A 230,686-nucleotide genomic window follows, 5' to 3' on the forward strand; every position below is an offset into this window, starting at 1 on the left:
AGTTTTTGCTCTTATTGTTGTCGCAAACTTATGTGGTGTATATATTGCCATGTGGGTATTTAAACATTTTAATATTTATATTCCATTGAAAAATCAAGATGTCGCAATTGATTTACAGGAACCCCTACAAGTAAGCGTAAAGGTTAAAGATGCTTTAAATGTCGATGTAAATGGGCGCGTTGATGCAAAAATTCCAATTGATGAGCAACTCAATGTTCCTTTAACTCAAACACTCACCCCCCGAGTTTATTTCGATAACTTAGTTCCAATTAGTACTACAATTCCTGTAAAAGAAACCATTAAAGTAAATCAAAGTTTACCGATTGATACCAAGGTTCAAGTCAAGATTTTGGGTCAGGATGTCACTTTACCGTTAAAGGGTTCAATTCCTTTAAATTTAGATGTTCCAATTGATATTCAAGTACCATTACAACAGAAAGTACATTTAAAATTCGATGCACCTGTTCGCACTGTTTTGAAAGAAAACTTAAATATTCCTTTGAAAGCTCAGCTAAATGCCAATATTCCAATTCAAGGAAAATTAAATGTTCCTATTACATCGGAACTTAATGCTTCGGTAGATGTGAAAAATACATTGCCAGTAAAAATCGCGAAGGGAGAGCTGAAAATTCCCTTATCATCAATGCGTTTAAATCGGATTGAAGACCAGCACGTAGGAGTACCTAATACACAGCAACCTATTAAAGGTGAATGATGCTGATGATGAAATCTATTAAGAGTTTATTGATTAGCTTTGTCATACTCACGACTTTGGTTGCAATCTTGTTTTGGTTTTATCTTAATATCCAAGCATCGCTGATTGTTTCTGCTCAGCAAACTGATATTCGTTTGCCAGCATCACTTGCCACTAAAATTCAAGTCGGTGAACATTTACGTGTCCGATCCGAAGGGATGTTAAAAACTGCTGTTGCTATTGATCGAAATTTACAACTGCCTTTAAAAGGTAAATATTTGGCTGACTTAAGTTTTGAAGTAGAAACACCGATTACCGTGAACATCAATTATGAAACGTTGTTAAAAGTTGATGAAGTGATGCCTGTTCAGACCACGACGGATTTAATTTATCAGAGCAAATTATTGCCAAAATTTCCCCTAAATCTAGATGTGCCTGTGAAATTGGATATTCCCTTTCAACTTAAACGTAGTTATACCATTCCTGTAAAAATAGTATTTAATGGACCTGTTTACTTTGCATTTGATGAATCAGTAAATTTGCCGATTAAACATGAATTTAAAACGAATTTTTATATGAATGATGCGATTAATATGAGCAATATTTCATCTTTTAATGCGCTTATGTTTAATTCAGTTCAACAGACCAAAGCAAATTTAGATATGCAAATGGATTTGCCATTAAAGAATGTGCATCCTTAATTTTTGAGATATTTGAATTATATCTTGAGTGATTGGTTAAATTCTAAATTTCATATTACTAGGTGTAATATTTACTAAATACTGAATTTCTTCAACATTTGCACAGAATTCATTTGTTGTTTAATAAAATTCATGCAGAGCTGAGTAAATCTATTCGAGAAATTTATTAAAATGTGGCAAAATAGTCCGCTTTTAAGAATTTAGAGGATTGGCACATGCGCTTTGTTGATGAAGCAGTCATAACCGTAGAGGCTGGCGACGGTGGCAATGGCGTAGCCAGTTTTCGCCGTGAAAAATTTATCCCTTTTGGTGGTCCAGATGGTGGAGACGGGGGGCGTGGAGGAAGTGTTTATATCCAAGCCGATGATGACACAGGTACGCTCGTAGATTATCGTTATACGCGTCGATTCCGCGCTGAACGTGGTAAAAATGGTCGTGGTGCAAACTGTTCAGGTCGCGGTGGTGAAGATGTTGTTTTAAAAGTACCTGTGGGTACAACCATTGTTGATATTGAATCTGGTGACATTATTGGTGACTTGGTTGCCGATGGTCAACGTGTCAAAGTAGCTAATGGCGGTGATGGTGGTTTAGGTAACACGCACTTTAAGTCTTCAACGAATCGTTCTCCACGTAAATGCACTCATGGTATCAAAGGTGAATACCGCGAAGTACGTTTAGAGTTGAAAGTACTTGCAGATGTTGGCTTGTTGGGTATGCCAAATGCAGGTAAATCAACGTTTATTCGTGCAGTTAGTGCGGCAAAACCAAAAGTTGCGGATTATCCATTTACCACTATGATTCCTAACCTTGGGGTGGTTGATGCAGACCGTCATCGTTCATTCGTCATGGCCGATATTCCAGGTCTGATTGAAGGTGCAGCAGAAGGTGCAGGTCTTGGGATCCGCTTTCTTAAGCATTTGGCACGTACTCGTATCCTGTTGCATATTGTTGATGTTCAACCGATTGATGGTTCAGATCCAGCGCATAACGCCAAAGCAATTTTGGGTGAGTTAGTGAAATTCTCGCCAACTTTGGCAAAGCTCCCTGTGGTTCTTGTCTTGAACAAACTTGACCAACTTCCTGAAGAATCAAGAGAAGAGTGGTGTCAGCATATTCTTGATGAATTGCAATGGGAAGGTCCTGTTTTTAAAACTTCTGGTTTGATGTCAGAAGGGACGAAAGAAGTTGTTTATTACTTGATGGATCAGATCGAGCAACAGCGTGAGCGTGAAGTTGAAGATCCTGAGTATGCAGCAGAAATGAAAGCATTCCGTGAGCAGCTTGAGGCTGAGACACGTGAACAAACCATCGCAGCAAAAGAAGCTTATCGTGCTATGCGTAAGGCTCAGCGTGAAGCTGGCTTAGAAGACGATGAAGATGATTTTGATGACGATGAGGATGAAGGCGGCGTAGAAAGCATTTACGTTCGTGATTAGTGAACCGAGGAAAAAATGATAGAAGTGGTCGATGGGCAACGTCAGCTCAATGCGTGTAAACGAATCGTTGTTAAAATCGGATCATCTTTACTCACTGCAAATGGGCAAGGGTTAGATTTAAATGCAATTTCGCATTGGGCGAAACAAATTGCGGATCTACACAATGCTGGGCACGAAATTATTTTAGTGTCTTCAGGTGCGGTTGCGGAAGGGATGGTACGCATGAAACTTGCGAGTCGACCCACTGATTTACCCAGTTTGCAAGCTTGTGCTGCTATTGGTCAAATGGGTTTAATCCATACGTGGTCAAGCGTATTGGATCAACATGGGATTCAAACAGCACAAGTCTTACTCACGCATGACGATCTTGCGGATCGTCGTCGTTACCTCAACTCTTGTGATGCTTTGCAAAACTTGATCGATTGGCGTGTGATTCCTGTCATTAATGAAAATGATACAGTATCTACCGATGAGATTCGTTTTGGTGATAATGATACTTTAGCTGCAATGGTGGCAGGGCAGGTTCAGGCTGAGCTGTTGATTATTTTGACAGATCAGCAAGGCATGTTCGATTCTGATCCACGTAGTAATCCAAATGCCAAGTTATTTTCTTCAGTTCGTGCATTAGACGATACTTTATTTGAAATGGCGGGTGGTGGTGGTGTTTTAGGTCGCGGTGGTATGGTGACTAAAGTTCGTGCAGCACGTCTTGCAGCGAAGTCTGGTTGCCCAACTCTGATCGCAAGTGGTGAAAGTGACCATGTGTTGGCTCGTTTAATGGCGGGTGAGATGCTTGGAACATTATTTACAACTGATAATGACCGTGTGACCGCTCATCAACAATGGCTTGCAGCTCATTTGCAAACCGCAGGTCGTTTAGTGATAGATGATGGTGCTGTTGAAGCAATTAAACTCAAGCATCGTAGTTTATTACCTGTTGGTGTGAAAGCCATTGAAGGTCATTTTGATCGCGGTGATGTGGTTGAATGTGTTGATAAGAATGGTGCTCGTATTGCTGTTGGTCGTGTGAATTTTAGTTCTCGTTCAGCAGAAATGGTGAAGGGTTTACCTTCTGAGAAAGTCTACCAAGTTTTAGGTGAGGCACGTTCTTTAGAAATGATTCATCGAGACCACATGGCAATTTACTAAATACAAATATAAAAAAAGCTCGCTTAGGCGAGCTTTTTTACGTTCGTTCTATATTGGGACTAACTCTTAGGGCATCAAATTTTAATTCTGGAAGTGATTTATTTTCTCCCATCATGTACGGGTGGTCAGCCAATGACAACATATCCAGATCTTCTTCGCTATTTCCATAAGCATAGATATATTGATAGTCCTCTAAATTGTATTGTTGCAAAATCCGTAATTTTTTCTGTTCACGGCTACAATCTTGAGAGCGATAACGACCTGTTAAAGTACCATTCTTAATTTCTGTTTGTGTACAAATCAACTCAATATTAAGCAATTCACAGATTGGTGCTAAATATAAATCGACTGATGCAGAAACAAGAACAATATGATCACCACGTTGTTGATGGAGATAAAGCTGCTTCAGTAAAGCTGGATCTAATTGTTTTATTAATTTTTGCGCATATTCATCAACCAAATTTTCTACAAATGTGGCGGAGATACCTTCAAACATCGTTTGAAATAATCGAGGTCTCATCGCATGTGCAGGATATAAGCGTAAATAATAGGCTTGAATCCAAGGTAATATGGTTAAGCCTTTTTTTACAATGTGACGCTTTGATAGGGTAAAGAAAATAAATCCCGTAAAACTATCTTTAGGATAGAGCGTGCCATCAAAGTCAAATAAAGCAAGATTTATAGTTTTATGCGTTTGGCTCTTTGCATGCATGTCTCATATCGTCCATTTACACGGCTTGCAAACCAGTTTGTATTGTAATCACGACTCAGTTTTGGTCCTGAAATAACGACTTGTGGCATGGTTGCATAAATTGGTTCTTTTTTGGTTTTATTTTGATATAGCTTTTGTACAGCTAAATAAGTTTGAGTATCTTCAAATTTTTTCTCTTTCTCTTTTTTCAAATCATCACGAATTTGGCGTGGTGTCACTAAAATATTATTTTGAGCAAAAACAGCAATAAGCTCTTTTTCACTTTGGCTTTGAGTTGATTTCACATCGCCATCTTTGCTGTAAAGTAATAGATCACCATCGAGACTGATTTCAGTCTTGGTGAGTGCATTTAACATGCTTTGAAACGCTGCATTTCGACTTGAGTAAACACCAGAATTGTAGTCTGCAAAGCGATAGATTGCTTTGTCATAATCAGCAGGATATTCCATTAATCGATGAATACCATAGTATAAACCCCCATATTGGGTATACAGATCATTACGCAATTCGGCAATACTACCACTTTGGCGTTTATGTTCTTTGGCGTAATTAATATGGACTTGCATTGAACCCAATGTTGTAATTGGATTCATTTTTTCCCCTATATCTTGTCCAACGAGTTTCGCTGCACCCGTTAATGCACTGACATGATAATGTTTTGACATGTAGTCGAAAATCTCACGGTAGAGCAAATCCAGCTCACGCTCCGTTTTAACTTTACGCATTTGACTCATGTAATTATTTTCTGGAGAAGGTTGATTTTTGAGTACGTCCTCAAAATAGCCTGCAACTGTTCCACCTATGGTTTCACCCAACTTTGCTTCAAATTTTTCTTTGAGTCGAGTATTAATTTCTTGTACTGCCTTTTCTCCAAGTCCTGGGACGGCTGGATCAGCAACAAAGTTAGATTCCTGATCTACAACAGCAACAATACTACACACATTTTCCTTGGATCTAGGAATACTGAGTTGTTGCATGATATCAAAAATATCTTGCGCCCATGACTGGCGATCATTTACACGGGGGGGAAGCACTTTCTTAATTTGTTCTGCTTCCATTTCTGGTTCTTTACCATTAGACCACCATGCTTTATCTCCACAAGCTGTTAAGCTGAGACATGCAGTGAGGATGCCCATAATTTTTAATAAAGGACGAGTAGGGAATGATTTATTCATAATCAGAACAACACCACATAAAAAGATGAGTCAAATGGGCGAATGAAGTATACTATGTTGCTCAGAATTTGTAAGAATATATATGTATATTGGTTCATATCAACTGTCAAATAATTTGATTGTTGCACCTATGGCAGGCGTAACAGATAGACCCTTTCGGACACTATGTAAATATTTTGGCGCAGGTCATGCCGTAAGTGAAATGATGGCGGCTGATAAAACCTTACGTATGAGTAAGAAAAGTTTATATCGGGCAAATTTTGATGGCGAACTTGCGCCAATTTCAGCACAAATCGCGGGTTCTGACCCAGAGCAACTCGCGGAAGCTGCTCGTTATCAAGTCGCTAACGGCGCACAAATCGTTGATATCAATATGGGTTGTCCAGCCAAAAAGGTTTGTAACAAGTTGGCTGGTTCAGCATTATTACAAGATGAAGATTTAGTAGCCCGAATTCTGGATGCGGTGGTTGCGGCAGTGGATGTGCCAGTGACTTTAAAAACCCGACTAGGATTTTTAAATGGTCATGAAAATATTTTGCGTGTGGCAAAACGTGCTGAAGAATCTGGAATTGCAGCTTTAGCCTTACACGGTCGCACGCGTGAAGATATGTATTTGAACACAGCACGTTATGAGCTGATTAAGCAGGTAAAAGAACTGATTAATATTCCATTGATTGCCAATGGTGATATTGATAGTCCTGAGAAAGCTAAATATGTACTAGACTATACTGGCGCAGACGCGATTATGATCGGACGTGCTGCACAAGGTCGACCATGGATATTTCGAGAAATTGCCCATTACTTAAAAACAGGTAAACACTTGGCAGCGCCTGATATTGCTGAAGTTAAAGCTGTGCTATTAGGGCATTTATCAGAATTATATCAATTCTATGGCGAATATTCTGGTTGTCGTATTGCGCGCAAGCATATTGCTTGGTACACCAAAGGTTTACGTTCGAGTAATGAATTCCGCCAAAATATGTATAAAGTGGAAAATACTGCTGATCAGGCAAAAGTTGTAGAGGCATATTTTAATCAATTGCTTGATCTAGGGCAGCGCATGAGTGATGTGGAAGTTGAACACGTAAATTTACTAGACATTAAATAGTGATGTGATTTTTATTGATTGAAAAGCCTATAATGATGAGTTTCATTACAGGCTTCCGATTATTCTAAATGTGCAGTGATTTTTTGCAGAATTTGGAAGATCACATCAAATTCACTTTGTAGAGGAGTGCTTTTACGAGTGACTAAAGCCAATGTGCGACTCGGGGCATCTTCAATTGATTTTACTGCAATCTCTTCATTGAAATGAATCATACTGTTTTTCAAGGCAATTTCAGGTAGCAGTGTAAAGCCAAGATCTGACGACACCATTTCCACTAAAGTTGGAAGTGAGCTTGCCTTCAAACGATGATCATTTTTGCGCTCACCCACAGGGCAGGCACTTAAGGTGTGATCTCGTAAACAATGACCTTCTTCGAGTAGCATCAGACGAGATAAATCTAAGTCATCCAACGAGTTTGCATTTGCTGTATTGCAGTCATCTTTATTATAAACAACGAATAAATTTTCTTTTGCAATTTCTGCAACTTTTAATCCACGAGTATCAAATGGAAGTGCCAGAACAATCATATCTAAATTGCCATGTTCTAGCTTTTCTACGATTTTCTCACTTTGAGCTTCGTGTAAATGAAGCTGAATCTTAGGCAGTTGTCGATGCACTTCATCAAGTAGTTGAGTCAAAATAAATGGTGCAATCGTAGGAATAATACCGAGATGTAAATCACCTGTTAATGGTTCACTCATTTCTCTACTTAGGCGCATTAAATCTTGTGCATCAGCAAGTAATACTCGTGCACGTGCAACGACTTGTTCTCCTAAAGGGGTTAAACGAACGTTTTGACGATCACGCTCAACTAGGACGCCACCTAAGAGGCGCTCTAGTTCCATGATACCACCCGACAAAGTAGACTGAGTGACAAATGAACGGCGCGCAGCTTCAGTAAAATGTAAAGTTTCTGACAACGTAACTAAATACGATAGCTGTCTTAATGAGGGTAATGCAGCCATAGAGTCCTAGTGTGATGATCTAAAGTGATGAGCAAACAAACCGCTAAGTTGTGGAATGAAGTGAGCAGGAATATCATGCCCCATTCCTTGAATTAATTCAAATTTAGCACCAGAAATCGCCTTTGCAACAGCTTTCCCGTGACTTGGTGGTAATAAACGATCTTTTGAACCATGTACAACCAAAGTCGGTTGAGTAATATTTTTGTTCAATGGTAACAAAGAACCTGTACATAATATTGCTAAAAACTGTTGAAGTACACCCGCTGGGTAAAAACTACGGCGATATAGTTTACGAATGGTTTGAATTGCTTCAACTTGATTCACATAACCTGGTGATCCAATAATATGAAATACTTTCAAACTATGATTCACGATCGCATCTTCGTCATGTGCTTCAGGTTTACCTAATAAACTGAAAAGTTGTTTTGGAAACGGTGGTGGTAGGAAGGGTTGATTGTTACTGGTAAATAATAATCCTACTTTCTCAACTTTTTCTGGATATTTCGCTGCCACGATTTGAGAGATCATGCCACCCATTGAAGCGCCTATGAGATATGTTTTTTCAAGTCCCAATTGGTCGATTAACATCGAAACATCATCAGCCATATCATATAAAGTGTAAGGTGCACCTTCGTTACCAAGCCCGACGATGAAGCGACTCATGAGTTTCATGGTATTGAGGCGTTTTCTTTTTTCACGAATTTTTGAAGATAAACCAATATCACGATTATCAAAACGGATAACGCGGAAGCCTTGATCAATCAATGATTTACAAAAGAAGTCAGGCCAAAACAGCATTTGAGCACCTAAACCCATAATCAATAGAATTGTTGGGTGTTCTGGATTGCCGCCCATTTCAACATGCAGTTCAATACCATTACCTAAAGTGACTTTGGTTTCTTGCATAAATGGAGCATAAGGTGACACATTAAATTGTAAAGCACTGTTCATGGCATTCATTCCGAATTGAATTCTTTTTATAGAATTAGAGTCTGCTAGAAATTCCTTTCTCAACAGACTCTAATTTAAACCTTAAACTTGTGCTGGAATCAAGTCTGGAACAAGTTTGGTTAAAGTTAAACGTTGTTTGCTTGCGGTCGCACCTAAAAGCACAAAACCTCTTAATGTGCCTTCACCATCTGCTGCTCTAGCAAGCATACCATCTTCAAACTCTTCAGTTTCCCAATTCACGTCCACACCAATTGGTACTGGTAATACAGTTAATGGTGCGGCAGGTGTTTTTACCGCAACTGGCATTGCAGGGTAGTGTACAGCAGTACTTTGCCCGCTCAGTGTTTTTGCTAATGCACGTGCTTGTTGCATGATTGGCATAACATATGGCAGTAATGTTCCATTCACTTCTGCACAGTCCCCAACAGCGTAAATATCTGCTTGATTAGTTTCAAGTAAGGTATTGGTAATAATACCGCGACTTGTTTGAATATCTGCAGCTTTTGCTAAAGATATATTTGGCTGTAAACCAATCGCTGAAAGAACGATATCTGCGATTAAAGTCTGACCTGTTGCTAAAGTCACTTCGTAATCTTCACCATCATTGATTTTCGTTACTTTTTCAACAGTGGTCGACAATGCGAATTTAATACCCGCTTGTTCTAAGTTTGTTTTAAATGCTTCAGCAACGTGATTTGGTAGCAAGCGACCAAGTGGTTGTGGTGCAAGATCAATTACTGTGACATCGTAGTTGCTATGTAATAAATCATTGGCAAATTCACAGCCAATTAACCCAGCGCCGAGAATCACAACGCGTTTATCTTTACGTTTTGCTAAATTTTCACGGAATGTACGGTAGTCGATCAAGGAGTTCACGACATGAATATCATCACTACCATCACCAGCAATTGCTAAACGAATTGGGTTTGCACCCACTGCAAGGACCAGTTTTGAGTAAGGTTGAGTGAAAATTTCACCATTTTTTTCTAAAGTGATTTCATGTTGTTCAGCATTAATTTCTTTCACCAAGGTTTCAGCTTCAATACGCATATTCAGTTGCGTTGCCATTTTAGCTGCATCACCTAGGGCAATTTGTTCAGGTGCTTTATTACCTGCAAATGCATTAGATAATGTTGGTTTTGCATAATTTACCGCATCATCTGCGCAGATCATAACGAGTTCTTGTTCTGGGCTTAGTTTGCGAAACTCACGTGCAACAGTATAGCCTGCCATGCCCGATCCGATGATGACGATAGGATGCATTATATTCTCCAATATTTCTTTCAATAAAAACAAACGATAGGAAAAAAAAGACCATGATCATGATCACGGTCTTTTTGATCTATTTAGATTTCAATCATTTCAAAATCAGCTTTTGAAACGCCGCAATCTGGGCAAGTCCAATCATCAGGGATATCTTCCCATTTAGTACCTGCTGCAATGCCGTCTTGTGGCCAACCATCTGCTTCGTCGTAAATCCACCCACAAACGATACATTGATATTTTTTCATGTGACTCTCCAAACTGATAGGTATGCTCAAATTGCCTTTCAGTAAAACTATTCCATAATGTCGCTACGATCGCTGTAATACAACAAACTTGTGTTGATCAGGAGTTAGATTTTTACGCAGAACGCCATTTAAGTAAAGTAAATGCAAGAGTTTAATCATTTATGTAAAAAGTGGAATGGCAATTTGTTCTGAAAGTCTTGTTATTTGAGCAATTACTCTAATTTTTTATAGATCTGTATATCTCTATAGCATTTTAAAAACAGTAAAAGTATAAATATAAGATGGGTGAAAAGTAACCATTTAATATTAAAAGATCAAAATAACACCAAAATTATGGAGAAAACAAAAATGCAGACTTTATCTTACGATATTGAAATTAAGGCTTCGAAGCAAAAAGTATGGGAAATATTATGGCAAAAAGAAAGTTACCAAGCTTGGACACAGTTCTTTTCTTGTAGTTCAAAGATGCAATCCGATTGGAAAGTAGGCGGTAAAACCTATTTCTATGATGCCAAAGGCGATGGCATGATTTCAATTATTGAGCGTTTGGATGAGCCGAATGTCATTATATTTAAGCATATTGGAATGATTCAAAATGGACATGAGGATACAGAAAGTGATGAAGTTAAAACATGGGCAGGTGCATTAGAAAAGTATATGTTGTTCGATTTAGATCACTGTACCCAAGTACATGTTGAGGTGGATATTCAACCCGAATACATTGAAATGATGAATCAAGGTTTTGAACGAGGATTGGCGATAGTTAAACAATTAGCTGAGCAATAGAAATCATTTTAAGTACATATTTATTGCAAGATAAAAGTATTATTTTCGCTTTGAAATTGATAAATCTTTGCTTTTTTCACGATTGTGTGACTGAAATGGTGCGAAAATGGGCTTTGATCTGCTATTCTATGCCACTTCAATTTTACTTAAATCGAGGCAGAGATGACGCAACAAAACGCTCAATCGACTTCTGAACAAACACTTTCCGAAAACGATTTAATCGCACAGCGTCATGCCAAGTTAAAGCAAATCCAAGAGACTGCCAAACAATGCGGTAAGAGTCCTTGGCCGAATACCTTTAAACGTGAGCACTATACAGGTGACTTACAAGAACAATTTAAAGATCAAGATAAAGCACAAATTGAAGGTGCTGAAAAAGTTTATGTAAAAGTCGCGGGTCGTGTCATGTTGAACCGTGGATCATTTATTGTGATCCAAGATATGACAGGTCGTATCCAACTTTATGTAGATCGTAAAGGTTTGCCAGCAGACGTTTTAGAAACGATTAAAAGCCTAGATCTTGGCGATATTATTGCCGCTGAAGGTTATATCGGACGTTCAGGCAAAGGTGACCTATATGTACACCTCGAAGGATTTGAACTATTAACCAAATCACTTCGTCCGCTTCCAGATAAATTCCATGGTTTAACGGACACAGAAGCGAAATATCGCAAACGTTATTTAGATTTGATCGTCAATGAAGAAACACGTAAGACTTTTGAAATTCGTGCCAAAGTGGTTGCAGGTATTCGTGCGTTCTTAACCAATGAACGTTTCATGGAAGTTGAAACACCAATGATGCATGTGATCCCGGGTGGTGCATCTGCAAAACCTTTCGTAACACATCATAATGCATTGGATATGGAACTCTATTTGCGTATTGCGCCAGAGTTGTACTTAAAACGCCTTGTGGTAGGTGGTTTTGAGCGTGTGTTTGAAATCAACCGTAACTTCCGTAACGAAGGGGTATCAACACGTCATAACCCTGAGTTTACAATGATTGAGTTCTATCAAGCCTACGCTGATTATAAAGACTTGATGGCATTAACTGAGAATATGCTTGAAAAACTCGCAATTGATATTTTAGGTTCTACCGATGTGCCTTATGGTGATGAAGTGTATAGCTTCAAAGGTCCATTCAAGAAAATATCAATGTTTGACGCTATCCTTGAGCACAATCCAGACTTTACGCCTGAAAATGTAAATGATCGTGAGTTCTTGGCTAAATTTACTCAAGATGTGTTGAAAGAAAAAGTGAAGCCTGGTTTTGGTTTAGGTAAATTACAAACAATCGTGTTTGAAGAAACTGTAGAAACAAAATTACGCCAACCAACATTCATTACAGAGTATCCAGCTGAAACCTCACCACTAGCTCGTCGTAATGATGATAATCCACATATTACAGATCGTTTTGAGTTCTTTATTGGTGGTCGTGAGTTGGCAAATGGTTTCTCTGAGTTAAATGATCCAATTGATCAGGCTGAGCGTTTCCAAGCACAGGTTGAAGAAAAAGATGCTGGTGATGATGAAGCTATGCATTATGATGCAGACTTCATTGAAGCATTAGAATATGGTTTGCCACCTACAGCAGGTCAAGGGATTGGTATTGATCGTTTGGTTATGCTATTTGCTAATGCGCCAAGTATTCGTGATGTATTGTTATTCCCGCATATGCGCCGTAAAGATTAATTTTAAGTTGAATAAAAATAGCCACATCTAATTTGTGGCTATTTTTTTAACTGTAATTTATTGGTTATTTTGTTTGCAGTTCTTTTGCGAGTTTTTGAGCGGCTTGCATAATTTTAGGTGTTAACTCACCCATTTGTTGCTGACCAATTTTCAGACTTTTTTGCATTACAATAGGTAATTTATTAATTGTCGATTGACCAACAGGTGTTTTATAAAATTCAAGCATGCCGTTGATTTCTTCTTGGGTAAATTCTTCAACATATAGTTGAATCATTTCAGGCTCTAATTTAGCCCAAGTAAAATCCTGTTTTACAATGTTTGCAATATCTTGATTAAAATTCTCAATGGCTTTCTTTTGTTTAGCATTGAGTTCTTGTCCTTGAGTGGCTTGTTCAATACTTGAAGCCATAATTTGGTGGACATATTGGCTTGATTGATCGATTAACTGTTCAGATTTAGTGACTTTTAATAGCTCTTTTACCGACTCTTTTGATGCCTGTTGAGCAAAAGTAGGCATGGAAATCAATGTGCCGATTATAAGGCTTAGAATAAACTTTCTCATTATCTAGTTTCAAGGTTACTATAGAAAGTCTAGATGGTACTCAGCCATCTCTTTTATTGTCAATTTCTTATTACATGTTAATAAATGTAATTGTTTGGTTTGATGATTGAAAAAAAAGCATAAAAAAACGATGATGTGCTAATGAATAAATTTGAGAACAGTTAGGGTATGTTTGTAAAAAAATCGCTTTATATCGCATTATTTTCGGCTATTTCAGCTACTACTTTTGCACAAGGGCTTGTATTGAATGATGCAAACTTACGCACTGACTTAAATTGGTTAAATCAGCAAGGTGTTATACATATCAGTACTTCAACTTGGCCGTTGAGTGGTGATGAAATTCAACGAGCTTTGTCGCAAGCAAAAGTGGCAAATAATACACAGCAAAAAGTCATCAATTCCGTAAAGAATGCACTTCAAGCCGATAATGAAACCGTAAAAGTTGGTTTGCATGCGGCTACTGATTTAAAAACTATTCCTCAAACATTTGGTGAGAATCAAAAATCACAATATCAAGCAGCCCTTGAATTTAATGCGGGGGGGGAAAGCTGGGATGCCAAACTGCGTGTTAATGGTGAGAAAGATCCTTTAATTGATAATGGTCATGATGCCAATGTTGAAGGTTCATATATTGCAGGAAAGCTTTGGAATCAATGGTTAATTGCTGGTCAAATCCCTACTTATTGGGGGCCTGGACATGATGGAAGTTTGATCCGTGGTGATGCTAGTCGTCCTGTTTATGGGGTGACTGTTCAAAGAGCAAATCAAAATGCATTTGAATCAAAATGGTTATCATGGATTGGACCTTGGCAATATCAGGCTTTTGCAGGCCAGTTAGATGATTACAAAGCTGTACCTGATGCTAAATTAATTGGTTTACGTTTAACAGCTCGTCCATTTCCAGCATTAGAAATTGGTGCTTCACGTGCCATTCAATGGGGAGGTGATGGTCGACCTGAAAGTTTAAGCTCACTTTGGGATGCCATTACAGGAACAAAAGACAATGGCGGTACTGGTAAAGAAGATCCATCTAATCAGATTGCAGGATTTGATGGTCGGTTATTTTTACAACCTTTATTGAACGTTCCAGTCAGTTTGTATGGTCAGTTTATTGGTGAAGATGAAGCCGGTGGATTACCTGCAAAATATATGTATCTCGGTGGTGCAGATTTTTCTTCAATTTATAAAGATATGCCATATCAATTATATGCAGAATGGGCTGACACGCGTACCAATGGCGAGGTAAGACGTATTTCTTATGCCCATACTATTTATAAAGACGGCTATTACCAGCACGGTTTCCCATTAGGACATGCGATTGGTGGTGATGGGCAAACATATTCTGTTGGTGGCGATATTCGTTTTGATGTGATGAATCGTCTAAGTGGACGTGTACTTTATGCCAAAGTGAATGAATCTAACTTGTTAATTAATGAGGCTTTCCCAAAACAAGACACCTTAAAAGGTTTAGATTTAACATGGACACATTATTTAAAGCCAACGATTCCATTGAAAATTAATGGTTGGGTGAGTGACTCTGATCTCAATGGTAATGATGGTGGTATTTCTGTTGGCGTTGAGATCCCATTAGAAAAAAATATGTTCCGTTTCTAATCTTAACTGAACAAAAAAGAAGCCGAATTCGGCTTCTTTTTTGTTTGATTTAATTTCATGTTATTTTTAACAGTCCTTCTTCTCTTTTCGAGCTATGCATATCACAATTTTGCATATTGATATGAAAAAACAAGCTAAAGAAGCTGTTCTAAATTATTATAATGGATAAACTTTACTAGATTGCTCATTTGTCCACTAGTAAGAATATCGATATCACGAAAAATTGGAGTTGTTATGATACTCGTTCCTCCACACGGTCTTCCAAGTGGTGGTTTAATACCACTTATAGATTTTATGGGTAACATTGATAAGGGGGGATATGTACATGACTGAAAATAGATTAACTCACCTCAAGCAACTTGAGGCAGAAAGTATTCATATTATTCGTGAAGTTGCAGCTGAATTTGAAAATCCAGTGATGCTTTATTCAATTGGTAAAGATTCAGCAGTCATGCTACATCTTGCCTTGAAAGCATTTTATCCTGCTAAGCTTCCTTTTCCACTCCTGCATGTAGATACGGGTTGGAAGTTTAAGGACATGATCTCATTCCGTGACAACATGGCAAAAACCCATGGCTTTGATTTGATCGTACATCAGAACAAAGAAGGTCGTGATGCAGGCATTAACCCGTTTGATCATGGTAGTTCAAAATATACCGACATCATGAAAACTCAGGGTTTAAAACAAGCATTAGATAAATATCAGTTTGATGCTGCGTTTGGTGGTGCACGTCGTGATGAAGAAAAATCACGTGCGAAAGAGCGTGTTTATTCATTCCGTGATACGAAGCATCGTTGGGATCCAAAAAACCAACGTCCAGAACTTTGGAATCTTTACAATGGTAAAGTGAACAAAGGTGAGAGTATTCGTGTTTTCCCTTTATCTAACTGGACTGAGTTAGATATTTGGCAATATATTTACTTAGAAAATATTCAACTTGTTCCTCTTTATTTCTCGGCTGTACGCCCAGTTGTAGAGCGTAGCGGTACGTTAATCATGGTCGATGATGAGCGTATGCGTTTAAAAGAAGGTGAAGTTCCTCAAATGAAATCGGTACGTTTCCGTACACTTGGTTGTTACCCATTAACAGGTGCAGTTGAGTCTGAGGCAGATACATTGCCTGAAATTATCCAAGAAATGCTTCTGGCTACCAGCTCAGAGCGTCAGGGTCGTATGATTGACCATGATGAAGCTGGCTCAATGGAAAAGAAAAAGCAGGAAGGTTATTTCTAATTTCCTTAAGCAAGCCCCTCTTTTAAAAGAGGGATTTAGGGAAATTACAAAATTCGATTTCAAATTTTGTGGAGTTTTGAGCAATGTCTCATCAATCAGATCTTATTAGCCAAGATATTTTGGCATATTTAAAACAGCACGAAAATAAAGACCTTTTGCGCTTCTTGACTTGTGGTAATGTCGATGATGGTAAGTCAACGCTAATTGGTCGTTTACTTTATGATTCAAAGTTGATCTATGAAGATCAATTGCAAGCAGTAACACGTGACAGTAAAAAAGTGGGAACAACAGGTGATGCACCTGACCTTGCTCTACTTGTCGATGGTTTGCAAGCTGAACGTGAACAGGGGATTACGATTGATGTAGCCTATCGTTATTTCTCAACTGAAAAGCGTAAGTTCATCATTGCAGATACACCAGGACATGAACAATACACACGTAACATGGCAACGGGTGCATCAACAGCTGATCTTGCGATTATTTTGATTGATGCGCGTTATGGTGTGCAAACGCAAACTCGCCGTCATACTTTTATTGCAAGTTTACTTGGTATTAAAAATATCGTTGTAGCGATCAATAAAATGGACTTGGTTGAGTTCTCTGAATCTCGTTTCAACGAAATTCAAGTTGAATATGATGCATTCTTAAGCCAGCTTGGTGAACGCCGTCCAGAGAATATTTTATTTGTACCGATCTCGGCTCTAAATGGCGATAACGTTGTTAATCCATCTGCAAGTACGCCTTGGTACAAGGGTCAAACCTTGATGAGCATTCTTGAGTCAGTGGAAATCAAGCGTGATTCGAACAAAAAAGAATTCCGTTTCCCCGTTCAGTATGTGAATCGTCCAAATCTTAATTTCCGTGGTTTTGCAGGTACGATTGCGCTTGGTGAAATTAACGTTGGTGATGAAATCGTTGCTTTACCTTCAGGTAAAAAATCAACGGTTAAAGAAATTGTCACTTTTGATGGAAATCTTGAACAAGCAATTGCAGGTCAAGCGGTTACTTTAACGTTAAATGATGAAATTGATATTTCACGTGGTAATGTTTTAGTTCGTGCAGGTGAACAACCGCTTATTTCGCGTAGTGTTCGTGCATCTGTCGTATGGATGAATGAACATCCATTGGTGAAAGGTAAACTGTATAACCTTAAAATTGGTACGCAAACTGTTCCTGCAAAAGTCAGTGCGATTAATTATCGTGTCAATGTAAATACACTTGAACATACTCAAGTTGAAGAGCTTGAGTTGAATGCAATTGCAGATCTTGTAATTGAGTTTGATGCTCCAGTGGTATTTGACCAATATCAAGACAGCCGTTATACAGGTTCATTGATCTTTATTGACCGCTTAAGCAACGTTACCGTTGGTGCGGGGATGATTGAAGCAGCAGTAGAATGGACTGCGCATAGCAATCCTGTAACTGCTGAAGATCGTGCGGCACGTTTAGGTCAGAAGCCTGCTGTGATTGGTGTTTCTGCACAGTTAATCGAGAATGCACAAGCTTTAGAAAGCTTATTGATTCAACAAGGTGTAGTTGCGATTGCAAAAGTTGGTTTAACGACTGAGCAAACTGTTTTATTGCGTGAAACAGGTGTAGTGGTTATTACAACAACTGTTGATGGTACAGATACCGATATTAATGCTGAAACAGTTGAAGAAGCAGCTGAAAAAATCGTGGAGTTAGTTCGTCTTTAATAGCTTAGACTGACTTCTAAAAGCCTGCTTATGCAGGCTTTTTTATTTTATAAATTCGAGATTTATATGTTTGAAGGTTCTTGATTCTTCGATTTAATTTAAAATAGTGATAAATATATCGGGCTGATATTTTTTTATTCTGTTTTGAAATGTCTTTTATGAGACAATAGTTCTTTGAATTATTGTCTAAGGACTCCCATGACTGAGCAAACTCCTGAATATTTAAGCGATATCGAAATTTTAGACATTTTACAGTCTATGAAAAAAGATAAGCTTGATGCAGAAGCGAACGAAATCATCCGTAATGGGGGTAAGGCCGGGCGTCAAGAAGCGCACAAGCAAGCTTTGGTTGCACTGAATACAAGTTTTGAAGATAAATTTGTAGAAGCAGTAACACTTGCATTAGGTTTAAATTCTGGACAAGCTAAAAAAATTCGTTATAAGAAAGATCGTATTCGTATTTTGAAAGTGCGAGGTATTGATTATCTCGCGATTGATGGGGCTGAAACAGCTCAAGTTCTGTCTCAGGTTGCTCAAGCAATTGTGCGTGAAGATTCAATAGTGACTCATGATCTGCATAACATCTTTCCATTTTGGAAAGAAGGATGGCCAATGGTTCAGTTCGATAATGCTTATAAAATCCTATCAGAAGACATAGCAATTCATTATCAAGCTACATTAGATCAATTAATTTCACTATATGGTGGAAATTAAATTATCTACGAAATCAAATAAATTATTATAAATAACAAGGATGTTAAATTTATGAGTTTGAATGTAGAGATGCCACATGAGGCATTAGAAGCTTTAAGATCAGGTCAGTTGATTGATGCAATCAAAATTACTCGTGAGAAAACTGGTCTTGGGTTGAAAGAATCCAAAGACTTGGTCGAACGATATTTAAAAGAGCATCCACAAGAGCAAGCACTAATTCAGGAGCAGTTAGCCCAACGCAGTCGTGGCGGAATCCAAATTTTTATTTTGATTTTCATCATATTGGTGATTTTAGTTTGGTTTTTGACCAGATAAATTAAGCCCTTAAAAGGGCTTAATTTTTATGAGTTATTCAGTTGTTGTTGAAGGCGGTTCATTTTCTAAGCTGGGAATAATTTGAGTGACCAGTAATTGATCGATTTTGTAATGGTCAATATCAACTACTTCAAACTTAAAACCCGCATATTCTACTGCATCAGCTGGACGTGGAATTTTGCGTAAACGATACATGATGAAACCAGCAATCGTTTCATAATTTTCATTTTCAGGAAATTCCTCAATTTCCAATACATGTTTCACATCTTCAATTGGGGTGCTACCATCAATCAGCCATGAGTGGTTATCACGCTTAATAATTTGTTGATCTTCTTCCATTGGTGTTACCCAATCACCCATCACAGTAATCATGATGTCGCTGAGAGTAATTACGCCAACCACCAAGGCATATTCATTAATAACGACCGCAAATTTTTCTTTGGTTGAACGGAAGCGATCTAGTAATTCTGAAAGTGTTAATGTGTCTGGAATAATAAGAACAGTACGGATTGTTGATTCATTAAGCTGAAGGAGAGATTGATTGTTTAAGATACGAACCAAAATGTCTTTGGTATCAACATAACCAATGACTTGGTCAATTTGTTCGTTACAGACTAAAAACTTGGAATAGGGATATTCGGCTAATTTCTGGCGAATACTATTCTCATTTTCTTTTAAAGTGAAATAAACCACATTTTCACGCGTGGTCATACTTGATGGTACTGTGCGTTCTTCGAGTTCAAAAACATTCTCAATGAAGTGGTGTTCTTGTTTTTGTAGTACACCAGCTTGAGCTCCTGCATCCATGACAGCAGAAATATCATCAAACGTAATATTGTCATCACGAATGGTATTTACTTTAAATAATCGGAACAACAAGTTTGCAATTGCATTGATTCCCCAAGCTAAAGGCTTACAAATTTTGATAAAAACTTGAATGGGCTCAATAACGCTAATGGAAATTTTTTCTGGAGCGATCATTGCCAAACGTTTTGGCATTAGATCCGCGAACAAAATAAAAAGAGAAGTTACTAAAGTGAAAGATAAAGCAAAACCAATCGTTTCTAGCCAAGGCCCCGCATAAAACTGTTTAAGCATTTCTACAAAAAATGGGCGAAAAGCTGCTTCACCTAAAATACCGCCTAAGATAGCAACAGCATTTAAACCGATTTGTGAGGCTGCGAAAAAGTCCGCAGACTGTTCCTGTAAATCTAAAACTTTTTGTGCTCGAATTTCACCAGATTCAGCCAAAATTTTTAATTTAACTTTTCGAGCACCAGCAAGTGCAATTTCAGTGAGCGAGAGAAAACCTGCCGCAGTTATGAGCAGAATAATGATAATAATATTTTGGAAGAGACTCACACATCACCTGTGGTTCATCGTTTATTATGAATATGTTGTAACATAAAAAAAGAAGAGAGGTAATTGGGTATTACCTCAGTATAACAATTTTGCTTATGAAACAAGCATATTCGTAGAGGAAATCTTATTGTTACAAAGCAATATTTTAGTATTGTGAAAATTGTGAATTATTTAAAAGAAACTCACGATTTTCTTCTTCAATCATTTGGCGTGCAACAAAGAGGATAAGTTGTCTTAACCAACGATGTGCTGGATGATGGTGTAGCAATGGACACCAAGCCATTTTAAGCTCAAACTCTGGAATGTAAAATGGAGGGTCTTTAATAAGAAGACGAGGATTTTGTGCTTGCAAACGTGCCATACGTGTTGGCAATGTTGCAATCAGATCAACATTTTGCGCTAAAAGTGCAGGCATTTGATAGTGGCGAGTAAAAACTGAAATCTTACGACGTTGACCAATTCGTTCCAAAGCTTGGTCAATCCAACCAAGTCCTGCTTGTTTATCTGGATTTACACCAAAGCCAACGCCCATACCTGTTTTAGAAACCCAAATATGTTGAGCATCTAAATAGCTTTTAAGGTTGAGATGGGTTACGGCAGGATGTTTATCATTTAAAATACAGCTAAAACTATCGCGCCATACCAAAACTTGATGGAAGCTTTGTGGGATTTCATTAAAGCGATTAATCGCTAGATCAACTTTGCCTTGCTCCATATCTCGATAAGAGACATCACTTGGAGTTAAGAAGTCCAGTACAACATTTGGCGCTTCAGAACGAAGTGCTTTTACAAGACGAGGTACCAGCGTCGCTTCAGCATAATCGGAAGTCATTATGCGAAAAACGCGGGTACTGGTATAAGGTCTAAATTCGGTGCGTGGTTCGAGAATCATTGACAAATCTGATAATGCATCACGAATACGTGGTTGTAATTCGAGTGCACGCTCAGTTGGTGTCATTCCTTCAGAAGAACGAATGAGCAGAGGGTCGTTAAATAAATTACGTAAGCGACGTAAAATATTACTCATTGCAGGTTGAGTGACACCCAGTTGTTCTGCAGCACGTGTGACATTTTTTTCACGAAGAAGTACATCAAGATAAATTAATAAATTGAGATCAACCCGCTCCAGATTCATAAAAAAAATACCGAAAATAAAATTTTTGAATTGTGATGAATTATGACATAACTAAAGCCGTTTGTGTAACTTAAAACGAGATAAAAGGTATAGCAAATAGTTGAATGGTTTGGTCTTATTAAATTTGAATAAGCTTGTAACAGATTCATTATCATTGGGAAATGATATTCAATATATAAAACACTATAGCCATTTCTGCATTTATTCGCTTTATTCATTCATATGTTTTGGTGTTGGATAGTTGTTTTAAATATATAGAAATAATACGAGTTAGATTGTTTAATGAATAATTTATGATGGATTTTATTTTTTTAAATACTTATATATCAAATATTTGTTTTGATTTTTTAAATATTCTATATCGTTTTATCTGTATATTTCATAAATAAATACTGAAAATTAACCAAGAATATTGGATTAATCTGTTTGCACAGACTAAGCTGTGCAACATGTTGATGAAGTGCTTAAAATCTAGACTATAAAAGCATGGTTTTTTGCGATCATTCGATGCCAATCCCTCTAAAGGAATATATCATGTCTACATATTTAACAGCGATTGATGCAATCCGCGAATTAAAAGCAAAATTCGGCGACACTTGGCGCGATATTAGCCCAGAAGATGCTGCTCGTATGCAAATGCAAAACCGTTTCAAAACTGGTTTAGATATTGCTAAATATACAGCTGCGATTATGCGTCGTGATATGGCTGCTTATGATGCTGACTCTAGCAAATATACTCAATCATTAGGTTGCTGGCACGGTTTCATCGCTCAACAAAAAATGATTGCGAACAAAAAATACTTCGGTACTACTGAACGTCGCTATATCTACCTTTCTGGTTGGATGGTTGCTGCACTTCGTTCAGAATTTGGTCCACTTCCTGACCAATCTATGCACGAAAAAACTTCTGTTCCTGCATTAATCGAAGAAATCTATACTTTCTTACGTCAAGCTGACGCGAAAGAATTAAACGATTTATTCCGCGCTCTTAAAAAAGCTCAAGAAGCTGGTGACACTGCTAAAGCTGCTGAAATCACTGCTCAAATCGATGGTTTCCAAACTCACGTTGTGCCAATTATTGCTGACATCGACGCTGGTTTCGGTAACGAAGAAGCGACTTACTTACTTGCTAAGAAAATGATCGAAGCTGGTGCTTGTGCGCTTCAAATCGAAAACCAAGTATCTGATGCGAAACAATGTGGTCACCAAGCTGGTAAAGTAACTGTTCCGCACGAAGACTTCATCGCTAAAATCCATGCATTACGTTATGCATTCTTAGAAATGGGTCTTGATGACGGTATCATCGTTGCACGTACTGACTCTGAAGGCGCTGACTTGACTCAAAAAATCCCAGTGGTTAAAGAGCCAGGCGACATCGCTTCTCAATACATCAGCTACTTAGAAACAACTGAAATTGACATTGCTGATGCTCAAGAAGATGAAATCTTGATCAAACGTAATGGTAAATTACACCGTCCTAAGCGTTTAGCTTCTGGTTTATATCAGTTCCGTGCTGACACTCAAATTGACCGTGTTGTACTTGACTGTGTATCTAGCCTTCAAAATGGTGCTGACCTTCTTTGGATCGAAACTGCAACTCCAAACGTTGAAGAAATCGCTCACATGGTTAACCGTGTACGTGAAACAGTTCCAAATGCTAAGCTAGTTTATAACAACAGCCCATCATTCAACTGGACTTTAAACTTCCGTCAACAAGCTTACGACCGTTGGGTTGCTGAAGGTAAAGACGTTTCTGCATACGACCGTGCTAAGTTAATGAGCGCTGAGTACGACAACACTGAATTAGCTGCTGATGCTGATGAGAAAGTACGTACATTCCAAGCTGATGCTTCTCGTGAAGCTGGTGTGTTCCATCACTTGATCACACTTCCAACTTACCACACTGCTGCTCTTTCTACTCATGAGCTTGCACAAGGTTACTTCGGTTCTGAAGGTATGTTGGCTTATGTTGCTGGCGTACAACGTAAAGAAATCCGCGGTGGTATCGCTTGTGTTAAACACCAAGCAATGGCTGGTTCTGACATCGGTGATGATCACAAAGAAATCTTCTCTGGTGATAACGCTCTTAAAGCGCACGATGATGCTAAAAACACAATGAACCAATTCGCTGCTCACTAAGCCTCGATTGATTCAAAAAAAACCCTGCTTAAGCAGGGTTTTTTATTTTAATCATAAAAATGCTCGCAACAGCGAGCATTTAAAATTTAAAAAGATTATTCAGCTTCTTTTTTGAGTTGATATTTATCAGCCAAATCACCCGTAATTTCTTTACCATCCATATCTAATGCTTTTAAATAACCCTCAGCAACAAAATATTTACGGCTATCACCAGCTTTATCTAATTCAATAATAGATGAATTTTTGCTATCGAATTGGAAACTACCCTTGCTTTCAAATGGTTTGCCATCACCCTTACCAAGATACGTTTCTTTAATCTCATAAGTTTTATCTGAATTAAGTTCTAGTTCGGTTTTAATACCTTCACAATCTGCACAAGGCAGTATGCCTTTATATGTGCCATTCCAATCTAATGCATTTTCAGCAGTATGTGCAGTATCAGCTACAGTTGCTTCTGATACAGCTTCACTTGTAGCTGGAGTTGGTGTTTGCTCTTCAACTTTTTTATTTTCAGTTTTACTACAAGCGACTAATACAAGAGAAGCTAGAGAAATTGCAATAATTGACTTTTTCATTTGGTATTAAACTCTTTTTTGAAAACATTGCTATTTAAACTATGGGATTTTAAGGAGAAAGGGTAGTGACAGTATGTAAGAGTTATTTAACCTTTGGTAAATCTATAAATGGCAGAATTTAAATTTATTATTTAACCTACTTATTGCAAAGTATTAAAATTTTAGAAAACAGTAAATTTTAAATATAAAAAAGCCTTTATCGTTAGATAAAGGCTTTTTAAATTTTGGAGCGGGAAACGAGACTCGAACTCGCGACCCCAACCTTGGCAAGGTTATGCTCTACCAACTGAGCTATTCCCGCAATAGGTCGCATTATAGAGAGTTTCATTCAACTGTCAACTCTCTATGTTGCTGAGTGTTGAATTAATCAGCACGTCGCCAAATTGTGCCTTGGCGAGTATCTTCTAAAACGACACCTTGATCGAATAAACACTGACGAATGCTATCAGCTTTTGCAAAATCTTTAGCCTTTTTCGCATCAACACGTTGTTGAATAAAATCTTCAATTTCTGTATCAGAGAGATTAAGCGATTCTTGACCAATATCAGACTTTAAAAAATCTTCAACATCATGTTGCACTAGACCAAGAATGTTCGTCAGATAACGTAGCGTTGAATAAAGAACAGTTGCTTGTTCAGCCTGTTCTTCTTTAACCGCACGATTTAATTCTTTATTGATTTCAAATAGTACTGCGATTGCTTCCGCAGTATTAAAGTCATCACGCATTGCACTGTTGAAGCGTTCAACAAGCTCTTGCGCTAAAGTTTCAACTGTTTTTTGACCATAAACTTGCTGATAAGCTTTAAATGAATGATAAAAACGACTTAGTGTGGTCTTTGCTTCTTTTAATGCAACATCAGAGAAATTGACAGGGCTACGATAATGAGATGAGACAATAAAGTAACGAATCACTTCGGGATGGAATTTTTCCATGACATCACGAATGGTAAAGAAGTTGCCTAAAGATTTAGACATTTTCTCGCCATCAACATTGATGAAACCAACATGCATCCAATAATTGACATACTGTTCACCTGTTGATGCTTCACTTTGTGCGATTTCATTTTCATGATGAGGGAACATGAGATCTGAACCACCACCATGAATATCGAAATGATTGCCTAAGCAGCAAGTCGACATTGCAGAGCATTCGATATGCCAACCTGGGCGACCATTGCCCCAAGGTGATGCCCAAGCTGGTTCATTCTCTTTGGCATGTTTCCAAAGAACAAAGTCAAAGGGGTGTTTCTTGTCTACTTCGACATCAACACGCTCTGAAGCACCAGCCTGCATATCATCCAATTTACGACCAGATAAGCGACCATATTTATCAAATTTAGTCACTTCAAAATAGACGTCGCCATTGGCAGCGGGGTATGCAGCGCCTTTATCAACCAGTGTATTGATCATGTTTTGCATCTGATCAATATATTCAGTTGCTTTAGGCGCTTCATCAGGTTCAGCACAGCCTAAGTTAGCTGCATCTTGATTCATTGCATCAATAAAACGTGCTGTGAGTTGTTGGATGCTTTCACTATTTTCATTTGCACGCGCAATGATCTTGTCATCAATGTCGGTAATGTTACGAATATAGCGAACTTTCCAGCCTTGGCTGCGTAAGAAGCGGATGATGTAATCAAATGCAACCATAACTCGAGCGTGTCCGATATGACAATAATCATAAACAGTCATACCACAGACATACATATCGATTTGACCTTCTTTACGTGGGACAAATTCAACTTTCTTACGTTGCTCAGAATTATATAGAACAAAAGGTTGCATAAGGGTTTTCAAACACTCTACAAAAATCGTTATTCATCATAACGTATGCATCATATTTCATAAAGTTATCAGGCGAAAAAAATGGAAGAGTGCTAATCATGATTGGTTCAGTTTAAATCTAATCGATTGTTTCCAAACGGTGTCAGTTTAAAAAATCTATAAAATGAGTACGATTCATATTTATCTATATTGTTTACAGGGAATAATTTAATAATTTAGTTTACAGATTAGTGATAAATTCTATTGAATTTATAGCTACTGTGATTTGCTTAGCGTAAGTTCAATCTCTATTCATTTTCGATGAAAACTACTACATTTAGAAACGTGCATATTTTTAAGTTATGCTAGAATCATTCCCATTCTTTTGATTAAAATCATCTGTCTTCAGATGGATAGCGTATTATTTTGGGTCAAACATATATGTCACAAGTCATAAATTTTCAAAAAAGCGCATTAGAGACCCTGCGAATTGAGCAACAAGCTTTAGAAGTTCTTGCAACACAAATTAATGAAAGTTTTAATCTTGCCTGTGAAATTTTGTTGCAGTGTAAAGGGCGTGTTGTTGTGACGGGTATGGGCAAATCAGGTCATATCGGTCGGAAAATGGCAGCGACATTTGCATCAACTGGAACCCCATCGTTTTTTATGCACCCAGGTGAAGCGGGGCATGGTGACTTAGGTATGTTGGTGCGTGGTGATGTTCTGATTGCCATTTCAAATTCAGGCAAAAGTGATGAAATCATGATGCTCATGCCTTTAATCAAACATCTAGGCGTACCATTAATTACTATCAGTCGTGATGATAAAGGACCAATGCCACAGAATGCTGATGTTGCATTGACATTAGGTGAGGCGGATGAGGCTTGTCCTCTAGGTTTAGCACCAACGTCTAGTACGACTGCAACACTTGTTTTAGGTGATGCATTAGCCGTCGCATTATTGGAAGCACGTGGTTTTACCGCAGATGACTTTGCGCGCTCACACCCTGCGGGTGCATTAGGCAAACGTTTGCTCTTGCATGTAAAGCATTTGATGCATACGGGTGATGAACTCCCTAAAGTTCGACCTGATACGCCAATGAACAAAGTGCTCTATGAAATTTCTGACAAGCGCTTAGGTTTAACTACCATTGTCGATGAAAATGACACATTGTTGGGTATTTTTACGGACGGAGATTTGCGTCGAATGATTGATCATCAACAAGGTTTTGATGTAAATCTACCTGTTGCTGAAGTCATGACCAAAAACCCACTCACTATTTCTCAAGAAGCCCGTGCGGTGGAAGCATTGGAAAAAATGCATGAGAAAAAAATTAACCAATTTGTAGTTGTTGATCATACCAATAAAGTGATTGGTGTGATTAGTATGCATGACCTTATCCAGGCAGGAGTAAATTAAGCCATGGCATCTTATGCTTTACAAGAACAAGCACGTCATTTACAAGCATTAGTGCTTGATGTGGATGGAATCTTAAGCGATGGCTTTGTAACCTTAACAAACTCTGGTGATGAGCTTAAATCATTTGATATTCGTGATGGTTTAGGTATGAAATTGGTTCAACAAGCAGGAATGAAAGTGATTATTATCACTGGACGTAAGAGCAATATTGTTGAAAAAAGAATGACAGATTTAGGCGTTGATCTTATTTTTCAAGGGCGAGAAGATAAAGGTGTGGCATTACGTGAAGCATGTGCTCAGTTAAATATTTTACCTGAAGATTGTTTATATATGGGAGATGACTGGCCTGATTTATCTGCATTTGCGATTGCTGGCATGAGTATTACTGTTCCCAATGGGCATGAAGAAGTTCGTCGTCGTGCAAATTTAGTCACTCAAGCGATGGGTGGACGTGGCGCAGTTCGAGAAGTATGCGATATGCTCTTATTTTCAAAAGGCGTTTACCAAGAGCTACTTGCAAAATATTTAGCTGTACCACATTAATAGTAGCGTGAATTACCCAAAGGTCAGGTAACTCTGTTTATGGATACCAAGGTTTTATATGTTGTCGCTGTTTTGATTGCTGCTTTAAGTGGTGGCTATTATTATTACAGCGGCAAAGCAAAAAAGTTGGATGTTGATTCAGCGAAAAATATGACTTATTCAGCGCAGGGTGTTCACTTAACACAGACTGATGAGCAGGGTAATTTATACATTCGGGCTGAGGTGAAACAGTTGCAGCAAAATATGCAACAAAAAACCTCCCAACTTGATCAATTAAATGCTGTGATGTTCAAGCAGGGTAAGGCTGATGCAACGTTTTATGCAAAACAAGCACAAGGCTATGACGATAATACGAAGATCATATTACAAGGCAATGTCGTTGCAGTTAAATTGTCTGATCAGGGGAAAATGGAGTTTCATACTAATGAACTCACAGGATATCCAAAAACCAGAGAATTAGAGACACAACACCCAGTCACTGTACAAACGCCAAGTTCTGAGTTTGTTAGTCAAGGTCTAAAGGCAAATTTGAATAATGGTCAATATGAATTCTATAAAATTCGAGGAAAGTATGCGCCAAGCTCTTAATTCTAAATTTCGTTTCACTTTCCTAAAACAAGTCACTTGTATTGCCGCTGTAGTATTTTCTTCGGCTTCAAGTTTTGCTTTGCCATCAGACCGTAGCCAACAGTTATCATTGGTTGCTGATCGTGCAACCTATAATGATAAAACGGGTGTAACAACCTATACGGGTAACGTAGTGATCGAGCAAGGCACAATGAAGCTTCAGGCTGATTCTATTATTGCGACATTGAATAGCAAAAAAGAAATACAAACGATTACAGCTAAAGGTCAGTTGGCAAAATTTCAGCAGCAAATAGATGCTAAAAAAGGTTTAGCACGTGGTGAAGCGCAGACCATTGTTTATAATGCCGATACAGGAATTATTACTTTGACTGGTAAGGCGTATCTGTATCAAGATGGTTCTAGTATTCGTGGTAATAGTTTGAAATATAGTATGAACAAAGGTGATGTAGAGGCGCAAGGTTCTTCATCAAATCGAGTTCAAATTATTATTCCGCCATCAAGTTCTAAGAGTTCTCCAGGGGCGCGTGATTAATGGATCAATCAGTGCAGCAATCACAAACTTTATGTATTAAACACCTAGCTAAAAACTATAGTAAACGTTGGGTGGTAAAAGACGTTTCATTTACGATGCAAAGCGGTCAAATTGTCGGTTTACTTGGACCAAATGGTGCAGGTAAAACTACAAGCTTCTATATGGTTGTCGGACTTGTTCGTATGGATAAGGGTGAAATCCATTTAGATAATTTAGATTTATCTGATCTAGCGATGCATGAGCGGGCACGTAAAGGTATTGGATATTTACCGCAAGAGGCATCAATTTTTAGAAAGCTCACAATTTCCGAAAATATCATGGCAATTTTGGAAACGCGTAAAGATCTAAATAAACAGCAAAGACAGCAACGTTTAACTGAATTATTGAATGATTTTAAAATTAATCATATTAAAGACTCGTTAGGAATGAGTGTATCTGGTGGTGAACGTCGTCGTGCTGAAATTGCTCGTGCCTTGGCCGCTGATCCAAAATTTATGCTATTAGATGAACCATTTGCAGGCGTCGATCCAATTTCTGTAGGTGATATTAAAGATATTATCCAGACATTAAAGAGTCGAGGAATTGGTGTTTTAATTACTGATCATAATGTACGAGAAACCTTAGCAATTTGTGAAAAAGCTTATATTGTCAGTGAAGGTTCTGTGATAGCAGAAGGAACTCCGCAAGAAATTTTAGATAATGAGCAAGTACGTAAAGTGTATCTAGGCGATGACTTCGTTGTTTGAATCAAATTCAATCAAGAGAAGAGAGAACCATTTATTGGTTCTTTTTTTATCTAAAATTATTATGAATAATAAATAGATACGTGATTAATGCATTTAAAAATAAAAGGTTTTAATTTTTAGATGATTGATTTTTAATTAATTTTTACTTTTATTTTATGCTGTTGTTTGCGCATTATTACGAAACTATTTTACAAAAAACAAACACTTAAGTGTGTCCGAATTAGCTGAAAGAGCATAGTTTTCTGTTGGAAAAAGTGAGTAGAATGATTGTGCTTTTAAACGATAATAATATGAAAAGAATATGAGCATAAAGAAAGATATAAACGTCAATAGTAGAACATGGAAAATATATGGAGATATTAAGTGGCTATTTTCTATAGCACTTTTATCGGTACCGATTACGCATGCTGAGACACCCAGTGAACAGTACCATACTTTAAAAAATAATTTGTCGCAGCTGTTTGCACCAAAAAGTAGTGAGGAGTTTAAAATTGCGAATATGCAGAGACTAAGCAATTTTTCGTTTAATCCTTCTAGTGTTGAATTACCTGTAGTTGGTGCTAGTCATGCAATTGATACAGTTCCAAGTGCTTTATGGCAAAGCCAGCTGAAGGTTTTAAAAGATGCGGTAAAAGTAGTGGTGCAGAGAAATCCAGAAATTTCCCAAACACTCGCGACCTTAGCAGCACAAAATGCAAATATTGATGTTGCAAAAGCAGGCTATTACCCACAGATTACAGGGGGCGTTAACACTGGTGATTTAACAAAAAAATCAGCTCGTGGACAACAGATCCTTGCATTAAATGCGACACAAATGCTTTTTGACTTTGGAAAAGTGAAATCAGGTGTCAACACGGAACAGGCAAAACTTTCATTAGAACAAGCAAAAGTGCTTATTAAAATTGATGATATTTCATTAGATGTGGCTCAAACGATAATTAATATACAACGTTATCAGAAGCTTATTCAGATTGCGAATCAACAAATTTCTGGAATTCGACGGATTCAAGAAATGGCAAATTTAAGAGCAAATGCAGGAATTAGCAGCCAAGCGGACCCAGTACAAGCACAGTCTTATTTACAGTCTGCTCAGTCTGCTTTAATTGCACAGCAATCTTTACTTGCCCAATACCAACAGCATTTAAATACTTTACTTGGGTTTGATGTGAATAACGTGCAATGGGCGATTCCAGATGATTTGGTTCAACAGTCAGACTTATATTCAGCTCCACAATTTAACATCATTCCTCAAATGATTGCTGCACAAGCAGGAATTGACGTTGCTCGTTCGCAGAAACAGCAAACACAATTAAGTCGATATCCTACATTATCTGTGAAAGGTGAATTGAGCCAGGCTTTGCATGGTCGAAACCCAAATAATGATAAAGAGGGAGGTTTCGATAGTGCCATTATGTTGGAAGCGACCAGCCAGTTTTATCAAGGTGGCGCAACATCCTCACAAATTAAAGCGGCTAGCTTTGCTGAAGAGGCTGCTAAAGCTCAAGTCAATGCAGTCTATCTACAAGTACTTGACCAGATTCGGACGAGTCGGGAACAAATTGAAAATAAACAAAGACAAATGCAAGTTCTCATGAGTCGTCAAGCGACAACCGTGAGAACAAAAGAACTTTATCAAGAGCAATATAAATTAGGTACACGATCACTTGTTGATTTATTAAATGCTGAACAGGCAATTCACGGCGCAAATTCTGAGTTAGAAAGTGCACGTTACGATATTTATAGCAGTATTGCGCAATATATAGCGACCACAGGACGTTCGCGTCAAGCCTACGACTTAAATAATATACAAATTCAGGGGTTTGAAGTTCAGCCATGATGACAAAAATAAATTATCAACCGTGGTTGCAAGCGGTATTAATGATTGCAAAGCATTATCGTATAGAGCCGTCTGAAGAACGTGTACGTTTGCAACTTGATTGGAATCAAAATCAAAATTTAGATGAAATTCTATTATTAATGTGTCGACAAGTTGGTCTTCATTTACGCAAAGTTAAGTTTAGTGATGATGTGGTCAATCCATGGCGTTTGCCCGTGATTGTTGAACTGAATGATGGTCAAGTTGGTGTTATTGATAAGGCTGATACGGAAGGTAACGTCAGTGTTCAATTAAGTGGTGATCAAGGGCTATCACAAAAATTTGCTGTTGGAGCACTTAAACATATTGTCAAAGGTGTTTATATCCTTCGACCAGAAAAATCAGTACCAGATGCACGTATCGATGAATACATTAAGCCTTATGAAGCAAGTTGGTTTTGGTCAATTGTATTACAAGATTGGAAGCGTTATATCGATATAATGTTTGCCTCTCTTATGGCTAATATTCTGGCATTAGCCACCATCATTTTCTCTATGCAAGTATATGATCGAGTGGTTCCATCGCAATCCATTCCAACACTTTGGGTGCTTGCAGGTGGAGTATTTATTGCAGCAATTTTTGAATTTGTTCTCCGTGTTTCGCGTGTTTATTTGTCAGATATTATTGGAAAACGTGCTGACTTACGTGTTTCGGATCGTGTATTTGGGCATGCCTTAAGAATTAAAAATAGTGAGCGTTCCAAGTCAACAGGAACATTTATTTCTCAGATTCGAGAGCTTGAAGGTGTTCGTGATCTCGTGACATCTACTACTATGGGGGCAATTGCTGATTTACCATTCTTCTTTTTATTCTTGGTTATCTTTGCAATTATTGGCGGTAATTTATTTTGGGTGATGCTCATTGTTGTCCCATTGATGATCTTACCTGGCATTTTAGTACAAACTAAATTAGCTCAACTTGCTCAAGAAGGGATGCGTGAATCTTCTATCCGCAATGCAATTTTGGTTGAAGCAGTTCAAGGCATTGAAGATATTAAATTATTACGCGCAGAATCTAGATTTCAAAATCAGTGGAATCATATGAATGAGGTTTCCGCTGATATCAGTATGCAGCAACGTAAAATTGTTGGTGTTCTAACTGCATGGACTCAAAAAATTCAAGGTTTGACTTATGCCGCAGTAATTTTAGTGGGATGTTTTGCGGTGATGGATGGTGAAATGACTACAGGTGCACTTGTTGCTTGTTCAATTTTATCATCACGCATGTTGGCACCTATTTCTCAAATTACGGGTATTTTAGGACGTTTACAACAAGCCAAAGTTGCGAAAAAAAGCCTAGATGAACTCATGCAAAAACCTGTTGATCAAGCTGATCAAGCTCATTTAGTACATAAAGAAGTCTTAAACGGTGAGTATGAACTTAAAAATGTAATGTTCCAATATACTGAAGAAGACCCAAGACCTAGCTTAGCAATTCGCCAATTAAAAATTAAAGCGGGTGAAAAAATTGCGATTTTAGGTCGTAATGGAGCAGGTAAGTCGACATTACTGCAAATTCTCTCGGCGATGCAGTTTCCTACCAATGGCTCGGTTCATTTAGATGGCTTAGATATTAGTTTAATTGATCCAGCTGATGTGCGTCGAGATATGGGATTATTGAACCAAAATGCGCATTTATTCTATGGAACAATTCGTGAGAATTTAACGCTTGGTGCGCCCTTAGCACGTGATGAAGATATTTTAAAAGCCTTAAAAGTTACAGGCGCTTTAAGCTTTGTACAAGAGAAAAAAGAGGGTTTAGATCATTTAGTTTTAGAGGGAGGTGTTGGGTTTTCTGGAGGACAACGACAAGCATTATTATTAGCAAGGTTACTTATTCGTCAACCTAATATTTTACTTTTAGATGAACCTACAGCTGCAATTGATGATGTTGCTGAGAAACAATTGATTGATCATTTAAAAGGTTGGCTTTCTCACCGAACTTTGGTGGTGGCGACTCATCGCCGTGCTGTTTTAGAATTGGTTGATCGTATTATTGTCATGAATGATGGCAAAGTGGTGATGGATGGACCTCGTGAACAAGTATTAAACCAATCTACTTTACAACAAAAACAAGTTAAGCAAGGGGATAATTCATGAGTGAACTAGAACAAGCGAATAGCCGTCCCATGAATGTTACCTATAAAGAACCAAGTTTACCGCGTTCTAGCTTTGTGATATGGATTGTAGGAATTGGTTTACTTGTACTTCTAATTTGGGCGTGGTTGTTTAATTTAGAAGAAGTTTCAACAGGAACAGGTAAAGTCATTCCATCTTCTAAAGAGCAGATCGTTCAATCACTTGAAGGTGGTATCTTAACGAGATTGGATGTTCAAGAAGGGGATATTGTGCAAAAGGGGGAAGTTTTAGCTCAACTTGATCCAACACGTTTTGCTTCGAATGTTGGTGAATCCAAATCACTTCTTGTTTCATCTCAAGCGACAGCAGCGCGGTTGCGTGCAGAAGTGAATGGAACACCTTTGGTTTTTCCTGAAGAAGTTTTAAAAGAACCAAAATTGGTTAGGGAGGAAACCGCACTTTATTACTCTCGACGTGAAAATTTGGAACAGTCGCTAGCTGGTTTTCAACAAGCACTTAAGCTTGTACAACAAGAGTTGATCATGACAGAACCTTTAGTTGCTAAAGGCGCAGCAAGCGAAGTGGAAGTACTAAGATTAAAACGTGAAGCGAATGATTTACAAAATAAAATGAACGATACCCGTAATCAGTATTACGTCAAGGCAAGAGAAGAGTTGTCTAAAGCGAATACGGATACTCAAACACAACAACAAGTGGTTATGGGACGTAGTGATAGTTTACAACGTTCGGTTTTTAAAGCCCCAGTTCGAGGAATTGTAAAAGAAATTGATGTTACGACTTTGGGTGGAGTTATTCCTCAAAATGGTAAATTAATGACGATTGTCCCATTGGAAGATAAGCTATTAATTGAGGCACGTATTTCTCCAAGAGATATTGCATTTATTCGTCCCGGACAAGAAGCATTGGTAAAAATCACAGCTTATGATTATTCAATTTATGGTGGTTTAAAAGGTAAAGTGACAGTGATTTCACCGGATACGATTCGTGATGAAGTGAAGCAGGATCAATTTTATTATCGTGTCTACATTCGCACAGATTCTGATAAACTCAAAAATAAAGCAGGAAAAACCTTTGGTATTACACCAGGTATGGTTGCTACTGTTGATATTCGTACTGGTGAAAAAACAGTGATGGATTATTTATTAAAACCATTCAATAAAGCAAAAGAAGCCTTACGTGAACGTTGATTCTGATTAAACCTAAACCTCGTTTAAAGCGAGGTTTTTTATTGTCGTGTGAAAAGTTATACTCTCTTTTTGGTTTGTATTTATGTTTTATGCCTTTCACTATCGCGAATACGGTTACTTTTGAAGAAGACATTAAAAAAAGTCGTTTCCAAGCGATTGCAGCAATTGTCGAGAATGAGCAGCAAGTTAAAAATTTTCTAGAACACACTAAAGATATTTCAACGACACATCAATGCTGGGCATGGAAAATTGGGCATCATGTTCGGTTTAATGATGATGGCGAACCTTCCGGCACCGCAGGCCGCCCCATTCTTGCCACCATTGAAGGGAATGATTTAACCAATATCATCGTATTGGTCAATCGTTGGTATGGTGGTGTTAAGCTCGGTACAGGTGGTTTGGTCAGAGCGTATGGTGGATGTGCAGGTCAGTGTTTATTGCTCGCTGAAAAAATCGAATTGATTGAGAAAAAACAGATTCGTTTTGCTTGTCTATTTAATGAATGGGCAATTATCCAATATGAATTGATTCAACAACAGATTGAATATCAAGAGAGTTATATTGAAACGGGTGTTCTTATTGAAGCACGATTACAAGTACATCAAATTGAATCTTTAAGAAACAAGCTTCAAGATGTGACACGTGGGCGTGAATCACTGAAAGTGATTGAGGAACAAGAGCATGACAACTGATCCTTTATTAAAATATCGAGAACAGCACAAGCATCGTTTGAATTATATGCCTTGGTTGTACTGGTCACTTAAGCCTAAACATCGAGAGTGGGCTGATGTATGGCAGGCCGAATATCAAGCGTATTTGATGGAAATGGAAACGATAGAAATCGGTAAAAATTGTTTCATTTCACCTTTAGCCCATATTTTTGCTGAGCGTGGTCGCAAGATCAGCATAGGAGATAATACCTTCATTGCAGCTGATTGTACTTTACATGGACCTTTAGAGATTGGTAACGAAGTCGCGATTAATCATCATTGTATTTTAGACGGTGGTCGAGCAGGAATTAAGTTACATGATCAGGTTCGAATAGCAGCTTATAGTCATTTATATGCGTTTGATCATGGAATGGATTTAGACCGACCAATGTACCAACAAGCTGTTACCTCCAAAGGAATTGAGATTGGGCGAGATGTATGGCTAGGGGCTCATGTTGGAATAAAAGATGGCGTGAAAATCGGGCATCATGCGGTTGTGGGGATGAATAGTATGGTCACTAAAAATGTAGAAGATTTTGCAATTGTGGCAGGTAATCCAACTAGATTGATTCGTTATCGTACTGAATAAAATCAATTAAAAGCTCATGAGATTCTATACATAAATTTAACCCACCATACTTTGATCTGTGATAAGTTAAAAATAAGTAGAAGACCTAAGGTATATACCTAAAGAGAGGCGAAAATGAACCGTGTGATTGCATGTATCGATTCTTCACCCTGTATTGATGCTGTTGCTGAAGCTGCAGTTTGGGTTGCTAAGCAAACTCAAAGAGAATTAGTACTGTTGCAAATTCTGGACTATTATCCCGCAAGCTATCATTTAGGTGAAATTAGTGGCGTAATTGGTTTTGAAAGTAATGCGATGTTACTCAAAGAGTTAGCTGAACTTGAGCAAAAGCAAAGCGAGCTTGCACTCGATTATAGTAATAATTTACTCAAGCATATTTCAGAACTTATAGAGAAACAATACGGTTTAATCAGTACCAAGATTCAAGAAAAGGGAGACTTTCTTGAACAGAGTTTTAATATTCTGAAAGAAAATGATGTGGTAATTATTGGCCGTGTGGGTGAACGAGCAGCAGAAAAGAATAAGCCGATTGGTAGCAATGTTGAAAACTTCATACGCGGCGCGAATTGTACAGTGATTACAGTGGGAGAGCATTTTGAACCACCGAAACGTTTTATTTTCGCTTATGAGTATTCACCTACCTGTCAAAAAATGCTGCAACGTATAGCACAAAGTGATTTATTGAAAAAGTTACAATGTCATTTGCTTTATGTCGGTGATCACCCAGAAATGCTGGCAGAGCCAGAAAAATATTTAAAAGATGCGGGTTTAGATGTTATACCAATTTATCGATACGGGGATGTTGCCCAAAATATTCTTGAATATCAACGAGAACATGATATTCAACTCATTGTTTTAGGTGCTTTTAGCCACAGTAAAATTCATCAATTTTTCTTAGGAAGTATTACTACAACGATCTTCCGAAATGCCAATGTTCCCTTACTCGTTGCTAAGTGATTCATTTTATTCCATATAGTTATCCGCAATTACTGTGGATAACTATATGGAAAAGCATTCTAGATAAATATAATGTATTGATATTGAATAAATAATTTTTTTAGATTGTTTTTTGATCTCTATTTTACGATTGCAATTGCAAAACCATCATGCCCTTTAGATCCTACTGTTTGTAAAGCAGTGCAAGAGAGTAGTTGAGGATGATCTTTTAATGCTGAGAATGCTTCACGAATGCCTTCAATACTAGGCTTCTTATTATTCTCATCTAAGATTGCACCTGCACGAATGACGTTATCAAGTACAATAATTGTACCTGAGTGAGAAAGCTTTAAGCTTAATTCAAAGTATTCACGATAACTTTGTTTATCGGCATCAATAAAAATTAGATCAAAGGGTTCATTGCCTTCAGCAATGAGTTGCTTCATAATATCTGCACCACGACCTTTCTTGAGCTCGATATTGGTTGGCATATTGGCAAAATCAATATTTTCCTGAGCAATAATGACGTGAGTATCTCGACCTTCTACCGTGAGTAGATAGCCATCTTCAGGTAATGCTTTTGCAAGCCAAATAGTACTGTAGGCACCAAAAGTTCCTAGTTCCAGTACCCGTTTGCATTGGTTCATCTGAATCAACATTTGCAAAAACATGCCTTGATTAGGCGCAACAGCCAAATGATTAGAAAACCCTTGAGTATCGGTGTTGTCTAATGCATGTTGAAGTCTTGGGTCTGTGGGAATTAAATGTGAATTGATATAGTCATCAATGTCGGTCCACATCTGTTGCATAATCAAGTTTACCTATGAATCTGTTAGCTGCATTTTAAACATTTATGCTTAGAGTGCAATTTGATTACTGAATTAATCACTACCATTGAAATAAAAAAGAGACCGTTTAGATCTCTTCTTGATTTAAATTATTGTTTATTAGAAGTTACACATTGAACTATTGCGGGTGAGGTCTGGCCCCCAAGTTCGATAACCTTGCGTATCTATATGAATTTGACCAGAACTGTACAAGCCGATTCCAAGATTTAAACTCTGCCCATGCTGCATCCAAAATTGGCATAGTTTAAATTTGGTCTGTTCAATATAGGCATAGTCTTGTGGTTGCGGAACTTCAGGCCCGATACGGAAGTCGATTGCTGAATTGAACAAATGCTTAGAAGAACCCGCACCACCTGCACATTGATTTAAAGGTAGATCACGATAAACAGAAGTTACTTCGAAATCAGTTAAAATCTTAGCAGCGATTAAATATTTAAAGACGCGTAAGGTGGAAAGTGAATTATTCCATAGCTCACGATTTGGCACCATATATTCTGAGCGACCACATTTTTGCCAATCTCTAGCGGTACGTAATAATTCAAAACTTGGAATAATATGTGCAACATTATTACGATTTAAGAACTGCTCGTATTCGCGGACGCGCGCGTAATTTTCACCTTGATTGAGCCATTGGCGATAAGAGTTTGGTTCAACTTTATTTGGAATTGGGCGAGTAAAAGTAACTTGTTCTTGAGGGATGTAAATTCTTTTACCTTGATTTTGATTCACTTTAGTGGCTGAACTGACACAACCGACCATCATCACAGGGATGATACAAAATGATAAGAGACCCTGTAATTTATTTCGCATCATAAAAAAGCAGTTCACAATCTATAAGTGATAGATGTATTATTTTAATGCAAAATAACGCACAAATAATGGTGCAATTGCAAAGAAATGTGTGATTCGAGTATAAAAAAAGACCAGTTAATACTGGTCTTTTCTATGATTATTTTTCTAAATATTGCAATTTATTTGGCTTGCCATTCCATTCTTCACGATCTGCAGGTTGTTCACCAATTTGAGTGATGTTATTACCTGCCCATTTTTCAGAGAGTTCAGCATTCAGCTCAATAAACGCTTCTTGACCTTCAGGTAGCTCATCTTCAGAGAAAATCGCATTTGCTGGACATTCAGGTTCACACAATGCACAGTCAATACATTCATCTGGATTGATGACAAGGAAGTTTGGACCTTCATAGAAGCAATCTACAGGGCAAACTTCAACACAGTCTTGATATTTACATTTAATACAGTTTTCTGTGACAACAAAGGTCATGGCGGCAGCTACCTAAAAAATATGGTTTTCATTTTGCATAGCGTATTTTAGGCAAAAAATACCGATAGAAACAATTCCTTTTATTGATATTTATTATTCGTATCAATGAAATGGACTTATTTATATGACTTTTATTGATAATAAGTCTCAATAACCTAATGAATTGTCGAATTTCTCCTTACATTATATGATGCAAAATGAGCGCACAAATATAATTGCGATCTTACAACTAGAGAAATCAGCTCTGACCTAGGGCCAAAGCTGATGATTTAATCTTAATTTTCGAGTGCTTGGCTAGATTTGAATAAGGCTTTGAGTTGATAAAGTTGCTCCAGTGCCTGACGTGGTGTTAGATCATCCACATCAATTTTATCTAACAATTCAAGAGCAGGGGATTGAGCTTCCACTTCAACAATTTTCTCAACAACTTGAGTTTCAATTTCATGCTCAAGCGAACTGAATAAATCATTTTGAACTGTATTTTGCAAATGATGATGTTGTTGCTTTTCAAGAATCTTTAAGCGCTTTTGCGCCTCTTTAATGACGCTAGCTGGAATTCCCGCCAGTTTTGCAACTTGTAAACCGTGGCTTTGACTCGCAGGGCCATGTTGTACCTTGTGCAATAAAATTAAATTGCCATTCAGTTCTTGTGCTGTCACATGATAATTATCAATACCAACTTCACCACCGAGTTCGGTTAACTCAAAGTAGTGTGTTGCAAATAAACATAGACATTTCACACGCTTCGTCAAATCAAGTACACATGCCCAAGCTAAAGAGAGGCCATCATAAGTACTCGTACCACGACCAACTTCATCCATCAAAACCAAAGATTGGCTTGTAGCATGATGTAAAATCTGTGAAGTTTCGGTCATTTCCACCATAAAAGTAGATTTACCAGTCGACAAATCATCCGCAGAACCGATACGGGTAAAGATTCGATCAATTGAACCCAGTTTTGCCGATTTTGCGGGAACGAAACTACCACAGTAAGCAAGTAAACTGATCAATGCAGTCTGACGCATAAATGTCGATTTACCACCCATATTTGGACCCGTAATAATGGCCATACGGTGTTGTGGGTCTAGAGTCGTATCATTCGGTGTAAATGGTGCTTTATTTAAAGCTTCAACAACTGGATGACGACCAGCTTGAATTTTGATGCTGGTTTCAGCCGTAAATTCAGGTCTTGTCCAATTATTTAATCTGGCTTGATGTGCAAAATTTGCCAGTACATCAATATGTGCAATTGCTGCGCTCATCATTTGTAATTGAGCAATATTCTGGCGAAGCTCATCTAATAAGGATTCAAACAAAAGCTTTTCACGGGCAAGCGCGCGTGATTCACTTGAAAGGACTTTATCTTCAAAGCTTTTTAGTTCAGGCGTGATATAACGTTCAGCGTTTTTGAGGGTTTGACGACGTATATAATCGGCTGGTGCTTGCTCTGCTTGGCTACGAGTCAACTCAATATAGTAACCACTGACACGGTTATAACCAATTTTAAGTGTATTGATTCCAGTACGTTGGCGTTCTTTAATTTCTAAATCAATTAAAAATTGACCTGCATGATCGCGAATTTTACGTAATTCATCCAGTTCATCATCATAGCCTTCAGCAATCACATTACCATCGCGTAATAGTACTGGAGGATTTTCAACAATTGCCGCCATTAAATGTTGATGCAGACTTTTGAAATCACCTAATTGATTATCCAACTGATTTAATAATTTAGATTGTTGGTTTTTTAGCACAGGTGCTAAAGCATGCCGTAAAAATGGAATTTGTGCGCATGCTTGACGCAGTTGAACTAAATCGCGTGGACGTGCACTGCCCAAAGCAACACGACTCAGTACTCGTTCAATATCTCCAATCTCTTTCAGTACTAAACGCGCAGGAGACTCATGAAACCCTTTTAATAATTGCTCTGAGGCATCTAAGCGAGCATCTAATATGGCAGTATCACGAATCGGTTGCATAAGCGTTCGACTCAATAAACGACCACCCATTGCGGTTTGGCAGTCATTAATCAGTTGGAATAAAGATGTGCCATGTTCAAATAACGGATCAATAATTTCTAAATTACGACGTGTAATTGGATCAAGTGCAATAAAGTCAGTACTTTGCTCAATTTGAATCGAACGAATATGTGGTAAAGCTGTTTTTTGTGTTTCTTTGGCATAATGAATTAACGCTGCGGCTGCGGCTTTTGCTAAAGGGAGTGGATCTAGACCAAATCCCGATAAAGTTGAAACTGAGAACTGGTCACACAAGGTTTTTTGTGCATTATTTAAATTAAAATCAACATTTGGACGTTTAGTAATTGGGCAGTCTAAATTTTTTTTAATTTGTTCAATAATATTTTGATCAATCAGATCTTCATCAATGAGAATCTCGCTAGGCATTAAACGAGCTAGCTCAATCGCCAATTGTTCTGGCTTATAGTCTTGTTGTTGAACTTTAAAAATACCCGCGCTCAAATCAAGTAATGCAAACCCAATTTGATTTTGTTGAATACATAAAGCAACCAGATTTGAAGACTGATAACTGCTAAGTAATGCATCATCAGTCAAAGTTCCTGGTGTTAGAATACGGACTACTTTACGCTCAACAGGGCCTTTTCCTGTGACTTCCCCAACTTGCTCACAAATTGCAACTGTGCGACCAGATTTAACTAGGCGGGCAAGGTAGCCTTCGGCTGAATGATAAGGTACACCAGCCATTGGAATCGGTTGCCCACTTGCTTTACCACGATGAGTCAGCGTAATGCCGAGTAGTTTGGCTGCTAAATGTGCATCTTCAAAGAATAGCTCATAAAAGTCACCCATACGATAGAACAGCAATGCATGTTGATAGTCGATTTTGACTTTGAGATATTGCTGCATCATAGGTGTGTGAAAAGATAAGTCAGCCATGATTTCAGCGCTGTTCATGCGTATTAAGTCCTTAAATTTTTGAATAAATTAAACTATAGAAAGTCTAATTGTCTAACCAATAGGGAGTCAACTGGATCTCATCTAAGAAAAAGTATACCTTTTATATCCCGAAAATTGAGCCAATAGTGTGTGAGATCTTATTTTAAATCTAGGGGAGCAATTTTAATAAAGAAAAATGAGATCAGAACATAGTGATCACTCTAATCAGTGAGACATTAAACAATGGAAAGATAATTTGTGATGTTGGCAAAAGCGACATTGATGAATATTGCACCCTGAGAATTTTTTGTGGAAGATCGATCAGTTTGGGTCGTATGGGAGGTTAATATCTAGATCGAATGTCAAATACCCTAAAGATAAAAAAGAGTTTTGTAAACTCTCTTTTTTAATTCATAAAAATTATTAAGTTACCTTTAGGTCATGCCATTATTAATAATTATTGAACTAACTTATAAAAGTGGTTGGACTACTTTGCAAAATTTTAATAAACCGCTTTAATAAGAGTGAAGAAAGTAACTTGATAAACTTATTTAGTCTTTGGGGTAGTTAATTGATTGGTTCTAGAGATTGAAGTCATTAAGTTTTTTAATAGTATAGAAATAATTTCAATGCATGAGCATGGAAAAGCTAGGGCATCAATAAAATAGATGATTAAAACACCTTTTGTTGCAATGTGGGGAATTTTACTCACTGGAATAATGCTGACATTATTTGCAGTGGGTATTGCACTTTTTCAGCCATGGTTTGGTTTAACCTTGGCCTTAGAAAATGATCATATAGTGATTGATACTATCAGTATCTCACATGTAAAGGTTCGGAAGGGAGAGGTTGTCCAATCGATTAGCAGTGCAGATGGACGAAATAAAATAGAACTGATTAAGTCAGATATCATAGAAGATCCAGATCAACTGGAAACTTATCAGCTAACTCGACAGTTTTTTTCCCGTCAGAATCATTTTGCTAATATGGTGAGCCAACCACAGATCAGTTTAAATTTTGCTAATGGAAATAATGTTGTTCTGAATGTAGAACCTACTCGACCATTGAACAGTTTGCCATTTGTATTCTGGATACAAATTCTAGTTGGTCTTTGCAGTTTTTTAATTGGGGGTTGGGTTTGGGGTATTAGTCATAAACGATATACGACTTTTATCCTGTTTGTTGCTGGTTGTTGCATCATGGCAGCGTCATTCTCAGCGGCCATTTATAGTACTCGGGTACTTGCATTACCAGCACCCTTATTTGAGTTATTGTCCAATCTTAACCATACAGGTGCCGCGTTGTTTGGCATTGTATTGGTATTACTATTTTCTAATTATCCTAGCTCTCGTTTACTGCCACTCACACTACAACTATCGTTTGTAGCTCTTATGTTGTGTTGGTGGCTATGCGACATATTTAAAGTGTTTTTTGTAGGTCCTACGATAGGTGCTTTTGTACCGCTCTTGATTGCATTAAGTCTTATTATATTACTGAGTTGGTTGCAATATCGTAAGGCAAAGTATGATCCAGTTGCTCAGGCTGCCTTGCGCTGGTTTGGTTTATCTCTAATGTTGGGTGCAGGTATTCCTGTTTTGATAGTGAGTATGCCAAACTTGTTAGATATTAATGCTGCAATGCCCCAAGGATATGCTTTTCTATTTTTTTTGCTAATGTATGTAGGTGTAGTACAAGGGGTAGCACGCTACAAGTTGTTTGAGCTAGAAAGTTGGATATTCCGAATCCTATTTTCCATGCTGGGATTTTTTTTACTGGTATTACTCGATGCCATTTTAGTTATAGTGTTAAGTCCACTTGTCTCACTTAGTTTAGCTATCCTTATTTGTGGTTTAGTCTGGCTACCACTACGGGGCTGGTTACAAGAAAATTTTTTACAACGTAAAAATTTATCCGACAGTCAATTATTTGAAAGAATATTACAAGTTAGTTTTGCAGTGAGTAAGGAGGATCGTCAATTACAGTGGCAAGCCTTACTAAATGATTTATTTCAGCCATTGAATATAGAAACCAGCAATCAAATAAACCACAGCCATATTGGTGATAATGGTTTGGTACTTTATATTCCTCAGATTGTAGGGCTAGAGGCGATGCGTCTCAGCTACCCGCAGCAAGGTCGCCGTTTATTTAGTGAATATGACCAGCAACTGATTCAGAATCTGTTGCCATTTTTAACTCAGGCCATAGAAAGTCGTGTTGCTTATGATCGTGGGGTACTTGAAGAAAGACATCGTATCGCCCGAGATTTACATGATGATCTCGGTGCAAAACTATTATCAGGTCTATATCAAAAAGATTTAGATCAAATTAAAGTCACCATTCGTCAGACAATTGCTGAAATGCGTACTATCGTTAGTGGATTATTAGGTACTGGTGTTGAGTTAAATATAGTTTTGCAGGAGTTTGAACATGAGGTTGCTACTCGTCTACAAAGTTGTGGGATAGATTTTATTTGGCAACATAATCTTGGAAATACACCCATTACCTTGAGTTATACACAGTATAAGAATTATATTTCTATGCTGCGGGAAATCGTCAGTAATATAATAAAATATGCCAATGCCCAACAGATAAGCATTTCTATAAGCATATCTGATTCGCAACTAGTTTCAGTTATCTATGATGATGGAAATGGTTTTGAGGGAGAGCAAAATGAGTTGACAAAAGGTAATGGTCTTAGGAATTTAAGGGAACGGGCAATTGAACTCTCCGCGACGTTATATTTCCAAAGTTTGTCAGAAATAAAAGGTTCACGCATTGAGTTGACCTTTCCACTATAACCCAATAAATGTAAACATAAATGGATAATAAAGTGATTCAAACGGCATTGATTTTGGAGGATATAGTGGACGTCAATGCATGGATCAAACAGATGTTACTTGAAACTTTTGAAGGAATTCGCATTCAGCAAGCCTATAGTCTAGACGAAGCAAAACATTTATTAATGTCTCAACATTATGATTTGGCTTTAATTGATCTTTCATTACCTGATGGTAAGGGAATAGAGGTGATCGATTGGTTAGTACAATATTCTGCTGAAACTATAAGTGTTGTCGTGACGATTTTTGAAGATGATCAATATTTGTTTGAGGCAATTAGTCACGGTGCGAAAGGTTATTTGCTAAAAGATTTAGAACCAATCGTATTTAAAAAACATTTAGAAAATTTAATTGCTGGGCTTTATGCTTTTTCTCCGACTATGACGCAAAAACTATTGAGCTATGTCAAAACACAAGAACAACTTAATCAGAAAAAACAACAGCTCATAGAATCGTTAGCTTTAACAAATCGAGAAAAGCAAGTTCTCATTCATATTGCTAAAGGGCAACAGGTGTCTGAAATCGCTTATGAATTAGGGCTTTCCAGTCATACAGTCAGTGGTTATGTGAAAGAAATTTATAGAAAATTACACATATCCTCTCGTGCTGAAGCAGCATTATTAGCAAAGCAATATGGCTTAATTTAATTACTTGTTCTGTTTTTATGGTTTAGACTTTTTTGAGCAGAGTTGTATTGGAATGGTGCTGTATTGTGATGGATGTATAAATATCATTCATAAAATTGAAAAATACGTCATACCTTAATGCTGATTAGCCGATAACATGTTTGTAAGTAGTTTCTAAGCAATTTTTTCATTTCACCCCCTTAAACAGGGGATACGCCAAAAAATAAAATAGCGATATTGTGATCTCCAATAATACGAAATAATTTAAGGAGAATCAGATGTTAAAACATAATTTATTAAGTGCCTGTATTATTGCGAGTTTGTTCTTGACTGCTTGTCATCATAGCGATAAAGAAGATAATACACCTCCGCAAGTAGGTCAGAAAAGTATCACTGTTACACCATCATTAGGACAAATTACTCAAGGTCGTGTAATTTTAAAAGACGCACTTACAGGTCAGGCAATAGTAGATATACAAAATATTGGTGCAGATGGTACGGCCACCTTTAAAGTGGATAGCAATAAACTTAAAAACCCGATAATTGCGGAAGTTCTACCAAGTGTTGAAGGAAAATTGATTTATGCAGATGAAGCAATTACAGATCAATTAGTAACAATTTCTGCGCCTGCAAATACAGCAATTTTGAGAGCAGCGACCACTATTACCTCAGACCAAACGAATCTTGGAGTCACAGCTCTTACCGAAGCTGCTTTAGTTTATGCCCAATCATTGAGTGCTCAGGTGACGCAAGCTAATTTAGAAGCTGCAAACAAAAAAATTGCCGAACAATTAAAGTTGGGCAATAAATTTAGTATTACTGATGCGCCTGCAATTGTGGGGTTAAATGATTTTGCATCTTTGATTAATTATCAACAAATCAGTGAACCACAACGTGCTTATGCAGCATATTTGGCAACTTTAGCAAAAGAAGCTAAGCGCTTGAATGCAAAAAGTACACAGCCAGCCTATGATATTTTACAAGCACTTAGTAAAGATTTTTCTGATGGTACATTTGATGCGAAACAAGATTCAGTAGCTCTGACTACTTATAATAGTGCTTGGGTTCAAGCTTGGTCGAATTGGGTCAGTATATTTTATAACTCAATTTTTAATTTACAGAATGACACTGATTTATCGGCTTGGTTAAATGCATTTAACATTGAAACACCAAAAATTCCTGTACCATCGCCAGTGACGACAGCTAAACCGATTCGCACAGTAGATGGAGTGGCAGAATATGCTTGCTCAGATGAGATAAATTTAAGATCAGCCAATGGCCAATCTTTAAATATAGATTTTATCAATCAAAGCAGTGATACCATCAATATTGACTGGATCAATTACACAGGTCAGTTGGTGAACTATAAAAAGAGTTTGGCAAACTCACAAACGCATAATCAACAGACTTATATAACACACCCTTGGAAATTGACTGATAGTAAAGGTGTATGTAAAGGTATTTTTGTTGCGACTAATCTATCCCCAAAAACATTAACTATTAAAGGGAATGAAGTTGTTATTGGTAAAGATATTACTACACCTGTGATTGAAACTTGCGCTAGCAAAAAATTACCTGTAGGCAAGCTCAGTGATTTAGTCAATTATAGTGGTGATTATAGTGACAAAGGTGCTGTAGTCTTTAGTCTTGATGCGAACACTGGAAAATTAATTGCAAAAGGTACATCAGCTACAATTGCTGAGGTTTGTGGTGCAAATAATCAAAGTAATGGTACTAATTACTATGTAATTACCGATAAAGGATATGTGACATTATTTAAAGATAATACAGGTAAATATTCTGCAGAAAGTGCTGACTTCACGGGTTTCTATGGAGAAAAATCTGCATCATCCTCACAACTATGTGAATCTAATGGTGCTGATAACAAACTTGGTTTTAAAAATGCGCCAAGTGATTTTTGTGGTTTTACAAAATCTACAGTAACAGCGATCACTTCACCTGATGCATTTACATTCTTTAATGCTGATAAAAAAGAAAATATTAAAATTATTATGAACAATGGAAGTTTGGTTAGTGTAGCTGTTGAGAATAATAATTATGCCTGGGCATGTGGTGTCGGGACATTGCCTGCTTGTAGCGGTATTACTGCAAAAACTACAAATAGTAGTACAACATTTACCTTTAATAATGCGCTATTAAAAATTGTGAATGGTGCGAAACAGGACTTAACTATTAAAAATGGTGCTTTGATTTATCAAGCAAATAATACCAACCCAACTCCAACAGGTTCATGCACTGGTAATACCAATCCATATGGTTGTGTGACAATTACAGGTACAAACGCACCTGCAAGTTATTATGAACATATTGGCAACCCAATGCTTTTTAATGGCGCACCTCAAGTTCAGTTTAATCCATTAGTACCGAACAGTGGAGCCGTTACCTACTTTGGTGGTGAATTGAAAGCCAATGCTGTAGTTTCAGGCGTTAGTGTCGGATTCCAAAAAATAATGGGAGAAACACAGAATGCGGTATATACATATCTGCAATATGATCAATCATTTAATCTTGTCAAGGACTTGGCATTTAACTGTAAGGATGAAAATGGTACTTGTGCTGGTTTGACAGTGAATACGAATACACGAACGATTACTTTTGATAATGTCGTTATGAAACAAACGAAGCCCGTAAATGGTGGATTAAACTTAACTTTTAATGGCACGATGAAATTTTAATCTTAAAAAGATTTATGTTTCGTTAAAGGACATCTAAAGGATGTCCTTTTCTATTATTTTTAGTAAGTATTAATAATAAAATCATATATCAATAAGGAATATTAATTATTTATTTGGTTTAAGCGAATAGTCGGGCTTATAGTTTGAAATTTTAAATTTAACTTTCAATTGTGGCATAACTTGTTTAATTATATAGAAAGTAGAAAGTGAAGTTAAAAGCATTAGTAAAACTTCAAATGATTCACTGAGTATAAAAAGAAATAGATAGAATGAAAATATGCAGAGTAAGCAATATAATTTTTTTTGGAAATATAGTGTTGTAAAAATTCCATATAACATAGCGGAAAATATTAAATTAAAGCTTTTATTCATTCCTAATTTATCTAAAATAATAATTACGATAGAGATGCATATAATTGAAGCAATAAAAACAAAAATATTTTTAATTAACATCATGTTATTTCCTCCAAATTTATTTAAAAAATCTTCTCCTTTAGTGTCATTTAAAGGAGAAGATAAAAAGCACAATTGTTTTATTAGCCTTATATATTTTTCTTATTTTCTAAGAATTAAATTATAGGCTATACATTTTAAATACTCCTCCAGAAAGTATTTTTAAATGTTTGTGCATGAGGAATTATATATAGTGAAAAAATCATGGAAATAATCTTTAGCTTACATCAGTATGAGAAATTTCTTACATTAGGTTGTTTTTTGATCTAATTGTTAATTAGTTAATTTTACTAAATACAATTTAATCAATGGTTTAATTTTAATTGATTAAAAATTAAAAAAAATAGTTAAATAAATTTTACATAAGTAATTATAAAATAACATTTTTTTACAGTATAAATTTAACTGGAATTCACAGTCGAATATCTGTATTGTGTGACAAGTACAGCTTCTAAGTTGTTAGTTCATAAGGCTTATTGAAAAAATACTAAAGAGTTGGCCTTGATCAATTAATATTAATTTTGGATGTATTCACGATGGAATTCGTCAGACTGCTGTACGCAAGTAAAGTTGCTAATACATATCCTGAGCTAAAGCAAGATTTAATTGAAATCTTAAATTCAGCAGTAGATTTTAACTATCGTAATGAAATTACTGGTGTTCTTTACTATGGGCATGGATATTTCGTTCAATGTCTTGAGGGTAGGAGAAGTAAAGTAGATGATCTTTTGTATAATCGAATTTTGAAAGATCCAAGACACAAAAATTGTGAAATTCTATTTTATGAAAAATGTGATGTAGGTCTTTTTAAAAATTGGAACATGAAATTTGCCCCAATTAATAAAAGGCTGGGAGATTTCTTTATAGAAAATCATAGAGATGACTTCAATCCATTTTTACTATCAACTGAAACAATTCCAACTTTTATTGATCTTTTAGCAGCGGAATATGCAATAGAGCCATATTCATTTGAAATTAATGAATAATCCAAATTATTACATAGCATTGTTATAGAGTAAAACAATGAATATACGATTATGCTATGCCAGTTCACGTCATGAACTAATAGATGATTTGATTGAGGACTTGAGTGACATCCTCACAGTTGCAAGAGACTTTAATTCTAAAAATGAGATTTTCGGGGTTTTATATTATGCAAATAATGCTTTTTTCCAATGTTTAGAGGGGGAAAAAGTAATTGTTTATGAGCTCTTTGATCGTATTAAAGCCGATTGTAGACACAATTCAATACTAGAATTCAATGTTGTAGAAATTGATAAGTTCAGTTTCAAAAATTGGTCTATGAAGTATGTGCAAAAAAGCTCAAATGTCGATATTTTCTTTAATCAAATAGGATTTGATCAGTTCGTTCCAGCAGCTATAAATGAAGAGAATTTAAATAAATTTATAGACGTACTGTTAACTGAAAATCAGACAGAAGTAAAAAGAAAAATTGGTTTAAACAAACGTGGAACTCGTCCATACTTGTAAGTCTAAAAAAGACGAGCTCTATTCGCTCGTCTTTTATACATCTTAAAGTGAAATACTCTTACTTGTTCCTAAATCCTCGGTTTCACCTGTTACTGCTGCCTTAGTAAGCTTATAGAGAGCGAATAGTGTGCCTGAACCTTTCCAATATTGAGCACCATTGCATACAACTCTAATCAGTTGAATGTCTGGATCTGATTTACCGTGTTGGAAGAAAGCCTCATAGGCAGGGGACCAGATTTCATCAAGTATGACTTTATCAATCACATTTTCTGCAATACCATTAATAGAGACATAATCATTATTTGAGGTATTACTATAACCCAAATTTACTTGAGGATTGCTTGATATACTTTTTACTAATTCAGATTTTTTTGAACCTAAGAACCATACGATTCCATTGAATGTATTATTCTGAGTTGTCATAGGAGCAGAATGTAAATGACCTTCTTTAGTGATAAAAGTGACCATTGCAAATCTGAAGTCTTTCAATAAATTTTTCAACTCATCATAATTGCTATCAATATTATCCATTTTAAATGCTCAATTCGTAATTTGAATTAATACTATCTAACAGAAAATAATTGATAAGTTTTTATTTTTTATATTTAATTATAGCTATATATGTAAATTAAATTAATTAAGAGTATCTAATGTTGTAATTAGGATTAATTTCTATTACTTTAAAGTAAGTGTCTTTATTCTTTATTATTTTATTTAAATAAGCGTTATCTAACTCTGACCAAATTTCAAAATTAAAAAAATCAGCTGAATCAGCATAGATCCATAACCAATTTGAAACATAAATTTTTCTTATTGAGTCATATACAGAATCTTTGACTTTTTTAAGGTTATGTAATTTTGAATTTTCATCACGAAGCACAACCGATTGAATCATATAAATAAAATACCATTATCAATATATAAGCTATCTATTCTATATAATCTAATAGAGTAATCAATTTTATAAGTGTAATATTATTAATGTATACACCATCTGAATTACTGAATAGCTACAGATTTTGTAGACATCTTTTAGTTAGATAAAATGACTAATTAGCTAGCTGCTTATGAGCAGTAAGCGATACCTTGAAGAATTCAAAATTGATGCAATAAAGCAAGTAACTGAGAAGGCCATAGTGGAGCCAAAGTTGCTGCATGATTAGTACCCTCATAGTCTGTATGACTTGATTAAACGTTATGATCCGCTGCAACCCAATATAGTAAGTCTAGTGATGTACTTATGGAGCTAGCGAAACTTAAAAAAGAACTACAGCGAGTTACTGAAGAAAGAGACATATTAAAAAGGGCAACAGAATACTTCCTAAGCCAGCCCAAATGAAGTAAGCCTTTATTCCGGACAACCAACATATATAACCTGTTCGTCGGAGGCTTTAACTTAAATACAATTAGAGGCTTACGGTCACCAACTGTATTTTAATGATTGTTTTTTATAGCCTTAACAGGTCGCTTAAAATTTTGAAATTCTATGAGCTTGAAATTTGATAATTTCAGCACAATTTTGAAACAAAATGTAATATTGACTATAAAACCATGTAGAAATTCTAAAATGTCATATAATTTTAAGTATATTATTGTATTCTTATTGAAATTAATGAGAATGATTCTCCCTAGAGGCCAGTATGAAACTTAATGAAAAAGTAGGGCTATTAGCTTTCTATACGATTGTAGTCGTTGCTATCGTTACTCTTAGTTTTGGGATGCTAACTTTAGATAAGATTCTTATTGGAATCGCTTTATCGCTTTTTATTTGTGCATTGCTTGTAAAATCAGAGTTTAAAATTGAAGCTGCATTTTGGAAAAATTACTAAATATTAAGTTTAATGGAACTAAAATATATAACTCAACGAACAATTATTTACCATTTATACCAAAGTTCTAGATATAAAAATTAAGTGGAAATGTTAAATTTGCCTAGTCAATTCCTGTATCAGGCAAAAGCCTTCTACATTCTGATTAGCTTGTTTGGGGCAACTCAATTTGTGGAAAAGGATGGGTTTGAATTGATTGTAAATACAAACTCATAGCATTAAAATTTTCTCAAAGTAAAGTTAGAAGGATACTCCATTTACTAATTTTTCACTTAATCTCAAAGATCTAACACCTTGTATATGAAAAAAATATCACTGATTTTTCTAACGGTAACACTGATTTATGGCTGTCAAAAACAGCCAGAAACTATAAATGGAAATGGTTTTGAGGATAAAAAGTTTGAAGAGGCTGACGCGAAGCTTTCTAGCTATTTAGATACTTTAGATAATCCAAAAGCAGATAAAAAAGATCAAAAGAAGATACTTTGCATTGAGTATCCAAACGTCTATAAGCATGAGTATTTACCAGCATTATTAAAGCTTACAGATGCAGAACCTAAAGAAAAGTTATTGAATGATTTGAAGCTAACAACAGATTACTATAGTGAGAAACTAGGGATAGTGTGTGAATAACTCAATGATTGAGTTAAAAAAAGATTTTACTCGACTTGAATATTCGAATCCAGTCGATGCAATTTTGGATTTTTTTAAGAAAATCAAAATCTTAAATGTGTTAACTTTAAGGATATCAACAATGATAAATAAGCTTCGAATAACAACAACTTCTGCGATTATATTGCCTTATTATTTTTTAGTGTATTCAGAAAGGTGGGATACAAGTTTATTAAAACTTTCTATCAAACTAGACAATTCATTTAAAAACAGTTCAAGAAAGTATTTAGGGTATTTTTCAAAAATATGTGTAAAAAGTAATAATAAAACTACTATCATTATTCAAATATTCAATTTTTTTTAATCTCATGCAATGGACACTTGATCAATTAAGACAATTTATAGTTACTGCTGAATGCGGTTCATTTAGTGCAGCAGCTCGAAAACTATCTAAGGCTCAATCAGCTGTTAGTACAGCAATTGGACTATTGGAAGTTGATCTTGGTGTAGAACTTTTTGATCGGTCACACAGAAATGCCCAACTGACTAATGAAGGTCATGTACTTTTATTAGAAGCAAAAGAACTTTTTAGACAGGTCGAAGCATTTGATTATAGAGCTAGAGCTTTTAACCTTGGGAGTGACTCAAAGTTATCAATAGGCTTTGATGAGGCTTTACCGTATTCAGCAATAAGTATGTTAATCAGAGAAATTTCCGTTAAATTTCCAGATTTGCAATTGACTATCTTAAATGGAACTACAAAAGAAGTTGCTGAGTATGTAAATTTAGAAAGAGCTGATATAGCATTTCATATTATTCGTAATACTTTATCGCCTTGTTATGAACAAGTTGAGATTGGAAAAATCCCTCAAGGAGTATTTGTAGTTCAAGATCATCCTTTAACTCAACTAGAAAGAGTAGAACAAAAAAACTTAGTCCATTATAGGCAATTAATTATTGATGTTCAGGATGAATTAGATATTCCATATAGCCCAAAAATATGGAAATTGGATAGTTTTTATATCATTGCTGAGTTGGTTGTCGATAGTTTAGGCTGGGCAATTTTGCCTGTAAATATCGGAAATTACCATACTTACTCTAAACCATTAGTACAGTTAAATTGCCCAACAATAGCTTTACCAGATCACTTAGTCAGAATGATTTGGTGTCAAGGAAGGAGTATTACACCGACCGTGAAATGGGTGGAAAATCGTTTTACAGAATTGCTTGAACTTAGCCAGTAAACAAAATAACAATTATCAAGAAACAATGGCATATCTTAAAATAGACATGCCATCAATCTTTAATGTTCAAAAACAAACTTATCATATTCAGTATCAAGCAAAATCATTTTGGATTTTACTTTAAATCCGAGATCTGAATACATCTTTCCTAGATGAGGCTTTGATACATTTGCCAATAAACTAATTTTTTTGTATCCAAGAGAAACTGATTCTTGAACTACACACTTAATAAGCTGCTTTGCAATACCTTTACCTCTGTATCTCTCATCTACTGCTAATGAATCAATATAAATTTCATCATCTTCTGATTCTCTGATACCAGAGTCCTCGCGCTCACTTCCAAAAAAATAGTTAACCTCGTCTTCACCTTTAAAGAAAAGAATACATCCCACAAGTTGATTATTTATTTTCGCTACGATTGTATTTTTGAAACTAAAATTCACATCAGTTCTTGAAAAGTTCTTTTCATATTCTTTAAGGGCATCAGCATATGTGGCTTTACCAGAAATATCTATTATTGCCTCTGGATCAGCTAAACCAATTAATTGAACCGCTTCAACAGCATCAGTGGGTTCTGCTTTTAAAAAAATTAAATCATTACTCATAAAAATCTTTAATACGTCACAAAAAAATTGAATTTAAGCTTGAGAAGAATGAGAGTTTATCCATTCAAGTGCCATATCTTTTGTAATTTTTATTAGATCATTATGATGATCTACAATATTATCAGTAGCTTCACCTAAAGTATCGTATAGGATCGTTACTTTACTATCTGGAGCACCACAAAAACCTGCAATGCCCACATTTAAATTATGGATCATACTTTTATCAAGACCCCTTTTTTCAAATGACTCCTGAGGTTCTCCCGCTAAAGCAATCCATCGAATTGTTTTACAAGGTAAGTGCCGACTTTCACCATAAGTGATTCCATAATTCCAAACGCGATCAATATAACCTTTTAAAATAGCAGGCATCGAATACCACCATATAGGGAATACAATAAACAAAGCCTCACTACGTTGCAGATTTTCAGCATACTTGGTCACTTCATCAGAATATATCTTGTCAATATTATTCCAATCAGGTTCATCAATTTCATGTAGAACTGGGTTGAAATTTAATCGGTATAAATCAAGTTCATTTACTGCATATTCATGTTCAAGTAAGACTTCCTGCACGGTCGAAGAAATTTTAGACGTAAGAGAATCATTCCGAGGATGTGCCCAAATTAAGGAAACTTTTTTCATTACATTTACCGTTCAATAAAAAATATGATTTTTTTTTAAAGTATTTCATAAAACTAGATTTAAAAAAAATGATGAAAACTTTAAAAAAAACATTTTCCAATAAAAATTATGATGTATAAAAATGGAACCCATCAAAAAAATAGATGGATGATAAAATGAAGTTAAGAAAATTTTATGTTACATAGCGACTATAACTAAACGCTGCGTCTTAAAATCGAATACAAATTCAGAATTTTTGTATTCAATTCTTTGAGAATTTGCTTTTAGAACATTTGATAATGAGTTTTTAATGCTCAATTTTAAAGAGCTAAAGGAGGATTTTATGCCTAATTTTTTCATAAAAATTATTGGTGCTACATTTCTGACAACATGTCTGAGTGCATGTGCAGGCGATGGTAGTAATTCGGATTCCACAACTGTTACAGAAACTAAAAAAATTAAAGCTATTGTTGTTGGGGCTGGAATAGCTGGTCTTAAAGCCGCACATGACCTTAAAGCTCAAGGTATGGATGTCACGGTATTAGAGGCACAAGAAAAAGTTGGGGGGAGACTAAAAGTGAATCGCTCACTTGGATTACCATTTGATGAAGGTGCAAGTTGGATACATGGTTCTAACTCTAATCATCCGATTACGAAATTAGCAGGTGTGTCTGGACTGAAGTTGTTTGAAACTTTAGATGATAACGTTGCTATTTATGATACAAATGGTGAAGAGTACACTGAACAAGTGGCGAATAGTGCAAATACATTATTTGAAAATACTTTAGATGAAGTCCGTGATGAAGGTTCAACTGATAGATCATTTAAATCAGTTTTTGATGAAATTTCACCACAATTTTATAACAATAGAATTAGAGATTACATGCTTTCAGCATACTTAGAATTTAATATTGGTGGCGATATTACTAAATTATCTTCAAGTGAATTTGATACTGATGAAGCATTTGATGGTAAAGAACAACTTGTCACCAACGGATATGACAATCTAGCACTATATTTTGCAAAAGATTTAAACGTAATCACCAAAGCAATTGTCAATCGTATCGATTATTCATCGAGTTTAGTTAAGGTTTCAACGACTGATGGTAAGGTCTATGAAGCTGATAAAGTAGTAGTGGCTGTTCCGTTAGGTGTCTTGAAGAAAAACAAGATTAAATTTATTCCTGATCTTCCAACATATAAGCAAGATGTGATTAACCGCATGCACATGGGAAATGTTAATAAATTCTTGGTGAAGTGGGATAAAACCTTTTGGGATAATCAACTTCAATATATAGGTTATACGGCGGATGCTAAAGGTCGTTTTAACTATTTTTTAAATGTTAATAAATTTGCTCCAAATTCAAATGCACTTATGACTTTTGCTTTTGGTGATGAAGCTGATGTAACTGAAAAGCAAACTGATGATCAAATAATCAATGAAATTGTAACTAATTTACGTAACATTTATGGTGATGCCGTACCTCAACAAAAACCAAAATTGTTAAGAACAAAGTGGCGAGAAAATCAGTTTACATTTGGAGCATACTCATTTGTAGGTGTTGGAAGCACAACGAATGACTTTGCTACTATTGCAGCACCTGTTCAAAATAAAATTTACTTTGCTGGCGAGCATACTTCAACGGAATATAGAGGTACTGTGCATGGCGCATATCTTTCTGGTGAACGAGCGGCAAAACAGATATCAGGACTTGTAAAATAATTACTCAGTACGTTGAATTATTAGCCTTCTTATTTTTTTAAGCTAAGTAGAGTTGTTTATCAAAATAACTATTGATTGTATAACGAAAGCAGTCAATAGTTATTTATCCTAAATCATTACTCTCAAAACTTAAATAAATTATTTAATTTTAAAGATATTTTCAAACAGAATTATAGTTTGAGAGTAAATCTAAATTAGTCTTTTAATTCTCCAAAAACTAAATTTTTATACAACCCAATCTAATTATTAATTTTGTTTTGCGAAGGATCAATAGTCCTTGCTAAGTTCAATAGGTAGAACGTTTTGCATCCAAGGTTCGATTATCACGATGAAAAGTAAAATTGGAATCAGTAGACAGCTTATAATCGCTTTAAGTTTTGTTAATCTCAGTGTTACAGCTTGTTCATTTTTTTTTGGATATCTCATTTATAGCTTTGCAGTTATTACTGGTTCTTTATCACTTGAATCACTGAGTGAGGAGTGGACTGATTTTCATTTTATAGATTGGATATGGTTATTTGCCGTTATATTCTGTGGTACAGTAATATCATTGATAATTGGTATCTTTTTAGCTAAAAGATTTATTAATCCGATAAGCTTTATTGCTGAAGCAGCGAAAAAAATTAGTCAAGGGGATCTTACAGCTAGAGTTCAAGATACCTACGTGCATTCACTAGAAATATCCGAACTTATGGATAATTTTAATGATATGGCACAGAAATTAGAAGTTGCAGTAGAGAATACACAAATATGGAATGCAGCTATTGCTCATGAATTGCGAACACCTATTACGATTTTGCAAGGCAGATTACAAGGTATAGTAGATGGGATATTTGCGCCAAATGAGAAATTAATAAAAAGTTTGTTAAATCAAGTAGAAGGGTTGTCTTATTTAGTAGAAGATTTGAGAGCCTTAAGTTTATTTGAAAATAAAAAACTTAATCTAAATAAAAACTTAATAGACTTTAGCTTAAGTATTGAAAAAGTTATATTAATTTTCTCAGAAAAACTTGAACGAGCAAAATTTACTATTCAGCTAGATCTAGCTAATGATTTTATTTATTGTGATAAACAAAGAATGGAGCAAGTTTTAATTGCCTTAATTGATAATGCTATTAACTACTCTGATCCAGGTATTTTGAATATATCATGTAAAATAATTGAACAAAAATGGATACTAGAACTTAAAGATGAAGGACCTGGTATACCGTTACAATATCAAAATGATTTGTTTAATCCTTTTTTTCGCGTGGAAGAATCACACAACAATGAACTAGGTGGAACTGGGCTTGGATTATCAGTGGTAATGGCAATCATTGATGCACATGGCGGTCAAATTAATTACAGTAACATTAATGGTAATAGTATTTTTACAATTACTTTGCCAAATTCACCATAATTTTCATAAAGTTATGAATTTTTGACCCCTACTGCGATTCTATCAGGGTAGCATTTCCCTTCAGCAGTTCATACCCCTATTAAAAGCTAAACTTATTTTAAACAAGATTTACTACCTCATCTACACTGGCATGAATATATCAATCCTGCATATCAATTGAAACAGTTGAACCAACTTGATTAAGGATATCAGCATGTGTGTTGAACATACCTTTGAACTGAAAGTTTTTTCGAGGGTTTTGAGCGTTAATGATGACCATATCAAGCCCTTTTGGATATGTGTTTCCAATACCTGTTCAGGATTTAGCTTTAAAGTTTTCGTATCCAGTTCGGGAAATGTATAGTTGATCCTCAATATGCTGCAATCTACAAAAATGAAGCTGAGTAAACTTGGTTGGATATTTATATAGCCCTAAAATTAAAATGATTTTTTAATAATTCGAGATTTGTAATTGGTTATAAAGTCTATAGAAATTTTACTTAGTTATTTTTTCCTTTCACAACTATTCCTTGAATGTTTCATTCAATGCTTGCTGCACGGCATCCACCCGTGATTTACATGCTTTGTAAGTGGTCATTAACTCTTCCACAATCCTCATCAGGTTGTCGATGTCTGGTTCTTCCTGTGATTCTAGTAGGAAAGAATTATTTCGAAATTAACTTTTATTTTCTAGCTCCTCACATTAGAGCAATGGTTAGAGGGTGCTGTACAAAGTACAATGGTGCATCGTTTACCAACTTTATCTGACGTTGCAGAAGCAGTGACTTTTTTAGCATCTGATCATGCCCGTGCAATGACGGCAACGATAGTAAATATGACAGCAGGTGCAACAATTAACTAAAATGATAAAGGCTTGAATATAAAGTTGGATAAACAACATTTTTCTTCTAAAAGCCCTGTTCTTTAACACAGAGAGGCTGTTTTAAGCTAACTACTAATATAGTCAACCAAAGTTCTACATGTGATGAAAATATTAATAATTGCTTACATTGTACGGGTTATGTTAAATTGCGGTCGTCTCAATATTGAAAAAGCCTATTTTGAGAGTTGCTTTAGCCCTTGCCCTGACTGCAATGTTTCTGCAAACCGTTGTATTTATACAACCACTTTTACCAGCACAATATCGTATTGCGCTGGTCTGCGTCACTATTTCCGATGCTTTTTCAAACACAATCAGCGCCGCTCAGCAACAGAGTGACCAGCACTCATTTAAACATGATCATCAGCACCACATGATGCATGACGATCAAAAAGCTCATACCACTCAAAGCTCTCACCAACATGATGTTGGTCATGAATGTCCATACTGTACGGTATTTGCCAATTTAACTACAGGTCTGGACTTTAGCGCTGATGAGGTATTTGACCGCCTTTATGTTCGGATGTTGGCATTTCAGCGTAATTTCCAGCATATTTATTTTGCTTTACAGCGATTATACCTACTACCGCAAGGGCGAGCACCGCCTTTCTTCGCATAAATACTGATTAGAAAATACAGAGCTTTTTTGCTTTGTTCTTAATTTATATTTTTGCGAGATTAATTATGGCTCAGCCTAAATTTGATTTACAACCGCTTGTGGTTGCGATGAGTATTGCCTGTTATTCAACAACAGTTTTTGCAGAACAACGTCAAGAAAATATCATTCAATTAGCTCCGATAGTGATCACTGCACAAGTGGCAAATGATGCCAATGGATTGATCGTTCATGCTGATCCAAAACAACCGATTCAGCCTGTTCCTGCGACTGATGGTGCCGCTTATTTAAAAAGTATTCCAGGATTCAGTAGTATTGGTAGTGGTGGAACCAATGGTGATATTAGTTTTAGGGGCATGTTTGGTTCACGGATTAAAGTACTAAATGATGGTTCTGAAGAGTTGGGTGCTTGCCCAGCTCGAATGGATAATCCGACTTCTTATATTTCACCTGAGAGTTTTGACCGCATTACAGTCATTAAAGGTCCACAAACTGTACGTTATCCAACCCCAGGTTCAGCGGCAACGGTATTATTTGAACGTGATCCAATCAAATTTGAACAGGATCAACATTATAAAGGTCAGGCAAGTGTAGTCGCTGGTTCATATGGACGTGTAGACCATAATGTCGATGCTGCGGTCGGTAATGACACCGTCTATGCTCGTATCAATGCTAATCGTTCGGTATCCGATGATTATCAGGATGGTGATGGTAAAAACGTTCATTCAAGTTGGGAGCGTTGGGGCGCTGACCTTGCCCTAGGCTGGACACCAACTGAAAATACGTGGATTGAATTGCAAGGCGGTAAGGGAGACGGAGAGTCTGCTTATGCAGGTCGCTCAATGGATGGCTCACAATTTAAGCGTGAAAGTCTTGGACTACATGCTGAACTACGCAATATCAATGATGTGATTAAAAAAGTTGAAGCACAGGTCGATTATAGCTTTAATGATCACATTATGGATAATTTTAGCCTGAGAGCCGTGCCAACAACAGGACCTATGGCGATGCCGATGGCAATGGATGTTACTCGTAGGACTTTAAATGCCAGAGCTGCCATCACCACTGATTGGAATAACATCAGTGTGGTTTCAGGTGTTGATTCCCAGTACAACAAACAGGCTGGCAATATGTATATGCGTGGTGATGTACCACCGCCAATGGATGAAACTTTGAGTTTCCAAAGTTATGGTGCATTTACTGAAGCCACTATTGCTGTGAATGACAATAATAAAGTGGTGACAGGTCTACGTGCTGACCATGTTGAAATTAAAAACTTAGCAAGCAACAAAACCCGTAAAGATACCGTACCAAGTGGCTTCATTCGGTTGGAAAACCTGATGCCTGAGCATAATCTCAAAAGCTATATTGGCTTGGGATATGTTGAACGTACCCCTGATTTCTGGGAGATATATAGTACCGCATTACCATCAACAGGCACTGATATGGGAGACATGTCGGGTGGCATGGGTGGTATGACAGGTATGGATGATATGGGTGGGATGGTTATGCCAACTGTTGCCCGAACATCGGATCATTTGGACTATCTTAAGAATGAAAAAACTCTACAACTGGATTTAGGCTATCAACTGGAACATGGAAAATACAATAGTTGGGCTTCTGCCTATGCAGGTGTAATCAAAGATTTTATGCTGGTGAGCTACGCTGATCCTGAGAATGAGATGATTAGCTCAACCATTCGTAATGTCGATGCCACCATTGCAGGTGCAGAGCTGGGCGTGGGCTATAAGTTTACAGACAACATTCAAACCGATGCTAGTGCGATGTACGCATGGGGTAAAAACACTACTGACAATCGACCATTGCCTCAAATTGCACCTTTAGAGGGACGTTTTAATTTACGTTATGTTGCGGATAATTATTCTCTGGGTCTGTTGTGGCGCGTAGTAGCGAAACAAGATCGAATCAGTAAAAATGAAGGAAATATTGTTGGCTATGATATGGGAGAGAGTAAGGCATTTAATACGTTGTCTTTAAATGGTGCGTATAAGTTGACCCAAAATGTTGAATGGTCAATCGGTGTTGATAATCTTCTGGATGAAACCTATGCCGAACATTTAAATAAGGGTGGGGCAGCGACAGGCTTTTATCCATCCAATATCCAATACAATAATATTGGACGTAACTACTGGACTCGAATTAGTATGAAATTCTAAGCGCAATACATCTCAAAAAAGACCATGCTTTTGCATGGTCTTTTTTTAGCTTAAGTTAGATTTTTTAAAACAAATTCAGGTGACTTTATAAATAACCGAATAAGTGCCTGAGATGGTTTAGATGGATGTCTTATGCCGCGTTCCCAACTCTCTATGGTTCTTGCGGAGATACCCAATTTAGTTGCAAGTTCTGCTTGAGAAATTTTCATTTGCCGACGTGCTCTAATCATCTCATAAGCAAGTTCATGATCCTCAGCAGGAATAAGAAATTGTGAATCAAATTGTTGTTTCATGATCTTTCCTTAATATGCTAATTGCAGCAACAGTCTGAATAATAAGGCAATCAGCATTAATCCAAAGAAACCTACAAGCCAGAGCAAGATAAACCACTGTGATTGAGATAATTTCATCTTGTTTCTCCTAGTGATAACCTTCATCGCCAACACGGACTTTATCTCTAAATACCCAGTACGCCATGATGGTGTAAATGATAATAATCGGGATCAAAATCAGTGCTCCGATCAGCGCAAACAACTGACTATTGGCTGGCGCAGCAGCATCCCAGATCGTCACTGATGGCGGAATAACATAAGGGAATATACTGATCAGAAAGCCTGTATATGCCAAGAAAATCAACGCCAAGGTGTATAAGAATGGCATTGAGTCCTGACGTTTTTGGCAGGAACGAATGGTTAAAAAGGTGAAAAGAACTACCAAAATTGGAACTGGGCTAAAATACAAAATTTGAGGTTTTGTAAACCAGCGTTCAGCAATTATTGGATGTGCCAGTGGCGTATATATACTGACAGCAGCAAATATCAGTAACAACGCCAAGATCAGTTTTGGCATTAAACGATACATACTGTTTTGTAGTTGATCATCAGTTTTCATAATCAACCAGCCACAGCCAAGTGCAGCATAAACAACTACCACACCTACACCTGTAAAAAGTGCAAATGGCGTGAGCCAATCCAGACCACCGCCAGCATAACGACCATCGACAATATGTATGCCCTGAATATATGAACCAAGAATCACACCCTGTAAAAAACTGGATAATATTGAGCCACCAATAAATGCTGCATCCCATAAATGTTTGGTACGGTTTGCCTTAAAACGAAACTCAAAGGCAACTCCACGGAAAATCAGCGCAATAACCATCAATATAATCGGTAGATAAAGGGCTGATAAAACTGCGGAATAAACCATTGGAAATGCTGCAAATAATCCAGCACCACCCAGTACCATCCATGTTTCATTACCATCCCAGACAGGCGCGACAGTATTCATCATCACATCACGTTCCTGCTGATTCTTGATGAATGGAAACAAAATACCGATGCCGAGATCAAAGCCGTCCAGCACTACATAAATGAAAACACCAATCGCAATAATGACAATCCAGATTAAAGACAAATCAATCATGAAGAAGCTCCTTGATCTTGATCATCAATACGTTCATCTGCGGCACTGAGTGGGCGCATAGGTGTTTTAAAATGACCGACACCGCCAACTTCTTGTTGCTGGCTATAAATAAATTCAGGACCTTTGTGCATCAGTTTCAGCATGTAATAGATGCCGATACCAAAGACGATGCAATACACCACCACAAAGATAATCAGGGTTAGGCCAACCTGCTCGGCTGAAACAGGGGAAAGTGCATCTTTGGTACGCATCACGCCATAGACCACCCACGGTTGACGGCCAACCTCTGTAGTAAACCAGCCAGCCAATAGTGCAATAAAGCCTGATGGTCCCATGAATAAAGCAAAACGGTGAAACCATTTACTTTCAAACAGTTTGCCTGTTTTTCTCAACCAAACACCGGTAAGGGCTAACAACAGCATCAATATGCCTAAACTTACCATGATCCTAAAGCTCCAAAAAACCACAGTCGAATTCGGACGATCTTCAGGTGCAAAGTCTTTTAAACCTTTCACTGTCCCATTCATTGAATGGGTGAGAATGAGACTACCTAGGTTTGGGATTGCAATCGCATATTTGGTACGTTCTTCCTGCATGTCAGGAATACCAAATAAATACAATGGCATACCCTCGTCATAGTTGCTTTCCCAATGTCCCTCCATTGCTGCCAATTTTGCTGGTTGATGTTCGAGTGTATTTAAACCATGTGCATCACCCACGAAGACCTGTAAGGGAGCTAAAATCAGAATCAGCCAGAGCGCCATCGAAAAAGACTTTTTCACCAATTCATCCCGACGACCTTTCAGCAAATGCCATGCCGCAGTCGCTGCAACTAATAAGGCCGCTACCATAAAGGCAGCAATTGCCATGTGAGCAAGGCGATAAGGAAAGGAGGGGTTAAATACAATTGCAAACCAGTCCTGTGGCACAACAATGCCATTTTCTATAGTGAAGCCTTGCGGTGTTTGCATCCAACTGTTTGAGGATAAAATCCAGAACATTGAAATACAGGTTCCCACTGCGACCATGAGTGTGGCAAAGAAATGCGCCTTTTTACTCACTCGTCCCCAACCAAATAACATGATGCCAAGAAAGCCCGCTTCCAAGAAAAATGCGCTTAGAACTTCATAAGTGAGCAATGGACCGGTGACACCACCTGCAAAGCGTGAGAATTCGCTCCAGTTGGTGCCAAATTGATAACTCATGACCACACCTGAAACGACACCCATCCCAAATGCAACAGCAAAGATTTTGACCCAATATTTAAACAGATCCTGATAGATCGGATTGTTGGTACGTAACCAACGCCATTCCAATACTGCTAAAAAGCTTGCAAGCCCAATCGAGATTGCAGGAAAAATGATGTGAAACGATACGGTAAAGGCAAACTGTATTCTCGCCAGTTCAAGTGCAGTTAAACCCAGTGTCATGACCGCACCTCATCTTTTTGCAGATGAGCTAAAGCTATAGTTGTAGTAGTTTCTACCCGTGTAAGAGCATGAAAATAGAACATGATGATAATCTCTTGAAAATATTAATTTTTCAAAACAATTGTTTTGAGCTTCAAGTGAAAGATTATCAAGGTGGTGGGGCACGCCCTTGAGGGATAAGAAAGAGTTGCTGGAGTTGAAAGAAAACATGGAAATAGTTTTCAATAAACGCTAGAAACCGTACCTGAATACGGATCAGAATCTGTTTTAGATCAAGGTCAGGTAAGGGTACAACATGGCTATATACTACACAGTACTGACATTGATGTCCTGCATCATGTTGATGGTGGCTAGCTACTGTAATGTCAGATGAGGGTGCTGCATGTCCCATGTCGTGCATGTGATGAGACATGTTGTGTTGGTGTTCTGATGTACTTTGATGGTTGTGACTAGGAGTTACAGCAGAATGGGTGAGTTGTAATGCTTGGGCAATAGTTTCACATACTGGAGAGATTTGATATTTCTCTGGCAGCAAGGGCTGTAAAAAGACAGCGATTTGTAACAAGATTGCGTAGAAACCTAGCAATCGCCCTAAAACCATCAGCATCTATGAAGATAGCTCTAATACTCAATTAATTATGGATTCTATTATATAAATGGTTTTAAACAAAGACATGTAATCGCAAAATAAAATGCAGAATGACCAGCTCACATCCAAAGAGTGATTTACTCAAGTTGTTGAATATAATAAGTATTAAGATAGCATTAGAGGATATTAATATCCTCTAATGCTATTTTGATTAATTTTGCATCACCAACATAATCTAAAATCTATATTTATGTAAACGAAAGAGTGCTTTATTCCATACAGGGTAGGAGTGAAAAATAGGCAAATAGAATTATAGAAATAAAATATTAAAAATATTAATAAAATCAGTATATAAACTAACAGGTCAGCCTACGTTAGATTTCAAGGAAATCTTAAGCAATGATAGTATGTACATATGAAAATTTAGATGCCGACATTGCGAACTTCAGTTGTTTTAGCATTCTCTGCGATGCTGTTGCAAATTGCTGTTTTTTTACAGCCATTAATACCTGAGCAATATAAAATTGCTAGGGTATGTCAAACTGTTGCTGAAATACAGCAACAATCAAGTATGCACCACACTCATCAGACTGTCACAGTTATCAAGTCGATGATTAAATCAGATGTGGAGCATCAACATGATGTCCACAATGAATGTTTATTTTGTGTGGTATACGGCCATTTAGTCTCAGATCTAAATTCAGACATTGCTGAAATATTTGATCGAATACAAGTTCGCTTGATTGCTTTTCAAAAAACGTTTAAGCATATTTCCTTTTATCTTCAACGTCTCTTTTTAAATCCGCAAGGTAGAGCACCACCCTTATTGGCGTAATTTTTCAAACTTTAAATCAGAGCATTTCACTGGCTCGAACGAAAATTTATGCTTAAAAGGAACAAAATGAAAATTTTCCATTTTCATCCACTACTCATTGCTATTTTAGCGGTACAACTTTCTGCAAACTCAACTTCTGCCGCAGAAACGTTAGTCAATAAAGATGTTACACAATTACCAACTATTACGATTACTGCGGAAAAACAAGATGAGCGTCATTCATCATCACAAGCAATGACGCAATTTAATCATGACCTGTTAGATGTTCCATTTACTAAATCACATGTATCGTCAACAGATATTCAAAATCATAATGTTCAACGTATCAGCGATGCACTGTCGCTTGTAAATGGTTTGGTATATCAAGACAGTTATGGTGGTGGATTTTGGGACAATTATTCGTTCCGTGGCTTTAGTACCGATCCCAATATGGGAACAATCTATATGCGGAATGGATTAAGTTCGGTTAGTGGAATTCATACTCCACGAGATATGGTGAATATTCAGGCGATTGATTTCTTAAAAGGGCCGATGGCTGCGATCTATGGGCAGGGTGCGATCGGAGGGATTATGAATATCACCACTAAGCAACCTGAATGGCAGCCTAAAAGCGTAGTTAGTTTGAGTGGAAGTACTTTAGAAGAATATCGAATCGCAATGGATACCACCAATGCGATCAATGACGATTTTGCCTATCGTTTAGGTGCATCTTATGAAAATAATCAAAGTTTCCGTGATCATGTTGATAATCAGCATTATTACATCGCGCCGCAATTGGCGTGGAAAATTTCGGAGCAAACCCAGTTGAATCTGGATACTGAGTTTTCAGCGTCTAAAGGCGTCTTTGATCGGGGTGTTCCGATGGTCAATGGAAAATTCCTAGTCAATAAGAAAACCTTTCTAGGCGAGCCTAATGATGGCGATATTGAAATCAAAGACCAAATGTATCAACTGCGCTTGAATCATACATTCAATGATGATTGGAATAATACAACTGCAATTACCTATAATCATGGTGAGCGTGCAGGCACCTCGACTGAAATTGGTTCAATTGCCGCAGATGGCAGAACCGCAAATCGCTTTCGTCGTGTTCGACAATTTGAAACAGATACCACCAATTTCCAGTCGATCTTACGAGGAAAGTTTAAAACAGGTTCTCTGAAACATGAATTCGTGACCAATGTTGAGGCAGGACACTACACCATTGATCAAACGCAAAGAAGAAATGCAGAAGGAACGAATAGTCCGATAGATATTTATAATCCTATTTATAGTCAAAACCTTCTTCCATTAACTCGAATAAGTAAAGATATGAAAGAAACACAAACTATGATGGGTGTAAATCTTCAGGATCAGATTTTTTTAAATGAGCGATGGAATATTTTGCTCGGTGGTCGTTTTAATCACTTAGAACAGCAGATTGAAAATCATCAAACGGCTAAATCCGCTCAACAGACATTTACACCATTTACGCCACGAGCAGGAATCAATTTCAGAGCAACTGAACAGCTTTCCTTTTATAGTAATTGGGGTAAAGGATTTGAGCTAAATACAGGTTTAAATAAGAATAATGAACTATTCCAGCCTGAAAAAACCACGACTTGGGAATTCGGAGCTAAGTATCAGTTTCTTCCGAAAAGCTGGTTAGGATTAACTTATTTTGACTTAGATAAGCGCCATTTACTTACTGAAGGCATTGTAGATGAAAATGTTGATAACGGTCATGTACAAAGCCGAGGAATTGAATTGGAGTTACAGCATCAAATCAGTGATCAACTTCGAGTCAATGCAAATTATAGCTATACGGATGCTACAGTTTTAGAAAGTGAAGTTGATAAAATAGGTTCACGTCTGAAAAATATTCCTAAACATACCGCGAATATCAGTGCGGATTATCAATTGAACATGTTTGGGCGAGATGCAGGTCTTGTTGGAAATATTAATTATTATGGTCAGCGAAGTGCAAACTATATTGATAATGGAACGACTCTACCTGAGTTTACCGTTGTCAATGTCGGTGGCTATATTCAAATTCGACCAGACCTACGCGCGCAGTTAAATTTAGATAATCTATTTGATAAAGATTATTACGTAGCAAGTTATACCAACTATTGGGTACAACCCGGTGAGCCTTTAAAAGTGACTTTACGTTTTGATTGGTCTTTTTGAGCTTGATGATAGGAATGAAACAGAGCAATAGCATGTCGATGATGAAGAAAAGAGCATTAAGCACTTTCATTTTGGCGAGTGTCATCATGGGGTGTAGTCAGAATGATCCTAATCCTGAACAGGAAAAAGTAGGTGCTGAAGTTAAACCAAGCATTGATCCCTTATTGCAAAAATGGATAGGGCATTATCAAGGAATATTGCCTTGTGCAGGATGCATAACTTTTTGTGAAAACTGTGATGGAATGACTGTCGATCTAAAGATTCATGCCGATCAAACTTTTCGTTTAGAGCGAACAAGTAATAGTGACCACAACAAACATGAGTTGTATGTTGGAAATTTTAGTTTCATAGATCATGGAAAAATTAAAATTCAATTACAACATGTGAAAGAGCGTAATCAATTGATCTTAGGAGATGATTATGTAGAAATATTAGAAAGCAAAACTGGTGTTCCATATCAGGCTTTTGAAGATTTTCAACTCGATAAACTTGCCTAAGATAATGACTAGGCACTATTTTTAGTGCCTAGCATCATGCATTATGACAATCTAGATTTATGCTGTTGAATCATGATGAAGGCAATCGCGAGAATTAAGCTTATTGCTAAGGTTGGCAAACAAATCAGAAGAATAAACAAAGATATCACAAGCGAAATTTTCTGTTTTAAGTTGCCATTTTTCCAAAGCTGTAAGCTCTGTTTGACTAGGCTGATTGTGGTTTGTTTTAGATTAAATGTGCGACTCCAAAGCCAAAATGCAATCACAATGAGTGCGCATAAAGCGATTGCATATATCATCAATAAAAGTTGGTTGAACCAACCAAACAACACACCAATATGCGCATCCACACCCCATCGGGTGAGTTTTGCCGCCATTGGGAAATCATCAAATTTTAAATGATCAACCACTTTATTGCTTTGCAGATCAATCGAAATACTGTCTGCTTCTGTCGGCCAACGACGACGTATTTCTGAAACTGTCCATGCAGTATCTATGGTTGTCGGAAGTTTGATTTGCAGTTGAGAACTGTGAATCCCATGTTGTCTTGCAATTTGTAGTGCTTGATCAAAATCCTCAGCCTTTATGAGTGGCTGATGGTTCATTTGTTGCTTATCAGTATGATGATGTGCATGTATATCAACTGAATGCTTATTATTAGAAATGGAGGTAATGAGCACCGGTGTTTGCCAACTCAATGCTTGGCGAAGTATGCGGATATTTTCTCCAGTCCATTTAGACCACGTCAAACCTGTAATCGCAACAATCAGTAGCAGCGGAAATAAAATAATTCCAATTGAGCTATGCCATTTTAAAAGTGTATTTCTTGGCGTTGCGATCTGTTTTAAATGTTTTCGGCGTTTATACCAATGATATAGACCTGAGAGACTTAGAATTGCTAACCAGCTTGCAGCCAGTTCACTATATAGTCTGCCATAGTCGCCAAGCAGTAAATTACTATGCAGTTGATCGATTAAGGTTCTAAAAGGAAGAACACCGCTCGTTCCATAAACAGGAAGTTTCCCCTTAAGTTCTAAAGTGTATGGATTAATGAAGATAGCCTGATTACTTGTATTTTCAACAGGGTCAGTATAAATGACACGTGTCGTTTGAGTGGAAGTAGGCGCTGGACGCACTTCAGTAATCTTGGCAGATTCAGGAATGAGAGCTTGAGCGGCTTTTATTTGCAAACTTAGCTGTTGAGGTGGAATATTTTCACTTTGAACAAAGAGTTGCTCTTTATAAATATATTGTTCGATTTGAGGACTGCTTACATATAAAAATCCAGTAAATGCCGCAATAAAAATAAATGGGGCGATCAATATTCCGGCATAAATATGTATTAAGCGAAATAGATCTCGCCAAAAATGAGGAGGTTGGGGCATAGGCATCAAAGCGGTATTACAGGATATTCTCTGCTGATTATAACGGTTTATCTCAATTTATCGGTCAATTTCTAAAGCTTCACCTCGACAATTTAAAAATAACTGATTTTGATGCCACGCCAGTTGCCCTGAAACAATGGTGGTATCAACTTCATAACGGAACGTTTTATCTTGAAATGGAGTCCAACCACATTGCATATAATTTTTTTGATCTTTAACTGCAATTCTATGGGTATTTTCTTCGAGTAGAACGAGATCAGCCCAATAACCCTCACGAATATAACCACGGTCTTTAATCTTAAATAAGTCCGCAACTTGATGAGATGTTTTACGCACCATCGTTTCGATACTGAGCCTTCCATCTGCAACCAGTTCCATTAATGCGGGCACAGCATGTTGTACCAATGGTAGACCAGAAGGAGCATTCATATAGGATTGTTGTTTTTCATCCCAAGTATGTGGTGCATGGTCGGTTCCAATAATATCCAAACGATTACTGTTTGAAATCGCATGGATCAAAACCTCTTTATCTTGTTGGGTTTTGATTGCCGGATTACATTTTATTAAATGCCCCAAAGCAGCATAGTCAGCATCATCAAAACTGAGATGATGAATACAGACTTCGGCTGAAATATGTTTCCGATTTAAAGGCAGATCTTTAAATAAACATAATTCTTTGGCTGTGGTCAGATGTAAAACATGTAGTTGAGTGCCGTATTTCTCAGCTAAGGAAACAGCAAGTCGAGAACTTTCAAAGCAAGCTTGTTTGTCTCGAATTTTAGGGTGCATTGCTGCTGGAATATTTTCGCCATATTTTTCCAAATATAGTTTTTCCTGATCTTTAATCCGAGGCGTATATTCACAATGCGTCAATAAGATGGTTGGTACATTGGCAAATAAACGCTCCAGAATTTTAGGATCATCGACCAGCATATTGCCTGTTGATGCACCCATAAAGACTTTGACACCACTGACTAATTTTGGATCAAGTTGTTCAATAATGTCTAAATTGTCAGAACTCACGCCAAAATGAAACGCATAATTTGCCATGCTATTTTGCGCTGCGATCTGCTTTTTTTGTACCAGTGTCTCTAAGTTCAATGTCGCAGGATAGGTATTGGGCATATCCATATAACTGGTAATCCCACCAATGGTTGCAGCCATAGATTCAGAGGCGATACTGCCTTTTTGTGGTGAGCCAGGATCTCTAAAATGCACTTGATCATCAATCATGCCAGGGATTAACCAAGCCCCATTTGCATCAATGGTTTTCGCATTGAAAATACCAGTGATATTGCTAGCAATTTTCTCGATTCGTCCATCTTGAATCAGTACATCGGCAATAAACTGTTTATCTTCATTGACTAGATTGGCATTGCGAATAATGATCTTGGGAAATTGTCTAAAATTCATTGTGTAATGCCTTATATCCTTTGACTAACTCGATATTGGTACTGACCACACTTTCAGAAAATTCACTGATCGCAACATCAACAGGCGGATATTGGCTTAAATCTGTTTTAGGATTGATGTAGCTCATGGCAGGAACATAAAAGTGACTCGGTAAATCACGACCGTCGACCACTGCATTGTGTCGAATCGCACTATGATCACCGACTTTGCAGTTAAACAAGACACTGTTAAAACCGACAAAGACATGGCGACCAATTTCGCAAGGACCATGAATAATTGAACGATGTGCAATGGATGAGTTTTCACCAATCTTGACAGAAGCACCCGCTTTAGAATGAATTACCACACCATCTTGGATATTGGAATTTGCACCGATAATGATCGGTTCCATTTCGCCATGTTCATCGGTTTCATCAGCACGAATTACAGCATAAGGACCAATAAATACATTGGCATGTACAATGACTTTGCCACAGATAATAGCCGTTTGATCGACATATGCAGATTGATCGATAACAGGCAAATGACCCGATGGATTTTTACGTAGCATAGAATTACCGCTTAAAATAAGTTAAATCAAAGGTTGAGTTAAAATCGTCACTTGATCTGTATTGAGACCAAGATAAAAACAAGTCGGGCGTAGGGTGTGGCAAGCTGGGCCAGTTTGATTGACGAAAAACAATAGGCAGTCGCCATCACAATCGAGTCTGGCATCCGTCAAATATTGACGATGTCCTGAACTCTCACCTTTACGCCATAAGCATTTTCGTGAGCGCGACCAATAGCACACTTGTTTGGTCTGCAAGGTTTCGATTAAGGCGTCTCGATTAACCCAAGCCATCATCAATACTTCTTTGCTTGTTTGATCTTGAGTGATCGCTGGAACTAGACCATCTTGGTTCCATTTGATCTGTTCAAATACAGCTTCAAAATTAAATTTCTGTCCCAAAGATCCATGTTCCATTTGTTCAAAAATAGAATGCTTTACCATTGCCACGAACCTTGAGCCACCGCATCATGCGCATGCAGGCTTTCTGCATGAATGACTTTGAAATTAAAGCCATTAATACTTTTATGATTTAAAAATGTGCCATACAGTCGTCTTAAGGCATCTTCACAAAACATCAGGTTTTGACCGTTAGCAATTGCGAAAGCCTGTTCATCGATACGCTTAACGGCTGTTTGAACTGGTGTCATGAGGGCTTGTTCAGCCTGATTGATAAATAAAATCAGTGGGATATGTTGGATATTTTGATCAAGTCTGAAATTAAGAATCGCAAAGCTTCTTTGACTATGCGGTGTCGCAGCAATCGCATCTGTACTGCTTAGCCAATCTAAAATTTCCTGCTGGTCGAGACGAATCTCTTGATTGTTCAATGCCGATTCAAAACGCTGTTGAATGATATTTCTTGAAAGTGCAGCCGAGCATGGGCAAGTTGATGAATAGGGAATCTCAACGTTTAATTCTGCTAAAAACTGCCCATCTAAAAGTTGGCAAGACAAAACAAAAGGGTAGCTTTTCCAACCTGAAAGCTTGCTGATCAATGCAGGTCGTTCGATATACAGTTCGCTATGAATTTCAATTTTTGCATGTTTGGATAGATTATGATGACTTACTAAAAAGTCTTCTAATAAAGACCTTAAATCCATCAAGTTTAAATTTCCAATCGAGCTCAGTTCTAACAGTCGTGTATACAAGCGTGACATATGAATCCCTTTGGCTAAGGGATCGTCCAAACTAACATAAGCATTCACTTGACTTTGACATAGCGTATTTTCGATACGAACGGGTAATGCAATTTTTTCCATACCCACCCAATCAAGGCAATGGCTATACGCTTTGGGTAAAGTGGAGTCAGCTGAAATATCAGGAAGAGCAAGATTCATTTGTTGATGGCTTACGTTGTAATATTTAATGTAATGTTATAACATAACAATAAGCATCGACAAGCTCGCTGCGAAGTTAATTTGAATTAGTAGACCTTAGTGAATCAAAAATGAAAAAAATCTACATGCTCGGATTGATATGTGGTTTATCTGCTTGCCAGTCTCCAAACCAAGCGATTTCGTTGAATCAGCCATCCAAGCGTGAAATAAACACTACGATTCCAAAAATTATTCTTAAACCCAAACCTATTCCTGCTTCTTATCAGATGTGGACAATCCAAGCTGATCATCAGCAACAAATACAAGCTTATAAAAACTTTTTAAAAGCACAGGGAATTGATGCATTTATTCCAGATTTTGAGTTTTTTCAAACTGCCAGAGATTGGCAAAAGTGTAATTATGTCGAATACGCAGTTCCCCCCAGAGAGCTATGGAACAACATCGTTCCCACATTAAATATTCTGCATAAGTTGTTACAACAAGGGCGAGTTGATCAGATTACGGTGACATCTGTTTATCGCAGCTTTGCGCTAAATCAGTGTGCAGGTGGTGCGGGTGCTTCAAAACATGTCTATAACGCCGCACTCGATTTTCGTATAGGCAGTGAAAGACCTGACCCCATTGAACAAATTCATATCGAAAATACAAAAAAGAAGCTTTGTGAATTTTGGATAGAGCAAGGTGAATCATTAAATATGGGTTTAGGTGTGTATGCATCAGGACAAATCCATATTGATGCAGCAGGCTATCGAACCTGGGGTGTTGACCATCGTTACAGTTCATCTCCATGTATAAATAATTTTTCTAATAAAAACAATGAGTAGTTAAAAATGAAGCTCACTATCGCCCAACAAAATATTCTAGATATTTTAAAAACAGAAAATAAAGCCATGAGTGCTTATGAGTTATTGGAAAAGGCAAAACCTTATGGCTTTCAAGCACCTATTCAGATCTATCGTATTCTTAAAAAACTGTCAGAACAGTGCCTGATCATAAAACTAAATACTTTGAATATGTATGTGTTAAATCAAGCCGAACTCTCAGCGAGTTATCGGCTTTTTACTGTGTGTACAGAATGTCAAAGAGTGCAAAGCATCGCTATTCCACAACTTAAAACCTGTGTAGAAAGCACCATCCAAGCTAAACAATTCAATCCGAGTTACCCATATTTAGAAGTATTGGGTCAATGTTTTTCATGTCTTTCTAAACATCAAACTCAACATCTTTAATTAGTGAGAACGCCAATGAATCATCCTTTAGCCACTCCAAGCAAACTTCCTGTAACTGTTCTATCTGGATTTTTAGGGGCAGGAAAAACCACGTTGCTCAATCATATTTTGAACAATCGTGAAGGGCGCAAAATCGCCGTAATCGTCAATGATATGTCTGAGGTGAATATTGATGCGGCTTTAGTTCGTGAGGGCGGTGCTGAATTATCACGTACAGATGAAAAACTGGTTGAAATGAGCAATGGTTGTATTTGCTGCACCTTGCGAGAGGATTTATTGGTTGAGGTACGCCGTTTGGCGGAAGATAATCGCTTTGATCAATTAGTGATTGAATCAACAGGGATTTCTGAACCGTTACCCGTTGCAGAAACATTTACCTTCGAAGATGAAAATGGTATTTCACTAAGTGAATTTGCACGTTTGGATACTATGGTGACTGTGGTCGATGCTTATAATTTTTTAAAGGATTATAGTTCGTTAGATAGCCTAACTTCACGTGGTGAATCGTTGGGTGAAGATGATGAACGCAATGTAGTTGATCTTTTAATCGACCAAATTGAATTCTGCGATGTGATTGTGTTGAATAAAGTTGATTTAATTAATCGTGAAGAAAAAGAAAAATTATTTGGCATCCTACATTCACTTAACCCAAGAGCGAAAATTGAAATTTCTGAATTCGGGCAAGTGAAGCTAGATAAAATTCTAAATACTAACTTATTCGATTTTAATGAAGCAGCTCAAGCACCTGGTTGGTTAAAAGAATTAAGAGGTGAGCATACACCTGAAACCGAAGAATATGGGATCGGTAGTTTTGTTTATCGAGCAAGAAAGCCTTTCCATCCACAACGTTTTTTTGATTTTGTAAATTCTGAATGGCAAGGGGTGATTCGTTCAAAAGGTTTCTTTTGGTTGGCTTGTAATCCAGAGTTTGCAGGGTCTTGGTCGCAAGCAGGTGCGATGGCTCGTCATGGTGTAGCAGGCTATTGGTGGGCAGCAGTACCAGATGAGCATTGGCCAGAAGATCAAAGCAGTCGTGATGCGATCGAAAAAAGTTGGGATGATTTAACAGGTGATGCGCGTCAGGAAATTGTTTTGATCGGTATGGATATGGATCAAGCTGCTTTGACTGCTCAGTTTGATGCGTGCTTATTAACAGATCATGAAATGGCACTTGGCGCAAAAGAATGGGAGCTGTTTGATAATCCATTTACGGGTTGGACAGAGATGATCATTCGAAATTAAAAAAGAGTTTCTCTTTAAAGAAATAATATAGATCATTTCTTTAAAGAGAAATATATGATTTATAGTTCATTAAATTTCGACTCTAAAAAAGTAGGCTTTTTCATTAAGATTACTATCCATTAGAATTGCATCAAACGACATGTTTTCTAATAATGACTTGAGATTATGATCCATTTTCAATGACTCTGAAGAAAGATTAATAAGAATAATTCGATTAACTGGATCGATTATAAATTCAATATTTTCAGGTTTTTTGTTGGTTAAAGCTAAGCGATTTTCATGAAGTAGTTCTGTAATTTGTTCATTAAGTTGATTAATTTTGATTTCTTCTTCACCTGATGAGGTGGTTTTAGAGACATGAATTTGAGAAGAATAACGTTCAAAATCCTGTGGTGTGTCAATAATTTCAACTTTGTAAAAACTGAATGAGTCAGTTTCTAATTTTAAAGAAGATAATTGGTTCTTTTCTAAGAAGTCAGCTTCCATCGGTTTGATATTTGACTGATAAAGATTTGATACATCTTTTGCTTCTTTTATAGCTTTTATTGCTCTATTTTGTGCATCCACGAGCGAGTCATAAGAATGTTCCATTTTTGATGCATTTACATGCTCATCGATACTAAAGAACTCTGGTACTTGATTTTCTGTTGGTGTATTTGCTGGTGCTGTACTATCAAATATTGTTTCACTGATTGGTTGAGGTTGATCGATTGTTGCTGTTGTTTGGGAATCTTTTGAAGACGAAAAAATTGTATCTTTATGATTTACACTTGATGCCGAAATTAACGTAATCTTTATATTTGAAGTTATATGATCGTTTTTTTCGACTGTAAAATTTAAAAGCACAATTACAATAAAAACATGCATGATAATGCTAAAGAGAAATGCGCTCTGTGAAACATTGAGTTTATTTTGAGACAACATATTTTTCTCCTCAGCATTTATCGCTCAGGTCAGAATAAATAGCGGAAGGTCATTCTGAGGTTTCTTCCCTCAGTAGGATGGATATGTCTATCATAAATTCCTTCACGTTCTGAAGAGTTAGGTGAGCATGCAGGCTCACTGAGATCTTGACGAGGGCATGATGCATAGTAGTATTCGATATCATTTGTTTTTTGATCGAATACATTAAAGAGTTCAACTTGTGCTAGAAAGTTTTTATTAAATTGATAGCTGCCTTGTAAGTTAACTAAAGTTGATGAATCGGAACGAACTGAGTTATCCTCAATCAAGGGGCGAGAACCAAAGTAACGTAAACGTCCTCCAAAATTAATTTGGTCATTCAGTTTATAAGTAAATCCAGCAGCTATGGTCTTTTCTATTGCCCCAGGAATATGATTCCCTTCAGAAATTTCATTTTTAAATCTTGCTTTTGACCAAGCCAGATCTAGATCGATAATCCAAGTATCTGTTGGTTGATAGAATTGTGAAATTTCGATACCTTGTCTTTTACTTGGTCTACTTGCTTCTGTCGTACCAGCATCGCCGATGAATACCAGTTCTGAATCTGAATCAAGTTGCCATAGAGCTATTGTTGAGGTGAGCTCAGGTATAAGTTTTGCTCTTAATCCCAGTTCTGAATTTATTGTTCTTACCAATGGAGAAACGGGGAGAGTTGGTTTTAAATAGTTACTATCACGAGAATCAATGTTTAGGTGCGTTGTAGTTCCTCTAGCATCATTGCTATGAAAGCCATATGCATAATTAATGTAATATTCAATATTCTCCCACGGACCTAAAATTATGCTCATTTTAGGGCTGAAAATATGATCAGTTTTATGACCACTATTTTCTTCTTTATCAGAATTTACATCAAAAGAATAAAAATCACCACGAACGCCTAAAATGGTTTTTAACCATGGTTGCCACGTGGTTTGATTTTGTCCCCATATTCCAATAGACCATTGATTAACATCATCATTTCTTATAGTGTTGAAACGCTGTCGATCTTGTGTCTGGTAAAGGCCTAAGTTGTCAATATAATCATACCTAAGAGATGATCCAAATGAGTTTAAAAGCTCTTTGCTTGCCCATTCACTTAATGAACCTTTTTGAAATTTAAATCCAAGTGTCGTTCGTTCTTCAGCTTGCTCAAACTGGTCTCCATGGACTGGATCATTTAAAAAATAACTAAAGTCAGAAAATAGATTCAGTTTGTTATATACGGCATAAGTGGAGATTGTGGAGTATTTCGTTTTCTCATAATTTTTAGCATTATACCAAATAGCAGTCCGAGCAGACTTACCACCATCACTCTTGTTTAAGCTATCAAAGCGATTAAGTTCACCGCTTTCAATCAGCCGCTCTGGAATTTGATCAGTAGCATCCCATCGTGCTTGATAATGTTGAAAGCTGATGGATTGATTTTTATTATGATCACCAGTGAAATATTTTAAGAATAGATTTTGTTTTGAAAGATTTTCAGGATTAACCCAAGGTCCGTCACTGTTGATGTTTTCAACTGCACCGATTAATTCCCCGTCACTAAGAACTAAGTTTCCAACAGCTAAAAATCTAAGTAAGTTGTGATTACCTAACGTTATTTGTGCGTAAGGATTATCGAGAGAATGGATACTCGAAATTTTTGCTGTACCTGCTGAAGCAAAATCACCATCATCAATCGATACTGCTCCTTTGTGATATTGAATTGATTCAATCAGTTCGGGGATTAGAAAATTTAAGTCTGTGTAACCTTGACCGTGGGCATGACTCACCATGTTAATGGGTTGTTCATCAAATGATGTTGCAAAGTCAGTTCCATGATCTAAGTTAAAACCTCTCAGAAAGTATTGATTTGCCTTACCACTACCACTGTGTTGAGTCACAATGACACCAGGGATCGTTTCTAAAACTTCTGCTGGACGTGATAAAGGTCGAGTTTCAATTTGTTCTTTCGATATTGTTCCTTGGGATGAAGTAAATGCGACCCCAAAAGTACTATCTAAATTTGATGATGCTGTTATTTTAATTGTAGGAAGTGTTGTTGTAAGTTCACCTCCAGCATGAGTAAGCTGACCTAAATAGAAATGACTACTTCCTATCAACAAGCAATATAAAATTCTTTTTTTCATTTTTATTCCATTAATTTTATAAATTTTCGTGATTTTCACAAACATGAAATCATTATTAATTTCATGTTTTCAGTTGTTTATCAACTTTAGATTTATAGTTGCTTTAACATTTGTTTTAATTTTTGAATGTAGGTCGGATTTTGATAGCCAGTCTCATTACTCCAATTTAATAATTTTTCTGTGCTTTCACGATTTTTACTATCAAGTGCAAGGGCAGCATAGACCTCAAAATCATCATTTTCTCTTTGCATATTCCAGTTTTTGGCAGCTATGCGTAAACCTTCATCATATTTTTTTGAAATCCATAGGAATTGAGCTTGCTCTCTAAGATGTATGTGATCCTTATGATCGAGTAGATTTTGTACTCTTTGGGTTAGTTCATTTAAGTCTTTTTCTGCAAGGGGATCGTTTAGTTTCTGTTTACTTAAAATAATTCTATACAACGCACCATCATGATAACGATATGGGGTCAGAATTTTGATTGCGTTTGAATATTCTTGTTGAGAAATATACCAATTGGATTTAGCAAGAGCATTGGGTAAATTATCGACGTTAAGTAATGGAATAGATTGGCTCGCAAGAGTTGGATCATTAAATCTTGTCGCTATTTCCAGCATAATATTACCTAACCATTGCTGATCGTTTTTATTTAGCCTTGTTGCCATTTGAAGAAGTTCATTTATTCTAGGTTTTATTTCCGAAATATTTTTGGTCATTGCATCCACTTGCAGGACACAACCAGCTTGATAAAGTTTCACACTCTGTTGATCTAATTGATCACATAACTTAAGTGACTGATTAAATTGACCTTGTAATCTATATATATTTGCGAGTTGTAAAATTGCATCATAATTTTTAGGGTCTTTTTTTAATACGTCATTAAGTATTGATTCTGCTCTACTGAAATTATGATTTGCTTGAGCGAGCCGAGTTTCTAACAATTTATTTTCTGTGTCTGATGAATTGAAGCTTGATTTCATTAAGTCTTCAGCTTGTTCTAAAAATTCACCGTCGCCTTTTGAATAAGCTTTTTCAAGTAACACATTAACGATTTGATTTCTAAGTTCATCATTATGATTGTTTTTTAACATTACTGAATAATCTGGATGTTCTGAACTCGATGAAGATTCTTCATGGTAATGTTTGGGATGAGCGAAAGCAGTACTTAAATACAATGAAGCTATTATTGATAATGTTAGCTGACGAATTAACATTTAAAACTCCTATAAAGACTCTTAACAGAAGTTTGTTAAGAGTCTTAATCTTAAAATTTCACTGCAACGGGTTCTGATTTGTTATCTATAGTAGATTCTGAAATTTCAGTAATACTTTTAGGTTCAGCCTGTTCGTAGTTACTTTGAGGTTGATTGGTTAATGACAACGTTTCTTTAAGAACGGGGTCATTTTGAGATTGATTGTTATTATTTGGTTTTGAATTATTGTCATTACCACCACAGCCACTTAATCCAATACCAACCATGAACAGCAAAATGAGTTTTCTCATGGTGACTACTCCTAATTATTTGCTAGCTGTATTAAATGGAGAGCCTGCTACTGGAGTATTTAAGTATGGGAAAGCAGTACCAAATTGTTGTGGTGATTGTAGAGCTCCATCAGTAAAGCCTATTCCTCCTGCTTTAGCATCGCTCGCTTTACAACCAACAGCGGTATTCACACCATCTATTGTGCAGAGTAAGCCCATAGCAACTCTAAGCTCAATATCGACGACATCATCACCAGGTCTACGACCGTTCGGGAATCCTGCAGTATCTCCACCGATTACACCAAGACGATTTTGTTTATCTTTTGCTGCTGGAGTAATAGCAGTATTTAGACGTAACATCTCAGATGCTTTTACATTTTTAGGTTGGTTTAAGCCAGGAATACCTAAAAGAAATGCGTTAACTAAGTCAGTTCTTGGAAAGTTTGTTGGCGCAACTACGGCACCACCAGTAGCCTCCTTAAAAAGAACTTCTATTAATGTAGGAAGGGTTGGGTTAGTCACATAGTCAGCAAATTGCCCATCATTCACAGGCTTACTTGCATTAAATTTATCTTTATCTTTAAGACCAATGACGACTTCATTAACTAAAGGCATACCTAAACGTGAAACTTGAGTCCAAGCACCACCAACTTTACTTGCACTGGTAAGATTACTTTCAGGATTAGGGTTTAATAAGGTGGCTTGAGGTAAGCTTGCTGTTGTCCATCCTCCAATCACTGTATCATTTGAAGCAACTAAACAAGACTGTGGAACTTCTAAAGCAATTGTAGTGACGTTTTTATTTGCAATAGTATTCAAGCCTTGATCTTCAGCATTTACGCCTGAAGGTGCGAGTTGAGTAGCAGGAATCTTAATATTCACTAAATCGAATACTTCACCTAGGTTAACAGCAAAAGGATCTTGACGTTGACCTACAAAAACTTTACCAGAACCGCAATTTCCAAAGTTAATGTTTTGGACAAAGGTATCTGCGTAGGCTTGATAGTTTGGAATTGATTTTGCGCCAACATTATCGAATGGCTTTTTAAAAGAGCCTAAGGTACTTCGATCACCTTTACGTCGGTCACCTTTAATCATGGTAACAGTATATGTTTCAGCGGTATTTTGAGCTGAACTACTATCATTTGTTATTTTACCAATGTTAGATAATGGTACAGAAACATTCTTGCCACCTACAGGAACTTGTAAGTCTTTTAACTCTTGATTGAATTTAAATTGGAAAGTAATGTCTTCTTGCCCATCTCCGTTGTTGTCAATGTGTATTTCATATAAGGCTTTAGGATCTAGAGCGAAATAATTAGGCCCTCCATAAGCATCTTGTAAAGGTTGATAGTTTGCTAGTATGGTTACGAAATTACTTCGGCTCGGCTCATAACTTTTAAACATATAAAAATCTGTAGCGTCAACCTTAGGTGTTTTACTGATTGATGGTGCTTCGCGGTGGCTTGAAGCGAATGATGTCACACTAAAACTACTTAGCATAATTGCTAAAAGTAGGCGAGAGTCCATTTTGTATCTCCTTGACCATGCTGATCTTGGGTATATTTTTGATTAAATTTTTATTCGTCTTACAATTTTCTTATATGAATTTAGATCAGTATAAGACTCTTAATATTTATACCTATGCGATAGTGAAGTTTTCGTGAGCAAATTAATTTATAAAATTTTGTTTAGAGTATGTAAGATTGCAGGGCGTTGGATAATGCTAGCTTTGAGGTGCGAATTTAGTAAGGGGAGATATTGTTGAAGAGTTTAACGACGATAAATCTAAATCATAAAACATCAAAAATTATGATTTTATTTAACTTAATGGAGATCTAAAAAGTATTACAGTAGTAAGAGCACTCTTTGAATTAAATACAGTTGAAGGCAATAAGCTTCCAACTGTATTAATATTGCTATTTTTTTTCTTGAAGCTGTTGTTTGATACCTTTTCTACGCCAAGTGTTCATTTGTGTCGCTGCAACAGATGGAAATGAGTTTGCAAGTTTAGCCAAAATACCACGCATCTGTGGAAGTATAATTTCCAACGGTTTTTTGACCAAAGCGACATTTACAATTGCATCTACTACTTCATCAACGGTTAAGGCACGAGGACCTGAAAAGGTTAAGGCAGCTTGTACTTTATCTTTTTGCTGATCTAACATGGGAGTCTGTACTGCATCTGGACAAATTGCAGTGACAGATATCCCTAATTCAGCTAACTCCATTCCTGCTGCTATTGAGTAACTACGCACTGCAAATTTACTTGCGCTATATAGAGATAATCCTGGCACAGGCGATAAAGCTGCTAGAGATGCAATATTTATGATATGTCCGCTACCTTGGGCTTTCATCGTTTGTAGAACAGATTGAGTACCCAATATTGTACCTTTAAGATTAATATCAAAGTGTAAATCGACTTCTTGTGGCAAGCTATCAATAACCCAATTTTCTTTTAAGACACCCGCCACATTGCATAAAACATCAAGTTTGTTCCATTTCATTAGAACTTGATTGATAGTTTTTTGCCAATTATCAAAATCGCGCACATCTAACTTCTGTATTAATATCTGCTTTGAACTATAACTTTTATACAGATTGTGTAAGCTTTCAAAATTAATATCGCAGACGCATACTTGATGGCCATTTTCTAAAAGACGATGGCTTAAAGCCAGTCCAATCCCTGAAGCTGCACCTGTAATAAGAAATACCTTACTCATTTGATCATCCTTTTTTATTATCTTTTCGGAAGAGTTAAGTGACCAAACTCTAAATCACCCATGCGCACAGTTGGGGTTGTACCAGGGAATAACCAAAAACCATCTGACTCAGATGAGAGTGCCATATTGTAAAAACGTTCGTCCTTAGGCCAACGACCTGCAACCTCTTTTTCTTGAATCATTGATAGATATTGATCATTACCACATTCGAGAGTATTACCGTTGATAATAACTTCAGCTCCAGTCGTTTTTGCAAAATTTGCTAGACCTGATATACGTGAGTAAAGAGGAGAGTAGGAATCCATACTTACACCATTTTCAGAAGTTACTAATAAACCTTGATCAGTATGTGCAACGATTGAGTGATTTCCTTCTGTATGACCTTTAGTCCGCATAATTGCGACAGAGCCATCCCCTAAAAAAACACTGTCATCTAAAAGTAAAACTCTATCTAAGGAAATTCCTTGAATATTCTCAGGGCAGTACCATTGATTTTGCCAAGGTAATAGCGCAAGTGTGCTTTCCCATTCTTCTCTCATCACTAATAATTTAGCATTTGGAAATAATGCTTTATGACCATTTCCGCCTAGCCAGCGTGAGACATTCTGTGTATGTAAATGATCATAGCTAATATAATCAATATCTTCGGGTTTTAATCCGACCTGTTGCAACACACCTAAAACAGTATTTGTTTCCTTAATTACCACACGCTCCATAGGTTTTGACAGAGGCCCAGCGCTTTGATCAAGTTGTGCAAAAAATGGAGTGTCGCGTTGATTTTCCCAGTCAGATGGACTTACTAAAAGCGTTTTAATACCTTCGTCACTTGAGAATTGAATGACAAAAAGTTTATTACATAGATGTACAAATGGAGTAGGTAAATTGAATGCATTCAAATAAGCATACTTTGAAGGATAAGGAACTCGAATTAGTTCAAATGTTTTATAAAATAACACCTTCGGATTAGATAGCATTGTTTTTCTGAAGTCTTTTGCCGCTTCACGAATATTATCAATACGTTCTAAAGGGCGTATCGCATCACGAGTACCATTGAAATGTGAAAATGGAGCAATAATGCTCATGCTAATATCCTTATTCGGTCGTTTGTAATTCGGTTCAAAGATCAGTTTTAAAACTTGTCTTTGTTTGTTAATGGAAATATAATTTAGGAAAGATTTCTTGTCAAATTTAAAAATATCATCTGAATCAAAGGTTAAGCGTGTTTATGGTAAAAAAAATGCCGATGAAAGAGTTTTAGAAAGACGAGAACGGTTGTTAGATGCAGCTTTAGAACTGTTTTCTAAGCAGGGTTATGCCAATACAACAATCGAAGCATTATGTGCTGAGTCCAAAGTAACAACGCGCCACTTTTATCAATTGTTTGATGGTCGAGAAGCTTTATTACTGGCCTTATATAATCAAATGATTGAGGAGTTAGAGTTGGGTTTGCTCACAGCGATGATGACCGAATATCAAACTTTGAATCAACGCATGGAGGGGTTAATTCAGGCTTTAGTACATCACTATTTAAAAGATACGCGTCGTGCACAAATTGGCGTTATCGAAGTTGTTGGTGCTAGTGAGCTAATTGAAAGACGACGTCGAGAGGTCATCTATAAAATTGCTTCTCATGTAGAGACCTTTATGGATGCACTCGTTATACAAAAGCAGTTGCCCAAACGGAATTATCATTGGTTAGCAATAGCTATTGTCGGTGGTATTAATGAGTTGATGGCAGACTGGTTAGTGAATAGAGCTTTAAGTTTAGAGCAATTAATGGAAGAAATGATTTTTGCTTTTAATACGCTTTTTCAGGGTATTGGAACTGATATGTCATTGTAGATAATTAAAATGGAGTTTTATGAATATACCTAAAAAAGTGTTCATTACTGGTGCTGGTGGATTTATTGGGCATTCTATTGCCAATAGATTCCGTGAGTTAGGGAGTGAGGTCATCGGTGTTGATTTAAATAGTAAGCCTGAATTAAATATTCATTCTGGCAATGTAGCTGACTCAGGTGAATGGCAAAAACTTGCTAAAGGCTGTGAGTTAGTGATTCATACAGCAGCTGTTGTGTCAAATACAGCAAGCCCAGAGTTATATCGCAAAGTCAGTGTTGGAAGTGTGCGCAAAGTTGTTGAAGCCGCTGTATTAGGAGATAGTACACGCCTAATTCATCTTTCATCTATTGCAGCTTATGGCTTAGATTTTAATAGCCAAAGATCTGAAACGGATGATATCTGTTTACTTACAGGGCATTCATATTGTGATGCCAAAGCTGCGAGTGAACATGCAGCACTTGCTGCACATAGTAGCGGCGAAATAGGGTGTAGTATTATTCGTCCAGGAGATGTATACGGACCAGGTTCTAGACCTTGGGTCACTATCCCGCTTTCACTTATTAAAAAAAATCAATTTATTTTACCTGCAAAAGGTCAGGGAATTTTTAGTCCTGTTTACATCGATAATTTATTGGATGGAATTTTAGGAGTAGCGACACAGCCTCAAACATCAGGACAGATTTATAATATCACTGACGGGGTAGATGTGAGCTGTTTGGATTTCTTTAGTCATCATTGGCGATGGGCAGGGAAAAAAGGAAGGCCAATTTTATTGGAAACGGGTTTAGCTAAAAGATTAACAAAAAGCAGTGAATGGCTATTATCAAATATACTGAAACAAAACACAGAAATTAGTAGCAGCTCTCTTGCAATGTTAACAAGAAACAGCGGCTATTCAATTGATAAAATTCGAACTCAGGTCGGTTATGAACCCAAAATTAATCTTGTTGAGGGAATGCTTTTAACTGAAAAATGGTTACGAGATACTAAATTTTTATAAATAAATTATTATTTATAATAATGATTTAAGATGAGTTTTTAAATATAGTTTCAATAAGGGTTTTTAAATTAACTGAAGTATATGATCATAACACTTTAAGCAAAGTGACACCTCAACCACGTTTTCCCAACGTGGTTTTTTATGCTCGAAATTTATTTATAAATTTATGGTTACTCATTGCTCTCTAATTGTTCATTTCATACAGCTGAATTCTACCTTAAAGGTTTGGCAAAGTTATTCATATCTGATCATCAGAATGGATGCTATAAAGTATTAATGAATCTTTTATAATGCTTTGCTGCTATCTTAGGACATTCAAGCATTGGCATATGGCCAGTATTAGGTAATTTCACTGAATGGGCATGTGGAATAATCTCAACAAAATGCTCTAACATATCTACATCAAGTAATTTGTCTTCTTCACCCCAAATTACAAGTGTTGACATCTTAAAAGCATCTTTACTTTTCTCTGCGCAATTAAACTCAGTTATTTCCTGCATTACTTGTAAAGATAATTTAAACAAGCGCTCTCGTCGATCAGCTAACTGCTTAGCAAGCATTAATCTTACAGAATAGGGCATCCATTGCTGCTTTGATGCAGCTAATGATAATAAGTCATTAAATTCTGAAACTGAATTTACAATAAATGGATTTTTAGCTCCATGAAATGCTGCTTCCAATACACTGTGAGTTCTTGGTTTTAAACCCGCAGAATTTACAAGTCCTAAGCTAGCTATTCGATGAGACCATTTGTGAGCCATGAAAATGCTTATAAAACCTCCCATTGAATTTCCAAGTACGTGAACTTGATTTATACCTAAATGATCCAATAACTCGATCATTCGTCGAGCTTGTCTCTCCACACTGTAATCAGCATTTGATAAATAGCCAGTCTGACCATGTGCAGGTAAATCAGGAATGATCACATGATAGTCCTTAGCAAGATAACGCGCGAATCGCACCCAATGTGATTTATCCGCACTTAATCCATGAATTAACAATATTGATCCCTTTGATTTCTTATTTTTTTTATTACTTAACCAATGTACTTGGAAGCCGTCAATTTGATGATGGTGAAGTTTAAATCCATAAAATCTACTTTCATTGTATAAGGTTTGACGATACAAAAGCTTACCAGTAAATATCTGTAAAGGTTCGAATCTACCTGTTGAACGCCAAGGAGTTGACACTCCCCATTGTTGATATAATTTTTTAACATCAATAGTGGGCTGATTCAAAACAGTTCCTAATTCATTTTTACTCATCGTTTTGTTGCCCCCAATTTATTTTGGCTAAATTAATTACTTCTCGTGTGTGTAGTTGAATAACCAAATTATGATTTGAACATGTAACATATAGGAAATATGGTTTTTAATTAATTCAACAAGATACTTGCTACAAAAAATCCTATCTCAAATTATTAAAGTGATTAAATAAAGGCAATGACAATTTGAATCACTAGAGTTGCTAATATGACCATTATTAAATTCATGTTTGGTCATGAGTAAAATCAAAATATCACGGCAAGTTATCAAACGCTGCTTTACTAGCTAGATTCAACATTATGTTGTTGCACTAACTTTCAGGAAGCAATTTTCTCAGCTAACCAGATGGTTGGATAAAGTAAAACGTTAGGAAATTATCAGCAAGAAAATCACTATGACATCACTGATTTTTGGATTGATGGAAGACAGTTAGGAAGTCAATTTTTGAAAATAAATAAAGATATATTTAATGTTTTTTGATAACTAAATCTCAGAAAATTAAGGAAAAATGAGCTCAAAGCAAATACCATCTGGAGTGTTGTAAGCCAAATATTCACCTTGATGAAGGGTCATAATTGAGGCAACGATGGATAAACCAAGACCTCCAGTTTGGCTGCTTTGATGGCGGCTAGAAATACATTGATAAAAGCGTTCAAACAGAGAATCAAGATGCTCGTTTGCAATGCTCGTATCACTGGTGATCACATATAAACTAGTCGTGGAGCTTGGTTCATTTTTTTTGTTGTTTCGACTGCCAATATAGATCTGACGTTGCAAACCACCATGTGTCAGTGCATTCGAAATTAAATTATAAAGTGCTCGTTGTAGTAATTCTGGATCAGCCAATATTTGGGTTTGTTCTAACTGCAAAAGAAACTGGCAAGCTTGTTCTTCGGCTTGATGCTCAAAAATGTCACAAATCGTCTCAACCAAGTTGGGTAAATCGACCCATTGTTTATTTAACATCACCATCTGACGATCCGCACGTGCAAGAAAGAGCATACTATCAATCATACGTTTTAGGCGTTGGTAATCTTCTAAATTTGAATACAGCAGTTCTTTGTATTGCTCATCTGTACGCTCACCCATGAGCATGATTTCCGTTTGTCCAATCAGGTTATTGAGTGGAGTACGAAATTCATGTGCAATGTCTTCTGAGAATCGGTTGAGTTGCTGGTATCCGATTTCAATTCGGTTCAGCATGGTATTGATGTCTACTGTCAGTTGTTCAATTTCTGAGGGAGCTTGATCAAGCTGAATTCTTTGCTGCAATTGATGGACATTGATTGCCTGAGTTTGTTGTTGCAGTTTTCTTAAAGTACTGAGTCCAAAATGGCTAGCCAGAGCAGATAATATAAAAATCAGTACAACCCCGATGCTCACTGAAACCAATAAACCGTTACGGAATGGCTCAAGAATATTGAGACGTTCAGACCATTGCTTGCCCGCAATGAGCACATAAGGCTTTTGATGAATGTTGATCGTTTTCCATGACAAGCGTGTTGGGTGTTCGGTCTGAGTCAAATCTGTAAATTGGATGCTGCTTGAGGTTGCCAATTTGGGAAGGGGAATATTTAAGGGATTAATATCAATTAGACGTTGATTATGATCCATTAAAATAAACAAGTTATCTTGGTTGCCTAACATATTTTGATAGAGCTTAGGACGAGCAACAATTTGATTTATATTTTCACTATCTTGTAGAAGTATTTCGAGTCGTTCAATTCGGTCCGTCAGAGCACGATCTTGTTGGATAATTAAAATTTGATTAATCCCAACATAACTAATCATTGCCACTACGCATAAAACGAGAGCGCTGCAAAAAGTCACCAGTAGAGTGAGTCTCAATTCTAATGAGCGAAAGATATGATTCATCATGCTTGAACCGATAGCTTATAACCTAAGCCCCGAATCGTATGAATTAACTTTAAATCATGTCCATCATCAATTTTGCTGCGTAAGCGACGTACAGCAACATCGATAAAGTTAGTATCTGTATCAAAGTTAATATTCCAAACTTCTGATGCAATTTGGCGGCGCGTAATAATTTCATTTTGATACAGAAGCATAAATCGAAGTAGGTTAAATTCCTTCTTACTAAGGTCGATTAATGTATCTTCTCGCCAAACTTTGTGTTGTGTTAAATCCATCTTTAATGAAGCAATCGAGAGCTCATTTTCTTGATTATATTGTTGGCGCCTTAAAAGACTTTTGATGCGAGCAAGTAATTCGATATAGGAAAATGGTTTTGCTAAATAATCATCTGCACCTAGTTCTAAGCCTTTGACACGATCTAAAATCTGATCCTTTGCAGTTAGAAATATCACGGGAACCTTAGAAAATTGGCGAAGTATTTTCAATACATCCCAGCCATCGAGATCAGGCAACATGACATCTAAAATCACCAAAGAATAGGATTTCATTTTTAATCTTTCCAAACCTTCTAGTCCTGAATGGACGCACTCCGCTGTATAGCCTGACTCAATCAAGCCTTTTACTAAATAAGACGCGATCTTCGTTTCATCTTCGATAATCAGAATACACATTTTTGTTCAGACTCTTTGTGAACATGACAATTTTGTAATGTGATTGTCATGCTGTGGCGGAATGGATTTGTTTAAGATTTTCAAAGCATATCAGGCAGGAATCAATATGAGTAAGCTTAAAATTCTTGGTTTAACGTTACTGTTCAGTAGCACTGTTGCACACTCTATGGAGTTGAAGCAAGTTTATTCATTGGATCTTCAAACAGCCAAAGTATTAGTCAATGAAGCTGAGCGCGTATGCAAAAACATTCAGCAAAATATTGCAGTCGCAGTTGTTGATCAAGGTGGTAATACGCTTTATGCACACCGCCATGAGTCGGTGGGTCCACACAATTTAGATGCTGCAGAGCAAAAAGCATTTACAGCATTATCAACGAAAACAGCGACCTTGGCTTTGAGTCAAACAGCAAATAGCAATCCTGATGCAAAAAATTTGACCACCGTTTCTAAGCTGCTGTTATTGGGCGGTGGATTACCTATTCGATACCAAAATCAAGTGGTCGGAGCGATTGGCGTTGCTGGAGCAGGCGGTGCTAAAAACGATGATTACTGTGCTACATCAGCCATTCAAATATTGAAAAATCTGTGAGGAGTTTATGATGTTAAAGAAAATCTTACCTTATTCGCTCATCTTATTCAGTTCAGCGGCATTTGCTGAACCGAACCCATTAAGTGTCCATGTTCTTAATTTGGAAAATGGTTTACCTTCAGTAAATGTTGAAGTTGTTCTTGAAAAAAGCTCTGGTGATCAGTGGATTAAATTGAATCAGAAATTTACAGGTGAAAATGGGCGGATTACTGCGCTATATCCTGAGAACAAAGCGTTGGAAAAAGGGATTTACAAAGTGACCTTTAAAACTGAGGCTTGGTTCAATCAACAAAAGCAACAGACCTTTTTTCCAGAAGTTCCTGTGATTTTTAAAGTGGATGGAACTGTTAAACATTATCACATTCCTTTGTTACTCAGTCCCTATGGTTATTCAACTTATCGCGGTAACTAGAAAATCAAATTGTTAAATAGATATTTTTTCTTATCACGTACAGTAAATTCACTAGCGTTGAATTAAACATTTAATGCTAGTTGTACGTTATCCATTCTTGATTTACATAGCTTGATTGCTGATGTCATGCTGGAAATTTTCTAGTATTTTGGAAATGGCAATCTTGAATTTGACTAGACCTAAGCTATGAGTCACCGCAATACGTCGAATTTCGGCATCTTGATCATTAAATAATTTTAATGTTGTAAATAAGTTATTAAACACTCACAGTATCTTTTACAGAAGAACGCTTTGGAAGTGAACTGAATTTTAAATAAATCAGCAGCAGTTATCATTGCTACTTCAACAAATAGAACCCCAATAGCTGTCAAAATCTGTTGTTAATGAAATATCAGAAAGTATTTCACCAGAATATGGTGTAGGAAAAAAATTTTGTGGCTGAGTATGACCTTGTATTGATTCATGCAAAGCAATCGATTCTTGGAGGAATTGAACAGGCTGTCTCATTTCAAGTTTCTGCCCTCTATAGAAATAATCCAGAACTCATTATTAGCCGAGAATTACTATTTACGTTCCGAAGAACTTGAATTTCCAAACTTAATTAGATCTTAAGAACTTAAATTTATCCTGATAAAAATATTTTTGAGGATAGATCAGTGAGTCAACAAGTGAGCGTATTACGAAATAAAAAAATATTTCTCAGTATTTGCACATTGGTCTTGATGATTTTAGGACTTGGGTGGGCGAGCAGTTCGGAATTAAATAAAAGTAAAGCGGAAAAAGCCAAGACACAGAATGTAGTCGACAATCAAACAGAAACAATAGATGTGTCTGGTAATCAGATTCTAATTTCGCCTACACAGATTCAACAAGCAGATATTCAATTACAAACTTTAGGGCAAGCGACAAGAGAAGTACAACTCGCACTGAGTTTGCAGGGGCAAGCGCAGTGGTCACCTCAAAGTAAAGTGGTCTTAACAAGTCCTGTAGCGGGGATAATTCAACAGGTATTGGTACAACCTTTAGCCGAAGTTAGTCTCCATAGTCCTGTACTGGCCATTCATAGCCCTGATTTAATTCAGATTCAAAATGATATTTTACAAATTCGTGCACAACTGCAATTGGCCAGTCAAAATTTGGCACGTGAACGTAGTTTATACGCTGAAGGGATTATTGCTGAAAAACGTGTACAGGAAGCCAAGAATGTAGCGCAACGACTGAATATTGATCTGAGTGCCAAGCAACGTATGTTGCAGTTTATGGGAGGAAGTAGTAGTCAGGGACTGAACCCCGTGGTGTATGTTAAAAGTCCCGCCAGAAGCAGTGTAGAAAGTTTACAGGTATCTGTAGGTCAATATGTAGAAACTGGCGCAGTACTGGGTCAGTTGGTGAATAGTGATCTACCTTTGCAATTAATGTTGCAAGTCCCTTTAGCAGATAGCAAATATATCCAGATTGGCGATCTGGTCAAAGTTGAGGGATGTGAAATTACCGGATTGGTACAACAAATTGCACCAGCACTTTCAGACAATACGCAATCTCAAAATGTCCTAGTCCAAATGCAGGCTAAGGATAAATGTTTAAAAGTACAACAATTTGTTAAAGCGAATATTCAAAGCCATAACCCGACAACAAAAACTGCATGGGTAATACCGAGTGCTGCCTTAACTTTAAAAGATAACAAGCACTTCATTTTTGTCAAAAATCAAAATGGTTTCGTGGCAACGCCTGTGGAATTGGTGAGAGCGAACCAGCAGCAAAGTCACGTGATTGGAAATGCATTAAAACCTAGAATTCAAGTTGCTGTGAAGGGTGTCGAACGTCTAAAAGCCGTTTGGTCAGGTTTCGGTGCAGAGCAGGCAACACCTGCCAGCAGTAGCACTGCGGTGAATTGAGGTTAGGCGCATGTTAAAACGTATTATTGCATTTTCACTGAGTCAACGAATCCTAATGTTGTTATTGGGTATGGCGATTAGTGTTGCGGGTTATTTGGCATTTACCAAATTGCCGATTGATGCCTTTCCCGATGTATCAAGCACACAGGTTCAAATTGTGATGAAATCTCCTGGTATGACGCCAGAAGAGGTGGAAAGCCGTATTGTGGTGCCGATAGAACAGGAAATGTTGGGAATCCCTCATCAAACTGTACTACGTTCACAATCTAAATATGCCATTGCAATCATTACCCTAGATTTTGCAGAAGGGACAGATCCTTATTGGGCTCGACAACAGGTCAATGAACGTTTGACTGGAGTCATGCCAGCTTTGCCTGACAATGCCTCTGGGGGGATTGCGCCGATGACGACGCCATTAGGTGAATCTTTTATGTTCACTTTACATGGCCCTATGAGTGATATGGAAAAACGAACCTTGCTCGATCGGGTCGTCCGTCCACAGCTCAGAAAAATTGAAGGGGTAGCGGATGTCAATGTCCTAGGTGGTTTGGCACGTACCTTTGAAGTGACACCCAACCTAGATGCTTTAGCATCGAGAGGTCTATCTCTTGATCAGTTAAAACAAGCAATTGAATTAAATAATGCAAGTGACGGTGCAGGGCGTTTGAATGAAAATGGAGAATCATTACTGATTCGTAGTGATAGTCGTGTCACCAATTTGCAAGAACTGGGCGAGATTATTGTTTCCAATCATCAAGGGACGCTGGTGCAAGTGAAAGATGTGGCTGATGTCCATACAGGTGCACTTACCCGTTACGGAGCGGTAACTGAAAATGGTCAGGGTGAGGCTGTTGAAGGAATTGTCCTTACCTTAAAAGGCGCCAATGCTCGTCAGGTTGTGCAAAGTGTGCGTGAACATTTGCATGACATTGAGAAAAATTTACCCTCGGGCGTTTCGATCAAGCCTTTTTATGACCGTGGTGAACTGGTGAATCGCGCTATTCATACCGTAAGTAAAACCTTAGTCGAGGCGATTGTACTTGTCCTGATTTTATTGCTGTTGTTTTTAGGCAATTTAAGGGCTGCTTTGGTTGTTGCCGCGATTTTACCTTTATCTGCGTTGAGTACTTTCTTAATGATGCGTCAGTTTGGATTAAGTGCCAACCTGATGTCATTGGGTGGTTTAACTATTGCCATTGGTTTGCTGGTCGATGCGGCGGTTGTTGTGGTGGAAAATATCGAAATGCAATTGGCCGATGCACACGAGTCCAAACATCGTTCGTTTTTGCCGCAGTTGAACGTTATTTATCGCGCGGTTTGTGAGGTGGCGGTACCTGTGACTGCAGGAATGATCATTATTATGCTGGTCTTCATTCCATTGATGACGTTGCAAGGCCTAGAAGGGAAGCTTTTCTCTCCTGTGGCGCTCACCATTGTCTTTGCATTGTCGAGCTCACTTATTTTTTCATTAACGATTATTCCAGTGCTGTGTTCTTATTTCTTGAAATCTCAAGCACATCACACGCCGTATATTGTTGCCAAGCTGGAACAGGCATATCGCAAGGTGTTAAATGCAAGCTTGGCCCATCCGAAACGTGTTTATGCTTTGGCTGGAGGCGCTTTGGTGGCTGCTGCACTCATCTTTCCACTCATTGGTAAGTCTTTTATGCCAACCATGGATGAAGGTGACACCATATTGCAGCTGGAAAAAATGCCATCGATCAGCCTACAAAATTCAATTGCACTTGATCTAGACATTCAAAGAAGAATTTTAAAACAAGTTCCTGAAGTGACCCGCATTGTGGCAAGAACCGGATCGGATGAACTTGGTTTGGACCCCATGGGCTTAAATGAAACTGATAGCTTTATCATATTGAAACCGCAAGATCAGTGGCAGGGACAAAGTAAGGAGCAGATTTTAGCCAAGATTCGCCATGTATTGGCCGACGTTCCTGGGGTCAATCTTACCTTTAGTCAGCCGATCGAAATGCGGACTTCAGAAATGTTATCCGGTGTACGTGGAGATTTGGCTGTCAAAATTTTTGGTACCGATTTAGACCAGTTGAATCAGCTATCTAAGCAAATCTCTACTGTGCTACAAGGGATCAAAGGCAGCGAAGATGTTATGACTTTGGAAAATTCTGGAGTGCAATATCAGGAATTACGTATTCGTCGTGATATGGCTGTTCGCAATCAGCTAGATAGCCAAAGCATACAGGCACAACTCAAAATGCTCATCGAAGGGCAGCAGATTAGTTCGATTATTGAACAGGGGCGACCAGTTCCATTAATGATGAAAGGTGATCCGCGTCTGGGACAATCCAGTTTTGACCTCGCGAACATGAATTTACCTGTTGCAAACTCAGCTGCTGTACCGTTGTCCTCTTTAGCAGAAATGGTCAAGACTGAAGGCGTCGTCAAAATTGACCGGGAAAATGCCTCAAGAATGTCCGTTGTCCGTGCCAATGTGCGTGACCGGGATCTGGTTGGTTTTGTTGAGGAAGCAAAACAGCAAGTTGCCCAGAAAGTTAAATTACCAGCCGGCTATTCATTGAAATGGGGTGGACAGTTTGAAAATCAACAACGTGCAGCAGCACGTCTGATGCTGGTCGTCCCAGCAGCGTTGACCATGATTTTCTTCCTGCTCTTTACAACTTTAGGGTCTGTTCGTCAGGCAGTACTGGTTTTTGTGAATATTCCCTTTGCATTAATTGGTGGAGTTATAGCCTTGGCCATCACTGGTGAATATTTATCGGTGCCTGCTTCAGTCGGATTTATTGCCTTAATGGGGATTGCCGTACTGAATGGTTTGGTAATGATTGGTTATTTTAACCAACTTATTTCACGCGGTGTTGCAATTGAAGAAGTGGTTCGAGAGGGGGCGATGAGACGTTTACGTCCAGTAATGATGACTGCAAGTATCGCTGCTTTGGGCTTAATTCCGTTGCTCTTTACCACTGGGCCAGGTGCTGAAATTCAACGTCCATTGGCGATCGTGGTAATTGGCGGGTTAATTTCCTGCACTTTACTGACGCTGATTTTACTTCCTAATTTGTTCAAACAATTTGGTTTAGTGCGAGATACTCATGTCTGAAATGTGCCAACTCTCTATCAACGTCTCTAGTGATATTGCGGAAGAATTAATGAGCCACTTATGGCTCATTCCAGACATTGTGACAGGATGTACCTGTATCTCGGCACAAGGTTTCGGTAGCCGCCAACATTATCGCAACATTCAAGAAAAAATTCAGGGTGCGACTGAGCGTAATTTGATTCTGTTGATTTTACCTCTTGAAAATGTACCTCTAGTTTTAGCCCATATTCAAATTAAATTTAATTCAAGTGACTGTTTTTATTGGGTAATACCAACAATGATATCAGGCTATGCCAGTCAAGGAGGCGTTAACGAATGAAACGAGAGATTAAGACTCAACCTCATTTTTTGGGTAAAGCCATACGTTTACTATGCCTAGGCTGTTGTATGATAATGACTTCTATCGTATCTGCAAAATCCGAATTAGATCAAATCTTGCCACCGCTTGATGCGATTAAGCAAAGCTTGTCACGGCATCCAACTGTTCGGTCGGCAATCGCAGATCAGGACTATGCCAATTTTGCAGGACAGGGCTTAAAACTAGGTCAACCCTGGACTGTGCGTGCAGGTATGCAACTTCGTAACAGCAATCCTCAAGATGATCAAACCAAGTCCAATAGTTATGAGCCAAACTTTGGTGTTGAAAAGCAGATTCGTTTACCGAGCAAATACCAGCTGGATCAGGATTTGGCGCAACGAGGGATGAGTATTGCAGAATTAAAATTTGAAGATGCAAAACATGAAGTTGCTAAAACTTTGCTGAATCAGTGGTTTGTATATATGCGCAGTGCTTTGCAATTGATGCGCTTAGAGGAACAGCAAGCAAGATTACAGAACTATATGCAAATGACCCAGCATCGTATTCGTGCTGGAGATGCTCCACGATTGGAACTGATGCTGCTCAGCAATGAATCGCGGCAAATCGAAGAACAATATATGCAGGCTAAAACCGCTTACTACCAAGCACAGCAGTTATTGTCACGTGATTATCATGGAAAAATTCCAGAACATTGGAGCAGTGATGTCATCAAAATTCACCCACTCGAATATACACAGACTGAATGGATACAGCGTATTTTGTCTGATAACCATGAGTTGGAACTTGCCAAAATGCAAGCAGCTCAGCAAGATGCATTAGTCAAAAGAGAGCAACTCAATCGGCTACCTAATCCTACGGTTGGAGTTGGGTATAGTCGTGAGCAGTCTGGTGTTGAAAACTTAATGAGTGTAACCGTTTCAATTCCACTTGCCAGTAGGCAAGTTCGCATAGCTTCTGGTATGGCCATTGCAGAGGCTCAAAAAGCTAATTTTGAGATTGGACGAATAGAAAACCGTTTGCGTCAGGAAACGCAATACTGGTTCACGCAAATGACTTCGGCAAGTGAGCGGAGTGAGCAGGCCCAACAGAATTTGGCACGGTTACAGCAACAACATGGATTAATGCAAAAAGCATATAAGCTCGGCGAATTGAGTTTAAATGAACTGTTACTTCATTCACAGCAGCTGGTTGATGCACGTGGTCGAATTGATCAAGCTAAAATTGATTATGCCGAAAGCTTGAGTTTTCTATTGCTGAATTCACATCAATTGTGGCCTTTACATGAGAATCATGAGGTGGATTAAAACAATCGAGTACTGATATATCAATATCTTTTGTGGTCGTTATTCAGATGGTATTCATTCTTTGCCGAATGAGCGTGGCTACTGATATCACTAAAATAGAATATAGATTTGCAAGTAGCAGAATGAGAGGTTAATTCAGGCATGAGAATATTATTAGTTGAAGATGATGCTTTATTGGCTAAGGCGACAGCAAGAGGGTTAGATCAGAAAAATTATTTAGTTGATATCGCTACTACAGCGGAGCAAGCCTACCATTTTTTGGCGAGTTATGATTATCAATTTATTTTGCTGGATTTAGGTTTGCCAGATAGAAACGGATTAGAAATTTTAAAGTCAGTGCGGCGTAAAAAGAATAAGCTAGGAGTAATTATTTTGACTGCTCAAGATAAAATTCAGGAGCGGATAGCAGGTTTGGATGCCGGTGCAGATGATTTTGTTATTAAGCCTTATGATTTATACGAAGTTATTGCAAGGATTCAAGCTGTATTACGTCGTATATCAGGTGAAGCTAGTAATATTGTTCAGATAGGCAATATTGCTATTAATCAAGCAGCTAAACAGGTATTTATTAATCAGACTGAAGTTGAACTAACCCAAAAAGAGTTTCACTTACTTGAACTGCTTATTCTTAATCGCGGTCGAATTATTTCACGAGAGAGTATAGAAAACTCATTCTATGCTTATGATGCAGAAGTGAGCAGTAATGTGATACAGGTATATATTCATAATCTACGTCGCAAACTTGGAAAAAATATCGTTCGTACAGTGCAAGGCTTTGGATATATCATGGATGAAAATTACTGATGCCTAATTTAATTCGAAGTTATTCACTGACTCGGCGTTTATCCTTAATTTTACTGGCGATTACAACTAGTGTCTGGGTGGGTAGTTTAGGATGTATCTACTGGGGAATGCAGCGGGCGGCAAACAGTATTTTTGATAAATCATTAGCTGAAACCGCTCATGCTTTACTTTCAACCACATCAAGTACACTAGAGGGGCGAGTCCCTGATCATACTGTCATCGAGAAAGCTCAAGGGGAACATTATAATCAAATTATATTCCAGATTTGGCATAAAAATGGAAATTTGATCTATCGTTCAGTTGGTGTGGACACTCGTCCATTTGTTCAGCAAGTCAATTTTGGCTGGATTAAAATTCACAATAAGACCTATCGTAGTTATTCGGTTTGGGACAATACCAATACTATACAAGTACAAATTGCTCAAGTCTGGACGATTCGTCAGGATATCCAGAGAGATATGCTGCTATTTTTGATTGTAGTTTCAGCATTTTTTTTCCCATTATTATCTTGGTTGATTTTAAGAACTATTCGGAGTCATTTGGCCACTGTATTTAATATCAGTCAAAATTTAGAAAAGCAGTCAATTGAACATTTAAAACCTATTAACCCTATTGTGCCCAAAGAAATTGAACCTTTAGTAAATTCATTAAATACATTATTGACTGAAATTGCGGAAAGCATGCAACGTGAAAAACGTTTTACATCAAATGCAGCACATGAGTTACGTACTCCTTTGGCTGCAATTCGTATGCATGCACAAGTTTTGCTGAGTGCACGTTCTACCGAAGAAGCAAGAGAATCAGCGCAGGACATCATGATTGGAATTGATAAGGCTTCTCGGATGATCACACAGTTACTGACTTTGGCTCGGATTGAACATAATAATCAACAAATAGACAGCAAAATTGATCTGGTCAATATTATTCAAAATACACTTGCTTTAATGGATTTTCAGCTTGTTCAGGCGCAAATTGATTTGGAATTAAAATTAGATTCTGCTCCTGTAATAGCGCAAATGGATCAATTGGAAATTATGTTTCGTAATCTATTAGAAAATGCCATCCTATATCGTACTCAAGAGCGTAAACCTATCATTAAAATTAGCTCTGGCTGTTTTGAAGATTATAGTTTTTTGCAGATTGAGGATAATGGTATCGGTTTAGATGAAGACCAGATACCTCTGATATTTCAAAGGTTTTATCGAGTGAATCAGAATAGTTTAGTTATTGGCAGTGGCTTAGGCTTATCAATTGTTAAGCAAATAGTCGATTCTTATGGCGGAAAAATTGAGCTACGCCGTGCAGACAAGACTGGTGGAACAGTGATTAGAATCGAATTAAACAGTCCTAAAATATTTGGAGTGTAAAAGTTTTACAATCATCTAAATGAAATCTATTTTGAACATTTAAACGTAGATTGAGAGGCTATGGCTTTTATCCATTAAATATTCAATATAGTTTTGGTGGTTTCTGGTTTTAAGTAATTTATTTAATTTGTATTTTTAATTATTAACAACTTTCCAAAGTTATGTGTAATCCTGAATGAGTGCTGTTACAAGATGTATAAATAGCTAGATTCTCTTAAAAGTCTGTTTCAGTATAAATCCATATATTGGAATTTATAGGACAAGTTTCATGACAGTAAAGCATGGTATCTTTTTTAAATGTTTTTTAATTTTGGGGCTTATGGCAAGTTCTGTTATAACTAGTGTTACTTTTGCAAGTTCTGAACAGGCATGGAGCAAACATGATCAGAATGTCAAAATGGCTTGTGTTAAAGCCAGTCAGTTTAAAAATGCCAAACCAGTAAGCAATATGATTTTATTTGATGACCGTGTGGGATATTCAGCACTCTTGATTCAGGGACAATATCCGCAAGCCCATATGAAAAACAAAACGGGTCAAGAGCTTTGTTTGTGGAACAAAACTACGAAGAAGGCTTATTTATCTGAAGCAGTTATGAAAGTACGCTAATGGTGGAATATGGATAGTGCTTTAGGGATAAAACATAAAAAATATTGGTAAAATTTTCTGTGGTAAAAATATATACAAAAGATAATATAATTTATATTTATTTATCATGTACTTGGTTGTGTGATTTAACTATCACTTTTTCCGCTAGTTATCAAAAAGCTCTCGTAAATACGGGAGTTTTTTATCCTTATTTTACACCTCATCAAATTGTTAAATATTAAAGGTAGCCTCTTAATTTTTTTCATCAAAAATAATCTGTGATAATAAGATTATGAAAAGGGCTTATAAATAAAGCCCTGTTAAAATTTATTCTTAGATTTTAATTTTTTTTAGTCCACGATTTATACCATTTTCTAATGCAATTTTGATAATTGAACCAATAAATGGTACACGACCTTTGAAGGTAATACTGTAATCTAAGCGAGAACGATTATTTCCTAAATCACTGAATTTCATTATCCCACGGTGAGCTTTGATTGGTGCAATACCACTAGTGATAGCATATTCAATTAGTTTGTTTTCTTGATAAACAAGGTTTGTTTCAACAAAAGAAGGTGCTAAAGGAATCGACATTTTACGTGCTGACCCAACACCATTACGGCTGTCTTTTCCATTACTTATGCGCGTAATTTTTGCTGGCGCAAAAATTTTGTTCAAATTTTCATGTTCGCTGAAGGTTGCAAAAACTTTTTCTACGGGTGCATCGAATTCTTTTATGATGTTGATATGTTGAGTTTTTAGCATCGAATTATCCTTTAAGTTAATTTGACATGAGCTATTGTCATAATTGGATATTAGCACCCTTTAAAATCTTAGGGAATTACACTTCATCGGAGTCTTTCGATATAGTATTTGCTATTGAAATAATTCGATTTCTCATAAGTATGAATTTATATCCCAATTGATAACTGAAACCCCAGACAATTTCAGCCTATAAGACTTAAAATTCAAAAAATATTTTATTAATAATTGAAATATTTAGAAAAATTTATAGATTATAAAAAATAAGACTTAATAAAGACAACTAAAAGCTTAGGAAATATAAAATGGTAGCAATAATTAAAGCATTAATTGATGAAAAATATCTGGGGAATTAAAAGAAGAGGCTTCACTCATCTATATATACTGCTTGCTCTAGGGAAGCATAAAGCTCAATACTATACTGAAATAATCATAAAACGTTTATTGGGAAAAATATAGGTGGATGATCAAAGATTTCCGATCACAGCGATCCAATCTTTTATTTTTCAGATCAAAGCTTATACACCTGATAATCAAAAAACATTAATGATAGTGCTCTTATTTCTTATATATTTGCTCATTGAAAAAATTATTAAACACACTCCGTAAAGACCAACTTTATAGTTTAGCCGTTGTTTGTCACCTTGAATTTCTTCATTTTCTTATAAGGTTAAACAAGGACGTACAACAATGAAAAAAGCAATATTTCTCTTAGGTTCAATCGGTATCTTGGCAAATATGCCAATCTTAGCTGCTGATCTAAGTATTGGTGACCCGAAAATGCAAGCGGGTGAACTGAAACTGACAGGCGCAATCCGTACCCGCTATATTCACAAAGATTATATCGTTGAGGCCAATGAAGGTTCCAAAAATGATGACTGGCAACTGGCCGATATCAAGGCGGTCTTGAGTTATGAAAACCCAGACTGGATTGCATCAATGGATGTGCGTTGCTACCAATATGACCGCTTATGTGATGCACTGTTTTTAAAAGATGCTTGGGCAGGTTATAAATTTTCAGATCAGCAACGCCTGACAGTCGGTTTTCAATCGGTTGATTTTGGTTTTGGGCGACTCTGGGGCAATAGCTATTATGAAACTTTACTCAATACCGTTGGATTGGAAGACATTCAAAACCTTGGGGTGAAATACCAGTTTAAGGACAATCTGTATAACTTCATTCTCGGTTTTTACCCGACCGATGGTGGAAATTATAAAGGTACTTCCAAGGATTCCAGCCGCTATAGCGGTAACTTTGTGCGCGCAGATGATCTGACCCAAGGTACCGATATTGATGAAAAGAATATGTGGGTGACGCGTTTATCCCGAAAGTTTGAGCTAGATCAATCCCAGAACTTCTCTACGGAAATTGGTGGCTCTTACTGGTATTCGGAATTGGAAAATAACCGAACCAATAAAGATGGACATCGTAGTACATGGAGCATTTTTAACACCACCAATTATCAGGCATGGCAATGGTTGTTCTTGGTAGGAGAGCAGGACATTAAAAATGCAGATGATCTTTTACCGAAAAGTTCGACCATTGGTGCATTTGATTATCCCTATCAGGTGGCCAACAAAGGCAAATATATGGCCAATGAAATTAACTACACCTTTGCTAAGCCTTTCCATCAGTTAGAAAATATTAAACCCTATGTGTCGTATAGTCGTTTTTATAAAGATGAATCAGGCTATCAAGATTCGGATCGCTTAATCGCAGGTCTATATTTTAACTATAAAAAAGTCGGCATACAGGGGGAATATATCTGGAGTCGCAATGACCCAATGACGGGCAGTGGTGCAGATGGATTGGCGCAAGGTGAGAGCAATCAATGGAATAAATTGTTCTATTTATCCTTGGGTTATTATTTCTAAACTCAGCGTTGAAAATGAGCCAGTCTGTTTGCGATAGACTGGCTTTTTGTTTAGGCGGTTCTTAAGATCAAAGCACCAATTAAAATGATGCATGAGGAGATAATCCGTACCGCATTAATACGTTCTTTTAGAATAAAGATCGAAATCAGCGTAGCAAATAAAATCGAGGTTTCTCTTAGTGCGGCAACAATCGCAACAGGTACAAGTGTCATTGCCCACAGTGCCAAACCATAAGAGAAAAAAGAAGCGATTCCACCAATTAAACCTAAATGCCAATTATGTCGAAAATACTCACCCATCTGACGATACTGCATTTTCAGGGCAAAGATAAAAAAGATCAGTCCTGAGAGTACGAAACTCCAGAGGATATAGGCAATGGCTGATCCTGCAAGGCGAACGCCATGACCATCTAGCAAGGTATAGCCCGCAATCAGCACGGCATTGACTAAGGCCAGACCAATACCTTTGCGTCCCGTTTTGGGCGCAGCCAGAATCATTGATAAAATGCCAACGGAAATGGTGATGATGCCTAGCCATGCATTAAATTGCAGTTGTTCATGCAATAACAAAGTACCTAAAACAGCCACAATCAGTGGTGCTGTGCCACGCATTAAGGGATAAGTCAGGCCCATATCGGCAACGCGATAGATTTTAGCCACCATGCCAAAATACAGAATCTGTATTGCCGTTGAGGCCAAAATATAAGGCCAGCTCTCGCGATGCGGCATGGGGAAAAAGGGCAACAGGAGTGCTGCTAAAACTGCTGCGGATGCAGTGACCAGTACCGTGGTTAAAAATTTATTTGTCCCCGCTTTTACAATGGCATTCCATGTGGCATGACATGTTGCTGCAAGTAAAATAAGGCCAAATATTGCCGTGCTCATAAGCTGCCTGTTAATTCATGATCTTGCTAATGTGCATGATGTGGCTGAAAAAATAAAGCAGGCAGCTTAGCGCGATTATAGAAATACTTTCTCGGTATTTGGATTGATCGGTTCAATCGGTTGGATCAACTGACCACGGCTTAGATTCTGAATATGCTGTAAACGGTTAATCAGTTCATTTTGAATGAACAGGATACAGGTCTGTAATTTAGATGAGCTTTTTAAACGTGAAGGATAAACCGCCCAAACATCAGCATCTTGCCAGTACTCAGGCAAGATATGTTGTAATTGACCGCTAATCAATTCATCCGCCACATCCCAAATCGAACGTAAGATAATGCCATGTCCTTCAATTGCCAACTGGTGAATAATCTCGCCATTATTGGAAATGAAGCGTGGCGTGACATGTACAGACCGATCTTCCGAAGGATGACGTAATTTCCATAATACTGAGGATTGGTCACGCTCACTGATGGTAAGGCAATCGTGGTTGCGTAAATCTTCCAGACTTTCAGGCATGCCTTGTTGCAACAAATAGCTGGGTGCAGCGCAGAAAATGCGGAAGTTCGACACCAGTTTTTTGGCAATCATATTCGGGGCAATCTCATTGCCAATCCGAATATCCAGATCAATGCTGTGTTGAATCAGGTCTTTGGTGTTGTCGATGGTATCAAATTGAATTTCCAGTTTAGGGTACATGGTCATCAATTTAGACAATATAGGCGCGACATGTTTACGGCCAAAACCGAAGCTGCTGACAATGTCGAGATGACCCGTGGGCGTGCTTAATGGGTTATTCACCAGTTCACTGATTTCATCAAATTCATCCAGAATATTGGAGACCCGATCCAGAATCAGTTTGCCATCTTCGGTCAAACTGACATGACGGGTACTGCGATGGAACAGTTTGCAGTTCAGGTTGGTTTCTAAAATATTGATGCGTTTACTGATAAATGCAGGTGAAGCGCCCAGCTCCTCAGCTGAATCGACAAAACTCTTGCGTTTGGCGACTGTGCAAAAAACCTTTAAATCCGATAGGTTAGGTAGATTATTCACGATCCGTGTCCATTGGGGTGATAGTTTTCTTATTGATCATTGCTGTCGAAAACAGCATGTTTACAGCTAAGGATATTAACCAAAGGTGTAAGGGAGCGTTATGGCAAAAAAGTATAAAGTTGCCACGATTGCGGGTGATGGGATTGGTTTAGAAGTTCTACCAGAAGGGATTAAGGTTGTAAAGGCAGCAGCAGACAAATATGGCATTCAACTTCAAATCGATAGCTTCGATTGGGCCAGCTGTGATTATTACCTTGAACACGGCAAAATGATGCCGGATAACTGGTTTGAAGTCTTGCAGCAATATGATGCAATTTTCTTTGGTGCAGTGGGTTGGCCTGATAAGGTGCCTGATCACATTTCACTATGGGGATCATTGCTGCAGTTCCGTCGTCGTTTTGATCAGTATGTGAATTTACGTCCGGTTCGGTTAATGCCTGGGGTGAAATGTCCACTGGCTGGCAAACAACCCGGCGATATCGATTTTTATGTGGTGCGTGAAAACAGCGAAGGTGAATATTCTGCCATTGGTGGTAAAGCCTTTGAAGGTACCGATCGTGAGTTTGTCTTGCAGGAAGCAGTGTTTACCCGTCATGGTGTCGATCGTATCTTAAAATATGCCTTTGAGTTTGCCGATCAGCGTGAGGCTAAAAAAATCACGGCTGCAACCAAATCCAATGGCATTGCCGTCAGCATGCCGTACTGGGATGAACGTGTCGATGAAATGGCAAAACACTATCCGCAAATCAAGGCAGATAAACAGCATGTTGATATTTTAGCGGCACGTTTTGTTCTACAGCCTGAGCGTTTTGATGTGGTGGTGGCATCGAATTTATTTGGTGACATTTTGTCGGATTTAGGCCCTGCATGTACCGGTACCATTGGTTTGGCGGCTTCGGCCAACCTCAACCCTGAACGTAAATTCCCGTCATTGTTTGAACCTGTGCATGGTTCAGCACCCGATATTTACGGTCAGCAGATTGCCAACCCGATTGCGGCGATCTGGTCGGGTGCGATGATGTTGGATTTCTTGGCAGATGGAGATGAGCAGGTCATTCAGGCAGGACAGGAAATCATGCAGGCGATTGAGTATGTGTTGGTACATGGCCCGAAAACGCCTGATGTTGGTGGAACGGCAAAAACCTATGAAGTGGGCGATGCGATTGCATCCTGTGTGACTCAGCAAAAAATGGATTTATTCGCGATGGAGTAAGTACCCCTGAGGGAATAGTCACTATCCGAGATGGATTGAATAGATATGGATAATCAAATTACAAAGCCTTATACAGATAAGACGCTTGCGATCACCAGTCTTGCCGTTGTATTTACTTCGGTGGCTGGTCTGGCAATCTACTCATCTGAATCAATACAACTAGCAGCAAAATGGATGCAATGGACCACGTCGGTGTTTACCACGCCAGTCCTGTTATTTGCTTTTTTATCAATTATTTTTACTTTCGGTTTGGCCTTTAGTAAATACGGCAAAATCAAGCTCGGTGAAGGTAAGCCCCAATATAGCACCATGTCATGGATTTTCATGTTCATATTGTCGGGGATTGGGTCATCTACCTTGTACTGGGGCTTTCTAGACTGGGCCTATTATTATCAAACACCGGGTTTGAATTTAGCCCCTGAGTCGGCTGAAGCACTGAAATACAGCGTGGCCTATTCCTTCTTTCACTCTGGTTTGAGTGCATGGTCGATCTATGCTTTGGCATCGATTTCACTGTGCTATAGCTACCATGTCAGAAAGAATAAAGGCTTGAGTCTCGCATCTATGATTGAAGCAGTGACAGGCTTTAAAGCAACGGGTCCAGTTGGTCGCGTGGTCGATTTGATGTTCTTGCTGTGTATGTTTGGTGCCTTGACCATTTCACTAGTACTGACTGCGGTGACTTTTACCAATATTCTGTCGCAACTCACGGGTATTCCCAATACCTTCATGACCAAAGTCATCATTATCTTAGCGGTGTCAGTGTTATTCGCCCTCAGCTCTTATGTCGGTATGGATAAAGGCATGCAGCGTTTAAGTCATATGGTGTGCTTGGGTGTGGTGCTGTTTGCGATCTATGTGCTGTGCTTTGGACCAACCCAATTCATTATGAATAATTCATTGATGAGTTTTGGTCTGATGGCGACTAACTTTGTCGATATGAGTCTGTTTACCGACCCGATGGGCGATGGAAAATTTACCCGTGAATGGACGGTGTTCTATTGGTTATGGTGGATTTCTTATGCACCCGGTGTGGCGTTGTTTGTGACCCGTGTATCTAAAGGACGCACCATTAAAGAAGTGATTCTTGCCATGGTCATCGGCGGTAGCGTTGGTTTATGGTTCATCTTTGGGGTATTTGAAAATTACAGCGTTCATAGCTTTATTCACGGCATGGTCAATGTTCCGCAAATCTTGAGCCAACAGGGCGGTGAAGTGGCGATTGGTCAACTGCTCGGTTTATTGCCAGCAGGCAAGCTGATGATGTGGTTGTTCCTTGGCATTATGGTGATTTTCCTTGCAGCACATATGGATGCGGTGGGCTATGCGGTTTCTGCTACCTGCACCCGTGGTCTAAGTGAAGGGCAAGACCCATCTCCGAATGCGCGTTTGTTTTGGTGTCTGATGTTAACCCTGGTACCGATTGCGATGATTTTCTCAAAGGCACCCTTAGACACCATGAAAACGGCCACCATTGTGACTGCCTTACCGTTTATTGTGATTATTTTGATACAGACCTATGGCTTGGTGAAATGGTTGATTGAGGATTATTCCAAAGTGCCATCGCATTTGATTGAACAGCGCAGCTTTAGTGATCTGGACGCACTTGAGCATACTGACTCGAATCAACAGATGCAGATTGATATTGCGGCAACACCACTTGCACATAAAAGCAGTCAAAAGGAATTGTCATGACACAGCAACCGAACACGCACTATGAGTTAAGTGAAGAAATGCAAAGTCTGGTGTACTGGAGCAGCATTTATTCAGCAGCGGATAACGATATTGATTCAATACGTGCAGCCTATGATGCGATGTGCTTGCACTACACCTTACCACGCGATGGAACGGTGAATATTGAAGATAAAACTGTTGCGCATGCCACTCATCCCGTCAATGTTCGGTTGTATTCACCCTTGGGCCAAGCACCTGCGCAAGGTTGGCCTTGCGTGTTGTTTATCCATGGGGGTGGCTGGATGTTAGGTAATTTAGATTCGCATGAATTTATCACCCGTTATTTATGTCGTGATTTGAATGTTGCGGTATTGAGTGTGGATTATCGTTTGGTGCCCGAACATCATTTCCCAGCCGCTTATGAAGACTGTGAAATGGTCTATCACTGGCTCCGCGCGCATGGCGCAGACTGGAACATTGATCCAACGCAGATTGCCTTAGCAGGCGACAGTGCGGGTGGCAATTTAGCCGCGGCACTGGCGGTTCAGCTACAGCATACAGGCAATCAGGCATGTGGTTTGGCTTTGATCTATCCATGTTTGGTCAGTAGTTTTGATACCGCGTCTTGTCAGCAGCACGCACGGGCGCCGTTATTGACACTCGAGGAAATGCATTATTACCTGAAGGAATATGCACCGAATGCAAATGACTGGAAAGATACACGTTTAGCACCATTGAGCGCACAGGATTTTTCTGACATGCCACGTAGCTTTGTTGCGGTGGCTGAATACGATCCACTGAGTGACGACGGGCGTATTTTTGTGGACAAGTTAAAACAAGCCAATATTGCCGCCGAGTTTTATCTTGGCAAAGGATTACTACATGGCAGTTTACGTTTAGTACGGGATTGTCCTGTGGTGCAGGATTTATATCAGCACATGCTGAATTCGTTAAAGCAAATGTTCAAGTGATTTGAACATCAGCCAATTTTGATAAAACGGTCGTTAGGACAAAACAGTTTAATGGAGTAAAACCATGAATGCAGTTGAAAAATTACCAGAAGATTTCTGTTCAAACCCAGATGTGGCATGGACATTTCCAAAAGTGTTCTATACCTCATCTCAGGTATTTGAGCGTGAAAAAGAAGAAATTTTTGCGAAAAGCTGGATTTGCGTGGCACATGGCAGTGAAGTTGCCCAGAACAATGACTATATTACCCGTAAGGTGATAGGTGAAAACATCATCGTGATTCGCGGCAAAGACAGCGTGTTACGTGCATTTTATAATGTTTGCCCACATCGTGGTCATGAGCTTTTAAGCGGCAGCGGTAAAGCCAAAAACGTGATTACCTGTCCCTACCATGCATGGACATTCAAGCTGGATGGGAGTTTGGCTTTGGCGCGTAACTGCGATCATGTTGAGTCTTTCGACAAGCAAAACTCCAGCATGGTGCCATTAAAAGTTGAAGAATATGGTGGTTTTGTCTTTATCAATATGGATGAAAATGCCACTTGTGTTGAAGATCAACTGCCTGAGTTTGCACAAAAACTGAATGAAGCTTGTGCCGTAATCAAAGACTTGAAACTGGCTGCACGTTTCGTAACGGAAACACCTGCCAACTGGAAAGTGATCGTGGATAACTATTTAGAATGTTATCACTGTGGCCCAGCGCATCCTGGTTTTGCTGATTCTGTTCAGGTGGATAAATATTGGCATACCACGCATCAAAATTGGACGCTGCAATATGGTTATGCACGTTCTTCAGAGAAGTCATTCAAGCTTGATTCATCTGTAAAAGATCCGACCTTTAGTGGTTTCTGGACTTGGCCTTGCACCATGTTTAACGTACCACCGGGTGCAAATTTCATGACCGTGATCTATGAGTTCCCGATGGATGCGGAAACCACTTTGCAGCACTATGACATTTTCTTCATCAATGAAGAATTGACTCAAGATCAGAAAGACCTGATTGAATGGTATCGCAATGTCTTCCGTCCTGAAGACCTCGAACTGGTTGAAAGCGTGCAACGTGGTTTAAAATCACGGGGTTATCGTGGTCAAGGTCGTATCATGACCGACAAGCAACGTTCAGGAATAAGTGAACACGGTATTGCTTATTTCCAAAATCTTGTTGCGCAATACCACAAATAATTTTATCTCAGGCATCAGATAATTTAAGGTGCGGTGATCAGGCCGTACCTTGCTTTCAATCGATAGGAACATGACATGTCAAGTTTGCAAGCAAGTCCGTTATTTCAACAACGCGGATTGATCAATGGTCAATGGGTGAGTGCACAATCCGATGCCACCATTGCTGTGACCAACCCTGCGACAGGTGAAGAAATTGGCGTCATTCCAAATATGGGCGCAGCAGAAGCTACTGAAGCGGTTGAAGTGGCGTATCAAGCTTTAGCTGCATGGAAAGGTTTGACTGCACAAAAACGTGCAGACCTGTTATTGGCTTGGTATCAACTGGTTTTGGCGCATGCTGATGATTTAGCACGAATGATGACCATTGAACAGGGCAAGCCCGTAGCCGAGGCTTTGGGTGAAGTGAAATATGCGGCCTCATTTATCCAATGGTTTGCAGAAGAAGGCAAGCGTGTTTATGGCGACGTGATTCCAACCACCAATAGCCAGCAGCGTTTTATTATCACCAAAGAACCTGTCGGCGTGGTTGCCGCGATTACGCCGTGGAATTTCCCGATTGCCATGATTACCCGTAAAGCGGCACCTGCTTTGGCAGCAGGCTGTACCATCGTAATCAAGCCTGCCAATGAAACCCCGTATTGTGCACTTGCGCTTGCCAAACTGGCAGAAATGGCGGGCATCCCAGCGGGTGTCATTAATGTGGTCACTGGCAAATCACAAGAGATTGGTTCGGTCTTTAGCAGTCATGAAAAAGTCAAAAAATTGACTTTTACTGGTTCTACACCTGTCGGTCGTTTATTGATGCAGCAATGTTCAGGCACCATTAAAAAGTTGGCGCTGGAATTGGGTGGTAATGCACCACTGATCGTGTTTGATGATGCGGATCTGGATAAAGCGGTACAAGGTGCAATTTTTGCCAAGTTCCGTAATGCAGGGCAGACCTGTGTTTGTGCCAATCGGATCTATGTACATGACAAGGTTTATCAGGCCTTTACCGAGAAATTTGTGCAGGAAGTACAGAAATTCAAAATCGGCAATGGTTTGGAACCGAATGTGCAGATCGGACCATTAATCAATGACAAAGCGGTGTTAAAAGCAAAACAGTTGATTGATGATGCCTGTGGCAAAGGTGCCCAAGTGGCGTGCGGTGGTCAACAACATGCACTTGGACAAACTTTCTTTGAACCGACCGTATTAACTGATGTATCGCGTGATATGGAGATTGTTCAGGAAGAAATTTTTGGCCCAGTCGCACCGTTGATTCGCTTTACGGATGAAGCCGATGTGGTGGCCCAAGCCAACGATACGATTTTTGGTTTGGCTGCTTATGTGTATAGCGAAAACATTTCACGGATCTGGCGTGTCGCTGAACAGCTGGAATATGGCATGGTCGGGATGAATTCCACCGCTATTTCCAACGAAGTCGTGCCATTTGGTGGTGTCAAACAGTCAGGAGTGGGGCGTGAAGGTTCTAAATACGGTTTAGAAGAATTTATGACCATTAAGTATATGTGTTTAGGATTATAGCAATACAGCCTGTTGGGATACGCTGAATGATCGCTCCAACAGGCCATTTGCGTTTAAAAATAGAAAATGCTGAGATGAGCAGCAGGCGGTAAAGAGGATTTAGACATGGCTAGTCATTATGAAATGTTTGCATCAGTGGTCACACGTGTAGAGCAACTGACTCCACTGATCAAACGGTTTACATTTAAACGTCAGGACGGACAAAATTTCCCTCAATTCGATGGCGGCAGTCATATCATTGTGAAAATGAATGACCAGCTGTCCAATGCCTATTCACTGATGAGCTGTGCTCAAGATTTATCGACCTACCAAGTCTGTGTCCGTAAAGATATTGACGGTAAAGGTGGTTCAGTCTTTATGCATGATCAGTGCAATGAAGGCTGTGAAATTCTGATTTCTGAACCAAAGAATTTGTTTCCATTGGCGGCAGATGGCGAGAAACATATTCTAATTGCCGGCGGAATTGGCATCACCCCATTTGTACCACAAATGGATGAGTTGGCTGTACGCGGTGCCGAGTATGAGTTGCATTATGCCTATCGTTCGCCAGAACATGCAGCACTGTTGGAAGAACTCAAGCAGAAACATGGCGAACATATATTTAGCTATGTTGACTCAGATGGAAAATGTCTGGATCTGGACCAGTTGATTGGCACTCAACCCAAAGGCACGCATGTGTATGTGTGTGGCCCTAAGCCAATGATTGATGCGGTGATCGATCGTTGTAATTACCATCGTTACCGTGATGAATATATTCACTGGGAACAGTTTGCATCTACGGTACCTGAAGAGGGTGAAGCATTTACGGTTGTATTGGCGAAATCCAATCAAGAAGTGGAAGTACAAGGCAATCAAACCATTTTGCAAGCGATTGAATTGCTTAATATTGATGTGGAATGTTTATGTCGTGAAGGTGTGTGTGGCACGTGTGAAACCATGATTCTAGAAGGTGAGGCAGAGCATTTTGACCAATATCTCAGTGATGATGAAAAAGCATCACAGCAGTCGATGATGATCTGTGTGTCACGGGCTAAAGGTAAAAAGTTAGTATTGGACTTATAATTAATCTATCTCATCGAGCTGAAATCTAAATTAGAAGAGAAATTAATATTTTAAATTGGCTTTTAAAGTATTAATTTCCTTAATGAATCATTTGAATTTTTTTGATAATGCAAACTGGAAATTTTTTTAGAATTTATTTTTTAAATCATGAACTGATAAAAGGGTTAAAAATGTAAAATTTTCTGAAATATTTTTAAATAATATTGTAACTGTATGGTTAGTTTAATATTAAAGAAATTTCTAACCAGTGCTTAATTTCAACCACTTAGTCGTCTAAAAAATAAAAACATAATAGTTATAAGTTTTGTTACAAGCTATTAGTCGACAATCGATAGAAAATTTCCCATAGTCCTATCAACAATATTTTGGGAAGAAGTATTATGGATAAGATTACGGTAATTATTAAAGATCAAGAAGAAAATGAATCGATTGTTGTGGCACAGCTCAATGATTTAGAAGACCAAGATATTCCTTTTTTTAAACGAGTTGAGCATATTGAAGTAGAAGGGAATATCATTTTTCCAAATATCGATTTACTTTTTGAAAGTGATATAGATGGAAAAATTTATAAGTTAGTTGCACCTGTGAATGACAAAAGATTTATCTGACCTCAATTTTGTATTTTCAATACGATAAAAAAGACCCACTTATGAGATTCAAATAAGTGGGCTTTTATTTGAGAGCAACAAAAGTGATTTAAATCTTGAATGAAATCTAAAATAAAAATAATGAGCTTGTCGGTTTAAGGTGATCGTACAAGCCCTTAGTCATAGCAAATGATTCTTGAAAACAGTGTTATGTGATCTCAATGAATTGGGCTAAGCCCTTTAACAATGTCATTAAACTCAGAGCCATTGAGCCAAAAAGATTTTTTTAGAAAAAGGGTAGTCATAATACTTTCCGCTGCTTCACTATTTTGGTTCTCACAAAATAGTCCATAGCTCTCACCTAATACAGTGTTGTTCTCGATGAGACGAATAAAGAAAGCATGTTGTTCGTCAGCATAACCTAGAATAGCATCACGTCGATTGTTCATTTTTCATGTCTCCACATCAAAAAACTTTTGAGTAAAATCTACTGCTAACAGATCAAATATATTCTTGAATTAGATCAATGATTTAAGTTTTTAAAAATAAATTTATTTTTAAACTATTGATTTTAAATACTAATATCAGCTTATTTCACATCCGTGTATTAGTTAAATAAGCCAAAATTTGATCTATTAAATTCATTGTTATGCAAAATTAATTGTACGTCAACTTGAATTTGTAACTTTTTCAAGTTAAATTATTTGTAAGTATTTTAAACTTGGGTAAGGAGGAATTATGTCCAAAAAAAATGAATTTGAGCATGGTGGTGCCCGAAGTAATGCAGGACGTAAAGCACAATTCAGTGAGCCAACCAAAGTCATCCGTGTTCCCGAATCTCAAGTTGATTTCATCAAAAATTGGTTACTGAATAATGTCAAAACCGATACTCGTACAGATTTGACTGCTCAAATGAAAATCCAAAATGTACAAGCAAAGAATGACCGAATTTATCATATTCCATTAGCAACTGAACGAGTTGCTGCGGGTTTTCCATCACCTGCCCAAGATTATGTTGAGCAATCACTCGATTTAAATGAATTTTTAATTCGTAACGAAAACTCGACTTTCATTGTCAAAGCCAACTCACTGTCGATGTTGGACGCAGGGATTGATATTGATGATCCATTAGTGGTGGACCGTAGTCTTTCAGCAAAGTCTGGGGATATAGTGATTGCTTTGATTGACAATGATTTTACTGTCAAACGTTTGATGATTGATCATCATTTCAGCCCTCCAAAGGTATGGTTAAAAGCTGAAAATCCAGATTACCAAAATATCTATATCACAGACGGACAAGAGTTACAGATTTGGGGTGTGGTGACGTATAACTTGAAGCCAATGAGGTAAGCCAATGAGCCTACCACAACGTATTTTTGCTTTAATTGATGTGAATAACTGTTATGTCAGTTGCGAGCGCGTGTTCAATCCAAAGTTAGAAAAGCGTCCTGTGGTGGTTCTATCTAATAACGATGGCTGTGTGGTTTCTCGCTCTTATGAAGCAAAAAAGCTCGGCATTCGTATGGCTGTGCCATTCTTTCAAATCGAAGATATTATTCGTCAGCATCAAGTGCAGGTCTTTTCCAGTAATTATGCTTTGTATGCGGAAATGTCGCGTCGTTTTATGAACATATTAGGCAACTTTGTAGATCCCTCTGAACAGGAAGTTTATTCGATTGATGAATGCTTTTTGGAGTTGACTGCCTATCAGCATAGTCACGATTTAACTGAATATGCACATCAAATTCTAGATACGGTGAAAAACTGGTTGGGTTTGCCATGTTGCATAGGCATTGGTTATTCCAAGACTCAAGCCAAACTGGCCAATAATCTAGCCAAGACACACGCCTGTTTTGATAGTGTCTGTAATATCGTTGCTGAAGACCCATGCGTTATTGAAGACTTGTTACAGCAGATGCCTGTAGGTGAAGTGTGGGGTGTTGGACGAAAGATTCGTCAGCGCTTAGAAAAAATGAATATCTACTCGGTGTTGGATTTGGTTCAAGCTGATCCTAAAATGTTAGGTAAGTATTTTTCTGTGGTCATGGAAAATACGGTTAAAGAATTACAAGGCATAGCTTGCTTAGAAATTGAAGATGTTGTGACAGATCGACGACAGGTGTTAAGTAGCCGTTCCTTTGGTCAGCCGATTGAGGATAAAACTAGCCTGAGTGGCGCTTTAACTGAATTTAGCTTACGTGCTATTGAGCGTTTGCGAAAGCAAAACTTACTGTGCAAAGCTGTTGGCGTTAGCATTCGTACCAATCGTTTTGACAAAGATCAATATTATCGCCCCTATACAGTGATGTATCTATCTGACTATAGCGATGATCGTTTAGAAATTATCAAAGCCGTGTTACAGGGGCTGGATCGAATTTATCAAGCTGGTCATCGTTATAAAAAAGCAGAAGTGATTTTATTGGATATTATCCCACAACATAGCCATGCAGTAGATTTATTCCATGACACCAATAAACTGATTGCTCGAAGAAATCTTTCGATCGCTTTTGATGATATTAATAAAAGATTTGGTCGGGATTGTATGACACTAGGGCGATTGATTACGCCGCATGGGCGAGCGTGGCGTATGAATCAAAACCATAAATCACCGAGTTATTTGACTAAGTGGGATGAGCTTCTGAGGGTTCTGTAAAGTATTAATGCTATAGCTTATATTTTTCAATATTAACCTTGAAACTCATTATTTTTCCTTGAGAAAGTTTGAATGTAACAAAGTAAGATCCTAATTATTTATTGAAGTATTTTAATAAAAATGTAGAAAATAGATGAATGAAAAATTATCTGTTCTTGTTAAATAATTGCCTAAATTAAAGATAAGCATATCTTTTAAATAATGAATTGAATTTGTATTGGTTTGATTGAACAAAAGGAAGCCATTTTGACGAGATCGGTTTATGTTAGACTACTCAACTTACGGTATCGCAAATTACCGTGAATAACCAGAATGAGTATGTGAGATGATTGGGCAGCAGAGAAACAGGCTAGCAGCTTTGGGAATAGATGTTTGGATTCCTAGGGAAGTTGTATGTCAAAAAAACACTGCTCCAAGTCTATGGCGAGATCAATTAATTGATGACGTTTCTGAGTCTACAGAACTTACATTTGAAGTTGCACCGATTTTAGAAGATATTCCAGCAACATCTGCACATACGCCACCGATCACCGAAATTGAAGTATCGCAGCAAACTAAAGTTGTTACAGAACCTATTGTTAAAGCAGCGCTTGATGTAAAAGAACAGATTGTTATTACTGCTCAGGTTCAGTCATTTGAATTGCAAATGTATGTGTTGGAAAACTGTGCCATTTTATTAGAAAGCAGTCAGCTCAGCGATGCTCAACGCCAACTTTGGCAAAATATTCAAAAGGCCAGATTAGGACAGTATGCTGAATTAAAATGGCCATTTCCTTTGGCTGCTTTTCAGGAAAGTCGGGGACTCTCCTCGTATATTCAAGGTTTTCTGGATGCAACCACAACACAAAAAAAGATATTGTGCTTAGGTCAAGTGGATTTTATTCAGCATTCTAATATCTTACATTTAGCGAGTTTAGAAGAAATGTTAGCCCAACCTTTATTAAAAAGACGGTTGTGGCAGCTCATGCAATAAAGATCGGAAATCGAATCATGAAGAAAGTTGTTGTATTCAGCCAAATAGATCAAGACGTTTTAGCGCAGTTACAGCAAGATTATCAGGTCGTGGTACTTAATCCTAAACTTGGTGATATCAACGACCAGATTCGAACAGAAGTTGTTGATGCTGATGCCATGATTGGCGCAGGACGAATGTTAAACGAAAGTAATTTGGCACCAGCCCAAAAACTTAAAATCATTTCGACAGTGTCTGTTGGTTATGATAATTATGATGTTAGCTATCTTAATCAAAAGAAAATTTGGCTCGCTAATACACCACATGTTTTGACAGAAACAACGGCTGATCTTGCTTTTACTTTGTTGCTGAGTGCCGCACGCAAAGTTCCATACCTTGATGCATGGACCAAACAAGGCCAGTGGAAACGAACGGTATCTACTGAACAATTTGGTATGGATGTTTTTGGTAAAACCCTAGGCATTATTGGCTTAGGGAATATTGGTGCTGCCATTGCCCGTCGTGGATTTTATGGTTTTAATATGAATATTTTGTACCATAACCGCCGTGAAAAGATTGAGGTGGCTCAAGCATTCAATGCTCAATATCGCGACTTAGATCAGTTATTGCAGCAGTCTGATTTTATTGTAGTTGCTGTCGATTTAAATCATGAATCCCAAGCACTGATTGGCGCAGAACAGTTTGACTTAATGCAAAAACATGCTGTCTTCGTCAATATTGCGCGTGGCTCTGTAGTAGATGAAGACGCTTTAATCGAAGCATTAAAACAAAATAAGATCTTTGCTGCTGGATTAGATGTCTATGCCAAAGAACCTCTGCAAAATTCAGCATTATTTGAGCTCCCAAATGCAGTAACCTTGCCGCATATTGGCTCAGCAACGACTGAAACGCGTCAGAAAATGGTGAAACTTGCCTATCAAAATTTAGTGGATGCACTACAAGATAGAACACCTCGTTATCTCGTTAATCCAAAGTTTGAATAATTGCTTACAATGCTGATCAGTCAATTGCTGCATTATTGTGCGGGTCTATCTTTTTAAGTTGATTAATATTGGTACACTTGCGCCTTTTGAAATTTTGTCTTCGGGGTGTCTGTGTTTGAGAAATTGGCTGAAAAAAGTTTAAATCTAATGGGTTGGGAACTGGATAATCATTGGGATTTGAATGTTGATCAATGCGTGATGATTGCAGCTCCGCATACCAGTAATTGGGATGCTTTATATGCACGGTTGGCATTAAAAGCTTTAGGTGTAAATGTTCGTCTTACGATTAAAGATAGTTATATGAAGTTTCCATTTGGTCCATTTGTACGTGCAATGGGTGGTATTGGGATTGATCGTAGCGTGAAACAAGAAGGACAAGCGCGACCGAGTATGGTTCAACTCATGAGTGACTTGTTCAAAACACATCCTAAATTAGTGATGTTAGTTACACCAGAAGGGACGCGTGCTAAACAAGAACAGTGGAAAACTGGTTTTTATCATGTTGCAACCACCGCAGGCGTACCGATTGCATTGGCGTATATGGATTATGCTAAAAAAAAAACAGGTGTAGGAAAAATTGTTTATCCTACGGGAGATTATGAAAAAGATATGGTTGAGATTATGTCTTTTTATGCAGAGATTAATGCAAAGTTTCCAGAGAAATTTAGTGTCGATCAACGTTATGTAAACACGAAATAATAGTGTTGATTTCAAAAATATAAACTAAGGTAGGATTTTCCTGCCTTTTATAACACTTCGTTGCAAATATCTTCATTTTCTAATGTTATATTAAATTTCTTTATTAGAATCATAGAGAAACGACTTGAGATCGCTGCTGCTTGCATGTGGTTTATTGGCCACAACTCAATTGAGTCATACTCAGATCTTTTTGCCTACACAGACAATTGGACAAACAGAAGTACCTGAAATTGGCAGTGGTATAGGTTTGCTTGATCAACAGAAAGAAAAACTGATTGGTGAAAAAGTTTATCGTGAAGTTCATCGACAAATGCCAACGGTACAAGATGCGTGGTTAGAAGATCAATTTCTACAGGTTTTTTCAGGTATTCTTAGTCAGACTCAGCTTGGTCAACCGATTGGTTTAGTGGTTATAAAAGATCCACAAATTAACGCATTTGCAGTGCCTGGTGGTTTGTTTGCATTAAATACAGGCTTAATTACATCTGCAAAAAATTTGGATGAAATAGCAGGAGTCATGGCACACGAGATCGCCCACGTTGCACAGCGACATTACAGTCGTTCACAAGAAGCATTTAAAGGACAGGGGCTACTTGCTCTTGCAGGTATTCTTGTCGGTGCGGCAATCGCATCTAAATCGGATGGTGATGTTGGGTCAGCGGTGATGTTAGGCACACAAGCCGCGTTGATGGACAAGCAACTCAGTTATAGTCGTAATCAAGAGCGTGAAGCAGACCGTATCGGTATGCAGTTTATGTATTCTGCTGGATACAACCCACAAAGTATGGCAGATTATTTTGAAACCATGCATCGTGAAACAAGTCGTGTGAGTTTCTTACCTGATTTTTGGCTCACTCATCCACTAACGACAGAGCGTATGAGTGAAGCCCGACTACGAGCAAACCAACTCCCAAAAGTAAAATCAAAAATATATGATCTTGATTTTGAGATTTTAAAGTTATATACGCTTGTAATTTCAAACCAAGCAACAGAAACTCAATTACAAGCTTTTGCAAATCAAAAAAATACAGCTGCACAATTAGCGCTAAGTAAATTTTATTTAGAACGTGGTGATTATACTCAGGCACAAGCAAATCTAGATTTGGTAAAAGCAAAGCTTAAATATCATGTATTGGTTCCACTGATTCAAACAGATATTTACTTAGGGCAAAATAAATTTGATCAGGCTTATAGTAGTATAAATTTTATTCAAAAAACGATGCCTGAAAATAGGGCTCTATCTTACAAACTTGCAGAAGTTTTAATTCGGCAAGGGCAGGCTGCTCAAGCTCAAACATTGGTTCAACGGTTTATTCATAAAAACCAGAGAGATATTGAAGGTTGGCAACTGTTGCAACAAGCAACAAACTTAGATAAAAGTTCGCCACTACAAGCAATTAATGTGCTTTGTTACCGTGCTGAAGCTGAGTATTGGTCAGGATATGAAGAAAATGCGATTAAATCGATGTTACACGCTCAGCGTTTAGCCAAAGGAAATTTAGCCATGTCAGCAAAAATTGACTCTCGCTTAAAACAAATGCAAGATGATCGACGTATGAAAATTTAATCTTTATCAAGAATTAAGAGAAATAAAAATGATCAAAGGGCAATGTTTGTGTGGTGCTGTGCAGTATCAATATCAGGGAATAATTGAAAATAGCATTTTATGTTATTGTACTGATTGCCAACAAGCGCAAGGTTCGATAGCTGGTTGGAATAGCCCGTTGGATCAAAACCAATTTGAAATTTTATCGGGTCAAGAGCAACTCAAGGAATATTTTCATACGGCTAAAAAAGCACGCGTATTTTGTCAAAATTGTGCCAGCCCACTTTATTCATATCGTACAGATTTACCTAATATTATTCGTCTGCGCTTGGGCACAGTCACGGAAGGAAATATTCCTGTACCAAAAGAAGAATTTTTTACTGAGCACAAACCAAACTTTATTGAATTAAGATAAGATTATTTGCGTAAAAAATCGCTGAGAAGTTAGAACATTTATGAAGAAAATTTTAGTTTTTATTTTTGCGATAAGCAGTGTGGGGATTAGCTCAGCAGCATCAGTTGAGCAATATGTAAATTCGGTTGAGAAAATTCGTAGTGTCTATGCACAGGATATTCGTAGTTTTTTACGTAGCCTTAATCCACAGATTTCACAGTTCACACCTGAGCAGCAAGCTCAGTATTGTGGTATTAATCAGCGTTTTATTCAGGATATGTCAGATGCGATTGAAAAAAATCGCTCATCCTTGCCGCCACAATACGCAAATATGACTAAACAGGATGTAATCAAACAAGTCACTGAGTCAAATGAGATGCAAATGCTAGTGAAATATAATGTTCAGTGTGATTTTAAGTAAAAATAATCTCTTGGGTTCATTATTTAATGAATCCAATTTTTAAATAGAATAATTTGTATAAGATAGAGGAAATTAAGCAGATTAGCTTAATTTTGCTTTAATTTTAGCAGATACTTGTGCAGGATCGGCACGCCCGGCTATGATCGGACGTAGAGAATTCATCACCTTACCCATATCTTTCATGCTAGTAGCTTCTTGAGCAGCAATCGTTTGCTCAATGATGGAATCAAGTTCTTCCTCAGTCATAGCGGCTGGTAGAAATTGAGAAATAACCTCAACTTCGGCTTGTTCCTTACTAGCTAAATCATCTCGACCAGCGCCAGAAAAGGCCTTGATCGATTCTTTACGTTGTTTAATTTGCTTTTCAATGACCGCAAGAACCTGAGCATCGTCAAGCTCTATGCGCTCATCGACTTCGATTTGCTTAATTGCTGCTTGTACACCACGAATAACCGTTACTGTTGCCATATCTTTGGCACGCATTGAGTTTTTTAATACGTCAGTAATTTGGTTTTTTAAAGTATTCATAGTCTCTTCAGCAGTCAATCACAAATTAATTAGTAAAGGCGAGTAGTACGTACAGATTCGCGAGTCAATTTCTTTTGATAACGCTTAACTGCCGCAGCTTTTTTACGCTTACGCTCTTGAGTTGGTTTCTCATAGAATTCACGCTTACGAACGTCAGCTAAAACACCCGCTTTTTCGCATGAACGCTTGAAACGACGGATAGCTACGTCTACTGGTTCGCCTTCTTTCAACTTAACTTGTGGCATGTAAAATCCTCTAAGATTATGGATAAGATCTAATGCACGATTGCACTAGATCGCAAGTGAAGGTCAGTATTTTACTCATTTACAACTCAGATCACAAGTCTATAATAGCTCTGATATTATTTTTGATCGTTGTAAAGGCAGTTTAATGATTGTTTTGGGCTTAGAAACTTCGTGTGATGAAACTGGGTTAGCACTCTATGATAGCGAGCTCGGCTTACGTGGACAGGTTTTGTATAGCCAAATTAAACTGCATGCAGAATATGGCGGTGTCGTTCCTGAATTGGCTTCACGTGATCATGTTCGTAAGATGATTCCTTTGATTAATCAATTGCTTGAGCAGAGTGGTGTTAAAAAGCAAGAGATTGATGCTGTTGCCTATACCCGTGGTCCAGGATTGATGGGTGCACTGATGACTGGAGCGCTATTTGGCCGCAGTTTGGCGTTTGCATTTAATAAACCTGCGATTGGTGTGCATCATATGGAAGGCCATATGCTTGCGCCATTACTTTCGGAAACTCCACCAGAATTTCCATTTGTCGCTTTATTAGTTTCAGGTGGTCACACTCAACTCATGGCAGCCTATGGGATCGGTCAATACGAATTGCTCGGCGAGTCAATTGACGATGCAGCAGGTGAAGCCTTTGATAAAGTCGCAAAAATGATGAAATTGCCTTATCCAGGTGGGCCGAATATTGCGAAATTGGCGTTACAGGGTGATGCCAAGGCATTTGAATTCCCACGACCAATATTACATCAAGGTTTGGATTTTTCTTTTAGCGGTCTTAAAACAGCGGTTTCTGTACAATTAAAAAAGCTAGGTGAAGAGAATCGTGATGCCGATGTGGCAGCTTCTTTTCAAGAAGCTGTTGTCGATACACTCGCTAAAAAATCAGTGAAAGCTTTAAAGCAAACAGGTTTAAAACGTTTGGTGATTGCAGGCGGTGTGAGTGCCAATCTAAGATTACGTGAGCAATTGGAAACATCACTTAAAAAAATCAAAGCTCAAGTCTATTATGCAGAGCCTGCATTGTGTACTGATAATGGCGCCATGATTGCCTTTGCTGGATACCAACGTTTAAAAGCTGGGCAGCATGATGGTTTAGCGGTGACGACGACACCAAGATGGCCAATGACTGAGTTACAACCGACCTAAAATGGAACTTATCATTTTTGTAGGTGGGCAAGCTTCAGGTAAATCAACATTCTTTAAGCGATATTTCTCTGATACTCATATTCGTCTCAATCTTGATATGTTGAAAACCAGACATCGTGAAAAAATATTGTTTGATGCCTGTTTAGAAGCAAAACAGAAAGTTGTTATTGATAATACCAATCCAAGTAAACTCGATCGAAAGATATATGTTCAAGATGCAAAAAATGCTCACTTTAAAGTGATCGCATACTATTTTGATAGCGGTTTGGATGATGCTCTTTTGCGGAATGAACAACGAGTAGGTAAGGCGAAAATTCCTAGAGTTGGTGTTATTTCAACTTTTAAAAAGTTAGAAATACCTGAACTTGATGAGGGTTTTGATGAAATTTACAGCGTTTCAATTGATCAAGAAAATGACTTTAATGTGAGATTGCTGTATCAAAGAGAACAATAATGAGATTTGAAGATTTAGATACAAGATTAAGAAAATATGAGACGGCTTACGATTTCTGTATTCCGCCCGAAAATTATATTGTCGTAAGGTTGGATGGTCGTGGTTTTACACGGTTAACCAAAGATATCTGGCAATTTGAAGCGCCATTTGATGTACATTTTAGAGATTTAATGGTAGAAACCACAACCCATTTATTACAGTGTGGTTTTAATATCGTTTATGGTTATACCCAGAGCGATGAAATTTCTCTTTTATTCCATTACCGCGATGAAAGTTTTAACCGTAAGGAACGCAAAATTCTTTCTATTTTAGCAGGTGAAGCCAGTGCAAAATTCTCAGTAATGCATGGTCAAATTGCTACTTTCGATGCTCGAGTTTGTGTTTTACCCAATTCGCAATTAGTAGATGACTATTTCCGTTGGAGACAAGAGGATGCTCATCGAAATGCATTAAATGCACACTGCTATTGGATGTTAAGAAAATCGGGTCATGCAGTAGCTGAAGCAACGGAACAAGTCAAAGGGTTAAATCGTCAAGAAAAGCATGATTTACTCTTTTCACAGCAGATTAATTTTAATGAACTTCCTGCATGGCAAAAACGTGGTACAGGTGTTTATTGGAAAGACGTTGAGAAAACGGGTCTGAATCCGAAAACTGGTGAAATTACACAAACGACAAGAAGGCAATTAGTTGCTGATTTTGATTTGCCTTTAAATGAGTTTTATAGTGAATTTATAGGTCAAAATTTTTTTTGAAAATATTTTTATGAACTACCGTTCATAATGGAGTTGTAAGTTGAAAATTTCTTATATTTTTACATGTGGCCGATTAGAGTCTTTATTTAAGATTCTCTGTCTCACTCAACAAGGTGAGAAAAAGGTCGAGTCAAAAGAAAAGGTCGTTGAACAATATAGAAAAGACATCGCTTTAGGACGTCCTTTTGAAGAAACTGAACTTTATCAAATAGTTGAACAAAGTGAAGAAAAGATTGTCATTAACCGCTTGAGTAATATTCTGCGTGAAAAACCTACTCAGCAGAAGGGGAGTTTTGACGCGGACGAATATAAGACTGGCGCATGGTCTGAGTTTAGTGATTATAAGCTGGCGGTTCGATTCTCAAATGCGAAAACCGAGTTAAGTGAAAAGCACTTTGCGAAAACGGGTGAATACATGACCAGTCGTGGTATTGCAAAATTGACAGGTTTCAATCCAAGTAATATTAAGAATATGCTGCATCATAAAAGAAGTGTAGTGAGAAAAATGCTCACAACCTTAGAGAAGTTAGCAAAAGAGTATTAATATTTAAGCTGTATTTTTGATGCAGAGAAAATTTATTTTCTGCATCAATTCTGAATATCTCTAATCTTAAATAAAAAAATTAATTTGGTTTATGTGCTTTAGACAACACGGCCAAACATACAAAAATCAATGCCATACCAACCCAACCAATCGGTGCCAGTTGCTCGCCTACCAATAAGACCGCAAATAAAGCGGCAACCAGTGGTTCAAATAAGGTTAGTGTGGTCGCGGTACTGGCTGAAATAGTCTTTAAAGCGTAACCAAATAGCAGATAGCCAAGGAACATTGGAATCAGCATCATATAACCCACTACATACAGATTCATAGGTTCATCAAAAAGATTTGAACCAGTAAAAAACAGTGTTGGTAATAAGATTAAAGCACCGAAGCCAAAAATTAATCCCATTGAAGCCTTTGAATCGACACCCCGATCAATCATTTTTTTAGCAGCCCAAGAATATAAAGAATAGGTCAGTGCCGCGATCAGTCCGAGAATAATGCCAATAGTTTTTTGGTCTGTAGTCATTATTTGTGTCGCACCTTGAGCGTGAGACTCTCCTAGAGATAACAGCAATACTCCTACAACACCAAAAACAAAACTAATAAACCATTTTCCTGAGAGTGCTTTTTTATCAAAGAATTTTTCTAGCAATGCAGTGAATAAAGGCGCTGAACCAATTGAAACGACAGTCCCAATCGTGATTCCCGCCATACGCATTGATGAATAAAAGGCGAGAGGATAGATCGCTACAGAGATCATGCCTATCAAAAGTAAAGGATAATAAGAGCCAATTTGAGGTAAATGACTGCGGATATTTCTATGGGCTAATAAAGCTTGTAATAAGCCACTGCCACCCATTGCGATTGCGCCAATCGCTAAAGGACTTAGATTTGGCGCGTAAGAGGCAGCAGTACCTGTCGTTCCCCATAAAATAGAGGCAATTAAAACGGCGATAAAGCCAGAATGAGTACTGAAATTAAAAGATGAACTACTCAATTTGAAATCTCGCGTTCTAATAAATTTTGAACCATTTGTTTTGCCGCAAATACTTTCTCACTGGAACTTTCTAAACCTGCACGGGCAATCGAGCCTTCTAATATGAAAGAAATAAGTAGCGCAAATTGTTGGACTTTTTGCGGCTCTTTGAATAATTGTGATAAATGCCCAGCCACAATATTTTCGATTTCATCTTTATGATTTTTAACGGCTAAACGTTCTGGACTATGTGCAGGAAATTCGGCTGCTGCATTCAGTAAACCACAACCACGAAAACCTTTTTCATAGGCAAATTCAGCGTGGTCTTGATAGGCATCAAAAATAGCTAAAATACCATCCATCGGTGTTTTGATCTGAACTTTTCTTTTCTCATATAAGTCTAACCATTCTTGATGGCGAGCTTCGATATAACAGGTAATTAAGTCAGATTTGGTTGGGAAATTATTATACAAAGACATTTTCGCGACTTTCGCTTTGTCTGTAATGCTATTAATGCCTGTGTTAGTAATCCCATCGTTGTAGAACAGGATGGATGCTGCATCTAAGATTTTTTTCTTGGCGGATTTGGTGCTCATAATTTAATATAAATTAGGTATACTGATCTACCTAATATTAAGTGAGGATAGTTTCATTAGCAAGTATGGGTGCTAAAATAGATCACAATTTTTTCAGCTATGAAGTAGAGTGGGAAATTAGAGAGTAAAAAAGCCTTTGAACACAAATCAAAGGCTTATTTTGCTTAATCCAAGACTTTTAATCTTTAAAGGCATTTTGATTTTCGACATCAATATATTCAAGATAACCACGACCTTGAACTTTTTGATTTTGATATTCACCCGTGAAAGTGTATGCACTTGCATAACCGATCCCATGACCATAGCGGTATGGACTGTCGACTTCTGCGATGATTTCTAGCAGTTTCTGATTAGCATCATCCTTCACAGACCATGAAAACAATTGCGGTAAACGCATTTTCTTACCACTTGGGGAAATATAATCATCAACTTGATGTGAAATAATTTTAAATTCCACGTTGGTATACACTTCAGCAGGTTGATCTGTGTGGCGAACATGTAAGCTATATGCCGCTGGTTGACCTAAAATATCGGCTTTGGTTAAAAGTAGTTGAGTGGTTTCTGTTAAATTAATGATTTGATATGTAAAAAAATCGAGTGGGAGTTTATAGGTTTCAGGCAGTAATTTTTTAACAATACCATGTGCACCCGCTGCTCTTGCATATTCATAGTTACATAAGCCTTCCGCAAGCGTTGTTTGTCCTTGGTATTCGAGTTGCCCTTTAAATTTTGACAATAAACTAAAGTGATCATAAATCGGGGTTTTTATAAACCAAGAGACTTGATCGGTAACATTTAAATCAAACTCAAAATTTAAGCCATGATAAGCACCTTTGAGATGAATATTGGGTAAAGTGCCTTCAATCGAAACTTCTTGTCCCAACTCAATTTGCCAACCATTTTCTTGAATATGAGTCTCTTCAGGCATGATATAGGCTTTTAATAGATGTTCATCTAAAGCGGCAGTACTTGAAAAGAAAGTTGCAGTCTTGCGTGGATCACCCAAAGTAATATCATCATGATCAAAAGCCAATGCCCCAGGCGTACCGAGCAAGATCATGATATTCAAATAACGATGTGGCTCAGGTAGCAATGGAAAGAAGATGCCGTAGTGTGTCCATGAATAGAATTTTTCTTCAGTTCTAGGACGAATGATTTCTGGTTCAGAAAAAGGACTCGTTGAATATTTAATCGCTTGGTCTAAGGTGCTTTGTGCGAGTAATAAACTTTTACCTAAAATTTTGCTTGTAAGGGATGAGGGTGGCAATTGTTTTTTCATCTTGTTTCCTACGTTCTTTCCATACTGAAAAGCTAGGTTATGAAAAACAATTGCCTTTGCTAAGCGGAAATAAGGACAAAGCCAAAGCTTTTTAGGACAATCTCCCTAAGCTTTGTTAGACAATTTTTCAAGGTTTTGCGAGCCAATCCAATGTTTAGAGAACTGGTAAGCTGCACGCCCTGAACGCTGCCCACGAGCTTGGCACCATTTCAAACTTTCAGCACGAACAATGTCGTTATATTCCAAATTTGCTTGAACAATATAATGCTCAACAATTTCTAAATACAGTTGTTGATCCATTGGATAGAAGGAAAGCCACAAGCCAAAACGATCAGACAGTGAAATTTTTTCCTCAATCGCTTCCTGCGGATGTAACTCTGTATATTGAGGAACATCCACTTTACGCACAGGTGTATTTTCATGCATAAATTCAGGTAGTAAATGACGGCGGTTACTGGTTGCATAAATAATAAAATTACTTGAACCCGATTGAAGTGAGCCATCCAAGACACTTTTTAAACTACGATAATTTTCATCTTCTGCGTTAAACGCAAGATCGTCACAATAAACAATAAATTTTTCAGGACGATTTTCAATTAATTTTTGGATTTTAGGTAAATCAGAAAGATCATCTCTTTCAATTTCAATTAAACGCAGACCTTGTGCTGAATATTCTGTGAGTAAGGCGCGAACAATGGATGATTTCCCTGTACCGCGTGAACCTGTGAGTAAGACATCATTGGCAGGTAAGCCATTGAGAAACTGTAAAGTATTTTGAATAATCTTGGCTTTTTGGCGTTCAATTCCTTTTAGATCTTCTAAATACATTTTTTTAGGTTGTTGAATTGCAACTAATTGTTGATTTTCCCATCGAAAAGCAATCGCAGAAAAATCTGTTGGCTGCTTAGGAGCAGGGAGAACTTGTTGTAACTGTGTCAAAACACTAGATAAAGATTGAAGAATAGATTCGGGTAAATCAAGGATAGCCATAAACACAAACCAAACTCAGTGATTAATGATTAGGGATACTATCATTGCTATAGCTGAAATGAAGAAAATATCATTAAAAATGTTGCAAACGGTCAATTTTACCCTTGATTGTTGGTGCTGCTTTTTGCATTGTATAAGTGCGAGATGATAAGAATATAATGAAAAATAGGAATGCTAATGTTCAATAGAGCTCAAGAAAAAAGAAATACATATCAATTGCATAGAGTAGATATGTTAAAAGAGAGCTTGCAACATGCGAGTTCTTATGCGGAATGGAAAGAAATTGCACTAAAACTGGACGAAGAAGCGGGGAATGAAGCATGGAAATATGACAATCAATCGCCTTACTTTGATGCAGAAATTTTATCTAAACGATATAACTTATTAAAAAAATATCGAATGCAACATCGAACTTTAGATTTAATTTATGTTCTTCGTGAAGGCTTATCTTATGACTTCGCCAATATTGGTCATCCAATGTTATTTGCACAAACCTATATTGGTACGAAAAGAATTATCGAAAACTATGTTGAAGAAATGAGTGAATGTCTTCGCTATTTAGCTTCTAGTGAATGTATTACTTTTCAACTCAAAGAAAAAATTCAATTTTTTAAAGAATGTCAAAGAGCCTATGGACAACCTGCACTTATGTTTTCTGGTGGTGCGACACTGGGTTTATTTCATACAGGTGTATGTAAGGCTTTGCTCGAACAAGATTTAATGCCTCGAGTCCTGTCTGGTTCAAGTGCCGGGGCGATCATGACTGGAATGTTGGGGGTGTCCTCTGCTGATAAAATTCCAGAACTGCTCAAAGGTGAACATTTTTTTAGTGATGCTTTTAAATTCAGGAAAATTTCAGAGCTAATTCGAGGGCATGGTGGTATTGCTGATGTCATGTATTTGAAAAAATTCCTGATGCAAAATTTGGGTGATGTGACATTTGCAGAAGCCTACCAACAGTCAAAGCGACATATTAATATTGTAATTGCCCCCTATAACACAGCACAAAACCCGCGGATTATGAATGCACTAACTGCGCCGAATGTTTTGGTGTGGAGTGCTGTTTTAGCATCTTGTGCTGTACCTGTATTATTTCCGCCTGTGCACTTAACTAGTAAACGTTATGATGGTCAGCATACACCTTATTTGGCCAATACAAAGTGGGTGGATGGAAGTATGCGTAGTGATTTTCCACAAGAAAAAATGGCTCGTTTGTATAATATAAATTACACCATTGCCAGCCAAGTAAATCCGCATATCGTGCCATTTATGCAAAGTGATACAGAACGGTTTCGTCGCGATGTTTTAAATTGGCCTGAACGACTTATTCGACATCAAGGCAAAGCAATTGCAATGGAAGTCATGGATTTAACACGTAATTATATGGGCGGTTTTTTCCCCATTCGCCGTGTTTTAGATCATGGATATGGCATTTTAGGGCAGCGTTATTACGGCGATGTAAATATCATTGCGCGCTATGGTTTAAGACATTATAGCTATATGCTTAAAAATCCACGTCCGAAACTCTTTAAGGTTTTGCAGCAAGAGGGAGAGCGAGCGACATGGCCGAAGATTTCATCTATTGAAATTCATGCGCGGATTGGCAAAACGATTGAGCATTGTTTAACATCACTACGTAAGCAGCAAGAAAAGCAACAGAATGAGTTTTACTACGTTGATCTTTGATTCAAATATTCAACTGGATAATTTGAGTCTAAGTACTAAACCTGAAAGCTATGCTTTTGGTCGGCGTTTATATAGTTGCCAGATTGATCAACAACAATATTGGCTTAAATTTCATTTAATCAATAGCCATGATGTTTTAGAGCAAGCGTTTGAGCGAGAATTAAGTTTCTATCAACAAAACTCTCAAATTAGACAGAATTTTTTATTGCCCCATCAAATTATACCACTTTGCCATATTAAAAATGACGATGACTTTCCACAGCGTGGAGTAGGGTTGCTTAGTGTTGCTACAAATGTATTTTTTAGTCATATTCAGGCAACGGATAGCATTCAAGTTATCCACTATAAAATTTTAACTGCGCTGCAAGCGATTGAAAGTATGCATCAATTAGGTTGGGTTCATGGCGATTTTAAAGCAGAGCATTTTCGATTATATGAAAACTCATGCAGGCTCATTGATTTTGAACAAAGTTATCAATTACAGCCAATCCAAAATTTAACCGCAACTCCTCATTATATGGCACCTGAGCTTTTTCATGGGAAGCCAAAAACCGTACAAACTGATTTATATGCTTTTGGCATCATTGTTTATGAGTGGTTATCCCAAAGCAAATTAACTGCAAAAAACTACCATGAATGGGCCGTCCTACATTGCCAGAAATTGGAAATTGAATTACCTGATGAATTGCGGTGTTTTTTGCCTTTATTAACAGGCTTATTGCAGAAACATGTAAAACAGCGATTTAGCTCAGCGATAGAGGTAAAAAATTGTTTAAATGCGATTGATTTGCTGTAAAAATAAACATAAATGTTTGATTTGAATATTATATGTGCATTTGGTAGAGTTTTTTGTCAGAAAGACTTGTCATAGCGAATGTTTCTCACTAATATGCATACCCATCGGGGGCGTGGCGAAATTGGTAGACGCACTGGATTTAGGTTCCAGCGCCGCAAGGTGTAAGAGTTCGAGTCTCTTCGCCCCCACCAAATTTAAAAAGCAAGAGTTTCTTGCTTTTTTTATGATTAAATCAGAAATGAGTTAATCATGCTGTTATAGAGGATTGGTGTAATGGTAGCATGACGGTCTCCAAAACCGTTCGTCAAGGTTCGAGTCCTTGATCCTCTGCCAAATATCAAAAGGAACTTTAAATAAGTTCCTTTTTTTATTTCAATAATTTTTTCATTTGTATATGAAAAAAGCATTAGCTTTCAGATGCATAGTTTTTTTATAAAAAAGGCTTGTCAGCAAGAAAGTTTATCACTAATATACACATCCATCGGGGGCGTGGCGAAATTGGTAGACGCACTGGATTTAGGTTCCAGCGCCGCAAGGTGTAAGAGTTCGAGTCTCTTCGCCCCCACCAAATTTAAAAGTAAGTTTCTTACTTTTATGATTAAATCAGAAATGAATTGATCATGTAGTTATAGAGGATTGGTGTAATGGTAGCATGACGGTCTCCAAAACCGTTCGTCAAGGTTCGAGTCCTTGATCCTCTGCCAGATAAATAAAAAAGCCCTTGTATTTACAAGGGCTTTTTTATTTTCTCAATTTAATGCTTGAGTGAAAATATAGAAATATTTGCTCAAAGCATACATAGCCTGTTTTAGCTTATATAAAAAAGACTAGGGAACACATAGGTTTCCTAGTCTTAAGTTGGTGGTTTTATATATTGATTGATTATGGTGTTGCTAATGCAGTTGCCAAGAGTGGTAAATTTTGCCCTGTAGCAGCAGCTAAAATAAAGTTTTGACTAGCTGTGGTAATCGTCCATTTTTGATTATTTCCACTGCCACAACCGTATGTGATTAAAGTACCACGACCATCTGCGGCTGGCGCACCGCCACCACTCAAATCAAGGCAAGTATTACCTTGACGGAATTGCTGTGTTGAGCCTGTTAAAGGTGTTTCCCAAATCTGATTGCTTACGCTGTTATTACAGCTGGCAAGGGTTGCACCTGATAAACAAAGTTCAGGATATTGTACGCTATGGATTTTACCTACAGCATCATAGACCCATAAACTAGCATTATCACCTGTACAGCCATTTTTGCCACTCATGTATACACTTGGTTTTCCTGTGCTACTTGAGATTTCTGTCTTGAGGCACGCTGAATTCATGTTTGGCATAACAAACATAGTGGCGCCAGCCAATGGATTACTATTGGAAAGACCAAGTTGAGCAACAAAGCTTTTTAAAGCAGTATGAGCAGCAGTCACATTCGCTGTTAAGTCACTACGATATACATTGACCCAGCGGTTTAAGCGATATAGCTGTTCTTGTTGGTTGCTGTAGCGTTCTAGTTCTTGCTGCGCAGTTGTTGAAAGTTCATTTTTAAAATTCTTATAAGAATCATAAAGAATTTTATTATTTGGAGATAAATTAGCGACGAGCTTGCCTTGATTGCTAAGTAAAGCTTGTTCTAATTGTGGAAGTTCAACTTTGCGTAAAGCTTTATAACCTTGTTCTTTACCAATCGTTACAGCAGCGGGTAGAGGTTGGGCATAACTTGGAATAACAATCGATGAAAGTTTATTGGCTTGTTCATTGGCGCGTTTACAGTATAAATCAACGCTTAGTGGTGCATCGCTTTGAGCCAAGTTAATGTGCAATTTATTTGCATTTCCATTCATTCGATTTGGTGCGAGCGCAATGTTTTCCTCAGCTTTTAATGCATATTTGACATTAATCCAACAGCTTGCATTTGCAAGACTTGGTTGTGCTTGAGGGAGTGAGAAAACATTCCCCCAATTACCACGTGCTGCAGGATAAAGCAGACCAATTTGGTTGACAGGGTCATAGCCACCTAAAATGGTAAAAACGGGTACACCAAATTGAGTGGGTTTTAAATAATTGCCATCTGGGCGGTTGTACCAAACTTGACTTGAGTTTGGGACTTTAGGTTGAGTGACATCCATTTGGCGAGTTGTCGCGTTCCAACGCTTATATCCTGTTGGAGAGTTGGAGTCCCAAACTGCACGATCAAATGCAGGTTGAATTTTTTGCTGCGTGCTGTAACCCGTGTAATGGGTAAAACGGGAAAGGGAGCTAGAGTAATTACCTCCTGCCATAGCATCAGTGCCGTAAGTATAGGCATTTTGGAAAATTGGTGTGCCACCTAAGCGATTTTCTAGATTTGTATTATTCCAGTTTAAATTGCCTCGCATACGGTTGCGATAAGCAATATAACCCCATCCACTGTCAGGATGATGAGCTGACCAAAAGTAGTTTTCACCATTTTGTCCGGGATAATGCCCTAAACCATAGTGATGCCCAATTTCATGACTGAATTCATTACCCACAGAATCGATCAGCGTTAAGATACCATTACCACCACTTAAGCCATGGTTGACATCACCATTTTGGTATTTACCCCAAGCATGGTGAATGACTGCACTTTGAGTCAGTTGAGGTTGCTCTTGGCTTGACATTGATGCACTGGTTACACCCCAGTTTGCAAGGTTGATTCCTGTACTAAACGTTGATTTAGCAGTATTTTCTCGCATGTCACCGCTGTAGACATCACCTGTTGTGGCGCTTTTGTCATTATAAATGACACCACTTGCAACCATGACTTGATTCAGTTGCATGTCATCATACTTTGTGACGATCATTTTTGCCGCAGGAATCGTTTCAAAATAATCAGTACCCGCTTTTTCAGGCTCGTTCAGCATATAGTGACCGCTTGATTGTCGAGGTGCGGTGAGCATGCCTAAACGAATGCTTTGAACTACTAATTCACCCGGCGCTCCAAAATCAATCGATTGTGCATCGAGTCGCCCATTTTTAAGACTAACAGGATCTACAATACGAATATTTAAACCCGGTTTGACTTCATCCCAGTTAAGAGCTGCTGTCCATGTGCGTTTAGAGTATTGAACTCTTGGACGAGCATCACCGTTAGACTGATCTGAGGCGGGGATTTGAGTGGGCTCTTGTAATGCAACACGACGTATTAAACGACTATTTAAATAGATTTCTGCATTCAGTTGTTGCACCTCACCCATGTCGGTATTTGGGGTGACTAAAAGAAGAGCATCTTTTTCACTGGTAAGACGAGGCATACTTTTCGCCTCGTTACCATTCGGGTCTACGGTATGGTTTTGTGCAAATTGGATCATTGCTGAAAAGCTACCGACAAGATCATTACGTAAAGGTCGCGTATTACCCTGTAAGTCGTAATCGTAGAATCCCAATGTATTTGAATCAAAAACATCTTTACTTGGCTCAGGATAAGCGCCTGATGTCGTAAGTGCTTTTGCTTGACCATTTGTCGCCGAATCCGTTTTATTATTATCAGTTGTTTCTTGAGAGTTTCCTCCACAACCAGATAATAATAAGAGTGAAATACATAAGCTTAATGTGCTTATTGAGGGTTTTGTCACATTTTTCATATTTTAATTAACCAAGTTAATAAAGTGTTAAATAGGGATTAATTTTTAAATAATATAACTTATATTTAATTGATGAGTATATATATTCGATATAAAGTACATATATTATTTTCGTGATATTGTTCTTGTTTTTTTAACCAAATGTTAATGTTGCTTTGTAAATTTTTAATATGGATGTGGTGTTCTCAAAATATAAGATGATGTTATTAAATGACATTTTTTGACACATTTTGGCAAAAATTATAATTATTAATGGTTTGTTAAGCTTGTTTTATTGAGCTTTAAATTAATTTATTAATTATCTTTAGTCTTAATTAAAAATGCAGTGGGTTTTAAATTAAATATAATTAATGTATCTTTGTGATTATTTTATGTATCTCCTTTATTATTTAAAATTCATATTTTAAATAATGTGTTTAATTGCCTTTATTATATTAAAAATGATAGAGGGGACACATAATTTTTATATTTTGAGTCCATTTTTTAAATGGAAGTTTTAAGTTTGGCGCTGATATTAATTTTGGGGTGGCGTAGAAATGAATAAAGTTTATAGAACTGTATGGAATAAAAACTTAGCTTGTTGGCAGGTGACTTCGGAATTAACACGAAGTCATTCGCGAGGCGGTCAGAGCTCAACGGTGACAGGGCATGTTAAAGAGACAAAAACTTGGTTTCGGACCCTACGTTTATCCTTATTAAGTTTAGCACTGCTTCCGATCTCACTTTGGGCGGGAGTATCTGATGTACAACTGCCAACAGGTGGTAATGTCACAGTTGGCTCGGCACAAGTGAGTCAAAATAATAATACGTTAAATGTTCATCAAAATAGTCAAAACGTAGGTATCCAATGGGATAGTTTTAACATTGGGCAAAATGCGACAGTCAATTTTTATCAGCCGAATACATCTTCGATTGCAGTAAATCGTGTTTTGGATAGTAATGCCAGTCAAATTATGGGGAAACTAAATGCCAACGGGCAAGTTTTTTTATTAAATCCGAATGGTGTGATTTTCTCTAAAACGGCACAAGTGAATGTCGGTGGGATTGTGGCATCAACATTGAATGTCACAGATAGTGATATTATCAGTGGGAAATTTAAGCTTCAAAATCAGGGAAATGCTACCAGTATTGAGAACTATGGCTCGGTTATTGCCAATGGTGGTGTCGTTGCATTTATTGCACCAACCGTCATCAATGAAGGGCAGATTCAGGCTCATAATGGTGTGATCCATTTAACCGCAGCAGACCAAGTCACCTTAAAATTACAAGATGGTCAACTGACTGAATACAAAGTTGAAATTGGTACTTTACAAGGTCTGATTGATAACCGTGGCGCGATTCTTGCCAATAACGGTGCAATTTATTTAACTGCAAAAGCCAAAGATAGCTTAAGCAAAGCCGTGGTGAATCATAGCGGTATTATTGAAGCCAATCGTTTGAGTCAAAATGCCAAAGGTGAAATTGTCTTGCTTGCGGATATGCAACAAGGCACAACCAATGTCAGTGGTGTTTTAAAATCAGAAGGTCGCAATGGTCAGGCGGGCGGTTTCATTGAAACCAGTGCAGCGCAGGTGAAAATTGCCGATAGCACACACGTTTCGACTTTATCTGATGGCGGTAAAACAGGAACGTGGCTGATTGACCCAACTGATTTTAGTATCAATGCCGGCTCGGCTGCTCAAACGGGTAGTGGTATTGGCGCAACGACATTACAAAATAATTTGAACAGTACCTCCGTCATTTTAGAAACACAAAATGCTGGATCAGAAAAGGGTGATATTAATGTTAATGCAGCAGTTACATGGAATAAAGACACTACACTGACGCTAAAAGCACATAATGATATTAATGTGAATGCCAGTATTACGGTACAAAACCAAGATGGTAAAGTGGTGTTGTTATATGGGCAAAATGGCAAGGAGAGTGCCAACTATTATATTAAAAATGGCGCTAAGATAAATTTAAAAGCAGGGCAAAATTTTAGTACGCAAAAAGGTATGGATGTCAGCAAACGTATTGATTATAAGGTTGTGACTGATTTACAGGCTTTACAAAATATCAATAGTGCGCTGGCAGGTAATTACGTACTTGGAACAGATATTGATGCCACGGTGACCAAAGACTGGGGTGTTGGAGCTGAAAAAGGCTTTAATCCACTCGGTAATGAATTTGATTATTTTACAGGACGTTTTGATGGCTTAGGACATACAGTGAGTCATCTCACGATCAATCGACCTTATAGTTATGATGTGGGATTGTTTGGACATATTGATGGGGCTGTCATTCGTAACGTCGGTTTGGTCGGCGGTTCAGTGATTGGTGACAGTTTTGTTGGCGGTTTGGTCGGGCAAAGCACACATCAGAGTGTGGTTGAGAATGTATTTAATACAGGATCAGTTCAAGGTTATGGAACTGTTGGTGGGCTAGTCGGAGGAAACTTTGATGGCAGTACTATTAAAAATGCTTATGCGACGGGGCATGTCACTGGCACGCAAAACTCAACTTATATTGGTGGTTTAGTTGGTGGTAATGATGGTGCAGTTATCGAAAATGTCTATGCCTCTGGAAATGTGAAGGGTACTGATATTGTTGGTGGTCTAGTTGGAGATAATAATCATGGCGGCACAATCAATAATGCCTATGCAACTGGAACTGTCACTGGTGAGCAAAATGTTGGTGGTTTAGTTGGAAATAACTATTATGATGCCGAGATCAAAAATGCTTATGCGACTGGAGCAGTCACAGGTAATGATCGGGTCGGTGGTTTAGTAGGGGAAAACCTTGCTGCAAAGATTGAAAATACCTATGCACTTGGAAAAGTGACAGGCGCGACAGCCATAGGTGGTTTACTCGGTAAAAATGTTCAAGGTGTTGTAACTAATAGTTATTGGGATAAAAATAAAACAGGACTAGATAGCAGTTCAGGCAGTGCGAATACCAGTGGTTTGACCAGTGATGAAATGTTCAATGCCAATAAATTTGTTGGCTTTGATTTTGATAAAATTTGGGCAAATGCTGATAATCAAACCACGCCGTATTTTAAAGATCATATTGGTCCAAACCAAGTCGTTAACAAACAAGATCAATTGGGCGGTTACTACAGCGTTATCCAAAACCTAAATCAACTACAAAATATAAATCAAAATCTTGCAGGTAATTACTTACTGGGTAATGACATTGATGCCAAAAACTCACAGTTTTGGGGTGATGCAAATGGTATAGGTTTTAATCCACTTGGTGATAGTAGTCACGCTTTTACAGGTAAATTAGATGGTTTAGGTCATCAAATTTCAGATTTATATATTTATAGAGAAACCACGGATAACGTTGGGTTATTTGGCTATATTCAGAACGCAAATCTTAAAAACTTTGGTGTCGTGAATAGCAATATCAAAGGTCAAAACCATGTGGGTGCGGTTGTTGGAAATAGTACACAGAATTCACAACTTTATAGCATTTATAGTACTGGATCGGTTATAGGTATGGGTGATGCTGTTGGTGGATTGGTGGGGCAGCAACAAGATGGTTCAAAAATAGAAAGTGCATACTCAACTAGTCAAGTGACAGGTCAGAACCATGTTGGTGGTCTGGTCGGTACTAATCAAAATGCAATTATTAAAGATACCTATGCAACTGGTGTTGTGAATGGATTGAGCAATGTTGCTGGCTTAGTGGGAAGTAACCAAAACCAAGCAACGATCCAAAATGCCTATGCCACTGGACGTGTTACGGGGAATAGTCTGGTTGGTGGTTTAGTTGGAAATAATAACAATGCAACCGTGAGTAATGGTCACTGGAATAAAGAGACTACGCTACAAAATGACAGCGCAGGGAGTAGTGCAAGTTTTGGTTTGACTAATGCTGAAATGAAAGATGCATCTAAATTTACTTTCCTTGACGCAGATAGCAAATTAGGAGGGAAACAGACGGCATGGCGTATTTATGACGGTTTGAGCGTACCTTTACTGCGCAGTTTTTTGACGACTAAGGATTTATCTGTTACGGATAAGACCACAACCTATACAGGCAAAGAACAACATTTTGCTGATGTTTGGGGATTAGATAGCAGCAAATATACTGCCAATGGTCAAACTAGTGGAACGGATGCGGGTCTTTATAAAGCGATTTATTATAGTGATAACCAACATGGCTATGATTTCATTGGGAATGAAGGCACTTTAACTATTAATAAAGCCAAAGTTACCGTTACTGGAAATAGTGATTCAACAACCTATAATGGTAAAACCCAATCAATTAACAATCCACATTATACGGTTGATGGATTGGTGAATGGGGAAACTGAGTCCTTACTTGGAAATATCGCGATAACAGGTGCTTCGGGTAAAGATGCAGGAACTTATACCAATAAAGTGACAGGCGAAAATAGCAGTACCAAAAACTATGACATCGCTTATGTTGACGGCAAGTTTGTTATTAATAAAAAGAAAGCAACGGTTTACGCACTGGATGAAACACGTGAATATAATGGTTTTAACCAACAAATTAATAGTTTCCGTGCTGATGGTTTAGTTGATGGAGAAACTGAATCTGTTCTGGCAGTAAATGCTGTTGCAACACGTAAAGATGCCGGAAATTATGTGCATGCTGTTGCTTATAGTAATGCCGCAAAAGGCGATAAAAACTATGATCTTACTTTTGTAAATGGCACATATACCATTACTAAAGCCACTGCCACAATTAAAGGAAATAGCTTAGCAACGACCTATAATGGTCAGGTACAAAATGTTGCTGGATTTACGATTTCTGGCTTGAAAGGCAATGATGCAAATAATCAAGCAAATATCTTTAGTAGCGTTACTGCTTCTGGTGCGAGCGATCGAAATGCAGGTAGTTATACCAACACTGTAGCTGGAGCGGCATCAACTACGAACTATAATATTGTATATGAAAATGGTTCACTTGATATTGCAAAGAAACAGATCACAGGTAGCATCACCGCTCAGGACAAAGTTTATGACGGTACGACCAATGCAATTGTGAATGGCAGCTTGAACGGCTTAATTACAGGTGACCAAGTCAACCTGAATGCTCAAGGACAATTTGCCGATAAAAATGCAGGCTCAAACAAGAATGTAAATGTATCAGGAAATTTAACAGGTACGGATGCAGGCAACTACGATCTTGTAGCGAATACATCAGCACAAGCCAACGTCAGTAAAAAGCAAATCACAGGCTTATTAACGGCTCAAGACAAAGTCTATGATGGTACAACTAATGCAATTGTAAATGGTAGTTTGAATGGTTTGATCACCGGTGACCAAGTCAACCTGAATGCGCAAGGACAATTTGCTGATAAAAATGCAGGTTCAAACAAGAATGTAAATGTATCAGGCAATTTAAGTGGTACAGATTCAGGCAACTACGATCTTGCTGCGAATAGTCAGACTCAAGCGAATATCAGTAAGAAACAAATCACAGGCGTATTAACAGCCCAAGACAAAGTTTACGACGGTACAACCAGTGCGATTGTGAATGGTAGCTTAAACGCAGGTGGTGTGATCGCTGGCGATCAAGTCAGTGTGGGTACAACAGGGCAATTTGTCGATAAGAACGCAGGTCAGAACAAAGTTGTCACTGCTTCAAGCAGCTTAGTCGGATTAGATGCAGGCAATTATGAACTCACCACCAATGGACAAGTGACGGCTAACATCAGCAAGAAACAAATTACAGGCAGCATCACCGCTCAAGACAAAGTTTACGATGGCACAACCAATGCAATCGTCAATGGCAGCTTGAATGGTTTGATCACCGGTGATCAAGTCAACCTAAATGCGCAAGGACAATTTGCCGATAAAAATGCAGGTTCAAACAAGAATGTAAATGTATCAGGCAATTTAAGTGGTACAGATTCAGGCAACTACGATCTTGCTGCGAATAGTCAGACTCAAGCGAATATCAGTAAGAAACAAATCACAGGCGTATTAACAGCTCAAGACAAAGTGTATGACGGTACAACCAGTGCAATTGTGAATGGTAGTTTGAATGGTTTGATTACGGGTGACCAAGTTAACCTAAATGCCCAAGGACAGTTTGCTGATAAAAATGCAGGCTCAAACAAGAATGTAAATGTATCAGCTAATTTAAGTGGTACAGATGCAGGCAACTATAGCTTACAAGCGAATAGTCAGACTCAAGCGAATATCAGTAAGAAACAAATCACAGGCGTATTAACAGCTCAGGATAAAGTTTACGATGGCACAACCAATGCAATTGTAAACGGTAGCTTGAATGCAAGTGATGTGATCACAGGCGATCAAGTCAGCGTGGGTACAACAGGACAGTTTGTAGATAAGAACGCAGGTCAGAACAAAGTTGTTACGGCTTCAAGTAGCTTGGTTGGATTAGATGCAGGCAATTATGAACTCACCACCAATGGACAAGTGACGGCTAACATCAGCAAGAAACAAATTACAGGCAGCATCACCGCTCAAGACAAAGTTTACGATGGTACAACCAATGCAATCGTCAATGGCAGCTTGAATGGTTTGATTACAGGTGACCAAGTCAATCTGAATGCTCAAGGACAATTTGCCGATAAAAATGCAGGCTCAAACAAGAATGTAAATGTATCAGGAAATTTAACAGGTACGGATGCAGGCAACTACGATCTTGTAGCGAATACATCAGCACAAGCCAACGTCAGTAAAAAGCAAATCACAGGCTTATTAACGGCTCAAGACAAAGTCTATGATGGTACAACTAATGCAATTGTAAATGGTAGTTTGAATGGTTTGATCACCGGTGACCAAGTCAACCTGAATGCGCAAGGACAATTTGCTGATAAAAATGCAGGTTCAAACAAGAATGTAAATGTATCAGGCAATTTAAGTGGTACAGATTCAGGCAACTACGATCTTGCTGCGAATAGTCAGACTCAAGCGAATATCAGTAAGAAACAAATCACAGGCGTATTAACAGCCCAAGACAAAGTTTACGACGGTACAACCAGTGCGATTGTGAATGGTAGCTTAAACGCAGGTGGTGTGATCGCTGGCGATCAAGTCAGTGTGGGTACAACAGGGCAGTTTGTAGATAAGAACGCAGGTCAGAACAAAGTTGTTACGGCTTCAAGTAGCTTGGTTGGATTAGATGCAGGCAATTATGAACTCACCACCAATGGACAAGTGACGGCTAACATCAGCAAGAAACAAATTACAGGCAGCATCACCGCTCAAGACAAAGTTTACGATGGTACAACCAATGCAATCGTCAATGGCAGCTTGAATGGTTTGATCACAGGTGACCAAGTTAATCTGAATGCCCAAGGACAGTTTGCGGATAAAAATGCAGGTTCAAACAAGAATGTAAATGTATCAGGCACTCTAAGTGGTACAGATGCAGGCAACTATAGCTTACAAGCCAATAGTCAGACTCAAGCGAATATCAGTAAGAAACAAATCACAGGCGTATTAACAGCCCAAGACAAAGTTTACGACGGTACAACCAGTGCGATTGTGAATGGTAGCTTAAACGCAGGTGGTGTGATCGCTGGCGATCAAGTCAGTGTGGGTACAACAGGGCAATTTGTCGATAAGAACGCAGGTCAGAACAAAGTTGTCACTGCTTCAAGTAGCTTAGTCGGATTAGATGCAGGCAACTATGAACTCACCACCAATGGACAAGTGACGGCTAACATCAGCAAGAAACAAATTACAGGCAGCATCACCGCTCAAGACAAAGTTTACGATGGCACAACCAATGCAATCGTCAATGGCAGCTTGAATGGTTTGATCACCGGTGATCAAGTCAACCTAAATGCGCAAGGACAATTTGCCGATAAAAATGCAGGTTCAAACAAGAATGTAAATGTATCAGGAAATTTAACAGGTACGGATGCAGGCAACTACGATCTTGTAGCGAATACATCAGCACAAGCCAACGTCAGTAAAAAGCAAATCACAGGCTTATTAACGGCTCAAGACAAAGTCTATGATGGTACAACTAATGCAATTGTAAATGGTAGTTTGAATGGTTTGATCACCGGTGACCAAGTCAACCTGAATGCCCAAGGGCAATTTGTAGATAAGAACGCAGGTCAAAATAAAGTTGTCACGGCTTCAAGTAGCTTGGTTGGATTAGATGCAGGCAACTATGAACTCACCACCAATGGGCAAGTGACTGCCAACATCAGCAAGAAACAAATTACAGGTGTATTAACCGCTCAAGACAAAGTTTACGATGGCACAACCAGTGCAATCGTCAATGGCAGCTTGAATGGTTTGATCACCGGTGATCAAGTCAACCTAAATGCGCAAGGACAATTTGCCGATAAAAATGCAGGTTCAAACAAGAATGTAAATGTATCAGGCAATTTAAGTGGTATAGATTCAGGCAACTACGATCTTGCTGCGAATAGTCAGACTCAAGCGAATATCAGTAAGAAACAAATCACAGGCGTATTAACAGCCCAAGACAAAGTCTATGACGGTACAACTAATGCGATCGTCCAAGGTAGCTTGAATGGGTTGATTACAGGTGACCAAGTCAACCTGAATGCGCAAGGACAATTTGCCGATAAAAATGCAGGTTCAAACAAGAATGTAAATGTATCAGGCAATTTAACGGGTACAGATGCAGCCAACTATAGCTTACAAGCGAATAGTCAGACTCAAGCCAATATCAGCAAGAAGCAAATTACAGGCAGCATCACCGCTCAGGATAAAGTTTACGACGGTACAACCAGTGCGATTGTGAATGGTAGCTTAAATGCAAGTGATGTGATTACAGGCGATCAAGTCAGCGTGGGTACAACAGGACAATTTGTAGATAAGAACGCAGGTCAGAACAAAGTTGTCACGGCTTCAAGTAGCTTGGTTGGATTAGATGCAGGCAACTATGAACTCACCACCAATGGGCAAGTGACTGCAAACATCAGTAAGAAACAAATCACAGGCGTATTAACAGCCCAAGACAAAGTTTACGATGGTACAACCAGTGCGATTGTAAATGGTAGTTTGAATGCAGGTGGTGTGATCGCAGGCGATCAAGTCAGTGTGGGTACAACAGGGCAATTTGTAGATAAGAACGCAGGTCAAAATAAAGTTGTTACGGCTTCAAGTAGCTTGGTTGGATTAGATGCAGGTAACTATGAACTCACCACCAATGGACAAGTGACTGCCAACATCAGTAAGAAACAAATTACAGGTGTATTAACAGCTCAAGACAAAGTCTATGACGGTACAACCAGTGCGATTGTGAATGGTAGCTTGAATGGTTTAATCACAGGTGACCAAGTTAATCTGAATGCGCAAGGACAATTTGCTGATAAAAATGCAGGTTCAAATAAGAATGTAAATGTATCAGGCAACTTAACGGGTACAGATGCAGCCAACTATAGCTTACAAGCAAATAGTCAGACTCAAGCAAGTATTGCAAAAGCCAAAGCACAAGTCATTGGTAATAGTTTAACGACGATTTATAACGGTCAGCAACAACATGTCACTGGTTTCACTGCTCAAGGCTTAGTGAACGGGGAACGTGCTGAAGTTTTAACAAATGTAACGGCGACAGGTGCAAGTGCTACTTCAACTGGGAGCTATCAGAATCAGGTCAGTGGTCATGATCAGAACTATGATCTGACATTTACTGCTGGAATGTTGAAAATTGAAGCGCCATTGGTTGATCCAAAACCACCTATCGTACCTGAAAAACCGAGCCAACCTAATCTCTCAATTTGGCAAGATTTATTAGGTAATCCATATCAGCGAGCGATTCATTTTGCTCCACAAGCACATAAACCAAAACAGTCGGATAACATCGAAATAGAAATTATTGGTGATGGCATCAACATGGACGGTATTCACACATTAACGGGGAATTTTTAATTATGTTATATCCGAAGACAACATTATTAATGAGTATGCTTTCACTGAGTAGCTTTTCAGTTTTTGCAGATAATGTGCCAAATGCTGGACTACTTCTTCAACAGCAAACCATACAGCAATATCAACCTCAAGCTGAGGTGAATATTGAGCAGCCTGCGCAAATGCAAATCGCGCAAGCAGATGCTCAACAGCAAGTTAAAGTTGAACAGATTGTAATTACAGGAAACCAAAGCATTAGCACAGCAGATTTACATGCTTTGGTTGCTGATGCTGAAACTAAGATGTTGACACTTGCTGATTTACAGCAATTAACGAAACGGATTACGACTTATTATCAACAGCAGGGTTATCCCTATAGTCGGGCGTATTTACCTGTACAAAGTTTGAAAAATGGTGTGGTTAAGATTGCGATTTTGGAGGCAAAATATGATCGTATCATTATCAATAATCAAACCAAAACATCTCCACACTTAATACAAGCTATTTTGCAGCCGTTACAGTCAGGCAATATTATTGATTCGGCGACCTTGCAGCAGCAGCTTAAATTGTTAAATCGTATAGATGGGATTCAAACACGTAATATCATTAGCGCAGGGCGTTATGCTGGAACCAGTGATTTAACAATTGATATTCAGCCAACATCATCACTGACAGGCTATGTTGGTTTGGATAATTATGGCAATGAATATACCCATGAAGTACGTTTAAATGCTGGCGTTGCAGTCAATAATGCTTTGGGTTTGGGTGATCGCTTGACTGTGGATGGTATGACATCGGGCAATCTAAACTTTGGTCGATTGGGGTATGAAGCAACAATTAATGGTATCGGGACACGTTTAGGTGCGAGTTATTCAGATTTAGCCTATGAATTAGGTAAAGAATATAAAGCTTTAGATGCAACAGGCACAGCACAACAAATCAGTGTATGGTTGAATCAACCAATATTATTGAATAATCGTAGTGAAGTGATTTTGGGTGTGCAATACGATCATAAACGCCTGAAAGATGATATTAACGTCGCAGAAATTTATCGGGACCGGAATATTGATGTTGGGCGTATTCGTTTAGATGCTTCGCAATATGATGATTTTGCAGGTGGTGGTTTAACTCAACTTGGCGTTGCAACAGATATTGGACGAGTTAATTTTAAAAATGCGATGGCAGAACTTGGTGATCAAGCAACAGCAAAAACACAAGGTGAATTTGTTAGTGCTTTTATGAATGTCTCTCGATTGCAAAATTTAAATGGTTCAAAAACCCAAATCTATGCAGCTCTACAAGCACAATATAGCCCTGACAATTTAGATAGTGCTCAGCAATTTAGTGTTGGTGGTGCATCGAATATTGCAGGATATAAGAATAGCGCATTAAGTGGTTCAACTGGATATTACATTTTGTCTGAACTTAGACAGAGTTTATATGCTTCTGCACAAAATCAACTTGCAGCGAAGATCTATGTCGATACAGCAACGGTTAAACACCAAGCAAGAGAGTGGAGTGGTTTAACAGGCAAAAATATAGAACAGATTAGTAGTGCAGGTTTTGGACTAAACTGGTCAAATGCGATGCAATGGCAAGCAGCATTAACTGTTGGGTTCCCGATAGGCTCACAACCTGATAGCGTTGATAAGCGTAATGATGTCGAAGCTTGGCTTAATTTAAGTAAACGTTTTTAAATAAAAATCGGGTGGTGATCAGTTAAAATCGTTGGGATTTTGATGATTTTAACTAGAAAAATTAAGAAATAAAAAAAGCAAAGCCGAGGCTTTGCTTTTTTATCACTAAATTATCAGCTTAGATTTTGCTGATCAAATCATTGATTTGTTTTGCTTGTTCAGCAGCATTACCTGTATATGTAGCAGGTGTCAGCTCTGCTAAACGAGCACGTTCATCGGCTGGAACTTGAAGAAGTTCATCACCATTAACGAAGTTCACCATCATCTCACGCGTCATTGCTTGACCACGAGTCAATGCTTTTAATTTTTCGTATGGCTTTTCAACGTTATAACGACGCATAACGGTTTGGATTGGCTCTGCAAGAACTTCTTGTGCTTGGTCTAAATCGTCATTTAAACGGTTCGCGTTCAACTCAAGTTTAGCAATACCTTTTAAGCAAGCATCAAAAGCAATCAAGCTTTGTGCAAAACCAACACCCATGTTACGAAGAACAGTTGAGTCAGTTAAGTCACGCTGCCAGCGAGAAACAGGAAGTTTTTCACCAAGATGACCCAATACGGCATTTGCGATACCTAAGTTACCTTCAGAATTTTCGAAGTCAATTGGGTTTACTTTATGAGGCATGGTTGATGAACCAACTTCACCGTCTTTTAGTTTTTGCTTGAAGTAACCAAGTGAGATATAGCCCCAAACATCACGGTTAAAATCAATCAAGATCGTGTTGTAACGACGTAATGCATCGAACAATTCAGCCATATAATCGTGTGGCTCAATTTGTGTGGTGTATGGGTTAAATGCTAAACCTAAAGATTCTACAAATGCTTGAGCATGTGCAGCCCAGTCAATTTCTGGGTAAGCAGAAAGGTGAGCATTATAGTTACCTACAGCACCATTGATTTTGCCAAGTAATTCGACATTTTCAAATTGCTTGATTTGGCGCGCTAAACGATAAGCAACGTTTGCCATCTCTTTACCCAACGTAGTAGGGCTTGCAGTTTGACCATGTGTACGAGACAACATTGGTTGTTCAGCATGTGTGATTGCTAAGGCCGAAATCGCATTGAGGATTTGTTTCATACTTGAAACTAAAACTTCACGACCATTTTTAAGCATTAATGCATGAGATAAGTTGTTGATGTCTTCAGAGGTACATGCAAAGTGAATAAATTCGCCTGCATTTTGTAGCTCATCAATGTTCGCAATTTTTTCTTTAAGGAAATATTCTACTGCTTTTACATCGTGGTTCGTCGTTCGTTCGATTTCTTTAATACGATTCGCATCTTCTTCAGAAAAATTGGTTACGATTGCATCCAATGCTGTATTTGTTTCAGCAGAAAAAGCAGGAACTTCAATAATTTCTGCACGATTTGCAAGTGCTTGTAACCAACGCACTTCAACCGTAACACGAGCGTGGATTAAACCAAACTCAGACAAAAAAGGGCGTAACGCATCGCATTTGCTTGCATAACGTCCATCAAGTGGTGAGAGTGCGGTTAAAGCATTCATACAGATTCCTTAATTTTGGAATAAACATAAAAATAAATTCGTCTTAGCATCGGTTTATACCACCTGATACTGTAAACGAGCGAGAGCTTGAATATCTTGTAATAACTTACGTTTAGTAAAAATCATACTCCAAGAGCTACCACCGAGCTGCTTCCATAAATGTGCAAGTTGTAAGCCAGTAAATAAGCATGCACGAATACGGTTGGTATGATTGATGTCTTTAAATGCTTCAGCATTACCGCGAACTAAAATACGAGGATTGATTTGCCCTGCTGTTTCCACATAAGTTTGTGCAAGGTTGGCAATAATACTTGGGTGCAAATAATTGTTATCGAAAAATGAAAGCTGTTTTAATATTTTTTGCTGAGCTGCTTCGATAATTTTGACGTATTCAGGATTGCTATACACTTTCTTTTCTAATTGCAATAAAGCCATTGCATAAGACATGGGGAGTTTAGCAGTCGACATTTTAGGAATACGAGATTTAGGAGCAGTATTAAAAGGTTGGGTTATACAACCTTCTAATGTTTTTAAACCAAGAGAGATATCTGCAAGTTGATTAAAAAAATCTAAAGTTTGAGTGGCATTATTGGTGGCTGGGCGAATATTAAGACTGGCTTTAATCAGTAGTTCAAAATAAAAATTACCGCTATCGCCAATACTTTGCTGACCCGCCATTGCAGTCATATGCGTGAGCTGAGTTGCTTGAAACACAGCAGCCAATGCCAAAGCACGATTTTGTCGAACATTCAACGCTTGGGCGTGCTGAAAGGGTAACTCCACCATGCTTCGCTTCCAATTTCCTTAAATAAAATCTGGTTCAGGTGCATTGGTATGGTGAATCACACCACCACCTAAGCACACTTCTCCGGAGTAGAACACCACGCTTTGTCCAGGAGTTACAGCTCTTTGTGGTTCATCAAACTCAACTCGAATACCATTTTCGGTTTGCTCATCACGATAAATTGTACACGCTTGATCAGGCTGGCGATAACGGGTTTTTGCCGTGCATCGGAATCCTGTACTTGGGATGTCCTGTTCACCTGCGACCCAATCAATCGACTCACTCCAAAGCTGTGTGCTTTGCATGAGTGGGTGCTCATGTCCTTGACCGATCACTAAGCGATTATTGGCAATATCTTTATGGAGTACGAACCATGCACCTTCTTGTACACCTTTCATACCACCGATACCAATACCACCGCGTTGACCGAGCGTATAGTACATCAAGCCATGATGTTCACCAACTTCTTTACCTGACTCTAAAACAATTTTTCCAGCTTGTGCAGGTAAATATTGTTTTAAGAAATCGGTGAAACGACGTTCACCAATAAAGCAGATACCCGTCGAGTCTTTTTTCTTGGCAGTTGCCAGATCTAACTCTTCTGCAATGCGACGAACTTCGGGTTTCTCAATTTCGCCCACAGGGAATAGGGTCTTGTTAATTTCACGACCATGTACCGCATGTAAGAAATAGGTTTGATCTTTATTATTATCGACACCACGGAGCAATGGGGCATAAGTCTCGCCGCGTGAGTTTTGTGTGCTTGCACCACGACGTGCATAGTGACCTGTGGCAATAAAGTCTGCACCTAAAGTCATCGCATGATCGAGGAAGGCACGGAATTTAATTTCTTTATTACACAAAATATCTGGGTTTGGTGTGCGACCTGCAGCATATTCAGCCAAGAAGTGTTCAAACACACGATCCCAATATTCCATGGCAAAGTTTGCAGTGTGCAGCTTGATACCAATTTTATCTGCAACGGCTTGCGCATCAGCTAAGTCTTCAAGTGCTGTGCAGTATTCCGTACCATCATCTTCTTCCCAGTTTTTCATGAAAAGACCTTCAACTTGATATCCTTGTTGAAGTAATAATGCGGCAGAAACGGAGGAGTCTACACCACCAGACATACCGACGATGACACGTTGTTGCATCTAATTAAGCGTCCAAATGAGAAGTTAATGAGGGAGAGAAAGGGTGCTCATAAATGAGCGATAAGGGATATTTTTTGCCAGCAAGGGCATCTTCAATTACTCTTAAAACCAATGGGCTACGCGCACGTGCTGATTCTTTTAGCTCATCTAAGTTCATCCATACTGTACCAACAATACCTGTATCCAGTTGAGCATTTTTTTCAACTGAGGTGACATGTGCTAAAAAGCAAAAACGGTAATAGGTACGATCTGGAAACATCGGTGGAGTATAGGTATAAATCCCAAGCAGATGATCAATTTCAACATGATGACCTGTTTCTTCTAAGGTCTCACGAATCGCTGCTTGAATAATGGTCTCATCGCATTCTACATGACCAGCAGGTTGATTAAACACGGTATGTACAAAGCCTTCGCTGTGTTCTTCAACAAACAGAAAACGTCCGTCTTTTTCGACAACAGTGGCGACTGTGACATGAGGTGTCCAAGCGGTCATAGAAAGCACCATGATTTTAAAAAACGTATTCTACAAAATTTGTGAGTTTTTGGCTATGATAAGATTGCTAGGCATAGAGTTCTTCTTATATATCTTCATCGTCATCAATATTTAGTTTTGTCCATGAGTCACCGATGGAATCTCTTTCAGCAGCTTGACCGTAATCGAGATCAAAAATCTCATTTAGGCTTGGGTCTCTTAATACCATTTGTTCTAAAGCAACTATGCGGATATCATCGGGTTCTTGGTCTCCTGTTAAAAATTGCCAATCACCATCAGTATCATGAACGACTCTTAAAATTGGTCGATTATGGTCTAGCCATTGTCGCGTAGTAAAAATACCTAAATTTTTAGCTTCTCTAAACTTAAAATCAGCATTTCGATCTAAGAGTGGTTGATCATAAATAAATTTTTCCTCAAATCCATCTTCCCAAGGAAATTTATCATTACGGTCAGTCCAAACTAATTGTAAAGCCGAGAAGTTATCGTGTTGATAATAATTTAAAGCAACATAAAAGTAATCTTTAATATTTTTAGGATTTACAGGTAAAAACTGTGCACGGCTTTCTTTAAAGATTTTGTCGTAATACTCTTGATGGGGCACAATCCTGTCACCATTTTTGATTAGATCAGCCACATCATTGATAATTACATGAGCCAAGTTGGTTGGCAATCCGAAACAAATAATCTCGGGATGTTGGTGGCTCTCATATAGACCAACACTATAACTAAAAGAAGGCGAGTAGTCTGTCGAGCTAATTCCCATTACTTGCAATCCATATTTTTTAATATTGATTTTAGTTGTATCCATTAATTCATCTGAAGGGGGACAATCGTGTGTATGATCAGTATTCATTAAAGTTCTCTAAAATTTATACTTCTTGATGGAATGGAATTTAACACAGTTAATGAATGTTATTTTCTAAACAGTATTTCTTCCATTTATTTTTAAAATCTTCTATAGCCTTTTCAGCTTCTTTTTCATCTGTATAAATAGGAGAGTTCTTCACCTCATCAACTATTCGGTTAAATATCTCGCCTTCTTCTTTAAATAATTGAGCGTAAATTCCTTTCGCTTTTTCGACATCAGATCCCATCTGGTGGAATGTCATTAATGTATCAGCTGCATATTCTATACCTGCACATTTTTCTAATTCTGTAGCATGAGTAGATGTCATTAACAAAACTGTGAATAATCCTATGAATATTTTTCTCATAAAAAACCATAATACAAAAAGAAGAATAAAGAATATGTACTTTTTATTCCAATATATGAAATCTGTAGTTTTAAAAAGACTACAGATCAATTTGATCTAAATAATTATCCTTCACTTTCACATAATGGCGTGCTGAATAAGGAAGGAATTCCATTTCTTTTTCAGTCAGTGCACGAACTTGTTGAACTGGGCTACCGACATACAAGTAACCGCTTTTTAACACTTTACGTGGCGGCACAAGACTACCAGCACCAATCATCACATCATCTTCAATAATCACATCATCTAAAACAACGGTATTAATCCCGATCAGGACACGATTACCAATAGTACAACCATGTAAAGTTACATGATGCCCAACTGTCACATCTTCACCAATGACGAGAGGTGAACCGTTTGGTTTAGCTTGATTTTTATGGCTGACATGCAACATACAATGATCTTGTACATTACTATTTTTGCCAATTTGAATTGAATTCACATCACCGCGGATTACGGCAAAGGGCCAAACTGAAACGTTTTCTGCTAATTTGACATCACCGATAATGACAGACATGTCATCCACATAACAGCTTGAGTCAATATTAGGTTCTTGGTCGAGATAAGGGCGAATGTTCTTAGCCATGAGTATGATCAATATAAAATATAGATGAATTATAAAATAAAAAAGCATTCATGCCCAAGGGCATGAATGCTTAATAAACTGATTTAAAATTAGAATAAGTTACTAAAGAACATCTTGATATGGTCAATTAGACGAGCAAAGAAGCTTGCTTCTTCAACAGGTTTTAATGCAACAAGTGGTTTCTCTGCAATGACTTTACCATCAAGACTTGCAACTAATTTACCCACAACTTGACCTTTGGCTAAAGGCGCATTCAATTTAGGTTGAACTACAAGTTGAGTTTTGATTTTGTCCGCTTGACCTTTAGGCATTGTTACGTTGAAGTTTTCAGCAAGACCAATTTGAACATTGTCTTCTTTACCAAACCATACTTTTGCTTTAGCAAGCACTTGGTTAGCAGGTTGTACATTTGCAGTCTCGAAGTTTGCAAAGCCCCATGCTAATAATGTCCGAGTCTGTCCAGCACGTTCATTCATGCTTGGCGTACCGAAGATGACTGAAATCAAACGCATTGGACCACGTTTACTTGACGTAGTTAAGCAGTAACCTGCCTCATCCGTATGACCTGTTTTCAAACCGTCAACGCTTGGGTCTGTATAAAGCAATGCATTACGGTTGCCTTGCTTAATACCATTAAACGTAAATTCTTTTTCTGAATAGATCGGGTAGTATTTAGAACTATCTTTGATAATGTGCTGAGCAAGAACAGCCATATCTTTTGCTGTTGAGTAGTGACCTTCAGCAGGCATACCTGTTGAATTGATGAAATGTGTATTCACCATACCAACACGTTTTGCTTCTTGGTTCATCATATGGGCAAATGTGCCTTCATTGCCTGCAATGTGTTCAGCCATTGCTTTAGAAGCATCATTTCCTGACTGGATAATAATACCACGCAACATCTCTAATACAGTTGCTGTGCCATTTAATGGAACATACATACATGATTCAGCACTGGTACCACGACACCATGCAGACTCATTCATACGTACTTGTTCATTTTCAGTTAATTCACCCTTTAAAAGTTTTTGTTCTATGATGTAGCTTGTCATCATTTTAGTCATAGAAGCGGGTGCAAGTTTTTCATTTTCGTTTTTTGCAGCAAGGATTTGTCCTGTCTCGTAATCCATCAATACATAGGATTTATTATTTAATTCTGGTGGAGACGGTAGGACAGTCGCTGCATATGAAAGGCTTGGCAAAAGTAATAATGCAGCAAGAGCGCTTTTTTGAGTCATTCTAGGTGTTCCAATATCTTGTATGAAGCAGATGAGCCTAGCATTTTAGGATAAAGCAAAGCCGACTTCTACGGCAGAAGTCGGCTTTTTCATGCAGTATTGTAACTAATCAGTTACTTGGAATAATAATTCCGAACATCATCGCAAATTTGACGATTATCATCTTCAGATGCAGCCTTTGCATCTTTACGCGCTTCAGCAAGAGGAGCTTGGAACTCTTTGGTTTTAGCACGTTTATTGAGGATGTCTACAGCATTTGGTTCATTTGATAAATATGATTTGACGAGGTTGTCATATGCTTTATTAAATTTTAGATCTTTGCCAATTAAATCTGGGCAGATTTCTGACAATACATAAATCGCAGCAAGTTCTTGAGGAGTCACGCCTTCAGACGTTGGTGTAACTTCAATTTTTTCAGTTTCAGATTTTTTTTCTGCAGCAAATACAGTTGTTGTGAAAAGACTAGAGGTAATGAGAAATGATAAACCTAGTGTTTTGAAAACATTTTTCTTCATAAGAACTCAAACTCAGAAACAAGACTTAAAGAATTTGAATAGCTTATAGCATAAAAATATCAGTAGATTGTATGTTTGCTGTAGGAAATTAAACGAAAGCGTTTTCAAATCTTAAATTTGAAAACGCTTTCAAATTTTAATGGCGTATTAGCCTTCAAAATTTAATACATCGTCACATACAGACTTTTGTTCTGGTTTTTCAACTTCTTTTGCAGCTTCGCGAGCATCTTTCAACAAAGATTGAAATTCACCATCTTTTTGTAAACTTTCAAGTGAAGCTGATTTGTCAGAATAATTACTTAAATATGAGCTCACCATTTTTTTGATGTTTTGATCAAATTTAGCATTTTTTCCGATTAAACTCGGACACATCTCAATAAGAACTTGTGCATTTGCAATATCATCTTTGATGAGTGCATCTGCTTCTTTAGCTGAAACCGTTGTGTCAGCAAAAATTGCTGGTGCTGTTAGAAGCGAAAAACTTACCCCTAAAACACGGATAAAAGTCGATAAATGTCTCATGGCCGCATAAATTTCTAATACTATGAAGTTACAAATATATATAATTCATTGAATAATTCAATTGAAAAAACTACGTAGTAACATTTGAAGAGATAGGATCTTAGTGAATATTTTAATCGCCAATGATGATGGTGTATTCGCACCAGGACTACAAGCCTTAGCGCAAGCATTAAAACCGTTAGGACGCGTCGTCGTCGTCGCACCTGAAAGTGAGCGGAGTGGTTATTCAAGTGCGTTGACATTAGATCGACCGTTACGACCAGTTCAGATTGCAGAGGATGTTTGGGCTGTGAATGGAACGCCAGCAGATTGTGTTTATCTGTCGATGAATGGTCTATTTGATTTTGAGTTTGATCTTGTGGTGAGCGGTATTAATAGTGGCGCAAACCTCGGTGATGATGTTCTATATTCAGGTACAGTTGGTGCTGCATTTGAAGGCCGCCTAATGAAACATCCTGCAATCGCAGTTTCATTAGCAGGTTCAAATGTACGTTCCTATGAACATCCTGAGCATTATGCGAAAGCTGCACAATGGGTTCATGATTTTATTGCGAATGGACTACCAATTTTGCCGCCCCGTCATATTTTTAATATTAATATTCCTGATGTCGAGCAAATAAAAGGGACACAAATCACCTATCAAGGGCGTAGAGCACAATCCAAACCAATTAGTAGTCATGTTGATCCACGTGGGCGTCAAGTCTATTGGATTGGTTTAGCCGGTGAGGCGGTTACAGAACCTCCATCTGCTTCAAGTCATATTCAGTCTGATTTCTTTGCTGTCGCGAATGGTTATGTCAGTATCACGCCGATTCAAATGGATGCAACTAATTATGCTGTACTCGACAATTTACATCTTCATGTAAATGGTTAGCAGTGGCTATGTTATAACTTTGTGAATATAGAAAGTGAGAACTCGTTTTTTCTCACTTTTTTGGTACTCTTAGGCGCAAATAAATTAAGGTTTTTTCGATGAGGGCGAAGATGCATTTAAACCATGTCTCGATTTTTCTATCACGAAAAATGATTAAAACAATCGTGTTGTCTATGGCAGTAACAAGCATTGTCGTCGTTACAGGTTGTGCATCAAAACCACAAGCAAAAGGTGGTAATCGTTATGTACAGCAAGCACCCAATTATTACACAGTACGTTCAGGCGATACGCTGAGTGCAATTTCAAATCGTTATGGATTGAATTATTTAGATGTTGCTGCGCTGAATGATATTGCGCCGCCTTATCGTATTTATGTCAATCAATCATTACGGTTAAAAGGTTCTGTTGCACAACGAACTACATCAACACAAGCAGTGGTACAAACCACGCCGATTCAACGTCAAACGATTAACTTACCAACACAACAACCTGTTGTTCCTAAGACACAGCCTGTTATACCAAAAGCTGTTATTCCAGCAAATCCTGTTACACCGTCTTCAACGACGCTTGCTTCGAGTTTACGCTGGGTAAAACCATCAAATGGAGCGATCATTCAAAGTTTCAATTTGGCAAATAACGTCAAAGGAACACGTTACGGTGGTAATGAAGGTGATCCAATTTTTGCTGCTGCAAATGGGCAAGTGGTCTATGCTGCTGATGGTTTAAAAGAATATGGCAACCTAGTCTTGATTAAGCATATTGATGGTTATATTACGGCGTACGCGCATAACAGTAAGATGTTAGTCAAGAGTGGGGATAATGTGACTGCTGGTCAAAAAATTGCAGAAATGGGTTCTTCAGGTGCTTCACGAATCATGCTTGAGTTCCAAGTTCGTTTAGATGGTAAGCCTGTGAATCCAATGACAGTTTTACCAAACTAAAATAGCCTAATTAATAATCTTTCAATAAATTATTAATAATCGCTAGTTTAAGGGTAGACTTCCCTGTATACTTATTGAGATTGCTTTAATTAGAACAATAAGCATATTTTAATAAATTAAGAGGGAAGTCTATGCTAGATCAATTGCGCGCAATGGGGGTCTTCGCTTGCGTTGTTGAAAAAAGTTCTTTTAGTGGTGCAGCACGAGAATTAGGAATTACAACAAGTGCAGTCAGTCAACAAATTCGTTCTTTAGAACATGAAATGGATGTCACTTTACTTCATCGTTCTACTCGAAAACTCAGTCTTACGGAAGCAGGACAAGCATTTTTTCTCAGTTGCCAAGAAATGTTGGCTGCCGCTGAACGTGGCAAAATTCGTATCAATGAACTACGCGACGATCTTGTTGGAGATTTACGTATTGCGACCACACCTGAATTAGGTGCCTTACATGTCATTCCAGCACTATCTCATTGGATGTCAGCACATAAAGGTCTAGCGATTCATTTTGAAGCAGACCATCGTTATATTGATTTGATTGAAGAGCGAATTGATATCGCAATACGAATGAGCCTGCGTGTTGATGATCATCAGCTTACCGCAGTACCTTTAGCGAGAGTTGATCAGGTTCTCGTTGCATCGCCAAGTTATCTCAATCAAGCATCGCCTATTACTCGCCCAGAAGATTTACGAAATCACGAATTATTACCTGTTACTTTGATGCAAAATTATCAACATTTTGCGTTCCGTCATGGTTTGAGTGGTGAAATTGTCAATGTTGATATGAAAACACGCTTAGGCACAAACAATGTTTTTGTTGCTAAATCTTTGTGCCAGCAGGGGCATGGTATCGCACGTATTCTATATATGGATATTCAAAAAGAACTGATTAATGGTTCTTTGGTTGAAGTTCTACCTGATTGGCAACTTCCTGCATATACACTTCATGCTTTAACTTCCAAGCGTGAACAATACCCAATGAAAGTACATCGTTGTATTGACGCATTAAAACAATATTTTGTTCAATTACCTGGTGGAAGATCTCTACAGGGTGTAGCCTAAGAAAAAGGCCATGTTTATTTAAAAACATGGCCTTTTCATTTTACCTATTCTTCTTACGAAGTGATTTTAAGCTTTTAGCTTCAACGGTAGATTCTTCTGAAGATTTTGTCTCAGTTTCCGCTTTTTTGGTCTTTTTCCGCTTGTTCTTTTTCTTAGGTTCATCATCTTCAACAGCTTCGCCGTCCTCAATTGCTTGCCAATACTCAAGTTGTTCCATAACGGCTGCATAGATTGAATTTTTACTATATCGACCTTTCTTATCTAGTGTACCCACTGGACGAGCCATTAGAATTTCTAAGGCTTGATCAATTGTTTCAATCGCATGGACATGGAACTGGCCTGCTTGAACCGCTTCAATTACATCTTGACGTAGCATCAAATGTTGCATGTTTTGACGGGGAATAATTACGCCTTGTTTGCCTGTTAAGCCTTGAAGTTTACATGCATCGTAGAAACCTTCGATTTTTGCATTCACTCCACCAATTGGTTGCACTTGACCGAGTTGGTTCATAGAACCTGTAATCGCCCATGATTGGTCAATTGGAATTTGAGAAATGGCAGAAATTAAAGCTGAAAGTTCTGCAACAGTGGCACTATCACCATCCACTTGCCCATAGCTTTGCTCAAACGCCAATGCTGCGGAGAAATGTAAGATTTGTTCACGGCCAAAGTGTGCTTTTAAGAAGCTTGACATGAGCAACACACCTTTGGCATGAAGCGAACCGCCTAACTCGACACTACGTTCAATATCTAAAATATCACCACCGCCTTGATACACAGAAGCTGTTAGACGCGATGGTAATCCAAATTCGACATCAGCATAATGAATCACTGAGAGGGCATTGATCTGACCGAGACGATGCCCTGATGTTTCAATCAATTGTGTTCCACGCGAAAGATCTTGCCAATATAACTCTCTTAAATAGCCTAAGCGATATTGACGATGATGTAATGCTTGGTTGACATGCTGATCTGTGACGATTTTGTCATCAGCTTTAAAGGCATGGTGATGTGCTTCTCGAATTAAATCACCTAAGGTAGACGCATGAAGTGAGAGAGAGCTTTGATCTTCTGCTTGACGACTAGAGTCGGTGAGTAGAGCGGCGAGCGCTGAACGATCAAATGGAAGCAATTTATCGGCTTGAACATAGTCTGCAATCAATTGCATGTAGGCCTGTTCATTGCTGTTATTGCGCTGCAAGGTATCAGTAAAATCTGCGCGAATTTTAAAGACACTGCCTAATTCTGGTTCAACTTCTAAAATTTCATAATAAATTTCAGGTTCTGCCAGTAAAACAACTTTGATATCTAAAGGAACAGAAGCAGGCTCAATCGAAATGCTGCCTGTTAATGTTAGCATATGTTCTAACGAAGAAAGTTTGAGTTGACCTGATTTCAATGCACGTTTTAAACCTTGCCATGCATAAGGCTGTTCAAGCAATTGCTCTGCTTCAAGCATTAAAAAGCCACCATTGGCTTGATGCAAAGACCCTGGGCGAATTAAGGTAAAGTCGGTGGTAATCGTACCATTATGTGTAAGTTGTTCAACATGACCCAATAAATTGTAGTGCGTTGGAAAATCTTCAAAAATAACTGGAGCACCGCTATTTGGCTTATTGGCAATAATTACATTAGCTTGATAACGTGATGGAACACGATTAAATAAAGCAGGCGTAAAATCATCTTCTTCTTGTTCTAAAATCAGCTCAACATTATCAATAATATCTTCAGCATAATGTTTTAGGTATAAGTCGAGACCTTTTACTTCTTTGTTTTTATTTAAAATCGACTCCATACGTGGTGTAACCACTTGAGTGGCAATTTCACGGTTTAAAATTGATACTTGATCACGGGCATCATCTTCTAAATCACCAAGATGTAACCCTAAACGCTCTAGTTTTTTCTCCATATAACGCATGTTGGATGTAATTTCAGCACGTTCTTTGCTGCTTAGCGCATCAAGATCATTTTTTGTTAATTCTTGATATTCATTTTCTATGAGTTGCATTGGAATAAAGACGTGTTTGTCATCACGAGAAATCAACTTTAAATCGAGTTCTTGTCCTTCTTTAGTGAGTTCTATTAAAGCTTGCTGTTGGACGTCACCTGTATCTTGACGAATGCGTTCAATGCGATTGTGATAGCTTTCAGCACTAAAACGACGTTCCAATTGTTTTAGTATGATTTGCCATGTTTGCTGTAAGGCATTTTGAAATTTTGTACCTTGTCCTGCAGGAAAGCGTAGTGCAATGGGTTGTCTTGGATTTTTGAAGTTATTGACATAAACCCAATCGTTTGGTGTAGGCATGCTTTTAGCGTGTTGCTGAAGCAACCGTTTAATCATGGTGCGTTTGCCAAGTCCCGCTGTGCCAACTGCAAAAATATTATAGCCAGAGTATGGTAAGGAAATACCAGCTTCTACTGAAGCACGTGCACGATCTTGCCCAAGAAAGTTATTGAGGGGTTTGATACGTTTAGTTGAACTCGGAATCTCAGCTAAATTTAGAATATGCGTGAGTTGTTCAGGCGTAAGTGCTGTTTTCTTAAGTGTCGTTTGAATATCCGTCTGCTCAAAGGCGCTTGGTAAAGAATTGATTTTCGCTGTAGTCGTGTTTGTTGGTGTTGAAGATAAAGTTGTTGCAGTCATTTGATCAAGTTTTTGGGTCACTATTGCTATCCAACAAAGAAACGAAAGTTAAGTAATTAAAGGTATACAGTTTTAGGTCTAAAGATCAAGCGAACTTGTGTTTTTTATCGACAAAACAAAACAATGGTTGCATAAAGCAACTTGCAAGCAAGAGCAAGAAACGATTGAATAGGCACATTCACGCATGTTCATGGAAAATAATAACCAATGACAACTCAAGCCACTGGGTGGGCATCCGCATTTAAAGCTTTTTTAGATCGCCGTGCACTGATTATGCTATTTCTTGGTTTCTCGGCAGGGATACCCATTTTATTGATTTTTTCTAGCTTGTCTTTATGGCTTGGTGAAGCAGGAATTGATAAAAGTGCTGTGACATTTTTTAGTTGGGCGGCATTAGGTTACTCTTTTAAATTTGTTTGGGCACCTTTGATTGATGAATTGCCTGTTCCATTATTAACGAAAAGTTTAGGTCGCCGTCGTGCTTGGTTGTTAATTGCACAGTCTTTGATTATATGTGCAATTTGTATTATGGCATTTTCCGACCCAGCACTTGGACAAAGCTATTTAATTCAAATGGCAGTTGGTGCCGTTTTATTAGGATTCTCGGCAGCGACTCAAGATATTGTCATCGATGCTTATCGTATTGAACTCGCTGAAAGTGAGATGCAAACGGTTTTAGCTTCAACTTACAACGCAGGTTATCGTATTGGAATGATCGTTGCGGGTGCGGGGGCTTTATTTCTTGCTGCTTATTTAGGTACAGCTAAAGGCAATTATATTTATGAAGCATGGAAATATACTTATCTAACCATGGCAGCAGTCATGGTGGTTGGTATTATTACAACTTTATCCATTCGTGAACCTCAAGTAAATCGTGTTTATAAACATTATAAAACTACAGATTACTATCGCTTAGTCTTTGTATTCTTTATTGCTGTTGCAACTTTTGTTGTCAGTTATATTTACTCTGGGAATGTAACAGATGCTACCGCTAAAGCCGCAAATATTAAAGACACCGCAGCTTTATTTGGTTTAGAAGCCCTGCGCTTTTTAACTGCTACAGCCACAGCTTTATTGGTTGGTTTTGGTTTAGTTAAAGCTGGCGTCGTGAATCAACAAATGGCTAAAGAAACTTGGGTTGCCCCAATTTTAGATTTCTTCAAACGCTACGGTATTAAACTTGCCTTAGTTCTTTTGCTGCTGATTGGTTTTTTTCGCATCTCAGACATTATTGCAGGAGTGATTTCAAATGTGTTCTATCAAGATCTAAATTTCAGCAAAGAACAAATTGCTGAGGCTGTGAAAATCTATGGTGTGATCTTTAGTTTAGTTGGTGGTTTTCTCGGTGGTTTGTTAGCGCAGCGCATGAACATTATGAAACTCATGTTTGTGGGTGCAGTGTTGGCCAGTTCAACCAATTTAATCTTTATTGGCTTGGTCAAATCAGGTAAACCACTTGCTCCAGTTGAGGTTCAGGTCGGAAATAAGCATTATCAAGTGCAAACCGATGATGTTGGATATTGGAAATTACAAGTACCGAATGACGTCTTAGCAAAAGCAAATTCGGTACAGGTAAGTACTCAGTACCAAAATCAGAGCGATACCAATGTAACTCTTGCAATACCATATTTAGTAAATGCCCAGCACGCTCAGATTCAATTATTACCTATCAGTGGCGATGATCAATTAACGGAAAAAGAATTGAAGCAAAGTCTGGTCGTTAAAGGACAATTAGCAGGGCTTAAAAGTGAAGACTTAAATGAGGATAAGCCTGTTATCCTTAAATTAGATAATCAAGAGTTTGCTGCGAAAGTGGATGATAAAGGAATATTTACTGGTGCTGTAGATGGAAAGCTATTACAAGCATCTTCCACTAAAACCATTAAAGCTTTTGTTAATTTAAAAAATAATAGTGCAAGCCAGTTATTTGCAACAAGATCGTACCGTATCAATACTGCATCACATGTTGAAACAGCACTCGATGTCGATATTCAGCCAATTGCTGTGGTCGATCCAAGTCAGTCAGGCACAATAGAACTTTCTGGTAAAGTGATTAAAGGCTATAGCTCATTGTGGCTCTATTTTGCCATTATTGTAGATAATTTAGCTTCAGGTTTGGCAGGTGCTGCATTTATTGCCTTTTTATCTAGCTTAACGAGTGTGTCATTTACTGCGGTTCAATATGCGATTTTTAGTTCTTTAATGACGCTCACACCCAAATTATTGGGGGGGTATTCAGGAACGATTGTGAGTAATATTGGCTACCCAAATTTCTTTTTAATGACGACTTTAATTGGAATTCCAATTTTGATTCTTGTGGTTTGGGTTGCGAAACTATTACGTGACCATGAAAACCAAACAACTCAACAGACAGGTGAATAACTATGCGCATGTTACATACGATGTTACGAGTAGGTAATTTAGAACAATCTTTAAAGTTCTACACTGAGGTACTTGGTATGAAATTACTACGCCAACGTGATTATGAAGAGGGGCGTTTTACCTTGGCTTTTGTGGGCTATGGTGATGAAGAAAACAACACTGTGCTTGAGCTGACTCATAACTGGGATACAGTAAGCTATGATTTAGGCAATGCCTATGGTCATATCGCCATTGGCGTAGATGATGCTTATAAAGCATGTGAAGAAATCAAAGCACGTGGTGGAAAAGTAGTACGTGAAGCTGGCCCAATGAAAGGTGGTGTCACGGTGATCGCTTTTGTTGAAGATCCAGATGGCTATAAGGTTGAATTGATTCAACAGGATCAAGATGCACGTAATAATTAATTTCGTATCTTGATCTACAATTTCTAATTTAAAGCCCTAGCTTTATTTATGCAGCCCAGTATGATGTTTTGATCGAATGGTCAATAACATCATGTTGGGCTGTATCGTTATTAGTGAATAGATTGGGAAAAAGTTATGTTAAAGCTCTTGGCGCTAGATCGTTTCACAATATTATTGATAGCAATGGTAGTGCTAGCGACTTTTGTGCCAGTTTCAGGGCAGGTTGCGCATTACTTCAATATCCTAACGACAGTTGCGATTGCTGTATTATTTTTTTTACATGGCGCCAAGTTGTCACGTGAAGCCGTTGTACAGGGCATGCTGCATTGGAAAATGCATGCATTGGTTTTTGCTTTTACTTTTGTGATTTTTCCTGCAATTGGGCTTTTAGCTAAACCTGTTTTGGAGCCACTTCTTGGGCAGCAATTGTACTGGGGCTTCTTATTTATGTGCTTCTTACCCTCAACAGTACAATCTTCAATTGCATTTACGTCGATTGCAAAAGGGAATGTTGCAGGAGCGGTTTGTAGTGCATCTTTCTCCAATATCATTGGGATGTTTATTACGCCAATCTTAGTGAGTTATTTTATCTTAGGCCAAAGCCAACATGGCTTTGATCCTACGCAATCGATTGTTCAAATTACCTTGTTACTATTGGTTCCCTTTGTTCTAGGTCAGTTACTTCGCCCTTATGTTTTTCCTTATATGATCAAATTACCAAGCTTAGTGAAAGCTTTCGATCAAGGATCAATTTTAATGGTAGTTTACGGTGCCTTTAGCAGTGCTGTAGTTGCAGGCTTATGGCATCAAATCAGTGGATTAGCTTTGCTGTATTTAGTAGTTGCATGCTCAGTTTTGCTTACTATTGTAATGTTACTTGCTTCGTATTTACCAAAATGGTTGGGTTTTAATCAGGCAGATCAAGTTACGATTTTCTTTTGTAGCTCTAAAAAAACGCTAGCGAGTGGCGTGCCAATGGCGCAAATTCTGTTTATTGGTCAGCCTTTAGGTATGATTGTATTGCCGATTATGATTTTTCATCAAATCCAATTAATGGTCTGTGGTGTAATTGCGAATCGTTGGTCTAAGAAAGATAAATAACAATAATTTTTTACTCAAGCTATTAATTTATGGGAATGTGATCGGGTGTCTGCGACATTTAGCCAACATTCAATTTGATGTTTATTAGTAGCTATGTAATATTTATAGATAAAATTGATTAGAAAAATCTAATCAGATTAAAACTTACAACTACTAAGATTAATATGATGAAGAAAAATTTAAAAATAGCGTGCCCAATTTTATGTATTAGTACGGCATGTTTATTGATATCACCTATGACTTTTTCCAAATCATTTCCATACGATGAACGAGGTAGTGTCAGGGTCGATACGATACAAGTTCACCTCATTAATCCGACTGAAGATCAATCCTTAAATCAACGAGTTATTGACCAAGTTCGGAAAAACATCGCAATTTTTCCTGGTGAAAGTATTTCAGAGGAAAAGTTAGATTTTATAACGGCTAGAGTTAGAAATAGTCTTCCATTAGAAAATCTATCCTATGATGCAGAGACTAGCATGGGTGGCGGCTTAAATCTCACCTTAGAAGTAACATTAAATGATAAGCAATCGGTCACAGAAAAAGGTTATTTGATTGATAAAAACAAGAAAACATTACCTTTGCTCTATGATAATAATGGTAAATATCTTAAAGCCAAATTAGAGTTATTAAGTATGTATTATGGCAATAATAATGCTTGGTATGCTCAGCCTGAAAAAATGCTCAACGGAAATCCATTGGTTGATGGAAGTCCAGCAGGCGGAGGTTATGATGATTGGCTAGAAGCTTTTGTTCATACTGGCTTATATGGAATGTATCCTTTAGGTATAAATACTTTTAGTTATGCAGGATTAAGTGCGATAGGTACCTTGTCTACAGGGCAAGAATTGTTTACTGATAAAACTCGGAATCATTTTGCGGTTGAAGATGCATATATTGGCGTTGTAACAGGAAGAACGACGACAACTGGAAATAGAATCGTTTCCAATACTTCCATAGGCCGTCAAAAATTCAGTTTAGGTGATGGCTTACTAATTATTAATACGGCATCAAATGGTTCTGATCGAGCAGCATTACAATCAAATGCTCGTTGGGCTGGTGATCTAGTTTTTCAGTCCCAGCTTCAATATAACAAAACAAAATTTGAATTATTTTATGTAGACCCCGATGAATTACCTCTGATTGATTCCAAAACAAAGATTCAAGGTGTCAATATTCAAACCAATGCTTTTAATGATATAGATGTTGGGGTGAGTTATTTAAAGGTTCCTCATTCAAGTTCTACATATTATTTGTCAGATGGTTCAACTCGAACTCGTGATGGTTTACGTGTAATAGATGGACGCTTTAGATGGCAACCTTTAATAAAAGGTAAGCCTTCTTGGCTTTTTGCAACAGAATATGCGCAACAGTCTCATGAAGATTTCAATATGCGTGCACAGGCGTCTAGTTATGAACTGGCTTATCAATGGTCAGATTTAACGATGTCTCCTTCATTAGGTTATCGCTATGCAAGTTTTTCAGGTGATGATCCAAATACACAACAATATGAAAGATGGGATCCATTATTTTCAGGGGGGAATGGTGAACAATGGGTTCAAGGTGTAAATCATTTTAAGATTGTTCAGAACTCAAACTTAATTACACATCGTTTACAGGCACGCTTCAAACCTAATCCAAAAGTAGAAATCGTCCCACAGTTTTGGTTATTTAGAGCAGATTCAAAATTAAACTTAGGGGGTAACCCAGCTTTGTCATTCATCGATTCAAAGGATTATGGTAGAGAGTTTAATGTTTCTGCAAAATATTATTATTCAAGAAATTTGTATATTCACGGTCAATTGGCCTATACCCAACCTGGCGATGCGGTAAAAAATGCATTAGGTGATGGAGTCAAAGATTGGTGGAGCTCTATGCTTTTTGTTCGTTACGCATTTTAATCAATTTACTATCATTATTGAGGAAATTTCCATGTTTAAGAAAAAAGTAAAAGCAGGATTTGCATTTAGCTCAGCATTGTTATGTTCAGCCCTTGTCACTAATGTTTATGCGATTGATGTGCAATCTATCTCAGATCAATACTTTACAAAGGATCGTTTTAAAGGAAAAACTTTATTAATTACTGGCGGTGCGAGGGGGATTGGAAAGGCATCCGCAATTCGTGCATCGAAAGAGGGGGCGAATATTGTAATTGCAGATGTATTGGCTAAGGAAGGGCGAGAGACTGTTGCTGAAATTCAGAAAATGGGTGGTAGTGCTATTTTTGTACAAGCTGATGTAAGTAAAACACCTGCATGTAATATGATGGTGGAAGAAACAATTAAGAAATACGGGCAAATAGACGGTGTGTTAAATGCAGCAGGGGTTATGGATGCTGTACCACCAGATGCTGAGGTAAATGTTGAAAAGCAAAAAAAAGAGTTATTTGCTCCTATACATGAAGCTACGGATGAATATTGGAACCAAACTTTAGCAGTGAATGCAACGGGAATGTTTTGTTCATTACGTTCTGAATTAAAGCAAATGGTGAAACAAAATAAAGGTGGAGCAATTGTAAATATTGGTTCGATTGCTGGATTGACGGGGTTGGCTGGAAATCCTGCATATGTTGCAAGTAAGCATGCGGTTACTGGTCTCACTAAAAATGCTGCAATTGATTATGCACCCTATGGAATCAGAGTAAATTCAGTAAATATGGCTGCTACAGAAACAGCAATGACAGATGCAGCCTTTAAAAAAGTAGCTACTTTACAAAAACAACGAGCAAAAAATCCTGAGTTAGCAAAAATGCCAAATACTGCTATGTTAAAGACACAAAGTCTTCTCATGTTTGCCGATTCCAAACATAGAATGTCTACGCCAGCAGAACAAGCTAGTGTTATATTATTTTTGCTTTCAGACGAAGCTTCAAATATTACAGGAGCGACATGGGCCACTGATGGTGGATGGACTACTTATTAAAAAGTTTTTGAATACTTTGAGAGTAAATGTGTACATGTGGAGTTTTATACACGTTTTGTTTGGTAGTTATATATTTTAAACCGACTAAAAATGTGTATAATGCTCTCCACTTGTTGGCTTTGCTCTGATCTAAGGGTCTCGGTGAGTCAAAAGAAATGGTCTGTTGTGGTATTGATCTGCGAGTGTTAACACTCTGCTTTCCTCATTTTGAGAGTGATCAATTGCGATAACAGCTTAAGCCTTTCTTACTAAATAGGAGCATCGACCATGCGCGCCGATATTCACCCTAAATACGAAAAATTAGTTGCTACTTGCTCATGCGGTAACGTAATCGAAACTCGTTCTGCACTTGGTAAAGAAACTCTTTATCTTGACGTATGTTCAGCTTGCCACCCATTCTATACTGGTAAACAAAAGAATGTAGATACTGGTGGTCGTATCGACAAATTCAAACAACGTTTCTCTGGTATGTCACGTTCTATCAAACGTTAATATCGAGAAAACAAAAAACGGGCGATATGCCCGTTTTTTATGCTTTAGTTTTATTAAAGTATTTTGAAATCGATTGTGTACAAAACCTTATTGGTCTTGTACGTCAGTTAAACGATCAAGTTTCTTCTGAAAGTAGTTACCTTGTAAGAAGCGGGCTTCGACATTCCATGCATTCGCAAACAAACTCATATCATTAAGTTCGGTGAGTACAATCTCAACTTGCTTTTGAGCAATAAAATGAAGAATTTTCTCTTGTAGAATTGCCATTTCTTTTTCAGATCCTAGCATTTTCGCCAATTTGCGATGGAAGCTTAAATACTGCGTGTCGATCTGTTGAAGAATTGAGTCACTATAAAGAGAATCACCAAAGTTACGAATAGAGATCTCAGCACCGTGTTGACGAAGTGATGCAATCAGAGGTTGAGCCTGTGATAAATTTTGCTGAAGAGCTTGCTCTGAGAATTGCAGAATTAATGGATGAGCTTGTTTGCTTCCAATAATTGTTAATAATTTAGCAACCAATTCAGATAATTTTCTGTCATTCAATAAAATATGATGGTTCAGATTAATAATTAATTTAGCTTTTGGATATTGGGTAATGAAGTTATGCAATTGCTTACAGGCTTCTACTAATACCCAACGGTCTAACTGAGCCGATAATTCATGATCATCTTTTAGATCACTAAGATCCATCAAGTCTAACCATTGATTATTATGAATAATACCGCCAGATACTTCATAGGTATGAGTGAATTGATCTTGTTTATCATAAAGCTGCTGGTATTTTAGATGTATATCACCCTTATCTAATTTGTTTCTGAGCTCTTGTAAAAGATTGACTTCCATCGATATTGAAATTTTATCAGTTGTCAGGCTAATATCACTGTCAATGGATGCATTTTTCAATAGTGGTAGTGCATGCGTAAATGCTTGGGAAATGATTTTCTCAAAATTAGCATCATCTAATATTTGTTGGTCTAGTTCTTGATAACCCAGTTTTAAATGTAATGGGAAAGTGTGGTTTTCAGTGACCAATAATTGAGGTTTTTGTAAACTATTCAAACCTATAAGCAAAGAGTTTAAAACTGTTTTTGATTCAGCTTGAATAAGCCCAACATACAAAGCCGTTTCTATTTGATAAATTGGAACATTGACTTGTTCTTTAATGAAATTTGCAATATTTGAAAAATAAGCTTTAGTTCCACGCCAGTCAGTTTGAAAAACTTCGTTTGGACAATTATTCAGGCTAAATAAGATTAGCGCATTTGCATTCGCTGGGTGATTTGCTAAATTGCGATTAATTTGTTGCAGTGCTGAAGTGATACCAGAGGCTTTTTCAGTTTGTACTGAAGTAGTCGTGGCAGTTGCTGCTGAAACAACAGTTGATGATGATTCACATTCAATATTCAGTTGTATTTCATCATCATTACCAGAGGGTAAGAACTCAACATGTAAAGGATTATTCTTAACCATTGGATTTTGGGTGCGAATTTCAAAGCGTGCTTGTTCGAATAAGCCTTGGGAAATTCTTTTAAAGCTTAATTTAAACTGGCCTAAATCTTCAGGTTGTAAAATATCAAGTATTGGTAAGCCAATGACGTCGTCTTCGCTGTCGAAACCAAATAGGTGAGCATATTCAGCATTCGCCTTGATATGAATACCTTCTTGTAGAATTGCAACTGCTTTATGTGTTTCAGCAACAAGTGATTGGGCTTGTGTTTGAGCTGCCTCTAATTCGGTAAGTAAACGGTGCTCTGCTTGTACTAAACGACTGAATGAAAGTGATCTAATAATACTGATATAAAATTCTTCTGGCGCCTTTAAGTTCACAACATCATAAATACCTTTATGAATGTAATTTTGATATAGCGCTGAATTATAGTCATCTGGCTCAAGCAGTAGAATGGGTAAACTTGGTTGTGCTGATGCATGAATAAGAGAAAGTGTTTGTTCGATTTTTAGATCGTAAGCACGTCCAAAAATTACAATGTCCCAAGGCAAATTCAGTTGTTTTTCAAAAGTTTTTAAGTCATCAAGTAAAATAGCCTGTACTTGATGTTCTTGCTGCGCAAAAAGCTCTAAAACTTGATTATACCTTAATTGGTTATCATCAATAATGAGTAAGCGCGTTTCAGTTCGTTTCAACTTTTTAGAGAGTAAAGAATTTCTCACTTCAATGCTTCCCATAAATCTTGGTCATTTGTATCCATATTTTTTTGCGCAATAAATTTATTAAGAACGGGTTGTTCTTCTTCATTAAGTAGTTCAAAGTCGAATTGAACAAAACTTTGGGTAATTAGTTGTGCAGTCAACAGATACACTTTTACTTCCTCTTTCCCTAATCTCAAATAAACAGCTTGCTGTTCGCGAAAAATTTGCGAGCCTGGCAAAATTATTGTTGTTTTAGTTTCATCTAAATTTTGATTTTTTAAAATAAGCGCAGGGTGATAATTACTAATATGACGATCTGCTTGTACACGAACTGCACAAGGGAAAATTTCTTGCGCTAAAACCTCTAAGCCTAATTCTAAACTTTTTTCACTTGATTGCTTTAACCAACGAATTACACCGCCGCGCCAATGTCCATGAGAGGTTTCTTTTACAAGAATATATTCACCTGTTCTTAGATTTTTTGGTGCTTCGGCTGACCATTTAATTCGATAACCATTGACACTAATATCTAAAATATCTGCTTGATAAATTGCTTTATTTTCTCGGCTTAAACGCTGAATTGAGGATTCTTGATTTCCAGAAGAATCTTTTTTATCCCAAGTCGATAGAAATTTTGATTCACTTTGTAGTCCATACCCGTGTTCTAAGAGTAATGTTTCACCAAAGTTTTTTGCTTTGGATAAATAGAAATGGGCAGTTAAAAGTCCAAAACAAATATGTAGTTGAGCTGAATATTCATAGCGTTCATGGCGACGTTCCGCCGTAGATCCTAAAATCGTCTGAACGTGGAATTTTAGAGCGGGTGTGAGGTAAATTTTTTCATTCTTAGAAATATATTCAGCATTTTTATGTAATGTTGCTGTCACATGATCAAGTAAACCGTTTGTACTAATAAAGATATTAGGATTAAATCCTGAACTTTGTTTTTTGTTATATATTGGCGGATGATCTTTAGTTGTATCAACAACGTATTTAGTTAAATCAGTCTCTTTCGATAAGAGTTGTAGCATTTTGGCCCAGTCAAAACTGCATTGAAACAGAGCTTGAATTTCTGTTTGACGAATTTGATTGGTATTAAAAATATCCATCAAAATTAATTGAGCATAAGCCTGAGCAATATTATTCAGGCTATTTGGCTTAGTTTGCGCCTGTTCGATAGTCACGTGATGATACTTATGTGTCACTGCTGCATCGTACAATTGATGTGCAATGAGCCACTGTCCTGCAACAGGTTCACTATATAACATGTGTTGTTGATAAAGGAGCTGCGTAAGCTGTTGTAATGCTTGGAAGGTTGCAAGTGTTCTAGCAGTATGTAAATTTTTCTTTTGGTTCAATGCAAAAATAGAAAATTTTTGATTTTCCAATTGTTCGCTACTGCGACGAACAATATTGATATAAATAGCCGCAAAATAGCAGCGTAACAGCATCGCCAGTTCAATAATGTGCTCATTACGATCTGAACTGATTACACCCTGATTAAAAAAGTTTTTCTCTAGGCTACCTAAAATATTTTCAATCGTTGGATGTAAGGTCTGAATGAGATCAAAGCGTAATGTTTCTGAACAATCTAATTCACAAAGCTCTAATAAGGCTGCAAACAATGCTTTTGAAGTATCACCCAACTGCATAATTGAGAGGGTTGAAATCCATTCTGTTAAACTTTTTGCGTTTGCATCACAAAAACTGAGTTTATCCCGTCTTAAAACAGTGGGAATTTGAAAAATATCCGAAAATGCATTATTCATCATTGTAATCAATCTCAGAACGTTTGAACCCCAAAAAGCGGTGTTTTATTTTTTTCGCCCGCAATTTCCCTGACGAGTTTTGGAACTAAATATCCAGGTAAACTCGCTAATACATCACTGTATATATGATCTATCTCTGAAGATCTTAAGTCAAAATGTTGAGCACCTTTTACTTTATCCAATACATGTAAGTAATAGGGCATAACCCTCGCTTCAAATAATCGATAACTTAGATCAGTTAAAGCTGTTGCAGAGTCATTCACACCTTTAAGTAAAACTGCCTGATTTAACACAGTAATATGATGTAATGATAACTGTAATAACTTTGAACACGTGAAATCATCAAGTTCTGAAGCATGATTTGAGTGTATCACTACTACAATGCGTAGCCTACTGTTTTTTAAAATAGAAATAAGCTCTTCATTGATACGATTGGGAATAACAACAGGAACTCGTGAATGGATTCTCAATATTTTGAGTTGAGGTAAAGATTCTAATCGCTCTATCCAAAGTGCTATTTTTCGATTAGATAAAGTTAAAGGATCGCCCCCACTGAGAATGATTTCATTGATGGCAGGGTTGTCCTCAATATATTGTTTTATATTTAGCCAATCATCATTTTTTGGTAAATTTTCTTGATATGGGAAATGGCGGCGGAAACAATAACGACAGTGAATTGCGCATGCGCCTGTTAAGGTCAGTAAAAAGCGAGATTGGTATTTGTGTAAGACACCAGCCATTTGATTGGCTGCTTCCTCACCTAATGGGTCAGTAACAAATTCAGGATGTTCTTCAAGTTCAAGATGGTGTGGTAAAATCTGTAATAGCAAAGGATCAAATGGATCCCCAATACGCATTTTTCCGACGAATGCACGTGGAACGCGTAATTTAAACTGTTCAGAGGCAAGTATTGCCCCTGATAATAATTGCTTGGTCGATAATTCAAGCAGATTTAACAGCTCTAAAGGATCAGTAATTAGATCACTGAGTTGTGATTGCCAGTTTTGCTCTTGATGTAAATAGTTTATCATGCCATACGTTAAAATAGTGATAGCCTAAGCTGTGCGCGTAGTCTAGCACTAATAGATTTGAGTTTTAAGTTTGGAGTGAGCCTTTCATGGCCTATTATTCTACAAATGATTTTAAAGCAGGCCTTAAGGTTATGCTTGATGGCAACCCATGTTCAATCATGGAAAATGAATATGTAAAACCAGGTAAAGGTCAAGCATTTAACCGTGTGAAATTACGTAACCTTCGCTCAGGTAAAGTATTAGAAAAAACTTTCAAATCAGGTGACTCTTTAGAAGCGGCTGATATTGTTGAAGTTGAAATGGATTACCTTTACAACGATGGTGAAATGTGGAATTTCATGGATCCTGTATCTTTCGAGCAAATCGCTGCTGACAAAACAGCAATGGGCGATGCTGCGAAATGGTTAAAAGATGATTCTAATGAAAAATGTACGATCATGTTGTTCAATGGTGTACCTTTAAACGTTAATCCACCAAACTTTGTAGTTTTGAAAATCGTTGAGACTGATCCAGGTGTACGTGGTGATACTTCTGGCGGTGGCGGTAAGCCAGCGAAACTTGAAACAGGTGCAGTAGTACGTGTTCCATTATTTGTTCAGCAAGAAGAAAGTGTTCGTGTTGATACGCGTACAGGTGATTACCTAGAGCGCGCATAATCGTAAAATGAGTAGCAATACTACGTAAGCTATACGATTATCGAAGGGATGATTAAACAATCATCCCTTTTTTTATGCCAAAGTATTAGATAAATCATTTTTAATAACAGATAGACTTACAAAGATATTTCTTCTAAAGAAAATATAGAAAGGGAAATCCAAAACTACAGCTTATGTATTTGAGAGGTTCTGAATGGAGACAGTACAAGCAAAGTCGACGCTATCCTCAAAAATTCTGTGGAGTTTAGTTGCCATCATTGGTGCAATTTCATTTGGAATTTTGGCGGTAAGTCGTGGAGAGCATGTTAATGCAGTTTGGCTCGTTCTTGCCGCGGTTTGTGTTTATAGCATTGCATATCGGTTCTACAGTTTATTTATTGCAACAAAAGTCTTTGAATTAAATCCTAAACGCTTAACACCAGCACATCGTTTGAATGATGGTCTGGATTATGTGCCCACTAATAAATACGTTTTATTTGGACATCACTTTGCTGCTATTGCAGGTGCAGGGCCTTTGGTTGGTCCAATTCTCGCAGCGCAAATGGGTTACTTACCAGGCACCATCTGGCTTTTGGTCGGTGTGGTGATTGCAGGCGCGGTACAAGATTTTCTGGTGCTATTTATCTCAACTCGGCGTGATGGTCGCTCTTTGGGTGAAATGGCAAAGCAGGAGTTAGGTACTTTCGCAGGTGTTATCGTGATGTTGGGTACGCTCGGTGTCATGATTATTATTCTTGCGGTACTTGCATTGGTTGTCGTAAAAGCTTTGGCGCATAGTCCGTGGGGGGTGTTTAGTATCGCAGCAACCATCCCAATTGCATTATTCATGGGCATATACATGCGTTATCTACGCCCAGGGAAAATTGCTGAGGTTTCGATCATTGGTTTTGTGCTAATGATGGCGGCGATTGTTTTTGGTGGTGATGTAGCAAAAGACCCTTACTGGGGGCAATTGTTCACCTTAACTGGAACTCAACTGACTTGGGCACTCATCATTTATGGCTTTATTGCGTCAGTATTGCCTGTGTGGTTATTGTTAGCGCCTCGTGACTATCTATCAACCTTCCTTAAAATTGGTGTAATTGCTGGTCTGGCGATTGGAATTATCTTTGCAATGCCTGAACTCAAAATGCCTGCGGTGACTCATTTTGTCGATGGTACAGGTCCTGTATTTGCAGGTAGCTTATTTCCATTTCTATTTATTACCATTGCTTGTGGGGCGATTTCTGGTTTCCATGCCTTGGTATCTTCAGGGACAACACCAAAGTTGGTTGATAATGAAGTCAACATTCGTATGATCGGTTATGGTGGCATGTTGATGGAATCATTTGTCGGTATTATGGCAATGATCTGCGCAACCGTACTTGATCCGGGAATTTATTTTGCGATTAATGCGCCTGCTGCCGTCTTAGGTACAAATGTTGATACTGCGGCGGAAGCGGTAAGAAATCTTGGTTTTGTGGTTAGTCCTGAAATGCTTACTGTACTAGCACAAGAAGTAGGCGAAAGTTCAATCCTTTCTCGTACTGGTGGAGCGCCAACTTTTGCGATTGGTATGGCTCATATCATTTCGGAAATTTTCAATAGTCGTGCAATGATGGCATTTTGGTATCACTTTGCCATTTTATTTGAAGCATTATTCATTTTGACTGCAGTGGATGCAGGAACACGCGCTTGTCGCTTCATGGTACAGGATACCGTCGGGATTGTTGTGCCTGCAGTAAAACAATCTGGTTCTTTTTTTGGAAATCTAGTCGGAACTTTTGTTGCAGTTGCAGGGTGGGGCTTCTTCGTGTATCAAGGCGTAGTCGACCCTCTTGGTGGTATTAATTCTTTATGGCCATTATTTGGAATTGGAAATCAAATTCTTGCTTCAATGGCATTGATCTTGGGCACGGTTATTTTATTCAAGATGAAGAAAGAGAAGTATGTTTGGGTAACGATTGTTCCAACGATTTTTCTATTTATTACTTCCATGACAGCGGGTTGGCAAAAGATTTTTCACGAAAACCCGAAGATTGGCTTCCTTGCTCAAGCGAATCGTTTCTCTGATGCAATTGCACGTGGAGATGTTCTTGCACCTGCGAAGTCAGTTGCTGAAATGCAGACGATTGTGTTGTCGAATCAGATTAATGCAGTACTTTGTGGATTCTTTATGATTGTTGCAATTGTTATGATTATTGCCTCAATTGGAATTATTCGTCGTGCTTTACAAAGCCCTGTCCCAACAGTAAATGAAGCACCTGCTGTATTTACTGAAACTGCAATGACAGCAGAAACAGTGAGGGGAAAGTCGTGATGGATTTTAAAATTGCTCGGCAAGGAAGTGCTGTGATTGTGAAGATTATTAAATTCACAATCATGTCGCAAAAACACTTGCTTTTATCTCCGAAGAATTGGTCTCGTATTGCAACTTTATGGCAAAACTTGCAAAAAAGTTTTCGTTTGATGGTGGGTGTGCCTGATTATGAAAACTACGTAAAGCATATGCAAGCGCACCATCCAGATTTAACGCCAATGGATGCTAAGACTTTTTATCGTCATTGTATCGATGCGCGTTATCCATCATCAGGTGGGAATTTGAAAAAATGTCCTTGCTAGAAGTCATTTGATTTCTTTGAAAAAAAACTAAAACAGTGTATGTTGAATCATGCACTGTTTTAGTTTGGGGATTGCGTTATGTGGGGCATGGAAAAAGCTTCTATTCAAGAAAAACAACAAAAAAATCAAGAAGTAGAGCAAAATATTAAAAATTTTACTCAGAAAATCGAACGTTTTTTGGTTGAAGTGAATCAACTTATTTTAGATAAACCACAACAAACTAAATTAGCGCTGACCTGTTTATTGGCAGGTGGCCATGTATTGTTTGAAGATTTACCGGGATTGGGTAAAACGACTCTAGCCAGTGCCTTAGCTCGTCTAGCAGGGCTGCATTTTCAGCGGATTCAATTTACCAATGACATGTTGGCGAGTGATGTCATTGGGATCAATATTTTTAATCAAAAAGAACATTTGTTTGAGTTTAAAAAAGGTCCAATTTTTACTCAGATATTGTTGGCAGATGAGATCAATCGTTGTAGTCCAAAAACACAGAGTGCATTACTTGAAGCTATGGAAGAAGGTGCGGTCACTGTTGATGGAACACATTATGACTTACCGCAACCATTTTGGGTCTTAGCAACGCAGAATCCACTATTTCAAAGTGGAACTTATGCTTTGCCTGAGTCACAACTTGACCGTTTCTTGATGCGTTTGTCGCTTGGTTATCCATCTCGCCAAGCTGAAAAACTACTGTTACAGCAAAGCTCACGTCAGGTTTTAATTCATCAATTAGAAGCGGTATTTACGCAAGTTGATATTTTGCAATTACGTGAATTGGCAAAACAGGTTTTTTTAAGCGATGCTGTGCTCAATTATATTTTAGATTTGGCTGCTGAAACACGTAAACAACGTCATGGCTTATCTACACGTGGAGTATTGGCATTAAAAGCTGCTGCACAAGCTTATGCACTGGTTGAAGGTCGTAGCTTTGTAACCACTGATGATGTGCAAACCGTTTTTGTTGCCGTGGTTGCTCATCGTTTAAGTTTAGGCGAAATAGAGGTAAAACAAATTTTGCAATCGGTTGATGTCTTATAGTTGAGATTGGCTTATGCAAAGGATTCAGCAGTGGATTGCGAAACGCTTTCAGGTTAATGGGACTAAAACCCTGTTACAGAAAGATGTTTTGGTTTTTATTTATAAGCAAGGATTTCTATATCTCGTTCTGATTCTAATTACTTTTATTGCAGGGATTAACTATGCAAATAATTTGATTTTAGGTTTTTGTTTTCTAATCAGTGCAATTTTATGTATCAGTTTTTACCTCACATTCAAGCAATTGCATGTTTTACAAATTGATCTGATTGCAGCTGAAGTTGGGCAAGTCGATCAGCCTTTAATTTTAAAACTTCGCTTTAATCAGCCATCGGTAATGACCCGATATTTACGTATTCATTGGCTGCAACAAGAACAATTAATTTATTTAGATCAGCAACAACAGACCTTCGAACTGGCTTTTTTTCCGCAGCAGCGTGGTTTATTTGACTTTGGTGCAATGAAAATTTATTCGACCTATCCTTTAGGTTTGGTGCGAGCGTGGACTTATTTATATCCAAAACAAAAAGTGTGGATTGCACCTAAAGCGTATGATTGGCAAAAAGAACATAAAAATCAGCCAACCAATGCGAACGATAGTTTAGATGAATTTAAGGAGCTTAGGGCCTTTCAACAAGGTGATTCTTATCAAAATGTAGCATGGAAGCAAGTTGCTCGAGGACAGGGCTTTTTTATCAAAATGTTTGAAGCTCAAGCCAATCATCAACATTTAGAAATTGATTATCAAAAAATTCCTGCGCAAAGTCATGAGGAAAAATTAAGCTTTATGATGGGATTAATTGAGCAATGTGAACAACTTGGTGATGATTATGCATTGATACTGCCGCATGCAAGATTAGAAAGTGGCCAGGGGCAGATACAGCTTCTTCAAGCAAAACTTCTACTTGCACAGGCCTAAGATCATGACCAAACAAATCTATTTTTGCATTTTAGCTGTATTGGCATTTGTATTAATTGGGCAAGTGGCTTTTATTCCTGTGACATTGAGCGGGTTGTGGGGCGTTATTTGGCTTACATTGGTATGGCGATATAGAAAACAAAAAATTTCACCATTTCCACGCTTATTTTTAGTTTTTTTCTCTTTATTATCTTTAGGTCTTATTTATTTAAATTATCAAACTTTACTGGGAGTAGAAGCGGGAGTTGCTTTTTTAAGTACGTGTTTATTTGCGAAAAGTTTGGAAGCCAAGAATACCCGTGATTTACTGATCGTATTTAATTTTGCTTTATTTGTTAGTGCGAGTTTATTGTTACATAGTCAGGCATTTTGGATGGCTGCCATTGTTTTTTCAGCATTTGTGATGTGCTTGACAGGATTATATCGGATTCAAATCGGTCTATTTAACCATCATCAATTATCCTCAAATCAGTTAAAAAATGATGTTCAACAAATTCTAAAATTTGTCGGAATTGCGACTCCATTCTTTATTATATTATTTATTTTCTTTCCTCGCTTGCCACCACTTTGGATGATTCCAATTCAAGGTAATCATGCGACTACTGGTATTACTGATCAGATGTCACCAGGAGATATTGCGCAATTATCACAGTCTTCAGCTTTAGCTTTTCGTATTATAGCAGACATGAAGCAGTTACCAAATAGACAAGAGTTGTATTGGCGTGCTCTTGTGTTGGACGAATATGACGGTAAAACTTGGACCAGTAGTTTTTATAATCAACAAATTAAAGAAGAAAATGTAAATTCGAGCAGAGTAGCTTATCAATATTTAGCTGCTGATGAGCAAGCAAACTGGATTATGGGGTTGGAATACTCGATTCCACAAGAACGTTATTTACAATTGTATCAAGATAATAGTATACGACCATCAAAGTTGATTAAACGTAATCAACCCATACAAATGTTTTGGTTAGGACGAACATCAATACCATCTAGTTTGCTATCGCCACGTCAAATTGAACTTAATACTCAATTTGATCATGATCGTGATCAGAAAGCCCAAAAATTGGCCAATCAGCTGTTTGAACAAGGTAACAAACAACCAGAAAAATATATTCAACTTGTCTTGAATTGGTATAGAGAGAATAATTTTGTTTATACATTAGTACCAGGATTACTAGGTGGAGATCATATAGATCAATTTCTATTTACTAGTCGTAAGGGCTTTTGTGAACATTATGCTTCTAGTTTCGTGATGCTGATGCGCTATGCAGGGATCCCTGCCAGAGTTGTAACTGGTTATCAGGGAGGGCAATTTGCACTAGATGGAGAAAGCTGGGAGGTACGCCAACTTGATGCACATGCATGGAGTGAGGTGTATCTAGATGGGAAATGGAAAAGGATCGATCCTACAGCAATTATCGCTCCGCAACGGATTGACACAGGAATGCAAGATTATCTAACCCAAGATCAAACAATTTGGGGAGATGCACAAACTCAAGCATGGCGCTTACAGCAATTTAAATTTTTGAAAAATATGCGTGTTTGGAGTGACTATTTAAGTTATCAATGGCAGTCCAAAGTTGTTGGTTATGATGCAGATAAACAAAAAAATTGGTTGTCTCGCTTGGGGCTAGATTCTAGTTATAGCTTGGCGTTTGGATTAATTATAGCTATTGGTACGATTTTGTTTTTTTATATTGGTATTTATTGGTGGAAGAATCTAAATCAAAAAGAGAATTATGAAAAAGCAGTATTATCATTCCAAAAGAAATTGCCTACAACATTACATAAGCAACCAGCAGAAACATTTAAAGTGTGGATTCAACGCTTATCTAATCAAGTAGATGATCCTCATGCATTTGGTCAAGTTACTGTGCTGTATGAAAAAATTGTATTCATGGAGCAAAATAATAGTTCTAATATAAAAGAGTTTAAAATATTGCTTAAAGACTGCACGATTGCACTCAAGCAATCTCAAAAAAACTTGTGAAGCTGATTAAAAATGAATATCATGCTCTCATTCTAGGTGTATAGCTCAGTTGGTTAGAGCGCTACGTTGACATCGTAGAGGTCTCCAGTTCGAGTCTGGATATACCTACCAAGATTTATCAAAGACTTATAAGCGAATCAGCAGCTTATAGGTCTTTTTTATGCTTGTATGTTGTGTTTTATTCTTTGCATTATTGGAATTTTTGGTAAAAAATGGCTATATTTCCTAGCTATTTGCGACAAATCTGCGACGAGATGAAGATACCCAAACCAAGAAAAAGAGGTGAAACTTATACAATAACTGTTTCATATCAAAGCAGAAGATATTACTGCACTCGTGATACAGCATCTGAATGTGAACAGTGGGCTGCTCTAAAATTATTAGAATTGAAAGCACAAACTAAAATTGAAAATGGTGAATTAAAACCAAAGTTTTTGTTTAGAGACCTGAATACCAAATATTATCAGGATGTTGGTCAACGCAATCCCTCGAAATCATCACGGGAATGGATCAAAGGACAATACAATAACTTTGAGATGAAATTCGCTGCATTAGCACAGAAATCGATTTATGACATTTCACCTAAAGATCTAACGTTATGGCGAAATAAGCGTTTAACTGAAGTAGGTGAAAATACTGTACTTAAAGAGATCTCGCATTATAGTGCTATGTTTACTTTCGCCCAGAAAGAGTTATTTCTTCTGAATGAAAATCCTTGGATGCAAATAACGAAACCTAAAAAACCTAGATCTCGTGATCGTCGAATACATCCATCTGAAATAGAATTGATTTTAAAAGTTTTAGATTATGAGTATGGCAGACAACCTGTTTTGTCGCAGCATTTTGTCGCTTGGGGGTTCTTGTTTGCTATTGAGACAGCGATGCGTCGAGGTGAAATTTTGGCTATGGAAAAGAAAGAAATCTTTGATGGCCATGTTCATATTCCTAAATCTAAGAATGGTGATGCACGAAACGTTCCTTTATCTGAGGAAGCTAAAGCTTTATTGGAGCTCATCAAACATGATGGTCGAAAAATCATTCCGCAATCGGAAAATGCATTTCGGTTGATGTGGGAAAAGAGAAAAAAGGCGATTGGTCTAAATGATCTTCACTTTCATGATACAAGACATGAAGCGATCACAAGGATGGTTCGGGTTAGAAAGCTTAAAGTTGAGACTTTAGCGAAGATAACAGGGCATAAGAAAATAGATGTTCTAGTAAATACTTACTACAATCCAAACGCTGAAGATTTAATAGAAGCATTTAACCGTTAAATATAAGCCCGCGCAAAGCGGGCATTTTTTTAGTTCTTTCTTTTGGGTCCACGTCTGATTTTGCTATTTTTCAAGATTGCATCTGGATCATATAGGTGTTTGCCATTACTACCTTTATTGATGGGTGCACATTTTTTTCTAATAGTTTCATCGGATAAACTGTATTTGGAGACTAAGTCTGCAACAGTGACTAGTTTTTTCTTTTCAAGAGTTAATGCAGTAACGATTCCACCAAAAATTACTTGTCCAAGCACTAACTGTGGCGCTGAATCAGCTTCTATAGTTACGATGTATTTAGGCATCATATTCTCCTAAACAATCAAAATCTGAAGCTGAGACTTGAATGTTGTTGCTACTAATAAAAGTATACATTTCCGCATTAAATATAATTCTTTTCATTTTTTAAGCCTTGTCATTTCATTGATTCAGATAAAAAATAAACAGCTCCGCAAAATGATGAGCTACTGATAATAATGGTGGCTTGGGTCATATTCATCATTTTTTTGTTCCTGGTTGTTTAACTTGATGTGGGTTGTTGAATATCCAACACTTAACGGTTCGATCGCTCTGCAGCGGATTCGTATCAGTGTGATCACCAATATTTTTGACTTCATCGGCAGGGTATTTAGAGGATCGGATTGATTTGTTTGCTTCGACAAATTTGTAGCGTTTACTAGTACGCAGTAGCGTTCGCATTTCATTTACATCAGGTAATGCCTGAAAGTTTTTCGCAGCGACTTTGTAGACTTCATTCAAATTGATTGCGATATGTGCCTCCGTTGGTTCGTAATGATTAAGATGAAAATGCGAGGTTCGGATACTGTTGAGGTATTCATAAGCATCCCAAAACTGTTGAACAAAGATGTGATCCAAGCCGATTTCATCGACTCGACGACGAGCCATGTTTTCAAGCATGGTTTTAGAATTTTGGATCTCAGTTGCACTGATTTCCTTTTTAAAGACGTGTTCTGCTAAAGCATCGATCATGGCTGAGACTTGGGCATGGCAGAGTGCGATACGGACGTGGGTAATACCTTTGGCATGGAAGTCCGCTTCGATCTGTTTGAGGTTGTTGCTGTAGGTCTCTAAAATTTTCTTTTCGTGTTTCAAGCAATACGTCATATAGGTGCATGCATCTTCTAATGACATTTGCGTCAATCGAGTTGCAATGTTTTTCTTTTCTAGGCTGTGACCTTTAGTATCGACTGAGATATGTAGGGTACGTGAAAGGATGGCTTCCGATGCTTGGATTGGGGTGTTTTGGCTGATCATGACAGCAGCTCGGAATGGTGGTTCGTATGTTTCATTACCTGCGGTTTTTAAGCCTTTACTGCGAATTGCACGACCGTTAAAGGCATCTTTTAATTCGTCCCATGAGAACTTGGCTTTTTGAGATCCAGTCTGATCGTTACGGTCGCCCTCTATGAGTACGATCGGCATATTTGAGGTTTGGGCAAAGTTACGATAAATCGCCACTGAGGTTGATTTGTTTGGGTCAAAGCCTTCATAGGATTCACGGCCACTGAATTTCCATAGCATTTCGATGAGTGTGGATTTACCTGAACCAGCTTGGCCAACCAGTTCAAAGAAAGGGTAAGACGCATGCATCGCTCGGATCTGTTCAGCGAAATATGAGCCTGTCCACCAAGCTAGAAGAATTAAACCGGTTTCGCTATTTAGGGCGTAATAGTCACGCCACCATGTTGGCTTGAATTCCTTTTTAGGATTTAAATGAATGACTGGTGTTGCAGCTAAGGTTTTGATTTCTTTTTTGTTAGTCTTGAAGAAATCATGTTCGTTCTTGGGGATAACTTGCCCTTTATGCACAGCATATTGGTCAAAGATATAGACATCGTGTTCTTTGCTATAGCCAATAAAATCAATGGTTTTGACTTCACGTAAACGTTCCGTTTTACGTTTGATAAAGGTTTCGAGCTGTTGGTCTGAACCTGTCCACATCGCACCTGATAAAACACCCATAACACGGGGTTTAAATTTGCTACGTGAGGAAATATGTTCGGGTGTGAACGTGGCTTTCACTTCGCCCCACGGGGATTGGATATGAAAGTAATACCAACTCTCGTCGGTAATTTCGTTGCGTTGGAAGTACAGCGGATCTAACTGAGCGTTGCAGATCTCGACGACTGAAGAACTGTTTTTGAGTGACTGTAAACGTATTTCTTCTTCAGTCAGGATTGAACCTTGGGCCTGCTCGGTGGCTTCCATAACATTATTGAACTTTTTAAAATCCAGTTCCCACCAGTAGGTGCGGAAAGCATGGTTAAAGAAAAACTTTGCAAGGCTGTTGTTGTAATAGTTGTAGATCAGTAAGCCTGCTTCTTCAGCAGATTTGGCGATTTGCAGCTTGCCCCAGTGGATATATTTATCCTGGTCTTTTTTGGTGAGCTGTCCGTTTTGGAATAAGTCGTTCCAGTCTTTGCCCACTGGTGGCAGTGCAGCTGTCGATAGCCAACCATCTTCGGTTGCTTGTTCGATTTGTTTAGGTAAGTATTTTTTGCCTGCTTTGTCATTGTCTAATGCCCAAACAAGACGAGGGCGGTCTTTGTTTAGCTCTTTGCAGCGATCAGCAATTTGCTGAAGTAGGCGATTGGGATAGTTGCCACTGTTCATGGTGCTGATACTGAATAGATCAGATTGAGCAAGGGCAATGCTGTTAAATATGCCTTCAGTCAACCAAATGCTGCCTGCATTGCAAAGATCATCTAATGGATGGATCGTCCATGACAGTCCTTTCCATTCGCCAATAAAATTGGCTTTCATACGTCCGAAGCGCTCAGGGCGATCTATAAAGCGTTCCCAATAAATTTTAGGTGCAAGCTCAAAGCGTACTGTTGCTGTGACAAGGCTTTGATTTCGATAGTCACGATATAACTCTTGGGTATAGCGTCCTTTGAGGGGCGCAATATCGAAGCCCCTTGCATGTTGCATATAGGCATCTGCGGAAGCGTTCGGATTTTTCTCAGTCTTTGGAAAATCTTCTGACCAGTCTTTAAAAAGGTCATCACATATATCTTTGATGTGTTCTTCATAGCTGCATTTATTGATCCGTGAACACTTTACAACTTTTGGCGTGATCGCATGGGTATAGGCTTCTTTTTGATTGCACTTTGGGCACACGCCACTACGGTACCATTCGCCCACTTTTTTGAACTTAAATATTTGATTAAGTCTCTCGTCTATTCGACGTTGCAAAATGTCCATGTGTTTCCTAAATCAATTTCATTTGTTTAAGGCGGTTGCGATAGATCTGTGCTTTAGCGAGATCAATTTTGTTTGCCCAATACAAGGCGTTGATTGCGCCTTCGACATAGCATTTTTGGAATTGATCTATTTCGGGTTGCAACTCTAAAGCGAAGAGCTGCATTTCAATTTCTTTTTCCCATGTTTGTTGAAAGATTGAGAGATCAGGTTTTGGTGTCAGGCTGTTATGAATAGTGCGTGTGATTTCGAGATCAGCAGCAAAGCTTGCTAAACAGTCGGGATTTATGCAGCTGACAATGATGTTATGTAGTAATGGTGATGGACGTTTGCGACTGGTCACATGTAATCTGCGCTCGCAATGCGGACAATAGAATCCTATAGATTTACTCATTATTACCCCTAGTGAATCGACCAAGTGATCTGTTGCTCCCGACGACACTCACTCAGTTATGAATTGGATTTATTGATCTAATAGATCTAATTGTTGCTGTGAAATTGGTAAACCAAGCTCTGCCATTTTTTGATGTAGTAATTGGGTGAAGGCTTGTTTTTCGATAGAGGAAGCCATTTGTCGAAGTTTCATAAGGTTCATGAGTTCAGCTGTATCCGTTTTGTTTTTATCTTTTGTGGCGATGCCTTTAGTTTCGTAGTTGTGAATGGCTGTGCTCCATTCTTTTTGGAGTGCTTGGATTTGTTTTGCAGCTTCTTTATTGCCTTGTGCTTTTACTTGGCGAGTATTTACTCGCATGATATAGCTGCGCGCATGTTCAAGTTCAAAGCAAACTGTTTGGTCTTCTGAGGGGGTGCTAGCACCCCCTAGGCCTGCAATTTTTGGCGCATTAATCCATTTTGTGCCATAAAGAATGGCGTTATCTTCTTCTAAAATGGCTTTTTTTGCGCTTCGCCAGTCCAGTCCAATCGCATCTACGATTGGTTTTGCAGGTATGTATTTAATGTTTTCAAAAGTAATGACTGGTAGTGTCATACCGTGAAAGAAAATAATGTCTGTGATTTGTGCTGTTGTTTGCATGTTGTTCTCCCAATTGAAATATTTACAGTCCGTTTCATTTCTTTACTAAACATTTACGCGATTGGCTTCGGAATCTGTGATGAGCCAAAAAGTCGTCTTTTATGATTATTTTGAGTCTGAAGAAGCGGGTTTCGGCAGTTTTGATTCGACCAGAGATTTGATCCATTCATTGAGTGACATATTGGATTTGGCTGCTTCGATGCGAGCCAAGCGACGATTTTCTGGTGTGGTACGAAAGCTGATCTGTACTTCTTTTTGAGACTCTTGAGTCGCCATTGCAGGTTTCCTTTTTATTGACAGTTTTAGACTGTAGTGAAGATAGAACTTTGTTAAGATGGTATATGTTTAAACAGATAATATCCCAATTGGGATATTTAAATAATAGGTATATCCCAAATGGTATATGAAAATACCGATCAAAAGGGTGATCGTATTCGTATTGAGCGATCAAGACTTGATTTATCGCAAAGTGAATTTGCATCCTTAATGAATAAACAAAAGATGGCAGTGTTTCGCTACGAAAAAGGTGAGCGTGTCATGGGGCAAGATGATTTAGAGGCTTTGCATTCAAAAGGTGTAGATGTTTGGTTCTTGCTTACGGGAGAGCGTACTCGACCCGATCTGCTTTCAGACGATGCTAAAGAGCTGTTAAAACTTTGGGATCAGGTTGATCCTGCGCAGCATGCAACTTTGCTGACTTTGGTAAGAAATTTCGCTGAGAGTTTTGGGGCTAAAAAAACCGATTAAACGTTCTTTTGAACGAATGAAAGAAAGTTCATTCGTTCAATATATTTTTAGAATAATAAAAATGTTATAAATACATCAAATTAACAATTTTAAATTTATAAGAGTTAATACATGTATATTACAAAAGTTTTGAGTTACAAAGGGGCATGGGAAAACTTGGAAAAAAAATATCCTAAAGAGTTGGATAATTTTCTATCCTCAATAAATGTAGAAGATGAAGTTTTATATGGGAAATTCTCACTTAATCTCACTTATGATGAATGTACATCTATGCAATTGAAAGTAAGGGATAATCTTGAAAAAATAGGTTGGATTCTAGATTATAATAGAAGTAATAATTCACCTTTTGATGATAGAATTGGCTACGTTGGTGGATTAGGTCATATAAAAAATCGGATTTCAATTAAAGATTTTTTTAATGAAGAAGATACTCTTATATGGGCGATAAAAGATGTTCAGAATAATTTTTCATTAAATAAAATTGATATTGGAATTCAATATGTTTTGGGTTTTGACTATTATGTGAAAGATATATTTTATTTCGATAATATATATAAATTATTAAATGGTTTTAAAGGATTATCACTTGATGCACCATTTTTATTTTTAGAACTTGGTCTTGAAAAAAGTGAAATTGAATTTTATGAGCTTAGCCCAGACTCACTTAAAATTAAAATAGAGCGTTCAATAGAGTTTAAGCCAGAACATTATCAAGCAGGATTAGGCATACTAAACTACTTTGGGACTGTCATGCGGAAAAAGTATCCTGAACAGAATGCTAAAGTCCGTATAGAACAAGACGATAATACTGTTCGTTTAGTTGTCGAATCTGCCAATGGTGATAAAGAAGTTATAGAGCGTGCATTCGATGAGTTTGGTTTAGTGATCCATAGAGATATACAGCCTGAACAGTTTTACGATAATTACTTGGATGTTGCAGAATTAAAAACTAAATTGGGAACCTTTGAATCAGAGTTAAAGTTCCAGCATCAACTTGTTGAAATGAAAGAACATAGAATTATTGAGCTGAAAAAAGATAAAGAGTTTTTAGAAAGTCTTATTGGTCAGGCATTAGTCCGCCCAAATTCACCCATATATATCAATAATCAGCTTACTAATTCGCAGTCTACCGTAATCAATCATAAAGCTGAGATAACCAAGTCAAATGATGACTTAGAGGAGTTGATTGATCTTGCCGATAGTGATGCTTTGAAGAATAAACTTGCCATGATTCAAAACGCTTTAGACAACAATAGAAACTCAGATAATCCTGAGGATGTTAAAGACTCTAATGGTATGAAGAAATTAGCTAAGTTTTTAAAAGAAGCAAATGAAGTGGGTACTGAGGCAAATGATTTAGCTGAAAAAGGTGGCAAAGCTTTGGATCTGATTAAAAGTTTAGGAAGAAGTTATAACAGTATAGCTCAGTGGTGTGGGATGCCCGTTATTCCTAGTGTATTTGTAAAGGAATAATGTCAGGTGGGAATTGATTGGAAACTCCTTGCATCCATAGCAGGTGCTTTTGTAGCTATAATTACATTGTTTCTTAAAAGACATGAAATAACGAGCCTAAAGCATAAAAAAATCTCTGACAGATTAACTTCGAGTATTCAGTACTTTGAAAAGTACTTTGAGAGAGGGCAGACCAATCAACTTGTATTAGATCGAGCTGCTCAGGACCTTGCTAAAAGCCCAAATGTTGACCATAACTTGGTCAATAAGCTTATAGAATTTCACCAGAATTATTTAGTCAATTTTGATCATATGGTTACTTTGTTCGATGATGGCTATCAATTCTTAAATTATAAAAAAGGTCAGACATTTAACATAGAGTCAGATTTATCCATTAAACCACTTTGGTTTCTAACACCAAATTGGAGGCGCATTCTATTTGTTATTGGATATTTTATTTTTGCATCTTCTGGCGCCATGCTTCTTTTATATTTAATAAGTTTGAAAAATGTGCACTTTATAACAGTTCTAATTATGATAATTATATCTTTAGTCCTTATATCTTTAGGTTTTTTATTCTTAATGCTTGAGGATAGAATCAAGCAAGCGAATAATTTTATTATAAAAATTAATGAGGCTAATGCGAAATATAAGGCAATCGATAAGCCTAGAACCATTATTTTGCTGTCAAATAGAAGTAAGCCCTCCTAAGAGGGCTTTTTCTTTACTCTTTATTCATAGAATTTTGAACGAGTCGAACTTGCTCTTGAATAATAAATAATGTTGCAGCGACAGATTCGCCAGTTAATGTGTCGCAATTTTCAGTAGATTCAATAAGTAAAGATAAGTGCTGATCTAATAATGATAATCTTGTTTGTATATCCATGTCATACCCCTTTTGAAAGGTTAAATCCATTATTTATCAGGTCTGTAAGTTCATTGAAAAGTCTCCAACTTATTTCGGTATTTTCCATAATTAAAATGGCTTGAACCGCACTGATATTCAGGTTGTAGGTGTCATGTTTATTGTTGAAATGGTAATCAATATTTTCTCTTAATCGTGACCATATAATGTTGGTTTCGATAAAGGTTTTATATGAGACATCGCACTCTAAAATACGGTGTAATTTTTTAGCACTCACGAATAGCTGTCGTTTGTTTGTCTGCGGATTTTGAACTCGCATGATTAATTTTTCTATGCTCATGGTTCGCCCTCAATCTAGTAAATGGTTTGGAAGTATTTGCTGCGGTGTGTGCCAATGCCATTTGGTAATGTCCAAGCGTGATGATGCGGACGCGACATAGGCGCAGATCATTTTGGCGTTGTGTGCCCATATTTCGAGGAGCGGTTCGGTATGGGTGATGTCGAGTTTTAAGTGGCGTAATTGGTTGTAGAGCTTGCGTTGATTGTCAGGTAGTTTCGACAATTGTTCAGGCGTGGCAGGTGGGTTTTGCGGTGTTGCTGTGCCTATGATTTTATCTTGTTGTGGTGTAGGCGTAGGTTTTGGTTCAGGCGTTGGTTCTGTTGGAATGTCTATACAAAATAGCGTCTTTAATTTTTTGTAGTCGATGGTGTAGTAGTTGACGCGGTCTGATTTGATTTCAGAGAGTTTGGCGACTTGGATAAGTCCGAGTGCTCTGAGTTTTGCGACTGCACGTTTGATGGTTGAGATGCTAAACATGCCGAGTGTGGCTTGCCATTCTTCATAGGTGTGAAACCACCATTTGCGCCCTTTGTGGGTGGTGAGGTTCTTTTTCGTTTTGCGTTTGCGTGTTTCACTGATTAAGAAATAGAGTTTTTGCAGAAAGGTTGCTGCTGTGATCCCCAGTACTTTCGCCAATTCAGGCGAAGCGATGAGGGGATATTCGTTGTGCTGTAGGAGTAGTTTCATGCTGCAGCTCCCCGATAGAGTTCGCTAAAGCAAGCTTTGCATTTTGATGTCCATTGTTGGCGACCGTTTCGGATGCCGTTTTTATTGAAAAATTCTTCATCAAAAGGGTAGAACTCGCCACAAGTACTGCACATTCGTTCTGTGCCTAGTTCGGTATAGATAAATACTCTGGTCATGCTGCACCGCCTAGATTTATCAGGATGTAGGCGATGATCAGATAAGCAATGAATGCCAAGCTGTCTTTGATTTTTTTGCGTGTTTGGGCTTTCTTTTTTAATGCGAGATGTGTGGGTAAATCTAGGACTGGTGTGTGTTCAATAATATTATTTGAGGTGCGTGTGTATGCACTATAAGAACGTGATGTCATAGTCTTTTTCTCGATAGTAAGTTTTAAAACTTACCGCCATTCTTTCCACGGAATGGTGGCAGCCTAAGCAGGGGTGGAAATACCGCTCTATCGAGTAACGGCCAGTCTTGCGACTGCCCTGAATAGACTGCCATAACGAGGGCATGACTATGCATTGGACAAAAAAAATGCCGCATAAAGCGACTTTGATTTCGCTCGATAGATGATAAAACAGGTTTCCACGCCTGCTCACAGATTTGCTGTGATTTAAGAAATATAATCACATTTATTTTTTAAAGCAAGCGTTTTTGGTTTTGGCATTCTTTTATATTTCTAGTTGTTATTTTATTTGTAGATAGAAAGATTAGTCCGTTTTGATACAATGGGTTGGATTGTTTTGACCTGATGGATTGGGTCAAAGTGGGGTGATGCATGGGGTCGGATTGTTTAGTCTTCTTGTGTAGAATTTTTTCTTAATTGAAGATAATAAGTGAAATTTATTTTGTTTAAAAAATACACAATCTATCGAATTTTAATACAAATTTAACAAAGTTCTCTTGTAAAAAAAAATAAAAATGCTATTGATATAACCGTGGATTGATCAGTACTAATCATTGCTTTAATTGTTGAAAATTTAATTACCGAGCAGGCTTATTCATATTTGTAAGTATGAATATGTTTAGCTTGCTTCAAATTTATAAATGATTAGGAGTAAGGCATGGATATCTATGCAGAAAATGATTTTTTACTAGAACGTATCAATACATCAATTAAGACGTTAGGTTTAAACAAAGATTCGTTAATTGATAAAATTGCTGATGGTTTAGTTGCTAAATCGCCTGAACGAGAATTTTATATCGAGGAATTTAAGAGAAATCGAAAATTTCTCCTAGAAAAATTCATCAGTAGTCCAATTAAGACTTTTGGTTATCCAACCGACTTAAATGATGTGTTCCGCTGTATTTTAAAAATCTTATTGAGCAAAGGTGCTTATAAAAGATTGTTGAAAGAAATAGGTCAACATAACTTATCTAGTAATGTTGAGTTGATTAGTTATGACCCTGCAAAAAATGGACAAAATATTCTGAAACATGGAATAATTTTCCATGCAGTGCATAGCTACAGCTATGGTCATTTTCCTCTTATTTCACCTAATAGAAAGGGAAGGCAAGTACTGTTTACTCGATATTATTTTGAAGGAAATAATCATGCATACATGTATGAAGAACAGCCTCAAAAAAAATATTCATTTGTAGCCACAGTATTTGACTCTACTGACGTTGGTAAGATGATGTTCATCACTTCAAGAATCATTGATTTAGATGGTGATATTGATGATCAACTTAAGATGCTTATTTCTGAAAACGGACTAAATCCAAATGATTTAGAAGGCTTAAGAAGCAGAGCATTAGAAATTTTGAGAGAAAGTAGACAATACGTTTGAACTTTTCACAAAAAACTGGGTGTTATGCCCAGTTTTTTCTTATAAATAATTATTGTTCTGCTTTTCTAGTATCTTGAGACAATAACTCTGAAATATATAAAAAACTAGCAGATAAGTATTTCGGTAAAGTAATTGATCACACTCAAAATGACAAGATTGGCGATCTGATACAAGATCAGCTTGCAGCAGGAACAGAGTTGATCAAAGCGAGTGCAGAGATGGTTAAGAGTGTGAAGCCAAGTGGGGCGTCAGAGTCGAGTGAACCAAAATAATAGTCAATTTGTACAAGACTTTAGACCACTCAGCTGAGAGGTCTTTTATTTTTATAACTAAAATCCATTGAATGATATAATTAATAATTATTTTTTGATTATGATTTGAAGAATTTAATATTATATGGCTTTATTTTTATAATTAATTAGAAAGATGCTGTTAAAACATAATTTTTCTAAATTAATAATTTTAAAACCAAAAAAAAGAAATATTGAGTTCTAATTTGTTAGAGTAAGTGAGATGCCAATACAATATTTTAAATAAAGATAGTATGAAAATAAAAATAAACGACCATAGAGCAAATTTTAGACATTTCCGCATGTTATATATTGCTAAAAAATAATAAGGTTTTAAAGCATCATCTTCTACACCAATGTGTACTGGTATTTCACGTATGTTATTGTTTAGCTCTTTATCTGTTGCGCATAAATTTAAATATTTACTTTCAAAAAAGTTGAAATTTCCAAAAATAAAAATTTTAATTCCTGTTTTACTACAAATACTATACTCTTTACTTCTTGGATGTAGTATTTGAGGATGAAACTCATTAAAAAACTTAATATTGCTTTTATAGAAGTTTAATAGTGATGATCTTAATGTTAGTATAACTAAAGAGAATAGGGTGCCTTGAATTAAACTAATAATCAAGATTAAAAATTCCATAAGTTCTTTTACAGTGATACAAATCATATTTTATCCTGATTATTTAATTCTTTATGTTTTTCAACAAATTCTTTATGATAACACTTAGATTGGTGAAGTAGTTCAGTATAAGTTTTTGCAAAAACTTTACCTGAATCTCGATAAGTCTCAAGTTTATCTTCTACTAAATAATCATCTTTAATTGATCCCCCTACCACATAACATACTACATTAGAAACTGACAGTTCGGTTTTATAATTCTTCTTAATAAATGCTTGATAGTGATTAGCCTGCTCTAAGGCTTTTAAGTCAATTTCATATTCACTATGTTTTATTTCTACGATATAAAGGACTTGACCTAGAAAATTTGTGCATAAGAAATCAATTCTTCTATTTTTCTCTTCTAATTCTTTCTCCGGAAATTTTTGTTTTAGAATTTCTGAAAATCTTACTTCATCTTCAAACTCTAAAATTCTTGGGTCAATTAACCAGGGGAAATCTTTGAGAAAATTATGCAGAGTAGGAACTTCTTTTGTGTAACTTGATATATATTCCTCAAATTTATTTATTACACTAATTCTGGTTTGAGCTAAGTCAGAATATTGTTTATTTTCAATAACTTTCCACCCATCCAAATATTTGAAAAGTTCAACCTTATTTTCATCAGAAATGTCTAAATCAACAATACTTGTTGCATATTCCTTAAAGTCATCGTTATCAAATTTAGCCATTACATTTCTAGTAACGGTTTCTACAATGGCATCATCAATATTGGGGGCAGATAAAACAGGATCAAGAATTTTTTTCCCAAGCTCTTTTTGATGTTTAGGTAGTTTTTCAATGAAATTTTCTACATCAATTTTTTTATCTTTAAGATCTTTTATCTTTACGATTGATCTTTGAATTCTCCAATTAGCACCTATTTTTTTAATAATTTCTTGTAAATACAATCTAAGATCTTTAGTTAAATCATTTTCCCAATTTAGCGAGTGTCGATCTGTGGAAATTAAATCTATGTCTTCTTCATCAATAAAATCTACAGATAAATATCCAGTAATATAAGTGTGAAATTGGTCATTATCACGTGCACCATAAAATTCTGCTTGATTAACAATTTTACCACGCGAGGTGAGGTATATCCCTCGCATATCTGGAGATTTAATAGGTGTTTTAGAAGTAATTATTTTACCATTAATTTTAGCTTTGTTTATGTATTCGTAATTTGTTAAGTTTGTTTCAGGAAAATTCCAGATGAATTGAGGATCGACACCATCAAATTTTAACTCATTTGTGATGTTCAATATTCTACTTTTAATTTTAGGTATAATCTTGAAATTAAAACTATTCTGTATCCTTGCATATTGATAGCTTGGTTCTAGTTTAAAATTAATAAGATTTGTGTTTAGTTTGTCAAATATAGTAAATTTTTTTGCTAAACTTATTGCTATATTTGTTATATCGAATTCAGACTTTCTGTTAATTCTCTTTAGAGTGATTTTTGTCGAATTTTTTTCATTAACCTCTTTGTTTTTGATATGAATTATAGGTGTGTATTTTCCATTTTTGGAACTTAAAATGTCAGTTAAGTCCATAGTGAAACTATTTTTAAAACCATCTTTGGTAGATTCAATAGTTACTACCTCACAAATTCCAAATACTGATAGTTTTCCTAAACCCTTTTTTCCAATTGGTTTTCTTCCTTTGGGTGAAAATTTTTCTTCATTTCTTCTATTTCTACCAATAACTAGATATTTATTATTTAACTCTTCAAAAGACATTCCATGTCCATCATCCTTGTATATGATTTCTTTATAACCTCTATAATCTTTAAAAATAATAGAAACATTATCAGCATCTGCATCCCAAGAGTTAGAAACAAGTTCTGATAATACACTTGGTAGCTGAGAATAAAGTGATACTCCTAGGTGTTGAATAGTATTTGGATCAAAGCTCAATTCTAGTGATGAGTTAGTCATTACCAATTCCTTAATAATTGTTCTGCAATTTTTTGTGCTAATAAAACAGGTACAGCATTTCCGATTTGTTTAAATGCGCTAGTTCGTGCAGGTTTCCCTGAAACATTTTCAAAATAATAATCATCAGGAAATGTTTGAATTCGCGCAGCTTCTCTTGGCGTAATAGAACGGTTTTGCTCAATGTCAGGATGAATATAGTGATGTCCATCTTTAGAAATATGAGCAACAACGGTATGTGTTGCAGGCAAATCTGCTGCTACAACTTTAAAACGATCTACAAAAGAATCTGTACCTTTATGACTCTTTAAGCGAGCAGGGAGGTCGTTATACTGCAAGCGTCTCTTTTCTGTATTCCATAAATTTACCGCAAAATGATAAATCTCTAAATCCTGTTCAGAGTGCGGACGGGCTTGATGCCAAGTAAGCGGAAATTTTCCTTTAATACCCGATTTATCTAGCCATTCACTTTGATAACTTAAATATTCTTGTGGAGTAGGAGTTCCGCCACCTGCAGAAATTTTTGGTAAGTCAGCAAAAAGTTCCCACACACTAACTTCAGGGTTCCATTTTTCAGGTTCAGGATAGAAAGAGTCATCAGATAGATGATTTTTTTTGCCGACTAAAATAATTCTCTTACGGTTTTGTAATACACCGTATTCATTCGCAGATAATATTTTATATTCGATACTGTAGCCGATCTCAACAAACAGCGCTTTCATTTTATCAAAATATAAATTACCACTAGGGTCTTTTGCTGTGAGCAAACCAAGCACATTTTCAAATACAAAATATTTCGGTGAATACCGCTTCAAAAACTCTGCGTAGTAAATATAGAGATGATTACGGGCATCGTTCACCATATTACCGCGAGCACGACCAATTAAAGAATATGCTTGGCAAGGCGGACCACCAATAATTAAATCAATATCCTGTTTATCAACTAATTGATCAATCTCTAGAAAAATCTCAGGTAGAGATTCTTTATCAATAAACTTATTGAGAACGGAATTGATTTCAACACTAGGTATACAATTATAGAGTTCATCTCTGGTTATTTTATTATTGAGATAATCGGAATAAATATGGCTTTTATCATTTTTATTTAGCCAATGAAATGCCTGACGTGTTTTTAATGTAAAACACGCTGATGCATCAGCTTCTACATGAGCAATAGGTTCAAATCCAGCTCGGATAAAACCTTCTGAGAGTCCCCCAGCACCTGCAAATAGATCTATAAATTTTAATGGCTTAGGCATAGCATTATTTAACAACTTGTTTGTAGCCCAGGATAACAATAAATCAAATTTTTCACCAGGTATTATAGGCTGTTAAATTTGTGAAATGCTATAAATTTATATTTTTGCTTCAAGCTCAAGTTGCATAGTCAGACCACTTATAGAATAACTATGAGTGGCTTTTTCAACGATCCATTTCAGCTTATCCACCTGTGGTTTAAAACCATCAAGATTCATCGGTGTTTCAGTTGAAATAGAGGGAATCCCGAAAGCAGTCGTAATACTGAACTTTGCCATTTGGCGTTTGATCTCTGCCATCTTTGCATCAGCAGCTCGCTGTGCTTCCTCTTTGGATGCAAACGTTCCCTTTAAAACTTTGGTTTTTGTGTTTGGGTCATTGCCACCGCCACGAGTTTCAGGATTGCCCGACGTCGCTCGTTTACGAGTTGCTTTTCCCTGATCGTGATAACTGGCAGATACGCCTGTATAGTCTGAATCTCGGTCTTGTTCTGAATAACGAAATTGGTCGCCATCTCGGCGAGTGAGCGTGATTGAAGGTAGATCTTTACCTGAAGCGGTTTTGGCTGAACCTGCTTTAAAAATTAATAAACGATCTTTCTTAACCGCCATTTCAGCACCATTTTGCTTGGAGATCCGAACCAGAAAATTGAGATCTGATTCATTGGTTTGATCGATGTGATTTAGATTGATACTTTTTAATTCATCAATCATCACCAATGTTAAATCGTGATTCTTGGCAATTTCTTCAGCTATTTCACCAAAGGTTTTACGGTGATAAGACTTTGACTTGGCTTCTTTGATCTTACTTTTAAAATTTGCACTGGAAGCCTTGATGGTGATGGTATCGGGTGTGCCTGACCACTCGGTTTCATCCACAATAAAATCGCCTTTGTCGTGTACACCTTCACCGAAAAAACCAAACTGACAATTAATTTTGACTCCTCGACGTGGTAATTCTAAAACGCCATCGCTGTCATCGAGGGTGATGTCCAGTTGATCGGCTTCATTGGCTCGGTTGTCTGTGACCGTAACGCTGATAATGCGTTTAAGGATCTGATCATTTAAAGGCTTGCTGTCAGCAGTCAAAATACAAATGGGGGTCTTGGCCATGTTTAGCCCCTTAATGCCGATTGTTGTTCGATACGTTTATCATCGGTACGAGTGAGCTTGATCGTAAAATCAATTTTTCGGGGAACGCCATCAAACAATAAAATCTGTTTGGTTTCGTCGATGCTGTCGATGTTGTAGACTCCATACAAATAACCGCTGCCATCCACCAAAACAAAGCCTTGTCCTGTATCGGCCATCGCTGCCAAGTCATCGATCGCAAAACGATTACCAAAACCATGCTCCTGATAAATGAGACCAGGGAGCGAAACGGTATCTTCACCTGAGCCGATAAATTGGCGTTTCTTGCGTCCTTTTGCCACTGAGTTTTCCGCATATTGCCAAGTGCGTTGGCGTTGGATCTGCGTGAATGTGAGTGTGTCAGTAGTAAAAGGAAATTGTCCTAAGCACATAAGCATGATGTTTTACTCAATCAAGATCGTTATAGGAACGAGCATTATTGGTCGGAGTCCGTTGAATTTTTGCAACTTCAGCAGCAACCATTTGAGCAAGTGACTTTTCGTCCATGCCTGCTGATGGGTACACATTAATGGTCAGTTGCATAGGCGCAGCTGCAGCTGCTGATCCAGTTGTTGCCTGTTGGGAAATAGGTGGACGTGAATCAAACTTGATTGCACTTGTATCGAATGAGCCAAGCATATTTCGGCTGACATTGGTTATAGCTGTGCTTGGTAGTCCTGCATTTTTATCGATGCCCAGTGCTAAACCTTGCATGTTATACGCACCCATCTCCGCAAAAACACGGCTAGGGGAGTGAATACCGAAAGCACTTTTTACGGTAGTAGTGACTGTTGATGCGACTTCTTTTGCTTTGGCGATGACAGCTCCGACTGCACTTCCAATCCCGTTGGCTAGACCTTGCATAAGCATTTGGCCAAAGCCAGTGAAAGTACTCGGTAATTGAATGCCAAAATAATTCATCACGGCAGCGAACGCTTGATAAAACAAACCAATCGGCGACCAATTCAGAATGACTGCACTGATATTCAATATTCCACTGTTAAAAAAGCCAACAAGACGCTGCCACAATTGCGATGCACCAGTGGCAATACTATTCCAAAGATTTTGGAAGAATGGTCCAATCGAGCCCCAATTGCGATAGATCAGGTAAGCAGCCATAGCAAGCAAGGTAATGGCCAGTATCAATGGATTGGCAAGCATGAATCGACCAACCATTAATAACGCATTGCCTAGCCATAAAAATGCGCTGCCAATCAATTTGATGATATTGATTAGTCCAAAACCTTTAACGCCTAATACACCAAAGGTCATGCGAAGCATCGCCATTGGACCAAGTAATGCAACAAGCCCAAGCGATAATGCGCTAAATGTAGCCAGTAAAATGACCATAATTGCGATGGTTTTCATGATGGTATTAGAAAGCTCAGGATTGGCTTTTGACCATGCTCCGACTTTCTCAGTGACATTCGTCAGCCATGTCACCGTTGTTTTGAGTTCAGGTGCGATCGCAGCACCAAAGTTAACCATTGCACTGGTGAACGTTCCTGAAGCGGCATCCCAAAGGTTTTTTAAAGTCCCTAGCTGCTCATTGACTCGTTTTTGTAAATCGGCTTGAGCATTCATTTTTGCCATTGTTTCTGCATAGCCTGCTTTGCCTTTATCGATCAACAAGTTCAAAGCCTGAATAGTCTCAGCATCATCACCAAACATATCGGATAAAATTGGTAAACGAGCTTCAGTCGATAATCCTTTTAGTTTTTCAAGCTGCTTGAACATTTGATCAAGCCCACCGAACTCACCTTTACCATTGGTAAAATTCATGCTGAGAGGGGATTTATTTTTCTTCAAAGACTACGCTATTTTGTCCGTTTTCATCATTGATGCAAAAATTTTACTGTAGGCATTACCTGCTGATTCACCTGCCATCGCTGCTTGATCTGCCATGACGAGAAGCGGTGCCATTGCTTTTGCACCTGCCAAGCCTTCAGCCTTAATCGTTTTCATGCCTGCGGATAGCTTGGAAAAACCTTGTAGCATGTTGTCTGAATCGACACCAAGATAGTAAGCACGTTGGATCGTATCCATTAATCCAAGCATGTCCTTTTCGGATGTCTTGGTTGCATCCTGCATTTTTGCAGCAAATTCGGCAGCAGCTTCAAAAGGCATTTTAAGCTGAACGGCCAAATAGCCTGAAGCTTCGCCTACGCCACCAAGAATGGCTTTATAGCTAATGCCTTGTTGAACAAGCTTTGCCATCATGAGCTGAAATTCAGCCGTTGTACCAGGTAATTGCGTTCCCAGTTTGTTGGCCAGCGAATTAATTTCTGAATATTCTTTGGCGACTAAGCCGTTTGATTGCATCATGGATACTTTCAAAGTGGTCGATGCATCTTCAGCTTCAGCAAAGGCTTTAATTGGGAAGCCAATAGCAGCTGCTCCTGTGGCTGCAGCTGCGCCTGCTGCCATACCTGAACCTGCCATGTTTCCAACCAGTTCCTGCGCCTTTTTATGCTGCTGTGTGATTTCATTTAAGCGTTTTTGGCTTGCAACTTGTTTGTCCAGTTGTTGTTTCTTTCGTTGTAATGCCTGAGTTGTAGCGTCAATTTTTAATTTTAATGATTGCTCATCTCTTGAAAGATTCTTGGTGCTAATGCCTGCTTGAGTTAATCCATTTCTCAATAGCGAAAGTTGGATCTGTTGCTCTTGTTCGGCTTGCTTTAGTTGCTTAACCTTTTGCTTGGCCATTTCAAATTCTTTGGCCATTGCACGAGTAGGCTTTTCAACTTTGGCATATTCTTGAGCTAAACGAGCTGCGGAGGACTTTGCATCCTCCAAATCAGCTTTGGTTTTTTTCAAAGCCCCACTTAATTGACGAAATGACGTGATGTCAGATTGTGCCCTTGATAGCTTTTTAAGTTCCTCACGCTGTGCTTGTAATGCTTTACTCGTTTGTGTGCTAGATCCATAAATTTCTTTTAATGGAGCTGTTGCTTTATCAACCAGTTCAAGCATTGCTTTTAACGTAATTTCACTCATTTACTGTCTGATTCCCATCGTTTTCGGGCACGTTCATGCCAATCTTGTAATTCGTCTATTGAGTAGTCGCTACAGTCATTCGGTGTCCAGTGAAATACAACGGCTAGATCTGCAATGACTTCATCAATGCTTACTGGAAGTCGTCGTCCGTTGTTTTCACGAAAAACTGATGATCTCTTTTCCGATTTTGGTAAGGTCGCTTGGATCGAGGTCATAAACATCATTTGCAGACATGGTTGGGGAAGTGATACGTGGGGTTAATGTTGCGATCGCATTCACGTCCAGTTGTAAAAGATCAGACAAAGTTAAACCACGTAAAGCACCAGTTTTGGGTTTACGGATCGTGACTTCCTTAATGACTGTTTCACCACGTTTAAATCCATAATCAAACTGAATGGTTTTGATATTTGGATCTGAAATCGCTTCAGCATTTTTATTTTGTTCTTCAACTTGGTTTTGTTCAGCAGTATTCATGAATTTATCCTGGTGCAATTAAAATGGGGAGAGGGGTGAACTCGACCTTATAGGCCGAGTAATTCACGGATTTGTTCTGCGACATCGGTATCGCCAAAGCGTTCAATGCCATTGATAAAATCAAGTTCAACTTGCACCACACCATCGACTTCCATACGAAAATAGGTGTAGTTGTAAGTCATGGTGATTTCGGTACGTTCACCGTTTTTCGATTCACCAGGATCAAGTTCGAGGGCTTGCCCTCGCATGTAAATTTCAACGTTTTGTGTGGTGCAATTGTCCTGACGCTCATAGATGCCGACATAGCGCACAGGTAAATCTGAAGCACCACAAACACCCAGTTGGCGATATTGTTTAACGTCAAAGCCTGCATAGGTAACTTCACCTTCAAGCTTTTCATAGCCCATCACCAATGCAACATCGCCGATCATACCTGCGCCACGATAGTCATCTGTTTTCTTGGTGATTTTGGGAATAGTCACGGACTCTGCCACACCTGCCCAATTGTGCATGTCAACGAAGGTGTTAAAGTTTTTTAGCGTACGTGGAAGCATTTTCTAGTCCTTATGATGTAACTGTGCCACCACCAAGCAATTTACTGAAATCCACTAAATAGCGATCTGTAATGCGTTGGTTTAAGCCTAAGTTTTCAAGGGTTGGAACTGGGGTGTAATCGTAGTCGACCCAAAGCTGACCTTGTTGTAAGCCTTGAATTGAGTTCTCAGCAGGGTCATACCAAACCGAGCCACCCAAGAGATGTCGAGCTGTTACATGCTCCTGAATTTCAGCATTGATGGAGTCAATGATGTCCTTCGCTAAATAAGGCGTTAGTGGTTGGTCCACAAATGGAAAACAGCCATTCAAAATGGTGTCTAAAATAAATTGAGCTGTACGAGTGGCGACTTCAAAACTGAAGCGAGGATCGTCAGAACAATTGCGGTTGCCCCAAAAACGAAAGCCTTGATGCTGGATCATGGTGGTGATGTCGTGGCTATTTAAATAACCTGCATCGGTGTCAGAATCTTCGAGATCCCATGTAATCGGTTGACTGATGCCTGTTGGACCAGTCACAGGGATATTGGATAAGGATTTGTGCCAACCGACTTTCTCGTCGGTTTCAGCTCGCAGAGCTGCTGCAGCGACAACGGCTGTAAAGTTGCCGTGTCCATAGAGTAGGGTTGGTTCAGGCATGTGATTCCCATGTCAAAAGGTTGATGGGTCAATCATGCTTTGAATAACTGAATGCTGCTATTTGATGATTCCTGATTAAATGCTATTCAGGATTTGCTGAAATAGAAAAGCCACTCAAAGGTGGCTTTTTATTATTTGATGATGCTCGGCGCTAAACAAAAACTAAAACCACCATCCTGATTGGTCATGAATGTAGGATTTTGTTCAGTATTTGCTGTGAAACTGGTATTAGCGACTGGAACGAATTTCATTCGATATGCAGCATTACTTATGTTTTCTATATACAAGAATCCATCATAGTCAGCAGTAATTTGATTTTGAAACGCTAATGAAATTTGACCAACAATGACACCAATCGTACCACTTGCCACAGGAGTCGTCATATCATCGATATAAATATCCCAATCGCCTGCAATATGAATAAAGCTCATTAACTTGCTTGCCCCCTCACAACTAATTGTGTGAGGGGGATTTACTCCCCCGATTCAGATCCTAAAAATACGTTGCCATTGGTCCATTCAGGCCAAATTAGTTCAATTTCACGATGTGCCAAAGTGTCTCGATATGCTGTGACCAGTTCGGCAGTCGCTAACATCACCGCATTTTCATCACGAGGGGTCACGTAGCTATAAGCCCGTAATTTTTTACAAACGGCTGCTAATGCTTCAACGACGTCGGCGCTTTCGACATCAGGGGCGATGATAATTTTAGGGGTGAGTCCTAGAATGGACTTTGCCGTAAGCAGGGCTTGAATACCTGTACGACCTGCTGATGTGGTTGTGCCAATCACTTTACTCGCTGTAAAGACTTCGCCTGCGATTGGGTTTTGAATACGAACAATGATTAATGTTGGATTGGTAATCAAAGCCATAATTTCGAGACATTTACGCAGGTTGCCTGTTGTGCCTGCGCTTGGTAACGCTCGATTGATAGAAGAAACTCGAACGGGAACGTTCTCAGGAAAGATCAGCGGATCTGCGTCATCGGCAAAGGCAATCATTGCGATAACATTGGTTTGAGTATCACGCATCGGAATAATGCCACTTTGAACTTCACGGCCTGAAATACCGTGGTGGAACTGTGCCATAGAAAACTCCAAAAGTAGGGTTGGCTTTTGGAGTTATATTGATAGTGGATGGGCTAGGGTGCTAATGCTTGTATCCTGATTAAATGCTATTCAGGAAATAAGCATTTTTAGATTATTAATTCCCAATTGCAAACCAATACAAGTCAGTTCCGCCAGTTGGGTCGCTGCCTTCATAGACTTTGAATTGTGATTTACTCACAATTTCCACATAAACTTTACTTGATCCACCGCCACTGGCTTGTTGTGCCACTAATGAAAAGCAGGCGTTCGGAAATGGTATAGGGAAATCATGAGTTTCAAAATCATCACTCACTTTGCCCCACTGTAAAATCAGGTTATTCGGTAATCGAGTAAAACCGTTTGGTGTTGCTGAAAAAGTGCCAAGCATCAAACTATTGGTAGTTAAGGTGCCCAGCACAGTTGCATCGCCTGAGATATTTCCACCAGTTTTGTCGTATTTATCATTTTGTAATGCAGTTATTAATACATTTAAGGATTGTGATAATTCATTAATCTTATTTAGCACCCAATCTTTATTCGCGGTAACAACATTTGGATCGATTTCGATTAATGCTGCTTTTCCTGATTCGGCTGTAATATCGATCACGATTGTAAGTTCACCGCCTGCACCTTCAGCGATGACAGGTTTATAGCCTCCATGATAATTGCCAATGTAGACAAGTTGCCCAGAGCTGTCTTTTAAACCAATTTCATGCAAATTAAAGCCACCAATATTGGCAGGTAGGGTTGCTGTGACAGTTGTCACCGCCCCGTTAATGACAACGGACTGAACTGGGACAGTTGCTCGTTGATGTACAAGTGAAGTACGGCTTTTCTGATCAATTGGATCGTAGGGAACACCATTGGCATCTCCAATGACCATTTGAGTCAATGTAATCGAAGCCACATCGTGCGCTTGAGCCACTTGGGTTGCACCGTAATCGGTGAGGGTCACATAATATTTTGCAGTCATGTTCTATCCTAAAACGTAGTTAAATAAACGGTTTCACCTGAATGGCAGGCACCTGTCATTTGAAATTGACCACTGCTGACCACCGTTGCAGAAATAGAAAAATCATCACGGGCCGACTTAGTGGCTTCGACTGCAGTCTGAATCTGTAAGAGCTGATCGATTGAAATAAACAGTTCGTTAATGATCACAACAAAGGTAAATGGCGGTTGTGTTGGGATGAACTCATGCCATGCTTTGAGCTGATAATTGCTTGCAAATTTACTGATTAAACTTTCCATTGATGAGCGTGTGCCACGTTGGGCATTGAATGCTTTACTCTCTGAAATGGCTTGGCGTTTTTCTGTTTCGTTCCAGTCTGATCGCCAATATTCGACCCGATGATCCCAAGCCAACCAAGCAAGAAAGGGAACAGGGCATAATTCGACTCGATGTAGTTCGACAAAGGGAACAGGCAAAGCAGTCAGACGTTGCCCAAGCTGCTCGATATTTTTTTCAAGTTTGGTGGCATTGGGTGGCAGTAAGCTAGACATCTCTAAACTCCGTAATATTGATTTCGAAGCCGATGTTTTTTGCGTAATTGCTCTTGGCGATCACGATGTCATTGGGGGGATTATTGATAATGACGTTTTGAACTCCGCCCTGGTGCAATGCTCTAAAGAGTCCGCTGCGTGTTACGTCATAGCCAAGTGAGTTGGTGATGTTGATGTATTCAGATAAAGCGGTTTCAGCAGCTTGCTTGACCACTTCAGCATCGGGACCAGGGAATAAAACCAATGAAGCGTTTAATGTCCATTCGATCGGTGTAGCTGCTTTGACTGTGACTTTATCGGTGAAGGGTCTGCGCGTACTTGGCGTTAAGTTTTGGTCCACAAGATCAAGTAAAGATTGGACTGCAATATCATCAATATGGCTTTGTACATAAATATCGACAAAGCCTGCAGTCGGTGTGGTCACGGCAATATCTTTAACATGGCCATGTGCGGATAAGCCCCAAAATTGATAGCAACCTTCTGAGCCTGCGGACATGGATTCAGGTTCGAGTTGAACTCGTCGTCTTAGATCCTCATCTGATTCCATCACTGCAGCGGTGGGTGGGGTAGCATTCGGATTGGCTGCAATAATGGTTTTACGGTAAACGCCACGATTCGCTGCTAAGTGGTCGAGATCTGCACCTTTGGCATAAGCAAGCATCAAAGCTTTGGCTTTCTCATTGATTTGGCCAGTTTTTAGAAATTGGCGATAAGCAAAGGTTTGCAGCAGTTTGACCAGTGGTTCGCTTTCATAATTTAGAACTAGTGCTAGATCAGGATCTCTTGAAATTAGCTCTGCTTTGCATGCTGCTAGTTCGGCTTCATAGTCCAGTGTTTCTAAAACATTGGGAAAAGGAAGGGCTGATAAATCAATTCGGGTCGTACTCATGCAGCTGCTCCGATCAAAAAGTTTTCGTTAAATGGTTTTTCACCTGAAGCAGTGATTTGATTACCTAGAATAAAGAAATCCCATTTCCCTGGTGTTTGAGCTGATTGATTGACTCTGATCTGACTAATCTTGATTCGTGGTTCAAAACGAATCAGTGAAGTGGCTGCAGCGGACATCAGTTTCACTTGGGTAAATTCGTTACACGGTTGATCGATCAGTTCAGGTACCAGTGAGCCATAAAAGCGTCGGCATAAGCGTGTGCCGATTAAGGTGCCTAAAATGTCGTGAATGGATTGTTTTAAATGGGCGTATTCTTGGCTTTCATCATCTGTGATCGCATAGCCTGTAATTCTCGACATGCCTTTCATTAAACGCCTCCAGTCGGTATTGCAGCACTGGTCTGACTTGGTCCGCTCATGACACTACCATGAGGATGTTGAACAAGGCTGACATCTGCTGCTATGACATCGGTATCAGACGTGATGTCTTGTTCGGCGTGGACTTTGCCTTTGAAAATGGTTTCAGGCACATCAAAAACACATTTATTCAGTTTGAAATTGGCTTCACCAGTGGCAACGTTGACCACAAAGCTATACTCACCTAACTCGAAAAATACTTCGTCAGGATTGTCAGTCGGTGGGGGATTAGCTTCAGAAAATAGGCTGATTTGTGGAACAGCAGCGGTGAGTTCACCGCCTTGCGCAGTCATAGAAAATTGTTCACCTAGCGATGGGCATCGCCAAAACTTGACCACACCTGCTGCTATGGTTGGAATAGGAATCCAGTCGGTTTCGTTTTCATCGATTTTTAGGCGCATTTTTCCGACTGAAGCATCGACCGCAATCACGGTACCAATGCCTGCCAAGTTTTGAAATTGCCTGTTTAAATTGCTCATGTTGAAACAAAAAAGCCCATGATGTTTGGATCATGGGCTTTTTAGGTATGGCTTGCTATTTGGGCATTCCTGATTAAAGGTTATTCAGGAAGTTTATGAGTCGGAAGTTAACTTCAAAGATTGTGAATTTAGCCATTTGTCAGAAAGTATTCGTTCATATGTATGTGGAAATGCTAAATATTTAATAATCAAAATTATAAGAGGGGAAATATATGAATAATCTTAAAGTTTTAGGCATAACTGTATTAACTTGTTCTACCCTAACATCATGTAGTTGGTTTTATAAGGATGGAAAAAGAACTAACTTTGATATTATGGATAAATGTTCCTTAAGTACTAAATCAGGTTGTTCTGATTCTGTTTTTTATACAGATGTGGATAAAAAAACAAATGAAAGAAAAACGGTAGCAATTTTAGAGATTGATGAACAAGGTCATTATATTAATGAGTCATATGCCGATAAAATTATTGATTTTGTTAAGAAAAAAAATGAGTCTGATAGTAAGCCTGTAGTCCTTCTTTTTATACATGGTTGGAATCATAATTCAATTGAAGGAGATGAAAATCTTAATGATTTTAAAAAGATAGTAAAGTCAGTAAAAATTAAAAACAAAGATGGGGAATATCGTGATGTTATCGGCGTGTATGTGAGTTGGAGAGCAAAAGTATATCCTAATCACCTAAACCTGACCACCTTTTGGAATCGGAAAAAGGTAAGTGAAGATATTGGTCGTGGTGATCTTCAGCGCTTTATTTTGAACTTAGATGGATTTTTAAGTGATTCCAAACCCCATGAAGAAAAGCCGATATTTATTTTGGCGGGGCATAGTTTTGGGGCTTCAGCTTTATACAGTGCAGTATCTACTATGCTTTTAATGAGATTTGATGAAGGTGTACGTCAACAGGAAAAAGATAGTTCAATTGCTCTTAAAGGTGTTGGTGATTTAGTACTTTTAATTAACCCTGCAGTTGAGGTTACTAGATTCGCTGCTTTACGAGAGCATATATGGAAAAATGGAGGAGAAAAACCAAGGATTTTTAAGAATAATTTAAAACCATTTTTCATTGTGATTGGAAGTGGAACTGATACTGAGACTACTCGGTATTTCAAATTCGGTAGAGAAGTAAACTCTTGGACTGAAAACTATAGAGATACCCAAATTATTGATGGTATATCTAACAAAGAAAAGACTGTAAACGAAAAAAGTATGGATGTTACAGCGATTGGTAATTATGCACCGTACTATACTCACTGGGTAGTTCAATATCAAAGTTATATTTCTGAGGTCATTGAAGATAATAATATAAAACTTTCTAGTCTCAGCAAGGCTTTTGAAAAGCCAATATCTAGAGAATATTTTGATAAGGATCTTATATCTGAAAAAACTTGCGAAATTGAAAATAGAAATTGGCTAATAGATTCTATAAATCATAATACTGAAAGTGAAAACTGGTCTACAGCATATAAACCGACCGATACAAATCGGCCTAAAAACCAAGAGCTTATTTTTAAAAACATTGTTATGCAGCAAGAAAAATCACTTTCTAAACATAATAAAGCTCAATCTGTACAAAAGGATGATGGGTTAGTTGATCAATTGCCATTGAGAATCTCGACTCAATTTATACAAAGTGGGCATTGGAAAAAAAATGAGCCCCAAAAAACATCTGATTACCCAACAACTTGGAAAAATAATCCATATTGGTTTATGAGAGCGAGTGATAATGTAATCCAAGGACATAATGGTATTTGGAATAGAAATTTTAGCTGTTTAGTCATGTCAATCTTATATGCGAATAGTCCAAAACCAGAAGATATGACCCTAGATAAAGTTGAGAAGTAGTGAGAATAGCTCATGTTGAAACAAAAAAGCCCATGATGTTTGGATCATGGGCTTTTTTGATTTGACTTGTCTGATTAAAGGTTTTTCAGGATCGGAAGCTTTTGGCGGATTCTTCTAACACTTGTTTAAGCCTTTGTTCTGCCTGTAACAATACAGAGATCAGGTCATCTTTAGAGAGTTGATTGCAACTATCACTGGTATCGTTTAAGCCCATAGAGGCAACGATATTGAGTGTGGCACGGACTTCATTGACGACGTTGTAATTATCTTCGCTGAGAGAAAAGCAGGGATGTTTCATATGCTTCTCCCTTTGATTGTTTTAATAATTTTTTGAATGAGTGTAGGGGATTGGGCAAAGTTTGGTGATTGGATGCGTTGATAGCAGATTTTGTCGAGACGGTTTTGTGCCGTTAGATAATGGTTCATGAGAAAATTCCAAATTATTTTTAAAATTTTCATCACTCAATGACGCCAATCATAGGGTGATGAGTTGCACGGAGTTGGCGTACCGAAGATCTAATCAACTCGGCGCAACCGAAGTTGCCACCGTACAACTCACCATAACGAACCTTAAACCTAAAATTAAGCGTAAGGAAGTACAGGCGTAAAAAAACCGCTTACGCGGGTCAACGCGATTAGATATGTATCGAGACGCCAATCTCGACCACTCATGTGGAGTCGTCTTAACAAGTTAACTTTGTTGTTTAGTGTTGTCAATAGAAGGTTTTTTTAATAATAAAGGGATCTTAGTAGTCACTTTTTCAAAAAAAGTCTGATTTTCTTGTTTTTGTTTATCCATAAATCCCTGAAAAATATTTGGATCATAAGTAGTTGCAGAAATAATTTCACTTCTGCGTAAAATAAGAAATAAACCATCTTTCTCTTTGTATTGGGTAGTAATTTTTACTGTTAGATTATCTTTATCTCTGTAGCCACTTTTTAAAGGGAAAATAGCTATTTCTTGGGCTAATGAATCAGATTCTGTTGCTTCGCTCAGAGTCATTACGAAACCGATATATACCTTTCTATCATCCATATGAAGCATTAAATCTTGTTGAGTAGTAAAAGAATCGAGCAGAAGCTCATCTAAAGGATTTTCACTGAATGTTTGTATTTTGATGATGTAGATATAATCTAATTTAGCATCACGATACCAATTGAAGAAACTCATAATTAGTGACAATATTTCCTTGAAATCTATTTCCCAACAAAATATTTTCTTAAAATCTATTTTCCAAAAACAAATGATTTTTTTTATTAATTTAAATAATTTACTGAAAATTTTGTTAAACCAAAGAATCTTAATAATATTTTCACCGTATGACCAAATCCATGCAATCAAAAATGATCCGACAGTTAGCATCATATAAAAAGGTAAAGATTTACGCTCAATTTTTAAGGTATTGTTTAAAAGTTTTGTCAATGACCCTAGAAGATCAAAGCCAATTGTGATGCCAAATATTTGAAAAGGTTTAAGTGATAATAAAATTGAAGAAAAAATAAAAGAAAATATTAAACAAATAGCCCCTAAGTATGCACTTTTTAAATAAAGAAGCTGTCCTGTGTAACGGTGTAATTGATAACGGTGTTTATAATTCCATTTTTGGACACAATAACCAGAGATTAGTAACGGGAGAATTAGTAAAAGAAGCATAGATAAATTAACGAGTTGCAGTTACTGGGGTATCTACAGTATCTCGTGAATTACGTTCAAGCATTTCTCGGCGTGCCGTACGGGCATCTTCTAAAGACATAGTCAAAGTGCCACGTCCAATAACACGCATAGATGGGCGACGATTTTTTTGAAATTCTTCAAATCGTTTTTTTTCAGATTCTGTAAGCCCAAAACCTAAAAAGCTCATAAGCGATACCTTATAAAATATTAAAAGTTAACAATGTTATAATAGCTTGTAAGTTATATGATATCTATAAAAAAGGTGAATTTTTAACATAATTATGTAACTATTGTTCTTGAGTGCATAAGCTTAATTTCCTGATAAATAATATAAAATAATTGTTTTAATCCATTCCTGATCGTCTTTACTAAATCCAACCAGTTCTCGAACTGGGTAGCGTGTGGATTTTGCATTTTTGCTCGGTCGGATTGATTTTCCCTCCTGGTGCACCGAAGCCACAAAACCAGTACGTCCACCAAAACCAACCGCAGCATGATCTGCTGAATAATCCGTTTTGAGTTGCTTGCCGATGTTTTGGAACATGGCACCTTGTCGTTTTATATTTCCGATTTGATCTCGTTTTCTTGGGGTAAAGCGTTTGCCGTTTGGATCTCGTTGTTGCTTGATGCGATCACGAAAGCGGACACGTAATCCTTGAGCCAAACGTCGCATAAGTTCTCGACGTTTGGATGGTTCAAGCAATAAGGTGATTTGGTCAAGCCAATGATTTAAACCGTTGATCGCATCCATTGATTAAGTACCTGCACGTATAAATCCGCCTTTGACATCATCCCAAACCAACGGTGGACAAACGCGATAATCGTTGCCTTCAGCCACAAGTTTGTCACGTTGTGGGAAATCAATTTCAAGATCGAATGTTTCGGTATCAATCACTTCAGAATTAAATGAGATCTGAATATCTTTACCAGTCGCATCCAAATGTAGGTTTTTTGATTTGAGCCATTCTCGTAATGCGACGATCACTTGAATCGGATCTGAACGATAATCAAGGATGAGCAGTCGAGCTGTGTATTCCAAATATCCATCTTTAAATGAACCATTGACGATCAGCAAATGGCATTTATCTGCTGTCATCATCTGGAAACGTTCACTTAAAAATTGCTTCAGTGGAATCAGGGCTTTCATGCTTAATTATCCATTGCGCCATAAACGAGCTGGTTTGCAACTCGACGTGTCCAAGTTTTTCCATAGCGTGGCCATGTACTTAAACTGGTGTAATAGTTCAGGCGCTCAGCATTAAACTTCATGAGTAAATCATTGAGATCCGCTTTTAGAATGGCTTTTAAAGTCACTGAACCGATGATCCCATCCTCAGCCATACCAACGGATTTTTGTAATTTACGTTTTGCGGTACCCATGCCTGCGTTAATGGCAAAATCCCAAACCTGAAATACAATCGCAGCATCTAAACTGTCTGCATTGAGTTTGTCCCACCAATCACGTTTATAGATGGCTTTGGCTTGATCAAGAGTAAGGTTTTTGATATCAAGATCAGGATAGGTCATGGCAGAAATCCCGAACTTGGTGCCTTTACAAATCCCTTTACCAATGATGCCCGTTGTCCAGTTGCCACGATCTTTTGGGTCGTCAGTAAATTCACCTTCATGGCCAATCAAACGATCGAATGCTTGTTCAAATGTCAGTTTCATCCTGTCACCTATTTAAACATCGCAGCAAACGCAGCTTTAATTTCACTAATCAGTTCGCTTGGTTTTTTGCCATCTAATAATCGAATGGATTGATAAAAGATGCCGACAAAGAGCAAACCAAATACCGCAAAAAACAGCATCACGACCCCTTGAGCAGGGTGCGAATAATGCGTCAATTGGAAATATTCAATAAAAGCAGCACCGCCATAAAGACTGATGGCCACACTAAATGAAAATTTAATGATTAAGCCTTTGGTAATTTTAAGGCGACCTTCAGCATCAATATCACCACTTAATGTGAGGGCAAAAATTGCCCCAATCACAGCAGCGATGATTTTGATAAACCACGGTAGTCCTTTAATACTAATTGGGTCATTCATGCCCATCCCCTTAATCCCAAAGCTTGAGTGTTTGTGGTGCTGAAGCTTTGGTTAATTCTGGTAATTGTATGGATTGATGTTCGTCTAAAAATATGTGTTCAAGTGTTGAATTGGCTTCAACCAGTGCAGGTAACATCTCGACTGCACTTGAACCGTAATAACGGTAAGCAATCGATTCCAAAGTATCGCCCTGTATAGCGTTGACTGATTTCATATCAGTCGAACTCGGTTGCGAGGGCGGTTGGTCAAATCAGCAATGGTATGTTGAACAATCCTGCGAAGCGCATCGGCTTTGTCTTTTTGATTTTCGCCACGGGCCTGTCCAGTGGTGGTGGTATCAAAATCAAGATTGTCCTCACAAATCAGAGCTGCTGCTTCATAGCTCACAGCTCGTTTATATTTGCGGATCTGCTCATCGGATTCGATTTGCATAAAATCAATATCGCCATTGATGGTATCCATCGCTAACAATATTTTTTCAGAAAGTAAAAGTTCGCCTTTGGATTGATCTAAACGCACCTGCCCAAGCAAGTCCTTAATGCTGATATTTGGGTATTCAGCAATCGGATTTTGTACTTCAGCATCGGTGACAGGTGCGTTTAAAAGCATGGCTTACTCCTTTGGCTTAGCGTCGGTGGACGCAGGATCAGTCCCATCGGCTGTTTGATTAGCCGTTGAAACTGCCTGCGAGCCGACAGTGGCGTCGGGAGACGACTCGTTTGCAGTTAGACGCAATCGTTTTTCAAGCTGCTCTAAATCTTTTTTACAGCCTGCTTTTGGATTGTATCGAAGCGCATTCTTATAAGCTGAAACAGCTTCCATTGGTTGTGCCTGGTTCAATGCATCACCTAAGGCACGATAAATTTTTGCTCGTACTTGATCGACCATTTGTTCGCCATCACCAAGACTGATGATGCGTTCAATTAATGAAGCATTGGCGATCGCAAGATCATCATCATTGATAAAGACTTCAGCACATTGCTCGGTTATGAATTCAGCCGTTGAACGGGTGTAGTCATCAGGCATCACCATGTCATTCAACACAACATATTCAGCAATACGTACTGCCAGTTCAAAATCATTGGCATCACATGCCCAAATCATTAAATAAACTAATGTCGTGTTTTGAGCAGCAGGCGAAACAGCAAGGCAGCCATCGATATAGCCGTAATATTCAGGCAGCCATTCTGCTTTTTTTTCAATACGTTCTTGAACGGATTTTAGTCCACTTAAGATATTTAAATGATTGAACATCCGCAGTTCAACATTTGGAACATTTCCCTGATTTAAAACTTCAGCAGGGATTTGAACTGATTGATCAGGACCTGAATCAAGATCCCAACCAGTGACTACTTTCTGACGTGGATCTAAACTTTGCTGCGCTTTTAAGGCTTTTTCTGCCAACATCTTTTCACGATGTTGGCGCATTGAATTCATACCCATGATTAGTCATCCAGTTCGATGTTTTCGATTAACACGCACTTTGTATAATCTTCAACGACAAAATCCTCGTTGATCGATTGGAAATCCACAGCACGATCCCATTCAGGTTGATCTACGATCGAACGGTTAAAAGTACCGTTTTGGATATAGATCGACAGGTTGTCAGGTGAGGTGATCAAAATCGTTTTAGCAGGGAATTTTGGAACATACATCGCAGGCAACGTTCCAAGCTGCTTATTGGCATAAATGATACGAGCCGCAATTTGTTCGGTTGGATCTTGCTTGACGTTTATTAACGGTAAATATTTATCGCTTAAAATGCCACGGCCACAGATCGCCACTAAGCCGCTTTCACGGTGTTGTTCTGCGATATATTCTTCGATCCCAAATTCAACCAAGCCATCTACAGTTTTGAATTCATGTGCAGCACCAATCTGTGTTTTAAAAACACCGCCACCCACATCAATACCTTTGTAATGTTGCTCAGGCGCATTTTCACGAATTTTTTGCAACCAACCTTTTTTCACATCTTGTAATAATGGATTGGCAGCACGATCGCTCGTTGGGGCACGGAATAAACCATTAAAACCGATACACAATTTGTCTAATGCGATTGCACGAATCACCATTTCCTGAAGCTTTTTCTTAAAGTCAGGATAATGTCGCCATGCATTGAGTAAGAGCCACTTCATCGCCACATCATAGTTGGTTTGAGTGCAATCATACTCATCCACTAAATCCAAACTGCCGACCGCAGTGGGTTGGCGTGGTTGAACATTGGTATTGGTATTGCCTGCGATGGTCGTGCCAATACTTAAAGCAATTTTTTCACCTTTACCATTATCAACAGGCCATATATTGATCAGTTTTAAGAAGTCGGCTTGTTGTTGATAGGCTTGGATAATTTTTTGTGTTGGGGCAGGCAAAACCGCAAAGGTCTCTATTGCACTTTCAACACCGTTTGCACGGGCAATGTCAGCTTTATAAGAATTAAATAACTGACGAGCTGCAGGTTGTAGAACGACTGACATAATTATTTAATTCCTTAGTAATCGACAGTGTTTGCTGTGTTACCTGCATGAACAGGCGGTGGGTTCATTGGGGTTGTACTCATGGCATGGAATTGGTTTTGTAAACCAGTGAGACCCTGAGCAAGCTGCTGTAAAGTTTCTTCAAGATTTGCACCTGGTGCAGCAGGTGGATTTTGGGTGGATTGTTGTTCAGGCGCAGCAGCTGCAGGCGGTGTTTGTACTACTGGGGCAGGTTGTGGAATTGGCGCAGTTGCAGGCGGTGCATTTAATGTTTGTTTTAATGCTCCGACTTCTTCAGCTAAGGTTTTAATTCCAGTCAAACATTGAACTAATCCTTGAGTTAATACACCTGCCAGTTCTTGACTGACTGAGGATTGATCTTGGGGCTTAGCGGTTGGGGTTAATGCTTCTTTGATCTGATCAAGTAAGCTTTTCCCTTCATTTGGATTTTTTTCAGACATGGTGATATAGATCTCCGAATCAGGTTGGGTACTGAGCGAATGTCGATTGTTAGAAAATTTAATGGCTTGTGTACCCAATGAAGCAGGTGTGTCTGTCATGCCTAGGCCGACTTGATAGGCTTTACCAGTCCCTGCAAAGTTGCGATAGAACTCAATCGAAGGGTAAATTTTTTGCCCTTTTTTATTCATCGCCACAAAATTTGGGAGTGCTGATATTTCGTTATAAAGGTGAAGTTTGCCGTTTTCGTCCACGGCTTCAACTTTCAAAATATCGCCATAGGCATTGAACGGTGGTTCAGGCGACCAACCGCCAAAATGTTCGATATTGATCCGACCTGCATAATGCTCAAGATTATAGGTGTCGGCCATTTCTTGAATTTCTTGGCGTGTTAATTCACGCCCATCGACTGTTTGCCCTTCACGAGCAACACGAAAGCGTTTGATTACACGTCCTTCTCCTGGTAGCTCTGCCATTGGTTATTCCACATTCATTTTTTCGATGCTTGAAGTCTGCTTGTTATCGATAAGTCGGTGCAATCTGACCAATCCTGATTAACGCTTATTCAGGAAAGCTTCGCTCAAAGTTTTTTTGTGCTTAAAGCAACATTAAGCACATGACTACAAACACTCCGACGTTCCTAGAACTCATGACCCCAAGACAGCAGGGAAGAATACTTTTCTCGATGGGTATGTCTGTCTCAGAAATCGCCACTCACACTGGGGAAAATCGTTCGACTGTAGAAAGTTGGAAGCAGCGTGATCAATGGTCTAAAACCGATGTTTATGATGAGGTGACAACAGGCTTAAAAATTCGCTATATGACCCTGACTTTTATGGAAAACAAAAGTAATGCGAATTACAAAGAAATGGATGCGATTGCCCGACAGTTTGAACGATGGGCAAAAATTCAAAAATTCCTTGAGTCAGGTAAACAAACGGATCTCAATCCGAATCTTGAGAACAGAAATGCTGCGCCAAAAAAGAAAAAGTTAAAAAACCAAATCACGCTCGAGGACTTGGAGAAATTAGAAGAAGCATTCAACGAATTTTTATATGTCTATCAAGAAGAATGGATGGATGCGATATCCTGGTCTCGAATCTTTATCTTATTAAAATCACGTCAGATTGGTGCAACTTATATTTTTGCGCTTTGGGCGTTGATTGATTTATTAAAAACAGGAAAAAACAAAATCTTTATGTCGGCATCGAAAGCGCAGGCATATCAATTTATTGAATACATCAAAGCCTTTGTTTTGGATGTGATTGGTTTGGATCTCACTGGAGATCCGATCGTCATCAATGGACCAAATGGCCAAGCAACCGTGTATTACTTGGGAACAAATGCACTCACAGCTCAAGGTCGTCATGGTGATGTGATCATGGACGAGTTCTTTTGGATTCGTAAGTTCTTACAGTTTAAAAAAGTCGCTTCAGCAATGGCATCGCAAAAGATGTATAAGCAAATTTATATGTCTACGCCATCCAGTATTTTGCATGAAGCCTATACCTTTTGGACAGGCAAAGACAGCAAACGGAAATTACCGATTGAGATCGATGTCAGTAAGGTCGCACTCAAAGCACCAGTCAAATGTGCGGATCGAAAAACGAGGCAGATTGTCACGTTGACCGATGCTGAAGAAAAAGGCTGTGATCTATTTGATCGTGAAGACTTGCTTGCTGAATATGGCGATGAAGAGTTTGCCAATCTGTTTGATTGTGAGTTTATTGATGATTCAGGATCTTATTTTCCACTTAAAGAAATCATCCCAAACATGGTCGACAGTTGGGAAGTGTGGAAAGACTTTTTCCCGAATCAAAATCCACGTTATGTAGGGGAAGTGTGGTTAGGTTATGACCCTTCATTCACAGGTGACAATGCAGCTTTAGCAGTTATCGCACCTCCACAAACATCGCTTGAGCCTTATCGGATTCTCGAAATTAAACAATTTCAGGGTATGAAAGCCAGTGAACAAGCTTTGTATATCAAAAAGGTTTGCGGACGCTACAACGTGACTTTTATCGGTATTGATAACACTGGTAACGGTTTGGCCGTTGCTGAACACGTTGAACTTTTCTTTACTCAATTGACTCGTTTGAACTATACCCCTGAATTAAAAATTCGCATGGGGCTTCGAGTTAAAGAGTTATTTCAAAAACGTAGACTGCATTTTGATGCAGGTTTGCAAATTGTAGCTAAGTCATTCCTGTCAATCAAAAAAGCCTTAACTGGTGGCGGTGGAAATAAAACACTGATTACCAGTCGAAGTGCTGAAACTGGACACGGTGATATCGCTTGGGCAGTGATGAATGGTTTGGAAAATGCGCCAATTATTCACGTTGCTGATCAATCACATCTTGGCGCACATCAAAGCCGAATCAGAGTATTTAATTCATGAAAATATTGGACAGACTTATTTCGACTGTTTTACCCCGTATGGAGCAGATGTCGGCACATGGATCTGATTCATCTTTAGCGATTGAGCAACCACAAACCAAAATGATGATGCGAAGCTTTGGCGAAGCTGAACCTGTATTGGATGGGCATACATTGTTTGATTATGGCTATTGCCCAGTTTGGCAAGAATGGTACGAGCTGCCGTATGATATTGCAGCGATTGCAAAGATGTATCGTGGTACCAGTCACCATACCAGTGCGATCGTGATCAAGCGCAATATTTTATCAGTGGATTTTATTCCTCATCCTTTGTTAAGCCGACATGATTTTAATGCATTGGCTTTGAACTTAATCACCTTTGCAAATGCCTACGCTCATATTCAATACAATCGTTTCAGGGGTGTTCTAAAAATTACGTCACGCCCTGCGATCAATATGAGAAAAGGGACAGACCTTTTAAGGTTTTATCAAATGGATGGCTTTCAAGGGAAGCAGCACATTTATGAACCTGAGGAGATTATCCATATTGCTGATGCTGATATTGTGCAAGAGATCTATGGCGTGCCTGATTATCTGAGCAGCATTAATGCGGTTTTATTAAATGAAGCTGCGACTTTATTCCGTAGACGCTATTACAAAAATGGAGCTCATGCTGGTTTTATCTTACACATCACCGATGCTATGAAATCTCAAAACGATGTGGATGCATTAGAAGAATCATTACAGAACTCAAAAGGGGCAGGCAATTTTAAAAATCTTTTGGTCTATACACCTGGTGGAAAAGAGAAAGGATTAAATGTAATTCCATTGGCTGAAGTGGCAGCTAAGGATGAGTTTTATAATATTAAGATTGCCAGTCGTGATGATCAGCTTGCAGGGCATCGTATCCCACCACAATTGATGGGTGTGGTACCGCAAAACTCAGGTGGCTTTGGTGATATTGAAAAAGCAGCAAGAGTCTTTTATTTCAATGAGATTGTTTACTATCAAAATCTATTAAAACAAATCAATGATCAACTCGGAATCGAAGTGATTCGATTTAAAGAATATGACTTAATTTCTAGTGTAACAAAGCCATAGATACTTAAATTATATCAATAAACCTATATAAAATATAGATTTATTTCCTTTTTACAATGCCAAGTTTAAATGCTTGGCATTTTTTTTGGCTGAACGAAATGAATAAGCAATCGAATGACTGTGCTGAAAGAATATAACAAGGGCGAGGGGGCAAACGCAGTCTCCTCTCCCGCCTGCCCAGTTCCTAAATGTCTCATTTCTGATGCACAGGGAAAATTCATTCAAGCCTTATGAAATATAAGGCTTAGGGCACTTTTAATAACTTGGTATAGATGCGGTTTGATGCAAACTGATGCAGTTTTTAAAAATATCTAAAATACTAATTATTTCTAAAGTCTAAATGTGTGTTGTTGCAGCGGTGACAGTTTTTTAAATATTAAATTTAATGTATTTAAATATATGATTTATATAAATTTAATTTGTCACTTTCTAGCAGTAACATGAGGTGACTAAAAAATAGAGAACTATAATAATTTATTAATAATCAGTATTTTATATAGTTACAACTTGTCACCTTGAATAGAGGTGACTTGTAACTTCTATGATACTTCATTGTAACTTTTGAATTATTACTATTTATCATTAATAAACATATATATAGATATATAAATATAAATCTGTAACTTTTGTCACCTCTATTTTTGAGAGCCAATAATTCATGGTTTAAATATAATTTAAATCTTAATATTGAAGCTAAATTTTATATTGAGTAAAAGTATATTTTGCGACAAATAAGATGCACTTTTTTATAAAATATTGTTTGTAAAGTGAAAATATAATATTTGACATCGTAGAGGTCTCCAGTTCGAGTCTGGATATACCTACCAAAATATCAATAAAAAAGCCCTAAATTTCTATAATTTAGGGCTTTTTTATTGATATCACATTTGTATTTTTAAATACTCGCTTAAAAGAATAACTAGGTTGAATTGCAATTTAGAATGAGTTTGTTATACTCATTATGCTTGAGTAATTTTTATCAGATACTAGAATCTTGACTCAATCTAATATTGGTGATAATTTCATCAATAAGGAAGTCATATACTATTTGGGATTTAATAGAAATCTTGCCTAAATGAACAAAGATATGACAACCTGAACACACAGCTAACAACGAACGAAACGGTTTAGATCGTTTTTAAAAATGTTCAAGGTTGTAGAAAAGCCCGTTAATCGGGCTTTTTTAATGCCCATCATTTTTAAAACAAATTTACGCTATAGTTTGTCATAAGGATTAGGATAGCGATAGGGAATTGTGATGCTGATATTTATTATTATATTGATTCTTATTGGTTTGATTTTATTGTTCTTTTTTGCCAAGAAAACAGATTCTACACAGGATACGTCTGATTACAGCCATCCATATTCTTCAACAACCTCTTCATGTGATTCTTCTCAGGATAATGTTTCTAGACATTCTGATGAATGTAGTTCAAATGATGATTCGAGCTCAGACTCAAGTAGTTGTGATAGTAGCAGCAATAATGATTAAAAAAAAGCTTGTACCCCTTGAGGGGCAAGGGGTACAAGCTAAACCGAGTTTAAGGTAGATCAAACCAAATCATTTGGCTGTCTTGCAATGCAGTAATGGTTGCAGTTTCATCGAATACTAAAGCATCGCCCGCTTTAACCAAATGATCGGCAATCATTACTTCGCCTGAAATTACATGCACATAGTTCAATTTTTTCTGTGCTGTAATCTCTAAATGTTGATCTTTTTCAATCACTGCTGTTTTTACTTCAGCATTTTGACGAATCGACATTGGCGCAGATGCATCACCAGCAATCAAATGCCATTGGTTTGGATGATCTTTCGGATTCAGTTGAATTTGCTGATAGGTTGGTTCGGCATCTTGCACATTCGGTTGAATCCAAATCTGTAACAGATGCACCGCTTTATCATGCTTGTTCATTTCACTGTGGGTGACCCCAGTTCCAGCACTCATCAACTGCCATTCACCTGCATTGATTTGACCTTCATTGCCCATACTGTCTTTGTGGGAAATGGTGCCATCAAGTACACAGGTCAAGATTTCCATGTTGTCATGGGGATGGGTACCGAAACCATTATATGCAGCAACCGTATCATCATTGATCACGCGAAGGGCACTGACACCCATATATTTAGGGTTGTACCAGCTACCAAATGAAAAGCTATGGTAAGTGTCTAACCAACCTGCTTTGACATGACCACGATTTTCACTACGATGTAGATAAGCATTCATCTTTCATCTCCCAAATTATTGTGTTTTGCTTAATGCTTATATTATCGATTCATAATGAGGATAAATAGTCTTTAATTGCGACATATTGTTCTATAAATGCAATGATTCAGTAATGGGTATTTTCTTGGATAAAATAAAAAAGGCTGAATAAAAATATTCAGCCTTTTCAAATGAGCAAATTAATTTACCCATCTTTTTATTTAGATTTGTTTTCCAATTGAGGAATTGCAGAGCCTTGACCTACAGAAAGCAGACCAGTTTCTGTGTAGATACCCAGTTTTGCACGTGTATCTGTGATATCGAGGTTACGCATAGTTAACTGGCCGATACGATCCATTGGGGTAAACATCGAATCACCTTTCTCCATGGTCAAACGCTCAGCTTCATAAGTGAGGTTAGGAGATTCAGTATTCATGATAGTGTAGTCATTACCACGACGTAATTCTAAAGTCACAGTACCTGTAATGGCTTTAGCAACCCAACGTTGTGAAGTTTCACGAAGCATTAATGCTTGTGAATCGAACCAACGACCTTGATAAAGTAGGCGACCTAAACGTAAACCGTTAATACGGTATTGTTCGATTGTATCTTCGTTATGGATACCTGTTACCAAACGCTCATAAGCAATGTGTAACAACGCCATACCTGGTGCTTCATAGATACCACGAGATTTCGCTTCGATGATACGGTTTTCAATCTGGTCAGACATACCTAGACCATGACGACCACCGATACGGTTCGCTTCAAGAATGAATTCAACTGGATCTTCGATACGTTGACCATTCAATGCAACTGGCATACCTTCTTCAAAAGTAATGCTCACTTCTTCTGGTTGGATTTCAACGTCGTCTTTCCAGAACGCAACGCCCATAATTGGGTCTACGATTTTAATACCCGCATTGAGGTATTCTAAATCTTTGGCTTCATGCGTTGCACCCAACATATTTGAGTCAGTTGAGTACGCTTTTTCTTTTGACATTTTATAGTCAAAGCCGTTGTCGATTAAGAATTGTGACATTTCGGCACGACCGCCTAATTCATCAATAAAGGTTTGGTCTAACCAAGGCTTATAGATTTTGAGGGCAGGATTGGTCAATAAACCATAACGATAAAAACGTTCAATATCGTTACCTTTATAAGTAGAGCCGTCACCCCAGATGTTCACATCATCTTCTTTCATCGCTGTTACAAGCATGGTACCTGTCACTGCACGACCCAAAGGTGTGGTATTGAAGTAAGGAACACCGCCAGTACTAATGTGGAATGCGCCACATTGAATTGCTGCAATACCTTCAAGCGCAAGTTGTAAACGACAATCGATTAATCGAGCTTTGACTGCGCCGTATTGTTCAGCTTTCTTTGGAATTGCATCATAGTCATCTTCATCAGGTTGACCCAAGTTTGCAGTATAAGCATAAGGCTCTGCGCCTTTTTGCTTCATCCACAATAAAGCTGCTGAAGTATCGAGACCACCAGAAAAGGCAATCCCAACTTTTTTGCCTACAGGTACGTGCTGCAAGATAGTTGCATTATCAGTCATTGCTTGTCCTAACATTTATTAGTAAAGACTCCGAATAGGTAGTCTTGAGAATAAAAAATCGGAACTATTGTAACACTTTTCATGGAGCTTGTTTTCCTGAAAGAAAAACTAAGCAGAAAAATTATGTTCTAATACATTTGATTTTGGTTTTTTTAGATTGGAAATCAAAATAGTTACATTACTTTTGACTTTAGTGTCAGCATTTTCTTCAAAAGAGTCATAAACACATATAAAAATTCAGTTAAAGTACTATGCAACAAGTTGCAAAGCCAATAAATACAGAAGGAATACCATGACTAGCTATGCAAATATCTTAAAACCATTACATTTAGGGTTTACGACAATTAAAAACCGTGTAGTAATGGGCTCTATGCACACAGGTTTAGAAGATCGTTTCTTTAATTACCCTAAACTTGCAGCTTATTTTGAAGAAAGAGCAAAAGGTGGTGTTGGCCTAATCATCACAGGTGGTATTTCTCCAAATCGCCAAGGTTGGTTATTACCAGCTGGCGGTACAATGAATAGTTTAATGGATATTCCACAGCATCGTTTAGTGACGCATTCAGTTCATAAGCATGGTGCAAAAATTTTAATGCAAATTCTGCATTCTGGGCGTTATGGCTATCAACCTTTTGTCGTTTCTTCGAGTGCTGTTAAATCGCCAATTTCACCATTTAAACCGCGTGAAATGAGCAATCAAAATATTTTGGATACGATTCAAGATTACGCACGTTGTGCGAGTATTGCGAAGAAAGCGGGTTATGATGGCGTTGAAATCATGGGTTCAGAAGGTTATTTGCTGAATCAGTTTTTAAGCCGACATGTGAACCAACGTACTGATCGTTGGGGTGGTGATATCGAAAATCGTATGCGCTTTGCTGTTGAAATTGTGAAAGCAATTCGTGCGAAAGTGGGCGAGAAATTTATTATTTGTTTCCGTTTATCAATGCTTGATCTAGTGCATGACGGTAATACGATGCAAGAAGTAACGGTTGTTGCTAAAGCATTAGAAAAAGCAGGTGTTACTTTACTAAATACTGGGATTGGTTGGCATGAAGCGCGTGTACCAACGATTGTGACTTCAGTACCTCGTGCAGCATTTGCGGATTACACCGCTTTTGTAAAACAGCATGTTTCTATTCCTGTAATTGCATCAAATCGTATTAATATGCCTGATACTGCTGAAGATATTATTGCTTCTGGTAAAGCCGATATGGTGCAAATGGCGCGTCCATTATTGGCAGACCCATATTGGGTAAATAAAACTGCAACCAATCGTGTAGATGAAATTAATACATGTATCGCATGTAACCAAGCATGTCTGGATCATAGTTTTAAGAATCAACGCGCAACCTGTCTTGTAAACCCACGTGCAGCATTTGAAACAGAATTAGTTTATATCAAAACTAAAAAACCTAAACGTATTGCGGTTGTTGGTGGTGGTGTTGCTGGAATGTCAGCTGCAACAGTTGCCGCAAGTCGTGGTCACGCCGTCACTTTATTTGAAGCAAGTAATGATGTTGGTGGTCAGTTTAATTTAGCGAAAGTTGTTCCTGGAAAAGAAGAATTCCACGAAACCATTCGTTACTTTAAGGTGCAAATCAAGCAAACAGGTGTCGATTTGCGTTTAAATATGCGCGTAAGCCGTGAACAGCTTGAACGAGAAGGTTTTGATGAGGTTATTGTGGCTACAGGCGTAGTTCCTCGCGCATTAAAAATTCAGGGTAGTACTGCACCACAAGTATTGTCATATGCTGAGGTACTTAAAGGTGCAGAAGTTGGACAAAAAGTTGCTGTAATTGGAGCTGGGGGAATTGGTTTTGATGTATCAGAGTTTTTATTAAAACCCCTGCATCAACCACAGCCTCAACCTTTAGCAGAATGGCAGCGTGAATGGGGTGTTGATCCAGATCCTAACTATATCTCTGAAGGTGGGATGCAACGTCCAGAGGTTGAAATGCCAATTCGCCAGATCTATTTGTTACAACGCAAAACTACACCTTTAGGTGTTGGCTTAGGTAAGACTTCAGGCTGGGTTCACCGCGCACAATTGAAAAAGCACGCTGTTCGTATGCTTCGTGGTGTGCAGTATAAAGCGGTGACTGATGAGGGATTATGGGTTGAACATAATGGTCACGATCAATTATTGCGTGTAGACACAATTGTTGTGTGCGCTGGGCAAGAATCTGTAAAAGATTTAATGCCTAAAGATGGTGAAAATACTTTAGCTAACTATCATATTATTGGTGGTGCGAAACTCGCTGCTGAGTTAGATGCGAAGCGTGCAATCCGTGAAGGGGCTGAATTGGCCGCTAAACTCTGATAATTGATGAAACATTATGCATTTGAATACATTGCAGTTAAATTTCTCTTGAATAAAGAGGGCAAGCTTTGTATTCTTACGCACATGGAAGCGTGGCAGAGCGGTTTAATGCACCGGTCTTGAAAACCGACGAGGGTGTGAGTCCTCCGTGAGTTCGAATCTCACCGCTTCCGCCAAATATCTAAATAAGCCCTTGTTTTTACAAGGGCTTATTTTTTGTCTGTTGTTTTACCCCTCAACCTACCCCTCATCAAACTTTGGATTTAATTACATGGGATGAGACTTGTAAGGAGTAATTAAGAATTAGCTAACTATACTCCCAACAACTTAATTGACTCTTTCAAAGTGGAATAGATGTGAATGACGGTTTGATCTGGCTAGATTCAGTAGTAATTATTCAAAAAAATAGGGTACACATTTAAAAATACTGTCGATTGGCCGAAGTTGTAATGATTGTTTCTTATAGAAAACAATTCTAAAAAATTAAGATGCTATTCATTTACAGTTGAATAACTTGAACTGAATCTTTCTAGTACCTACTAACTTAATTTGGAAAATGGTTTACCACATCAGCAAATATGGAAGTTGTTATGGAGAAAATTTCAGATAAATACAGGATTAAACTTAATCACAGATCAAGATCGGATCAATGTTGTTTTATGTATTTAGGTAAGTATAAATAATAACTTTTTAGAACATTATTGGTTTTAATAGAAAATATTATTATGAGAATTTGACCTTTTTGATTTTATGCAGCTAAAGGCTTACTCTTTTTATGAAATAATTTGACAGAGAATAAAGTTAGCATTAGTGACAATTTTCGCCACATCGCTTCCAGTGTTGTTGTTTATGTCAAAAATATGACTTAAATATTTAATAACTATAAATAAATATTAAAAAATGGTTGAATAAGAAGCAATTATCTATAATGATAACTAATATTCACTTGATCATTCATTCTAGGAGGTAGATCATGATTGATGTGCAATATTCCGAAAATGTCTCGATACATCAGTTATCTGATGACGCATTCTTGCTAAGAGTCAATGATGCAAAGGTTTATCAATATTTGCTCAAGCAATGTGGTAAGGAATTCGGTTGGGAACGCTCAATACAAAAATCTCAAAGTTTTTTTAACGGTGACATTGAATACCGAATTAACCTTTCCGATATCCCATTGGAAAATTTTGGGCGAGATTTTTTTATGTTGGAACCAGAACTACTCGATAACATTGCGAAAAGTTAAAACATAGCTTGATTATATGCTGTGTATATTTAGTTTTACATATTTCAGTTTTTCGCCACGTCATCCCCTTGACGTGGTCTTTTTATATAAAACTACTTTATCTAAAATAGAATCAATTCTATAATTTAGAGACTTTTTTAACTTGTAAGTAAATATAAATTAGAGGATATTTACTTAATCTTTAATCAGGAATATTCAATTAAAATTTGATAAGGTAGAAAGAAAGCTAATAGCCCACTTCCTACGCTTACCATTCCATAATCATAGTCAAGTTGATGATTTCTTTTACGGACTCTTAATTTTATTTTTAGAAGCTTCCAAAATATTAGAATTTATGCGTGTATTTTACAAACAAACGATCCTCACCAAAGTCGTTTCCATGCTTTACGTAATAATCAATACGAATATATTGTAATGCTAAGCCTTTAAAATAGGGCTGTTGAAAATTATAGTTTAAAATAATGTTTGACTCGCTTTCATGATTTTTTTTCCATCAGTTGTTTGAAAATTATCACCATAAACATATTTTATAGCCGCATTAAATCCAGGGGTATAATCTTTGAAATTATAACCATAAATAAAATGATATGATTTTTCATCTTTTTTAAAGAAACCTGTCGCATTCCAATTGATAAAGTAGGTTTCTGGTAAAAATCCATCAGGTAATGGATATGCTGATTCACCTATAATTTGTTGATAACCTAATCCGAATGTATGGTTTTTTACTTTTAATGTCTCAAGTAAGCCAATATTTTGTGCATCAATATTAAAATTATTTCCATCTTCTTGAGCATTAAAATATTTAAATTTCGAATTAAGTACATAATTTTTACCTTTCAGATTATGTTCCAAACCCAAATAATTTTTATTATATAAATTCTCCATGTTGCCATAATAATATTCTCCCTTTAAATCAGGAGAGAACTGATAACGTAAATCAATATAATTTAAGCCATCCGAGTATTCTGTCTTTCCATTTGAAGTAAAAGAAAATTTTCTAAAATCTTCTTCATTGCGAGGGGATACTTTTTCAACATGACCTATTTCTGCGTAAAGTTGATCAGTTAATTGTGACTTAAGGTTTGCACCCCAATAAGATGTTAAAAGCTGACGACTGCTATCTACGGCAGTAACAGGTAAGTCTAACCAAAGCTCACCAACATTCAACAAGGTTCGGTCATAACCCAATTTTAATGTGGCGCCGTGTTTTAAATAATCGGAAGCTTGTGATTGAGTCGCTTTATCAAACGGTAATACGGTATCAGCCATATGTTTATCTGAACTTAATCTAAAAGCATATTGAACTGAAGCATCCACACCGATTGTCAAAGGTTTTTCGGCAATACTTAATGGTGTCTCAAGCATTCGTGAGTTATAAAACAAAGAGGCAGCTTGAGACCAACTTCCAGTATCCTTTAATGCTTCATTCTCAAAATTGCGATTGATGTAGGCATTTTTTAAGGTAAATTTCCATTCTTCTTTAGCGCTTACATTATCAGCCCAAAGTGAAGTTGAAACTAATCCACTTATGAGTGAAATAGACGACAAAATAAGCTTATTACATTTAAATGTATGCATTTTTTAATTTCCATTTTGATTTGGGTTGCGCCAATCCTCGGCGCAGTTTTGCTTATTGCTGATTGACTGAAGCTTGTGTTTGAAGGGTTGATTTTGAACTTTCAGGTACATTGACCGCGACTTTAAGATTTACGAGGAAGATCGCGAATGCAGCAATCACACCAGGAATCGCAATAGCTAAGAAGTTCATTTGATGAGGTAGTTCAAAAGTGAGCAATGCGCCTGTAAGTACAGGACCAATGATTGCACCTATACGACCGATACCTGATGCCCACCCCATACCTGTTGAGCGAACAGTAGTTGGATAAAATTGTGCGACGAAAGTATAAAGAAGGATTTGAGAACCAATCGTTGCTGCACCTGCTAAAGCAATTAGGCTATAGAGAACAATTTGAGGGCTATTAAATCCTAATAGTATTAAGGCAGCAGCTCCAATTACAAACATTGAGGTAATGACGGGTTTTAAATGGAATCGATCTGCTAAAGCACCGCCTCCAATTGCACCAACCATACCGCCAATGTTCAATGCAAATAAGAACAGCATACTTGCGCCTAAAGAATATCCTGCTTGCAACATCAATTTAGGTAACCAACTTCCCAATGCGTACACCATTAATAGGCACATAAAGAAAGCGATCCAAAACATGAATGTACTAAATGCACGACCATCTTTGAAAAGGGCTTTTGCTGGTGCTTCATGATGAATATTTTCATTGAAAACCAATTGAGTATTTTGATGAATGTCTCGTGTAGGTAGCAGCTTATTGATGATCTGTTTAGCTTGTTCTTCCTTTCCAGATTTGATCAGAAATGCCAATGACTCAGGTAGGAATTTCCAAATGATAGGCAACATTAACAATGGAATCCCTGCAATCAGGAACATGATTTGCCATCCCATATCTTTGACTAACCAAGCACCTAATAATGCTGAAGTCATACCGCCAATAGCATAGCCACTAAACATAATTGCGACTAAAGTACTTCGAATTTTTTTAGGTGCATATTCCGTCATTAATGCAACAACGTTTGGCATTACGCCACCTATACCTAATCCTGCTATGAATCTTAAAATTGCAAATTCAACGGGATTGGTTGCAAAAGCTCCTAGAAATGTAAAACCACTAAATAAAGTGACACAGATCATGATGGTTTTCTTTCTTCCTAAACGATCTGATAATGTGCCGAATATCATTGCACCAAACATCATTCCAAATAGGGCAGCACTTGCTAATAATCCTGCTTGAACAGCCGTTAATGACCATTGCTGCATTAATAATGGTAATGCAACACCGTAAATAACCAAATCATAGCCGTCGAAAATAATAATTAGTAAGCACCAAAATAAAACCTTCCAATGAAATAAACTAAATTTGGCATTATCAATTGTTTCATTGATATTTACTTTTTCCATATACATCCTTCACCTCCAATTTGTGAAGCTTTGTTTTATTAATGTTTAAACTATTTTGTTATGGAGATTCAGTCAAAAACTAAATTGATATATCTTTATGTCTTTAAGGTATTGAATTTATTATTTTCTATCTAAATTTTAGACGACAAAAAGCAGAGTATAAAAATACTCTGCTTTTTTATAACAATAGGTATATTAAATAAATTGATTTATATGCTGATTAAACTCAACAGGTGCTTCAACGTTTGAAATATGCGAAGCATTAATTTCAACCAACTGAGCATTTGGTATGTGTTGCAACATCCATTCAGCATCTGTAACTGTGGTCACAGGATCATGAATTCCTGCAATAATTAAAACAGGTATCGTGATTTGTTTTAGTTCATCACGAAGATCCGCTTTAGCCAAAGCCTCACAACAATTGGCATAGCCCAGTGCACTGCCAGCACTTAAGTCGTTACATAGATGGCTGACAACTGAAGGATGACTTTGGATAAAGGGATCGGTAAACCAACGAGATGCTGCGGTTGCAGCAATTGGTTCTAAACCTTGCTTACGTACCAGTTCGGCACGATCTTGCCATGCTTGTTCCTGTCCAATCTTCGCTGCGCTATTGGCAATAATGACATGACTAAAACGCGATGGATAATGAATCGCTAACCATTGTCCAGTTAGTCCACCCATCGAGATTCCACAGAAGGTAACTTTTTCAATTTTCAAATGATCAAGTAATGCAATTACATCTTCACCTAACTGGTGCAAAGTGTAAGAACCAGTTGGCGTAGATGATGAACCGTGACCCCGAGTGTCATAGCAGATAACAAAAAAGCGATCTTTAAAATAATTAAATTGCTTTTGCCACATGCCGTAGTTTGTTCCAAGGGAATTTGAGAACACTAGAGCAGGGGAATTTGGATCACCAAATGTTTGATAATTAATATTCACATCTTTTGATTGAAAAATTGGCATATCGTATTCCTTAATCTTGCTCCACGCGTTGAATAATGAGAGCGATGCCTTGTCCCACACCGATACACATCGAACACAACGCATATTGCCCTTGAATCTGTTCAAGTTGATTCAAAGCCGTCGTCACTAATCTCGCACCCGATGCACCGAGTGGATGACCTAAAGCGATCGCACCACCATTCGGATTGATACGAACATCATCATCCGCTAACCCTAAATCACGAGTCACTGCTAACGCTTGAGCTGCAAAGGCTTCGTTCAACTCAATCACATCCATCTGTTCTAATGTCAGATTGGCTTGTTTGAGTAACTTTTTGATTGCAGGTGCAGGGGCAAAACCCATAATGCGGGGTTCAACACCCACCGTAGTGGCTGCAATGATTTTGGCACGAGGCTTAAGTTGATATTGAGCAACTGCCTCATCTGAGGCAATCAATAGTGCTGCTGCACCATCGTTAATACCTGAAGCATTACCCGCAGTAACGGTACCTTCTGCTTTCACCACACCTTTGAGTTTCGTTAATGCTTCAATCGTGGTGGATGCACGTGGATGTTCATCCGTATCTACAACGATCGGATCACCTTTACGTTGTGGAATGCTGACAGCAACGATTTCTTGTTTAAAAAAGCCTTTGGCTTGCGCTGCTGCTGTACGTTGTTGGCTCACCAAGGCAAACTTGTCTTGATCAATACGATTGATATTAAATTGTTCTGCCACGTTCTCCGCAGTCTGCGGCATGGTGTCTACACCATAGATTTCTTTCAGTTTTGGATTGATAAAACGCCAACCCATGGTGGTGTCTTCAATTTTTTGACTACGCCCAAAAGTACTATCTGATTTACCCATCACATATGGTGCACGGCTCATACTCTCGACACCACCGGCAATAATCAGATTTGCTTCACCTGCTTTAATCGCACGTGCGGCCATCGCAATTGCATCTAGAGATGAACCACAAAGACGGTTTACTGTAGTTGCAGGGACTTGATATGGCAAACCTGCGAGTAGAGCTGACATACGACCGACATTACGATTGTCTTCACCCGCTTGATTGGCACAACCATAGATCACATCATCCACTTGTTGCCAATCCACAGTTGGATTTCGTTGCATTAAAGCTTGAATCGGAACAGCACCGAGATCATCTGCACGGACAGCGGCTAAACCACCTGCATAACGTCCAAAAGGTGTACGAATCGCATCAATGATGTATGCATTTTTTAAACTCGTGGTCATGTCGCTTATCCTTTAGCCTGTGTCGCATCAATCAATTGAGCACCCGTCAACGCTTGTAGCTCCTCAAAGCTCAGACCATCCACTTTCTCAATCACTTTTAAACCTTCTGTGGTCACATCAATCACACACAGATCGGTATAGATACGATCGACACATTTCAGACCCGTTGCAGGATAAGATAGTGCTTCAACAATCTTCGGTTCGCCTTGTTTGGTGACATGATCGGTCGTGATAAAGACTTTCTTTGCACCTACAGCTAAGTCCATTGCACCACCCACAGCAGGAATTGCATCGGCTGCACCTGTATGCCAATTGGCAAGATCACCGTTGGCTGCGACTTGGAATGCACCGAGTACCGCAATATCTAAATGACCACCGCGCATCATGGCAAAGGAATCCCCATGATGGAAAAAGCTTCCACCTGTGAGCATGGTCACATACTCTTTACCTGCATTAATAAGCTCAGGATCTTCTTCACCTTTGGCCGGTGGAGGACCAAACGCCAACAAACCATTTTCAGAATGCAGAAAGACATCTTTATCGGCTGGTAAATAATTTGAAATTTTAGTTGGTAAGCCAATACCTAAATTGACATAGGCACCATCAGGAATATCTTGTGCAACACGTTCTGCAATTTGGTCACGGCTGAGTTTTTGATAGCTCATTGTTATTCTCCTTATTGCGCAGCGACAGGTGATGTTGCTTTAACAGCAACCACATGCTGGACAAAAATCCCTGGGGTAATAATGTGTTCAGGATCAAGCTGACCGAGTTCAACTACTTCAGAGACTTGAGCGATGGTGACATCTGCAGCCATGGCCATGATCGGTCCAAAGTTACGTGCCGATTTATTAAAAACTAAATTGCCCCAACGATCGCCTTTGTAGGCTTTGATCAAGGCAAAGTCAGCTTTGATTGGATATTCAAGAACGTAGTCTTTACCCTCGATATGACGGGTTTCTTTGCCTTCTGCCAATAATGTTCCAAAGCCAGTCGGTGTAAATACAGCACCTAAGCCCATACCTGCGGCTTGGATACGGCAAGCGAGATTGCCTTGTGGGACGAGTTCTAATTCGATTTTGCCTGCATGGTAGAGTTCATCGAACACCCATGAATCTGACTGACGAGGGAAAGAACAAATGATTTTACGGACTGCACCTGTTTTTAGGAGTTTGGCAAGACCATAGTCACCATTACCTGCATTATTATTGACGATGACAAGGTCTTTAACCCCGAGTTCAATCAGACCATCGATGAGTTCTGCGGGTTGTCCTGCGGTTCCGAAGCCACCAATCATGATGGTGGAGCCATTTTGGATTTGGGAGAGCGCTTCAACCAGTGAAGCTTGTGATTTGTCGATCATAATAAATTCATCCTACAATCAAGTCTTGCTGATCTGTT

General features: G+C 37.9%; 212 protein-coding genes, 7 tRNA genes and 6 pseudogenes (2 of these 225 running past the window's edge). 112 read left to right on the forward strand and 113 right to left on the reverse strand.

Translation table 11 applies throughout. From position 1 onward, the window contains the following. The 4 genes from AC0JIQ_RS05075 to proB form a co-directional block, all read left to right on the forward strand. Positions 1-715, forward strand: the 3' portion of a protein-coding gene (locus AC0JIQ_RS05075) for an MFS transporter (protein WP_346510057.1). 26 nt of this gene lie to the left of the window's left edge; the window shows 715 of its 741 coding nt (coding positions 27-741); its start codon lies beyond the left edge, outside the window; it ends in the stop codon at positions 713-715. Beyond that, entirely contained in the window at positions 715-1,395 is a 681-nt protein-coding gene (locus AC0JIQ_RS05080) for a hypothetical protein (RefSeq protein ID WP_474202827.1), read from the forward strand. Before AC0JIQ_RS05075 ends, AC0JIQ_RS05080 begins: the two co-directional genes overlap by 1 nt. 215 nt (positions 1,396-1,610) lie before the next feature. Then, positions 1,611-2,831, forward strand: coding sequence for an Obg family GTPase CgtA (gene cgtA / locus AC0JIQ_RS05085; RefSeq protein ID WP_474202828.1), 1,221 nt, complete (start codon positions 1,611-1,613; stop codon positions 2,829-2,831). Positions 2,832-2,846: 15 nt separating this feature from the next. Then, a complete protein-coding gene (proB, locus tag AC0JIQ_RS05090; RefSeq protein ID WP_004663068.1) occupies positions 2,847-3,980 on the forward strand; it encodes a glutamate 5-kinase in 1,134 nt (377 codons plus the stop codon). A 37-nt stretch (positions 3,981-4,017) separates the two neighbouring features. Here proB and AC0JIQ_RS05095 read toward each other — a convergent pair whose 3' ends face one another. Together AC0JIQ_RS05095 and AC0JIQ_RS05100 are read right to left on the reverse strand one after the other, a co-directional pair. Further along, positions 4,018-4,692 carry an HAD-IB family hydrolase gene (locus AC0JIQ_RS05095; protein ID WP_314370921.1) on the reverse strand — a complete coding sequence of 225 codons (675 nt, stop codon included), beginning with the start codon at positions 4,690-4,692 and terminating at the stop codon, positions 4,018-4,020. After that, positions 4,659-5,867 carry a DUF1615 family protein gene (locus AC0JIQ_RS05100; RefSeq protein ID WP_314370920.1) on the reverse strand — a complete coding sequence of 403 codons (1,209 nt, stop codon included), beginning with the start codon at positions 5,865-5,867 and terminating at the stop codon, positions 4,659-4,661. Before AC0JIQ_RS05100 ends, AC0JIQ_RS05095 begins: the two co-directional genes overlap by 34 nt. 82 nt (positions 5,868-5,949) lie before the next feature. Here AC0JIQ_RS05100 and dusB point away from each other — a divergent pair, with 82 nt between their 5' ends. Continuing rightward, positions 5,950-6,975 carry a tRNA dihydrouridine synthase DusB gene (gene dusB / locus AC0JIQ_RS05105; RefSeq protein ID WP_474202829.1) on the forward strand — a complete coding sequence of 342 codons (1,026 nt, stop codon included), beginning with the start codon at positions 5,950-5,952 and terminating at the stop codon, positions 6,973-6,975. 59 nt (positions 6,976-7,034) lie between these two features. Here the strand turns inward: dusB and oxyR are convergent, their stop codons facing one another. From oxyR to rubA, 4 genes are all read right to left on the reverse strand, one after another. Further along, a complete protein-coding gene (gene oxyR, locus AC0JIQ_RS05110) occupies positions 7,035-7,940 on the reverse strand; it encodes a LysR family transcriptional regulator OxyR (protein ID WP_474202830.1) in 906 nt (301 codons plus the stop codon). 6 nt (positions 7,941-7,946) lie between these two features. Continuing rightward, positions 7,947-8,891: an esterase EstB gene (gene estB / locus AC0JIQ_RS05115; RefSeq protein WP_046739706.1), complete on the reverse strand. Its 945-nt coding sequence runs from the start codon at positions 8,889-8,891 to the stop codon at positions 7,947-7,949. Positions 8,892-8,972: 81 nt separating this feature from the next. Next, a complete protein-coding gene (rubB, locus tag AC0JIQ_RS05120; RefSeq protein WP_474202831.1) occupies positions 8,973-10,154 on the reverse strand; it encodes a rubredoxin reductase RubB in 1,182 nt (393 codons plus the stop codon). Between the two features lie 83 nt (positions 10,155-10,237). Then, entirely contained in the window at positions 10,238-10,402 is a 165-nt protein-coding gene (gene rubA / locus AC0JIQ_RS05125) for a rubredoxin RubA (RefSeq protein WP_004663059.1), read from the reverse strand. Between the two features lie 348 nt (positions 10,403-10,750). Here rubA and AC0JIQ_RS05130 point away from each other — a divergent pair, with 348 nt between their 5' ends. Continuing rightward, entirely contained in the window at positions 10,751-11,188 is a 438-nt protein-coding gene (locus AC0JIQ_RS05130) for an SRPBCC family protein (protein WP_474202832.1), read from the forward strand. A 162-nt stretch (positions 11,189-11,350) separates the two neighbouring features. Beyond that, complete coding sequence (gene lysS / locus AC0JIQ_RS05135) at positions 11,351-12,877, forward strand: lysine--tRNA ligase (RefSeq protein ID WP_474202833.1); 1,527 nt, start codon at positions 11,351-11,353, stop codon at positions 12,875-12,877. 64 nt (positions 12,878-12,941) lie between these two features. Here the strand turns inward: lysS and AC0JIQ_RS05140 are convergent, their stop codons facing one another. Then, positions 12,942-13,439 (reverse strand): DUF2059 domain-containing protein, encoded by a 498-nt coding sequence (locus tag AC0JIQ_RS05140; protein ID WP_474202834.1) that lies wholly within the window; start codon positions 13,437-13,439, stop codon positions 12,942-12,944. 168 nt (positions 13,440-13,607) lie between these two features. On the opposite strand from AC0JIQ_RS05140, the gene AC0JIQ_RS05145 reads away from it, so the two are divergent. From AC0JIQ_RS05145 to AC0JIQ_RS05165, 5 genes are all read left to right on the forward strand, one after another. After that, positions 13,608-15,053 carry a capsule assembly Wzi family protein gene (locus AC0JIQ_RS05145; protein ID WP_474202835.1) on the forward strand — a complete coding sequence of 482 codons (1,446 nt, stop codon included), beginning with the start codon at positions 13,608-13,610 and terminating at the stop codon, positions 15,051-15,053. Positions 15,054-15,378: 325 nt separating this feature from the next. Then, positions 15,379-16,287: a sulfate adenylyltransferase subunit CysD gene (cysD, locus tag AC0JIQ_RS05150; protein ID WP_005157587.1), complete on the forward strand. Its 909-nt coding sequence runs from the start codon at positions 15,379-15,381 to the stop codon at positions 16,285-16,287. Positions 16,288-16,370: 83 nt separating this feature from the next. After that, complete coding sequence (gene cysN, locus AC0JIQ_RS05155; protein WP_474202836.1) at positions 16,371-17,984, forward strand: sulfate adenylyltransferase subunit CysN; 1,614 nt, start codon at positions 16,371-16,373, stop codon at positions 17,982-17,984. A gap of 198 nt (positions 17,985-18,182) precedes the next feature. Further along, positions 18,183-18,698, forward strand: a complete 516-nt coding sequence (locus AC0JIQ_RS05160) for a hypothetical protein (RefSeq protein WP_004663047.1) — start codon at positions 18,183-18,185, stop codon at positions 18,696-18,698. A 51-nt stretch (positions 18,699-18,749) separates the two neighbouring features. After that, positions 18,750-19,013, forward strand: coding sequence for a ribosomal protein L7/L12 (locus AC0JIQ_RS05165; protein ID WP_208727899.1), 264 nt, complete (start codon positions 18,750-18,752; stop codon positions 19,011-19,013). Between the two features lie 33 nt (positions 19,014-19,046). Here the strand turns inward: AC0JIQ_RS05165 and paeA are convergent, their stop codons facing one another. Both paeA and AC0JIQ_RS05175 read right to left on the reverse strand, forming a co-directional pair. Then, positions 19,047-20,375 (reverse strand): polyamine export protein PaeA, encoded by a 1,329-nt coding sequence (gene paeA, locus AC0JIQ_RS05170; RefSeq protein WP_474202837.1) that lies wholly within the window; start codon positions 20,373-20,375, stop codon positions 19,047-19,049. Between the two features lie 145 nt (positions 20,376-20,520). Beyond that, positions 20,521-21,510, reverse strand: coding sequence for a LysR family transcriptional regulator (locus AC0JIQ_RS05175; RefSeq protein WP_004663040.1), 990 nt, complete (start codon positions 21,508-21,510; stop codon positions 20,521-20,523). A 534-nt stretch (positions 21,511-22,044) separates the two neighbouring features. Here AC0JIQ_RS05175 and AC0JIQ_RS05180 point away from each other — a divergent pair. Continuing rightward, positions 22,045-23,649 carry an isocitrate lyase gene (locus AC0JIQ_RS05180; protein ID WP_346509827.1) on the forward strand — a complete coding sequence of 535 codons (1,605 nt, stop codon included), beginning with the start codon at positions 22,045-22,047 and terminating at the stop codon, positions 23,647-23,649. Between the two features lie 95 nt (positions 23,650-23,744). Here AC0JIQ_RS05180 and AC0JIQ_RS05185 read toward each other — a convergent pair whose 3' ends face one another. The 3 genes from AC0JIQ_RS05185 to cysS form a co-directional block, all read right to left on the reverse strand. Further along, positions 23,745-24,224 (reverse strand): copper resistance protein NlpE, encoded by a 480-nt coding sequence (locus tag AC0JIQ_RS05185; RefSeq protein ID WP_474202838.1) that lies wholly within the window; start codon positions 24,222-24,224, stop codon positions 23,745-23,747. A 225-nt stretch (positions 24,225-24,449) separates the two neighbouring features. Then, positions 24,450-24,525, reverse strand: a tRNA-Gly gene (locus AC0JIQ_RS05190). Between the two features lie 62 nt (positions 24,526-24,587). Continuing rightward, a complete protein-coding gene (gene cysS, locus AC0JIQ_RS05195; RefSeq protein ID WP_474202839.1) occupies positions 24,588-26,009 on the reverse strand; it encodes a cysteine--tRNA ligase in 1,422 nt (473 codons plus the stop codon). Positions 26,010-26,429: 420 nt separating this feature from the next. On the opposite strand from cysS, the gene AC0JIQ_RS05200 reads away from it, so the two are divergent. The 11 genes from AC0JIQ_RS05200 to AC0JIQ_RS05250 all read left to right on the forward strand — a co-directional run bounded on the left by AC0JIQ_RS05200 (position 26,430) and on the right by AC0JIQ_RS05250 (position 37,234). After that, positions 26,430-27,407 carry a KpsF/GutQ family sugar-phosphate isomerase gene (locus AC0JIQ_RS05200; protein ID WP_474202840.1) on the forward strand — a complete coding sequence of 326 codons (978 nt, stop codon included), beginning with the start codon at positions 26,430-26,432 and terminating at the stop codon, positions 27,405-27,407. Between the two features lie 3 nt (positions 27,408-27,410). Next, positions 27,411-27,950: a KdsC family phosphatase gene (locus AC0JIQ_RS05205; protein ID WP_046739681.1), complete on the forward strand. Its 540-nt coding sequence runs from the start codon at positions 27,411-27,413 to the stop codon at positions 27,948-27,950. A 39-nt stretch (positions 27,951-27,989) separates the two neighbouring features. Continuing rightward, complete coding sequence (gene lptC / locus AC0JIQ_RS05210; RefSeq protein WP_474202841.1) at positions 27,990-28,538, forward strand: LPS export ABC transporter periplasmic protein LptC; 549 nt, start codon at positions 27,990-27,992, stop codon at positions 28,536-28,538. Continuing rightward, entirely contained in the window at positions 28,522-29,070 is a 549-nt protein-coding gene (gene lptA / locus AC0JIQ_RS05215) for a lipopolysaccharide transport periplasmic protein LptA (RefSeq protein WP_004663026.1), read from the forward strand. Before lptC ends, lptA begins: the two co-directional genes overlap by 17 nt. Then, on the forward strand, positions 29,070-29,816 hold the full coding sequence (lptB, locus tag AC0JIQ_RS05220; RefSeq protein WP_004663024.1) for an LPS export ABC transporter ATP-binding protein: 747 nt from the start codon (positions 29,070-29,072) through the stop codon (positions 29,814-29,816). The genes lptA and lptB overlap by 1 nt, the downstream gene beginning before the upstream one ends. A gap of 301 nt (positions 29,817-30,117) precedes the next feature. Further along, positions 30,118-31,653: a TolC family protein gene (locus tag AC0JIQ_RS05225; RefSeq protein WP_474202842.1), complete on the forward strand. Its 1,536-nt coding sequence runs from the start codon at positions 30,118-30,120 to the stop codon at positions 31,651-31,653. Then, positions 31,650-33,791 (forward strand): type I secretion system permease/ATPase, encoded by a 2,142-nt coding sequence (locus AC0JIQ_RS05230; RefSeq protein WP_004663020.1) that lies wholly within the window; start codon positions 31,650-31,652, stop codon positions 33,789-33,791. The genes AC0JIQ_RS05225 and AC0JIQ_RS05230 overlap by 4 nt, the downstream gene beginning before the upstream one ends. Then, entirely contained in the window at positions 33,788-34,978 is a 1,191-nt protein-coding gene (locus AC0JIQ_RS05235) for an HlyD family type I secretion periplasmic adaptor subunit (RefSeq protein WP_314370596.1), read from the forward strand. Before AC0JIQ_RS05230 ends, AC0JIQ_RS05235 begins: the two co-directional genes overlap by 4 nt. A gap of 89 nt (positions 34,979-35,067) precedes the next feature. Next, positions 35,068-35,670 (forward strand): IMPACT family protein, encoded by a 603-nt coding sequence (locus AC0JIQ_RS05240; protein ID WP_474202843.1) that lies wholly within the window; start codon positions 35,068-35,070, stop codon positions 35,668-35,670. After that, entirely contained in the window at positions 35,660-36,277 is a 618-nt protein-coding gene (locus AC0JIQ_RS05245) for an acyltransferase (RefSeq protein ID WP_474202844.1), read from the forward strand. The genes AC0JIQ_RS05240 and AC0JIQ_RS05245 overlap by 11 nt, the downstream gene beginning before the upstream one ends. A gap of 114 nt (positions 36,278-36,391) precedes the next feature. After that, the gene (locus tag AC0JIQ_RS05250; RefSeq protein WP_004663013.1) at positions 36,392-37,234 is read left to right on the forward strand and encodes a universal stress protein; all 843 of its coding nucleotides are present in this window, start codon (positions 36,392-36,394) and stop codon (positions 37,232-37,234) included. Positions 37,235-37,353: 119 nt separating this feature from the next. Here AC0JIQ_RS05250 and AC0JIQ_RS05255 read toward each other — a convergent pair whose 3' ends face one another. From AC0JIQ_RS05255 to mutS, 4 genes are all read right to left on the reverse strand, one after another. Next, positions 37,354-38,022: an O-methyltransferase gene (locus tag AC0JIQ_RS05255; RefSeq protein WP_474202845.1), complete on the reverse strand. Its 669-nt coding sequence runs from the start codon at positions 38,020-38,022 to the stop codon at positions 37,354-37,356. 138 nt (positions 38,023-38,160) lie between these two features. Next, positions 38,161-38,874, reverse strand: a complete 714-nt coding sequence (locus AC0JIQ_RS05260) for a D-Ala-D-Ala carboxypeptidase family metallohydrolase (RefSeq protein ID WP_004663009.1) — start codon at positions 38,872-38,874, stop codon at positions 38,161-38,163. A gap of 136 nt (positions 38,875-39,010) precedes the next feature. Then, complete coding sequence (gene fdxA / locus AC0JIQ_RS05265) at positions 39,011-39,340, reverse strand: ferredoxin FdxA (protein WP_004663008.1); 330 nt, start codon at positions 39,338-39,340, stop codon at positions 39,011-39,013. Between the two features lie 275 nt (positions 39,341-39,615). Then, positions 39,616-42,273, reverse strand: a complete 2,658-nt coding sequence (gene mutS / locus AC0JIQ_RS05270) for a DNA mismatch repair protein MutS (RefSeq protein WP_474202846.1) — start codon at positions 42,271-42,273, stop codon at positions 39,616-39,618. A 650-nt stretch (positions 42,274-42,923) separates the two neighbouring features. Between mutS and AC0JIQ_RS05275 the strand changes: the two genes are divergently transcribed. From AC0JIQ_RS05275 to AC0JIQ_RS05300, 6 genes are all read left to right on the forward strand, one after another. After that, a complete protein-coding gene (locus tag AC0JIQ_RS05275) occupies positions 42,924-45,053 on the forward strand; it encodes a sensor histidine kinase (RefSeq protein WP_474202847.1) in 2,130 nt (709 codons plus the stop codon). A gap of 20 nt (positions 45,054-45,073) precedes the next feature. Beyond that, entirely contained in the window at positions 45,074-45,739 is a 666-nt protein-coding gene (locus AC0JIQ_RS05280; protein WP_474202848.1) for a response regulator, read from the forward strand. Positions 45,740-45,996: 257 nt separating this feature from the next. Next, positions 45,997-48,414 (forward strand): hypothetical protein, encoded by a 2,418-nt coding sequence (locus AC0JIQ_RS05285; protein ID WP_474202849.1) that lies wholly within the window; start codon positions 45,997-45,999, stop codon positions 48,412-48,414. Between the two features lie 277 nt (positions 48,415-48,691). Then, positions 48,692-48,994: a hypothetical protein gene (locus AC0JIQ_RS05290; RefSeq protein WP_474202850.1), complete on the forward strand. Its 303-nt coding sequence runs from the start codon at positions 48,692-48,694 to the stop codon at positions 48,992-48,994. Between the two features lie 409 nt (positions 48,995-49,403). Further along, positions 49,404-49,853, forward strand: coding sequence for a BLUF domain-containing protein (locus AC0JIQ_RS05295; protein WP_346509909.1), 450 nt, complete (start codon positions 49,404-49,406; stop codon positions 49,851-49,853). Positions 49,854-49,890: 37 nt separating this feature from the next. Next, a complete protein-coding gene (locus AC0JIQ_RS05300; protein WP_474202851.1) occupies positions 49,891-50,358 on the forward strand; it encodes a BLUF domain-containing protein in 468 nt (155 codons plus the stop codon). Between the two features lie 42 nt (positions 50,359-50,400). Here AC0JIQ_RS05300 and AC0JIQ_RS05305 read toward each other — a convergent pair whose 3' ends face one another. After that, a complete protein-coding gene (locus tag AC0JIQ_RS05305) occupies positions 50,401-50,889 on the reverse strand; it encodes a pyridoxamine 5'-phosphate oxidase family protein (protein WP_474202852.1) in 489 nt (162 codons plus the stop codon). 106 nt (positions 50,890-50,995) lie between these two features. Then, complete coding sequence (locus AC0JIQ_RS05310) at positions 50,996-51,253, reverse strand: hypothetical protein (RefSeq protein WP_474202853.1); 258 nt, start codon at positions 51,251-51,253, stop codon at positions 50,996-50,998. A 172-nt stretch (positions 51,254-51,425) separates the two neighbouring features. Here AC0JIQ_RS05310 and AC0JIQ_RS05315 point away from each other — a divergent pair. The 4 genes and pseudogenes from AC0JIQ_RS05315 to AC0JIQ_RS05330 form a co-directional block, all read left to right on the forward strand. Continuing rightward, a pseudogene (locus tag AC0JIQ_RS05315) lies at positions 51,426-51,699 on the forward strand (transposase); the annotation flags it as partial. Positions 51,700-51,998: 299 nt separating this feature from the next. Continuing rightward, positions 51,999-52,187 carry a hypothetical protein gene (locus AC0JIQ_RS05320; protein ID WP_346509917.1) on the forward strand — a complete coding sequence of 63 codons (189 nt, stop codon included), beginning with the start codon at positions 51,999-52,001 and terminating at the stop codon, positions 52,185-52,187. 300 nt (positions 52,188-52,487) lie between these two features. Continuing rightward, a complete protein-coding gene (locus AC0JIQ_RS05325; protein ID WP_474202854.1) occupies positions 52,488-52,820 on the forward strand; it encodes a hypothetical protein in 333 nt (110 codons plus the stop codon). Between the two features lie 347 nt (positions 52,821-53,167). Beyond that, positions 53,168-54,043 carry a LysR family transcriptional regulator gene (locus AC0JIQ_RS05330; RefSeq protein ID WP_346509921.1) on the forward strand — a complete coding sequence of 292 codons (876 nt, stop codon included), beginning with the start codon at positions 53,168-53,170 and terminating at the stop codon, positions 54,041-54,043. Positions 54,044-54,102: 59 nt separating this feature from the next. Here the strand turns inward: AC0JIQ_RS05330 and AC0JIQ_RS05335 are convergent, their stop codons facing one another. Then, positions 54,103-54,648, reverse strand: coding sequence for a GNAT family N-acetyltransferase (locus AC0JIQ_RS05335; protein ID WP_474202855.1), 546 nt, complete (start codon positions 54,646-54,648; stop codon positions 54,103-54,105). A gap of 33 nt (positions 54,649-54,681) precedes the next feature. Then, positions 54,682-55,290: an NAD(P)H oxidoreductase gene (locus tag AC0JIQ_RS05340; RefSeq protein WP_346509925.1), complete on the reverse strand. Its 609-nt coding sequence runs from the start codon at positions 55,288-55,290 to the stop codon at positions 54,682-54,684. Positions 55,291-55,612: 322 nt separating this feature from the next. Between AC0JIQ_RS05340 and AC0JIQ_RS05345 the strand changes: the two genes are divergently transcribed. Next, positions 55,613-56,992 carry a flavin monoamine oxidase family protein gene (locus AC0JIQ_RS05345; RefSeq protein ID WP_346509927.1) on the forward strand — a complete coding sequence of 460 codons (1,380 nt, stop codon included), beginning with the start codon at positions 55,613-55,615 and terminating at the stop codon, positions 56,990-56,992. 328 nt (positions 56,993-57,320) lie between these two features. Then, positions 57,321-58,391 carry a two-component sensor histidine kinase AdeS gene (gene adeS / locus AC0JIQ_RS05350; RefSeq protein ID WP_474202856.1) on the forward strand — a complete coding sequence of 357 codons (1,071 nt, stop codon included), beginning with the start codon at positions 57,321-57,323 and terminating at the stop codon, positions 58,389-58,391. Between the two features lie 187 nt (positions 58,392-58,578). Here the strand turns inward: adeS and AC0JIQ_RS05355 are convergent. Both AC0JIQ_RS05355 and xseB read right to left on the reverse strand, forming a co-directional pair. Next, a pseudogene (locus AC0JIQ_RS05355) lies at positions 58,579-58,796 on the reverse strand (hypothetical protein); the annotation flags it as partial. Positions 58,797-58,893: 97 nt separating this feature from the next. Further along, positions 58,894-59,043: pseudogene (xseB, locus tag AC0JIQ_RS05360) on the reverse strand (exodeoxyribonuclease VII small subunit); the annotation flags it as partial. A 24-nt stretch (positions 59,044-59,067) separates the two neighbouring features. Between xseB and AC0JIQ_RS05365 the strand changes: the two are divergent. The 3 genes and pseudogenes from AC0JIQ_RS05365 to AC0JIQ_RS05375 form a co-directional block, all read left to right on the forward strand. Continuing rightward, positions 59,068-59,232 (forward strand): annotated as a pseudogene (locus AC0JIQ_RS05365) (SDR family oxidoreductase); the annotation flags it as partial. 232 nt (positions 59,233-59,464) lie between these two features. After that, positions 59,465-59,869 (forward strand): DUF2946 family protein, encoded by a 405-nt coding sequence (locus tag AC0JIQ_RS05370; protein ID WP_474203227.1) that lies wholly within the window; start codon positions 59,465-59,467, stop codon positions 59,867-59,869. Positions 59,870-59,934: 65 nt separating this feature from the next. Beyond that, positions 59,935-62,043: a TonB-dependent receptor domain-containing protein gene (locus tag AC0JIQ_RS05375; protein WP_474202857.1), complete on the forward strand. Its 2,109-nt coding sequence runs from the start codon at positions 59,935-59,937 to the stop codon at positions 62,041-62,043. Positions 62,044-62,093: 50 nt separating this feature from the next. Here the strand turns inward: AC0JIQ_RS05375 and AC0JIQ_RS05380 are convergent, their stop codons facing one another. The 4 genes from AC0JIQ_RS05380 to AC0JIQ_RS05395 all read right to left on the reverse strand — a co-directional run bounded on the left by AC0JIQ_RS05380 (position 62,094) and on the right by AC0JIQ_RS05395 (position 65,499). Next, positions 62,094-62,336 carry a helix-turn-helix domain-containing protein gene (locus AC0JIQ_RS05380; RefSeq protein WP_474202858.1) on the reverse strand — a complete coding sequence of 81 codons (243 nt, stop codon included), beginning with the start codon at positions 62,334-62,336 and terminating at the stop codon, positions 62,094-62,096. Between the two features lie 127 nt (positions 62,337-62,463). Continuing rightward, a complete protein-coding gene (gene cydB, locus AC0JIQ_RS05385; protein WP_474202859.1) occupies positions 62,464-63,468 on the reverse strand; it encodes a cytochrome d ubiquinol oxidase subunit II in 1,005 nt (334 codons plus the stop codon). After that, positions 63,465-64,898, reverse strand: coding sequence for a cytochrome ubiquinol oxidase subunit I (locus AC0JIQ_RS05390; protein WP_474202860.1), 1,434 nt, complete (start codon positions 64,896-64,898; stop codon positions 63,465-63,467). Before AC0JIQ_RS05390 ends, cydB begins: the two co-directional genes overlap by 4 nt. A 148-nt stretch (positions 64,899-65,046) precedes the next feature. After that, positions 65,047-65,499: a DUF2946 domain-containing protein gene (locus AC0JIQ_RS05395; protein ID WP_474203228.1), complete on the reverse strand. Its 453-nt coding sequence runs from the start codon at positions 65,497-65,499 to the stop codon at positions 65,047-65,049. Between the two features lie 415 nt (positions 65,500-65,914). Between AC0JIQ_RS05395 and AC0JIQ_RS05400 the strand changes: the two genes are divergently transcribed. The 3 genes from AC0JIQ_RS05400 (at position 65,915) to AC0JIQ_RS05410 (ending at position 68,988) form a co-directional block, all read left to right on the forward strand. Further along, the gene (locus tag AC0JIQ_RS05400; RefSeq protein WP_474202861.1) at positions 65,915-66,322 is read left to right on the forward strand and encodes a DUF2946 domain-containing protein; all 408 of its coding nucleotides are present in this window, start codon (positions 65,915-65,917) and stop codon (positions 66,320-66,322) included. A 66-nt stretch (positions 66,323-66,388) separates the two neighbouring features. After that, positions 66,389-68,491: a TonB-dependent siderophore receptor gene (locus AC0JIQ_RS05405; protein ID WP_474202862.1), complete on the forward strand. Its 2,103-nt coding sequence runs from the start codon at positions 66,389-66,391 to the stop codon at positions 68,489-68,491. Positions 68,492-68,505: 14 nt separating this feature from the next. Beyond that, positions 68,506-68,988 (forward strand): copper resistance protein NlpE N-terminal domain-containing protein, encoded by a 483-nt coding sequence (locus tag AC0JIQ_RS05410; protein WP_474202863.1) that lies wholly within the window; start codon positions 68,506-68,508, stop codon positions 68,986-68,988. Positions 68,989-69,029: 41 nt separating this feature from the next. Here the strand turns inward: AC0JIQ_RS05410 and AC0JIQ_RS05415 are convergent, their stop codons facing one another. The 5 genes from AC0JIQ_RS05415 to folE2 are packed head-to-tail and all read right to left on the reverse strand — an operon-like array spanning position 69,030 to position 73,673. Then, on the reverse strand, positions 69,030-70,373 hold the full coding sequence (locus AC0JIQ_RS05415; protein ID WP_474202864.1) for a PepSY-associated TM helix domain-containing protein: 1,344 nt from the start codon (positions 70,371-70,373) through the stop codon (positions 69,030-69,032). A gap of 57 nt (positions 70,374-70,430) precedes the next feature. Further along, entirely contained in the window at positions 70,431-71,786 is a 1,356-nt protein-coding gene (locus AC0JIQ_RS05420; RefSeq protein ID WP_474202865.1) for a dihydroorotase, read from the reverse strand. Further along, positions 71,776-72,336 (reverse strand): gamma carbonic anhydrase family protein, encoded by a 561-nt coding sequence (locus AC0JIQ_RS05425; RefSeq protein WP_243484562.1) that lies wholly within the window; start codon positions 72,334-72,336, stop codon positions 71,776-71,778. Before AC0JIQ_RS05425 ends, AC0JIQ_RS05420 begins: the two co-directional genes overlap by 11 nt. A 21-nt stretch (positions 72,337-72,357) precedes the next feature. After that, positions 72,358-72,777, reverse strand: a complete 420-nt coding sequence (gene hisI / locus AC0JIQ_RS05430) for a phosphoribosyl-AMP cyclohydrolase (RefSeq protein WP_474202866.1) — start codon at positions 72,775-72,777, stop codon at positions 72,358-72,360. Next, entirely contained in the window at positions 72,771-73,673 is a 903-nt protein-coding gene (gene folE2, locus AC0JIQ_RS05435) for a GTP cyclohydrolase FolE2 (protein ID WP_474202867.1), read from the reverse strand. The genes hisI and folE2 overlap by 7 nt, the downstream gene beginning before the upstream one ends. 110 nt (positions 73,674-73,783) lie before the next feature. On the opposite strand from folE2, the gene AC0JIQ_RS05440 reads away from it, so the two are divergent. From AC0JIQ_RS05440 to zigA, 3 genes are read left to right on the forward strand one after another with little or no spacing between them, the layout of a single operon-like run. Continuing rightward, positions 73,784-74,497: a D-Ala-D-Ala carboxypeptidase family metallohydrolase gene (locus tag AC0JIQ_RS05440; protein ID WP_474202868.1), complete on the forward strand. Its 714-nt coding sequence runs from the start codon at positions 73,784-73,786 to the stop codon at positions 74,495-74,497. A gap of 6 nt (positions 74,498-74,503) precedes the next feature. After that, the gene (locus AC0JIQ_RS05445; RefSeq protein WP_346509952.1) at positions 74,504-74,902 is read left to right on the forward strand and encodes a transcriptional repressor; all 399 of its coding nucleotides are present in this window, start codon (positions 74,504-74,506) and stop codon (positions 74,900-74,902) included. A 15-nt stretch (positions 74,903-74,917) separates the two neighbouring features. Beyond that, positions 74,918-76,144, forward strand: a complete 1,227-nt coding sequence (gene zigA, locus AC0JIQ_RS05450) for a zinc metallochaperone GTPase ZigA (RefSeq protein WP_474202869.1) — start codon at positions 74,918-74,920, stop codon at positions 76,142-76,144. A 69-nt stretch (positions 76,145-76,213) separates the two neighbouring features. On the opposite strand, the gene AC0JIQ_RS05455 is transcribed toward zigA, so the two are convergent. From AC0JIQ_RS05455 to AC0JIQ_RS05485, 7 genes are all read right to left on the reverse strand, one after another. Beyond that, positions 76,214-77,068: a hypothetical protein gene (locus tag AC0JIQ_RS05455; RefSeq protein WP_474202870.1), complete on the reverse strand. Its 855-nt coding sequence runs from the start codon at positions 77,066-77,068 to the stop codon at positions 76,214-76,216. A gap of 29 nt (positions 77,069-77,097) precedes the next feature. After that, complete coding sequence (locus AC0JIQ_RS05460) at positions 77,098-79,215, reverse strand: TonB-dependent receptor (RefSeq protein ID WP_474202871.1); 2,118 nt, start codon at positions 79,213-79,215, stop codon at positions 77,098-77,100. A gap of 92 nt (positions 79,216-79,307) precedes the next feature. Then, the gene (locus tag AC0JIQ_RS05465) at positions 79,308-80,429 is read right to left on the reverse strand and encodes a tetratricopeptide repeat protein (protein WP_474202872.1); all 1,122 of its coding nucleotides are present in this window, start codon (positions 80,427-80,429) and stop codon (positions 79,308-79,310) included. Positions 80,430-80,479: 50 nt separating this feature from the next. Then, the gene (locus AC0JIQ_RS05470) at positions 80,480-80,719 is read right to left on the reverse strand and encodes a hypothetical protein (RefSeq protein WP_046739700.1); all 240 of its coding nucleotides are present in this window, start codon (positions 80,717-80,719) and stop codon (positions 80,480-80,482) included. A 15-nt stretch (positions 80,720-80,734) separates the two neighbouring features. Further along, a complete protein-coding gene (locus AC0JIQ_RS05475) occupies positions 80,735-82,228 on the reverse strand; it encodes a DUF4331 domain-containing protein (protein WP_004662862.1) in 1,494 nt (497 codons plus the stop codon). 389 nt (positions 82,229-82,617) lie between these two features. Further along, positions 82,618-83,421: an SDR family NAD(P)-dependent oxidoreductase gene (locus tag AC0JIQ_RS05480; RefSeq protein ID WP_474202873.1), complete on the reverse strand. Its 804-nt coding sequence runs from the start codon at positions 83,419-83,421 to the stop codon at positions 82,618-82,620. Positions 83,422-83,438: 17 nt separating this feature from the next. Beyond that, positions 83,439-84,503 (reverse strand): MBL fold metallo-hydrolase, encoded by a 1,065-nt coding sequence (locus tag AC0JIQ_RS05485; RefSeq protein WP_046739702.1) that lies wholly within the window; start codon positions 84,501-84,503, stop codon positions 83,439-83,441. A 97-nt stretch (positions 84,504-84,600) separates the two neighbouring features. Between AC0JIQ_RS05485 and AC0JIQ_RS05490 the strand changes: the two genes are divergently transcribed. After that, on the forward strand, positions 84,601-85,263 hold the full coding sequence (locus AC0JIQ_RS05490; protein WP_046739703.1) for a TetR/AcrR family transcriptional regulator: 663 nt from the start codon (positions 84,601-84,603) through the stop codon (positions 85,261-85,263). A gap of 19 nt (positions 85,264-85,282) precedes the next feature. Then, the gene (locus AC0JIQ_RS05495; RefSeq protein WP_050040421.1) at positions 85,283-86,263 is read left to right on the forward strand and encodes an NAD-dependent epimerase/dehydratase family protein; all 981 of its coding nucleotides are present in this window, start codon (positions 85,283-85,285) and stop codon (positions 86,261-86,263) included. A 263-nt stretch (positions 86,264-86,526) separates the two neighbouring features. Here AC0JIQ_RS05495 and AC0JIQ_RS05500 read toward each other — a convergent pair whose 3' ends face one another. The 3 genes from AC0JIQ_RS05500 to AC0JIQ_RS05510 all read right to left on the reverse strand — a co-directional run bounded on the left by AC0JIQ_RS05500 (position 86,527) and on the right by AC0JIQ_RS05510 (position 90,074). Beyond that, a complete protein-coding gene (locus tag AC0JIQ_RS05500; RefSeq protein ID WP_474202874.1) occupies positions 86,527-87,528 on the reverse strand; it encodes an alpha/beta fold hydrolase in 1,002 nt (333 codons plus the stop codon). A 498-nt stretch (positions 87,529-88,026) separates the two neighbouring features. Beyond that, positions 88,027-89,406, reverse strand: a complete 1,380-nt coding sequence (locus AC0JIQ_RS05505) for a heavy metal sensor histidine kinase (protein WP_474202875.1) — start codon at positions 89,404-89,406, stop codon at positions 88,027-88,029. After that, on the reverse strand, positions 89,403-90,074 hold the full coding sequence (locus AC0JIQ_RS05510; protein ID WP_474202876.1) for a heavy metal response regulator transcription factor: 672 nt from the start codon (positions 90,072-90,074) through the stop codon (positions 89,403-89,405). Before AC0JIQ_RS05510 ends, AC0JIQ_RS05505 begins: the two co-directional genes overlap by 4 nt. Before the next feature lie 106 nt (positions 90,075-90,180). On the opposite strand from AC0JIQ_RS05510, the gene AC0JIQ_RS05515 reads away from it, so the two are divergent. Then, on the forward strand, positions 90,181-90,663 hold the full coding sequence (locus tag AC0JIQ_RS05515) for a GlcG/HbpS family heme-binding protein (protein WP_151708062.1): 483 nt from the start codon (positions 90,181-90,183) through the stop codon (positions 90,661-90,663). Positions 90,664-90,673: 10 nt separating this feature from the next. Beyond that, complete coding sequence (gene uraH, locus AC0JIQ_RS05520; protein WP_474202877.1) at positions 90,674-91,075, forward strand: hydroxyisourate hydrolase; 402 nt, start codon at positions 90,674-90,676, stop codon at positions 91,073-91,075. A 102-nt stretch (positions 91,076-91,177) separates the two neighbouring features. Here uraH and AC0JIQ_RS05525 read toward each other — a convergent pair whose 3' ends face one another. Beyond that, on the reverse strand, positions 91,178-91,339 hold the full coding sequence (locus tag AC0JIQ_RS05525) for a hypothetical protein (RefSeq protein ID WP_201775123.1): 162 nt from the start codon (positions 91,337-91,339) through the stop codon (positions 91,178-91,180). 392 nt (positions 91,340-91,731) lie between these two features. On the opposite strand from AC0JIQ_RS05525, the gene AC0JIQ_RS05530 reads away from it, so the two are divergent. The 7 genes from AC0JIQ_RS05530 to AC0JIQ_RS05560 all read left to right on the forward strand — a co-directional run bounded on the left by AC0JIQ_RS05530 (position 91,732) and on the right by AC0JIQ_RS05560 (position 100,465). Beyond that, positions 91,732-92,970: an efflux RND transporter periplasmic adaptor subunit gene (locus tag AC0JIQ_RS05530; RefSeq protein WP_474202878.1), complete on the forward strand. Its 1,239-nt coding sequence runs from the start codon at positions 91,732-91,734 to the stop codon at positions 92,968-92,970. A gap of 10 nt (positions 92,971-92,980) precedes the next feature. Continuing rightward, entirely contained in the window at positions 92,981-96,064 is a 3,084-nt protein-coding gene (locus AC0JIQ_RS05535; protein ID WP_474202879.1) for an efflux RND transporter permease subunit, read from the forward strand. Next, positions 96,057-96,383 (forward strand): DUF3240 family protein, encoded by a 327-nt coding sequence (locus AC0JIQ_RS05540; protein WP_474202880.1) that lies wholly within the window; start codon positions 96,057-96,059, stop codon positions 96,381-96,383. The genes AC0JIQ_RS05535 and AC0JIQ_RS05540 overlap by 8 nt, the downstream gene beginning before the upstream one ends. Then, positions 96,380-97,687: a TolC family protein gene (locus tag AC0JIQ_RS05545; protein WP_474202881.1), complete on the forward strand. Its 1,308-nt coding sequence runs from the start codon at positions 96,380-96,382 to the stop codon at positions 97,685-97,687. Before AC0JIQ_RS05540 ends, AC0JIQ_RS05545 begins: the two co-directional genes overlap by 4 nt. A gap of 141 nt (positions 97,688-97,828) precedes the next feature. Further along, positions 97,829-98,491, forward strand: a complete 663-nt coding sequence (locus tag AC0JIQ_RS05550; protein ID WP_474202882.1) for a response regulator — start codon at positions 97,829-97,831, stop codon at positions 98,489-98,491. Next, a complete protein-coding gene (locus AC0JIQ_RS05555; RefSeq protein ID WP_474202883.1) occupies positions 98,491-99,858 on the forward strand; it encodes an ATP-binding protein in 1,368 nt (455 codons plus the stop codon). The genes AC0JIQ_RS05550 and AC0JIQ_RS05555 overlap by 1 nt, the downstream gene beginning before the upstream one ends. 268 nt (positions 99,859-100,126) lie before the next feature. After that, positions 100,127-100,465, forward strand: coding sequence for a hypothetical protein (locus AC0JIQ_RS05560; RefSeq protein WP_474202884.1), 339 nt, complete (start codon positions 100,127-100,129; stop codon positions 100,463-100,465). A gap of 312 nt (positions 100,466-100,777) precedes the next feature. Here the strand turns inward: AC0JIQ_RS05560 and AC0JIQ_RS05565 are convergent, their stop codons facing one another. Further along, the gene (locus AC0JIQ_RS05565; RefSeq protein ID WP_241281578.1) at positions 100,778-101,209 is read right to left on the reverse strand and encodes an SRPBCC family protein; all 432 of its coding nucleotides are present in this window, start codon (positions 101,207-101,209) and stop codon (positions 100,778-100,780) included. 687 nt (positions 101,210-101,896) lie between these two features. Here AC0JIQ_RS05565 and AC0JIQ_RS05570 point away from each other — a divergent pair. Then, positions 101,897-103,081 (forward strand): porin, encoded by a 1,185-nt coding sequence (locus tag AC0JIQ_RS05570; RefSeq protein WP_474202885.1) that lies wholly within the window; start codon positions 101,897-101,899, stop codon positions 103,079-103,081. A gap of 50 nt (positions 103,082-103,131) precedes the next feature. Here the strand turns inward: AC0JIQ_RS05570 and AC0JIQ_RS05575 are convergent, their stop codons facing one another. Together AC0JIQ_RS05575 and AC0JIQ_RS05580 are read right to left on the reverse strand one after the other, a co-directional pair. Next, positions 103,132-103,965, reverse strand: coding sequence for a DMT family transporter (locus tag AC0JIQ_RS05575; RefSeq protein ID WP_474202886.1), 834 nt, complete (start codon positions 103,963-103,965; stop codon positions 103,132-103,134). Between the two features lie 75 nt (positions 103,966-104,040). Beyond that, on the reverse strand, positions 104,041-105,021 hold the full coding sequence (locus tag AC0JIQ_RS05580; RefSeq protein WP_159883030.1) for a LysR family transcriptional regulator: 981 nt from the start codon (positions 105,019-105,021) through the stop codon (positions 104,041-104,043). A gap of 100 nt (positions 105,022-105,121) precedes the next feature. Between AC0JIQ_RS05580 and AC0JIQ_RS05585 the strand changes: the two genes are divergently transcribed. The 7 genes from AC0JIQ_RS05585 to AC0JIQ_RS05615 all read left to right on the forward strand — a co-directional run bounded on the left by AC0JIQ_RS05585 (position 105,122) and on the right by AC0JIQ_RS05615 (position 113,256). After that, complete coding sequence (locus AC0JIQ_RS05585) at positions 105,122-106,234, forward strand: tartrate dehydrogenase (RefSeq protein WP_474202887.1); 1,113 nt, start codon at positions 105,122-105,124, stop codon at positions 106,232-106,234. 39 nt (positions 106,235-106,273) lie between these two features. Continuing rightward, a complete protein-coding gene (locus AC0JIQ_RS05590) occupies positions 106,274-107,929 on the forward strand; it encodes a BCCT family transporter (protein WP_474203229.1) in 1,656 nt (551 codons plus the stop codon). Then, positions 107,926-108,879: an alpha/beta hydrolase gene (locus AC0JIQ_RS05595; protein ID WP_474202888.1), complete on the forward strand. Its 954-nt coding sequence runs from the start codon at positions 107,926-107,928 to the stop codon at positions 108,877-108,879. The genes AC0JIQ_RS05590 and AC0JIQ_RS05595 overlap by 4 nt, the downstream gene beginning before the upstream one ends. A gap of 64 nt (positions 108,880-108,943) precedes the next feature. After that, positions 108,944-110,059 carry a carnitine monooxygenase subunit alpha gene (cntA, locus tag AC0JIQ_RS05600; RefSeq protein WP_474202889.1) on the forward strand — a complete coding sequence of 372 codons (1,116 nt, stop codon included), beginning with the start codon at positions 108,944-108,946 and terminating at the stop codon, positions 110,057-110,059. A gap of 75 nt (positions 110,060-110,134) precedes the next feature. After that, positions 110,135-111,586 carry an NAD-dependent succinate-semialdehyde dehydrogenase gene (locus AC0JIQ_RS05605; protein ID WP_474202890.1) on the forward strand — a complete coding sequence of 484 codons (1,452 nt, stop codon included), beginning with the start codon at positions 110,135-110,137 and terminating at the stop codon, positions 111,584-111,586. Between the two features lie 105 nt (positions 111,587-111,691). After that, positions 111,692-112,648, forward strand: a complete 957-nt coding sequence (cntB, locus tag AC0JIQ_RS05610; protein WP_474202891.1) for a carnitine monooxygenase, reductase subunit CntB — start codon at positions 111,692-111,694, stop codon at positions 112,646-112,648. Positions 112,649-113,028: 380 nt separating this feature from the next. Next, positions 113,029-113,256, forward strand: a complete 228-nt coding sequence (locus tag AC0JIQ_RS05615; RefSeq protein ID WP_004662973.1) for a hypothetical protein — start codon at positions 113,029-113,031, stop codon at positions 113,254-113,256. 197 nt (positions 113,257-113,453) lie between these two features. Here AC0JIQ_RS05615 and AC0JIQ_RS05620 read toward each other — a convergent pair whose 3' ends face one another. Beyond that, positions 113,454-113,684: a hypothetical protein gene (locus AC0JIQ_RS05620; RefSeq protein ID WP_346509981.1), complete on the reverse strand. Its 231-nt coding sequence runs from the start codon at positions 113,682-113,684 to the stop codon at positions 113,454-113,456. A gap of 289 nt (positions 113,685-113,973) precedes the next feature. On the opposite strand from AC0JIQ_RS05620, the gene AC0JIQ_RS05625 reads away from it, so the two are divergent. The 8 genes from AC0JIQ_RS05625 to AC0JIQ_RS05660 all read left to right on the forward strand — a co-directional run bounded on the left by AC0JIQ_RS05625 (position 113,974) and on the right by AC0JIQ_RS05660 (position 120,904). Continuing rightward, entirely contained in the window at positions 113,974-114,585 is a 612-nt protein-coding gene (locus tag AC0JIQ_RS05625) for a LexA family protein (RefSeq protein WP_005159261.1), read from the forward strand. 4 nt (positions 114,586-114,589) lie between these two features. Next, a complete protein-coding gene (locus tag AC0JIQ_RS05630) occupies positions 114,590-115,888 on the forward strand; it encodes a Y-family DNA polymerase (protein WP_474202892.1) in 1,299 nt (432 codons plus the stop codon). Positions 115,889-116,213: 325 nt separating this feature from the next. Beyond that, complete coding sequence (locus AC0JIQ_RS05635; protein WP_346509986.1) at positions 116,214-116,861, forward strand: hypothetical protein; 648 nt, start codon at positions 116,214-116,216, stop codon at positions 116,859-116,861. 17 nt (positions 116,862-116,878) lie between these two features. After that, complete coding sequence (locus AC0JIQ_RS05640) at positions 116,879-117,844, forward strand: 2-hydroxyacid dehydrogenase (protein ID WP_474202893.1); 966 nt, start codon at positions 116,879-116,881, stop codon at positions 117,842-117,844. Positions 117,845-117,955: 111 nt separating this feature from the next. Beyond that, positions 117,956-118,543 (forward strand): 1-acyl-sn-glycerol-3-phosphate acyltransferase, encoded by a 588-nt coding sequence (locus AC0JIQ_RS05645; RefSeq protein WP_004662966.1) that lies wholly within the window; start codon positions 117,956-117,958, stop codon positions 118,541-118,543. Positions 118,544-118,697: 154 nt separating this feature from the next. Next, positions 118,698-120,110, forward strand: coding sequence for a M48 family metalloprotease (locus AC0JIQ_RS05650; protein ID WP_474203230.1), 1,413 nt, complete (start codon positions 118,698-118,700; stop codon positions 120,108-120,110). 28 nt (positions 120,111-120,138) lie between these two features. Next, complete coding sequence (locus AC0JIQ_RS05655) at positions 120,139-120,504, forward strand: GFA family protein (protein ID WP_474202894.1); 366 nt, start codon at positions 120,139-120,141, stop codon at positions 120,502-120,504. Between the two features lie 40 nt (positions 120,505-120,544). Continuing rightward, positions 120,545-120,904: a hypothetical protein gene (locus AC0JIQ_RS05660; RefSeq protein WP_474202895.1), complete on the forward strand. Its 360-nt coding sequence runs from the start codon at positions 120,545-120,547 to the stop codon at positions 120,902-120,904. An 81-nt stretch (positions 120,905-120,985) separates the two neighbouring features. On the opposite strand, the gene AC0JIQ_RS05665 is transcribed toward AC0JIQ_RS05660, so the two are convergent. Both AC0JIQ_RS05665 and rpsU read right to left on the reverse strand, forming a co-directional pair. Then, a complete protein-coding gene (locus AC0JIQ_RS05665) occupies positions 120,986-121,432 on the reverse strand; it encodes a GatB/YqeY domain-containing protein (protein ID WP_004808327.1) in 447 nt (148 codons plus the stop codon). A 29-nt stretch (positions 121,433-121,461) separates the two neighbouring features. Next, positions 121,462-121,677: a 30S ribosomal protein S21 gene (gene rpsU, locus AC0JIQ_RS05670; protein ID WP_004652785.1), complete on the reverse strand. Its 216-nt coding sequence runs from the start codon at positions 121,675-121,677 to the stop codon at positions 121,462-121,464. Positions 121,678-121,822: 145 nt separating this feature from the next. Here rpsU and tsaD point away from each other — a divergent pair, with 145 nt between their 5' ends. The 4 genes from tsaD to AC0JIQ_RS05690 are packed head-to-tail and all read left to right on the forward strand — an operon-like array spanning position 121,823 to position 124,583. After that, positions 121,823-122,830 (forward strand): tRNA (adenosine(37)-N6)-threonylcarbamoyltransferase complex transferase subunit TsaD, encoded by a 1,008-nt coding sequence (tsaD, locus tag AC0JIQ_RS05675; RefSeq protein WP_178883191.1) that lies wholly within the window; start codon positions 121,823-121,825, stop codon positions 122,828-122,830. 1 nt (position 122,831) lies between these two features. Beyond that, positions 122,832-123,284 carry an ATP-binding protein gene (locus AC0JIQ_RS05680; protein ID WP_474202896.1) on the forward strand — a complete coding sequence of 151 codons (453 nt, stop codon included), beginning with the start codon at positions 122,832-122,834 and terminating at the stop codon, positions 123,282-123,284. Next, the gene (locus AC0JIQ_RS05685) at positions 123,284-124,039 is read left to right on the forward strand and encodes a tRNA(His) guanylyltransferase Thg1 family protein (protein ID WP_474202897.1); all 756 of its coding nucleotides are present in this window, start codon (positions 123,284-123,286) and stop codon (positions 124,037-124,039) included. Before AC0JIQ_RS05680 ends, AC0JIQ_RS05685 begins: the two co-directional genes overlap by 1 nt. 40 nt (positions 124,040-124,079) lie before the next feature. Then, positions 124,080-124,583: a hypothetical protein gene (locus tag AC0JIQ_RS05690; RefSeq protein WP_474202898.1), complete on the forward strand. Its 504-nt coding sequence runs from the start codon at positions 124,080-124,082 to the stop codon at positions 124,581-124,583. 79 nt (positions 124,584-124,662) lie between these two features. On the opposite strand, the gene AC0JIQ_RS05695 is transcribed toward AC0JIQ_RS05690, so the two are convergent. From AC0JIQ_RS05695 to AC0JIQ_RS05710, 4 genes are all read right to left on the reverse strand, one after another. Further along, positions 124,663-125,580, reverse strand: a complete 918-nt coding sequence (locus AC0JIQ_RS05695; RefSeq protein WP_474202899.1) for a DMT family transporter — start codon at positions 125,578-125,580, stop codon at positions 124,663-124,665. Further along, entirely contained in the window at positions 125,577-126,155 is a 579-nt protein-coding gene (locus tag AC0JIQ_RS05700; protein WP_474202900.1) for a TetR/AcrR family transcriptional regulator, read from the reverse strand. Before AC0JIQ_RS05700 ends, AC0JIQ_RS05695 begins: the two co-directional genes overlap by 4 nt. 178 nt (positions 126,156-126,333) lie before the next feature. Further along, positions 126,334-127,434 carry a DUF6670 family protein gene (locus tag AC0JIQ_RS05705; protein WP_474202901.1) on the reverse strand — a complete coding sequence of 367 codons (1,101 nt, stop codon included), beginning with the start codon at positions 127,432-127,434 and terminating at the stop codon, positions 126,334-126,336. 105 nt (positions 127,435-127,539) lie between these two features. After that, positions 127,540-128,424, reverse strand: coding sequence for an ATP-binding protein (locus tag AC0JIQ_RS05710; protein WP_474202902.1), 885 nt, complete (start codon positions 128,422-128,424; stop codon positions 127,540-127,542). A 177-nt stretch (positions 128,425-128,601) separates the two neighbouring features. On the opposite strand from AC0JIQ_RS05710, the gene AC0JIQ_RS05715 reads away from it, so the two are divergent. The 6 genes from AC0JIQ_RS05715 to AC0JIQ_RS05740 all read left to right on the forward strand — a co-directional run bounded on the left by AC0JIQ_RS05715 (position 128,602) and on the right by AC0JIQ_RS05740 (position 131,610). Then, the gene (locus AC0JIQ_RS05715) at positions 128,602-130,110 is read left to right on the forward strand and encodes a DUF3336 domain-containing protein (protein ID WP_474202903.1); all 1,509 of its coding nucleotides are present in this window, start codon (positions 128,602-128,604) and stop codon (positions 130,108-130,110) included. Further along, the gene (locus AC0JIQ_RS05720) at positions 130,085-130,906 is read left to right on the forward strand and encodes a protein kinase domain-containing protein (protein ID WP_474202904.1); all 822 of its coding nucleotides are present in this window, start codon (positions 130,085-130,087) and stop codon (positions 130,904-130,906) included. Before AC0JIQ_RS05715 ends, AC0JIQ_RS05720 begins: the two co-directional genes overlap by 26 nt. Positions 130,907-131,012: 106 nt before the next feature. Continuing rightward, positions 131,013-131,097, forward strand: a tRNA-Leu gene (locus AC0JIQ_RS05725). A 68-nt stretch (positions 131,098-131,165) separates the two neighbouring features. Next, positions 131,166-131,239: transfer RNA gene (locus AC0JIQ_RS05730), tRNA-Trp, on the forward strand. Between the two features lie 150 nt (positions 131,240-131,389). Next, a tRNA-Leu gene (locus tag AC0JIQ_RS05735) sits at positions 131,390-131,474 on the forward strand. Between the two features lie 62 nt (positions 131,475-131,536). Beyond that, positions 131,537-131,610: transfer RNA gene (locus AC0JIQ_RS05740), tRNA-Trp, on the forward strand. A 178-nt stretch (positions 131,611-131,788) separates the two neighbouring features. On the opposite strand, the gene AC0JIQ_RS05745 is transcribed toward AC0JIQ_RS05740, so the two are convergent. Next, on the reverse strand, positions 131,789-134,503 hold the full coding sequence (locus AC0JIQ_RS05745) for a M66 family metalloprotease (protein WP_474202905.1): 2,715 nt from the start codon (positions 134,501-134,503) through the stop codon (positions 131,789-131,791). 536 nt (positions 134,504-135,039) lie between these two features. Here AC0JIQ_RS05745 and AC0JIQ_RS05750 point away from each other — a divergent pair. Further along, positions 135,040-144,348 (forward strand): YDG domain-containing protein, encoded by a 9,309-nt coding sequence (locus AC0JIQ_RS05750; protein WP_474202906.1) that lies wholly within the window; start codon positions 135,040-135,042, stop codon positions 144,346-144,348. Between the two features lie 2 nt (positions 144,349-144,350). Further along, complete coding sequence (locus AC0JIQ_RS05755; RefSeq protein ID WP_474202907.1) at positions 144,351-146,024, forward strand: ShlB/FhaC/HecB family hemolysin secretion/activation protein; 1,674 nt, start codon at positions 144,351-144,353, stop codon at positions 146,022-146,024. A gap of 118 nt (positions 146,025-146,142) precedes the next feature. Here the strand turns inward: AC0JIQ_RS05755 and purB are convergent, their stop codons facing one another. From purB to AC0JIQ_RS05805, 10 genes are all read right to left on the reverse strand, one after another. Continuing rightward, positions 146,143-147,531, reverse strand: a complete 1,389-nt coding sequence (gene purB, locus AC0JIQ_RS05760) for an adenylosuccinate lyase (RefSeq protein ID WP_474202908.1) — start codon at positions 147,529-147,531, stop codon at positions 146,143-146,145. Between the two features lie 54 nt (positions 147,532-147,585). Then, positions 147,586-148,317, reverse strand: coding sequence for a high frequency lysogenization protein HflD (gene hflD / locus AC0JIQ_RS05765; protein WP_005217064.1), 732 nt, complete (start codon positions 148,315-148,317; stop codon positions 147,586-147,588). 18 nt (positions 148,318-148,335) lie between these two features. Continuing rightward, positions 148,336-149,469: a tRNA 2-thiouridine(34) synthase MnmA gene (gene mnmA / locus AC0JIQ_RS05770; RefSeq protein WP_474202909.1), complete on the reverse strand. Its 1,134-nt coding sequence runs from the start codon at positions 149,467-149,469 to the stop codon at positions 148,336-148,338. Between the two features lie 4 nt (positions 149,470-149,473). Further along, on the reverse strand, positions 149,474-149,962 hold the full coding sequence (locus tag AC0JIQ_RS05775) for an NUDIX hydrolase (RefSeq protein ID WP_474202910.1): 489 nt from the start codon (positions 149,960-149,962) through the stop codon (positions 149,474-149,476). 85 nt (positions 149,963-150,047) lie between these two features. Beyond that, complete coding sequence (locus AC0JIQ_RS05780) at positions 150,048-150,818, reverse strand: DUF4262 domain-containing protein (RefSeq protein ID WP_474202911.1); 771 nt, start codon at positions 150,816-150,818, stop codon at positions 150,048-150,050. A gap of 49 nt (positions 150,819-150,867) precedes the next feature. Then, a complete protein-coding gene (locus tag AC0JIQ_RS05785) occupies positions 150,868-151,179 on the reverse strand; it encodes a 3-hydroxybutyryl-CoA dehydrogenase (protein WP_474202912.1) in 312 nt (103 codons plus the stop codon). A 79-nt stretch (positions 151,180-151,258) separates the two neighbouring features. Continuing rightward, positions 151,259-151,804: a gamma carbonic anhydrase family protein gene (locus AC0JIQ_RS05790; RefSeq protein WP_474202913.1), complete on the reverse strand. Its 546-nt coding sequence runs from the start codon at positions 151,802-151,804 to the stop codon at positions 151,259-151,261. 89 nt (positions 151,805-151,893) lie between these two features. Beyond that, positions 151,894-153,042: a D-alanyl-D-alanine carboxypeptidase PBP5/6 gene (gene dacC / locus AC0JIQ_RS05795; protein ID WP_004662935.1), complete on the reverse strand. Its 1,149-nt coding sequence runs from the start codon at positions 153,040-153,042 to the stop codon at positions 151,894-151,896. Between the two features lie 113 nt (positions 153,043-153,155). Then, on the reverse strand, positions 153,156-153,557 hold the full coding sequence (locus tag AC0JIQ_RS05800) for an MCR_0457 family protein (RefSeq protein ID WP_004662934.1): 402 nt from the start codon (positions 153,555-153,557) through the stop codon (positions 153,156-153,158). 147 nt (positions 153,558-153,704) lie between these two features. Continuing rightward, entirely contained in the window at positions 153,705-154,079 is a 375-nt protein-coding gene (locus AC0JIQ_RS05805; RefSeq protein WP_004662933.1) for an MCR_0457 family protein, read from the reverse strand. 103 nt (positions 154,080-154,182) lie between these two features. Here AC0JIQ_RS05805 and surE point away from each other — a divergent pair, with 103 nt between their 5' ends. The 3 genes from surE (at position 154,183) to AC0JIQ_RS05820 (ending at position 156,955) form a co-directional block, all read left to right on the forward strand. After that, a complete protein-coding gene (surE, locus tag AC0JIQ_RS05810) occupies positions 154,183-154,953 on the forward strand; it encodes a 5'/3'-nucleotidase SurE (protein WP_050041849.1) in 771 nt (256 codons plus the stop codon). A gap of 110 nt (positions 154,954-155,063) precedes the next feature. Next, entirely contained in the window at positions 155,064-155,894 is an 831-nt protein-coding gene (locus AC0JIQ_RS05815) for a peptidoglycan DD-metalloendopeptidase family protein (RefSeq protein ID WP_346512075.1), read from the forward strand. 131 nt (positions 155,895-156,025) lie between these two features. Beyond that, complete coding sequence (locus AC0JIQ_RS05820) at positions 156,026-156,955, forward strand: LysR family transcriptional regulator (protein ID WP_269228286.1); 930 nt, start codon at positions 156,026-156,028, stop codon at positions 156,953-156,955. A 40-nt stretch (positions 156,956-156,995) separates the two neighbouring features. Here the strand turns inward: AC0JIQ_RS05820 and AC0JIQ_RS05825 are convergent, their stop codons facing one another. Continuing rightward, complete coding sequence (locus AC0JIQ_RS05825; protein WP_474202914.1) at positions 156,996-159,623, reverse strand: Lon protease family protein; 2,628 nt, start codon at positions 159,621-159,623, stop codon at positions 156,996-156,998. A gap of 186 nt (positions 159,624-159,809) precedes the next feature. Between AC0JIQ_RS05825 and AC0JIQ_RS05830 the strand changes: the two genes are divergently transcribed. The 6 genes from AC0JIQ_RS05830 to rpmE all read left to right on the forward strand — a co-directional run bounded on the left by AC0JIQ_RS05830 (position 159,810) and on the right by rpmE (position 166,903). Beyond that, entirely contained in the window at positions 159,810-161,984 is a 2,175-nt protein-coding gene (locus AC0JIQ_RS05830; protein ID WP_474202915.1) for an AmpG family muropeptide MFS transporter, read from the forward strand. A 2-nt stretch (positions 161,985-161,986) separates the two neighbouring features. Continuing rightward, complete coding sequence (gene gloA, locus AC0JIQ_RS05835; protein WP_474202916.1) at positions 161,987-162,388, forward strand: lactoylglutathione lyase; 402 nt, start codon at positions 161,987-161,989, stop codon at positions 162,386-162,388. Positions 162,389-162,523: 135 nt separating this feature from the next. Continuing rightward, positions 162,524-163,489, forward strand: a complete 966-nt coding sequence (locus AC0JIQ_RS05840; RefSeq protein ID WP_474202917.1) for a bile acid:sodium symporter family protein — start codon at positions 162,524-162,526, stop codon at positions 163,487-163,489. Between the two features lie 236 nt (positions 163,490-163,725). Further along, the gene (locus AC0JIQ_RS05845) at positions 163,726-165,390 is read left to right on the forward strand and encodes an alginate export family protein (protein ID WP_474202918.1); all 1,665 of its coding nucleotides are present in this window, start codon (positions 163,726-163,728) and stop codon (positions 165,388-165,390) included. A 31-nt stretch (positions 165,391-165,421) separates the two neighbouring features. After that, entirely contained in the window at positions 165,422-166,411 is a 990-nt protein-coding gene (locus AC0JIQ_RS05850) for an SDR family NAD(P)-dependent oxidoreductase (RefSeq protein ID WP_474202919.1), read from the forward strand. A gap of 267 nt (positions 166,412-166,678) precedes the next feature. Continuing rightward, on the forward strand, positions 166,679-166,903 hold the full coding sequence (rpmE, locus tag AC0JIQ_RS05855) for a 50S ribosomal protein L31 (RefSeq protein ID WP_004662919.1): 225 nt from the start codon (positions 166,679-166,681) through the stop codon (positions 166,901-166,903). 87 nt (positions 166,904-166,990) lie between these two features. On the opposite strand, the gene AC0JIQ_RS05860 is transcribed toward rpmE, so the two are convergent. From AC0JIQ_RS05860 to epmB, 3 genes are read right to left on the reverse strand one after another with little or no spacing between them, the layout of a single operon-like run. Next, positions 166,991-169,090 (reverse strand): EAL domain-containing protein, encoded by a 2,100-nt coding sequence (locus tag AC0JIQ_RS05860; protein ID WP_474202920.1) that lies wholly within the window; start codon positions 169,088-169,090, stop codon positions 166,991-166,993. Continuing rightward, positions 169,072-170,826 carry a GTPase gene (locus AC0JIQ_RS05865; RefSeq protein WP_474202921.1) on the reverse strand — a complete coding sequence of 585 codons (1,755 nt, stop codon included), beginning with the start codon at positions 170,824-170,826 and terminating at the stop codon, positions 169,072-169,074. The genes AC0JIQ_RS05860 and AC0JIQ_RS05865 overlap by 19 nt, the downstream gene beginning before the upstream one ends. 11 nt (positions 170,827-170,837) lie before the next feature. Then, a complete protein-coding gene (epmB, locus tag AC0JIQ_RS05870) occupies positions 170,838-171,854 on the reverse strand; it encodes an EF-P beta-lysylation protein EpmB (RefSeq protein ID WP_474202922.1) in 1,017 nt (338 codons plus the stop codon). 86 nt (positions 171,855-171,940) lie between these two features. On the opposite strand from epmB, the gene efp reads away from it, so the two are divergent. The 8 genes from efp to AC0JIQ_RS05910 all read left to right on the forward strand — a co-directional run bounded on the left by efp (position 171,941) and on the right by AC0JIQ_RS05910 (position 180,332). Beyond that, entirely contained in the window at positions 171,941-172,510 is a 570-nt protein-coding gene (efp, locus tag AC0JIQ_RS05875; protein ID WP_004662912.1) for an elongation factor P, read from the forward strand. Positions 172,511-172,703: 193 nt separating this feature from the next. After that, the gene (locus AC0JIQ_RS05880; protein ID WP_474202923.1) at positions 172,704-174,809 is read left to right on the forward strand and encodes a carbon starvation CstA family protein; all 2,106 of its coding nucleotides are present in this window, start codon (positions 172,704-172,706) and stop codon (positions 174,807-174,809) included. Next, positions 174,806-175,111: a YbdD/YjiX family protein gene (locus AC0JIQ_RS05885; RefSeq protein WP_171062417.1), complete on the forward strand. Its 306-nt coding sequence runs from the start codon at positions 174,806-174,808 to the stop codon at positions 175,109-175,111. Before AC0JIQ_RS05880 ends, AC0JIQ_RS05885 begins: the two co-directional genes overlap by 4 nt. Before the next feature lie 78 nt (positions 175,112-175,189). Further along, the gene (locus AC0JIQ_RS05890; protein ID WP_046738809.1) at positions 175,190-176,149 is read left to right on the forward strand and encodes an AAA family ATPase; all 960 of its coding nucleotides are present in this window, start codon (positions 175,190-175,192) and stop codon (positions 176,147-176,149) included. 13 nt (positions 176,150-176,162) lie between these two features. Beyond that, positions 176,163-177,065, forward strand: a complete 903-nt coding sequence (locus AC0JIQ_RS05895) for a DUF58 domain-containing protein (RefSeq protein WP_474202924.1) — start codon at positions 176,163-176,165, stop codon at positions 177,063-177,065. A gap of 4 nt (positions 177,066-177,069) precedes the next feature. Next, on the forward strand, positions 177,070-179,058 hold the full coding sequence (locus tag AC0JIQ_RS05900; protein ID WP_474202925.1) for a transglutaminase TgpA family protein: 1,989 nt from the start codon (positions 177,070-177,072) through the stop codon (positions 179,056-179,058). A gap of 34 nt (positions 179,059-179,092) precedes the next feature. Continuing rightward, a tRNA-Val gene (locus AC0JIQ_RS05905) sits at positions 179,093-179,169 on the forward strand. A gap of 143 nt (positions 179,170-179,312) precedes the next feature. Further along, the gene (locus AC0JIQ_RS05910) at positions 179,313-180,332 is read left to right on the forward strand and encodes a tyrosine-type recombinase/integrase (RefSeq protein WP_474203231.1); all 1,020 of its coding nucleotides are present in this window, start codon (positions 179,313-179,315) and stop codon (positions 180,330-180,332) included. Between the two features lie 29 nt (positions 180,333-180,361). Here AC0JIQ_RS05910 and AC0JIQ_RS05915 read toward each other — a convergent pair whose 3' ends face one another. The 5 genes from AC0JIQ_RS05915 to AC0JIQ_RS05935 form a co-directional block, all read right to left on the reverse strand. Continuing rightward, positions 180,362-180,634, reverse strand: a complete 273-nt coding sequence (locus tag AC0JIQ_RS05915) for a DNA-binding protein (RefSeq protein WP_474202926.1) — start codon at positions 180,632-180,634, stop codon at positions 180,362-180,364. A 193-nt stretch (positions 180,635-180,827) separates the two neighbouring features. Continuing rightward, the gene (locus AC0JIQ_RS05920; RefSeq protein ID WP_474202927.1) at positions 180,828-183,554 is read right to left on the reverse strand and encodes a toprim domain-containing protein; all 2,727 of its coding nucleotides are present in this window, start codon (positions 183,552-183,554) and stop codon (positions 180,828-180,830) included. A 7-nt stretch (positions 183,555-183,561) separates the two neighbouring features. Beyond that, on the reverse strand, positions 183,562-183,945 hold the full coding sequence (locus tag AC0JIQ_RS05925) for an ogr/Delta-like zinc finger family protein (RefSeq protein WP_445962745.1): 384 nt from the start codon (positions 183,943-183,945) through the stop codon (positions 183,562-183,564). Between the two features lie 69 nt (positions 183,946-184,014). Further along, entirely contained in the window at positions 184,015-184,584 is a 570-nt protein-coding gene (locus AC0JIQ_RS05930) for a phage antirepressor N-terminal domain-containing protein (RefSeq protein WP_474202928.1), read from the reverse strand. Between the two features lie 105 nt (positions 184,585-184,689). Beyond that, the gene (locus AC0JIQ_RS05935) at positions 184,690-184,860 is read right to left on the reverse strand and encodes a toxin-antitoxin system HicB family antitoxin (RefSeq protein ID WP_474202929.1); all 171 of its coding nucleotides are present in this window, start codon (positions 184,858-184,860) and stop codon (positions 184,690-184,692) included. Between the two features lie 120 nt (positions 184,861-184,980). Between AC0JIQ_RS05935 and AC0JIQ_RS05940 the strand changes: the two genes are divergently transcribed. The 3 genes from AC0JIQ_RS05940 to AC0JIQ_RS05950 all read left to right on the forward strand — a co-directional run bounded on the left by AC0JIQ_RS05940 (position 184,981) and on the right by AC0JIQ_RS05950 (position 187,494). After that, positions 184,981-185,331 carry a helix-turn-helix domain-containing protein gene (locus tag AC0JIQ_RS05940; protein WP_474202930.1) on the forward strand — a complete coding sequence of 117 codons (351 nt, stop codon included), beginning with the start codon at positions 184,981-184,983 and terminating at the stop codon, positions 185,329-185,331. Positions 185,332-185,442: 111 nt separating this feature from the next. Then, complete coding sequence (locus tag AC0JIQ_RS05945; protein ID WP_474202931.1) at positions 185,443-186,804, forward strand: hypothetical protein; 1,362 nt, start codon at positions 185,443-185,445, stop codon at positions 186,802-186,804. A 6-nt stretch (positions 186,805-186,810) separates the two neighbouring features. After that, positions 186,811-187,494, forward strand: a complete 684-nt coding sequence (locus AC0JIQ_RS05950) for a hypothetical protein (protein WP_474202932.1) — start codon at positions 186,811-186,813, stop codon at positions 187,492-187,494. A 13-nt stretch (positions 187,495-187,507) separates the two neighbouring features. On the opposite strand, the gene AC0JIQ_RS05955 is transcribed toward AC0JIQ_RS05950, so the two are convergent. From AC0JIQ_RS05955 to AC0JIQ_RS05970, 4 genes are all read right to left on the reverse strand, one after another. Further along, positions 187,508-187,669 carry a hypothetical protein gene (locus AC0JIQ_RS05955; protein WP_474202933.1) on the reverse strand — a complete coding sequence of 54 codons (162 nt, stop codon included), beginning with the start codon at positions 187,667-187,669 and terminating at the stop codon, positions 187,508-187,510. Position 187,670: 1 nt separating this feature from the next. Continuing rightward, complete coding sequence (locus AC0JIQ_RS05960; RefSeq protein WP_474202934.1) at positions 187,671-187,988, reverse strand: hypothetical protein; 318 nt, start codon at positions 187,986-187,988, stop codon at positions 187,671-187,673. Between the two features lie 9 nt (positions 187,989-187,997). Beyond that, on the reverse strand, positions 187,998-188,675 hold the full coding sequence (locus AC0JIQ_RS05965; RefSeq protein WP_474202935.1) for a hypothetical protein: 678 nt from the start codon (positions 188,673-188,675) through the stop codon (positions 187,998-188,000). A gap of 172 nt (positions 188,676-188,847) precedes the next feature. Continuing rightward, complete coding sequence (locus AC0JIQ_RS05970; protein WP_151716898.1) at positions 188,848-189,042, reverse strand: hypothetical protein; 195 nt, start codon at positions 189,040-189,042, stop codon at positions 188,848-188,850. Between the two features lie 697 nt (positions 189,043-189,739). Here AC0JIQ_RS05970 and AC0JIQ_RS05975 point away from each other — a divergent pair. After that, positions 189,740-190,465, forward strand: a complete 726-nt coding sequence (locus tag AC0JIQ_RS05975) for a hypothetical protein (RefSeq protein WP_474202936.1) — start codon at positions 189,740-189,742, stop codon at positions 190,463-190,465. A 959-nt stretch (positions 190,466-191,424) separates the two neighbouring features. Here the strand turns inward: AC0JIQ_RS05975 and AC0JIQ_RS05980 are convergent. The 16 genes and pseudogenes from AC0JIQ_RS05980 to AC0JIQ_RS06055 all read right to left on the reverse strand — a co-directional run bounded on the left by AC0JIQ_RS05980 (position 191,425) and on the right by AC0JIQ_RS06055 (position 204,776). Continuing rightward, on the reverse strand, positions 191,425-193,356 hold the full coding sequence (locus tag AC0JIQ_RS05980; RefSeq protein WP_474202937.1) for an ATP-binding protein: 1,932 nt from the start codon (positions 193,354-193,356) through the stop codon (positions 191,425-191,427). Then, positions 193,356-194,627, reverse strand: a complete 1,272-nt coding sequence (locus tag AC0JIQ_RS05985) for a DNA cytosine methyltransferase (protein ID WP_474202938.1) — start codon at positions 194,625-194,627, stop codon at positions 193,356-193,358. Before AC0JIQ_RS05985 ends, AC0JIQ_RS05980 begins: the two co-directional genes overlap by 1 nt. A gap of 81 nt (positions 194,628-194,708) precedes the next feature. Further along, the gene (locus AC0JIQ_RS05990; RefSeq protein ID WP_474202939.1) at positions 194,709-195,722 is read right to left on the reverse strand and encodes a contractile injection system protein, VgrG/Pvc8 family; all 1,014 of its coding nucleotides are present in this window, start codon (positions 195,720-195,722) and stop codon (positions 194,709-194,711) included. A 2-nt stretch (positions 195,723-195,724) separates the two neighbouring features. Beyond that, on the reverse strand, positions 195,725-196,138 hold the full coding sequence (locus tag AC0JIQ_RS05995) for a phage tail protein (protein ID WP_241282937.1): 414 nt from the start codon (positions 196,136-196,138) through the stop codon (positions 195,725-195,727). 10 nt (positions 196,139-196,148) lie between these two features. Further along, positions 196,149-198,737 (reverse strand): annotated as a pseudogene (locus AC0JIQ_RS06000) (phage tail tape measure protein). Continuing rightward, on the reverse strand, positions 198,734-198,961 hold the full coding sequence (locus tag AC0JIQ_RS06005) for a GpE family phage tail protein (RefSeq protein WP_474202940.1): 228 nt from the start codon (positions 198,959-198,961) through the stop codon (positions 198,734-198,736). Before AC0JIQ_RS06005 ends, AC0JIQ_RS06000 begins: the two are co-directional and overlap by 4 nt. Beyond that, positions 198,894-199,211: a phage tail assembly protein gene (locus tag AC0JIQ_RS06010; protein WP_474202941.1), complete on the reverse strand. Its 318-nt coding sequence runs from the start codon at positions 199,209-199,211 to the stop codon at positions 198,894-198,896. The genes AC0JIQ_RS06005 and AC0JIQ_RS06010 overlap by 68 nt, the downstream gene beginning before the upstream one ends. 47 nt (positions 199,212-199,258) lie before the next feature. Next, positions 199,259-199,765 (reverse strand): phage major tail tube protein, encoded by a 507-nt coding sequence (locus AC0JIQ_RS06015; RefSeq protein ID WP_474202942.1) that lies wholly within the window; start codon positions 199,763-199,765, stop codon positions 199,259-199,261. A 10-nt stretch (positions 199,766-199,775) separates the two neighbouring features. After that, positions 199,776-200,402 carry a phage tail sheath subtilisin-like domain-containing protein gene (locus tag AC0JIQ_RS06020; protein WP_474202943.1) on the reverse strand — a complete coding sequence of 209 codons (627 nt, stop codon included), beginning with the start codon at positions 200,400-200,402 and terminating at the stop codon, positions 199,776-199,778. Between the two features lie 131 nt (positions 200,403-200,533). After that, on the reverse strand, positions 200,534-200,833 hold the full coding sequence (locus AC0JIQ_RS06025; protein ID WP_474202944.1) for a hypothetical protein: 300 nt from the start codon (positions 200,831-200,833) through the stop codon (positions 200,534-200,536). 41 nt (positions 200,834-200,874) lie between these two features. After that, entirely contained in the window at positions 200,875-201,489 is a 615-nt protein-coding gene (locus tag AC0JIQ_RS06030; RefSeq protein ID WP_474202945.1) for a phage tail sheath protein, read from the reverse strand. 115 nt (positions 201,490-201,604) lie between these two features. Further along, a complete protein-coding gene (locus tag AC0JIQ_RS06035; protein ID WP_474202946.1) occupies positions 201,605-202,462 on the reverse strand; it encodes a phage tail protein in 858 nt (285 codons plus the stop codon). Between the two features lie 8 nt (positions 202,463-202,470). Next, positions 202,471-202,992, reverse strand: a complete 522-nt coding sequence (locus tag AC0JIQ_RS06040; protein ID WP_474202947.1) for a phage tail protein I — start codon at positions 202,990-202,992, stop codon at positions 202,471-202,473. Continuing rightward, complete coding sequence (locus AC0JIQ_RS06045) at positions 202,985-203,881, reverse strand: baseplate assembly protein (RefSeq protein WP_474202948.1); 897 nt, start codon at positions 203,879-203,881, stop codon at positions 202,985-202,987. Before AC0JIQ_RS06045 ends, AC0JIQ_RS06040 begins: the two co-directional genes overlap by 8 nt. Then, positions 203,878-204,249 (reverse strand): GPW/gp25 family protein, encoded by a 372-nt coding sequence (locus AC0JIQ_RS06050; RefSeq protein ID WP_474202949.1) that lies wholly within the window; start codon positions 204,247-204,249, stop codon positions 203,878-203,880. The genes AC0JIQ_RS06045 and AC0JIQ_RS06050 overlap by 4 nt, the downstream gene beginning before the upstream one ends. After that, positions 204,249-204,776, reverse strand: coding sequence for a phage baseplate assembly protein V (locus AC0JIQ_RS06055; protein WP_474202950.1), 528 nt, complete (start codon positions 204,774-204,776; stop codon positions 204,249-204,251). The genes AC0JIQ_RS06050 and AC0JIQ_RS06055 overlap by 1 nt, the downstream gene beginning before the upstream one ends. A gap of 212 nt (positions 204,777-204,988) precedes the next feature. Here AC0JIQ_RS06055 and AC0JIQ_RS06060 point away from each other — a divergent pair, with 212 nt between their 5' ends. Beyond that, on the forward strand, positions 204,989-206,620 hold the full coding sequence (locus AC0JIQ_RS06060; protein ID WP_474202951.1) for a hypothetical protein: 1,632 nt from the start codon (positions 204,989-204,991) through the stop codon (positions 206,618-206,620). A gap of 85 nt (positions 206,621-206,705) precedes the next feature. Here the strand turns inward: AC0JIQ_RS06060 and AC0JIQ_RS06065 are convergent, their stop codons facing one another. The 12 genes from AC0JIQ_RS06065 to AC0JIQ_RS06120 all read right to left on the reverse strand — a co-directional run bounded on the left by AC0JIQ_RS06065 (position 206,706) and on the right by AC0JIQ_RS06120 (position 213,755). Then, positions 206,706-206,918 (reverse strand): hypothetical protein, encoded by a 213-nt coding sequence (locus tag AC0JIQ_RS06065; RefSeq protein ID WP_474202952.1) that lies wholly within the window; start codon positions 206,916-206,918, stop codon positions 206,706-206,708. Positions 206,919-207,311: 393 nt separating this feature from the next. After that, complete coding sequence (locus tag AC0JIQ_RS06070) at positions 207,312-208,274, reverse strand: hypothetical protein (protein ID WP_474202953.1); 963 nt, start codon at positions 208,272-208,274, stop codon at positions 207,312-207,314. A gap of 7 nt (positions 208,275-208,281) precedes the next feature. Continuing rightward, entirely contained in the window at positions 208,282-208,482 is a 201-nt protein-coding gene (locus AC0JIQ_RS06075; RefSeq protein ID WP_474202954.1) for a hypothetical protein, read from the reverse strand. A 123-nt stretch (positions 208,483-208,605) separates the two neighbouring features. Beyond that, complete coding sequence (locus tag AC0JIQ_RS06080) at positions 208,606-209,046, reverse strand: phage virion morphogenesis protein (protein ID WP_474202955.1); 441 nt, start codon at positions 209,044-209,046, stop codon at positions 208,606-208,608. A gap of 3 nt (positions 209,047-209,049) precedes the next feature. Beyond that, a complete protein-coding gene (locus AC0JIQ_RS06085) occupies positions 209,050-209,442 on the reverse strand; it encodes a phage tail protein (protein ID WP_474202956.1) in 393 nt (130 codons plus the stop codon). Positions 209,443-209,444: 2 nt separating this feature from the next. Then, a complete protein-coding gene (locus tag AC0JIQ_RS06090; protein ID WP_474202957.1) occupies positions 209,445-209,966 on the reverse strand; it encodes a glycoside hydrolase family 108 protein in 522 nt (173 codons plus the stop codon). Between the two features lie 8 nt (positions 209,967-209,974). After that, positions 209,975-210,346, reverse strand: coding sequence for a hypothetical protein (locus AC0JIQ_RS06095; RefSeq protein WP_241282971.1), 372 nt, complete (start codon positions 210,344-210,346; stop codon positions 209,975-209,977). 10 nt (positions 210,347-210,356) lie between these two features. Further along, positions 210,357-210,560, reverse strand: a complete 204-nt coding sequence (locus AC0JIQ_RS06100) for a tail protein X (RefSeq protein ID WP_241340786.1) — start codon at positions 210,558-210,560, stop codon at positions 210,357-210,359. Beyond that, complete coding sequence (locus AC0JIQ_RS06105; RefSeq protein WP_241340787.1) at positions 210,557-210,955, reverse strand: head completion/stabilization protein; 399 nt, start codon at positions 210,953-210,955, stop codon at positions 210,557-210,559. The genes AC0JIQ_RS06100 and AC0JIQ_RS06105 overlap by 4 nt, the downstream gene beginning before the upstream one ends. Positions 210,956-210,958: 3 nt before the next feature. Then, positions 210,959-211,789: a phage terminase small subunit gene (gene gpM, locus AC0JIQ_RS06110; protein WP_474202958.1), complete on the reverse strand. Its 831-nt coding sequence runs from the start codon at positions 211,787-211,789 to the stop codon at positions 210,959-210,961. Positions 211,790-211,791: 2 nt separating this feature from the next. Continuing rightward, positions 211,792-212,820 carry a phage major capsid protein, P2 family gene (locus AC0JIQ_RS06115; RefSeq protein WP_474202959.1) on the reverse strand — a complete coding sequence of 343 codons (1,029 nt, stop codon included), beginning with the start codon at positions 212,818-212,820 and terminating at the stop codon, positions 211,792-211,794. Positions 212,821-212,834: 14 nt separating this feature from the next. Next, positions 212,835-213,755: a GPO family capsid scaffolding protein gene (locus AC0JIQ_RS06120; protein WP_474202960.1), complete on the reverse strand. Its 921-nt coding sequence runs from the start codon at positions 213,753-213,755 to the stop codon at positions 212,835-212,837. Between the two features lie 140 nt (positions 213,756-213,895). On the opposite strand from AC0JIQ_RS06120, the gene AC0JIQ_RS06125 reads away from it, so the two are divergent. The 3 genes from AC0JIQ_RS06125 to AC0JIQ_RS06135 all read left to right on the forward strand — a co-directional run bounded on the left by AC0JIQ_RS06125 (position 213,896) and on the right by AC0JIQ_RS06135 (position 218,248). Next, entirely contained in the window at positions 213,896-215,677 is a 1,782-nt protein-coding gene (locus tag AC0JIQ_RS06125) for a terminase large subunit domain-containing protein (protein WP_474202961.1), read from the forward strand. Positions 215,678-215,724: 47 nt separating this feature from the next. Continuing rightward, positions 215,725-216,756: a phage portal protein gene (locus AC0JIQ_RS06130; protein WP_474202962.1), complete on the forward strand. Its 1,032-nt coding sequence runs from the start codon at positions 215,725-215,727 to the stop codon at positions 216,754-216,756. A gap of 1,258 nt (positions 216,757-218,014) precedes the next feature. Then, the gene (locus tag AC0JIQ_RS06135) at positions 218,015-218,248 is read left to right on the forward strand and encodes a hypothetical protein (protein WP_474202963.1); all 234 of its coding nucleotides are present in this window, start codon (positions 218,015-218,017) and stop codon (positions 218,246-218,248) included. A gap of 49 nt (positions 218,249-218,297) precedes the next feature. Here AC0JIQ_RS06135 and AC0JIQ_RS06140 read toward each other — a convergent pair whose 3' ends face one another. Further along, positions 218,298-218,981: a pirin family protein gene (locus AC0JIQ_RS06140; protein ID WP_474202964.1), complete on the reverse strand. Its 684-nt coding sequence runs from the start codon at positions 218,979-218,981 to the stop codon at positions 218,298-218,300. Positions 218,982-219,177: 196 nt separating this feature from the next. Next, positions 219,178-220,536: an argininosuccinate synthase gene (gene argG, locus AC0JIQ_RS06145; protein ID WP_474202965.1), complete on the reverse strand. Its 1,359-nt coding sequence runs from the start codon at positions 220,534-220,536 to the stop codon at positions 219,178-219,180. 277 nt (positions 220,537-220,813) lie between these two features. Between argG and AC0JIQ_RS06150 the strand changes: the two genes are divergently transcribed. From AC0JIQ_RS06150 to AC0JIQ_RS06160, 3 genes are all read left to right on the forward strand, one after another. Continuing rightward, positions 220,814-222,844, forward strand: a complete 2,031-nt coding sequence (locus tag AC0JIQ_RS06150; RefSeq protein WP_474202966.1) for a 2,4-dienoyl-CoA reductase FMN-binding domain-containing protein — start codon at positions 220,814-220,816, stop codon at positions 222,842-222,844. A gap of 86 nt (positions 222,845-222,930) precedes the next feature. Continuing rightward, positions 222,931-223,020, forward strand: a tRNA-Ser gene (locus tag AC0JIQ_RS06155). Positions 223,021-223,817: 797 nt separating this feature from the next. Then, positions 223,818-224,090, forward strand: coding sequence for a hypothetical protein (locus AC0JIQ_RS06160; RefSeq protein WP_474202967.1), 273 nt, complete (start codon positions 223,818-223,820; stop codon positions 224,088-224,090). 325 nt (positions 224,091-224,415) lie between these two features. Here AC0JIQ_RS06160 and AC0JIQ_RS06165 read toward each other — a convergent pair. The 7 genes and pseudogenes from AC0JIQ_RS06165 to benE all read right to left on the reverse strand — a co-directional run. Then, positions 224,416-225,668: pseudogene (locus tag AC0JIQ_RS06165) on the reverse strand (OprD family outer membrane porin). 52 nt (positions 225,669-225,720) lie between these two features. After that, the gene (locus AC0JIQ_RS06170) at positions 225,721-227,085 is read right to left on the reverse strand and encodes an aromatic acid/H+ symport family MFS transporter (RefSeq protein WP_474202968.1); all 1,365 of its coding nucleotides are present in this window, start codon (positions 227,083-227,085) and stop codon (positions 225,721-225,723) included. A gap of 189 nt (positions 227,086-227,274) precedes the next feature. Next, a complete protein-coding gene (gene pcaD, locus AC0JIQ_RS06175) occupies positions 227,275-228,048 on the reverse strand; it encodes a 3-oxoadipate enol-lactonase (RefSeq protein WP_474202969.1) in 774 nt (257 codons plus the stop codon). Positions 228,049-228,058: 10 nt separating this feature from the next. After that, positions 228,059-229,285: a 3-oxoadipyl-CoA thiolase gene (gene pcaF / locus AC0JIQ_RS06180; RefSeq protein ID WP_474202970.1), complete on the reverse strand. Its 1,227-nt coding sequence runs from the start codon at positions 229,283-229,285 to the stop codon at positions 228,059-228,061. A gap of 5 nt (positions 229,286-229,290) precedes the next feature. After that, positions 229,291-229,950: a 3-oxoacid CoA-transferase subunit B gene (locus tag AC0JIQ_RS06185; protein WP_250749864.1), complete on the reverse strand. Its 660-nt coding sequence runs from the start codon at positions 229,948-229,950 to the stop codon at positions 229,291-229,293. Between the two features lie 11 nt (positions 229,951-229,961). Next, positions 229,962-230,648, reverse strand: a complete 687-nt coding sequence (locus AC0JIQ_RS06190; RefSeq protein ID WP_474202971.1) for a 3-oxoacid CoA-transferase subunit A — start codon at positions 230,646-230,648, stop codon at positions 229,962-229,964. 18 nt (positions 230,649-230,666) lie between these two features. Then, a protein-coding gene (gene benE, locus AC0JIQ_RS06195) for a benzoate/H(+) symporter BenE (RefSeq protein ID WP_474202972.1) crosses the window boundary here: on the reverse strand, positions 230,667-230,686 show its 3' end. It continues 1,213 nt past the right edge of the window; 20 of the gene's 1,233 nt are visible here — the last part of the coding sequence; the start codon falls outside the window, past its right edge — the gene reads right to left on this strand; the stop codon is at positions 230,667-230,669.

The sequence above is a fragment of the Acinetobacter sp. FB genome (genome assembly GCF_056033405.1).

Excerpts from the sequence above, each read along its gene's own strand:
- AC0JIQ_RS05290 (WP_474202850.1), top strand. The coding sequence starts at position 48,692 with ATGCAGAGTAAGCAATATAATTTTTTTTGGAAATATAGTGTTGTAAAA.
- AC0JIQ_RS05445 (WP_346509952.1), top strand. The coding sequence starts at position 74,504 with ATGAAGCTCACTATCGCCCAACAAAATATTCTAGATATTTTAAAAACA.
- AC0JIQ_RS05165 (WP_208727899.1), top strand. The coding sequence starts at position 18,750 with ATGAGTTTGAATGTAGAGATGCCACATGAGGCATTAGAAGCTTTAAGA.
- AC0JIQ_RS05295 (WP_346509909.1), top strand. The coding sequence starts at position 49,404 with ATGGAATTCGTCAGACTGCTGTACGCAAGTAAAGTTGCTAATACATAT.
- AC0JIQ_RS05095 (WP_314370921.1), bottom strand. The coding sequence starts at position 4,692 with ATGCATGCAAAGAGCCAAACGCATAAAACTATAAATCTTGCTTTATTT.
- AC0JIQ_RS05900 (WP_474202925.1), top strand. The coding sequence starts at position 177,070 with ATGACCAAACAAATCTATTTTTGCATTTTAGCTGTATTGGCATTTGTA.
- AC0JIQ_RS06050 (WP_474202949.1), bottom strand. The coding sequence starts at position 204,249 with ATGAAAGGCATGTCGAGAATTACAGGCTATGCGATCACAGATGATGAA.
- AC0JIQ_RS06100 (WP_241340786.1), bottom strand. The coding sequence starts at position 210,560 with ATGAAATCAGTCAACGCTATACAGGGCGATACTTTGGAATCGATTGCT.
- AC0JIQ_RS05480 (WP_474202873.1), bottom strand. The coding sequence starts at position 83,421 with ATGAGTAAGGTATTTCTTATTACAGGTGCAGCTTCAGGGATTGGACTG.
- AC0JIQ_RS06090 (WP_474202957.1), bottom strand. The coding sequence starts at position 209,966 with ATGAAACTGACATTTGAACAAGCATTCGATCGTTTGATTGGCCATGAA.
- AC0JIQ_RS05975 (WP_474202936.1), top strand. The coding sequence starts at position 189,740 with ATGGATATCTATGCAGAAAATGATTTTTTACTAGAACGTATCAATACA.
- dacC (WP_004662935.1), bottom strand. The coding sequence starts at position 153,042 with ATGACTCAAAAAAGCGCTCTTGCTGCATTATTACTTTTGCCAAGCCTT.
- AC0JIQ_RS05820 (WP_269228286.1), top strand. The coding sequence starts at position 156,026 with ATGCTAGATCAATTGCGCGCAATGGGGGTCTTCGCTTGCGTTGTTGAA.
- oxyR (WP_474202830.1), bottom strand. The coding sequence starts at position 7,940 with ATGGCTGCATTACCCTCATTAAGACAGCTATCGTATTTAGTTACGTTG.
- epmB (WP_474202922.1), bottom strand. The coding sequence starts at position 171,854 with ATGATAAACTATTTACATCAAGAGCAAAACTGGCAATCACAACTCAGT.
- AC0JIQ_RS06120 (WP_474202960.1), bottom strand. The coding sequence starts at position 213,755 with ATGGCAGAGCTACCAGGAGAAGGACGTGTAATCAAACGCTTTCGTGTT.
- AC0JIQ_RS05225 (WP_474202842.1), top strand. The coding sequence starts at position 30,118 with ATGAGCATAAAGAAAGATATAAACGTCAATAGTAGAACATGGAAAATA.
- AC0JIQ_RS05415 (WP_474202864.1), bottom strand. The coding sequence starts at position 70,373 with ATGCCCCAACCTCCTCATTTTTGGCGAGATCTATTTCGCTTAATACAT.
- AC0JIQ_RS05500 (WP_474202874.1), bottom strand. The coding sequence starts at position 87,528 with ATGAGTAAAAATGAATTAGGAACTGTTTTGAATCAGCCCACTATTGAT.
- cysN (WP_474202836.1), top strand. The coding sequence starts at position 16,371 with ATGTCTCATCAATCAGATCTTATTAGCCAAGATATTTTGGCATATTTA.
- AC0JIQ_RS06115 (WP_474202959.1), bottom strand. The coding sequence starts at position 212,820 with ATGTCAGTCGTTCTACAACCTGCAGCTCGTCAGTTATTTAATTCTTAT.
- AC0JIQ_RS05840 (WP_474202917.1), top strand. The coding sequence starts at position 162,524 with ATGTTAAAGCTCTTGGCGCTAGATCGTTTCACAATATTATTGATAGCA.
- AC0JIQ_RS05400 (WP_474202861.1), top strand. The coding sequence starts at position 65,915 with ATGCCGACATTGCGAACTTCAGTTGTTTTAGCATTCTCTGCGATGCTG.
- AC0JIQ_RS06025 (WP_474202944.1), bottom strand. The coding sequence starts at position 200,833 with ATGAGCTTTATTCATATTGCAGGCGATTGGGATATTTATATCGATGAT.
- AC0JIQ_RS05775 (WP_474202910.1), bottom strand. The coding sequence starts at position 149,962 with ATGACCGCTTGGACACCTCATGTCACAGTCGCCACTGTTGTCGAAAAA.
- AC0JIQ_RS06065 (WP_474202952.1), bottom strand. The coding sequence starts at position 206,918 with ATGAAACATCCCTGCTTTTCTCTCAGCGAAGATAATTACAACGTCGTC.
- AC0JIQ_RS05310 (WP_474202853.1), bottom strand. The coding sequence starts at position 51,253 with ATGATTCAATCGGTTGTGCTTCGTGATGAAAATTCAAAATTACATAAC.
- AC0JIQ_RS05470 (WP_046739700.1), bottom strand. The coding sequence starts at position 80,719 with ATGAGAAAACTCATTTTGCTGTTCATGGTTGGTATTGGATTAAGTGGC.
- AC0JIQ_RS05390 (WP_474202860.1), bottom strand. The coding sequence starts at position 64,898 with ATGACACTGGGTTTAACTGCACTTGAACTGGCGAGAATACAGTTTGCC.
- AC0JIQ_RS05370 (WP_474203227.1), top strand. The coding sequence starts at position 59,465 with ATGTTTCTGCAAACCGTTGTATTTATACAACCACTTTTACCAGCACAA.
- AC0JIQ_RS05710 (WP_474202902.1), bottom strand. The coding sequence starts at position 128,424 with ATGGCTATCCTTGATTTACCCGAATCTATTCTTCAATCTTTATCTAGT.
- AC0JIQ_RS05305 (WP_474202852.1), bottom strand. The coding sequence starts at position 50,889 with ATGGATAATATTGATAGCAATTATGATGAGTTGAAAAATTTATTGAAA.
- AC0JIQ_RS05335 (WP_474202855.1), bottom strand. The coding sequence starts at position 54,648 with ATGAGTAATGATTTAATTTTTTTAAAAGCAGAACCCACTGATGCTGTT.
- AC0JIQ_RS06125 (WP_474202961.1), top strand. The coding sequence starts at position 213,896 with ATGACTACAAACACTCCGACGTTCCTAGAACTCATGACCCCAAGACAG.
- rpsU (WP_004652785.1), bottom strand. The coding sequence starts at position 121,677 with ATGCCACAAGTTAAGTTGAAAGAAGGCGAACCAGTAGACGTAGCTATC.
- AC0JIQ_RS05280 (WP_474202848.1), top strand. The coding sequence starts at position 45,074 with ATGGATAATAAAGTGATTCAAACGGCATTGATTTTGGAGGATATAGTG.
- AC0JIQ_RS05410 (WP_474202863.1), top strand. The coding sequence starts at position 68,506 with ATGAAACAGAGCAATAGCATGTCGATGATGAAGAAAAGAGCATTAAGC.
- AC0JIQ_RS05895 (WP_474202924.1), top strand. The coding sequence starts at position 176,163 with ATGCAAAGGATTCAGCAGTGGATTGCGAAACGCTTTCAGGTTAATGGG.
- AC0JIQ_RS06075 (WP_474202954.1), bottom strand. The coding sequence starts at position 208,482 with ATGAGCTTTTTAGGTTTTGGGCTTACAGAATCTGAAAAAAAACGATTT.
- AC0JIQ_RS05455 (WP_474202870.1), bottom strand. The coding sequence starts at position 77,068 with ATGTTGTCTCAAAATAAACTCAATGTTTCACAGAGCGCATTTCTCTTT.
- AC0JIQ_RS05230 (WP_004663020.1), top strand. The coding sequence starts at position 31,650 with ATGATGACAAAAATAAATTATCAACCGTGGTTGCAAGCGGTATTAATG.
- AC0JIQ_RS06085 (WP_474202956.1), bottom strand. The coding sequence starts at position 209,442 with ATGAAAGCCCTGATTCCACTGAAGCAATTTTTAAGTGAACGTTTCCAG.
- AC0JIQ_RS05755 (WP_474202907.1), top strand. The coding sequence starts at position 144,351 with ATGTTATATCCGAAGACAACATTATTAATGAGTATGCTTTCACTGAGT.
- AC0JIQ_RS05515 (WP_151708062.1), top strand. The coding sequence starts at position 90,181 with ATGAGTAAGCTTAAAATTCTTGGTTTAACGTTACTGTTCAGTAGCACT.
- AC0JIQ_RS05785 (WP_474202912.1), bottom strand. The coding sequence starts at position 151,179 with ATGAGAAAAATATTCATAGGATTATTCACAGTTTTGTTAATGACATCT.
- AC0JIQ_RS05495 (WP_050040421.1), top strand. The coding sequence starts at position 85,283 with ATGAATATACCTAAAAAAGTGTTCATTACTGGTGCTGGTGGATTTATT.
- AC0JIQ_RS06015 (WP_474202942.1), bottom strand. The coding sequence starts at position 199,765 with ATGCTTCCACGTACGCTAAAAAACTTTAACACCTTCGTTGACATGCAC.
- AC0JIQ_RS05660 (WP_474202895.1), top strand. The coding sequence starts at position 120,545 with ATGAAGAAAATTTTAGTTTTTATTTTTGCGATAAGCAGTGTGGGGATT.
- fdxA (WP_004663008.1), bottom strand. The coding sequence starts at position 39,340 with ATGACCTTTGTTGTCACAGAAAACTGTATTAAATGTAAATATCAAGAC.
- AC0JIQ_RS05250 (WP_004663013.1), top strand. The coding sequence starts at position 36,392 with ATGAACCGTGTGATTGCATGTATCGATTCTTCACCCTGTATTGATGCT.
- AC0JIQ_RS05805 (WP_004662933.1), bottom strand. The coding sequence starts at position 154,079 with ATGAGACATTTATCGACTTTTATCCGTGTTTTAGGGGTAAGTTTTTCG.
- AC0JIQ_RS05205 (WP_046739681.1), top strand. The coding sequence starts at position 27,411 with ATGGCATCTTATGCTTTACAAGAACAAGCACGTCATTTACAAGCATTA.
- AC0JIQ_RS05640 (WP_474202893.1), top strand. The coding sequence starts at position 116,879 with ATGAAGAAAGTTGTTGTATTCAGCCAAATAGATCAAGACGTTTTAGCG.
- AC0JIQ_RS05345 (WP_346509927.1), top strand. The coding sequence starts at position 55,613 with ATGCCTAATTTTTTCATAAAAATTATTGGTGCTACATTTCTGACAACA.
- AC0JIQ_RS05965 (WP_474202935.1), bottom strand. The coding sequence starts at position 188,675 with ATGAAACTACTCCTACAGCACAACGAATATCCCCTCATCGCTTCGCCT.
- AC0JIQ_RS06035 (WP_474202946.1), bottom strand. The coding sequence starts at position 202,462 with ATGACTGCAAAATATTATGTGACCCTCACCGATTACGGTGCAACCCAA.
- AC0JIQ_RS05745 (WP_474202905.1), bottom strand. The coding sequence starts at position 134,503 with ATGAAAAATGTGACAAAACCCTCAATAAGCACATTAAGCTTATGTATT.
- AC0JIQ_RS05535 (WP_474202879.1), top strand. The coding sequence starts at position 92,981 with ATGTTAAAACGTATTATTGCATTTTCACTGAGTCAACGAATCCTAATG.
- AC0JIQ_RS05145 (WP_474202835.1), top strand. The coding sequence starts at position 13,608 with ATGTTTGTAAAAAAATCGCTTTATATCGCATTATTTTCGGCTATTTCA.
- AC0JIQ_RS05665 (WP_004808327.1), bottom strand. The coding sequence starts at position 121,432 with ATGAATACTTTAAAAAACCAAATTACTGACGTATTAAAAAACTCAATG.
- AC0JIQ_RS05130 (WP_474202832.1), top strand. The coding sequence starts at position 10,751 with ATGCAGACTTTATCTTACGATATTGAAATTAAGGCTTCGAAGCAAAAA.
- AC0JIQ_RS06160 (WP_474202967.1), top strand. The coding sequence starts at position 223,818 with ATGATTGATGTGCAATATTCCGAAAATGTCTCGATACATCAGTTATCT.
- uraH (WP_474202877.1), top strand. The coding sequence starts at position 90,674 with ATGTTAAAGAAAATCTTACCTTATTCGCTCATCTTATTCAGTTCAGCG.
- AC0JIQ_RS06190 (WP_474202971.1), bottom strand. The coding sequence starts at position 230,648 with ATGATCGACAAATCACAAGCTTCACTGGTTGAAGCGCTCTCCCAAATC.
- AC0JIQ_RS05960 (WP_474202934.1), bottom strand. The coding sequence starts at position 187,988 with ATGAGCATAGAAAAATTAATCATGCGAGTTCAAAATCCGCAGACAAAC.
- AC0JIQ_RS05380 (WP_474202858.1), bottom strand. The coding sequence starts at position 62,336 with ATGAAACAACAATTTGATTCACAATTTCTTATTCCTGCTGAGGATCAT.
- lptA (WP_004663026.1), top strand. The coding sequence starts at position 28,522 with ATGCGCCAAGCTCTTAATTCTAAATTTCGTTTCACTTTCCTAAAACAA.
- adeS (WP_474202856.1), top strand. The coding sequence starts at position 57,321 with ATGAAAAGTAAAATTGGAATCAGTAGACAGCTTATAATCGCTTTAAGT.
- AC0JIQ_RS05140 (WP_474202834.1), bottom strand. The coding sequence starts at position 13,439 with ATGAGAAAGTTTATTCTAAGCCTTATAATCGGCACATTGATTTCCATG.
- AC0JIQ_RS05845 (WP_474202918.1), top strand. The coding sequence starts at position 163,726 with ATGACTTTTTCCAAATCATTTCCATACGATGAACGAGGTAGTGTCAGG.
- AC0JIQ_RS05570 (WP_474202885.1), top strand. The coding sequence starts at position 101,897 with ATGAAAAAAGCAATATTTCTCTTAGGTTCAATCGGTATCTTGGCAAAT.
- cgtA (WP_474202828.1), top strand. The coding sequence starts at position 1,611 with ATGCGCTTTGTTGATGAAGCAGTCATAACCGTAGAGGCTGGCGACGGT.
- AC0JIQ_RS05940 (WP_474202930.1), top strand. The coding sequence starts at position 184,981 with ATGGTATATGAAAATACCGATCAAAAGGGTGATCGTATTCGTATTGAG.
- AC0JIQ_RS06010 (WP_474202941.1), bottom strand. The coding sequence starts at position 199,211 with ATGAATACTGCTGAACAAAACCAAGTTGAAGAACAAAATAAAAATGCT.
- AC0JIQ_RS05235 (WP_314370596.1), top strand. The coding sequence starts at position 33,788 with ATGAGTGAACTAGAACAAGCGAATAGCCGTCCCATGAATGTTACCTAT.
- AC0JIQ_RS05275 (WP_474202847.1), top strand. The coding sequence starts at position 42,924 with ATGATTAAAACACCTTTTGTTGCAATGTGGGGAATTTTACTCACTGGA.
- AC0JIQ_RS05715 (WP_474202903.1), top strand. The coding sequence starts at position 128,602 with ATGTTCAATAGAGCTCAAGAAAAAAGAAATACATATCAATTGCATAGA.
- AC0JIQ_RS05260 (WP_004663009.1), bottom strand. The coding sequence starts at position 38,874 with ATGATGCGAAATAAATTACAGGGTCTCTTATCATTTTGTATCATCCCT.
- AC0JIQ_RS05780 (WP_474202911.1), bottom strand. The coding sequence starts at position 150,818 with ATGAATACTGATCATACACACGATTGTCCCCCTTCAGATGAATTAATG.
- AC0JIQ_RS05700 (WP_474202900.1), bottom strand. The coding sequence starts at position 126,155 with ATGAGCACCAAATCCGCCAAGAAAAAAATCTTAGATGCAGCATCCATC.
- AC0JIQ_RS05935 (WP_474202929.1), bottom strand. The coding sequence starts at position 184,860 with ATGGCGACTCAAGAGTCTCAAAAAGAAGTACAGATCAGCTTTCGTACC.
- gloA (WP_474202916.1), top strand. The coding sequence starts at position 161,987 with ATGCGCATGTTACATACGATGTTACGAGTAGGTAATTTAGAACAATCT.
- AC0JIQ_RS05880 (WP_474202923.1), top strand. The coding sequence starts at position 172,704 with ATGGAGACAGTACAAGCAAAGTCGACGCTATCCTCAAAAATTCTGTGG.
- AC0JIQ_RS05240 (WP_474202843.1), top strand. The coding sequence starts at position 35,068 with ATGCCTTTCACTATCGCGAATACGGTTACTTTTGAAGAAGACATTAAA.
- AC0JIQ_RS05375 (WP_474202857.1), top strand. The coding sequence starts at position 59,935 with ATGGCTCAGCCTAAATTTGATTTACAACCGCTTGTGGTTGCGATGAGT.
- AC0JIQ_RS06045 (WP_474202948.1), bottom strand. The coding sequence starts at position 203,881 with ATGAGTACGACCCGAATTGATTTATCAGCCCTTCCTTTTCCCAATGTT.
- AC0JIQ_RS05325 (WP_474202854.1), top strand. The coding sequence starts at position 52,488 with ATGAAAAAAATATCACTGATTTTTCTAACGGTAACACTGATTTATGGC.
- AC0JIQ_RS06040 (WP_474202947.1), bottom strand. The coding sequence starts at position 202,992 with ATGTCTAGCTTACTGCCACCCAATGCCACCAAACTTGAAAAAAATATC.
- AC0JIQ_RS05620 (WP_346509981.1), bottom strand. The coding sequence starts at position 113,684 with ATGAACAATCGACGTGATGCTATTCTAGGTTATGCTGACGAACAACAT.
- AC0JIQ_RS05630 (WP_474202892.1), top strand. The coding sequence starts at position 114,590 with ATGAGCCTACCACAACGTATTTTTGCTTTAATTGATGTGAATAACTGT.
- argG (WP_474202965.1), bottom strand. The coding sequence starts at position 220,536 with ATGTTAGGACAAGCAATGACTGATAATGCAACTATCTTGCAGCACGTA.
- AC0JIQ_RS05405 (WP_474202862.1), top strand. The coding sequence starts at position 66,389 with ATGAAAATTTTCCATTTTCATCCACTACTCATTGCTATTTTAGCGGTA.
- lysS (WP_474202833.1), top strand. The coding sequence starts at position 11,351 with ATGACGCAACAAAACGCTCAATCGACTTCTGAACAAACACTTTCCGAA.
- AC0JIQ_RS06130 (WP_474202962.1), top strand. The coding sequence starts at position 215,725 with ATGTCGGCACATGGATCTGATTCATCTTTAGCGATTGAGCAACCACAA.
- AC0JIQ_RS05510 (WP_474202876.1), bottom strand. The coding sequence starts at position 90,074 with ATGTGTATTCTGATTATCGAAGATGAAACGAAGATCGCGTCTTATTTA.
- AC0JIQ_RS05555 (WP_474202883.1), top strand. The coding sequence starts at position 98,491 with ATGCCTAATTTAATTCGAAGTTATTCACTGACTCGGCGTTTATCCTTA.
- rubB (WP_474202831.1), bottom strand. The coding sequence starts at position 10,154 with ATGCATCCTATCGTCATCATCGGATCGGGCATGGCAGGCTATACTGTT.
- hflD (WP_005217064.1), bottom strand. The coding sequence starts at position 148,317 with ATGGTGGAGTTACCCTTTCAGCACGCCCAAGCGTTGAATGTTCGACAA.
- AC0JIQ_RS05175 (WP_004663040.1), bottom strand. The coding sequence starts at position 21,510 with ATGAATCTGGAGCGGGTTGATCTCAATTTATTAATTTATCTTGATGTA.
- AC0JIQ_RS05800 (WP_004662934.1), bottom strand. The coding sequence starts at position 153,557 with ATGAAGAAAAATGTTTTCAAAACACTAGGTTTATCATTTCTCATTACC.
- cntB (WP_474202891.1), top strand. The coding sequence starts at position 111,692 with ATGGCTAGTCATTATGAAATGTTTGCATCAGTGGTCACACGTGTAGAG.
- AC0JIQ_RS05595 (WP_474202888.1), top strand. The coding sequence starts at position 107,926 with ATGACACAGCAACCGAACACGCACTATGAGTTAAGTGAAGAAATGCAA.
- AC0JIQ_RS05550 (WP_474202882.1), top strand. The coding sequence starts at position 97,829 with ATGAGAATATTATTAGTTGAAGATGATGCTTTATTGGCTAAGGCGACA.
- AC0JIQ_RS05160 (WP_004663047.1), top strand. The coding sequence starts at position 18,183 with ATGACTGAGCAAACTCCTGAATATTTAAGCGATATCGAAATTTTAGAC.
- AC0JIQ_RS06140 (WP_474202964.1), bottom strand. The coding sequence starts at position 218,981 with ATGAATGCTTATCTACATCGTAGTGAAAATCGTGGTCATGTCAAAGCA.
- mnmA (WP_474202909.1), bottom strand. The coding sequence starts at position 149,469 with ATGCAACAACGTGTCATCGTCGGTATGTCTGGTGGTGTAGACTCCTCC.
- cydB (WP_474202859.1), bottom strand. The coding sequence starts at position 63,468 with ATGATTGATTTGTCTTTAATCTGGATTGTCATTATTGCGATTGGTGTT.
- AC0JIQ_RS05540 (WP_474202880.1), top strand. The coding sequence starts at position 96,057 with ATGTCTGAAATGTGCCAACTCTCTATCAACGTCTCTAGTGATATTGCG.
- AC0JIQ_RS05100 (WP_314370920.1), bottom strand. The coding sequence starts at position 5,867 with ATGAATAAATCATTCCCTACTCGTCCTTTATTAAAAATTATGGGCATC.
- AC0JIQ_RS05850 (WP_474202919.1), top strand. The coding sequence starts at position 165,422 with ATGTTTAAGAAAAAAGTAAAAGCAGGATTTGCATTTAGCTCAGCATTG.
- AC0JIQ_RS05475 (WP_004662862.1), bottom strand. The coding sequence starts at position 82,228 with ATGGACTCTCGCCTACTTTTAGCAATTATGCTAAGTAGTTTTAGTGTG.
- rubA (WP_004663059.1), bottom strand. The coding sequence starts at position 10,402 with ATGAAAAAATATCAATGTATCGTTTGTGGGTGGATTTACGACGAAGCA.
- cysS (WP_474202839.1), bottom strand. The coding sequence starts at position 26,009 with ATGCAACCTTTTGTTCTATATAATTCTGAGCAACGTAAGAAAGTTGAA.
- AC0JIQ_RS05485 (WP_046739702.1), bottom strand. The coding sequence starts at position 84,503 with ATGAGCATTATTGCTCCATTTTCACATTTCAATGGTACTCGTGATGCG.
- AC0JIQ_RS05655 (WP_474202894.1), top strand. The coding sequence starts at position 120,139 with ATGATCAAAGGGCAATGTTTGTGTGGTGCTGTGCAGTATCAATATCAG.
- AC0JIQ_RS06080 (WP_474202955.1), bottom strand. The coding sequence starts at position 209,046 with ATGGATGCGATCAACGGTTTAAATCATTGGCTTGACCAAATCACCTTA.
- AC0JIQ_RS05505 (WP_474202875.1), bottom strand. The coding sequence starts at position 89,406 with ATGATGAATCATATCTTTCGCTCATTAGAATTGAGACTCACTCTACTG.
- AC0JIQ_RS05635 (WP_346509986.1), top strand. The coding sequence starts at position 116,214 with ATGATTGGGCAGCAGAGAAACAGGCTAGCAGCTTTGGGAATAGATGTT.
- AC0JIQ_RS05890 (WP_046738809.1), top strand. The coding sequence starts at position 175,190 with ATGTGGGGCATGGAAAAAGCTTCTATTCAAGAAAAACAACAAAAAAAT.
- AC0JIQ_RS05560 (WP_474202884.1), top strand. The coding sequence starts at position 100,127 with ATGACAGTAAAGCATGGTATCTTTTTTAAATGTTTTTTAATTTTGGGG.
- efp (WP_004662912.1), top strand. The coding sequence starts at position 171,941 with ATGGCCTATTATTCTACAAATGATTTTAAAGCAGGCCTTAAGGTTATG.
- cysD (WP_005157587.1), top strand. The coding sequence starts at position 15,379 with ATGACTGAAAATAGATTAACTCACCTCAAGCAACTTGAGGCAGAAAGT.
- AC0JIQ_RS05340 (WP_346509925.1), bottom strand. The coding sequence starts at position 55,290 with ATGAAAAAAGTTTCCTTAATTTGGGCACATCCTCGGAATGATTCTCTT.
- proB (WP_004663068.1), top strand. The coding sequence starts at position 2,847 with ATGATAGAAGTGGTCGATGGGCAACGTCAGCTCAATGCGTGTAAACGA.
- AC0JIQ_RS05980 (WP_474202937.1), bottom strand. The coding sequence starts at position 193,356 with ATGACTAACTCATCACTAGAATTGAGCTTTGATCCAAATACTATTCAA.
- AC0JIQ_RS05420 (WP_474202865.1), bottom strand. The coding sequence starts at position 71,786 with ATGAATTTTAGACAATTTCCCAAGATCATTATTCGCAATGCCAATCTA.
- AC0JIQ_RS05425 (WP_243484562.1), bottom strand. The coding sequence starts at position 72,336 with ATGCTACGTAAAAATCCATCGGGTCATTTGCCTGTTATCGATCAATCT.
- AC0JIQ_RS05790 (WP_474202913.1), bottom strand. The coding sequence starts at position 151,804 with ATGGCTAAGAACATTCGCCCTTATCTCGACCAAGAACCTAATATTGAC.
- AC0JIQ_RS05910 (WP_474203231.1), top strand. The coding sequence starts at position 179,313 with ATGAAGATACCCAAACCAAGAAAAAGAGGTGAAACTTATACAATAACT.
- AC0JIQ_RS05465 (WP_474202872.1), bottom strand. The coding sequence starts at position 80,429 with ATGTTAATTCGTCAGCTAACATTATCAATAATAGCTTCATTGTATTTA.
- AC0JIQ_RS06095 (WP_241282971.1), bottom strand. The coding sequence starts at position 210,346 with ATGAATGACCCAATTAGTATTAAAGGACTACCGTGGTTTATCAAAATC.
- AC0JIQ_RS05720 (WP_474202904.1), top strand. The coding sequence starts at position 130,085 with ATGAGTTTTACTACGTTGATCTTTGATTCAAATATTCAACTGGATAAT.
- AC0JIQ_RS05615 (WP_004662973.1), top strand. The coding sequence starts at position 113,029 with ATGGATAAGATTACGGTAATTATTAAAGATCAAGAAGAAAATGAATCG.
- AC0JIQ_RS05330 (WP_346509921.1), top strand. The coding sequence starts at position 53,168 with ATGCAATGGACACTTGATCAATTAAGACAATTTATAGTTACTGCTGAA.
- AC0JIQ_RS05860 (WP_474202920.1), bottom strand. The coding sequence starts at position 169,090 with ATGGGAAGCATTGAAGTGAGAAATTCTTTACTCTCTAAAAAGTTGAAA.
- AC0JIQ_RS05915 (WP_474202926.1), bottom strand. The coding sequence starts at position 180,634 with ATGCCTAAATACATCGTAACTATAGAAGCTGATTCAGCGCCACAGTTA.
- AC0JIQ_RS06055 (WP_474202950.1), bottom strand. The coding sequence starts at position 204,776 with ATGAGCAATTTAAACAGGCAATTTCAAAACTTGGCAGGCATTGGTACC.
- AC0JIQ_RS05320 (WP_346509917.1), top strand. The coding sequence starts at position 51,999 with ATGAAACTTAATGAAAAAGTAGGGCTATTAGCTTTCTATACGATTGTA.
- AC0JIQ_RS05995 (WP_241282937.1), bottom strand. The coding sequence starts at position 196,138 with ATGCTTATGTGCTTAGGACAATTTCCTTTTACTACTGACACACTCACA.
- rpmE (WP_004662919.1), top strand. The coding sequence starts at position 166,679 with ATGCGCGCCGATATTCACCCTAAATACGAAAAATTAGTTGCTACTTGC.
- folE2 (WP_474202867.1), bottom strand. The coding sequence starts at position 73,673 with ATGAATCTTGCTCTTCCTGATATTTCAGCTGACTCCACTTTACCCAAA.
- AC0JIQ_RS05285 (WP_474202849.1), top strand. The coding sequence starts at position 45,997 with ATGTTAAAACATAATTTATTAAGTGCCTGTATTATTGCGAGTTTGTTC.
- AC0JIQ_RS05200 (WP_474202840.1), top strand. The coding sequence starts at position 26,430 with ATGTCACAAGTCATAAATTTTCAAAAAAGCGCATTAGAGACCCTGCGA.
- estB (WP_046739706.1), bottom strand. The coding sequence starts at position 8,891 with ATGAACAGTGCTTTACAATTTAATGTGTCACCTTATGCTCCATTTATG.
- AC0JIQ_RS06060 (WP_474202951.1), top strand. The coding sequence starts at position 204,989 with ATGAATAATCTTAAAGTTTTAGGCATAACTGTATTAACTTGTTCTACC.
- AC0JIQ_RS05925 (WP_445962745.1), bottom strand. The coding sequence starts at position 183,945 with ATGAGTAAATCTATAGGATTCTATTGTCCGCATTGCGAGCGCAGATTA.
- AC0JIQ_RS06105 (WP_241340787.1), bottom strand. The coding sequence starts at position 210,955 with ATGCTTTTAAACGCACCTGTCACCGATGCTGAAGTACAAAATCCGATT.
- AC0JIQ_RS05605 (WP_474202890.1), top strand. The coding sequence starts at position 110,135 with ATGTCAAGTTTGCAAGCAAGTCCGTTATTTCAACAACGCGGATTGATC.
- AC0JIQ_RS05920 (WP_474202927.1), bottom strand. The coding sequence starts at position 183,554 with ATGGACATTTTGCAACGTCGAATAGACGAGAGACTTAATCAAATATTT.
- AC0JIQ_RS05815 (WP_346512075.1), top strand. The coding sequence starts at position 155,064 with ATGCATTTAAACCATGTCTCGATTTTTCTATCACGAAAAATGATTAAA.
- AC0JIQ_RS06170 (WP_474202968.1), bottom strand. The coding sequence starts at position 227,085 with ATGTATATGGAAAAAGTAAATATCAATGAAACAATTGATAATGCCAAA.
- zigA (WP_474202869.1), top strand. The coding sequence starts at position 74,918 with ATGAATCATCCTTTAGCCACTCCAAGCAAACTTCCTGTAACTGTTCTA.
- AC0JIQ_RS05545 (WP_474202881.1), top strand. The coding sequence starts at position 96,380 with ATGAAACGAGAGATTAAGACTCAACCTCATTTTTTGGGTAAAGCCATA.
- AC0JIQ_RS05685 (WP_474202897.1), top strand. The coding sequence starts at position 123,284 with ATGAGATTTGAAGATTTAGATACAAGATTAAGAAAATATGAGACGGCT.
- tsaD (WP_178883191.1), top strand. The coding sequence starts at position 121,823 with ATGATTGTTTTGGGCTTAGAAACTTCGTGTGATGAAACTGGGTTAGCA.
- AC0JIQ_RS05625 (WP_005159261.1), top strand. The coding sequence starts at position 113,974 with ATGTCCAAAAAAAATGAATTTGAGCATGGTGGTGCCCGAAGTAATGCA.
- dusB (WP_474202829.1), top strand. The coding sequence starts at position 5,950 with ATGTATATTGGTTCATATCAACTGTCAAATAATTTGATTGTTGCACCT.
- AC0JIQ_RS05185 (WP_474202838.1), bottom strand. The coding sequence starts at position 24,224 with ATGAAAAAGTCAATTATTGCAATTTCTCTAGCTTCTCTTGTATTAGTC.
- lptB (WP_004663024.1), top strand. The coding sequence starts at position 29,070 with ATGGATCAATCAGTGCAGCAATCACAAACTTTATGTATTAAACACCTA.
- AC0JIQ_RS05930 (WP_474202928.1), bottom strand. The coding sequence starts at position 184,584 with ATGCAAACAACAGCACAAATCACAGACATTATTTTCTTTCACGGTATG.
- lptC (WP_474202841.1), top strand. The coding sequence starts at position 27,990 with ATGGATACCAAGGTTTTATATGTTGTCGCTGTTTTGATTGCTGCTTTA.
- AC0JIQ_RS05970 (WP_151716898.1), bottom strand. The coding sequence starts at position 189,042 with ATGACATCACGTTCTTATAGTGCATACACACGCACCTCAAATAATATT.
- AC0JIQ_RS06030 (WP_474202945.1), bottom strand. The coding sequence starts at position 201,489 with ATGGCACAGTTCCACCACGGTATTTCAGGCCGTGAAGTTCAAAGTGGC.
- AC0JIQ_RS05990 (WP_474202939.1), bottom strand. The coding sequence starts at position 195,722 with ATGGCCAAGACCCCCATTTGTATTTTGACTGCTGACAGCAAGCCTTTA.
- AC0JIQ_RS05830 (WP_474202915.1), top strand. The coding sequence starts at position 159,810 with ATGACAACTCAAGCCACTGGGTGGGCATCCGCATTTAAAGCTTTTTTA.
- AC0JIQ_RS05585 (WP_474202887.1), top strand. The coding sequence starts at position 105,122 with ATGGCAAAAAAGTATAAAGTTGCCACGATTGCGGGTGATGGGATTGGT.
- AC0JIQ_RS05395 (WP_474203228.1), bottom strand. The coding sequence starts at position 65,499 with ATGGTTTTAGGGCGATTGCTAGGTTTCTACGCAATCTTGTTACAAATC.
- pcaD (WP_474202969.1), bottom strand. The coding sequence starts at position 228,048 with ATGCCAATTTTTCAATCAAAAGATGTGAATATTAATTATCAAACATTT.
- AC0JIQ_RS05440 (WP_474202868.1), top strand. The coding sequence starts at position 73,784 with ATGAAAAAAATCTACATGCTCGGATTGATATGTGGTTTATCTGCTTGC.
- AC0JIQ_RS05245 (WP_474202844.1), top strand. The coding sequence starts at position 35,660 with ATGACAACTGATCCTTTATTAAAATATCGAGAACAGCACAAGCATCGT.
- AC0JIQ_RS05575 (WP_474202886.1), bottom strand. The coding sequence starts at position 103,965 with ATGAGCACGGCAATATTTGGCCTTATTTTACTTGCAGCAACATGTCAT.
- AC0JIQ_RS05955 (WP_474202933.1), bottom strand. The coding sequence starts at position 187,669 with ATGGATATACAAACAAGATTATCATTATTAGATCAGCACTTATCTTTA.
- AC0JIQ_RS05460 (WP_474202871.1), bottom strand. The coding sequence starts at position 79,215 with ATGAAAAAAAGAATTTTATATTGCTTGTTGATAGGAAGTAGTCATTTC.
- AC0JIQ_RS05180 (WP_346509827.1), top strand. The coding sequence starts at position 22,045 with ATGTCTACATATTTAACAGCGATTGATGCAATCCGCGAATTAAAAGCA.
- AC0JIQ_RS05300 (WP_474202851.1), top strand. The coding sequence starts at position 49,891 with ATGAATATACGATTATGCTATGCCAGTTCACGTCATGAACTAATAGAT.
- AC0JIQ_RS06005 (WP_474202940.1), bottom strand. The coding sequence starts at position 198,961 with ATGATGTTTATGACCTCGATCCAAGCGACCTTACCAAAATCGGAAAAG.
- AC0JIQ_RS05945 (WP_474202931.1), top strand. The coding sequence starts at position 185,443 with ATGTATATTACAAAAGTTTTGAGTTACAAAGGGGCATGGGAAAACTTG.
- AC0JIQ_RS05680 (WP_474202896.1), top strand. The coding sequence starts at position 122,832 with ATGGAACTTATCATTTTTGTAGGTGGGCAAGCTTCAGGTAAATCAACA.
- pcaF (WP_474202970.1), bottom strand. The coding sequence starts at position 229,285 with ATGACCACGAGTTTAAAAAATGCATACATCATTGATGCGATTCGTACA.
- AC0JIQ_RS06070 (WP_474202953.1), bottom strand. The coding sequence starts at position 208,274 with ATGCTTCTTTTACTAATTCTCCCGTTACTAATCTCTGGTTATTGTGTC.
- mutS (WP_474202846.1), bottom strand. The coding sequence starts at position 42,273 with ATGAACAGCGCTGAAATCATGGCTGACTTATCTTTTCACACACCTATG.
- cntA (WP_474202889.1), top strand. The coding sequence starts at position 108,944 with ATGAATGCAGTTGAAAAATTACCAGAAGATTTCTGTTCAAACCCAGAT.
- AC0JIQ_RS05705 (WP_474202901.1), bottom strand. The coding sequence starts at position 127,434 with ATGAAAAAACAATTGCCACCCTCATCCCTTACAAGCAAAATTTTAGGT.
- purB (WP_474202908.1), bottom strand. The coding sequence starts at position 147,531 with ATGAATGCTTTAACCGCACTCTCACCACTTGATGGACGTTATGCAAGC.
- AC0JIQ_RS06185 (WP_250749864.1), bottom strand. The coding sequence starts at position 229,950 with ATGAGCTATCAAAAACTCAGCCGTGACCAAATTGCAGAACGTGTTGCA.
- gpM (WP_474202958.1), bottom strand. The coding sequence starts at position 211,789 with ATGGGTATGAATTCAATGCGCCAACATCGTGAAAAGATGTTGGCAGAA.
- AC0JIQ_RS05750 (WP_474202906.1), top strand. The coding sequence starts at position 135,040 with ATGAATAAAGTTTATAGAACTGTATGGAATAAAAACTTAGCTTGTTGG.
- AC0JIQ_RS05865 (WP_474202921.1), bottom strand. The coding sequence starts at position 170,826 with ATGATGAATAATGCATTTTCGGATATTTTTCAAATTCCCACTGTTTTA.
- AC0JIQ_RS06020 (WP_474202943.1), bottom strand. The coding sequence starts at position 200,402 with ATGCCTGAACCAACCCTACTCTATGGACACGGCAACTTTACAGCCGTT.
- AC0JIQ_RS06150 (WP_474202966.1), top strand. The coding sequence starts at position 220,814 with ATGACTAGCTATGCAAATATCTTAAAACCATTACATTTAGGGTTTACG.
- AC0JIQ_RS05255 (WP_474202845.1), bottom strand. The coding sequence starts at position 38,022 with ATGCAACAGATGTGGACCGACATTGATGACTATATCAATTCACATTTA.
- AC0JIQ_RS06135 (WP_474202963.1), top strand. The coding sequence starts at position 218,015 with ATGCTGATATTTATTATTATATTGATTCTTATTGGTTTGATTTTATTG.
- AC0JIQ_RS05565 (WP_241281578.1), bottom strand. The coding sequence starts at position 101,209 with ATGCTAAAAACTCAACATATCAACATCATAAAAGAATTCGATGCACCC.
- hisI (WP_474202866.1), bottom strand. The coding sequence starts at position 72,777 with ATGGTAAAGCATTCTATTTTTGAACAAATGGAACATGGATCTTTGGGA.
- AC0JIQ_RS05080 (WP_474202827.1), top strand. The coding sequence starts at position 715 with ATGCTGATGATGAAATCTATTAAGAGTTTATTGATTAGCTTTGTCATA.